The sequence below is a fragment of the Acidobacteriota bacterium genome (assembly GCA_016716435.1).
GTDB lineage: Bacteria > Acidobacteriota > Blastocatellia > Pyrinomonadales > Pyrinomonadaceae > OLB17.
Genome location: JADJWI010000008.1, coordinates 230,687 through 461,372 on the forward strand (window position 1 = coordinate 230,687; position 230,686 = coordinate 461,372).

202 protein-coding genes, 4 tRNA genes, 3 pseudogenes and 2 riboswitches (2 of these 211 cut by a window edge) are annotated in these 230,686 nt (G+C 55.3%); of the genes and pseudogenes, 112 read left to right on the top strand and 97 right to left on the bottom strand.

Annotated elements, in window-relative coordinates:
• From IPM21_13040 to preA, 6 genes and pseudogenes are all read left to right on the top strand, one after another.
• Window positions 1-15: the final stretch of an NAD(P)-dependent oxidoreductase gene (locus tag IPM21_13040; protein ID MBK9164806.1), read on the top strand. 1,326 nt of this gene lie to the left of the window's left edge; 15 of the gene's 1,341 nt are visible here — the last part of the coding sequence; the start codon falls outside the window, past its left edge; its stop codon occupies window positions 13-15.
• A gap of 57 nt (window positions 16-72) precedes the next feature.
• Window positions 73-882: pseudogene (locus IPM21_13045) on the top strand (AbgT family transporter).
• A gap of 69 nt (window positions 883-951) precedes the next feature.
• Window positions 952-1,827 (top strand): AbgT family transporter, encoded by an 876-nt coding sequence (locus IPM21_13050; GenBank protein MBK9164807.1) that lies wholly within the window; start codon window positions 952-954, stop codon window positions 1,825-1,827.
• Between the two features lie 35 nt (window positions 1,828-1,862).
• Window positions 1,863-2,969 carry a hypothetical protein gene (locus IPM21_13055; GenBank protein ID MBK9164808.1) on the top strand — a complete coding sequence of 369 codons (1,107 nt, stop codon included), beginning with the start codon at window positions 1,863-1,865 and terminating at the stop codon, window positions 2,967-2,969.
• A gap of 520 nt (window positions 2,970-3,489) precedes the next feature.
• Complete coding sequence (locus IPM21_13060) at window positions 3,490-3,897, top strand: hypothetical protein (GenBank protein ID MBK9164809.1); 408 nt, start codon at window positions 3,490-3,492, stop codon at window positions 3,895-3,897.
• Window positions 3,898-3,919: 22 nt separating this feature from the next.
• Complete coding sequence (gene preA / locus IPM21_13065) at window positions 3,920-5,164, top strand: NAD-dependent dihydropyrimidine dehydrogenase subunit PreA (GenBank protein MBK9164810.1); 1,245 nt, start codon at window positions 3,920-3,922, stop codon at window positions 5,162-5,164.
• 50 nt (window positions 5,165-5,214) lie between these two features.
• Here the strand turns inward: preA and IPM21_13070 are convergent, their stop codons facing one another.
• Entirely contained in the window at window positions 5,215-6,276 is a 1,062-nt protein-coding gene (locus tag IPM21_13070) for a phosphotransferase family protein (GenBank protein ID MBK9164811.1), read from the bottom strand.
• Between the two features lie 42 nt (window positions 6,277-6,318).
• On the opposite strand from IPM21_13070, the gene IPM21_13075 reads away from it, so the two are divergent.
• The 6 genes from IPM21_13075 to pilQ all read left to right on the top strand — a co-directional run bounded on the left by IPM21_13075 (window position 6,319) and on the right by pilQ (window position 13,019).
• Window positions 6,319-7,518, top strand: a complete 1,200-nt coding sequence (locus IPM21_13075; protein MBK9164812.1) for an acyl-CoA dehydrogenase family protein — start codon at window positions 6,319-6,321, stop codon at window positions 7,516-7,518.
• A gap of 459 nt (window positions 7,519-7,977) precedes the next feature.
• A complete protein-coding gene (gene pilM, locus IPM21_13080) occupies window positions 7,978-9,033 on the top strand; it encodes a type IV pilus assembly protein PilM (protein ID MBK9164813.1) in 1,056 nt (351 codons plus the stop codon).
• Window positions 9,034-9,035: 2 nt separating this feature from the next.
• Window positions 9,036-9,746 carry a PilN domain-containing protein gene (locus IPM21_13085; protein MBK9164814.1) on the top strand — a complete coding sequence of 237 codons (711 nt, stop codon included), beginning with the start codon at window positions 9,036-9,038 and terminating at the stop codon, window positions 9,744-9,746.
• 55 nt (window positions 9,747-9,801) lie between these two features.
• Window positions 9,802-10,452, top strand: coding sequence for a type 4a pilus biogenesis protein PilO (pilO, locus tag IPM21_13090; GenBank protein MBK9164815.1), 651 nt, complete (start codon window positions 9,802-9,804; stop codon window positions 10,450-10,452).
• 45 nt (window positions 10,453-10,497) lie between these two features.
• Window positions 10,498-11,235, top strand: coding sequence for a hypothetical protein (locus tag IPM21_13095; GenBank protein MBK9164816.1), 738 nt, complete (start codon window positions 10,498-10,500; stop codon window positions 11,233-11,235).
• A gap of 110 nt (window positions 11,236-11,345) precedes the next feature.
• Window positions 11,346-13,019, top strand: coding sequence for a type IV pilus secretin PilQ (gene pilQ, locus IPM21_13100; GenBank protein ID MBK9164817.1), 1,674 nt, complete (start codon window positions 11,346-11,348; stop codon window positions 13,017-13,019).
• A 99-nt stretch (window positions 13,020-13,118) separates the two neighbouring features.
• Here pilQ and IPM21_13105 read toward each other — a convergent pair whose 3' ends face one another.
• The 5 genes from IPM21_13105 to IPM21_13125 form a co-directional block, all read right to left on the bottom strand.
• Entirely contained in the window at window positions 13,119-14,549 is a 1,431-nt protein-coding gene (locus tag IPM21_13105; GenBank protein MBK9164818.1) for a hypothetical protein, read from the bottom strand.
• Between the two features lie 182 nt (window positions 14,550-14,731).
• Complete coding sequence (locus IPM21_13110) at window positions 14,732-18,415, bottom strand: M36 family metallopeptidase (GenBank protein MBK9164819.1); 3,684 nt, start codon at window positions 18,413-18,415, stop codon at window positions 14,732-14,734.
• An 856-nt stretch (window positions 18,416-19,271) separates the two neighbouring features.
• Window positions 19,272-19,808, bottom strand: a complete 537-nt coding sequence (locus IPM21_13115; GenBank protein ID MBK9164820.1) for a hypothetical protein — start codon at window positions 19,806-19,808, stop codon at window positions 19,272-19,274.
• A 127-nt stretch (window positions 19,809-19,935) separates the two neighbouring features.
• Window positions 19,936-23,145, bottom strand: coding sequence for a M36 family metallopeptidase (locus IPM21_13120; protein ID MBK9164821.1), 3,210 nt, complete (start codon window positions 23,143-23,145; stop codon window positions 19,936-19,938).
• Between the two features lie 355 nt (window positions 23,146-23,500).
• Complete coding sequence (locus IPM21_13125; GenBank protein MBK9164822.1) at window positions 23,501-27,559, bottom strand: M36 family metallopeptidase; 4,059 nt, start codon at window positions 27,557-27,559, stop codon at window positions 23,501-23,503.
• Window positions 27,560-27,753: 194 nt separating this feature from the next.
• Between IPM21_13125 and IPM21_13130 the strand changes: the two genes are divergently transcribed.
• On the top strand, window positions 27,754-29,724 hold the full coding sequence (locus IPM21_13130) for an ATP-dependent DNA helicase (GenBank protein MBK9164823.1): 1,971 nt from the start codon (window positions 27,754-27,756) through the stop codon (window positions 29,722-29,724).
• A 112-nt stretch (window positions 29,725-29,836) separates the two neighbouring features.
• On the opposite strand, the gene IPM21_13135 is transcribed toward IPM21_13130, so the two are convergent.
• Window positions 29,837-30,997, bottom strand: coding sequence for a helix-turn-helix transcriptional regulator (locus IPM21_13135; protein MBK9164824.1), 1,161 nt, complete (start codon window positions 30,995-30,997; stop codon window positions 29,837-29,839).
• Window positions 30,998-31,389: 392 nt separating this feature from the next.
• Between IPM21_13135 and IPM21_13140 the strand changes: the two genes are divergently transcribed.
• Together IPM21_13140 and queD are read left to right on the top strand one after the other, a co-directional pair.
• Window positions 31,390-33,819, top strand: a complete 2,430-nt coding sequence (locus IPM21_13140) for a mechanosensitive ion channel (GenBank protein MBK9164825.1) — start codon at window positions 31,390-31,392, stop codon at window positions 33,817-33,819.
• Complete coding sequence (queD, locus tag IPM21_13145; GenBank protein MBK9164826.1) at window positions 33,816-34,208, top strand: 6-carboxytetrahydropterin synthase QueD; 393 nt, start codon at window positions 33,816-33,818, stop codon at window positions 34,206-34,208. The genes IPM21_13140 and queD overlap by 4 nt, the downstream gene beginning before the upstream one ends.
• Before the next feature lie 18 nt (window positions 34,209-34,226).
• Here the strand turns inward: queD and IPM21_13150 are convergent, their stop codons facing one another.
• The 8 genes from IPM21_13150 to IPM21_13185 all read right to left on the bottom strand — a co-directional run bounded on the left by IPM21_13150 (window position 34,227) and on the right by IPM21_13185 (window position 39,344).
• On the bottom strand, window positions 34,227-34,757 hold the full coding sequence (locus tag IPM21_13150) for a GNAT family N-acetyltransferase (protein ID MBK9164827.1): 531 nt from the start codon (window positions 34,755-34,757) through the stop codon (window positions 34,227-34,229).
• A 60-nt stretch (window positions 34,758-34,817) separates the two neighbouring features.
• A tRNA-Pro gene (locus tag IPM21_13155) sits at window positions 34,818-34,894 on the bottom strand.
• A 66-nt stretch (window positions 34,895-34,960) separates the two neighbouring features.
• Complete coding sequence (locus IPM21_13160) at window positions 34,961-35,563, bottom strand: DedA family protein (protein MBK9164828.1); 603 nt, start codon at window positions 35,561-35,563, stop codon at window positions 34,961-34,963.
• A 48-nt stretch (window positions 35,564-35,611) separates the two neighbouring features.
• Window positions 35,612-36,274: a protein-L-isoaspartate(D-aspartate) O-methyltransferase gene (locus tag IPM21_13165; protein MBK9164829.1), complete on the bottom strand. Its 663-nt coding sequence runs from the start codon at window positions 36,272-36,274 to the stop codon at window positions 35,612-35,614.
• Between the two features lie 10 nt (window positions 36,275-36,284).
• Window positions 36,285-37,034 (bottom strand): 5'/3'-nucleotidase SurE, encoded by a 750-nt coding sequence (gene surE / locus IPM21_13170; protein MBK9164830.1) that lies wholly within the window; start codon window positions 37,032-37,034, stop codon window positions 36,285-36,287.
• Between the two features lie 81 nt (window positions 37,035-37,115).
• Window positions 37,116-37,355: a 30S ribosomal protein S21 gene (locus IPM21_13175; protein ID MBK9164831.1), complete on the bottom strand. Its 240-nt coding sequence runs from the start codon at window positions 37,353-37,355 to the stop codon at window positions 37,116-37,118.
• A 226-nt stretch (window positions 37,356-37,581) separates the two neighbouring features.
• Window positions 37,582-37,947 (bottom strand): septum formation initiator family protein, encoded by a 366-nt coding sequence (locus IPM21_13180; protein ID MBK9164832.1) that lies wholly within the window; start codon window positions 37,945-37,947, stop codon window positions 37,582-37,584.
• Between the two features lie 5 nt (window positions 37,948-37,952).
• Entirely contained in the window at window positions 37,953-39,344 is a 1,392-nt protein-coding gene (locus IPM21_13185; protein ID MBK9164833.1) for a phosphoglucomutase/phosphomannomutase family protein, read from the bottom strand.
• Window positions 39,345-39,852: 508 nt separating this feature from the next.
• On the opposite strand from IPM21_13185, the gene IPM21_13190 reads away from it, so the two are divergent.
• From IPM21_13190 to IPM21_13200, 3 genes are all read left to right on the top strand, one after another.
• Window positions 39,853-40,017, top strand: a complete 165-nt coding sequence (locus tag IPM21_13190; GenBank protein ID MBK9164834.1) for a hypothetical protein — start codon at window positions 39,853-39,855, stop codon at window positions 40,015-40,017.
• The gene (locus IPM21_13195) at window positions 40,014-42,041 is read left to right on the top strand and encodes a radical SAM protein (protein MBK9164835.1); all 2,028 of its coding nucleotides are present in this window, start codon (window positions 40,014-40,016) and stop codon (window positions 42,039-42,041) included. The genes IPM21_13190 and IPM21_13195 overlap by 4 nt, the downstream gene beginning before the upstream one ends.
• Window positions 42,042-42,142: 101 nt before the next feature.
• The gene (locus IPM21_13200; GenBank protein ID MBK9164836.1) at window positions 42,143-42,805 is read left to right on the top strand and encodes a DUF3553 domain-containing protein; all 663 of its coding nucleotides are present in this window, start codon (window positions 42,143-42,145) and stop codon (window positions 42,803-42,805) included.
• Between the two features lie 676 nt (window positions 42,806-43,481).
• Here IPM21_13200 and IPM21_13205 read toward each other — a convergent pair.
• From IPM21_13205 to IPM21_13215, 3 genes are all read right to left on the bottom strand, one after another.
• Window positions 43,482-44,243 carry an HNH endonuclease gene (locus tag IPM21_13205; protein MBK9164837.1) on the bottom strand — a complete coding sequence of 254 codons (762 nt, stop codon included), beginning with the start codon at window positions 44,241-44,243 and terminating at the stop codon, window positions 43,482-43,484.
• A gap of 299 nt (window positions 44,244-44,542) precedes the next feature.
• Window positions 44,543-45,112, bottom strand: a complete 570-nt coding sequence (locus tag IPM21_13210; GenBank protein MBK9164838.1) for a four helix bundle protein — start codon at window positions 45,110-45,112, stop codon at window positions 44,543-44,545.
• Window positions 45,113-45,272: 160 nt separating this feature from the next.
• Entirely contained in the window at window positions 45,273-45,623 is a 351-nt protein-coding gene (locus tag IPM21_13215; GenBank protein ID MBK9164839.1) for a hypothetical protein, read from the bottom strand.
• 559 nt (window positions 45,624-46,182) lie between these two features.
• On the opposite strand from IPM21_13215, the gene IPM21_13220 reads away from it, so the two are divergent.
• The 5 genes from IPM21_13220 to IPM21_13240 all read left to right on the top strand — a co-directional run bounded on the left by IPM21_13220 (window position 46,183) and on the right by IPM21_13240 (window position 50,251).
• Window positions 46,183-47,646, top strand: coding sequence for a hypothetical protein (locus IPM21_13220; protein ID MBK9164840.1), 1,464 nt, complete (start codon window positions 46,183-46,185; stop codon window positions 47,644-47,646).
• Between the two features lie 84 nt (window positions 47,647-47,730).
• Entirely contained in the window at window positions 47,731-48,663 is a 933-nt protein-coding gene (locus IPM21_13225) for a histone deacetylase (GenBank protein ID MBK9164841.1), read from the top strand.
• A gap of 13 nt (window positions 48,664-48,676) precedes the next feature.
• Window positions 48,677-49,189, top strand: a complete 513-nt coding sequence (locus IPM21_13230) for an AAA family ATPase (protein MBK9164842.1) — start codon at window positions 48,677-48,679, stop codon at window positions 49,187-49,189.
• Between the two features lie 180 nt (window positions 49,190-49,369).
• Window positions 49,370-49,852: a BON domain-containing protein gene (locus tag IPM21_13235; protein MBK9164843.1), complete on the top strand. Its 483-nt coding sequence runs from the start codon at window positions 49,370-49,372 to the stop codon at window positions 49,850-49,852.
• 18 nt (window positions 49,853-49,870) lie between these two features.
• Window positions 49,871-50,251, top strand: a complete 381-nt coding sequence (locus IPM21_13240) for a LysM peptidoglycan-binding domain-containing protein (GenBank protein MBK9164844.1) — start codon at window positions 49,871-49,873, stop codon at window positions 50,249-50,251.
• Window positions 50,252-50,746: 495 nt separating this feature from the next.
• Here IPM21_13240 and IPM21_13245 read toward each other — a convergent pair whose 3' ends face one another.
• A complete protein-coding gene (locus IPM21_13245; protein ID MBK9164845.1) occupies window positions 50,747-51,379 on the bottom strand; it encodes a hypothetical protein in 633 nt (210 codons plus the stop codon).
• A gap of 473 nt (window positions 51,380-51,852) precedes the next feature.
• On the opposite strand from IPM21_13245, the pseudogene nadB reads away from it, so the two are divergent.
• From nadB to IPM21_13270, 5 genes and pseudogenes are all read left to right on the top strand, one after another.
• A pseudogene (gene nadB, locus IPM21_13250) lies at window positions 51,853-53,423 on the top strand (L-aspartate oxidase).
• Between the two features lie 66 nt (window positions 53,424-53,489).
• Window positions 53,490-55,089 (top strand): annotated as a pseudogene (locus IPM21_13255) (long-chain fatty acid--CoA ligase).
• A 9-nt stretch (window positions 55,090-55,098) separates the two neighbouring features.
• A complete protein-coding gene (locus tag IPM21_13260; protein MBK9164846.1) occupies window positions 55,099-55,443 on the top strand; it encodes a cytochrome c in 345 nt (114 codons plus the stop codon).
• A gap of 4 nt (window positions 55,444-55,447) precedes the next feature.
• On the top strand, window positions 55,448-56,347 hold the full coding sequence (locus IPM21_13265) for a TIGR01777 family protein (protein ID MBK9164847.1): 900 nt from the start codon (window positions 55,448-55,450) through the stop codon (window positions 56,345-56,347).
• Window positions 56,344-57,111 (top strand): hypothetical protein, encoded by a 768-nt coding sequence (locus IPM21_13270; protein ID MBK9164848.1) that lies wholly within the window; start codon window positions 56,344-56,346, stop codon window positions 57,109-57,111. The genes IPM21_13265 and IPM21_13270 overlap by 4 nt, the downstream gene beginning before the upstream one ends.
• A gap of 25 nt (window positions 57,112-57,136) precedes the next feature.
• Here IPM21_13270 and IPM21_13275 read toward each other — a convergent pair whose 3' ends face one another.
• From IPM21_13275 to kynU, 5 genes are all read right to left on the bottom strand, one after another.
• Window positions 57,137-57,961 (bottom strand): cyclase family protein, encoded by an 825-nt coding sequence (locus IPM21_13275; GenBank protein MBK9164849.1) that lies wholly within the window; start codon window positions 57,959-57,961, stop codon window positions 57,137-57,139.
• A gap of 134 nt (window positions 57,962-58,095) precedes the next feature.
• Window positions 58,096-59,463: an FAD-dependent monooxygenase gene (locus IPM21_13280; protein MBK9164850.1), complete on the bottom strand. Its 1,368-nt coding sequence runs from the start codon at window positions 59,461-59,463 to the stop codon at window positions 58,096-58,098.
• Window positions 59,456-59,989 (bottom strand): DinB family protein, encoded by a 534-nt coding sequence (locus tag IPM21_13285; protein MBK9164851.1) that lies wholly within the window; start codon window positions 59,987-59,989, stop codon window positions 59,456-59,458. Before IPM21_13285 ends, IPM21_13280 begins: the two co-directional genes overlap by 8 nt.
• Before the next feature lie 21 nt (window positions 59,990-60,010).
• A complete protein-coding gene (fdhF, locus tag IPM21_13290) occupies window positions 60,011-62,683 on the bottom strand; it encodes a formate dehydrogenase subunit alpha (GenBank protein ID MBK9164852.1) in 2,673 nt (890 codons plus the stop codon).
• Between the two features lie 75 nt (window positions 62,684-62,758).
• The gene (kynU, locus tag IPM21_13295) at window positions 62,759-64,075 is read right to left on the bottom strand and encodes a kynureninase (protein ID MBK9164853.1); all 1,317 of its coding nucleotides are present in this window, start codon (window positions 64,073-64,075) and stop codon (window positions 62,759-62,761) included.
• A 177-nt stretch (window positions 64,076-64,252) separates the two neighbouring features.
• Between kynU and IPM21_13300 the strand changes: the two genes are divergently transcribed.
• The gene (locus IPM21_13300; protein MBK9164854.1) at window positions 64,253-64,645 is read left to right on the top strand and encodes a hypothetical protein; all 393 of its coding nucleotides are present in this window, start codon (window positions 64,253-64,255) and stop codon (window positions 64,643-64,645) included.
• A gap of 68 nt (window positions 64,646-64,713) precedes the next feature.
• On the opposite strand, the gene IPM21_13305 is transcribed toward IPM21_13300, so the two are convergent.
• The 3 genes from IPM21_13305 to IPM21_13315 are packed head-to-tail and all read right to left on the bottom strand — an operon-like array spanning window position 64,714 to window position 67,111.
• Window positions 64,714-65,736, bottom strand: a complete 1,023-nt coding sequence (locus IPM21_13305) for an amidohydrolase (protein ID MBK9164855.1) — start codon at window positions 65,734-65,736, stop codon at window positions 64,714-64,716.
• On the bottom strand, window positions 65,732-66,541 hold the full coding sequence (locus IPM21_13310) for a phytanoyl-CoA dioxygenase family protein (GenBank protein MBK9164856.1): 810 nt from the start codon (window positions 66,539-66,541) through the stop codon (window positions 65,732-65,734). Before IPM21_13310 ends, IPM21_13305 begins: the two co-directional genes overlap by 5 nt.
• 45 nt (window positions 66,542-66,586) lie before the next feature.
• Window positions 66,587-67,111 (bottom strand): 3-hydroxyanthranilate 3,4-dioxygenase, encoded by a 525-nt coding sequence (locus IPM21_13315; protein MBK9164857.1) that lies wholly within the window; start codon window positions 67,109-67,111, stop codon window positions 66,587-66,589.
• 34 nt (window positions 67,112-67,145) lie between these two features.
• Between IPM21_13315 and IPM21_13320 the strand changes: the two genes are divergently transcribed.
• On the top strand, window positions 67,146-67,922 hold the full coding sequence (locus tag IPM21_13320; protein ID MBK9164858.1) for a PIG-L family deacetylase: 777 nt from the start codon (window positions 67,146-67,148) through the stop codon (window positions 67,920-67,922).
• Window positions 67,923-67,929: 7 nt separating this feature from the next.
• Here the strand turns inward: IPM21_13320 and IPM21_13325 are convergent, their stop codons facing one another.
• The 3 genes from IPM21_13325 to IPM21_13335 all read right to left on the bottom strand — a co-directional run bounded on the left by IPM21_13325 (window position 67,930) and on the right by IPM21_13335 (window position 70,222).
• On the bottom strand, window positions 67,930-68,481 hold the full coding sequence (locus IPM21_13325) for a DUF1697 domain-containing protein (GenBank protein ID MBK9164859.1): 552 nt from the start codon (window positions 68,479-68,481) through the stop codon (window positions 67,930-67,932).
• A gap of 150 nt (window positions 68,482-68,631) precedes the next feature.
• A complete protein-coding gene (locus IPM21_13330) occupies window positions 68,632-69,705 on the bottom strand; it encodes an NAD(P)-dependent alcohol dehydrogenase (GenBank protein ID MBK9164860.1) in 1,074 nt (357 codons plus the stop codon).
• 94 nt (window positions 69,706-69,799) lie between these two features.
• Window positions 69,800-70,222 (bottom strand): RidA family protein, encoded by a 423-nt coding sequence (locus tag IPM21_13335; protein ID MBK9164861.1) that lies wholly within the window; start codon window positions 70,220-70,222, stop codon window positions 69,800-69,802.
• Between the two features lie 94 nt (window positions 70,223-70,316).
• On the opposite strand from IPM21_13335, the gene IPM21_13340 reads away from it, so the two are divergent.
• Window positions 70,317-71,618, top strand: a complete 1,302-nt coding sequence (locus IPM21_13340; protein MBK9164862.1) for an HlyC/CorC family transporter — start codon at window positions 70,317-70,319, stop codon at window positions 71,616-71,618.
• Between the two features lie 4 nt (window positions 71,619-71,622).
• On the opposite strand, the gene IPM21_13345 is transcribed toward IPM21_13340, so the two are convergent.
• The 7 genes from IPM21_13345 to IPM21_13375 all read right to left on the bottom strand — a co-directional run bounded on the left by IPM21_13345 (window position 71,623) and on the right by IPM21_13375 (window position 76,378).
• On the bottom strand, window positions 71,623-72,288 hold the full coding sequence (locus IPM21_13345) for a cupin domain-containing protein (protein MBK9164863.1): 666 nt from the start codon (window positions 72,286-72,288) through the stop codon (window positions 71,623-71,625).
• Between the two features lie 117 nt (window positions 72,289-72,405).
• Entirely contained in the window at window positions 72,406-72,573 is a 168-nt protein-coding gene (locus IPM21_13350) for a hypothetical protein (protein ID MBK9164864.1), read from the bottom strand.
• 310 nt (window positions 72,574-72,883) lie between these two features.
• Window positions 72,884-73,366, bottom strand: coding sequence for a putative toxin-antitoxin system toxin component, PIN family (locus IPM21_13355; protein MBK9164865.1), 483 nt, complete (start codon window positions 73,364-73,366; stop codon window positions 72,884-72,886).
• A 7-nt stretch (window positions 73,367-73,373) separates the two neighbouring features.
• Window positions 73,374-73,628 carry a hypothetical protein gene (locus tag IPM21_13360; protein ID MBK9164866.1) on the bottom strand — a complete coding sequence of 85 codons (255 nt, stop codon included), beginning with the start codon at window positions 73,626-73,628 and terminating at the stop codon, window positions 73,374-73,376.
• A gap of 102 nt (window positions 73,629-73,730) precedes the next feature.
• The gene (locus tag IPM21_13365; GenBank protein ID MBK9164867.1) at window positions 73,731-74,222 is read right to left on the bottom strand and encodes a hypothetical protein; all 492 of its coding nucleotides are present in this window, start codon (window positions 74,220-74,222) and stop codon (window positions 73,731-73,733) included.
• Between the two features lie 47 nt (window positions 74,223-74,269).
• Window positions 74,270-75,790, bottom strand: coding sequence for an aldehyde dehydrogenase (locus IPM21_13370; GenBank protein ID MBK9164868.1), 1,521 nt, complete (start codon window positions 75,788-75,790; stop codon window positions 74,270-74,272).
• A gap of 30 nt (window positions 75,791-75,820) precedes the next feature.
• On the bottom strand, window positions 75,821-76,378 hold the full coding sequence (locus IPM21_13375; GenBank protein MBK9164869.1) for a hypothetical protein: 558 nt from the start codon (window positions 76,376-76,378) through the stop codon (window positions 75,821-75,823).
• A gap of 322 nt (window positions 76,379-76,700) precedes the next feature.
• Between IPM21_13375 and IPM21_13380 the strand changes: the two genes are divergently transcribed.
• The 3 genes from IPM21_13380 to IPM21_13390 are packed head-to-tail and all read left to right on the top strand — an operon-like array spanning window position 76,701 to window position 79,892.
• Window positions 76,701-77,147 (top strand): zinc ribbon domain-containing protein, encoded by a 447-nt coding sequence (locus tag IPM21_13380; protein ID MBK9164870.1) that lies wholly within the window; start codon window positions 76,701-76,703, stop codon window positions 77,145-77,147.
• Entirely contained in the window at window positions 77,147-78,535 is a 1,389-nt protein-coding gene (locus IPM21_13385; GenBank protein ID MBK9164871.1) for a M48 family metallopeptidase, read from the top strand. The genes IPM21_13380 and IPM21_13385 overlap by 1 nt, the downstream gene beginning before the upstream one ends.
• On the top strand, window positions 78,525-79,892 hold the full coding sequence (locus IPM21_13390) for a hypothetical protein (protein ID MBK9164872.1): 1,368 nt from the start codon (window positions 78,525-78,527) through the stop codon (window positions 79,890-79,892). Before IPM21_13385 ends, IPM21_13390 begins: the two co-directional genes overlap by 11 nt.
• Window positions 79,893-79,939: 47 nt before the next feature.
• On the opposite strand, the gene IPM21_13395 is transcribed toward IPM21_13390, so the two are convergent.
• From IPM21_13395 to IPM21_13430, 8 genes are all read right to left on the bottom strand, one after another.
• Window positions 79,940-81,172: a P1 family peptidase gene (locus IPM21_13395; protein MBK9164873.1), complete on the bottom strand. Its 1,233-nt coding sequence runs from the start codon at window positions 81,170-81,172 to the stop codon at window positions 79,940-79,942.
• Between the two features lie 69 nt (window positions 81,173-81,241).
• On the bottom strand, window positions 81,242-81,754 hold the full coding sequence (locus IPM21_13400) for a hypothetical protein (GenBank protein MBK9164874.1): 513 nt from the start codon (window positions 81,752-81,754) through the stop codon (window positions 81,242-81,244).
• Window positions 81,755-81,795: 41 nt separating this feature from the next.
• Complete coding sequence (locus IPM21_13405; protein MBK9164875.1) at window positions 81,796-82,389, bottom strand: dCTP deaminase; 594 nt, start codon at window positions 82,387-82,389, stop codon at window positions 81,796-81,798.
• Between the two features lie 63 nt (window positions 82,390-82,452).
• Window positions 82,453-83,295: a hypothetical protein gene (locus IPM21_13410; GenBank protein MBK9164876.1), complete on the bottom strand. Its 843-nt coding sequence runs from the start codon at window positions 83,293-83,295 to the stop codon at window positions 82,453-82,455.
• Between the two features lie 80 nt (window positions 83,296-83,375).
• A complete protein-coding gene (locus IPM21_13415; GenBank protein MBK9164877.1) occupies window positions 83,376-84,155 on the bottom strand; it encodes a hypothetical protein in 780 nt (259 codons plus the stop codon).
• 9 nt (window positions 84,156-84,164) lie between these two features.
• Entirely contained in the window at window positions 84,165-84,860 is a 696-nt protein-coding gene (locus IPM21_13420) for a hypothetical protein (GenBank protein ID MBK9164878.1), read from the bottom strand.
• Window positions 84,861-85,037: 177 nt separating this feature from the next.
• Window positions 85,038-85,697: an RNA polymerase sigma factor gene (locus IPM21_13425; GenBank protein MBK9164879.1), complete on the bottom strand. Its 660-nt coding sequence runs from the start codon at window positions 85,695-85,697 to the stop codon at window positions 85,038-85,040.
• Window positions 85,698-85,972: 275 nt separating this feature from the next.
• Window positions 85,973-86,047, bottom strand: a tRNA-Thr gene (locus IPM21_13430).
• Window positions 86,048-86,457: 410 nt separating this feature from the next.
• On the opposite strand from IPM21_13430, the gene IPM21_13435 reads away from it, so the two are divergent.
• Window positions 86,458-87,399, top strand: a complete 942-nt coding sequence (locus IPM21_13435) for a hypothetical protein (protein ID MBK9164880.1) — start codon at window positions 86,458-86,460, stop codon at window positions 87,397-87,399.
• A 36-nt stretch (window positions 87,400-87,435) separates the two neighbouring features.
• Here the strand turns inward: IPM21_13435 and pgsA are convergent, their stop codons facing one another.
• Window positions 87,436-88,041, bottom strand: coding sequence for a CDP-diacylglycerol--glycerol-3-phosphate 3-phosphatidyltransferase (pgsA, locus tag IPM21_13440; GenBank protein ID MBK9164881.1), 606 nt, complete (start codon window positions 88,039-88,041; stop codon window positions 87,436-87,438).
• Window positions 88,037-88,201 carry a hypothetical protein gene (locus IPM21_13445; GenBank protein ID MBK9164882.1) on the bottom strand — a complete coding sequence of 55 codons (165 nt, stop codon included), beginning with the start codon at window positions 88,199-88,201 and terminating at the stop codon, window positions 88,037-88,039. Before IPM21_13445 ends, pgsA begins: the two co-directional genes overlap by 5 nt.
• Window positions 88,202-88,328: 127 nt before the next feature.
• On the opposite strand from IPM21_13445, the gene IPM21_13450 reads away from it, so the two are divergent.
• Entirely contained in the window at window positions 88,329-88,826 is a 498-nt protein-coding gene (locus IPM21_13450; protein MBK9164883.1) for a hypothetical protein, read from the top strand.
• A 114-nt stretch (window positions 88,827-88,940) separates the two neighbouring features.
• Here IPM21_13450 and IPM21_13455 read toward each other — a convergent pair whose 3' ends face one another.
• Window positions 88,941-91,046: an elongation factor G gene (locus tag IPM21_13455; GenBank protein MBK9164884.1), complete on the bottom strand. Its 2,106-nt coding sequence runs from the start codon at window positions 91,044-91,046 to the stop codon at window positions 88,941-88,943.
• A 285-nt stretch (window positions 91,047-91,331) separates the two neighbouring features.
• Between IPM21_13455 and IPM21_13460 the strand changes: the two genes are divergently transcribed.
• The 5 genes from IPM21_13460 to carB all read left to right on the top strand — a co-directional run bounded on the left by IPM21_13460 (window position 91,332) and on the right by carB (window position 100,574).
• The gene (locus tag IPM21_13460) at window positions 91,332-92,090 is read left to right on the top strand and encodes a class I SAM-dependent methyltransferase (protein MBK9164885.1); all 759 of its coding nucleotides are present in this window, start codon (window positions 91,332-91,334) and stop codon (window positions 92,088-92,090) included.
• A 141-nt stretch (window positions 92,091-92,231) separates the two neighbouring features.
• Complete coding sequence (locus tag IPM21_13465; protein MBK9164886.1) at window positions 92,232-94,073, top strand: tetratricopeptide repeat protein; 1,842 nt, start codon at window positions 92,232-92,234, stop codon at window positions 94,071-94,073.
• Between the two features lie 60 nt (window positions 94,074-94,133).
• Window positions 94,134-95,222, top strand: coding sequence for a UDP-N-acetylmuramate dehydrogenase (locus tag IPM21_13470; GenBank protein ID MBK9164887.1), 1,089 nt, complete (start codon window positions 94,134-94,136; stop codon window positions 95,220-95,222).
• A gap of 86 nt (window positions 95,223-95,308) precedes the next feature.
• Window positions 95,309-97,105 carry a tetratricopeptide repeat protein gene (locus IPM21_13475; GenBank protein ID MBK9164888.1) on the top strand — a complete coding sequence of 599 codons (1,797 nt, stop codon included), beginning with the start codon at window positions 95,309-95,311 and terminating at the stop codon, window positions 97,103-97,105.
• A 127-nt stretch (window positions 97,106-97,232) separates the two neighbouring features.
• The gene (gene carB / locus IPM21_13480; GenBank protein MBK9164889.1) at window positions 97,233-100,574 is read left to right on the top strand and encodes a carbamoyl-phosphate synthase large subunit; all 3,342 of its coding nucleotides are present in this window, start codon (window positions 97,233-97,235) and stop codon (window positions 100,572-100,574) included.
• 22 nt (window positions 100,575-100,596) lie between these two features.
• On the opposite strand, the gene IPM21_13485 is transcribed toward carB, so the two are convergent.
• Window positions 100,597-101,841, bottom strand: a complete 1,245-nt coding sequence (locus IPM21_13485; protein MBK9164890.1) for a hypothetical protein — start codon at window positions 101,839-101,841, stop codon at window positions 100,597-100,599.
• A gap of 183 nt (window positions 101,842-102,024) precedes the next feature.
• On the opposite strand from IPM21_13485, the gene IPM21_13490 reads away from it, so the two are divergent.
• The 3 genes from IPM21_13490 (at window position 102,025) to cphA (ending at window position 106,075) form a co-directional block, all read left to right on the top strand.
• Window positions 102,025-102,879: a cyanophycinase gene (locus IPM21_13490; protein ID MBK9164891.1), complete on the top strand. Its 855-nt coding sequence runs from the start codon at window positions 102,025-102,027 to the stop codon at window positions 102,877-102,879.
• 93 nt (window positions 102,880-102,972) lie between these two features.
• A complete protein-coding gene (locus IPM21_13495) occupies window positions 102,973-103,362 on the top strand; it encodes a four helix bundle protein (GenBank protein ID MBK9164892.1) in 390 nt (129 codons plus the stop codon).
• A 58-nt stretch (window positions 103,363-103,420) separates the two neighbouring features.
• Window positions 103,421-106,075, top strand: a complete 2,655-nt coding sequence (gene cphA / locus IPM21_13500) for a cyanophycin synthetase (protein ID MBK9164893.1) — start codon at window positions 103,421-103,423, stop codon at window positions 106,073-106,075.
• Window positions 106,076-106,167: 92 nt separating this feature from the next.
• On the opposite strand, the gene IPM21_13505 is transcribed toward cphA, so the two are convergent.
• The 4 genes from IPM21_13505 to IPM21_13520 all read right to left on the bottom strand — a co-directional run bounded on the left by IPM21_13505 (window position 106,168) and on the right by IPM21_13520 (window position 111,509).
• The gene (locus tag IPM21_13505; GenBank protein MBK9164894.1) at window positions 106,168-107,085 is read right to left on the bottom strand and encodes an isoaspartyl peptidase/L-asparaginase; all 918 of its coding nucleotides are present in this window, start codon (window positions 107,083-107,085) and stop codon (window positions 106,168-106,170) included.
• A gap of 242 nt (window positions 107,086-107,327) precedes the next feature.
• The gene (locus tag IPM21_13510) at window positions 107,328-107,882 is read right to left on the bottom strand and encodes a transposase (GenBank protein MBK9164895.1); all 555 of its coding nucleotides are present in this window, start codon (window positions 107,880-107,882) and stop codon (window positions 107,328-107,330) included.
• A 633-nt stretch (window positions 107,883-108,515) separates the two neighbouring features.
• A complete protein-coding gene (gene cadA, locus IPM21_13515; GenBank protein MBK9164896.1) occupies window positions 108,516-110,852 on the bottom strand; it encodes a cadmium-translocating P-type ATPase in 2,337 nt (778 codons plus the stop codon).
• A gap of 210 nt (window positions 110,853-111,062) precedes the next feature.
• Entirely contained in the window at window positions 111,063-111,509 is a 447-nt protein-coding gene (locus IPM21_13520; protein MBK9164897.1) for a MerR family DNA-binding protein, read from the bottom strand.
• A 143-nt stretch (window positions 111,510-111,652) separates the two neighbouring features.
• Window positions 111,653-111,734: riboswitch (cyclic di-GMP riboswitch) on the top strand.
• A gap of 47 nt (window positions 111,735-111,781) precedes the next feature.
• Between IPM21_13520 and IPM21_13525 the strand changes: the two genes are divergently transcribed.
• The 12 genes from IPM21_13525 (at window position 111,782) to IPM21_13580 (ending at window position 120,733) form a co-directional block, all read left to right on the top strand.
• On the top strand, window positions 111,782-112,330 hold the full coding sequence (locus IPM21_13525) for a CAP domain-containing protein (GenBank protein ID MBK9164898.1): 549 nt from the start codon (window positions 111,782-111,784) through the stop codon (window positions 112,328-112,330).
• A gap of 86 nt (window positions 112,331-112,416) precedes the next feature.
• Window positions 112,417-113,331, top strand: coding sequence for a 4-(cytidine 5'-diphospho)-2-C-methyl-D-erythritol kinase (ispE, locus tag IPM21_13530; GenBank protein ID MBK9164899.1), 915 nt, complete (start codon window positions 112,417-112,419; stop codon window positions 113,329-113,331).
• 15 nt (window positions 113,332-113,346) lie between these two features.
• Window positions 113,347-113,421: transfer RNA gene (locus IPM21_13535), tRNA-Gln, on the top strand.
• Window positions 113,422-113,520: 99 nt separating this feature from the next.
• Window positions 113,521-114,468 (top strand): ribose-phosphate pyrophosphokinase, encoded by a 948-nt coding sequence (locus tag IPM21_13540; protein MBK9164900.1) that lies wholly within the window; start codon window positions 113,521-113,523, stop codon window positions 114,466-114,468.
• A gap of 66 nt (window positions 114,469-114,534) precedes the next feature.
• Window positions 114,535-115,182 carry a 50S ribosomal protein L25 gene (locus tag IPM21_13545; protein MBK9164901.1) on the top strand — a complete coding sequence of 216 codons (648 nt, stop codon included), beginning with the start codon at window positions 114,535-114,537 and terminating at the stop codon, window positions 115,180-115,182.
• Between the two features lie 18 nt (window positions 115,183-115,200).
• Window positions 115,201-115,830 (top strand): aminoacyl-tRNA hydrolase, encoded by a 630-nt coding sequence (locus IPM21_13550; protein ID MBK9164902.1) that lies wholly within the window; start codon window positions 115,201-115,203, stop codon window positions 115,828-115,830.
• A 71-nt stretch (window positions 115,831-115,901) separates the two neighbouring features.
• The gene (rpsF, locus tag IPM21_13555) at window positions 115,902-116,306 is read left to right on the top strand and encodes a 30S ribosomal protein S6 (protein ID MBK9164903.1); all 405 of its coding nucleotides are present in this window, start codon (window positions 115,902-115,904) and stop codon (window positions 116,304-116,306) included.
• A gap of 83 nt (window positions 116,307-116,389) precedes the next feature.
• Window positions 116,390-116,602 (top strand): 30S ribosomal protein S18, encoded by a 213-nt coding sequence (locus IPM21_13560; GenBank protein MBK9164904.1) that lies wholly within the window; start codon window positions 116,390-116,392, stop codon window positions 116,600-116,602.
• A 21-nt stretch (window positions 116,603-116,623) separates the two neighbouring features.
• On the top strand, window positions 116,624-117,199 hold the full coding sequence (locus IPM21_13565; GenBank protein ID MBK9164905.1) for a 50S ribosomal protein L9: 576 nt from the start codon (window positions 116,624-116,626) through the stop codon (window positions 117,197-117,199).
• A gap of 245 nt (window positions 117,200-117,444) precedes the next feature.
• The gene (dnaB, locus tag IPM21_13570) at window positions 117,445-118,821 is read left to right on the top strand and encodes a replicative DNA helicase (protein ID MBK9164906.1); all 1,377 of its coding nucleotides are present in this window, start codon (window positions 117,445-117,447) and stop codon (window positions 118,819-118,821) included.
• A 5-nt stretch (window positions 118,822-118,826) separates the two neighbouring features.
• Window positions 118,827-119,342, top strand: coding sequence for a putative metal-dependent hydrolase (locus tag IPM21_13575; GenBank protein MBK9164907.1), 516 nt, complete (start codon window positions 118,827-118,829; stop codon window positions 119,340-119,342).
• On the top strand, window positions 119,339-120,733 hold the full coding sequence (locus tag IPM21_13580; protein MBK9164908.1) for a DUF5009 domain-containing protein: 1,395 nt from the start codon (window positions 119,339-119,341) through the stop codon (window positions 120,731-120,733). The genes IPM21_13575 and IPM21_13580 overlap by 4 nt, the downstream gene beginning before the upstream one ends.
• 7 nt (window positions 120,734-120,740) lie before the next feature.
• Here IPM21_13580 and IPM21_13585 read toward each other — a convergent pair whose 3' ends face one another.
• The 7 genes from IPM21_13585 to smpB all read right to left on the bottom strand — a co-directional run bounded on the left by IPM21_13585 (window position 120,741) and on the right by smpB (window position 128,498).
• Window positions 120,741-123,143 (bottom strand): carboxypeptidase regulatory-like domain-containing protein, encoded by a 2,403-nt coding sequence (locus tag IPM21_13585; protein MBK9164909.1) that lies wholly within the window; start codon window positions 123,141-123,143, stop codon window positions 120,741-120,743.
• Between the two features lie 121 nt (window positions 123,144-123,264).
• A complete protein-coding gene (locus IPM21_13590) occupies window positions 123,265-123,456 on the bottom strand; it encodes a DUF433 domain-containing protein (protein MBK9164910.1) in 192 nt (63 codons plus the stop codon).
• Between the two features lie 112 nt (window positions 123,457-123,568).
• Window positions 123,569-124,729, bottom strand: coding sequence for an ADP-forming succinate--CoA ligase subunit beta (gene sucC, locus IPM21_13595; GenBank protein MBK9164911.1), 1,161 nt, complete (start codon window positions 124,727-124,729; stop codon window positions 123,569-123,571).
• A 117-nt stretch (window positions 124,730-124,846) separates the two neighbouring features.
• Window positions 124,847-125,422, bottom strand: coding sequence for a hypothetical protein (locus IPM21_13600; protein ID MBK9164912.1), 576 nt, complete (start codon window positions 125,420-125,422; stop codon window positions 124,847-124,849).
• Between the two features lie 27 nt (window positions 125,423-125,449).
• Window positions 125,450-126,328 (bottom strand): hypothetical protein, encoded by an 879-nt coding sequence (locus IPM21_13605; protein MBK9164913.1) that lies wholly within the window; start codon window positions 126,326-126,328, stop codon window positions 125,450-125,452.
• 161 nt (window positions 126,329-126,489) lie between these two features.
• Window positions 126,490-127,986 (bottom strand): leucyl aminopeptidase, encoded by a 1,497-nt coding sequence (locus IPM21_13610; protein MBK9164914.1) that lies wholly within the window; start codon window positions 127,984-127,986, stop codon window positions 126,490-126,492.
• A gap of 59 nt (window positions 127,987-128,045) precedes the next feature.
• Window positions 128,046-128,498 carry an SsrA-binding protein SmpB gene (gene smpB, locus IPM21_13615; protein MBK9164915.1) on the bottom strand — a complete coding sequence of 151 codons (453 nt, stop codon included), beginning with the start codon at window positions 128,496-128,498 and terminating at the stop codon, window positions 128,046-128,048.
• Between the two features lie 105 nt (window positions 128,499-128,603).
• On the opposite strand from smpB, the gene IPM21_13620 reads away from it, so the two are divergent.
• From IPM21_13620 to IPM21_13645, 6 genes are all read left to right on the top strand, one after another.
• Window positions 128,604-128,677, top strand: a tRNA-Gln gene (locus tag IPM21_13620).
• Window positions 128,678-128,685: 8 nt separating this feature from the next.
• Window positions 128,686-129,132 (top strand): acyl-CoA thioesterase, encoded by a 447-nt coding sequence (locus IPM21_13625; protein MBK9164916.1) that lies wholly within the window; start codon window positions 128,686-128,688, stop codon window positions 129,130-129,132.
• Between the two features lie 65 nt (window positions 129,133-129,197).
• Window positions 129,198-129,401, top strand: a complete 204-nt coding sequence (locus tag IPM21_13630) for a hypothetical protein (GenBank protein MBK9164917.1) — start codon at window positions 129,198-129,200, stop codon at window positions 129,399-129,401.
• Complete coding sequence (locus IPM21_13635; GenBank protein ID MBK9164918.1) at window positions 129,391-129,933, top strand: isochorismatase family protein; 543 nt, start codon at window positions 129,391-129,393, stop codon at window positions 129,931-129,933. Before IPM21_13630 ends, IPM21_13635 begins: the two co-directional genes overlap by 11 nt.
• Before the next feature lie 28 nt (window positions 129,934-129,961).
• Entirely contained in the window at window positions 129,962-132,373 is a 2,412-nt protein-coding gene (locus IPM21_13640) for a UvrD-helicase domain-containing protein (GenBank protein MBK9164919.1), read from the top strand.
• Window positions 132,374-132,413: 40 nt separating this feature from the next.
• Window positions 132,414-132,854 carry a hypothetical protein gene (locus IPM21_13645; protein ID MBK9164920.1) on the top strand — a complete coding sequence of 147 codons (441 nt, stop codon included), beginning with the start codon at window positions 132,414-132,416 and terminating at the stop codon, window positions 132,852-132,854.
• A 3-nt stretch (window positions 132,855-132,857) separates the two neighbouring features.
• On the opposite strand, the gene IPM21_13650 is transcribed toward IPM21_13645, so the two are convergent.
• The 11 genes from IPM21_13650 to IPM21_13700 all read right to left on the bottom strand — a co-directional run bounded on the left by IPM21_13650 (window position 132,858) and on the right by IPM21_13700 (window position 143,290).
• Window positions 132,858-135,590, bottom strand: a complete 2,733-nt coding sequence (locus IPM21_13650) for a hypothetical protein (protein MBK9164921.1) — start codon at window positions 135,588-135,590, stop codon at window positions 132,858-132,860.
• Window positions 135,591-135,712: 122 nt separating this feature from the next.
• Window positions 135,713-136,273: a ribosome recycling factor gene (gene frr, locus IPM21_13655; GenBank protein MBK9164922.1), complete on the bottom strand. Its 561-nt coding sequence runs from the start codon at window positions 136,271-136,273 to the stop codon at window positions 135,713-135,715.
• A gap of 14 nt (window positions 136,274-136,287) precedes the next feature.
• Complete coding sequence (locus IPM21_13660) at window positions 136,288-137,025, bottom strand: UMP kinase (GenBank protein MBK9164923.1); 738 nt, start codon at window positions 137,023-137,025, stop codon at window positions 136,288-136,290.
• 85 nt (window positions 137,026-137,110) lie between these two features.
• Entirely contained in the window at window positions 137,111-137,773 is a 663-nt protein-coding gene (gene tsf, locus IPM21_13665) for a translation elongation factor Ts (protein ID MBK9164924.1), read from the bottom strand.
• Window positions 137,774-137,924: 151 nt separating this feature from the next.
• Entirely contained in the window at window positions 137,925-138,896 is a 972-nt protein-coding gene (gene rpsB / locus IPM21_13670; protein MBK9164925.1) for a 30S ribosomal protein S2, read from the bottom strand.
• A gap of 161 nt (window positions 138,897-139,057) precedes the next feature.
• On the bottom strand, window positions 139,058-139,450 hold the full coding sequence (gene rpsI / locus IPM21_13675) for a 30S ribosomal protein S9 (GenBank protein MBK9164926.1): 393 nt from the start codon (window positions 139,448-139,450) through the stop codon (window positions 139,058-139,060).
• Between the two features lie 9 nt (window positions 139,451-139,459).
• On the bottom strand, window positions 139,460-139,903 hold the full coding sequence (gene rplM, locus IPM21_13680; GenBank protein ID MBK9164927.1) for a 50S ribosomal protein L13: 444 nt from the start codon (window positions 139,901-139,903) through the stop codon (window positions 139,460-139,462).
• Window positions 139,904-139,989: 86 nt separating this feature from the next.
• Entirely contained in the window at window positions 139,990-140,562 is a 573-nt protein-coding gene (locus IPM21_13685; GenBank protein MBK9164928.1) for an NUDIX hydrolase, read from the bottom strand.
• Between the two features lie 4 nt (window positions 140,563-140,566).
• A complete protein-coding gene (locus IPM21_13690) occupies window positions 140,567-141,469 on the bottom strand; it encodes a hypothetical protein (protein ID MBK9164929.1) in 903 nt (300 codons plus the stop codon).
• A gap of 19 nt (window positions 141,470-141,488) precedes the next feature.
• Window positions 141,489-142,364, bottom strand: coding sequence for a hypothetical protein (locus IPM21_13695; protein ID MBK9164930.1), 876 nt, complete (start codon window positions 142,362-142,364; stop codon window positions 141,489-141,491).
• A gap of 5 nt (window positions 142,365-142,369) precedes the next feature.
• Window positions 142,370-143,290, bottom strand: coding sequence for a hypothetical protein (locus IPM21_13700; GenBank protein ID MBK9164931.1), 921 nt, complete (start codon window positions 143,288-143,290; stop codon window positions 142,370-142,372).
• Between the two features lie 180 nt (window positions 143,291-143,470).
• Between IPM21_13700 and coaBC the strand changes: the two genes are divergently transcribed.
• The 4 genes from coaBC to crtI all read left to right on the top strand — a co-directional run bounded on the left by coaBC (window position 143,471) and on the right by crtI (window position 148,195).
• Complete coding sequence (gene coaBC / locus IPM21_13705) at window positions 143,471-144,724, top strand: bifunctional phosphopantothenoylcysteine decarboxylase/phosphopantothenate--cysteine ligase CoaBC (GenBank protein MBK9164932.1); 1,254 nt, start codon at window positions 143,471-143,473, stop codon at window positions 144,722-144,724.
• 309 nt (window positions 144,725-145,033) lie between these two features.
• Window positions 145,034-145,684: a uracil-DNA glycosylase gene (locus tag IPM21_13710; protein ID MBK9164933.1), complete on the top strand. Its 651-nt coding sequence runs from the start codon at window positions 145,034-145,036 to the stop codon at window positions 145,682-145,684.
• Window positions 145,685-145,794: 110 nt separating this feature from the next.
• Complete coding sequence (locus IPM21_13715) at window positions 145,795-146,700, top strand: phytoene/squalene synthase family protein (GenBank protein MBK9164934.1); 906 nt, start codon at window positions 145,795-145,797, stop codon at window positions 146,698-146,700.
• Window positions 146,693-148,195 carry a phytoene desaturase gene (crtI, locus tag IPM21_13720; protein MBK9164935.1) on the top strand — a complete coding sequence of 501 codons (1,503 nt, stop codon included), beginning with the start codon at window positions 146,693-146,695 and terminating at the stop codon, window positions 148,193-148,195. Before IPM21_13715 ends, crtI begins: the two co-directional genes overlap by 8 nt.
• Here the strand turns inward: crtI and IPM21_13725 are convergent.
• Window positions 148,192-149,037, bottom strand: a complete 846-nt coding sequence (locus IPM21_13725) for a prenyltransferase (protein ID MBK9164936.1) — start codon at window positions 149,035-149,037, stop codon at window positions 148,192-148,194. The two genes, crtI and IPM21_13725, sit on opposite strands and share 4 nt — an antisense overlap.
• Window positions 149,038-149,057: 20 nt before the next feature.
• On the opposite strand from IPM21_13725, the gene idi reads away from it, so the two are divergent.
• From idi to IPM21_13800, 15 genes are all read left to right on the top strand, one after another.
• A complete protein-coding gene (gene idi / locus IPM21_13730) occupies window positions 149,058-150,344 on the top strand; it encodes an isopentenyl-diphosphate Delta-isomerase (protein MBK9164937.1) in 1,287 nt (428 codons plus the stop codon).
• A 43-nt stretch (window positions 150,345-150,387) separates the two neighbouring features.
• Window positions 150,388-151,464 (top strand): isoaspartyl peptidase/L-asparaginase, encoded by a 1,077-nt coding sequence (locus IPM21_13735; GenBank protein ID MBK9164938.1) that lies wholly within the window; start codon window positions 150,388-150,390, stop codon window positions 151,462-151,464.
• 77 nt (window positions 151,465-151,541) lie between these two features.
• A complete protein-coding gene (locus IPM21_13740) occupies window positions 151,542-151,925 on the top strand; it encodes a four helix bundle protein (protein ID MBK9164939.1) in 384 nt (127 codons plus the stop codon).
• Between the two features lie 72 nt (window positions 151,926-151,997).
• The gene (locus tag IPM21_13745) at window positions 151,998-153,275 is read left to right on the top strand and encodes a competence/damage-inducible protein A (protein MBK9164940.1); all 1,278 of its coding nucleotides are present in this window, start codon (window positions 151,998-152,000) and stop codon (window positions 153,273-153,275) included.
• A 43-nt stretch (window positions 153,276-153,318) separates the two neighbouring features.
• A complete protein-coding gene (locus tag IPM21_13750; GenBank protein MBK9164941.1) occupies window positions 153,319-154,005 on the top strand; it encodes a VTT domain-containing protein in 687 nt (228 codons plus the stop codon).
• A 136-nt stretch (window positions 154,006-154,141) separates the two neighbouring features.
• Window positions 154,142-156,643: a hypothetical protein gene (locus IPM21_13755; protein ID MBK9164942.1), complete on the top strand. Its 2,502-nt coding sequence runs from the start codon at window positions 154,142-154,144 to the stop codon at window positions 156,641-156,643.
• A 3-nt stretch (window positions 156,644-156,646) separates the two neighbouring features.
• Window positions 156,647-157,306 (top strand): type II secretion system protein, encoded by a 660-nt coding sequence (locus IPM21_13760; protein ID MBK9164943.1) that lies wholly within the window; start codon window positions 156,647-156,649, stop codon window positions 157,304-157,306.
• Window positions 157,296-157,709, top strand: coding sequence for a type II secretion system protein (locus IPM21_13765; GenBank protein MBK9164944.1), 414 nt, complete (start codon window positions 157,296-157,298; stop codon window positions 157,707-157,709). The genes IPM21_13760 and IPM21_13765 overlap by 11 nt, the downstream gene beginning before the upstream one ends.
• A 20-nt stretch (window positions 157,710-157,729) precedes the next feature.
• Complete coding sequence (locus IPM21_13770) at window positions 157,730-158,656, top strand: hypothetical protein (GenBank protein ID MBK9164945.1); 927 nt, start codon at window positions 157,730-157,732, stop codon at window positions 158,654-158,656.
• A gap of 87 nt (window positions 158,657-158,743) precedes the next feature.
• Window positions 158,744-159,343 (top strand): sigma-70 family RNA polymerase sigma factor, encoded by a 600-nt coding sequence (locus tag IPM21_13775; protein ID MBK9164946.1) that lies wholly within the window; start codon window positions 158,744-158,746, stop codon window positions 159,341-159,343.
• A gap of 24 nt (window positions 159,344-159,367) precedes the next feature.
• Complete coding sequence (locus IPM21_13780) at window positions 159,368-159,946, top strand: zf-HC2 domain-containing protein (protein MBK9164947.1); 579 nt, start codon at window positions 159,368-159,370, stop codon at window positions 159,944-159,946.
• Between the two features lie 43 nt (window positions 159,947-159,989).
• Window positions 159,990-160,904, top strand: a complete 915-nt coding sequence (locus tag IPM21_13785) for a hypothetical protein (GenBank protein MBK9164948.1) — start codon at window positions 159,990-159,992, stop codon at window positions 160,902-160,904.
• Between the two features lie 146 nt (window positions 160,905-161,050).
• Complete coding sequence (locus IPM21_13790; GenBank protein MBK9164949.1) at window positions 161,051-162,250, top strand: hypothetical protein; 1,200 nt, start codon at window positions 161,051-161,053, stop codon at window positions 162,248-162,250.
• Between the two features lie 82 nt (window positions 162,251-162,332).
• Window positions 162,333-165,269 carry a TonB-dependent receptor gene (locus IPM21_13795; protein MBK9164950.1) on the top strand — a complete coding sequence of 979 codons (2,937 nt, stop codon included), beginning with the start codon at window positions 162,333-162,335 and terminating at the stop codon, window positions 165,267-165,269.
• Window positions 165,270-165,363: 94 nt separating this feature from the next.
• Window positions 165,364-166,077 (top strand): hypothetical protein, encoded by a 714-nt coding sequence (locus IPM21_13800; protein ID MBK9164951.1) that lies wholly within the window; start codon window positions 165,364-165,366, stop codon window positions 166,075-166,077.
• Between the two features lie 66 nt (window positions 166,078-166,143).
• Here the strand turns inward: IPM21_13800 and IPM21_13805 are convergent, their stop codons facing one another.
• From IPM21_13805 to IPM21_13820, 4 genes are all read right to left on the bottom strand, one after another.
• Window positions 166,144-167,097, bottom strand: coding sequence for an SDR family oxidoreductase (locus IPM21_13805; protein ID MBK9164952.1), 954 nt, complete (start codon window positions 167,095-167,097; stop codon window positions 166,144-166,146).
• A 35-nt stretch (window positions 167,098-167,132) separates the two neighbouring features.
• Window positions 167,133-168,431 (bottom strand): UDP-glucose/GDP-mannose dehydrogenase family protein, encoded by a 1,299-nt coding sequence (locus tag IPM21_13810; GenBank protein ID MBK9164953.1) that lies wholly within the window; start codon window positions 168,429-168,431, stop codon window positions 167,133-167,135.
• A 117-nt stretch (window positions 168,432-168,548) separates the two neighbouring features.
• Window positions 168,549-169,256, bottom strand: coding sequence for a hypothetical protein (locus tag IPM21_13815; protein ID MBK9164954.1), 708 nt, complete (start codon window positions 169,254-169,256; stop codon window positions 168,549-168,551).
• Between the two features lie 71 nt (window positions 169,257-169,327).
• On the bottom strand, window positions 169,328-169,900 hold the full coding sequence (locus IPM21_13820; GenBank protein ID MBK9164955.1) for a hypothetical protein: 573 nt from the start codon (window positions 169,898-169,900) through the stop codon (window positions 169,328-169,330).
• Between the two features lie 488 nt (window positions 169,901-170,388).
• Between IPM21_13820 and IPM21_13825 the strand changes: the two genes are divergently transcribed.
• The 11 genes from IPM21_13825 (at window position 170,389) to IPM21_13875 (ending at window position 181,217) form a co-directional block, all read left to right on the top strand.
• Window positions 170,389-171,453 (top strand): substrate-binding domain-containing protein, encoded by a 1,065-nt coding sequence (locus IPM21_13825; GenBank protein MBK9164956.1) that lies wholly within the window; start codon window positions 170,389-170,391, stop codon window positions 171,451-171,453.
• Window positions 171,454-171,477: 24 nt separating this feature from the next.
• Entirely contained in the window at window positions 171,478-172,440 is a 963-nt protein-coding gene (locus IPM21_13830; GenBank protein ID MBK9164957.1) for an ROK family protein, read from the top strand.
• Window positions 172,441-172,454: 14 nt separating this feature from the next.
• Window positions 172,455-172,862, top strand: coding sequence for a hypothetical protein (locus IPM21_13835; GenBank protein ID MBK9164958.1), 408 nt, complete (start codon window positions 172,455-172,457; stop codon window positions 172,860-172,862).
• A 111-nt stretch (window positions 172,863-172,973) separates the two neighbouring features.
• The gene (locus IPM21_13840; protein ID MBK9164959.1) at window positions 172,974-173,459 is read left to right on the top strand and encodes a ribosome maturation factor RimP; all 486 of its coding nucleotides are present in this window, start codon (window positions 172,974-172,976) and stop codon (window positions 173,457-173,459) included.
• A gap of 60 nt (window positions 173,460-173,519) precedes the next feature.
• The gene (gene nusA, locus IPM21_13845; protein ID MBK9164960.1) at window positions 173,520-175,127 is read left to right on the top strand and encodes a transcription termination factor NusA; all 1,608 of its coding nucleotides are present in this window, start codon (window positions 173,520-173,522) and stop codon (window positions 175,125-175,127) included.
• A gap of 106 nt (window positions 175,128-175,233) precedes the next feature.
• Complete coding sequence (gene infB, locus IPM21_13850) at window positions 175,234-177,966, top strand: translation initiation factor IF-2 (GenBank protein MBK9164961.1); 2,733 nt, start codon at window positions 175,234-175,236, stop codon at window positions 177,964-177,966.
• A 9-nt stretch (window positions 177,967-177,975) separates the two neighbouring features.
• Window positions 177,976-178,335 (top strand): 30S ribosome-binding factor RbfA, encoded by a 360-nt coding sequence (rbfA, locus tag IPM21_13855; protein MBK9164962.1) that lies wholly within the window; start codon window positions 177,976-177,978, stop codon window positions 178,333-178,335.
• 37 nt (window positions 178,336-178,372) lie between these two features.
• Complete coding sequence (locus IPM21_13860; protein ID MBK9164963.1) at window positions 178,373-179,335, top strand: bifunctional oligoribonuclease/PAP phosphatase NrnA; 963 nt, start codon at window positions 178,373-178,375, stop codon at window positions 179,333-179,335.
• Between the two features lie 12 nt (window positions 179,336-179,347).
• Entirely contained in the window at window positions 179,348-179,932 is a 585-nt protein-coding gene (gene cobO, locus IPM21_13865; GenBank protein MBK9164964.1) for a cob(I)yrinic acid a,c-diamide adenosyltransferase, read from the top strand.
• A gap of 53 nt (window positions 179,933-179,985) precedes the next feature.
• Entirely contained in the window at window positions 179,986-180,486 is a 501-nt protein-coding gene (locus tag IPM21_13870) for a phosphatidylglycerophosphatase A (GenBank protein MBK9164965.1), read from the top strand.
• Window positions 180,483-181,217 (top strand): hypothetical protein, encoded by a 735-nt coding sequence (locus tag IPM21_13875; GenBank protein ID MBK9164966.1) that lies wholly within the window; start codon window positions 180,483-180,485, stop codon window positions 181,215-181,217. The genes IPM21_13870 and IPM21_13875 overlap by 4 nt, the downstream gene beginning before the upstream one ends.
• A 7-nt stretch (window positions 181,218-181,224) precedes the next feature.
• Here the strand turns inward: IPM21_13875 and corA are convergent, their stop codons facing one another.
• The gene (gene corA / locus IPM21_13880) at window positions 181,225-182,286 is read right to left on the bottom strand and encodes a magnesium/cobalt transporter CorA (GenBank protein MBK9164967.1); all 1,062 of its coding nucleotides are present in this window, start codon (window positions 182,284-182,286) and stop codon (window positions 181,225-181,227) included.
• A gap of 117 nt (window positions 182,287-182,403) precedes the next feature.
• Here corA and infA point away from each other — a divergent pair, with 117 nt between their 5' ends.
• Window positions 182,404-182,622, top strand: coding sequence for a translation initiation factor IF-1 (infA, locus tag IPM21_13885; protein MBK9164968.1), 219 nt, complete (start codon window positions 182,404-182,406; stop codon window positions 182,620-182,622).
• Between the two features lie 63 nt (window positions 182,623-182,685).
• Here infA and IPM21_13890 read toward each other — a convergent pair whose 3' ends face one another.
• Together IPM21_13890 and IPM21_13895 are read right to left on the bottom strand one after the other, a co-directional pair.
• Entirely contained in the window at window positions 182,686-184,227 is a 1,542-nt protein-coding gene (locus IPM21_13890; protein MBK9164969.1) for an aminopeptidase P family protein, read from the bottom strand.
• 598 nt (window positions 184,228-184,825) lie between these two features.
• Window positions 184,826-185,911, bottom strand: coding sequence for an IS3 family transposase (locus IPM21_13895; GenBank protein ID MBK9164970.1), 1,086 nt, complete (start codon window positions 185,909-185,911; stop codon window positions 184,826-184,828).
• Between the two features lie 1,011 nt (window positions 185,912-186,922).
• On the opposite strand from IPM21_13895, the gene IPM21_13900 reads away from it, so the two are divergent.
• Complete coding sequence (locus IPM21_13900; GenBank protein MBK9164971.1) at window positions 186,923-187,387, top strand: hypothetical protein; 465 nt, start codon at window positions 186,923-186,925, stop codon at window positions 187,385-187,387.
• Window positions 187,388-187,514: 127 nt separating this feature from the next.
• A complete protein-coding gene (locus IPM21_13905; GenBank protein MBK9164972.1) occupies window positions 187,515-188,792 on the top strand; it encodes a hypothetical protein in 1,278 nt (425 codons plus the stop codon).
• A 183-nt stretch (window positions 188,793-188,975) separates the two neighbouring features.
• Here the strand turns inward: IPM21_13905 and IPM21_13910 are convergent, their stop codons facing one another.
• Complete coding sequence (locus tag IPM21_13910) at window positions 188,976-189,212, bottom strand: hypothetical protein (protein MBK9164973.1); 237 nt, start codon at window positions 189,210-189,212, stop codon at window positions 188,976-188,978.
• A 224-nt stretch (window positions 189,213-189,436) separates the two neighbouring features.
• Here IPM21_13910 and IPM21_13915 point away from each other — a divergent pair, with 224 nt between their 5' ends.
• Entirely contained in the window at window positions 189,437-191,260 is a 1,824-nt protein-coding gene (locus IPM21_13915) for a long-chain fatty acid--CoA ligase (GenBank protein ID MBK9164974.1), read from the top strand.
• 27 nt (window positions 191,261-191,287) lie between these two features.
• On the opposite strand, the gene IPM21_13920 is transcribed toward IPM21_13915, so the two are convergent.
• Window positions 191,288-191,590 (bottom strand): hypothetical protein, encoded by a 303-nt coding sequence (locus tag IPM21_13920; GenBank protein MBK9164975.1) that lies wholly within the window; start codon window positions 191,588-191,590, stop codon window positions 191,288-191,290.
• Between the two features lie 378 nt (window positions 191,591-191,968).
• Here IPM21_13920 and IPM21_13925 point away from each other — a divergent pair, with 378 nt between their 5' ends.
• Entirely contained in the window at window positions 191,969-193,120 is a 1,152-nt protein-coding gene (locus IPM21_13925) for a hypothetical protein (GenBank protein ID MBK9164976.1), read from the top strand.
• Here the strand turns inward: IPM21_13925 and IPM21_13930 are convergent.
• The gene (locus tag IPM21_13930) at window positions 193,117-195,543 is read right to left on the bottom strand and encodes a protein kinase (GenBank protein MBK9164977.1); all 2,427 of its coding nucleotides are present in this window, start codon (window positions 195,541-195,543) and stop codon (window positions 193,117-193,119) included. The genes IPM21_13925 and IPM21_13930 overlap by 4 nt on opposite strands.
• Window positions 195,544-195,712: 169 nt before the next feature.
• Window positions 195,713-195,934, bottom strand: coding sequence for a glutaredoxin (locus tag IPM21_13935; protein ID MBK9164978.1), 222 nt, complete (start codon window positions 195,932-195,934; stop codon window positions 195,713-195,715).
• A gap of 43 nt (window positions 195,935-195,977) precedes the next feature.
• Between IPM21_13935 and IPM21_13940 the strand changes: the two genes are divergently transcribed.
• A complete protein-coding gene (locus IPM21_13940; protein ID MBK9164979.1) occupies window positions 195,978-196,307 on the top strand; it encodes a (2Fe-2S)-binding protein in 330 nt (109 codons plus the stop codon).
• A 6-nt stretch (window positions 196,308-196,313) separates the two neighbouring features.
• Here the strand turns inward: IPM21_13940 and IPM21_13945 are convergent, their stop codons facing one another.
• The gene (locus IPM21_13945) at window positions 196,314-196,637 is read right to left on the bottom strand and encodes a sulfurtransferase (protein ID MBK9164980.1); all 324 of its coding nucleotides are present in this window, start codon (window positions 196,635-196,637) and stop codon (window positions 196,314-196,316) included.
• A gap of 257 nt (window positions 196,638-196,894) precedes the next feature.
• Between IPM21_13945 and IPM21_13950 the strand changes: the two genes are divergently transcribed.
• From IPM21_13950 to IPM21_13960, 3 genes are all read left to right on the top strand, one after another.
• Complete coding sequence (locus tag IPM21_13950) at window positions 196,895-198,145, top strand: efflux RND transporter periplasmic adaptor subunit (GenBank protein ID MBK9164981.1); 1,251 nt, start codon at window positions 196,895-196,897, stop codon at window positions 198,143-198,145.
• An 18-nt stretch (window positions 198,146-198,163) separates the two neighbouring features.
• Complete coding sequence (locus IPM21_13955; protein MBK9164982.1) at window positions 198,164-201,424, top strand: efflux RND transporter permease subunit; 3,261 nt, start codon at window positions 198,164-198,166, stop codon at window positions 201,422-201,424.
• Between the two features lie 67 nt (window positions 201,425-201,491).
• A complete protein-coding gene (locus IPM21_13960; GenBank protein MBK9164983.1) occupies window positions 201,492-203,261 on the top strand; it encodes a TolC family protein in 1,770 nt (589 codons plus the stop codon).
• A 9-nt stretch (window positions 203,262-203,270) separates the two neighbouring features.
• On the opposite strand, the gene IPM21_13965 is transcribed toward IPM21_13960, so the two are convergent.
• Window positions 203,271-204,338: a type IV pilus twitching motility protein PilT gene (locus IPM21_13965; protein ID MBK9164984.1), complete on the bottom strand. Its 1,068-nt coding sequence runs from the start codon at window positions 204,336-204,338 to the stop codon at window positions 203,271-203,273.
• A gap of 741 nt (window positions 204,339-205,079) precedes the next feature.
• Window positions 205,080-206,678, bottom strand: a complete 1,599-nt coding sequence (locus tag IPM21_13970; GenBank protein MBK9164985.1) for a methylmalonyl-CoA mutase family protein — start codon at window positions 206,676-206,678, stop codon at window positions 205,080-205,082.
• 69 nt (window positions 206,679-206,747) lie between these two features.
• Between IPM21_13970 and IPM21_13975 the strand changes: the two genes are divergently transcribed.
• From IPM21_13975 to IPM21_13990, 4 genes are all read left to right on the top strand, one after another.
• Window positions 206,748-207,422: a hypothetical protein gene (locus tag IPM21_13975; protein MBK9164986.1), complete on the top strand. Its 675-nt coding sequence runs from the start codon at window positions 206,748-206,750 to the stop codon at window positions 207,420-207,422.
• The gene (locus IPM21_13980) at window positions 207,419-208,120 is read left to right on the top strand and encodes a hypothetical protein (GenBank protein MBK9164987.1); all 702 of its coding nucleotides are present in this window, start codon (window positions 207,419-207,421) and stop codon (window positions 208,118-208,120) included. The genes IPM21_13975 and IPM21_13980 overlap by 4 nt, the downstream gene beginning before the upstream one ends.
• Before the next feature lie 71 nt (window positions 208,121-208,191).
• Complete coding sequence (locus IPM21_13985; protein MBK9164988.1) at window positions 208,192-208,527, top strand: hypothetical protein; 336 nt, start codon at window positions 208,192-208,194, stop codon at window positions 208,525-208,527.
• Complete coding sequence (locus IPM21_13990; protein MBK9164989.1) at window positions 208,524-209,717, top strand: class I SAM-dependent RNA methyltransferase; 1,194 nt, start codon at window positions 208,524-208,526, stop codon at window positions 209,715-209,717. The genes IPM21_13985 and IPM21_13990 overlap by 4 nt, the downstream gene beginning before the upstream one ends.
• Here IPM21_13990 and IPM21_13995 read toward each other — a convergent pair.
• Complete coding sequence (locus tag IPM21_13995) at window positions 209,701-210,018, bottom strand: YbjQ family protein (GenBank protein ID MBK9164990.1); 318 nt, start codon at window positions 210,016-210,018, stop codon at window positions 209,701-209,703. The two genes, IPM21_13990 and IPM21_13995, sit on opposite strands and share 17 nt — an antisense overlap.
• A 152-nt stretch (window positions 210,019-210,170) precedes the next feature.
• On the opposite strand from IPM21_13995, the gene IPM21_14000 reads away from it, so the two are divergent.
• Complete coding sequence (locus IPM21_14000; GenBank protein ID MBK9164991.1) at window positions 210,171-211,154, top strand: M48 family metallopeptidase; 984 nt, start codon at window positions 210,171-210,173, stop codon at window positions 211,152-211,154.
• Between the two features lie 190 nt (window positions 211,155-211,344).
• Here IPM21_14000 and IPM21_14005 read toward each other — a convergent pair whose 3' ends face one another.
• From IPM21_14005 to IPM21_14025, 5 genes are all read right to left on the bottom strand, one after another.
• Window positions 211,345-213,000, bottom strand: a complete 1,656-nt coding sequence (locus tag IPM21_14005; GenBank protein ID MBK9164992.1) for a hypothetical protein — start codon at window positions 212,998-213,000, stop codon at window positions 211,345-211,347.
• A gap of 84 nt (window positions 213,001-213,084) precedes the next feature.
• On the bottom strand, window positions 213,085-214,125 hold the full coding sequence (gene ruvB, locus IPM21_14010; GenBank protein ID MBK9164993.1) for a Holliday junction branch migration DNA helicase RuvB: 1,041 nt from the start codon (window positions 214,123-214,125) through the stop codon (window positions 213,085-213,087).
• On the bottom strand, window positions 214,122-214,991 hold the full coding sequence (locus IPM21_14015; GenBank protein MBK9164994.1) for a hypothetical protein: 870 nt from the start codon (window positions 214,989-214,991) through the stop codon (window positions 214,122-214,124). The genes ruvB and IPM21_14015 overlap by 4 nt, the downstream gene beginning before the upstream one ends.
• Before the next feature lie 264 nt (window positions 214,992-215,255).
• A complete protein-coding gene (locus IPM21_14020; protein ID MBK9164995.1) occupies window positions 215,256-215,975 on the bottom strand; it encodes a CPBP family intramembrane metalloprotease in 720 nt (239 codons plus the stop codon).
• Between the two features lie 141 nt (window positions 215,976-216,116).
• The gene (locus IPM21_14025; GenBank protein ID MBK9164996.1) at window positions 216,117-218,132 is read right to left on the bottom strand and encodes a hypothetical protein; all 2,016 of its coding nucleotides are present in this window, start codon (window positions 218,130-218,132) and stop codon (window positions 216,117-216,119) included.
• A gap of 101 nt (window positions 218,133-218,233) precedes the next feature.
• Between IPM21_14025 and IPM21_14030 the strand changes: the two genes are divergently transcribed.
• The 3 genes from IPM21_14030 to metH all read left to right on the top strand — a co-directional run bounded on the left by IPM21_14030 (window position 218,234) and on the right by metH (window position 223,192).
• Complete coding sequence (locus IPM21_14030) at window positions 218,234-218,869, top strand: DUF937 domain-containing protein (protein MBK9164997.1); 636 nt, start codon at window positions 218,234-218,236, stop codon at window positions 218,867-218,869.
• 89 nt (window positions 218,870-218,958) lie between these two features.
• Window positions 218,959-219,034, top strand: a riboswitch (SAM riboswitch).
• Window positions 219,035-219,072: 38 nt separating this feature from the next.
• Complete coding sequence (locus tag IPM21_14035) at window positions 219,073-219,579, top strand: YcxB family protein (GenBank protein MBK9164998.1); 507 nt, start codon at window positions 219,073-219,075, stop codon at window positions 219,577-219,579.
• A 16-nt stretch (window positions 219,580-219,595) separates the two neighbouring features.
• Window positions 219,596-223,192, top strand: coding sequence for a methionine synthase (gene metH, locus IPM21_14040; GenBank protein ID MBK9164999.1), 3,597 nt, complete (start codon window positions 219,596-219,598; stop codon window positions 223,190-223,192).
• A gap of 15 nt (window positions 223,193-223,207) precedes the next feature.
• On the opposite strand, the gene IPM21_14045 is transcribed toward metH, so the two are convergent.
• Window positions 223,208-224,338 carry an AhpC/TSA family protein gene (locus IPM21_14045; GenBank protein ID MBK9165000.1) on the bottom strand — a complete coding sequence of 377 codons (1,131 nt, stop codon included), beginning with the start codon at window positions 224,336-224,338 and terminating at the stop codon, window positions 223,208-223,210.
• A 223-nt stretch (window positions 224,339-224,561) separates the two neighbouring features.
• Between IPM21_14045 and IPM21_14050 the strand changes: the two genes are divergently transcribed.
• The 3 genes from IPM21_14050 (at window position 224,562) to IPM21_14060 (ending at window position 227,444) form a co-directional block, all read left to right on the top strand.
• Complete coding sequence (locus tag IPM21_14050) at window positions 224,562-225,692, top strand: saccharopine dehydrogenase NADP-binding domain-containing protein (GenBank protein MBK9165001.1); 1,131 nt, start codon at window positions 224,562-224,564, stop codon at window positions 225,690-225,692.
• Window positions 225,689-226,333 (top strand): metallophosphatase domain-containing protein, encoded by a 645-nt coding sequence (locus IPM21_14055; protein MBK9165002.1) that lies wholly within the window; start codon window positions 225,689-225,691, stop codon window positions 226,331-226,333. Before IPM21_14050 ends, IPM21_14055 begins: the two co-directional genes overlap by 4 nt.
• A 244-nt stretch (window positions 226,334-226,577) precedes the next feature.
• Window positions 226,578-227,444 (top strand): 1-acyl-sn-glycerol-3-phosphate acyltransferase, encoded by an 867-nt coding sequence (locus tag IPM21_14060; GenBank protein MBK9165003.1) that lies wholly within the window; start codon window positions 226,578-226,580, stop codon window positions 227,442-227,444.
• On the opposite strand, the gene IPM21_14065 is transcribed toward IPM21_14060, so the two are convergent.
• The 4 genes from IPM21_14065 to IPM21_14080 all read right to left on the bottom strand — a co-directional run.
• A complete protein-coding gene (locus IPM21_14065; GenBank protein ID MBK9165004.1) occupies window positions 227,445-227,966 on the bottom strand; it encodes a hypothetical protein in 522 nt (173 codons plus the stop codon). It abuts the gene before it with no gap.
• Window positions 227,967-228,104: 138 nt separating this feature from the next.
• Complete coding sequence (locus tag IPM21_14070; GenBank protein ID MBK9165005.1) at window positions 228,105-228,947, bottom strand: pyrroline-5-carboxylate reductase; 843 nt, start codon at window positions 228,945-228,947, stop codon at window positions 228,105-228,107.
• 1 nt (window position 228,948) lies between these two features.
• On the bottom strand, window positions 228,949-230,052 hold the full coding sequence (locus IPM21_14075; protein ID MBK9165006.1) for an ABC transporter permease: 1,104 nt from the start codon (window positions 230,050-230,052) through the stop codon (window positions 228,949-228,951).
• Window positions 230,052-230,686: the final stretch of a trypsin-like peptidase domain-containing protein gene (locus tag IPM21_14080; GenBank protein MBK9165007.1), read on the bottom strand. Its footprint extends 1,018 nt past the window's final position; only the last 635 of its 1,653 coding nucleotides appear in the window; the start codon falls outside the window, past its right edge — the gene reads right to left on this strand; the stop codon is at window positions 230,052-230,054. Before IPM21_14080 ends, IPM21_14075 begins: the two co-directional genes overlap by 1 nt.

Here is a 230,686-nt window from a genome sequence, read left to right on the forward strand (position 1 = left end):
GGCGTTTCAAAGTAAACTTTCGCAAAAGCTTTTCTTACCAATCAGACAATTTCATTCGAGGACCGGGACAATATGGAAAATGAAACCGTACCCAGCGCAAAGCCGAGCGGCTTTGTCGACCGTGCTTTGGATCTGATCGAGCGTATAGGCAACAAGCTGCCGGACCCGGCTGCGCTGTTCTTGATCTTGCTCTTTGTCGTCTGGATCTGTTCAGCAATATTTTCGGGAATGTCGTTCGCAGAGCTCGACCCGCGTTCACAGAAGCCGATCGTGGTCAACAATCTCCTGACCGGCACGGCGATCGCTACGTTTCTTTCGACGATGGTCTCGACCTTCATGGCATTCCCGCCGCTCGGTGTAGTTTTGCTTGCCCTGCTGGGTGTCGGCGTCGCTGAACATACCGGCTTTATCAATGCTTCGCTCAAGGCTCTGCTCAACATCACGGCACCTTCGCTGCTGACGCCGATGGTGGTCTTCGTCGGCATTATTAGCCACACCGCGGTCGACGCCGGCTATGTTCTGGTGATACCGCTCGGAGGCGTGATCTTTTATACGGCCGGCCGGCATCCTCTGGCAGGTATTGCGGCGGCATTCGCCGGAGTCTCGGGCGGATTTAGTGCGAATTTCATTCCGTCGAGTCTCGACCCGCTGCTCGCGGGTTTGACGCAAACGGGAGCACAGTTCATCAACGCGAGCTACGTCGTAAATCCGCTATCAAACTGGTATTTTACGGCGGCCTCGACGCTGCTGCTCGTCGGGCTTGGTTGGTTTGTGACCGACAAGATAGTCGAACCGCGACTCAAGAAAACGACCGAGGTTGATGGCGACCCGGACGAGATGCCGAAGATGGAAACGCTTGGCCCGCAAGAAAAGAAAGGGCTTGTTGCCGGGCTCGTCACGCTTGTTGTCGGCCTCGCGATCCTTATTGCCGTTTCCTTGCCTGCAGATTCGATGTTCCGTTCGCCTGCCGGCTTTAAGGTGACGGCCGCTTCGGTCGAAAAGCTAAAAGCCGAAGGGATGCCCGAGGATGTCGCGCTCAAGCTTGGCCCGATCCTTGAACAAGAACTATTTGGGAAAACGGCGCTCGAAAATGCGGTGAAGGCCCGGCTTGGCGAAGAGAATGCAAAGACCTACGGTGCTGCGGTTGCAAAGAGTGCCGAGCCGGTCGCACCGCAGCTTACCGCAAATTCGGCCCCGCTGATGCTCTCGATCGTGCCGCTGATCTTTTTGCTGTTTTTGATTCCGGGCATCGTTTACGGAATTGTCGCAGGAACGGTCACGAGCCATCGCGACATAGTTGCGGGAATGAGCAAGTCGATGAGCACAATGGGCTACTATATTGTGCTTGCGTTCTTTGCGGCCCTTTTCATCGCGGCGTTCAATCAGTCAAATCTCGGTGCCTTGATGGCCGTTAAGGGGGCGAACTTTCTGCAGTGGCTGAACCTGCCAGTGCAGATCACGATCATCGGCATCATCTTGCTGACCGGGCTGCTGAACTTGGTCATCGGTTCCGCTTCCGCAAAATGGGCATTGCTCGCACCGATCTTTGTCCCACTCCTGATGCAGCTTGGGCTTTCGCCCGAGCTCGCACAAGCGGCCTATCGTATCGGCGACTCAACGACAAATATCGTCACACCGCTGATGCCGTATTTCCCGCTCGTGGTCGTCTTTGCACAACGTTATGTTAAGGGCACCGGCATCGGCACGTTGATCTCGATAATGCTGCCGTTCACGGTCGTTTTCATGGTCTTCTGGATCATCTTCCTTATCGCATATTGGGTACTCGGCATTCCGCTCGGTGTTCAGGCTCCGTACACGTATCCATAATTGAGGAAACAACAAATAAAAAGAGGGGTATTTCAATGAGCATTGGCATTCGCTTTTCGTCGTTGTATTTTCGGCTCGGTTTTTCAGGGTTGGGATTTGCGATTCTCGCGTTGATCTCCATCGCGGCGGGTTCAGTTTCAGGACAAAAGATCGACGACAGTTTTACCTACTTTAGGGCTGACGCGATAAATGGGCCGAACAATACGTACCGATGGAACTTGATACCGGAAATAAATATTCCGGGTGCCGCGAAAGGGAGCCCGCTTCGCATTGTTCTAAAGCAAAACGGAAAGGAGGTTTATTCTCACACGTGTAACCTTGCGGGCGAAACAGGTACGCAGACTCAGGCGTGTGTTCCACGTAACAATTCGATCGCGGAAACGGGACTGTTCAACGTAGAGGTGTTTCTTAACGACAAACTGTTGCGGACCTACAAGATCGACATTCGGAAGACGACCAAGCAGAATAACCGCCGTCCTGAATTCTATATCCAAAGGCATGCTGATGCGGCCGTCGCTTATTTGAGCAAGAGTATCGCAAACGTACTTGTGCTCAACATGGTTTTTTCCCCCGTCGAGGACTATGGGAAAACATTTGGGTATAACATCGCTCTCAAGTGCACAGCGAATGGCAGTCCGATAGTATTCGGTGACAAGCTGACCAATTTTAAGCAGGCCGCGAATAAGGTTACCAGCGGATTTACTGAGATCCGAGATCCGAAGGCAGGCATCCTACGAGACACCATTAGGTTCGATCAAATGGCGATCCAACTTCCATTGACCCTGGGCCCTGTCAATATCTCGTTTGCACCGGGACGAGGATGGCCCGATGCAGCCAAAACGTCTGGAAAATGGCAGTGCGATGTGTACGGTGAAAAGACCAACGAGGTATTCCGAACATTTCGTTTTGAGGTTGCTGGAGGCACTGTCATTCCGCATCCTGAGCAGCGTTCCGGCAATGTAAATCTCGACAAAGACAAATGGCTGATCGATTTGGAGATACCGAAAGGAGGCAGCGCGATCGATAAACGACTTCTTCCTTCGCCCAACGCCGGACTTTTCTTCGGGATTCCGTGGTCAACGGCCGAAGGGAAAGCGATGGCCGGACGGATGTCGAAGAAAGGTGAGGCATTTCCAAATTAGTGCAGAGGCACGTTAGGCTGCTCACAATGTCGAATTATTACAAGATCGAGGGTGAGAATGAGTTCGCCTATTTTCGCGCGAATGTTAACCAACTGCGGCAGGCTCTCGATGGTGACCGATTGTGGGCAGTGCGGATGATGGAAACCGGTATTCCGTTTGAACTCGGTAGGTATTGGGAGGTCACTCGTCGAGCGTTGCTCTGTCCGTCCAAGATCGAAAAGCACGGCGAATATTTTTTTAGGGGCCGAGGAACCCTTTACTTCTGCTATCAGGTTGAGGCTGTCGGCGACAATGTATCGCGGATCGTTCCGTTGGGAAACATGTCGCTCGGAAGAAAGATCGCTATGCCTTGCGCTCTTCTTCTGATCTTTGTTTTACCCGTTGTTTTTACGCCGCTCTTCTATCTATATTGGAATTGGGAGACGAAGAGGCATTCGAAGGATAAGTTGAGAGCTTTTTGTCATTATTTGGAAACAAAAGTTACGGGATCGATTCGAGAATCAAAAGGAGGGAAATTAAAATGAGATCCGTTGAGTCAAGAATCAATTTACTTTTCATTTTGCTCATCTTGCTGGCCGTTTCACTTGGGTGTCTGGGGCCGAGTTCAAGTAGCACGCAATGTGAGGGTACAGTAAAGGTCAACGGAAAGACTTACACCGGACAGGCGAAGGATGAAGAACAGGCCGGGTTAAATGCTTGCAACAAGTACTGCCTCGAAGAGGATGAGCGTGCGAAAGGAATGGTTCAAGACTGGCTTGCCTCGGGCGCGGCGGCTGAATTCGAACGGAAAATGAAAAGGAAGCCGACGAAGGAAGACGCAGTGATCGAGGACAAAGCGATCCTCGATTACGTCACCAAGAACTGTGCTTCGAAGTGTAAGACCGAGGCCAACAAGAATAGGCACACGTTGGAAACGGAGTGTAAGTAAAATCAAGTGAAAACTGTTGTTAATGGCCGACCTTAGTAGCAATTTTGCAGGAATAAGATCGCCGAATCCTTTTTGGTTGGCGAGCGCTCCGCCGACGAATATGGGTTCGATGGTCGAGCGCGCTTTTGATGCGGGTTGGGGCGGGGCGGTTTGGAAGACGCTGGGTGAGCCGATCGTCAATGTTTCATCGCGGCTGGCTGCGATCGATCATGGAGCGATGCGGATGATTGGGCTCAACAACATCGAGCTGATCACCGACCGGCCGCTTGAAGTAAATCTTAGAGAGATCGCCGCGTGCAAGAAAAAATATCCCGATCATGCTCTGATCGTCTCGCTGATGGTCGAATCGAAACGCGAGGCCTGGCACGAGATCGTTAAGCGTTCACAGGATACGGGATGCGACGGGCTTGAGCTAAACTTCGGCTGCCCGCACGGAATGAGCGAACGCGGCATGGGCGCCGCGATGGGGCAGGTGCCCGAATACACCTCCATGGTCACTGAGTGGGTGAAAGAGGTTGCCGATGTTCCGGTTATCGTCAAGCTTACGCCAAACGTTACGAACATTGTCCCACCGGCGAAGGCCGCGTTGAGGGGCGGTGCCGACGCTGTTTCGCTGATCAACACTATCAACTCGATAATGGGCGTCGATCTGGACACGATGGTCCCGCACCCGAACGTCAACGGCATGGCCGCCCACGGCGGGTATTGCGGTCCGGCGGTCAAACCGATCGCGCTTAATATGGTAAGCGAGCTTGCCCGTGATGCGGAATTCACGATCCCGATCAGCGGCATCGGAGGCATTTCGTCGTGGCGTGATGCGGTTGAATTTATGCTGCTCGGTGCGGGGAATGTGCAGGTCTGCACCGCCGTTATGCACTACGGCTATCGGATCGTCGAAGACATGATCGACGGCTTAAATAATTACCTCGATGAAAAGGGAATTGCGTCCGTCAACGACATCATCGGGAAGTCGGTGCCGCGGGTGACCGATTGGGGACGCCTCGATTTAAACTACGTCGTTAAGGCCCACGTTAACGAGGAACATTGCATTCGCTGCAATCTTTGCTACGTCGCGTGCGAAGATGGAGCCCATCAGTCGTTCGAGTTTGTCGAATCGAATGGCCATCGCTATCCGCGGGTCATCGAGGAAGAATGCGTCGGCTGCAATCTTTGTGCTCTTATCTGCCCGTCGCCCGGGGCGATCACGATGGAACGCCGCGACGACGGCTCAAATCCGCAAACCTGGCGTGAGCGAACTACGTCGTGATGATCTGTCCCAATTGGCGATTGGGCAATTTTCAATTGACAATTGGAAGATCAGATGCTGCCTTTACCAATTGAATTGGCGGCGATTCTCCCGAGTGCTGCTACGAACCGGTTGAAGTTCGAGAAACGCTGATCGCTCGTTAAACCTTTTGCGAATCGAGCGTAGATCTGCTGAGCGATGACGGCGATCTTGAACGTGCCGAAGACGTAGTAGAAAAGCAGGTCGGGAAGTTCGCGGCCGGACGCCTCCGCATACATATCGGCGAGGTCGCGGCGAGTGAAGTTTTCCATCAGCACCCGCGGGTTGAACGGCATATTCATCAACTCCTCGCCGGCATCGGGCGACATCCAATAACCGAGCGTTGTGCCGAGGTCCATCAACGGGTCGCCGAGCGTGACCATTTCCCAGTCGATCACGGCGGCGACTCTGGTCAGGTCGTCGATATCGAGCATGATGTTGTCAAACTTGTAATCATTGTGGATAAGAGCGGCGCCGAATTCCGGCGGCACATTCTCGCCGAGCCATTTCATTGCCGCCTCTAGTTCGGGGTGCTCATCCGTCTTTGCCGCGATGTATCTTTTTGTCCAACCATCGACCTGCCGACGATTATAGCCTTTCGGCTTTCCGAGCTCGGCAAGTCCGGCAAATTCAAAATCGACTTTGTGAAGATCGGCGAGTCCACGGATAAAGCTTCGGCAGAGCTTTGCCTTCTTTTCCTTTGAAGACGCGATGGTTTGGGGCAGCGTGCCGCGGATCACGATCCCCTCGCGTTTCTCCATCAGATAAAACTCGGCACCGATCACTGATTCTTCATCACAGAAAAAGATCGGCTCCGGGGCAGGCGGATAGGCAATGCCGAGTTTTGACAAGACGTCAAACTCGCGCCGCATATCGTGAGCCGTCTTGACCGTATTGCCGAAGGGCGGCCTTCGCAATACGTATTCGGTCGAACCCAGCCGAATGAGGTAGGTCAGGTTCGAACTCCCGGCAGGGTATTGAAGTATCTCAAGTTCCGAAAATGGAGTTGGCAGCCGGCTCCTTAAGTACCCCTCAAGTCGTTCGCTATCAAGTTCCTCTCCCGGGCGGGGTTGCTGTGCTTTATCGTTAATCATTCGTGATCGTTAGGCCGTAGGCTGTGGTAATCTGTGGCGAATATGGACTTCGATTATTCTGCAAAAACGGCTGAACTGCAAAAGCGGCTCGCGGCATTCATGGATGAGTACGTCTATCCGAACGAGCAGCGGTATCACGACGAAGTGAACTCGGGCGACCGTTGGCAGCCGCTTTCGCTGATCGAGGAGCTCAAATACGAAGCAAAAAAGCAGGGCCTGTGGAACCTATTTCTGCCGGGCGTTTCAGGGCTAACGAATCTCGAGTACGCACCTCTCGCAGAGATGATGGGTCGCGTCGTTTGGGCGTCCGAGGTATTCAATTGCTCGGCTCCGGACACGGGGAATATGGAGGTGCTGCATCTTTATGGAACTGAAGAGCAGAAAGAAGAGTGGTTGCGGCCATTGCTTAGTGGAGAGATCCGTTCATGCTTCGCGATGACCGAGCCCGATGTCGCGTCGTCCGATGCGACGAATATTGAGGCGTCGATCGTCGCGGACGGCGAAGATTATATTCTCAACGGCAGAAAATGGTGGTCGACCGGTGCGGGCGATAAGAGATGCAAGCTAGCGATCTTTATGGGCAAGACCGACCCGCAGGCTCCAAGACATTTGCAGCAGTCAATGATCCTCGTCCCGATGGATGCTGAAGGCGTAAAGGTCGAGCGGCTGCTGAATGTCTTTGGCTTCGATGATGCGCCGAATGGCCACGCCGAAGTTTCCTTCACAAATGTCCGCGTCCCGAAGAGCAACATTCTTCTCGGCGAAGGCCGTGGATTCGAGATCGCACAGGGGCGGCTTGGGCCGGGGCGTGTTCATCATTGTATGCGTCTGATCGGCGTCGCCGAACGCTCGCTGGAACTGATGATCGAGCGAGCAGCGTCGCGAGTCGCCTTCGGCAAGCCAATCGTCGAGCAAGGCGTTGTCCGGCAATGGATCGCCGATGCACGATGCGCGATCGATCAGGCACGCCTGCTTGTCCTTAAGGCGGCATGGAAAATGGACACGGCCGGAAACAAGGCCGCCCGGAAAGAGATCGCGATGATAAAGGCGGTTGCTCCGCGAATGGCGCTTGAGGTCATCGACCGTGCGATCCAGGCACATGGCGGCGGTGGCGTTTCGCAGGATCATCCGCTTGCGAGCTTCTGGATCTACGCACGTTCTCTGCGGCTTGCGGACGGCCCGGATGAAGTTCATCTAGCGTCGATCGCGAAAATGGAGATCGCTGAAAACCGGACGAACTGACAACACCGCGGGCCAGGTTTTACCTTTGCGTTTTCCTTCGAATAGTGATCACCAATTCCCAACCGAAATTCACGGGTCGGTCAATTTGATGGCATTTCTTTCACGGTGTGTTCAACATGACAAAAAAGTGTTGACAAATGTTTTTCTTTCCTGTAACTTTATCTCACGGTGGTCAAAAACTGCCGTCACCCATCGCCACCCGATGCGAACCATTACAACAGAATACATATCGACCGCTTGCTCTTCGTAGCTGTCGCAACAGACTCAAGACGAAACGATCTCGATTCACTGCCTTCAGTTGGCCTGTCCTGAAAATCGCCCTTCCGATGCAGTAGATCAATCAAACGGTGGCAAGAAAATCTTAAATCGGTGCCTCGAGATCGTTTCGCTTAGTTCCCCTAATTTTGAATCCCAACGTCCCAAAAACAGGTAACCCCGTCCAATAGGAGCTTAATAACAATGCTGTTCGGTAAAAAGAAAAGCGTCGCCGGCCTCGACATCGGCTCCAGCTCAGTCAAAATGGTCGAGCTTGAGAATAAGGCCAATGTGCTTTCGCTCTCGGCTCTTGGTTTTGAGAATCTGCCCGATGAGACGATCATCGATGGCCAGATCATGGAGCTCAACACGGTTTCGAGCGTGATCCAGAGCGTATGCAGCAATAGCCGCTCTACGGCAGACCGCGTCGTCACCGGCGTTAGCGGCCACTCGGTCATCATTAAAAATATTGTTCTTCCGGCGATGAGTGCCGATGAACTCGAAGAATCGATCGACTGGCACGCCGAAGAGCACATCCCTTACGACCTCGCAGACGTCAGCCTTGACTATCAGGTAACGGCATCGAATTCCGATTCGACGAACGTGCTGATCGCCGCGTGCAAGCGAGAGCGTATAGACAATATCTGCCAGGCGATACAGCTCGCCGGCAAGCAGCCGCAGGTTATCGATGTCGATACCTTCGCGCTTCAGAATTGCTACGAATACAACTACCAGCCGCGTGAAGAACAGGTCGTAACCCTACTCAACATCGGAGCCTCAACGATGAACGTAAACATCGTCAAGGGCACGCGTTCGCTGTTCAGCCGCGACATAACCGTCGGCGGCAGCCAGTTCACCGATGTCATCCAACGCAATCTCGGTGTCAGCTTCCAGCAGGCCGAGGCGCTCAAGCGGGGTGTTCCGCAAGCAGTTGACGGTGTTGAAGAAACCGCCATCGAGCCGCTTGTTGGCAACGTTACGGAATTGGTCGCGATGGAGATCCAGAAGACCTTCGACTTTTACCGTGCGACGACCGAGGACAACGAAACGGTCGTAGAAAAAATTCTTATCTCCGGCGGCGGTTCCAAGCTTAACGGCCTCGCCCAGGAGCTTTCGACCCGCCTTGAGATCCCGGTTGAGGTGCTTGACCCCTTCCGCAATATCAAGGTCGAGTCAGGAAAATTTGACCCCGAATACATAAGCGAGATCATGCCCGAAATGGCGGTTGCCGTCGGTTTGGCCATGAGGGGAGTGATGTAGAAATGATCAAAGTAAACCTATTACATTCAGTCACAGAACGTCAGGGCGGAGCGGTCGTAACCGTTGACCGCAAGGTCAGCAGCCCGGCCAGCCGTTTGTTGCTCCTTACCCTCGCAGTCGGGTTCTTCCTTATGGCCGTGATCGGCTGGGATGTCATCAGCTCGCAAATGGCGAAAGCTGATGCCGAGCGAAGGCTTGAGGAGCAGAAGCAGATCGCCGCCGAGCTTGAGTCCGTAATGAAGGAACAGAAAGAGCTTGAAGAAAGGATCGCCAGTATCGATGCACGCATCGCCGCGATCAAGAAGCTCCGAGATGAGCAGCGTGGTCCGAGTGCAGTACTCGAAGCGATGCGTGAACGAATTTCGATGGTTCCCGGGCTTTATCTGCAGAGTGTCGAGCAGACCGGAGATCAGATCGTGATCAAGGGTAATTCACCGGACGAATCGGCCGTAACGCAATTTGGCAGAAGCCTCGAGTTTTCGAACGGGCTATTCTCCAACCTCAATATCGAAACCCAGCGGCAGGAGATCGTCAACCAACTCGCGACTGCCCGCGAAGGCCAGGAAGCCCCGAAAGTTACTGTGATCAATTTTACGATCAAGACCTCGTATACGCCTTCAAAGGCTGGATCAGTCGACAACCCGGCCACGGTTGCCTCAGGCCCCGGAGCCGCTGGTGGTCAAACCAACCCGGTTCAGGTCGCAAAGAACTAGGCCGTGCTTCGCGCTGCCCCGATAAGTTTAAATTTATTGATCGAAGGACACTACAATGATTGAAAAACTCAAATCTATACAGTGGTACGTTCAGCTAATGATCCTTGTCGGGATCGCAGCTGTCCTCTACATGACGGTCTGGTACTTTGTGACAAGCGAAACCAGAGCCGAGGTTGCAACACTCAACGAACAGATCGCCCAGCTTACCGCAAAGAACGAGGCTGCCCGCGTTGCTACTCAGCGGATAAACGAGTTCCGGGCTCTGTTTGCGAGCAAGTCTGCCGAGTACGAGGAGTTGAAGGTCCTTCTTCCGGAACAGCGTGAGATCACGAACGTTCTTCAGGGTCTGCAGGACAATGCAAAGGATTCCCGGCTCGTCCTGATGAGGTTCTCACCCCGTGACGATTCACAGCAGGATGCGATCATGGCGAAGCCGGTCGAAGTTGAGGTCAACAGCAACTTCAATAACATCCGCGATTTCTTCGACAAAATGGCCAAGCTGCCCCGTATCGTCTCGATCACGGACTTCAAGATCAACCAACTCGACAAGCAGACCGCAGACAAAACGGTGCATGCACAGTTCCTTTTAACGGCGTATTATGCCGATCCTGATGCACTTACCAAGCCGGCCGCTCCTGGCAAACCCGGAGCCCCGGGAGCCCCTGGAGCAAAGCCTCCGGTACCGCCTGCACCGGCAACAAAGTAACTGAATGCGTCCACTTTCACGAAACCCCATCAGAGAGAGAAAGCTATGATTACCAAACCCAGAGTTCTTCAGTACGTCGGCTACGGATTCGCGGTTCTCGCCCTTACGCTGATCGCCGGTGACCTGTCAGTTCAGGGCCAGTCGCGCGATCCCTTCGCAAAGCCAGGCTGGGCCCGCACCCGAGACCAATCCACTGGCACCCGGGCTACCGGCACCGCAAAGGCAGGTGAAAAGCCGGTGGAGAATCTAGGTGCTCCGCCGATCGAACAGCGAATCGCCTTCTACAAGCGCCTCCGAGACATGGCCGTCGCCAATAATTCGGATCTACCGAAGGTAACAAGCGTTCTTACGCTCGGCGAGATGTCAGTGACCGGCATATTCCGAACGCCGCGAGGCCTTGCAGCGATGGTCGAGGCGACGCCGATCAAGCTGTCTTACACCATCTATCCCGGGGAGAAGTTCTTTGATGGCCAGTTGGTTGCCGTTGAGGAGAACCAACTGATCTTCCGCCGAGTCACAAAAATGAGCAACGGAAAGTTTGTTGCTTCGGTGGAGAACAAACTCCTTAGGCAGTATTCAAGTTCAGAGCAGATCCAGGGCACTGCACCCGTCAACTCAGCAACGGCTGGAGCTCCGCCCGCACAGTCCGCAGGCGACGGCAAAGCTGCTGCGATCAATCTGGTATCGCCGCTCGACGAAATGGAAGCCCAGCCGGCAGAGACGACGAAGCCGGCAACTACGAAGGGTACCCGGCGAACGCGTACCGCAAAAAATCAGGAATAGCTTCGATTAGATGCATCCGGCAGTTCTGTCCGGACCCGCCAGAATAGTCTTTAAACAAGTCGACGTCCCCGCTTTTTGAGCCGTTCGACCGAAATAGCAACGGAGGAAACATGAAATCTCTTCTTTCTACAAGCGGAATAGCAACGAGAATTGCAGCCGCGATAATAATGATGATAGTGCTGGGAATTACCGTCTCAGCTCAAAAGATCGAGTCACGTCAACAAGGTAGGATGTACGGCGACGCGGGATTCCGCGGAGAGCCGGTCAGCCTTAAGATCGTGAATATGGACATCCGTGACGTACTCAGCTACATCACGGAGCAGTATGGGATCAACTTCGTGATCGACAAGTCCGTCAAGGCAGTTCCGGTCACGGTCAACGTAAATGAGGTTCCTTGGAATGTGGCGCTCGATTCGATCCTTCGGTCTCAAGAACTCGGGATCCAGGTCAACGGCCCGATCCTTCGAGTTGCAGACGCGAAAACACTTGCGTCCGAAGGCGAGATCCTTCGCCAGGCAATGGATACTCAATTGGACTCCTCACCGCTCGTCACTGAATTCATCCGGTTAAACTATGCCCGTGCGGCTGGTTCGATCGGACGTGGCCAGGCGACCAGTGGAACCACAACGGGTTCCGGCGGTGGTGGCGGATCTTCAGCCGCCGGCGGTTCGGGCGAAGGCCTGTTGCCGATCATTAAGCGTCGGCTTTCGCGGCGTGGAGCGATCGAGGTCGATGCACGAAGCAATTCGTTGATCGTTACCGATGTTCGAGAGAACATTGACGCGGTAAAGCAGTTGGTCGCCATCCTCGACCAGCCGGAGCCGCAGGTCGAGATCGAAGCGAGGATCGTAGTCGCAACACGGAACTTTAGCAGGGACATTGGCGTTCAGCTTGCAGCCCTTGTTACCGGTGCACGCGGAAGCCTTGGTTCGGGTTCGACCCTTCCGGGTACGAACAACACGACCGGAACACAGCCGCAGGGAATACCTTCCGGACTCGGAGTTCAGCCGAACAACGACCTACTTTCGAGTATTCCAAATACGATCATTGGCCTGACGACCGGAATCTTCGGAACCGCGCAGATCAGTGCTCTTATCTCTGCCGGTGAACAGACCGGACAGGCTAAGATCATCGCAACTCCGAGAGTTACGACGCTTAACAATCGCAAGGCGAAGATCGAGAGCGGAACGAAGATCCCGATCACAACCATTCAGCCTGGAGCAGCTGCCGGTGGTGCGGTAGTAGCAACAACAGAATACGTTGATGTGCCGCTGAAGCTAGAGATCACACCTCAGATCACGGATGTTGGTACTGTGGTTCTGGACATTCTTGCTGAGAATAGCTCAACTGCTCCTATCGTCGGCGGTGCCCCGCCCGCGATCAACACGCAGACCATGGAGACTCAGGTGACCGTGCCTGATGGCGGAACGACGGTGATCGGTGGCGTTCTTTTCGACGACGAACGTGAGAGCCAAGACCGCACGCCGGGCCTCTCTCGTATACCGATCCTCGGCAATCTCTTCAAGCGAAAGGGTGTTCAGCGTAATACGAACGAGATCTTGTTCTTCATTACGCCGCGGATCTATCGGCCGGACTACCCGGCAGTTACCGGAACTTCGGGAACGAATCCGAATGCGACGGTTGTCCAGCCCGTTCCGCTCGGCAATCCGGCTTCAAACTCGGAGCCGCAACAGCCAGCCAATAATCCGGTACTCAACGGTATGCCAGTTCTTCCCGTTATGCAGCAACCTGTTTCGCAGCCTGCGGCTCCGGAACGTCCGTAGTACCCTATAGTCAGCCCGGAGACCTTGTGTTTCCTCCGATAGAAAAAGCCCGACAGGCAACGGTAATGCCTGTCGGGCTTTTATTTCTGTCCGGGGCCATTAGCGAGCAATATATCCCGCCGGGATCGGGTCGTCACCTGCGATGCCGAATGAACGAACGTCGAAACCCTGATCCGAACTTCGATAGATGAACCAAATGCCGTCCCGATAGACGGCATTATCCGTCTTTCCGTCGCCGTCATAATCGCCGGGAACGGGAACATCAGTCGCGATGCCGAACTGCACCGCCCCAAACCCCTCCGAACTGCGAAGCATATACCAAACCCCGTTTGAGGGCCGGTAAACGGCTCGATCAGCGCGGCCGTCGCCGTCATAGTCGGATTGGACCGGCATGTCGCCGTCCTGGCCAAACTGAACGAATGAGACCGTCTGGTCGCTGCTTCGCCAAACGTACCAAGTGCCGTTCGATTGACGAAAAACAGCGATGTCTGTCTTCGCGTCGCCGTCAAAATCACCTTGAGCTACCTTGTCGGTCGAGATGCCGAACTGACGAACGTCGTAGGCCTGATCAGAACTGCGAAAAATGTACCAAACGCCGGTTGATGGCCGCCAAACGGCAAGGTCGCTCTTGAGATCGCCGTCGTAATCACCGACAACGGGTATATCGCCGTCGGCTCCAAACTGGACGATATTCAATCCGCCGCCGCTCAACTGGATGTACCAAACGCCGTTCGACGGCCGCCAGACCGCTAGATCGGCCTCGCCATCGCCATCGTAGTCGCCGGGGACGATCAAATCACCAGTGGAGCCGAACTGGACGGCTTCAAACCCATCGTCGGAACTGCGGAGAACATACCAAGTGCCGTCCGACGGGCGAAAGACAGATACGTCCGTTGCGTAGTCCTCATCAAAGTTCGCGACACCGGAGCCCGAGAGGGTTGAAACCGAAGTAGTGTAGATCTGGTCGCCATTCGGCCCTCCGTCGCTATTGGCTGCATTACCAGCGGCAAAGAGATCGATCTTACCGACCCGCGTTGCGGGGGCGGTCCACGTGAAGGTCCAATTCTTTGACCCGAAAACGGGTGAGGCCGTTCCTTCACTTGTGTGAGCCACGTACCGCCGCTGAAGCCCGCCGATCGAACCGTTGTCAATTTGCATCTGCGGCGGAGTTCCGAATGGCAGTGTGTATGCCCCGATGCGTTCACCCGTCCGGTCGATGGTGGTCAACTGAAAGCCCCAGATAACGCCGTCGCTTTGACTAACTGTAACCGTAACCGGTATTTGCTGGCCGGGCAGGTAGTTCTTAGGGATGCCGCTTATTGCGACGCTTCCAGTACCGCTATTGACGGGAAACTCTGTATGGCAAGCGGTGCAGTTAGTTTCGCCGGGTGCGTTCGTATGGCCCGGCGTAGGCCCCTGAGCCGAAGCTCGGACATTGTCGCCCGGGAGTAAGCGGAGTGCGACAGCCGTAATAATTACGAAGCCGACAAGTAGAAACAGGAATAGCGAGCGGAATCGAGATAAGTTCATTTTTTCATTCCCTTTGTTAAACCAAGATCTGGTTTAGACGGATTCGCTTACGGAAAAGTTCGACAATTACCTGATTGTAATAGGTGTGATGGCGAAACGCCACAAAAAAACCGCCGCCCTTGGGAAAGAGCGGCGGTTCGGTCTAGGGGTTAAAGGGCGGAGCGGGTCCGCCCTTGTTGGGTTTACGGGTTAGCGGAGGCCGGAGCCGGTTTGTCGGTCGCGATACCGAAGTTCGCGATCGTCACGCCGCCGCCGGAGTTATTGATCCACCACTGGCCGTTGCGATAAATGGCAATGTCGTCCTTGCCGTCGCCGTCGTAGTCACCGACGACCGGAAGGTCGCCTGTGGTTCCAAAGGGAACGATCGAAGGCTGGCCATTGCTGCTCTGCCGGATGTACCAGACACCGGTCGAGGGACGGAATACCGCCTGATCGACGATGTTGTCACCATCGAAGTCACCAGGAGTGGCGATATCGCCTGCCTGGCCCCATGCGATGTTGATCGGGTTTCCGGTCGAGCTGGTGCCGACCCAGTTGCCGTTGGTGAAGATCACACCGTCAGCCTTCCCGTCGCCGTCGTAGTCAGCCGGGACCGGAGTCGTACCCGGATTGTTGACTATCACATTGGCTCCGTTCGAGCTGAGGATGATGTACCAGGTGCCGTCCGAAGGACGATAGATACCTACATCCGCCTTGCCGTCGCCGTCATAGTCGGCCACGACGGGCTGATCGCCAACGGTTCCCCAGGCATAGCCCGAGAAGGTGAATCCGTTGCTGTTCAGGATGTAGAAATCGGTCAGGCCTTCGCCGACCGTTCCGCGGAAAACCGCAGTGTCGGTCTTGCCGTCACCGTCGTAGTCCGCCGGTGCAAGAGCGTCGGTCGAGATACCCCAGTTGAGCACCTGGAAGCCTGCCGTCGAACGGTTCAGGTACCAGTTGCCTTCGCTGCCGCGGAAGACCGAAAGGTCGGTCTTGCCGTCGCCGTCGAAGTCAGCTCGTGCATCACCGCTCGGAACTGCTCCGCAACCGCCCGGGCCCTGATTACAGGTTCCGGCCGGAAGTGCCCAATCGATCTTCATTCCGGGCATGATCACGCCCTGATTGAATGAGAACTGCGTGAACTGTGTACCGCCGTTCGTCGCCTGAACACCTACGGTTGCTGAGGCACCGTTGGCTTGAGCACCCGCTCCGGTCAACGTGTAGTAGACCGAGAAGGCCGATGAGCCTTCGTTGAGGACCACTGCATGATTGAGGGTCATCATATTTTCATTAACGCCGCCGTTGAAGTGCTGTGCACGCCATTCGATGACCAACTGCCGATTCGGAGCGGTACCGAGCGTCTCTGTATAGACGCCTAGTCCAGCCCCTCGTGCGGCCGTCATGATGTGGTCATCCCAGAACGGGAAAATACGCGGCCCGGTCGGCGTAGTGGTTGCCGGCAACGCTGAATTGCCGAAGGTAGTCGGAGACGTACCGTTGATCTGCAACATTCCGTTGGCACCGATGCTCAGCGATGTTACCGCAGTGTCATAGATCGTCGAGCTCCAGCCACTCGGAAGCGGAAGGGTGGTCGAAGGCGAATCATCGACCTGCGTACCAGCTACCAGAGTCCGGTTATTTGGATCGCCTGGAGCTGTTCCGGTTCCCTGAGTAGCAACATAAGCACCGCCCTGAAGGCCAACAGGCAAGCTGTACTGGAATTGAGCCGGCGAACCGCCGCCTCCGCCCGTATAAGTGACCGTAAGGGTCAGGTTGATGTTGGTGAAACACGCAAGCGTATCCGCGGTCGAAACCTGATATGCGGTCGTGTTCGGGATCGGGCCGCCACCTGCCGGGATGTCCGGATAGGTCGAATTGGCCTGTGAGATGGTAACTCCCGGGGTGTTCGACGAAAGAACTGCCGAAATGCCGGTCGCCGTTTCCGCCGAATTGTTGGTCAGCGGAATGGTGAGCGTGTTGCACTCATTCGGTTCGATCAGGTTGTTGCCCGATGTCACCTCTGCACTGCCGCCCGCTCCAAGCTGCGGAAGATCAAAGCCATCGACAACGTTTGCCGGCGATGCGCTGATCACCTGAGCACTGAAGCCAAGGCCGCGAGCAGCAAAGCCTGCCCAGAAATCACCAAGGTCGGCTGCCGTACCGCTTGCCTGAACGGCTGCGAGGATCGCGTTACGTTCGGTAACGAGCGTCGGGCCGAGCGGTGCGAGCTTCATGCCGTCTGTGACCCACTGGAGGGTCTTGCGGTTACCTTCTTCCCATCCAAGACGGGTGATCATCCTGTGGCGAACTTCCCAAAGGATCGAGCTCCAGATCTCACCCGTATTATGGACCTGGTCGCAGGTTGCCGAGCCGATCGGGCCACGGCCGAAAGCAAAGTTCGCATTCGTGAAGCGAGTTGCACAACCCGAATTTATATCGCTGAATACATAAGCATTATGCGGCTTGTTGTTCACACCGCCCGTGAATTGAAGCGGGGCCTTCGGGTAACGGCGGATACCGTAGTAGTAGTTGCCGGTAAAACCTGCCGTAATCGCGAGCGTGTTATAACCGCCCGTTGTGTAAACTCCATTGGCCGGGTCGCTTGGTTCCGACAGCATCGCATGGGCATAAAAGTCCGACCAGCCCTCACCCATACCGCGGGCCATGTTGGTTGAAAGGCCCGAGGAGTTGCCGTGGAGACGGTTCGAAAGCCCGTGCGTAACTTCGTGGATGATGATATCGCCGTCCGTGGTGCCGTCGCGATCGGGATCCATTCCGGTGAAAATAAACATCTGCATTCTTCCGCGGCCGCCGTCTGCGGGGGTCGAGAAGTTTGCGTTGTTCGTTCCTGAACTGTCCTGTCCTTCCGAGGATACACGGTCAGCGGCAGTTCCGCCACGGCCGAAGTTGTCCTGCTGGAAGTTGAATGCCTGCTCGGTAAAGCCGAGGCGATACATCTCCGACTGGTACCAGTTCATCATGTAGAACATCTGGATAACGGCACCGCGTTGTGCCGCGGGCGTCAGCGGAGTGTCTCCCGGAGCCGGGTTGCCGGGCGGCGGGTTCCATGCTGAGCTAAAGACGCGGCAACCTGCTCCTGGGCAGGCTGTGTCGCCCGGCTGGGGTGCGTCGACACCATTGGTGCCGTCGCGGTCGATACCAGCTTCGTTGAAGTTACCGTCAGTGCTGTTCGCACCGTCCGTGATCCAGCCGTTGTTGACGAACGTATACGGAGCTTCGTTACCGATCCTCGTTACGTTGGCTCGCGTAAGAAGTGAGCCCTGCGTGCCAAGTGCCGGATCGATCGGTCCGGGGGTCAAAGGAGCCGGACTCTCAGCAACGTCGATCATCGCATTCGTGTTGCGATAGACCTGATAGGTCGCTGCCTGCGTCTGGTCCTCTGTGATGTTCTTCCGCCAGAGCATCGTGCCGGTGTTGGCATCGACGATGACGTAGAACGCATTGACCGGCTGCCAGATCAGCACCCGATGGGCCGGAACGACAATGCCCGGCTCGGTCGGGAAGTACATCCTCTCAGCCGTCGTTGCCCAATCGCCGCGGCCAAAGACCGTCCGGTTGCTGTCCGATGCCGATTCGTTGACCGTCAGGTCAAGCGTCGAGACATCAACGTTGATGTGGCGTGCCGCATGCGTTGCCGCTGCCAGCGGGTCGCCAAAGTTCTTCGAGACCGAGTTGTACTCAACTCCCGGTGCCAGGTTGTTGATCACCCGAACGATCTCGTTGTTCTTCGTAAAGCCTGCCTTGATCTCCCCGCGGAAAACAGGCACGCCGTCGATCTGCTGCTCGAGATGCACGAACGAAAGACCTCCGTCCGGGTTCGTGTAGTCGGCCGTCACCTTTAGCTGGTTGACCTGCTCGTCGTTCACGCCGATCAACTCGCTGTTCTGCTTTGGCGAAGTTGCGGAGCATATCGACCCGGCTGCCCGTCGCCGGGCCCGTCAGGAAGTTCACTCCCTGCTTGACGTCCGGCCCGATCACCTCGGGAATACGAATGTCCGTGTTGTATTCGATCGCCAGGGTAGGTACACGCGACTTGAGCGATTCCTCGCCCCGCACAAAGCCTTCCCTTACGTCCGCTACGAACGACGCCGTCTTGCCCGCCGTGTCGCGATACTTCAAGAGGGCCTCTTCAACTTCCGGTGACTTCTGGTTCTCCCGGATGTCGTAGTTCTCAAGCCCTTCTACATGGCTTGCGGTCCGCTCTTGCAGGCCCTTGCCCTGACCGCTTGCCTCCCAATCAAACTGCGTCGGTACCACAGCTACTGCTGCCACCAACGCAAGTACGACAAAACTTAACAGAAGTCCCCATCGGGTCCCTGTTCCATTACTGCTGTTCTGCATCTAAAGCCCTCCTAAAGCTACTGAAAATAACAACACTGATCTCTGAGCGAGACCACTGTTGCAGTTAAGCGGAAAATGAAAAATAGCGGAACTGAATCAAATTCGATCTAGGAGCGCCCGAAGGTACTTTTGACGACCAAAGCCCAGATCTGAGCATAAATATCGATGAAATGGTATGAGAACCCAAATGAGTTATGAGTTAGTTGTTCGGTGCCACCCGAACAAGCAGAACTGACCATATTGTCAGGAATTAAATGTGTCCTATTGTAGGCAGAAGTTCGGGAATTCGTCAATGCCAAAAAACAAAAACCGCCGCCCTTTGGAAAGAGCGGCGGTTCGGTCTAGGGGTTAAAGGGCGGAGCGGGTCCGCCCTTGTAGGGTTTACGGATTAGCGGAGGCCGGAGCCGGTTTGTCGGTCGCGATACCGAAGTTCGCGATCGTCACGCCGCCGCCGGAGTTATTGATCCACCACTGGCCGTTACGATAGATGGCAATGTCGTCCTTGCCGTCGCCATCGTAGTCACCGACGACCGGAAGATCGCCTGTGGTTCCGAAGGGAACGATCGAAGGCTGGCCATTGCTGCTCTGCCGGATGTACCAGACACCGGTCGAGGGACGGAAGACCGCCTGATCGACGATGTTGTCACCATCGAAGTCACCAGGAGTGGCGATATCGCCCGCCTGGCCCCAAGGGATGTTGATCGGGTCACCGGTCGAGCTTGTGCCGACCCAGTTGCCATCGGTGAAGATCACACCGTCAGCCTTTCCGTCGCCGCTGTAGTCGGCCGGGACAGGTGTCGTACCCGGATTGTTGACTATCACATTGGCTCCGTTCGAGCTGAGGATGATGTACCAGGTGCCGTCCGAAGGACGATAGATACCTACATCCGCCTTGCCGTCGCCGTCATAGTCGGCCACGACGGGCTGATCGCCAACGGTTCCCCAGGCATAGCCCGAGAAGGTGAATCCGTTGCTGTTCAGGATGTAGAAATCGGTCAGGCCTTCGCCGACCGTTCCGCGGAAGACGGCGGTGTCGGTCTTGCCGTCACCATCGTAGTCCGCCGGTGCGAGTGCGTCGGTCGAGATACCCCAGTTGAGTACCTGGAAGCCGTCCGTCGAACGGTTCAGGTACGAGTGACCAAGTTCCGTTCATCGCGGAACCGTCAGTTCCAAATACCGAAGCGAATGTTGCCGCACCGCCGGGAGCCGCGTTCTCGTAAGGGGCAGCCGGTGCCGGGGCATCGAATGGATCATTTGCTCCATAATTTGCAGGCCGGTACGTTGTGCCATTTACAAAAGCGGCGGCGTCAGGAAGCTGAGTCGGGCCATTGTCCGCAACCGAGAAAGTGATCGGGGTCAATTGCTCCGTTGAGCCACCAGCATCCGATACGAAGATGAACTTCTGTCCGCCGGGACCGACGAGAAGCATATCAACGTCGTCAAGGAATTCGTGTCGGAAATTGTTGAACGTTACCTTGATCAGTTTGGTCCCTGAAACGCCCGTCACGTCTATGGTCGACGGATACGGACCAGCCGGACCGGACGTCGTTGTTGGCTGTCCGTTCGGCATGTTGATCGCAGTAGAGTTCGCGAAAGTGACCGGAGCTCCACCGACCGGAGCACCGAGACGGAACTCGCGGGTCGTCGGAGAATTTACTCCAACGCTGGTGGTAACGGTCATTTCTACCTGATGCATCGCTCCGCAAACCGCATCACCGGGAACGGTGTACGGAATGTTTTGCGTAACCGTTTGTCCGTTGTTGATCGTGCCGAAGTTGACGGTCGCACCGCCCGTAACCGCTACCGAAACATTGGTTACGGTCTGGCCGGTCGTGTTTGTAACGGCGACGCTCAACTGAACGTTTTCACCCGGTTCGGGGAATCCGTCGTTGTCGCCCGTTGAATCGCTGACCGAGAACGGATCAGTAATGAACGCATTCGGAAGGTTAAAGCCATCCGTAACATTCGCTGGCGAGGCACTGATGATCGTTGCATCGAAACCGAGCCCGCGAGCCGCAAAGCCGGCCCAGAAGTCAGCGACATCGGCTCCTGTTCCACTTGCCTGAACGGCAGCGAGAATAGCATCGCGTTCGGTAAGAAGCGTCGGTCCGATCGGAGCGAGCTTCATGCCGTCTGTGACCCACTGAAGCGTCTTGCGGTTACCTTCCGCCCAGCCGAGACGCGTGATCATCCTGTGGCGAACTTCCCAGAGGATCGAGCTCCAGATCTCACCGATGTTATGGACCTGGTCGCAGGTTGCAGAGCCGATCGGCCCGCGGCCGAATGCGAAGTCAGCATTCGTGAAGCGAGTTGCACAACCCGCATTGATATCGCTGAAACGATAAGCGTTGTGCGGCTTGTTGTTCACACCGCCAGTGAACTGAAGCGGGGCCTTCGGGTAACGGCGGATGCCGTAGTAGTAGTTTCCTGCGAATCCGGCTGCGACAAGATAGGTTGCATACCCGCCGAGCGAATAAATGCCGTTTGCCGGATCGGTTGGCTCGGAGAGCATTGAGTGAGCGTAGAAGTCCGACCAGCCTTCACCCATACCGCGGGCCATGTTGGTCGAAAGTCCCGAGGCATTGCCGTGGAGGCGGTTCGAGAGTCCGTGCGTCACTTCGTGGATGATCACGTCAGCATCGGCCGTTCCATCGTAGTCCGGCGTGGGGCCGGTCCAGACGTACATCTGCATTCTTCCGCGGCCGCCGTCTGCGGGGGTCGAGAAGTTTGCGTTGTTCGTTCCTGAGCTGTCCTGGCCTTCTGATGAGACACGGTCGGCACCAACGCCCCCGCGGCCGAAGTTGTCCTGCTGGAAGTTGAATGCCTGCTCGGTAAAGCCGAGGCGATACATCTCCGACTGGTACCAGTTCATCGCATAGAACATCTGGATGACCGCTCCGCGCTGAGCCTGTGCCGTCAGCGGATCATCGCCCGGTGCCGGGTTGCCCGGTGCCGGGTTCCATGTCGAGGTGAATTCGCGGCAGCCTGCTCCGGGGCATGCACCGTCGCCCGGCTGGGGAGCATCGACGCCGTTCGGAGCTACACGATCAACTCCGGCCTCGTTAAAGTTACCGTCGGTGAGGTTAGTTCCGTCCGTGATCCAACCGTTGTTGACGAACGTGTACGGAGCTTCGTTTCCGATACGTGAGATATTGACGCGGGTTCCGACCGGAGCCTGCGTTCCGAGACCCGGATCGATCGGACCCGGTGAAAGCGGTGCCGGACTGTCAGCTACATCGATCATCGCGTTCGAGTTGCGATAGACCTGATAGGTCGCTGCCTGCGTCTGGTCCTCTGTGATGTTCTTCCGCCAGAGCATCGTGCCGGTGTTGGCATCGACGATGACGTAGAACGCATTGACCGGCTGCCAGATCAGCACCCGATGGGCCGGAACGACAATGCCCGGCTCGGTCGGGAAGTACATCCTCTCAGCCGTCGTTGCCCAATCGCCGCGGCCAAAGACCGTCCGGTTGCTGTCCGATGCCGATTCGTTGACCGTCAGGTCAAGCGTCGAGACATCAACGTTGATGTGGCGTGCCGCATGGTTAACTGCCTGAAGCGGATCGCCAAAGTTCTTCGAGACCGAGTTGTACTCAACTCCCGGTGCCAGGTTGTTGATCACCCGGACGATCTCATTGTTCTTCGTAAAGCCTGCCTTGATCTCCCCGCGGAAAACAGGCACGCCGTCGATCTGCTGCTCGAGATGCACGAACGAAAGACCTCCGTCCGGGTTCGTGTAGTCCGCAAGCACCTTCAACTGGTTGACCTGCTCGTCATTGACGCCGATCAACTCGCTGTTCTGCTTGGCGAAGTTGCGAAGCATATCGACCCGGCTGCCCGTCGCCGGGCCCGTCAGGAAGTTAACTCCCTGCTTGACGTCCGGCCCGATCACTTCGGGGATACGAATGTCCGTGTTGTACTCGATCTCAAGCGAGGGAACACGTGTCTTGAGCGATTCCTCGCCCCGCACAAAGCCTTCCCTTACGTCCGCTACGAACGACGCCGTCTTGCCCGCCGTATCGCGATACTTCAAGAGGGCCTCTTCAACTTCCGGTGACTTCTGGTTCTCCCGGATGTCGTAGTTCTCAAGCCCTTCTACATGGCTTGCGGTCCGCTCTTGCAGGCCCTTGCCCTGACCGCTTGCCTCCCAATCAAACTGCGTCGGCACCACAGCTACGGCTGCCACCAACGCCAGTACGACAAAACTTAACAGAAGTCCCCATCGGGCCCCTGTTCCCTTACTGCTGTTCTGCATCTAAAGCCCTCCTAAAGCTTAGAAAAAAAGAGTTCGCCTTGGATCAAAGAGACCCAAGACTCCTAGCTACTACCTTATGAATAAGGACAAAATAATATTGTAAACAGCACGTACCGTCGGGAAACGCAGGTATAGTGAAGCGAAGCGACGGGAAAGAAACCGAGGAGCGATAAAAGTAACTGTTATGATGAGGATCCTCGGGTGAACGACTTAATCAAATAGACAAGTATTAGATAACAGAAAAATGCGGAAAGGTCAATAAATCACCATGATTTACAAACGCCGGAGAACTGCCCTTTTGCGACATAAGTCGGGCCGGATCCAAAGTCCGTAGTCATCGTTACACAATGCCATTTCATCGAACGTAACCGGCCGGTACCGGCTGATCATCGGGAACGCCGAAGGACGTGATCAGAAGTCCGGCAGTTGACCGGTCGATGTACCAAACGCCTTCGCGGAAGATCGCCGTATCTGCCCGCCCGTCGCCGTCGAAATCACCGGGTGAGGGAACGTCGCCAGCCTGGCCGAACTGTTTGTAGGTCACACCGCGGTCCGAACTGCGGAGAATGTACCAAATGCCATCCGACGGTCGAAACACAGCGGGATCTGCCGTACCGTCGCCATCGAAGTCTGCAGCGACGACGATGTCACCTGTCGTTCCGAAGTTCTCGATGGCAACGCCACCAGTGCTTTTCAATATCCACCATTCGCCACCTCGAAAGACCGAAAGATCTATTCGCCCATCGCCATCAAAATCGCCGCGAACCGGAACGTCGCCGTTCTGGCCGAATTGAATGATCGTTGTTGCACCGCCCCCACTGTTCAGGATGTACCAAACGCCTGTTTGAGGGCGGAACACGGCAACATCGGTCTTGCCGTCGCCGTCGAAATCCGCGGCGACCGGAATATCGCCCTCGGCACCAAACTGAAATGCCGCAAAGCCATCGGTCGAACGGAGCAGATACCAAGTGCCGCTCTCAGGCCTCCAAACCGCGACGTCGGCTCGGCCATCTCCGTCAAAGTCTCCGGGCGTGATGACATCTCCGCTTAAGCCGAACGAATAGGCGGCGAACCCTTCGGCCGACCGCAAGAGATACCAGACTCCATTCCCAGGACGAAAGACCGAAAGATCTGTCCGCCCGTCGCCGTCAAAATCAGCTATGGCACGGGCTTGGGTGCTAACGCATTGAGCGCTTGCAGCGATCTCGATATCGTCGATGAACCAACCAAGTACTGCTGTATTATTATCTGCGCCAAACCGCCATTTCAGACGCACATTCTGGCCGGCTGCTGCGGCGGGAAGCCGGACAACCGAACGCAGGTATCCGCCGGAATTGCCGGTCCATGCAATGCGGCCCGCTAACGGATTGTTCACGCCGTTCGAGCCGAGCACACCGTTGTAGCCGTTCTCGAGAAAAGCTCCGCCGGCGGCGATCACATCTTGAAAAGCCCCTTCGCCGATGCTCACCTCGAGCACTCCGCCATCCCATCCGGCCTCGGTTGCATAGTTGTTTCTAAATGAAACGGTCGCGGATGGAGAGCTGATCGCGATAGAAGGAGATACAAGATCCGTTCCGCCGCCGACCGTTGCCGGATTGGCGGCAAACGCGGCGTTGGGCGAGCTGAAAGGTGTCGACGTCGAAGTGACAAAGTTGATCCCGTTGCTGACCGGCTGTGCGGTCCAGCCAGCCGGAAAATCGGGAGCAGTAGTGCCGTCAAAATTCTCCGTCGTTGTTACGATCGGCTGGCCGAGAGTTATTGTTCGTACAATTGTCTGGTCCCCTAGGCTACTTGATACTTGGAACTCGAGCTCCACGACAGCGCCGCACGGGCTTTGATTCGGGACAATAAACGCTATGCTTCGAACGACCGTCTGCGTATGGCCGATATTTCCGTAAACCGCCGACCCTCCGCCGGCAAGCTGGACGCTGACGTTATTCGCTGTTACGCCGGAATTGTTTGTAAGTGGAAAGTCGATCGTGATCGATTCGCCCGGATCGGGATAGCCGCTACCATTGCCATCCGAGTCGTCGACCATCAAGGCCGGCGTTTGCGTCAGGCCCGGTGTATCGAAGGCTTCTGTCACGACGGTATTGTTGTTCCCGGTCCCGGGGTTTTGAATGCTCGCACTCACGCCCATGCCGCGGGCGGCGAATCCGGCCCAGATGTCGGCAACATCGGCAGCCGATTCCGGAGCCAGGGAACTCGCCTGAGCGGCGGCAAGAATCGCATCGCGAGCCTGCAAAAAATTAGGTGCGAGAGGCGAGATCTTCATACCGTCGGTAACGAACTGCAGCATCCGCCGATTGCCTTCTTGGTGCCCGAGCCGCTGAACAAAACGGGCACGCACTTCCCAGAGGGTTGTTGCCCAGATCTCGCCCAGGTTGTGGATCTGATCACAACTTGTTCCTCCGATCAGTCCTCGCGGAAAGGCAAATTCTGCCTCGGAGAGCCGCGGATTGCAATTCGTATTCGCAAAGCTGAAGGTGAGCGCATTGTGCGGCTTGTTATTGATGCCGCCGGTGTAGCTCAGCACGGCCTGCGGATACCGACGGATGCCGTAATAATAGTTATTGGTGAATCCGGAAAAGATGGTGTTTGTCGTGTATCCTGCAACGGCGTGAACACCGTTCGCCGGGTCGTCAGAGGATGAAAGCAATGCCGTGGCGTAAAAATCTGACCACCCCTCTCCCATTGCTCGTGCCATGTTCGTTGTGAGGCCGGTTGAGTTTCCATGCAGGCGGTTTGAAAGGCCGTGGGTAAACTCGTGAATTACGATCTGGGCGTCAACCGCGGTGTCGATATCCACCGGCGGGCCTGTCCAGATGAACATCTGCATGCGTGGACGAGTTCCATCGGCCGGCGAGGCAAAATTGGCACCGTTAGTTCCGCTGCAGTCCTGCGATTCGGCCGACAGCCGGTCGCCCTCGATACCGCCGCGGCCGAAATTTAGATGTTGAAAATTGCGAGCGGCCTCGGTAAATCCCAGGCTGTAGAAAGCCGCATGCGTCCAATTGGTGATGTAAAAGTATTGAGTAACCGCCGCCTTCTGCGCGTCGATCATCTCGGGTGGAGTGCTGGAGCAGCCGGACGGACCTCCGGGGGGAAGAGGCGGCTCGCCCGTTCCGGTATTTGGGTTATACGGCGAAAACGGAAAATCAAACACACGGTTCGCTCCGACGGCCCGGCCATTGATCGCGTCAACTCCGTTGGTCGTGTCGCGGTCGAGCCCGGCCTCGACGTTGTTCCCGTCCGTCTCGTTCTGCCCGTCCGGTATCCAGCCGTTCGTGTTGAATTGATAAGGCGGCTCATTTCCGACGAGCGATACGAGTTGGCGTGCGAGCGCCGGTCCCTGCTGGCCATTCGGAGCGGCCGGGCCGGGCGTTAATGGAAAAGGACTATCGGCCAAGTTGATGAAGCCGTTCGGGTTGTTCCAGACGCGAAAGCTCGCCGACTGGGTTTGGTCCTCGGCGATATTTTTCCGCCAAAGTAGTTTGCCGCTTTCCGCATCGACGATGACATAGTACGCATCGACCGGAAGCCAAAAAAGCACACGCCATGCCGGCACCGCGACGCCGGGCTCGATTGGGAAGTAGACCTTCTCCGCAGTGGTCGCCCAGTCGCCTTCGCCCGAACGAAAGACGCCATCAGAAACCGCCACAACCGAACTCTCACCGGCAGGAGCTTTGTCCCCGACGTGCTTCGCCGCATTGCGGATCGCACTGCCGGGGTCGCCAAATTCGGCAGACAGCGTTGCCTCATCTATCCCGGGAGCAAGATTATTGACCATGCGAACGACCTCGTTCCGCTTTGTGAACGCCGCTTTCACCTCGCCTCGGAAAACAGCAACGCCGTTGAACTTCTGAGCCAGTTCGACGAACGAGAGAACGCCGTCGGGGTTGGTATAATCCGCAGCAGTTTCAAGCCCGCTGATCTGCGGGGCGTTGACGCCGAAAAGCTCAGAATTGCCGGCAATGAAACGCTTGAGAATCCACGGCCGTTCACCTGCGGCCGAGGCAGTAAGCGGTGCGAACGTGAAGCCGTTCGCTGTGCCAATGACCTCGGGGTTATGTGATTCAGAGCTGTATTCGACCCTTGCCCCCTGAATGGACGTTTGTAGTTTCTTTTCACCGCGGACAAATGCGTCGCGAATGTCGGCGATCTCCGAGGCCGAAACGCCTACGTTCTGGCGAAAGGCGGACTTGACCGTTTGCTGCTCCCTGTCGGTGCGAATGTCGTAGTTCGGCAACGACTCGTCGTGGCTCGTCGTCCGCTCGCGGAGCCCCGACCCGATTCCTTTCGCACTTGCGTCGAATAGTATCGCCGGAGCGGAGAGCACGGCTGCCGCGAACGTGATAGCAAACATTAGCGGGATCGGAAAACGTCGGGAGTTGGCGTTGGCAGTTTTGGTCATCGGAAAAGCTCTCTCGGAACCATCAAGTTCAGATACTGGTCTTCGACAAGTTCAAAGACGTGAAATACAATCGCACTAGAGCGAAATGCGAACGGAACATTTAGACGGAAAAGCACTCATCCCGCCGCATTCGAATGAAGGTCTTGTTATTTTCGACTTCCGCAGTGAAATAGTCAACATGTTTTTCCTTCCCGATGTCAGATGAACTAATAGAACGTGTTTTCGGCCGCGAGGGCTTGATCGCTCGGTTTCATGAGAATTATGAATACCGCGAGGGTCAGGTCGAGATGGCCGCACACGTTGCGGACGCATTCCAGGCCCGGAAGCACCTCATGGTCGAAGCAGGAACCGGTACCGGGAAAACGCTCGCCTACCTCGTGCCGGCGATCGCCGCGGCGGTCGGGCAAAAGACGCGGATCGTTATTTCAACGGGTACAAAGAACCTGCAAGAGCAGTTGATGGAAAAGGACATTCCTTTTCTCAAGAAAGTGCTCCCGACCAAGTTTACCGCCGCCTACATGAAAGGGCGGTCAAACTATGCCTGCCTTTATCGCATCACGAAAGCCGAGGACCAGCCCGTGCTTGACGGCCTAGACCAGATCGACAATTTTCGCAAGATCGCCCGGTGGGTTAAGGAGACAGAAACGGGCGACCGACGCGAACTCGTTGACCTGCCCGAAAATCTTCCTTTTTGGAACCGAATAAATGCTCGCGGGGAGATCTGCATCGGGCAAAAGTGTCCGGACTTTGAGCCTTGCTTTATCACCCGAATGCGAAACCGTGCGGAAGCCGCGGACATCATCGTGGTAAACCACCATCTCTTCTTCGCCGATCTAAGCGTCCGCGGAAATCAGTTTGGCAAAGTGATTCCGGATTATGGCGCGGTCATCTTTGACGAGGCCCATTTGATCGAGGACATCGCGTCGGATTACTTCGGTTCGCAGGTCTCGAATTTTCAGATCGACGAACTTGTGCGGGACATCGATGGATTGCCGATCCATGACCCGGTCGTAACGCGTGAGCTCACGAAGCTCGCTGCAAAGGTCTCGGGGCTTTCGGAGACCTTCTGGATGCGTTTTTCGCAGGCGAAGTTTGACGGGCGGTATCCGCTTTTGCCGGATGCGTTTGCTTACAGAAACAGCGTCGGCGGAACCGAGCCGACCGCGCTCGGCGAGGCCTACGAGGCCCTTGATAACGCTCTCAAGTCGCTTGAGAAAGAGACTGACGGATTTGCCGCGGATATGCCGGAGGCTGAGAGCCTGCTCAAACGAACCCGCCAAGCGAGGTTCGACCTCGAGTTCATCGCAACGCAAACCGAGCGTAATTTCGTTTACTGGATCGAGCGGCGCGGGAAGGGTATCTATCTCAGGGCATCGCCGGTGGACGTTTCAGAGCTTTTGCGAGAAAAGCTCTTCGAAAAAGTGGAGACCTGCATTCTCACTTCTGCGACGCTTTCGAGCGGCGGTTCGTTCAATTTTATTCGCGAACGGCTCGGGCTTGATACCGCAAAGACTAACGCCTTCACTGCCCCGTCTTCGTTTGACCATGAGCGGCAGGCGGTACTGTATCTGCCGAAGGCGATGCCCGACCCGCGTTCGAACGAATTTACGCAGCTCGCGGCGGGTGAGATCGTTAAGATCCTGCAGGTGACGAATGGGCACGCGTTCGTGCTTTGCACCAGCAACTTTTCGATGAACGCTTTGTATGAGCTGGTTTCGTCGCGTGTGAATTTTCCTTGCTTCGTGCAGGGCTCGATGTCGAAGGCCGGAATTCTGGACCGCTTCCGGACGACGAAGAGCGCGGTGCTCTTTGCGACGACCAGTTTCTGGCAGGGGGTTGACGTACAGGGCGATCAGCTTTCGTGTGTGATCATCGACAAGCTGCCGTTTGCCGTCCCGAGCGACCCGATCGTCGCGGCGAGGTCGAGGTTCATCGATGACCAAGGTGGCCGGTCGTTTATCGACTACAGCGTGCCGCAGGCCGTCATCACCCTAAAGCAGGGAATCGGCCGCCTCATCCGCAGCCGAACCGACCGCGGCATCATCGCCATCCTCGACCCCCGGCTCCGCACAAAACCCTACGGCCGCCAGTTCCTAGAAAGCCTCCCGCGAATGCGAATAGTCTCCGACTCGGAACAGATCAGAGAGGTTCTCACGTCGCTTTAAACAAAAAAAGGACCGCCGAAGGGCAGGCCAATTTAGTTCCGATATCTCAGATCATCAGTTTTCGGCGAGAGGCGTGGTGAAAGTCGTGACCCATTTGGGTCATAAATTCCATTTATCTTTTTTCATTCTGCTCGAACCGCACGCCGGCGAGGCCTAGGACGAACTTAACAAGATTTGCCTGACGGTGCGTGCCGGTCTTTTGCAAGGCTCGTTTTAGATGGGTCCGCACCGTGTGCCGGCTAAGCTGAAGAAGGTCGCTGACGTCGTTAACGGCCAGCCCATCTGCAAGCAGCACGGAGATCTCGGCCTCGCGTTTCGTCATACCGTAAACGACCATTAGGTCCTCATTGAGCGAGGGAAGCGGTCGGGTCGGGTCGCTGATGAACATCGTGGCGTATTGTTGTTTTTGCCAGGTGTTCGTAGCTGCTTCAACCTGCGGCGAGACGAGAACCGCTACGGACCGGTCTGAAAGCCGCGTTCGTAAGTTGATGACACCGCCGATCCCACCGACTGCCATTTCCGGAAAGTTGGTCACTCCTTCGATCAAAGTGCGGAGTTCGCTAGTTCTTTCAGTCCGACTGAAGGTAATTAGGCCGCTTCCACCGAGAGTGAAAACTCCGTCCTCGTCAAAGTATGGCTCGGCCGCATCGTTTCGGTGATAAAGCTTTCCCGCTGAGTCTGCGATGACAATTGGCTGTGCGAGTTTGTCGAGCGACGTTGTCAGCATGCGTTCCCGCTCGATCGTGCCAGCGATCTCGATAGAGATGCTCATTGCCCTCTGAAGATGCGGAGTCAGTATCTTTAGAGCTTCGAGGTCTTCGTCTGAAAAAGGCCGCATTGTCTCGGGCCGTGTGAATGTAATACCTGCGGCCGCGTCGCCGGTTTCGATGAGGCAAACATGGGCTACATGGAAAATGCCCATTCGGCGAAAGTGCTCGCGATAGAACTCGTGTTCCCGATATTCGGCGTCTGAGATAACGTTGGAGCGCAGGAAGATCTGGCCCGGCCGGAGCCTTGCGATCTCGTTCTTATAAGGCATCAGCTCGAAGTATTTCGAGTTGAAATCCTCGATGAATCCAGCTTCATTCGTATCGGCCAAGACATCGAAGCGTCCTTGCCGTCGACGAAAGAAATGAAGGCTTCCAGGGCCGGATGAGAGCATTCGGCTAAGCTCGCGATAGCATGTTTCCCAACCGTCGGGGCGGTGCATCGAGACGCTCTCGTAAATTCCGCCGATCATGCGTTCAATATTGTTCTGTTCGATCCTGGACATATGTTACTGCAACACCAGGTGTATATGACTCACCAGTCGAAACTACGAGTAAGCGGCAAGGCATTAGGTTTTGGCGTCGGGACGTGCAGGTCGATCCGAACCGAACGCACTCGTTGATCGAGCGTTCAATTTTTTGCCCGACGGACGGGCAAAACTACTGAAAAATTGAGTTTGGAAATACAGTCCTTAGGGAAGACGGATTCACCGGAAGCCTTTTGCATAGTTTTTTCGAGAAAAATGCAAAAAAAATCTAAAGAAGATGGAATTTCACCATTAAGCCAATATTTTCTATACTTTAGAAAGATCCAATGATTACCAAGCCCTCTCAAATCTGCAGCCTTTTAGCGTTGTCTTTCATTTTGGCAGTAATTCTGTCCGTTGGGCCCGGCGTCATGGCGCAGTCGAATTCTGGTGGGAACGCGAACTCGAACTCGAACTCTTCTCCATCATCAAGCCCTTCGCCCGTTGCAACGCCGATACCGCTGACGGCGGTCGTTGCGGAAGCCGAAACTGCGGCCGCTGCGGTGCGCGAGGCGACGACGTATGTCGCCGCACGAAACGTTTCGAGCGTGGTGAGTGAGGGGATCGAGCAAAAGCCGGCCGAGATCGCAAAGCTCCGGGCAGAGGCTGAAAAGGCGCTTGGCCAAACGCCGACGATCGAAGAACTAAGGGCGGTCGAAAGGCAATGGAATGATCAGGCAGCTAGGCTCCGCGGTTGGAAGACCGGCCTTCAATCGCAGATACGGGAAGTCGATGGAAAGATCGCCGAGCTCAAGCAGATCAAAAGCGTTTGGCAGCGTTCGATAGAGGCATTTGACGCACCCGGCGAGGACACGAACGCCACTGCCGCGGATCCCAACGCAGTCCCTCCCGAGGTTCGCCGACGAGCGGCCGAGGCCCTTGCTTCGATCGAGTCCGCCGAAAAAGTCGCCGAAGAAAAGCGTGCCGAGCTTCTCACAGTCGAGTCCGAGATCTCGAATTTGCAGAGCTCGATAGATGAGCAGCTTGCTGAAGTGAAAAGCCGACGAGAGGCTGCTTTTAGCGGCATTCTTATTGCCAATGAGGCTCCGTTTTGGGCGGCAGATTGGAAAGCGATGTCGTGGAGCTTTCTCGTCACTGGAATCTCGAGTTCACTCTCAGCACAGTGGACGACTCTAGTCACGTATACGAAAAATAATCCGGGACGATTTGCGGTTCACGGGTTTCTTTTTGTCCTGCTAGGGGCAGCATTTTTTTGGGCCCGCAAGCGGTTCGTTCCGATCGTTGAGGAAGAGCCGAAGCTCGAGCGTGTCGCGGCATTCTTTCAGTTCCCGATCGGTTCGGCGGTGGTCCTTTCGGTGATCTTATCTGCGTTCATTTATCAGGATTCGCCGCGGCTGCTCAATGCGTTTCTTGGTATTGCGGCGATAGGATTCGGTGTATTTGTGCTTCGAAAGCTGGTTGCTCCGCCTATTGACCTGCTTCTTTATTCCATTCTCGGCCTTTATTTTCTCGACCGGATGCGTGAGATCGTTCAAGAGCTCCCGCTAACCTCGCGATTGCTTTTTACCTTTGAGGTCTTAGCGGCGTCGATCTTCCTGATATGGTTCTATCGCTCACGCCGGGTTGCCGCGAAGATGGCTGCGGGCGACGTTGCTATTTATCAGAGGGTCCATCGCGTGCTGCCGTTCGTTGTTGGCATTTTAGTTATCTCGCTTGCCGCGAACGTGCTTGGACTTGTCGATCTTTCGCTTTTGCTTGGCGGGACGGTGCTGCGTTCTTCGTATCTCGCACTCGTGCTTTACACAGCCGCTCAGATCATAAATAGTATCATCGCGTTCGCCTTGCGGGTGGAGCCCTTTACCCGACTCAATGCGGTCCGGACAAGCCGCAGCCTGATCCGCGCGAACATCATGCGGGCTGTGAACTGGGCCGCGGCGATCATTTGGTTGCTCGCTGTGCTCCGGATGCTTGCGATACAGGACAGCGTTTTCGGGGCGATATCTGCCGTATGGAATGCCGGGTTTGCCGTTGGGGCGTTGAACATCACGGTCGGTGACGTCGTGGCTTTTGCGATCGCGATCTGGCTTGCGTTCCTGGCCTCTCGGCTGTTGCGGTTTTTGCTGGAGGAGGACGTTTACCCGCGGATGGACCTCGGTGGCGGCGTTTCATACGCCATTTCGAGCGTTTTTCATTACGTGATCCTCGTCGGCGGCTTTGTTTTTGCGATCCTGGCGGTCGGTTTTGAGTTTTCGCAATTCGCATTCATTGCAGGAGCGATCGGTGTCGGCATCGGCTTCGGCATGCAGACGATCGTTAACAACTTCGTCAGCGGACTGATACTTCTTTTCGAGCGGCCGGTGAAGGTTGGCGACTCGGTGCAGATCGGTGCACACGTCGGGACGCTCAAAAGCATCGGGCTGAGGGCGAGTGTCGTACGCAAGGTCGACGGTTCAGACGTGATAGTCCCAAATAGCCAACTTATCTCGGAAGAGGTGATCAATTGGACGCTCTCCGATGACAAGAGGCGGATCGACATCCCGTTCGGTGTGGCCTACGGCACTGATGCGAGGCGTGTTATTGATCTGATAACACCTATTGTAGCCGGGCGTGAAGGTGTTTTGTCGGAACCATCGCCACAGACGCTTTTCATCGGACTTGGTGAGAGCTCCCTGGACTTCGAACTCCGCTTCTGGACCATCGACCCCGACGGCTGGGTCCGACTCCGAAGCGAAATGGTCGGCGAAATATACAAAACGCTCAACGAAGCCGGTATCGAGATACCCTTTCCGCAGCGTGACATCAATATTAAGGGGCAAAGTGCCCGAGAAGAAAGTATATGAGCAGCTACTTTGAAGTAATGATCGAGCGGGATTTTTCGTCGGCTCATCAGTTGCGCGGGTATAAGGGGAAGTGCGAGAACCTGCACGGGCATAACTACAAGGTGGAGATCTATGCCCGAGGCGAGGAGCTGAACAACATCGGGCTGCTGATCGATTTCGGTGACCTGAAAAAGGCGGCGGACGAGATAACGCGTTACCTCGATCACCGAAACCTGAATGAACTCCCGCCTTTTGACGAAGAACTGAACCCCTCAGCCGAGAACATCGCCCGCTATTTTGTGGAATATCTAAACTCCCGCGTTGGCGACGACCGTGTGAAGGTCTACAAGGTCCGCTGCTATGAAACACCGACAAGCGTCGCTACTTATGTAGCGAGCAGTTGGCTGTGAGCCGTTCGGGATTGGGGTTTAGAGGGGGATTTCCAGGACGTCGTTGATGCCGACCGAATCGCCGTAGGGGAAGGTGATCGTGCCGACCTTGCGGAAGCCGTGTTTGCGGTAAAAGCTCTGGCCGCGTTGATTTTCTTGCCAGACGCCGAGCCAGAGCGTGTCGAACCCCTCGCTTTTGGCCAGGCTGCGACAATGGTCGAGCAATGCAAGGCCGACGCCCGTTCCCCAAACGCGTTCGACGGTGTAGATTCGTTTGAGTTCGATCGGCCGCACGCCGGTAACGCCGTCCTCTCTTGCGTCCCGTACTAACTTTGCATAGCCGACCGCCTTCTCGCCGCGATAGGCGATGAGGAAGGTCACCGCCGGGTCGGCAAGCTCACTCGCGACCTTTTCGACGGCAAAGGTCTCCACAACATAATTCGCAAGGTCGCCGGCTGCATCTTGCTCAAAATATGCCTCATAGAAAGTCACGACGCCGAGCATCGCAAGGACCTTTGCGTCAGCGATGCGTGCACGACGTATTTCGCAATTTGCGGAAGTTTCCGACATAACAAGCTTCGCGATCGGCCAATAAAAAAAGGACCGCTTGAGGCGATCCTTCTTTGAAAGTGGTCGGGGCGAGAGGATTCGAACCTCCGACCTCACCGTCCCGAACGGTGCGCTCTACCAGGCTGAGCCACGCCCCGAAGTCGATTCGCTCAAGGTTGAGCGAAGAGACAGTCTATGAAAGAAGATGGCCAGTGTCAATGTTCCTAGCGAAGGAAGACGCGCACGACCGCGAATCCGCCGATCAAAAAGATCAGGAAGACGAATGTGAGTATCTCAAAATACTTGTCGATGAACTTCTTGATCGGGGCTCCAAAGAAATAGAAAAGGCCCGCGACAAGAAAAAAGCGAGCCGAACGGCCGATGATCGAAGCGCCGATGAGTGTCCAGATCGACACCTCGAAGGTGCCGGCGGCAATAGTGAACACCTTGTATGGGATGGGCGTAAATCCGGCGGCAAGGATGGCCCAGAATGCATGCTCGTTATAAAGCTGCTGAACCTGAGCATAATGGCCCATGGCTCCGTAGAATTGGAGGATCGGCTGGCCGAGAGTTTCGAAGAACGCCCAACCGATGAAGTAGCCGAAAACGCCGCCGAGCACAGAGCCGGCCGAGCAGATGAGTGCATAGCGGAGTGCCTTGGCCGGTACCGAGACCGCCATCGCAATAAGCAAAACATCCGGCGGGATCGGGAAGAACGACGACTCGGTAAATGCGATGATGAACAGAGCCCAGGCGGCGTGCGGCTTTTCCGCATAGCTCTCGACCCATGCCTTAAGGCGGCGGAGATATTCGAATATCTTTCTCATGAGTAAAATTAGCCGGGCATTGTTTGCAGTGCCAAGGTCTAATGAAAATCAAACACTGCTGCGGGCTTCCTTCCAGCCGTGTTCGCCGATCAGCGGAACGAACGCACACGGGCCTGCATCTTCTGTTTCGAACCCCTTTGCGGTCCGAGTGACGCGGACGAGCCGCTGTGACTTTTGCGTCTCACCGATCGGTATGACCAGGCGTCCGCCGACCTCAAGCTGATCAAGCAGCGGCTGCGGAAGTTCCGGGCCGCCGGCGGCGACTAGTATCGCATCGAACGGTGCATACACTCGCCAGCCCTCAGTGCCGTCTCCGCACCTGACCGAAACATTCCGGATGCCAAGGCGGCGGACCATCTGCTTCAGGCCGTCGGCGAGTTCCGGAACACGTTCGACCGTAAACACTTTCCGTGCAAGCCTCGCGAGTATCGCGGTCTGGTAGCCGGAGCCACCGCCGATCTCGAGAACTCGCTCGGTCCCGGCGAGATGCAAAAGTTCTGTCATCCTGGCGACGATGAACGGCTGCGAGATCGTTTGCTTTGCGGCGATCGGAAGGGCGTTGTCTTTATAAGCCTGCGATCGTAACGCCTCCGGGACAAAAAGATGCCGTGGCACCGTGTTCATTGCATCGAGCACACGCTCGTCCTCGATCCGGTAGTGATTCCGGAGATGCTCGGCCATTCGCTTACGCGGAATCGCAAACTCGTCCATTGTTTTTGGATCAGCTTTCCCAGTTCCTGATCTCTTCGATTGCCAAATGATTCGTCAGGTCGCTCCGCATCGGCGTGATCGAAACGAACCCCTTGTCTATCGCCTCAAAATCGGTGCCGCCTTCGGCCCGGAAGCCGTCGCGGACCTCGCCGATCCAATAATAAAGCTTGCCACGCGGATCGATGTGTTCGCTGATGACCGGCCTCGCAGTTTTGAAGCCCTGCTTGGTCACCCGATAACCTTTCGCAAAGCCCTTTGGAATATTTACATTGAGCAGTGTGCCGGAAGGCAAGCCTTCCGCTAGTGCCCGGATCGTCACCTCTCGAGCGACTCGTACCGACTCGGTAAAGTCCCAGGTTCTGTTGGCGACCAAGCTGAATGCAACTCCGGGAACACCTAGGATCGTTGCCTCCATTGCACCGGCAACCGTACCGGAATATGTGGCGTCGTCGCCGAGATTGGCACCATGGTTTATGCCCGAAGCACAGATGTCCGGGCGAATGTCGGGTGCAAGGATCTGATTTAGGGCAAGGGTCACGCAATCGGTGGGCGTGCCGTCAACGGTCCAATGCCGTTCGTCGATCTGGCGTATACGCAGCGGCCGGGCAAGCGTAAGGCTATGAGACGCTCCGCTCATCTCCGTTTCCGGAGCAACGACGTACACCTCACCGATGTCGCGAAGTCCCTCCTCAAGGGCCGCAATGCCCTCGGAGTGGATGCCGTCATCGTTGGTGATAAGAATATTAGGCTTTCGGCCCATTTTCGATGATTTAAAAGTAAAAGGTGAAAAAGTGACGATCTACTAAAGCTGTCACTTTTTCACCTCTGAAACCTCAAAAGCTTAACGGTTGTTGAAACCGCCCGAGGGACGCGGGGAGGTGTTCATGCCCCGCTGCTGACGAAAACGGCGGCGATTGCGCTTGCGTGCATTGACCGACTTGAGCTTTGCCTTCTGTCCCGGCGGGATGAAATGAGCGTGCTTTTTAAGATCTTTGATGATCTCCTCGCTGATCACTTTGCGCTTAAAGCGACGGAGTGCATTCTCGATCGATTCGTTGTTGTTTACTATTACTAATGCCATTAGCTATCTCACCCCCTTTTCGGCTGGTGTCGTTATTCCTGTTGAGACTCAATTTACAGAGATCTCAAAAGGCAAACCATAATTACACACCTTTCGGCTAAAGTTTGCAAGTTTATTGGACGGATTGCGTATGAAAAGAAGAGCGGCTCATGTTCTCGGGAAACATGAGCCGCGGGTTTCGGAAGGCTTTCCTGTAGGCCAGCGGAATTGATGGGCAAAAGGCGGTTTATTTATTGGTTGGTGATTGCCGATTGGCGGGCACTTCCGCTGTCCCCGTTTCATCAGCCTTAGAAACTACTTCTTTCTTCCTCTCGAGTCCGAGCTTTTTAGCCTCGGGCTCAAGCTTTTTGGGATCGGTCTTCAGGTAATGTATTTCCTCCTGAAGTGCCAGATTCTCATCTGCCAGATCCTCGATCTTTTCATTCAACTCTTTCTGCTGGTCGCGCTCACGCTCAAAAACGGCGAACGATTTATAGTTAACGGACACGACAAGGAGCAAGCAAAGGGCAACTGCGGCGAGAAAGCCGACCCATCTCGGGCGTCTTTCGGTCCTCACCGAGGCGTTCGCAGTTTTTTTTAACCGTCCTGCCATTTTCGTTATCCAAGCAAATAGCTTTTTCCTGCCTTGAGCAGTTCATCTAGTTCGCTGCGTTCCTCAGCCTCAGCATAGATGCGAACCATTGGTTCAGTCCCTGAAGGCCGCATCAGCATCCACGACCCATTCTCAAACATGAACTTCACGCCATCCATCCGATTGATCGAGCTGACCTTTCGGGCTCCGATCTCTGATGGGTTTTCTGACAGCTTAGTTTTCAATTTTGCCGCAACGTCTGCGTTAAGCTTTACTCCGATGCGTTCAGATTCGAGCTTTCCGGTCTTCTTATAAAGCTCGGTCAGTTGCTCGCTGAGACTCGCCTTCCGCTCGGCCACCGCCTCTGCAGCGAGGAGGCACGCTAAGATTCCATCTTTCTCCGGGTAATGCCCCCGTATCGATAACCCTGCCGATTCCTCACCGCCAAGTGCGATCTTGTCGTCATTTATCAACTCGCCGATGAACTTGAACCCGACCGGTGTTTCGTGGAGTTCAACCCCGTGCATTTCGGCGACCCGGTCGATGAGATGCGACGTTGCCACACTTCTCGCAAGCCCCAGACGCCAACCCCGGCTTTCGATCAGATAATCGGCCAGAAGTGCAATGAGCTTATTTGCCGTAATAAACGTGCCATCCGCATCGATAACACCGAACCGGTCGGCATCGCCGTCGGTGGAAAGCCCAAGCGTCAGGCCTTTAGAGACTACCAGTTCACGCAATTCAAAGAGCTTCTCTTCGCTAGGCTCAGGCGACCGCCCGCCGAAAAGCACATCGCGAGTATCGTTGATGGTCTCGATCTCGAGCCCGAGATCGGCAACGAGCGTGTTCAAATATCCGCGTCCAGTTCCCCAAAGTGCGTCATATGCATACCGCCCGTTCGCGGCCTTTATCGCATCGAACCGGATCTTTGATCGCAGATCGGCAAAGTACGCTTCTTTCGGATCATACGATTCAACACTGCCACCGGCTTCATCGTCGCTTTCCGCTCCCGACCGAATTAGCTCTTCGATCGTGCGAGTGATCTCGGGCAAAGCCGGAGCTCCATCCGAGGTCGAGAACTTGATTCCTTGATACTCGGGCGGATTGTGCGATGCCGTAAAGTTCAGTGCCCCGACCGCTCTCCGGTCGCGAATCGCATGCGAAATGGTCGGCGTCGGCGTTGGCCCCGTGCAAAAAAGCACTTGAAAGCCCTTGCGAGACATTATCTCTGCCGCAAATTCCGAGAACTTCTCACCCATGAATCGCGAATCATGGCCGATCACGATCGTTTGCCGTGTTTCCGGCCTTTTTGCTTTCAAAGAGCTGCAGATCGCGTTTATTACTTTTCGGACATTGTCGAACGTAAAATCATCTGCGATAACGGCTCTCCAGCCCGAAGTTCCGAATCGAATGTCCATAAAAGGCTGTTACCTAAAGCTTAAAAACGCGAACTGCTTCAAAGTGCGAAAACTCTATCATAGGAAAAATGATTTGTAAAGCACTTTTTTCAATATTATAAAACATTTATTTGCAACGGTTAGGGCGGCGGAGCTAATGCGCCGATTGATATGTGCGCTTAAGCAGCATTTTCATGAGCATCAGACCGCCAAATCGTGCAGGGAATTCGTATGGGCATTGTAAACTCGACTGTCCGCCGCCGATCGACGAGTACGGGTCAGGATGGGCAGTCTGTTGTCGTTTAAGCACTAACTTAAGACCGCATTTTCGGGTTTGATTTACTCGAAAGCGTGAGCTCTGTGGCGAACGGAAAAGATGTGTCGAAATGGGAAAAGTCGCGCGATATCGGCCGCTGTGTATCGTTAAGACACAGAGGCCGGAGAGGTCGAGGCTGAAGCGGGTTTGTTAAACTCAACCCTATCAGATAGTTAGATGATCGTGCTTATTTGGAGCCAAGCCTTGAATATCATGGAACGGATATTGCTACTCTCTACGGCAGAACTGCGCCCGCTAACCATTGATAAATTCGGAGCGATAGGCGACGGCGGTCAGGTAAAAACGACCGACGAGGCCGTAAATGTGGGCGAGACGAGATCAATAGAAATCATTTACGTAAAGACGAGAACAATATGAGACCAGTAAAGCACTTTGAAAAAGGCCTGACATACGTCGCCGCCGGCATGTTCAATGCGATCAAGTCGGTTAATCAGTATAAGCCGAATCCTTCGTTCACACCGAAGTGGGCCGATAAGCCGATCCTCAAATCATGGCAGAAAACGAAGCCGACGCTTGGCTTCCCGCGGCAGACGGATTCGCTCTGCCCGAACTGTGTCATTGAGGCGCGCGAAGAGATCCTGGCAAACAAACGCGATGTCAGCACGCTGATCAATGAAAAGGTCGGAGAGATCAAGGCCCAGATCATCGAGCGTGACGGACAGGTCTGGATGATCAAAGACTGCCCGGAGCACGGCCATTTTGAAGACATGATGGCGATCGACTCCGAGTTCCTGCAGCACATCGAATCGCTCTTCCCGGGCCGCGACATGGAAGCTCACAATGATGAGAAGCTCCACAATCACGGCACCTCGTCGGTGAAGTATGGCCGCGGTGCGGTTTTGACGGTTGACCTGACGAATCGCTGCAACATGATGTGCGACCCGTGCTTCATGGACGCGAACCAGGTTGGTTTCGTGCATGAGCTGAGCATGGAAGACGTCCAGGAGATCCTCGACAACGCCATCCAGATCAAGCCGCGTCGGCAGATGTCGGTGCAGTACTCGGGCGGCGAACCTACATTGAGCCCGTATTTCCTCGATGCGATCCGTTACGCACGTAAGGTCGGGTACAACTCGGTCCAGGCCGCGACCAACGGTATCGAGTTCGCAAAATCGAAAGATTTTTGCCGCGAGGCAGCCGAGGCTGGCCTTCGTTTCGTATATCTGCAGTTTGACGGTATCGGCAACGACGCCAACTCGCACCGCCAGATCGGCAACCTGTTTGACGTAAAGCTCCGTGCGATCAATAACCTCCACGAAGCCGGCGTCGACATCATTCTTGTTACAACGCTGGTCAATGGCGTCAATAATGACCAGGTCGGAACGATCATCCGCTTTGCACTTGAGAATCCGAAGAAGATCTCGTTCATCGCGTTCCAGCCGGTTTCCTTCACGGGCCGCGACGAGCTGATCACCGAACAACGTCGGCTGCAGCAGCGTTATACGCTTGCTCACCTCGCCCACGATGTGAAAGGCCAGGTCGGCATCACCGAACCGAACCGCGACTGGTTCCCGCTTTCCTTGATGGGAGCGTTCGCCGATTTCGCGGACGTCGTCCACGGCCCCGAGTCCGATTGGGGACAGGTTTCGTGCGGCTGCCACCCGAATTGCGGCGTCGGCACGGCCGTTATGGTCAATAAGGAAACGAAAGAGATGGCTCCGGTCCCGCAGTTCCTGAACATTCAGGGCCTTGTGACCGATATGCAGCACATCACGGACACCAACCGCGGCAAGTGGTTCTCAAACCTTATGATGGGCCTCGCCCTTTTGAAGAACTACAACCCCTACGGTGCTCCGGCGAGCCTTACGCTCAAGGGCATCCTGATGAAGTTCGATAAGTCGTTCGGGCTCTCGGGCAAAGATTACGGAAAGGTCGGCCCGGACCGTACGGCCGAAGATATCGAGAAACGCCGAAAGGACCCGTGGAACTTCCTCTTTATTGCCGGAATGTGGTTCCAGGACCTCTTTAACTACGACTTCCGCCGCACGGAGATGTGCATCATCCCCTACGGCACACAGGAAGGCGAGATCAGCTTCTGTGCTTACAATACCGGTATCGGCTGGCGCAATATCATCGAGCATATGCACCAGAACGCGACCGTCGCACAGTGGTATAAAGAGCACGGCCGCCACGAAGTTTTCGCTCGCGGTAAGGAAGTCGAGCTGAGCGATAAGTCGCACGGCCTTGTCCTTAACGAGGTCGACCTCGCCCGGCCCAACAAGCCGGAAATGGAAGGCCCGAAGACCGCTGCCGAAGAGGTCCAGATGATGCGCAAGCTCTATAACCAGATGGTCCTCGAAAAGAACCAGATCAAGGGCGAAAACCTCGTCCAGATTGGCGGCATCAAAAAGAAGGACAAATCAATGGCCATCGCTGAATAAGTAGAAGCCAGAAGCCAGAAGTCAGAAGTCAGAAGCCCCGCGAGCGATCGCGGGGCTTTTTTTATTTGGTAAAAGCCGGTCTTGTGGTAATAATTGTGCCAATGAATAACGAACTTTCTGTAGGCAGTCGGGTGAGGCATCCAAAATTAAATGATTGGGGAATCGGGCAAATCACTTCAGTCGAATCATCCACCGTTACAGTATTCTTCGAAACTGCGGGTGAGAAAAAACTAAGAACTGATCTTGTTTCCTTAGTTCTCCTGACGGGAAGCGATGCGGATAGCAATGCCCTCGATTCTAAGTTTCGAAGGAAAGGGGCAACGAAGCGGCGTTTTGTGGGCGACGCTTACTTTAACGATGGCAAGAGTGTTAGCCGGAAAACGTTTATTGAGAGTCTGGGCGGGACGTGTGCGAATTGGAACTGGAGTTGGTCGTTTGTGAACCACGATGAAAAGAAGATATTTTTCGGGGCGTGGCAAGACCTTCGTAACGGTAGCCGCGCTTTGATACTTAGCGGGAGTTGGAAAACCAAAAATGGAAAGAAAAGACCATCGTGGCCAGAATCACGCGAGAATATTCGTCTCATTGAGGACGAGGGTTATTCGCTTCGCGTTTATACGATGATCGTAGACCCGGATTCTGAACTGGATTATGAAAAAGGAGCACGTAAGATTGCCGCAATACTAAACGATCTTGCTGAAGCAAGATTAGTCAGGGAGGGCGATGAATGGTACGCCGAGTTCCCAGAGATTCCTCGTGATTAATTGTGAAAAGTGTTCGATCTCAGTTGACGATGAAATATAATGTTGCAATCCGGCGTCGCTGCACGAGTATCCTCATCGACGATGACTACTACTACCAATGAATCTCATTTCACCCTAAAGAGTCCGCAATTGTTCGCGGGCTCTTTCACGCACTTGGAATACCAAATTCGGCCAGAAAGTCCGCAACGACGAACGTACGACTTGGATCGAACGTTTTCTTTGATCCATCAAATAAGTAAAAGTTGATCTGATGGTGAGGTGCGGAATACGTCGTTCGTTGGACGAGCTCTGTGCCTGAAAGATCGTTGATCCTGTCTTGAAGTAAGATCAGATTATATTGAGGCGATGAATAATGCATACCGCAGACTTCATACGTTAGCCGTCTAACCGGTGTTTGCGATGCAGAATCGGTCGCGGGTTCCTTCAACGAAAGCCCGGTCGTTTCCTCAGTCAATACGCGCTGACCGTCGTACCTACTTCTTACCGACTTATCAATCTCGTTCAATTCACTCAAAGTCCACATGATTGGACAAACTAACCCAAATTCCCGACGAGTTCAAATTGATTCGTTCAAAGACTCATTTCGAACTGGTGGTCACCGGATTTTGGGAAGCGACCAGATAGGTTTTGGTTGTAAACGCTATTTGATAAAAGTCCCCCGTTGGGTGGCACTCTTTTATTTCACGAAGATCTCCTCATTGTGATACTCAAGGAACTTCTCGCCGGGGAAGAACTTGTCCGGTAAATCGATGTTTCGACCATCCAATTTTTCGAAGAATGATCGAAACTCCGGCTTGTGTTCGATTTGCTCAAAAGCACGCGAAACGCGAACCTTATAGTCCGGTGTAACTGTAATGAGGCCGCGGTCAAACGCTCTGTCGTGAAATGTGTTCAAGCAAAGTCCGTTTTTTGGATTAGTTCTATCATTCGCGGAATCCCGCCATGGAATAATGTGGCTTGCGACGAGCATAGATTCATGATCGATACCTGTGATGCAACATTGGCGGTTGTAGATCGAAAGGACCGAGCTTCTAAAGAAGCTCTGATTCACCCGTACACGAACTATGCTTTCGCGTTCCGTTCCCGGTGGCACTCCTTTGATCTCATCTATTACTCGGCTTTCGACGGATGTCCTACTGAACTCGGCGATCAGCTTTTCACTTTCGAATGCAAGTTCGTCCCAATTGTTGTGAAACTCATCCCAAATTTGCCTATCGAGTTTACTCGTGTTGGGCAGTCCTCCGATGCCACGCTTCTTAAGCTCGGGGTCGAAGCTTCCAAAATTGCCCAGCTTAAATGCAACCGCCCCAGGCGACCGGCCGATAATCTCGGCGATTCGCATAACCTCGGGGTTTGTTTGCACTGCCTTTGCAAACGGCATCCGACAGTACAAATTGAAGGTGATAATCAACTGCTCTCTGGTCCAATTGTTTGCCATCGCCCTCAGGTTAGCACTCGATTAATGAAAATCTGAACTGCAGCGAAACGGACGTGAGAACGTTAGTGTAAACGAATCCGGAATGATGCCTTGGGTCTGCGACCAGACACCCTAAGAAAAACGGGCAGTCGCGAATCAGAGCTTGGTCTAGCTAGGCAACAAGGGGGCAAGCCCTCAAGAAGGCTCGGGGATCTCCCTTAATATAGGATGGATGGGGCGGATGGGGCGGATTGGGCGGATGGGGCGGATTGGGCGGATTGGGCGGATGGGTATTGGGGGATTTGGTGGGGGCTGCGGGGTTATTTTTGGTGGCGGCGTTGTTGGTCGCGGCGGGCTAGGCGGGCTTTGAACATATTTTCTTTTAGGCCGCCGTGTTCGAGGAAGTCTTGTTCGAGGCGGCGGATCAGTTGATCGAGGAGATAGTTTGTCTGGTGGATCAGGCAGATGATGATGTTGGCGACGGTTTCGGGCGGGCGTGTTTCGAGGTAGGTCCTATAGGACTCATATGACTCATCTTTGCTGCGGCCGAGCTTGCGGACGAAGAGGGCTTGTTTGGAATCTTTTGCCCAGAGTTCGTGGCCGCGGGTTCGGAGGAAATCGCGGTAGTCTTCGAGGAGTTCTTCGAGGCTCGCTCGGGCGACGTTGGTCAGCTTGATCTCGGTCTCGCGGGAGGTTCCGCTTGCCTGGCTGCCTTCGAGAATATTCTGCTTTCCGGAACGAGCGGCCTGGACCATCTGGTCGTGGGTTCGGGAACGGCGGTCGATGTACCTATCGCAAAAGAAGACGGTCGCATCGTAAACGATGCGGGATTTCTTGAACGCCAGCAGGTCCTGATAACCGCCGTGCGGCGGAATGAAGCCATCGCTCATGCGGGGATTATAGCGGGGAATCGGCGTTGGGTGAAGGGCAGAACGATGGGACCGATGCGTCCTATGGGACCTATATGACCGATTGGCGAACTGGCCGCCCGCTTACGCAGGCGGTTCCGACAGCGCCGGAAACAGACCAAAAGGACCCACAAACCAGTCTTTATGGGCGGGTCTTTTTCCTTGTGCGAGCGTTGGTGTTTGCGGCGGCGTTTGCCTGTACAGCGTTCGTGGCGTTGTACATCGCCCCGTTGCTGCTCATGTTGCTAGCTCTATTCACCGCGTTTGCCGACGGCAGTTCTGAGCTGCAATCGATCTCCCATCGGTCGGCATTCGCGTTCCAGTCGGCACGGAGCCATTTCGAAGCATTGTTGTCCGGACGGTAATTCGCATTCCAGTTGTAGATGACCGCCGGGCAAGTCGGGCGGACCGTATCCGACGTCTGCGCCCATGCGGCAGCGATCATCAACAGCAATAAGCCCGAAAGAAGTATCACGGAGTGTTTTGCTTTCATATCGCGGACAGCTTATTCCCCATTCGTCAGGGTGTCAATCCATCGCGCATCCGCGGGGCTTTAGGACTGACGGTCGGAAAATTTGTATTGACAGTATCGTAGCGACGATGCTACAGTTGTTTTCAGTCGAGATTCGGCTTGGCTGTGGGCAAGTATGCGGAAATATGCAACGGAGACGCCTATTATCAAAGAAAAAAACCTTCGCGGTGGGCGATGGGGCTTCGGCGCGCCCGGCGCCCGTTATCTGCCAAGTGTTTCACATGTTTCAGTTGTTTCACTTGTTTCAGGTGTTTCAGGCGTTTCATTTGTTTCACGGCGTTTCAGAAACGCGCAGTCTCCTTTTAGAAATGAAACAGCGGGCAGACGCACCTTCGGTCCCTCAAACTTCCGGCGATCCCGCAGGGCTATACGAAATATCGGTGGATTGCACGATATCGGGCGGGGGAAGTGTAGGGAGTTGGTACATTTGGCGGGGTTTGCTGGGAAATGCTTGAGCGGAACGGCAGTTGCAACGTTCAATGGTGTCCACGCTCAGACCAGGCATTTTTGGAGGAAACCTATGCGTAAAAGATTAGGAATTATGGCGGCATTGGCCGTCGGCGGTGCTCTATTTATTGGAGCCGCTGACGTCTCCGCTCAAGGACGCGGCAACGGCAAAGGCCGCGGCGGCGAAAAGGGCGGCGGAAAGCAGGCCCGGGCTGAGCAGCAACAGAAACGAGGCGACAGAGAGGCTCGCGGCCAGCAGCGGCGGAGCGATGACGAAGGCCGTCGCAAGCAGGCAGAGAGCGATCGAAGTTCACGCGATCAACAGCGTCGGAGCGATATGGAAGCGCGGCGGCAGCAGGCGCAGAGCGACCAAAACTCACGCCAGCAACAGCGTCAGAGCGATTGGGAATCACGCCGTCAACAGGAGTGGAGCGATCGGCAGTCTCGCCAGCAACAGCGTCGGAGCGATGAGCAATCGCGTCGGCAGCAGGAGTGGAGCGACCGGCAGAACCGCGGACGCGGGGATGAGCGTCGCCGGTCGGCACGCACTTCGAACGGCACGCCCTACTGGGCAAACCGCAATTACGAGCGGCCGCAGGAGAACCGCGTCCGGCAGGAGATCCGCCGCGAGCAAAAGGATTATGAAAAGGCCGAGCGTCGCTATGAGAAGGAGTATCGCAAGGCGGTGAAGGAACGTAATCGCGAATATCGGCAAGTCATTCGCAGAGATCGGCAGCGTGATTATCGACGCGAGCGTCGTATCCCGCAGATCTGGGCGGGACGAACGACATGGGCCGGACCGCAGACGTGGACGAATCAGCCGATCGATCGCAGCCGTGGCTATGACTACGACCGCCAGAATGGTTACTACGAGACGCGGCAGTATCCTCAGGGTGTGATCGATGACCGTTACTACTACGAGGATGATCGCTACAACGACAATTATTACGGCGACGATTATTACGGAGACGACTACAACAACAACGGCGGCAATTGGAAGGACATCCTGCTCCGCACGGTGCTTTCAGCCTTTCTCGGCGGGCAGGGATTTGATTCGGCGATGCCGTACAATTCGCAGCCTGAATATGCGAATTATCAGGGGTATGCGTCGCCCGTTTTTGCGGACAACAATTACCAGCAGGCGTATTACGACGATGCCGGCTACTATGGCGGCAACGAACAGAGCGGCTCGCAATATGGGCCGATGATCGTCGGCCTGGCGGACCAGTTCTCGGGCGGCTATGTCAGCGATCTGTTAGCTCGGACGCTCGCGACCGGATACTATCAGGGTCTTATGGAAGGCCAGAATGCCCGGCAGCAAGGCATTTACGATGAGTATTATACTGAGCCGTACGCCTATGCGGGCGACGATTACAGCATGTGCTCGGTCAGCCTTGGCGAACGCCGTCAGCTGATGGCCGAGGGCTACGAGCTTGGCTATCGCGACGCATTGCTCAGCGAGCAGTCGCAGGGCGGTTATCAGGAAACGCCTGCCTATTTTGACCTTGTCAGCCTCGCGCTTGGCAATGTTCTCTAAGGGCAGTTAATTCAAAAGCTCTTCCGCACCGCAATGGGGGCGCGAACTTGTAGAAATACGGTTCGCGTCCCTAAACTAAGTTTAATGAGCGGTTACAAGCTTTTCTATTCGCCCTATTACTACGCCGACATCGGCGAAGGGCACGTGTTCCCGATTCGAAAATTCGAGCTGGTTCGCGATCGGTTGATCAGTGAGGGGACTTTGCGGAGCGACGAAGTAGTTGAACCGGAACCGGCGGCGGTCGAAGATCTCTTGCTGGTGCATACCGAAGATTACGTCACGCGGCTAAGCGAAGGGCGACTGACGGCGAAAGAGGTTCGGAAGCTCGGGCTGCCGTGGAGCGAGTCGCTTGTGCGGCGATCGTTTCATGCGATCTCGGGGACGATAATGGCGGCTCGCGAGGCGGTTGCGGCGGGGATCGCTTCAAACCTCGCGGGCGGAACGCACCACGCTTATCCAGACCGCGGCGAGGGCTATTGCGTTTTCAACGACGTGGCGGTCGCGATCAGAGTGCTGAAGCGGGAGCGGCTTGCCGAGAGGTTTTTGATCATCGACCTCGACGTACATCAGGGCGACGGCACGGCGTTCATATTTGCGGAAGACGATTCGGTATTCACATTTTCAATGCACGGGGCGAAGAACTATCCGCTTTTCAAGCAAGCATCTTCGCTCGACATCGAACTCCCGGACGGCACGGCAGACGCCGAATATCTCGCGACACTCGAGAGTGCTCTTGAGCGGGTCCGCGTCCATTCGCCGGATGTTATTTTTTACCTTGCCGGGGCGGATCCTTTCGCGGGTGACAAGCTCGGGCGGCTTGGGCTCTCGATCGAAGGGCTTCGGCGGCGGGATGAGATGGTGCTCGAATTTGCCCGAGCCGAGAGCACGCCAATCGTTACGACAATGAGCGGCGGCTATGCGACGGAGATCGAGCAAACCGTTGAGATACATAGCAATACGATACGGGCGGTGAAGGCCGTATTTTTCGGCGAACGGGCGAGCGGTGTATCGGTGTGATACACTTTTTGGCATGCCAGAGCAGACCCGCATTGCCCTGACCGGTTTCATGGGAGTCGGAAAGTCGAGCGTTGCCCGCCATATTTCAAAGCTTTTGGGCTCTGAAAGGGCCGACCTTGACCACTTTATTGAGCAGGAGACGAAGCGGAAGATCGCCGACATTCTCAACGACGACGGCCTTGACCGTTACCGCGAGATAGAGTCGGAAAGCCTCGTAAAACTGCTCGGCGAGACCTCGGCCCAGATCATTTCGCTTGGCGGCGGGACATGGACCGTCGAAAAGAATCGTGAGGTGATAAAGCAGAACGGGCTGACGACCGTCTGGCTCGAATCCACCTTTGAACACTGCTGGCAAAACATCCGCAAATCGCGAAAAGAGCGCCCGCTCGCCAAAGACCGCGACACCGCATTTAAGCTATTTGAAGAAAGGCAGGCGATCTATTGCCTTGCCGACTGGCATTTCATCGTAAAGCCCGGGCTTTCATCCTACGCTGTGGCAAGCCAGATAGTTGAAGAGGTCTTTTAGCGCCCAAGCGAAAGATTTTGGTTGATAAATTTGGTGATTTGCCACAAGATAGAGGCACGCAAATTTTGACCGAGGTCACAGAAAGATCGCCGAGCTTCGGCTATCGTTCGCTTTGGGCAAGATAGCGTTTTTGCAAACATTTCGTTTGAATCTTTTTTGGAAACACTTATGGGAGGGAAGATGAAAGTTAAGTACTTAACAGTTTTGGCCATCGCAGCGATGATGTTTCTTGCGGCCTGCGGCAAGAGCGATGCTGACCTGCAGAAAGCGGTTCAGGATAAGCTGACGGCGGACGGCGTTTCGGGTGTGACGGTTGCGGTCAATGGCGGCGTTGCGACGCTGACCGGCGAGGTTGCCGACATCACGGTAAAGAACAAGGCACAGGCTTCGGCAGGTGCGGTCGAGGGCATCAAGTCGGTTACGAACAACCTGACGACGAAGCCGCTTCCGGTCGCCACCCCGGCAGCCTCTGACCCGGCACTTACGGGAAAGATCACTGAGAACCTGAAAAAAGCGGGCTGTACCGGGGCGAACGTTGCGGTCGTGAATGGCAAGGTAACGGTTACCGGCGAGGTGCCGAAAGCGAAATATGCAGAGTGCGTTCAGGAGATAATGCAGTCGGGCATTACGGGCATTGACAACCAGCTCAAAAAGGGAAGCTAAACAAGGAGGAAAGAGATAATGTCACTACAAGAGAAATATCAGACGCTTCTCGAACTCGCCAACCAGAACGGTACGACGTATGAACTGAGCGAGGGCAACGGCGGCACGCTTATAGTCACCGGAACCGCTCCGAGCGCCGAGGCGAAGCAGCAGCTCTGGGATGAATACGCACGGCTCGATCCGGAATTTAACGACGGCGACTTCGTCCTCAATATCCAAACCGCAGAGGCCGCGGCCGGCGGCGGAATGCACACGCACACGGTCGAATCGGGCGATAATCTTTCAAAGATCGCCAAGGAATACGGCATCCAGTGGAAGGCCATCTGGGACCACAATCGCGACATCCTCAACCACCCGGACAAGATCTACCCGGGCCAGGAATTGAAGATACCGATGTAGTTTCACGACAACGAAAGAAAGTCGAAGGCCGTCGCCGGTTCACGGGTGGCGGCCTTTTTTTCGCCTAGTTTTTGAAACGCGAATTTCGAATCCCTCAGGCTCCGCCTGTCTATTTGCGGTGAAGCTATGCTTTACCGTTGTGGCTGCAAACTATTTTGCGGCTTCGCCGCCGGCGGCACAGCCGCATAAAGCTCTCTCAGTTGCGGAAAAGTGGAACTTTTCCGCACATAGGGCGGCAGAGCCTCGACGAATTGGCGAGCGGATCATTTCGATTCCAGGTCGCGGCTTAGTTTGGTTAGGACATCGACGGAGTGGTTGGCGTATTTGTTGATCCAGCGGTCGTAGATGTCGCGGATGGGGACGGCGTTCAGGTAATTCCACCTGAATCGTCCCTTTTTTTGTGTGATGACGAGCCCGACCTTGTTTGTCGCAAAACGCCGCCCGTTTGGAAAGGCGGCGTTTGGAAAGAAATGAAAGCAGAGGTTTGAGAATAAGTTAGCCGGCGTTCATATGCTTCTGCATATCGCGGACCTGCTTCTGCCATTTCTTCATCGCTTTTTCCATCTCGCGAAGATGGCTCCGCTGACGGATGCGATCAAGCTCCCCACGGTTCATTTCCTGCTCCATCATCTGGATACGATTGCGGAGCATTTCGCGGTTCTGCTCGATCTTGCCGAGCTGATTCTGGAACCTCTGTGCTTGATAGGCATTGAGCCCGAGCCTCATTCGCTCGTGTTCCTGCTCCATGTTCTGCATCTGGTTCCGGATGCTCTCGTGCTGTTGCAAGGCTTGGCCCTTCGTGAATCCGTCATTGCCGCACTCCTGAATCATTTCGCGAACCTGCATACGGTTGCGCTCCATGGTCGTCAGTTCGGCCCGAACCTGATCACGCTGCTTGTCGTTGGCACGGAGATAGTCGCGATCCCTATCACGGTCCCGATCCCTGTCCTGATCCGGGTCGCGAGCTTTATCGCGATCCTGATCACGGGTTTGGTCTCGATCGCGATCCTGTTGTGTGGTGGCCTGCCCTTTCTTGGGCTGACCCTTTCCCTGGCCAAATGTTGTGAGCGAAAAGCCCGTCAACATTGCCAAGACTACGAATACTGCCAGTAAGTTCTTGTGTCTCATTTTCTTGTACCTCCCTCAACCTATTGAGGAAACGATCGGAGACCTTAATGTTGCAGGCCTCCCCGACACGTCTGCCTATTTAGAAAGCAATGCACGTTCCCTCGTTTGGCAGATAAGTACCTTTTCGCGGTCGACATGATGCCATGCGGCCGAGGCCGAAATAATGGGATGAAACCGAGCCGTCGAACGGTAAGTTAAACGCCTGTGCACAATGGGTTTAGAGGGCAAGCAAATTCGGGTTCGCGGGGCGAGGTAGTTTTGTTCGGAACCTGGCCCAGAGGTGCTTTACAAATCGTTACATTCGCGACCGCGGACAGGGTCGGATCTTTGGCAACGACTGCGAGAATTCTCTCGGGCGCGTTAAAGATTTTCACAGCTTGTGAGCGGCTCCGGAAGCGGAACGACGAGTCAAAGCTCGCTCTCCGAGCCTTGAAACTCGCAACTTGGCCGCGTGATTTGATACATTTTCGGTAATGTCCTTGTCCACAGATTTCATCGTCATCGGGAGCGGAGTCGCGGGGCTGCGGGCGGCAATCGCTCTTGCCGAAGCGGGCGCTCAGGTGACGGTGCTGACAAAGGACAAGGCGAGCGAATCGAACACGGAATATGCACAGGGCGGCGTTGCCGTTGTCCTTTCGGATGACGACCGGGCCGAGCTTCACGAGGGCGATACGCTCATCGCCGGTGCGGGGCTTTGCGATGAGCGGGCGGTCGAGACTCTCGTCACCGAAGGCACGCGATACATAAAGCAGCTCATCGAGTGGGGAACTGAGTTCGATAAAGAGGGCGGCAATCTTGTTTTTACGCAAGAGGCCGCCCATTCGCGTCGGCGGATACTCCACGCAAATGGCGACTCGACGGGTGCGGAATTCGTTCGTTCGCTGATCGCGAGAGCGGGCCGCGAACCCTCGATCAGCCTTTTGCCATTTGCGGCGACCGAGAGCCTTTTGACCGCGGACGGGCGATGCACGGGCGTCCGCTATCTAGACCCGATACTGCGTGCTCCGCGGGAGGTTTTTGCAAAGGCGGTAATACTCTGCACGGGCGGTGCGGGCCAACTTTATCAGCACACGACCAACCCGCCGGTGGCGACGGGCGACGGCATGGCGATGGCGTATTTTGCCGGAGCGGACATGGCCGATATGGAGTTCATCCAGTTTCACCCGACGGCATTGAGCCTCGAGGGTGCTCCGCGGTTTTTGCTCTCGGAGGCGATGCGGGGTGAGGGCGGCATCCTGCGAAATGCGCAGGGTGAGCGGTTCATGGGCCGCTACGACGAACGGCTCGAGCTTGCCCCACGCGACATCGTCTCGCGGTCGATCGTGGCGGAGATGCGGCGGACAGGTTCGCGGACGGTGTTTCTGGATATGACGGCGCTCGACGGCGATTTCTCCGTCACCGCTTTCCTAAGATCGATGAGACCTGCCGGGCGCTTGGGCTCGATATCGCGAAAGACATGCTGCCGGTCTCTCCGGCCTCGCATTACTCGATGGGCGGCGTGCGAACGGACCTCTGGGGAAGGACGACGCTGCCCGGGCTTTACGCGGCGGGCGAGGTCACCTGCACAGGCGTTCACGGAGCGAACCGGCTGGCCTCGAACTCGCTACTTGAAGGGCTTGTTTTTGGTGCGAGAGCGGGCGAGGCCGCGGCGAGCGACAGTGGCCAATTGTCGGTGGTCAGTGTCCGGTCAGAAGCCAGAAATGAGGTGGCAGAAAGCAAACGTAAGCCCGCGCTTTCGACGGCGGTGCGGAAACGGGTGAAGCGGGTGATGTGGGAGCGGGTTGGGATCTTGCGCGACCGTGAATCGCTGCGGCGTGCGATCGCGGAATTTGACCAGATCGCGAAGGCGAACCTGAGCACGGCGTCGCGCAATTTCGTGACGCTTGCGGGCCTGGTCGCAGCGGCCGCGCTTTGGCGAGAGGAATCTCGCGGCGGGCATTTCAGGACGGATTTCCCCGATCAGGAAGAGTCGTTCCGGCTCCATTCGATCCAGCGGCTCGGGCACGCGATAACCTCATCCGAACGCATTGATCCGGGCGAATAGAGTAGATATATCAACGGTTTGCGGGTATCATTCAAATACAATCTCGCAAGGAAAACGACACAAAAAATGGAATATTCAGCCACAACACTGAACCTGGCTTCGATGCTCGACCACCACGCGAAGCTTTCTCCGCAGAAAGAGGCGATCGTCTGGAACGACGTTCGTATGTCCTACGGCCAGCTCAACGTGATGGTGAACAAGGTCGCCAATGCATTGACGGCGATGGGCATCGGCCACGGCGATAAGGTCGCCTTGAGCTGCCCTAACATCCCGTATTTTCCGATGGTCTATTACGGCATTTTGAAGGCCGGTGCTGCGGTCGTGCCGCTTAGCGTGCTCTTTAAGCCGCGAGAGGTCGCCTATCATCTGGAGGACTCGGACGCGAAGGCGGTCTTTGTTTTTGAAGGCACGGATGAGCTGCCGCTCGGACAGGCGGTGAAGGGCGGCTTTGATCAGGTCGAGAGCTGCAAGGACCTGATCGTAATGACCAAAGACCCGGCGGGTGCGAGCCCGTTTCCGGAGCACAAAACGCTCGGGCAGCTTATCTTTACACAGCCGGATACCTTCGAGACCTATCCGACCGCACCGCAAGATACGGCGGCGATACTCTACACCTCCGGCACGACCGGCCAGCCGAAAGGGAGCCGAGCTGACGCATTTTAATCTTTACACGAATGTGGTGACGACGTTTCTCGTTCACTTGCCGATGCTTGATTTCACGGACGGCGAGCAGAAGACGTGCCTGATAACGCTGCCGCTTTTCCACACGACCGGGCAGACCGTTCAGATGAATACGCAGATATATGCCGGCCACCGCGTGGTCCTGCTGCCGCGATTCGAGCCGCAATCGACGCTCGAGGCGATGGCGAAGGAGCGTATCAATTTTTGGGTTGGTGTGCCGACGATGTATTGGGCGCTACTGAAATTTGCCGATGAGACGGGCTTTGACATCAGCGGCATCAAAGAGACGATGAAGGTCTGTTCCTCGGGCGGCGCGCCGATGCCGGTCGAGGTGATGAAGGCATTCGAGGCAAAATTCGGCGTGCGGGTGATGGAAGGCTACGGGCTTTCGGAGACCTCGCCGCTTGCGTGCTTTAACCATTTTGAGATGGCCTCAAAGCCGGGAACGGTCGGGCAGGCGATCTTTGGCGTGGACGTTCGGTGCTTTGATACCGAGGACAAAGAGGTGCCGCGGGGCGAGCGGGGCGAGGTCGTTATCCGCGGTGCGAACGTGATGAAGGGCTACTACAAACGGCCGGAGGCGACGGCCGAGGCGTTTCGCAACGGCTGGTTCCACACGGGCGACATCGGCATTATGGACGAAGAGGGCTATCTCTCGATCGTTGATCGCACGAAGGACATGATCCTCCGCGGCGGTTACAACATCTATCCGCGAGAGCTTGAGGAAGTGATAATGACGCATCCGGCCGTTTCGCTTTGTGCGGTGATCGGCGTGCCGGACGAACGGCTCGGCGAGGAAGTGAAGGCCTATCTTGTGCTGAAAGATCAAGCTCAGCTTTCGGATGCGGCGTTCATCGATTGGTGCCGCGAGCAGTTTGCAGCGAACAAATATCCGCGGTACGTCGAGTTTCGAGAGAGCCTGCCGATCGGGGCGACGGGCAAAATCTTTAAGCGTGCGCTGAAGGAAGAGGTTGCGGGACACTAGATGCTGCGAATGAAGTTGATTGCGGCTGCGGTATTTGCGGCGATCGGAATGGCAGGGTGTTTCGGCGGAGGCGGCGGGCGTTATGTGATCGGCGAAAGCAAGGCGTTTGAGGCGTCGCTTTATCGGCAAAATTGCGCGATCTGCCATGGACCGGAAGGCGACGGCAAAACGCTCGACGACGGAACGGTCGTGCCGAGCCTTCGCGAAGGGAACTTCAAAGCCGTGAACGACGGACAGATCTATAACCAGATCGCCAATGGCGGCAACGGCATGGTCGGCTTTCGACGGCAATTGAGCGAGCGAGAGCTGAGGCTTCTCGTCGATCTGGTCAGGCGAGATCTAAGGGGGCAGTAGCGTTATGAAAGCATTGATCACAGGAGCCAGCGGGCTGATCGGGACGGAGTTGCAGAAGGCCTTGCGGGAAAAAGGCTGGGAGCTTTTACTTGCCTCGCGGAGCGAGCCGAAGGACGACCGGCACATCAAGTGGACCGTTGAAGAAGGCTTTCGGGACGAAGACCTTGAGCAGCTCGAGGGGCTCGATGCCGTGATCCACCTGGCGGGCGAAAACGTCGCCGGGCTTCGTTGGACAGACGAGAAGAAAAAGGCGATACGCGAGAGCCGCGTGCTCGGGACGCGGACGCTGATCGATGCATTTACCAAGCTAAAGGATCGGCCGAAGGCGTTCATTGCCGGCTCGGCGATCGGCTTTTACGGGAACCGCGGCGATGACGAAATGACCGAGGCGAGCCCGGCAGGCGACGGCTTTTTCCCCGAGGTTTGCCGTGACTGGGAAGCGGAATCGCGACGTGCGGAGGACCTCGGCATCCGGACGGTTCTGATGCGGACGGGCATCGTGCTATCAAAGGACGGCGGTGCTCTTGGCACAATGCTTCTGCCCTTCAAGATGGGCGTCGGCGGCGTGGTCGGCTCCGGGAAGCAATGGATGAGCTGGATCTCGCTCGAGGACCAGATCAGGGCGATACTTTTTGTGCTTGAGAACGAGAAGATGCGCGGAGCCGTGAACCTGACCTCGCCAAATCCGGCGACGAACGAGCAATTCACGAAAACGCTGGGCGAGGTGCTCTACCGGCCGACGTTCCTGCCGTTGCCCGAGTTTGCGGTCGGGATGATCTTCGGCGAAATGGGCGACGCGTTGCTGCTTGATTCAACAAAGGTTCTGCCGAAGCGGCTTGAAGATGCGGGGTTTGAGTTTAAGTACCCTGAGTTGAAGTTAGCATTGGAGAAAGCAGTTGAGTGAAACTCCTGAATAAATTCAAGCAAAAAGAAAACTCGTCATCCCTACCGGATACTAGGGCCATAAAACGAGGAGAAATTCGAGGGATACTGTTGGATTTTGCCGAGACAACGATACCCGATTTTGAGTTTTTGGATTATCGACAAGGCTTTTACACATTTCGTCGGCAAAGGACGTTTCGGAAGTACACGGTCAACGAACTGTTCCACGTGGGCTTTTCTTTGAAGGGCGAAACGTTCTCTTGCTCAGTTGCCTCACGCCTAAACCCAGAACTCGTTTTCAACAATGGGTACAATGTGGGCCTCATCAATCCCCACGCAGATCTAGTCTCAGTAAAAATGGGAACTGGCATTATTCCCTATGAAGAAGCGTACTATTTCCATGACGGTACGCTGGAAGTGTGCATACGGTGTGCGTCGGAGGTCTTCTCGGACATTAAGGATTATGGAATCCGATTCCTGGACAAACAGTTTCGGTTACTTAACGAGAACAAAACCATTCGTGTAGGTTTTGATTTCATCGAAGAATTGAACTCGATGGCACTCAACGAACTTGCGTCAATCGTTGTATCTGAGAAGGTAAACCGCCTCGAAATGGAGAATTCGACGTACATACGACTGAAGAAGACCCTTCAAGCGGTTCCCGGGGAGTCAAGAGAATTTCGAAAACGACTTCCGAACACAGCTGTGGAGTTAATAGAACTTGCGTTAGCGATGAACAACATTCACATCGCTAAAGGGATATCGAATACCTCCCGCCCACGATAAACATTGAATTCAACGTTGTAGATTTTTACCGTGCGGAAACAAGTAAGGGCCGGCTTGGGGAGCAGTCGCTGTCGAACGGGGCGATCTGTAGATTTAGCATGTACTCGCCATCGGAAACCTCGTTTGGGACATAGATCAGTTCTGTGATGGTCGAGTTCATCCGCGTCTCCGGGTTCGTTTCAAAACTTCCTTCCTCAACATTCCAAAAAATTCGATGGTTGATGAGCTTGCCGTCGTCGAAGATCCGGTCGATCGAGGGCATATCGACGAGCAGGTGTGTGAATCCGTGTTCGACGATCAGCCGCATTGCGTCAGCGGTGAAATAGGGCGGAATGTTGTCCTCGCCATATTCGGCTGAGAGTTTTGCGTCGGTGTTTGGCAGGGTGCGGATGATCAGGGCCTTTGAATGCGGAATTCGGAGTGCGGAATGCGGAATATCATCTTCAACAGACGCGAGACGTTCGATTAGTGAATCTTTGGCTATTACTTTGTCGCCGCCGAACTGGCCGCCCGCTGCTCCCTCCACCCCGGCCTTTGGCCACCCCTCCTCAGGCAGGAGGGGAACTGGCGGTTCTGACGGCTCGACTGAGATCAAGACCGCGGGGATCAGGATTTCGGTCAGGCAATCGCGAATCGATTTGCGTTCGTTGGTGATGTGGCCGACGCATTCGGTGTGAGTGCCGTTGCAATGCGGGATAAATGTGTATTGTTCGAAGTTCACGCTCCCGCCCTGCCGCGTATCGCCGACTAGGCTGCCTGCACGAACGGGCTCCGACCGCGCCCGCTCGACACCATAGGCATTCGGCTGTGGGCCGTTGAACTTTAGCGGAATTGAGATATCGAACGTCATTTTTGTTTTAAGCTCTAAGCTGTTAGCTATTAGCTTTTAGCCGGAATTGAGATATCGAACGCCATGTTTATCTCAAGCTGTAAGCCATTAGCTATTAGCCGGAGAGCTAACGGCTAAGAGCTTACAGCTAAAGGCTATAATTCCAACTGCCGCAGACGCTCGGCAACGTCATTAAGATCGAGTTCGCTAACGTCATCTACAGAAGAACATATCTGCATTAACAGCTCGTCTTGGGCGTTACCGCGGCGGTGGGCTTCGGAATAGGGCATATCTTCGCGGAACGTGACCATTGAATACTTTGAAAAGTAATCGGGATCGGTTTGTTCAAGCCGGGTTTCGAGTTCGCGTTTGCGTTGAAAGACGGGGTCGGCAACACGGTCGCGCATCTCGTAGAAATTCTCTTCGGCAAGGCCCGCGATGGCGTCGGTGTTTACTTTTCGGAGTTCACTATATTCTTCATAGACTGAGGCCCAGTCGGGCTGGCCGGCCGATGACAAGAGGCCGTCGAGCACTCGGACGTCTTCGAATGAGCAGTTCATGCCCTGGCCGTAGAAGGGCACGATCGCGTGGGCCGAATCGCCGAGCAGAAGCGCTTTTCCGCCGGCGTTCCAGGGCCAGCACTTGATGGTCCCGAGTTGGCCGGTCGGGTTGGCGAAGAAATCTTCGACAAGCGTTGGCATCAGCGGAACGGCGTCGGGGAATTCGGTGTTGAAGAAATTGATGACACTCTCCGAATCGGTGAGCGACTCGAAGGACCACTCAGACTGGCCGCCCGCTAACTCAGGCGGTTCTGACTTGTGAGCCAAGAAAAGAGTGCAGGTGAAGCTGCCGTTGTGGTTCGGCAGGGCGATCATCATGAACCGGTGCCGCGGCCAGATGTGGAGAGCGTTCTTTTCAAGCAGGAACGAGCCTCCGGGGCCGGGCGGTATGTGAAGTTCCTTGTAGCCGTGGTCGAGAAATCGCGAAGAGAATTCGAAGCCGGGCATTTGCCGCTGCATTGCTTGCCGGACGGGCGAGCCGGCGCCATCGGTTGCGATGACGGTATCGGACCGCACCGTACGGCCGCTTGCAAAGCTGACCTCGCCGGTTGCGGTTTCGATTCCGGTGCACCGCTCGTTGAAGATAAAAGTTGAGTTCGGATACTTGTCGGCCTCGTTCATCAGCGCGATGTTGAGGCCCGACCGCGAGACCGAGTTGATGTATTCGCCCTCGCGGCCGCTATAGGGCAGTAGCTTTTGTCCGCTGTCGACGCCGTGGATCATCCGCCCGCGCATTGGCACCGCCTCGGCGAGCATAAAGGCGTCCATTCCAACCTCGCGGAGTGCGGCGATGCCGCGGTCGGAGAGGGCGAGGTTGATCGAGCGGCCGGCCTCGACCTCCGCATTACGCATATCGCCGCGTGCTTCGAAGACGGTAACGCTAAAGCCGCGGCGGGCGAGGTAGATGGAAAGGAGCGAACCCGCAAGGCCCGCACCGATGATCGTGACGCTGTTGCTATTCATGTTCAGCCGGAAGCTGCCGGGTGTGGTTCTCCAAGTGGATTGTAACAAACTCGAGTCCCTTGGCCGGGGTGAAATCGCCAAACAAGTGATGGGTCATTTTCGCTTGCGGATCCACCATTTTTGCAGTTAACTTTGCCTCGAATCTTTCACCGAAGTCGCGAAGCTGCCGGAGAGCCTCGGCCCGGTCCTCGATACATTCGTCCGGGCGGATCTCGCTTGGTGACTTTGCACCTGCCGGAAGCCGGCGGTTTCGCATGATGTAGGGAAGAGCGAATAGGCGAAGAAATGTCCGCAAAAATATGCCGCCACGCGGCCGCAAACCGACGCCGGTATCCTGCTCGCGTATGAGCACTTCGTAAGCTGCCCGAAGATGCTCGGTTATCTCCATCGGCGACCATTTTCCCTCGCCAACCGGATGATTCCAGGCCGATTCGTCGAGGTTCGCAGCGATGTCAATGTATCGACTAAGCGACTCCGAGTGCGTCGCAACCAGGGCGTTCCATTGGCTATCGTTTGCGTTCGTCATTGAGGCGACAATTCAGCTAACTTAATTGATCTTTTCAACCCGCACGGCCGTTACCTTGAACTCGGGTGCGAGCGTAAAGCGGTCGCGGACCGGGCTTGTGGCGTAGTTCAAAAAGACCTTCGGGTCGTGGAACGTGGCGAAGAGCTTTCCGGGCTGCACCTTTTCGGTGATTTTGACGGGCAATTCGGCCTCGCCGTGTCCGCTTATCATCCGAACCCGTTCGCCGTGTTTAAGCCCGATCTGCTCCGCATCGGCCCGACAAATCATTAATTCGTCGGTTGGGAGCAATTCGATGTTCGGCGTTCGCATCGTCATCGTTCCCGCATTGAAATGATAAAGCGTGCGGCCGGTCGTAAGCAAAAACGGGAAGTCGGCGGAGACGCGTTCGGGCGTCGGCCGATACTTTATGCGGCGGAGTGCGGCCCGCTTGCCGAGCGAAAAGCTCTCGCCGTGGAGAACCGTCTCGCCGGGGTGCGATTCATCCGGGCAGGGCCACTGCAGGCCGTGATGGTCGATTCGCGGGTAGCTGATGCCGCGGCCGGCGGGCCAAACGGCACGGACCTCGTTCCAGATCTCTTCGGCGGACGTGAATGCAAAATGCTCGCCTTTGCCCATCGCCTTTGCCACCTCGCAGACGATCTCCCAGTCATTTCGGGCATTGCCGCGGGGCGTGACGGCCGCACGGATGCGCTGGATACGGCGTTCGGCGTTCATAAAGGTGCCGTCCTTTTCGAATGAAGATTGAGCAGGCAGGAAGACATCAGCGAACCTCTTCGCCGTCTCGTTCATGAAAAAATCCTGGACGACGCAGAACTCGAGCCCGGAGAGCGAGCGTTCGGTCTCGTGTGAATTCGCGTTCGAGAAAAAGACGTCGTAACCGATGGTCCAGAGGGCTTTGAGCTTGCCGGACTTGGCGGCATCGATCATCTGCAATTGATTGAGCCCTTTCGACTCAGGCACCGGAGCGTTCCAGATGGATTCAAAAAGCGGGCGGCCTTCTTCGACGGCGATGGAGCCGGTCAAGATGCCGGGATCGCAGCCCATGTGAGCCGAGCCTTGAACGTTGTTCTGCCCGCGGAGCGGATTGACGCCCGAGCCGGGCTTGCCGATGTTTCCAGTCAGAAGGGCGAGATTGACGACCGTCATCACGCCCTCGGTGCCCTGAAGATGCTCGGTCATGCCGAGGCCATGGAAGCACATCGCCGGTTTTGCGGACGCATAGATCCGGGCCGCGGCACGAATATCTTCGGCAGCGACGCCGCATTCCTCCGCCACCGCCTCGGGCGAATAGTCGGCGAGAAACGTCTTGAACTGCTCGAACTCATCGACCCGTTCGCTGATGAAATCTTCGTCGGCGAGGCCTTCATCGATGATGGCGTGGGCCAGTGCATTGAAGAGGGGGATGTTGGTCCCGGCATTAAGCTGCAGGTGTACGTCGGCGTATTTTGTAAGCTCGGTGCGACGCGGGTCGATGATGATAAGTTTCGTGCCCCGGCGGACGGCTTGCTTCATCCTTGCGCCCGGTATCGGGTGATTCTCGGTCGGGTTCGCGCCGCAGATGAGGATGCTCCGGGCAAGTTCGATGTCGTCAAAGGAATTGGTTGCCGCACCGGTGCCGAGCATCATCTTCATCGCCGCGGCGGTCGGCGTGTGGCAAACGCGGGCACAGCAATCGACGTTGTTTGTGCCGAGTGCGACGCGGGCGAACTTTTGCGCTACGTAATTTTCTTCATTGGTCGCACGCGCCGAGCCGAGGACGGCGATGCTGTCCGGGCCATCGGTGGCGATGTAGCCGTTCAACTTTTCGGCGGTGTAGGCGATCGCTTCATCCCATGTGACGTTTCGCCATTCGCCGTTCTCGCGGATCATCGGTTCGGTGACGCGGTCCGGCGCATCGACGAAGCCGTAAGCATAGCGGCCCTTTACGCAGAGATGGCCGCTGCTGACGGGTGCATCATTGACCGGACGCACCTGGACGATCTTATCGTTGCGGGTTCCCACGCTCATCTCGCAGCCGGTGCCGCAATAGGGGCAGGTCGTGCGTGTCCATTTTTCCGCTGTGCCGAGGTTGATGACGGAGCGGTCCTCGAGAGCTCCGGTCGGGCAAACGTCTGAACACGCACCGCATGATACGCAGTTGCTCTCGCCAAACGGGCCGAAGTTGTCCGGCACGATAAATGACTCCTCGCCGCGGCCGGCCACCTGCCAGATGAACTGGCCCTGCACCTCATCGCAGATCCGGACGCACGAATAGCAGTCGATGCAGCGGGACATATCGACCTTGATGTAGGTGTGCGAATCATCGACGAGATGGCCGTTGATATTTTGAGCAAAGTCGGTGGCGGTCAGGCCGTAGTCGCGGGCGATGCGGTGAAAGGGCTTTTCGGGAAATTGCTCAAACGCTTCGGCGGGATAGCTGCGGGCAAGCATTTTCAGGTTCATCCGGCGGCCGGCCTCGACCTCGGCGGAGTGCGTCTCGACCGTCATCCCTTCTGAGATCTCAACGGCACAAGATGGAGTTTCACGTAGCGAGCCTTCGACATCAACAAGACAAAGGCGGCACGCGCCGGCGGGCTTGAGCCGCGGATCATCGCAAAGCGTCGGGATAGAAACGCCGCATGCACTTGCGGCCTTGAGTATCGTTGTGCCCTCAGCGAATTCGTGGGTGGTGCCGTTGATAGTTGCGCGTAGCATAGTGCCTCCTCAAGCCGGATCGGACGGGAAAATCAAAGGCTAGATGCAGGCTAAGCCAAAGGTGATACGACCATTTTAGCGCAATGCTTCGCCGATGACCTCAGAAAAGCGGAAGACGTCAGCAAAACTGTTGTAGAGCGGCACCGGAGCGACGCGAATCACGTCCGGCTCGCGCCAATCGGCAAAGACGCCTCGGGCGGTTATCGCGTCGAAAAGCTGCTTGTCGGCATCGCGAACGCGGATCGAAAGCTGGCAGCCGCGTTGCTGCGGGTCGGCTGGTGTTATCAGCTCGATGCGTTCGGTCGCGATCTGTCCAAGGAGGTACTCGAGATAGCCCGTTAATCTTTCAGACTTAGTTCTGAGAGCTGGAATCGTAGCCTCGTCGAAGATCTCAAGCGAGGCTCTGAGGGCGGCGAGCTGAAAGATCGGCGGATTCGAGAGCTGCCAGCCTTCGGCGCCGGCGAGCGGGACGAACTCCGGGCCCATTAGGAAACGCGTCGCTTTATCGTGTCCCCACCAACCGGCAAAACGCGGCAGTTCGAAGCTGCGGGCGTGGCGTTCATGGACAAATATGCCAGCGATGCCGCCGGGGCCGGAGTTAAGATATTTATAAGAACACCAGGCGGCGAAATCGACATTCCAGTCGTGCAGATGCAGCTCCAGATTTCCGGCGGCGTGGGCCAGGTCAAAGCCGACAACACAGCCCTTTCGGTGGCCGGCCTCGGTGATCGCGGCCATATCGAAAGCCTGGCCGGTGTAATAATTGACGCCGCCAAGCATTATGAGGGCAATGCTCTCGCCTTCACGGTCGATGAGTTCGAGGATGTCTTCGGTGCGGAGCGTCGCTTCGCCCTCGCGAGGCGTGAGTTCGATCAGGCTAGGAGTTCCAACTTTAGCTGGCCCGACTTCATCGGATAGGCGCCTAAAGGCGGAACTCCAAACCTTGATCTGCGATTCGACGGCATATTGATCTGACGGGAACGCCCCGCGTTCGATGACTATTTTGTGCCGCTCGGCGGTCGGTCGGTAGAACGAGACCATCAGCAGATGAAGATTGACGGTCAGCGAGTTCATCGCGACGACCTCGATCGGTTTCGCCCCAGCGACGCGGGCGAGCGATTCCGTCACGAATTCGTGATAGGGGAGCCATGGGTGGCGTGCATGTATATGGCCCTCGACTCCGAGGCGGGCCCAATCGTCGAGCTCGGCATTGATGTATTCGCGGGCGGTTTTTGGCTGTAGGCCCAGCGAATTGCCGGTGAAATAAATGGCCTCGCCGCCTTCGGGAAGCTGCGGAATATAAAACCGTTCGCGGAAGCGGGCAAGCGGATCTTCGCGGTCGGCGGCCGCCGCAAACTCCGGCCCGGGATTGAATTCATGATCTTGAGCCATAGATCTCTGATACAAATCTAAACTATCGGGAACATTTCGAAAACCGCTGACGTTAAGCAATCTACCTAAGCGGGCGATCATTTCTTCTTCTTGATATTTTTTTGATCCGAAGCTCGCGTTAGGAGATGCGGGGCCAAGCAGACCCGGAAATTTAAACCGAACAACTCGGAGGCACTAATGAAAAAGATCTTCAAACTTACTTCTCTTCTCGCTGTCGCACTTTTCGCAGGAGCTGTCGCAACGAGCGCACAGACCGTTACCAAAATGGAAGCCGAGATCGCTTTTGACTTTGCCGTCGGCGACAAAACGCTTGATGCCGGAAAGTATGAGGTCCGCGTTGCCCGCAACTCGGCCGGAGGTGCTTCGGTCATTATTCTCGACGATAAGCGCAAAGTCGTGCATTCGGTATTTGCCACATACAGCGGCGACATCGCAAAGAACTCGGCTGAACTAGTCTTCACACGCCAGCAGGGGCAGTGGGCACTTGCGAAGGTCAATATGATCGATTCGGGTATCGCAGTACCGACTTCGGCAAAGGTCAGGTACTCGGCAGACGTAAAGACCGATTAAGCCTGCGGCTAGCAGGTTGAAAGAACAGAATGCCTCGTGCCGGAAGTGAAAGCCGGTGCGGGGCATTTTTACGTTTGGCTGAATTGTGAAAGCGGCAGGCCGAGCCAATTGAGGGCGGCTCCGTGGAAGAGCATCGACTTGATCATGTCATCGTAGGGCATCGAGTCGATCAGCTTGCCGGGTTCGAGCTCGCCTAGCGGAAAAGGATAATCCGTGCCGAGAGCGACCTGATCGGCACCGACGAGCTTGATCAGATAATCGAGCTTTGCGGGGCCGTGGACCAGAGCATCGAAATACATCTGGCTGAGATATCGCCGCGGGCTGTGCGGATTATCCACCGCGCAAAGGTCGGGGCGGACATTGAAGCCATGGTCGATGCGGCCGATGGTCGCCGGGAACGAACCGCCGCCGTGGGCAAAGCAAATGCGGAGGTCGCGGCACTTTTCGAGCGTTCCGGAAAAGATAAGTGAACAGATCGCCCGCGAGACCTCGGCCGGCATTCCGACCAGCCACGGCAGCCAATATTTCTGCATATCGGCCTCGCCCATCATCTCCCACGGATGAACGAAAACGGCCATCGAAAGCTCCTCACATGCCTGAAAGAACTCGAGAAACTGCGGCTCGCTGAGATTCAATTGATTGACGTTAGTACCGATCTGGACCCCGGCGAGGCCGATCTGTTTGCACCGTTCGAGTTCGGCGATGGCAAGCTTTGTATCCTGAAGCGGTAGCGTGCCGAGCCCGACGAAGCGAAGCGGAAACTCCGAGACTATCTCGGCGATATGGTCGTTTAGAAACTTTGAGACCTCAAGGCAATCGGCCGGCTTTGCCCAGTAGCTGAACATCACGGGCACGGTTGAGAGGACCTGTACGCCGATGCCGTGCCGGTCCATTTCCTCTATCCGCTTTGCGGGGTCCCAGCAGTTGTCCTCAACATCACGAAACTGTTTCCCATCATCGCGGACCATATGCGCCGAACACGACTGGTAATGATCCAGCGCGATAAACCCGCCATAACCAAACCGCTCCTTCCACGCCGGGATGTCTTTGGGAAGAATATGTGTGTGAACGTCGATCTTTAGCACGTCAATTCATTATCGGATTCATTTCCGAATCCGCAAGTTCACCCGGCTGCCGGCCGCCGAGAAAAGCTTCGAGATCAGCATGCTGATGCGGGTTTGCCGGCTTTGCGATCGGCGTGCCATCTGGAATGTAGATGATCGTCATAACTTCGCGAATTCGGTCAGCGTTATGGTTCGGTCCTGCTGAATGGATGGTCCAGCCGAGGTGAAAAGTAGCATCGCCGGCTCTTAGGTTATCCGGGCCGCTGATTGGGTAACCCTTATCATTCACGAATCGGGAATAATAAGAGTCGCTTTCGTCAGAGATCTCAAGATCGGTGCGGTGTTGGTCTTTGTGCGAGCCTTCAACGAATCGCATGAGGCCCATATCTGCAGTTACGTCTACGAGCGGCATCCACATTGTCACAGCCATTTCGGTAGCAAGCGGCCAGTAATACATATCCTGATGCCATGGAGTCGGCCCGCCCCCGGGTTCCTTGAACAGAGCCTGGTCATGGTAAATACGAACCCGTGCTACCCCGAGAATATCCGCAGCCGCCTGAGCGAAACCGCTGTTGAAAACAAACTCCTTCACACCCGGATCCTTCCGCCAGAGGTTAGTAACCTGAAGGAATGCTTTGCCGTAGGTGTCGCGTTCGCCGAGCGGGCGATGCTCGTTCGCGAGCCGTTTGACAGCTGCTGAGATATCCTTTCGGCCCTGCTCTACCTCCTTCGAACTGGCAATACCGCGCACGAGTGTCCATCCTTTTTCGGCAAGACAGTGGTCGCGGGGAGCGGGTGCCAATGTCTTCGCCTTTAGGGTTTCGATGGACACAAGCGAATCTCTCCTTTCGTAAGGGCCGCTACTTCATGCCGCTGGTTATGCGACGACCGGAGGCGGTTCCATTACTGTGCCGCAGGCTTTGCAGGTGCGGAGGTCTTGGCTACCGTAGAACTTTTCGAAGACGCCCTGGAATTGGGTCGTGATGTCGCCTAGCTGGAAATATTCTTCGTAGAGCTTTTCGTTGCAGTTTTCGCAATACCAGAGCAGGCCGTCGAGTTCGCCGGGGCGGCGTTTGCGTTCGATGACGAGGCCGATAGTGTTCTCGCCGCGGATCGGGTTGTGCGGGATTCGCGGCGGGAGCAGAAACATCTCGCCTTCGCGGATCGTGACATCGGCCGGCTTGCCGTCCTCTTGTATCTTTACAAGCAGATCGCCCTCAAGCTGGTAGAAAAGCTCTTCGCCCTCGTCCCAGTGATAATCTTTCCGCGAGTTCGGCCCGCCGACGACCATCACGATGAAATCCTCGTTTTGATAAACACACTGATTCCCGACCGGCGGCTTGAGCAGGTGCCGGTGCTCATCGATCCATTGTTTGAAGTTGAAGGGGCGTCGTATAGTCATTACACTCCGAGAAGAAAAGTATAGAGGAAAAATTATGCGCAGACTAGCTTTGATCGCCGCAGTACTTATCATTGCCGGAGTAACGGCAAGCGCTCAGGGAAAGGTGATATTGGGTGTATTCGCACATCCGGATGACGAAAACCTGGTTGGGCCGGTGCTTGCAAAATATGCCCGCTTGGGAAACAAGGTCTACGTCATCATTGCGACCGACGGCAATAATGGCACCCGCGTAACGAAGATTCGGGCGGGTGAGGAACTCGGACGCGTTCGCAGACTCGAAACCGCCTGTGCCTGCGAGAAACTTGGTATTGAAAAGCCGATCTATTTTTCACAAGAAAGGCTCGACACGATGATCGGCGTGCGAGCCTACTTGAATGCCCACGCTAACACTAAGAAATTGCTAAAAGCGAAGATCGAGGAGCTTAAACCCGACGCCATCATCACCTTCGGGCCGGACGGTGAGTACGGGCATTCGGAGCATCTTGTGATCGGTTCTATTGTGCAGGAGGTTTTGCTTCGCGAAGGCTGGATTGAGAGGTATCCGCTGTATTTCCCCGCTTTCACGAAAGAGCAACTCGGCGGGGACGACAGTGTCGGCCATATCGATCCGAAATACATTAACCTGACAGTTAAGTTCAACGATGCCGACAGTGCACGTTACATGGAGGCTGCAAAGTGCTACGTATCTCAATACACCGAAGTTGAGATCGCCGAGTTGATCGCCGATGCTAAAAATGACAAAGAAAAGATCTTACATTTCAGAAGATTTTCGATCGACCGAAAACGAGGAAAAACAGATCTGCTGAAATAGAAACCCATTATAGATGCGATAGTTTTTCGACCGTTCGCCAGTTGCGGGCGGTATAGGCGACCTTTAGCTTTTTTTCGATGAAGCCTTTGCCGAGCAAGCTGTTGGCGACACCTAATTTCAGGTGGCAATAGATCTCGCGGCCGAGAATGGTGAAGCGTTCATCGTTTGTTTGATTGGCTAGGAGTTGCTGCAATTTATCAGCAGGCATTTCTTCTTTTAGAAAGAGAACGTGTATTTCTTTGTGGCTCTCGAACTGGCCAGCAAACGGGTTGTTTTCAAGGACCGTTTGAATCTGCCGCTGTTCGCGGACCATTACGGGAATAGATTTGCCGAATGTGTTCTGGATGGCGGATTCGATCTGATTCGAGAAGGCTATTTCGGGCGTTTCGCCCTTACTTAGGTGCGGGCTACTGACACAGTCGAACGCGATGTTTCCGCTGTTGATGTAGCTTTTTACATTGCCAAAATGGAGAGCTTCGAACATCGCCCGAAGCTCTTCCATTTTGATCATCGTATTGCCGCCGACATTGATGCCGCGGAGAAGTGCGATGTGTCCCATAAAAGTGAAAAAGTGAAAAAGTGAAAAGGTGAAAAGGTGAAAAGGCGAAAAGGTGAAAAGGCGAAAAGGCGAAAGGGTGAAAAGGTGGGAGAGTTGTCGGCGATGAGCCTTTAACTTTTCCACCTTTTCACATTTACCCCTTTCGACCTTTTAGGCGTTCGCCATGTCTATGACAAAGCGATAACGGACGTCGGCTTTGACGGTGCGGTCGTAGGCGGTGTCGATGTAGTCCGGTTTTATGACCTCGACATCGGAGACGATCCCGTGCTTGACGCAGAAATCGAGCATCTCCTGTGTCTCGGGAATGCCGCCGATGAGCGAACCGGCGAAGGTCTTATTTCCCATGATCAGCGAGGCCTGGTGAAGGGTCGCAGGGGCATGCGGCATGCCGACCACGACGAATGTTCCGAAGGGCCCGAGAGCATTTATGTACGGATTTATATCGTGATCGGCAGAAACTGTGTCGAGCACAAAATTCAGCGTGCCTGCAGCAGCGGCCATCGCTTCAGGGTCCTTGCTGAGGATGAAGCTATCGGCGCCGAGAGTTCGTGCATCGGATTCCTTGCCCGGCGACGTGCTGAAAACGGTTACCTCGGCCCCCATCGCCTTAGCAAGCTTAACGGCCATATGGCCGAGCCCGCCTAGGCCGACGATGCCGACCTTTTGGCCCGGCCCGACGCCCCAACGCTTGAGTGGTGAATATGTGGTGATTCCGGCACAAAGAAGCGGAGCGACGCCTGAGAGGTCGCCTTCGGCATTGACATTGAGCGCGTATTTTTCGTCAATGACGTAATGCTTTGAGTACCCTCCATAGGTGGGCGTCGTGCGGTCCATTTCGGTGCCGTTGTAGGTGAAAGCACAGCCCTGGTAGCAATAATGTTCATTGCCGTGAGCACAACTCGGGCACTCGCGGCAGGAATCGACAAAGCAGCCTATGCCGGCAATGTCGCCTTCCTTGAATTTGGCCACCTCGTCGCCTACCTTTGTCACGCGGCCGACGATCTCATGGCCGGGAACCATCGGATAAATAGCGGGCATCATCTCTGCCCACTCATCGCGTGCCTGATGTATGTCCGAGTGGCAAATGCCGGCGTAAAGTATGTCGATAAGAATATCTTTCGGGCCGACCTCGCGGCGCTGAAACTCAAACGGTTCAAAACTGGCCTCGGGCCCGGAAACTGCGAAACCGCGAGTCGCGGTCCCTTCTGCTGCTGGTGCTGTCATTTTTATCTCCCTTATAGTGTTGTTTACCCACGAAACTAGCGAAAAATTGCTATCTAAATTACGTCGTGTATTTTGTGCTTTTCGCGGGCGACTCTCAATCAATTGTCGCGATGACCTTCAGTTCGATGGCGATCGGCGTTGGTAGCGAGCTTATCTCAACGGTCGTTCGGCATGGACGATTCTCGGCAAAATATTCGGAGTAGATTTTATTATACACGGGAAAGTCGGCCTTCATGTTTGTCAGGAAAACCGTCACATCGACTATTTGGTCCCACGACGAACCGGCGTCCTCGAGGATATAGCGGACGTTCTGGAAAACGGACCGGCACTGCGTTTCGATGTCGTAGGAAACGATCTCACCGTCCTCATTCAGCTCAACTCCGGGTATCTTTTTCTCGCCTCTAGTCCGCGGCCCGACGCCCGAAAGAAAAAGTAGATCGCCGACGCGGCGTGCGTGCGGATAAAGCCCGACCGGTTCCGGTGCCCGGGAAGACTCAACGGCAGTTCGTTCGCTCATAGGCGGATTGTATCGCAGTTTGCGGGCAGCGGGAACTCATCGTGCCATCTCCACTCAATTGGAATTCACAGCTAAAACGCGTCAAAATCCCCATATGGAAAGAATCATCCTTGAGATCGTTCTCATCGGTGCGCTGATATTTATTAACGGGCTCTTTTCGATGACCGAGCTTGCGGTGGTCTCGGCGAGGCGGATGCGTCTTCAGGGAGCGGCGGAGGGCGGCAGCAAAGGAGCGGCCGCGGCAATCGAACTGCAGGAGCGGCCGGAGCGGTTTCTTTCGGCGGTGCAGATCGGCATTACGCTCGTCGGTATTCTTTCCGGAGCATTTGGCGGAGCGTTGCTTTCGCAGGAGGTCGCCGCAGCGGTCGCGACCATTCCGATGCTTGAGCCTTATGCGCCGACCATCGGTTTCGGGCTTGTAATACTCGTTATCACATATTTTACTTTGGTTGTTGGCGAATTGGTTCCAAAGAACATCGCGCTCAATATGCCGGAGCGCGTCGCGGCTTTTTTTTCGCGGCCGATGCGGTTCGTCTCAAAGCTGACGGCTCCGGTCGTTTGGCTGCTGAGCCGCTCGACCCGGATGGTCCTCGGGCTTTTTCGCATTTCGGAAGCATCGGAAAGTGTGATGACCGAGGAGGAGATCAAGGCCCACATTGCCCAAGGCACGGAGATCGGCGTTTTTCACTCAAGCGAGAAGGAATTGATCGATAGTGTGCTTCGGTTCGATGACCTGCGGGCGACCGCACTAATGACCTCGCGGGTAAAGATCGAATGGATAGATCTGGATGACGACCCCGAAGCGAATATGCGGCGGCTGGCAGAAAGCAGCTATTCAAGGCTGCCGGCCGGACGCGGAACCTTGGACGAACTCGTCGGCGTCATTGAGAAGCGAGATGTGCTTGTGCAATTGCTCGAGAATCGCGAGGTCGATCTCTCGGTTGTGCTCCGCGAGCCGACGTTCATCCCGGAGACCGTTACGGCGCTTGAGCTACTCGGCGTATTTAAGAACACGGCGTCGGACATGGCGTTCATCGTGGATGAATTTGGTTCGATCGAAGGCTTGGTCACACTGAAAGATGTACTCGAAGAGATCGTCGGCGACTTTCCGGTCGGCGGAGTCGAACACGGTAACGTGGTCGTCCGCGAAGACGGTTCGCTTCTGATCGATGGAAGCATGCCGGTCGATGAATTTTTGGAAGCCATCGGCATCAAAGGCCATCCCGCGGGCGAACGCGGAATGTATCAAACGCTGGCCGGCTTTGTGCTGACGCGGCTAGAAAAGCTACCTCACGAAGGCGACCACTTCACCTGGAACGGCCGCCGCTTCGAGGTCGTAGACATGGACGGCCGCCGAGTGGATAAGGTGCTCGTGTCGGACGTTCCTGCTGATTGAAAATCTAATTCCGTTGCGGAACATATTTCGGATAGTGGTATGAAAATCCGAGCAGTCTTGCAGTAGGTGCCATCAGCAGGCGCATCGCCTTTTGTATCGGTAGCGGCGGGCCATCGGCGAGCCAGGAATCGGCACTATCGCCGTAAACCGAAAGCTGCATCAGCATCGCCGGGACGCTTGGGCCGTTCGGATACTCGTCCATAAAACCGTACATCTGCGTCAAAATGTACGCAAACTCGATCGGGATCGCGCTTGCGTCGCCGCCTTCGACAACAACGATCTCGTTGGTTTCGTTGAACGGTTTGTGCGGGGTCATCGGCGGGATATGGATCGTTTCGCCGGCGTGCAAAGTTTTCTTTTCGCCGTCGATCAAAACGCTAAGCGTGCCTGACTTTACTGTAAACGTTTCCCCGAAATGTTCATGAAAATGTTCGGGCGGACCGGCCGCGTTTGGAGCGATCTCAAGCCGCGTATGCAGCCAGCCATCGCCAACCTCAAGCACGGTTTGATCGAACCCTTCGAATCGGCTGACGAGCCTGTCGCCCGGTTTGAAAAACCCTGCCAGATCGGGCATCTCCGTCGGAAATGCCGTATTAATCCCGATGCCGAGAAGCAGATAGAGGCCGACGACGGCGAAGGCGGAAAGAATCACTTTTAAGAATCGCATCATATAGGTTCCTCAACCTACACGCGTAAGATAGCTAGATTTTGATACACACGTTCTTTTCTTCCGTAAAGAATTTCAACGCTTCGAAGCCGCCTTCGCGGCTGATGCCGCGGTTTTTTACTATTTATCACCGCCGATTCCGTGGTGATTGCCGGTCTGTTCATTGGTCTTGCTGTCCAAGCCCAAGCTCAATTGATCGTCGTCGGTAGCCATATTCCGTGCCCGACGACGAACGCCAAAGACGATGGCTGGCACAAGGAGAAAGATTATACCGAAAAGAACAAACATTCTAGCAACAGTTGCTATAGTCTCGTTCGAGCAGATCGGGCAAGGTTCGAGAGGCTTTCCAAATTCGAATGCATCACAGATGAAGTGTACTTGACGGTATTCGTAAAGAAGACAATTCTCCGGGAGAATCCAGATTCCTGCTACGATAAATATGACAGCGATCGATCCCGAAACATAGATCAGCAAGTTCTTTTCCTTCCCGGTCCACAATTGGTTCTGTCCATTCACATTCGAACGCATATATTCTTCTCTTCCGTGAAGAATTTCACCGATTCGAAGCCGGCTTCGAGGTTTAGTATATGCGTAAAGCTTATGGCTCAATGGCCAAATCCTTTTCCGACATCAGACGCAGAAACTCTTGCGGACGAACTATTTTCAGTTTCCTGAATTTCTGTCTGAATTCCTTGCTCACGTCATCGATGCCTGTCATCAGGTCGAGCAGGTCTCGATCCCATGTGATGATGAAGTCGGCATCACAATACACGGCCGCCTCGATCAACATATCGTCGTTTGGATCACGAACGATCTCAATAGAACCCTTTGGCACTTTCAGAACTTCGGCAACCTCTTCAAGTCCGGCTACAAATGCTTCGACATCGCGGTTTGTAAGGTCTGGCAGCAGCGATTCAATAGCAGGCCTTTTTATAACGCTTTTAAATTCGTAGATTATATTCTTCGACACATACAGCCGTATATCTTCGTTGAGTGCCAAATCAAAACAACGTCCCGCCGGCCCATATTTGTTTACTACAATTTGAATATAAATATTTGTGTCAAAGACAACTCGGAACATAAGAAACTCATTTCAACGCTTTTCGTTCCGCTCGCACTGCTTTTATTTCGCGGTCAACAAGTTCGGCGAGTTCATCTTCTGTCATTCCGCTGTCGGCAAAGTTTTTTCTTGCAGGAGCAAGAACATCGTCGAGAGTCCGGCTGATATTGGCGTGCTTTTTCAGTACACTAACCAGATACTCATTAAGCCCAGTTCCTCGCGCAGAGGCACGTTTTTTGAGTTTCTCTTCCACTTCAGGTTCCAGTTCCAAAACTACAGACATAATGTTTACCTCTAAAAATAATTATACCTTAGGTTTTGATGCAGACATTCATTTCTTTGGTGATGAACAACGCTTCGAAGCTGCCTTGGTCAGCGAGCGTGATTATTTGATCTTTCGAAATCTGCCAATCTCTACGTCATAGTTCGGGACGTATTGACCGAAAGGAAGATCGTATTGAGCTGAGCCTTCGAGAAAAGTCCACGCTTTGATCTTGACTCCTTTATCTACATTCCCGCTTACGTTCGCGATCTTTAGATATTCTTCTAAAACAACTGTGCGGTTCTCACCAATCGACCCGGTGAACTGCCAACGATTCGACTTCTTGATCAACTCCGAATGAAGACCTTGCTTTTCGAGGTTGCGGTCATCCATATGCCGAACATTCACGATCACATATGGCGCGTCCCTAAGGTTGACGGTCTTGACGAGAATTGTAAGGTTGCAAACATGGTAGCAAGGGATTAACGCATAAGAGGTGCTATAGGCGATAACGGTTCCTTTCGCGGTAGTGGTCTTACGTTCCTTTTCCTGCGCCTTAACTGCTAACGAGCTAACGACAAGAACCGCGAATAGTAAGAAAATTGATCTATGCATCATCACGATTGCGTTTTGAACTCACCCGAAACTGACCGTCAGGATTGTTACAGCTTAACGCATACATTCTTCTCTTCCGTAAAGAACTTCAGCGCTTCGAAGCCGCCTTCGCGGCCGATGCCGCTGTCCTTTACGCCGCCGAAGGGCGTGCGGAGATCGCGGAGCATCCAGCAGTTTACCCAGACGATGCCGGACTCGAGTTTAGCTGAGATGCGGTGGGCGCGTGAAAGGTTTTCGGTCCAGAGCGTTGCGGCGAGGCCGTAGCGGACGCTGTTTGCGTGAGCGAGAACTTCCTCTTCGGTATCGAACGGCATGATGGTCACGACCGGGCCAAAGATCTCTTCCTGATTCGTGCGGCAATCGTGCGATAGGCCCCCGATGACGGTCGGCTCGATGAAAAAGCCATTCAGCTTCCGGTCAGTGATTTCCGTGTCCGCATCTGTGTTTTCTGTGGTTGCGGTCGGTACCACAGAGGGCACAGACGAGGACACAGAAGCAATGGAACCGCCGGTCAGGACACGACCGCCTTCGGTCTTGGCGAGGTCGATGTAGGAGAGGATCTTCTCGAAATGCTGTTTTGAGACGATGGCTCCGACGTCGGTTGCGGGGTCGTTCGGGTCGCCGACCTTGAGAGCGGAAACGCGTTCGACGAAGTCACGCTTGAAGCGCTCATAGAGCGGGCTTTCGACGAATATCCGCGATCCGCATAGACAGATCTCGCCTTGATTTGAGAATGAGGAACGGACGGTCGTCGCCAGCATTTCGTCGTAGTTGCAATCGGCAAAGATGATGTTCGGGTTCTTGCCGCCGAGCTCGAGCGAGAGCTTTTTGAACATCGGTGCGGCGACGCGGGCGATCTCTTCGCCGGTCGCGGTGCCACCGGTGAAGGAGATCGCCTTGATCTCTTTGTGAGCGACGATGGCCGAGCCGACCTTTGGCCCGGTGCCGTGGACGATGTTCAGAACGCCCGGCGGCAGGCCCGCTTCGATACAAAGCTTTGAGAGCAGGTATGCTGTCAGCGGCGTAACCTCGCTCGGCTTGGCGACGACGGTGCAGCCCGCGGCGATCGCTGGTGCGATCTTCCACGTAAAAAGATAGAGCGGGAGGTTCCATGGCGAAATGCATCCCGCAACGCCTATTGGCTGCCGCAGTGTGTAATTTATTGCATGAACGCCGCCGGCCCCGAAGGTCTCGTGCGATTCGTTGGCAAGGTGCATCGCGGCGGTCGCGTAAAAGCGGAAGTTTGCCGCGGCCCGCGGAATATCAACGCTGCGGGCGAGCGAGACGGGTTTGCCGTTGTCCTTGGATTCGGCGAGGGCGAGCGGTTCAAGGTCGCGTTCGATAAGAGAAAAAAGCCGCATCAGAATGGCGAAACGCTCCTCGGGCGGAGTCGCCGCCCACACTGGAAAAGCCAACTTTGCGGCGTCCGTCGCGAGATTCACATCCCGTCCGTCCGAATCCGGGATCAGCGAATAGGCCTCGCCCGTTGCAGGCTCGACGTTGTCAAAGTATTCGCCCGAGGCCGGTGTGACCATCTCGCCGCCGATGTAGTTCAAGATTTCCAACATTCTTCTGTTTATGACCGAGTTGCGTTCGCACTACCTATTTTCGAGAATTCTTTTGGCTTCATTCTGAAGTGCGTCTCGCTCTTTTGACTTCAGTTCGGCGTCTTGACCAGCCTCTGCAAACGAGTCTTTGAGCAACTGAGCATCAGAAACTGTTTCGTCGAGCACCATCTTCATCGGTTTCCTAAAAGACTTGACGATTTCGACGTCTTTCCCGAGCGATTCGGCCATTAGATCAGCAAATCTTTTCTCTTTTTGATTGGCGGCGGCAATTGCCGAAGCCTGTTTGAGTTTTGCGACCGCAGCTAATAAAAGATCTTCCTTCTCTTGCAGCAACCGAAGTTGATTCTCCGCATGTGGTCGCAGCATTTTCCGGGTCGAAGGAAACTTCTCACGGTTCTCCATTGTAAAAACCGTAACAAATTCATCTCGCCAACTTCTTGATATAATAGCTTCCTGCTCCAGAAGCTGATTTGCCTGACCCACCAGGGCATTGACATCTTTATCGTAGGTTTTTGAGCCGCAAGAAGTGAGCAACGACATCAAGCCGACCACGAAGATCACAATTTCGATTCGAACGAATGATTGCATACCTTATTCTACGACAGTATTGCTATCTTTAACGTTCGTTCCTTCCCAAGGAGTTCGATGACATTACGGGATTGCGGTGTCTCGACTGAACGACCATCTCGCCGCCGATGTAGTTTTCGATCTTGTGCATCTTGTTTTTGTATAGCTATTAGCTCTAAGCTTTTAGCCAGGCATTTCGTTCTCGTTTGCTTGCGTTTCGGTCGCCCTGGAAACGGATTTTGTTGTATAGTATCAAAAACTTTAGCCGAAATCTGACCTTTTCCCACGCGATTTCTCGCATTATCACCGGAAGACGAAACCCGCTTCCGCGATTTTCGCTTATATGACAAAGCCGTGCCCAAAATGTAATCAGCCAAACCCGGCCGAAGCAGCCTTTTGCCTCAACTGCGCCACGCCGCTTGGTGCCCCGCCTCCGCAGCAAGAGCCGCCGCCTTTCATCGGTCAACAACCGGGAGCCCAGAATTGGCAGCCGGCGGGCAATGCGCAACAGAATACGAGCGGAGAATATGGTCAGAAGGCGGTCGCTGCTTTGATCCTCGCGATTCTCGCGCTTTTTTGCTGCGGTCCGATCTCCGGTGTTCCGGCGGCGATAGTTGGCTGGCTCGAGCTTGATTCGATCAAGAACGGCCGTTCGCCGGCCGGCGGGCGTTGGATGGCCCTCGTAGGGCTTTGGGGCGGCATCATCTCGAGCATCATTCACGTAGGCATCTATTTCCTTTGGATCTTGATGAGCATGATGTCGGCGGGTTCGGACCCGTATTACTACTAATGAGCAGCGAAGGAAACGGAAATCCAATTTGCCCAAACGGCCACCGGCAGACGGTGGCGGCAACTCGATTCTGCATTTTTTGCGGGGTTGCGATAGACCGGCCGGTGCAGCCGCCGCAGCACTCGGTTCCTCAACCGCCCGTTCAACAGCAGCCCGTTGCGCCGCCGCAGTTTCACCAACAGCCGCAGACGCCTCCGATCTATCAGCAGGTGCCGGCACCACCGCCGAGATGCCAAACCTGCGGAGGGTTTGGGGTGGGGCTCGCGGATGCAAGGGTGATGTGTCCCGAGTGCCGCTGGCTACGGCCGCTGGTTCCGGGGTATCGGGTCGATTCGTCTGCGTTTGCATGGGCTGCGGACGCAAGAGCAATGGCCGCTCTGCGGGCGATCACACCGCTCAATGCGGCCGCCAAGGGTGTTTCGGAAAAGGTCGGCCGGCGTTGGATCGAGGTGACGTTCAATGGGGTTCGGCTCGGTGAAAAGCAGATGCCGCAGGTGTTTGGGCAGGCGGTGCGGGCGGCAAGAATTCTTGGAATGACGCATATGCCGGACGTCTATCTATCAGGTGAACGCCCGTGGGACATGCTCACTTTCGGCAGCGATACCGATTCCTTTATCGTCATTGGTTCCGCGATGGCGGGCAATTTTCAGGGTATCGATATGCTCTACCTGCTTGCCCGCGAGATCGGGCACTGCAAGGCCGGGCATGCGCTTTGGAAGACCGTTATCCGCTTTTTTCTTGGCGAGCAAGGCCCGGCGAGAGGTGTTATGGCCGGAGGCATTTTCAATGCGATCCTCAGCCCGAGCGCTTTGATCGGCGGAGCGATCGAGATGCCGCTGCTCGCCTGGGCGCGTCAGGCCGAGATCACCGCCGACCGAGCCGGCCTGCTTGCGGTCGGCAGCGAAGAGATCGCTCGGCGGGTGCTGATGGCCTGGTCGCTAAAGTCCTCGCTGATGTACCGGCAGTTGAATATGGATGCGTGGATCGAGCAGCAATCCGTCGATGACGGAGACATGCTGCGGCTATCCGAACTAACGACCACATCAACGCCCTATCTCGGCCCGCGGCTTAAGCTGCTGACGCAGTATGCCAAAAGCCCGGAGCTGCAAAGCTACCTGAAAATAATCGGCGAGACGATAAAGAAGGCATCGCCGCCGAAGCCGAAAAAAGACGGAAAACCGCAACCGAAGGAACTGAAGTTGAAATGTTCGACCTGCTCGGCGCCGATGCGGGTGCCGATGTCCGTGCTTGAGGGGAAGCAGCAGCTTTCAGTCAAGTGCCCGGATGATAAATGCGGGAAGCTTACCGTGATCCGCAAAAACCCCAAGCCGGCCGCTTCGAGGGCCAAAGAAATGAATAGGATGGAGAATCAAAATTATGCCGAATGAACCCGTAGTAATAACTGAAACTGCCCCGGACGGGTCTGTAGAAGAATTCGAACTTTCGGCCTCAAAGGCCGAGGACTCATCGGGCTCGGTCCTTGAAGATGTCGTGAATGCCGTGTTCGATGATGGCGAACAAACTGCCGACGCGGTCACCATTACGGCCGCCGATACAGACGGCGACGGGCTTTTCGACACGGCCGTTGCCGATACCGACAATGACGGGACTATCGACACGGCGGTTATAGACTCCGATGGTGACGGCCAGTTTGACACCGGCGTGTCAGACGTTGATGGCGACGGAAAGATCGATATGGTCGCGGTTGATAGCGATGGCGACGGGCTTCTTGATACTGCGATCGCGGACACCGATGGCGACGGCGAGGCCGACACTCTCATGACGGACAGCGACGGCGACGGCGAATTTGATACGACCGAGGACATTGAAGAACTTGCGGCGGATGAAGGCCTTCCGAGCGAAGAGGAACTTTCGATGAACTCGGTCGAATTCAATCTCGGAAGCGAAGGATTCGAGGATACGGCTGCCGTGATCCCCGAGGATGAGGGAGCGCTTGAGGCGGGTGTTGACGACGGGTATTTCTCCGCGAGCTCTGAGCCGACTGCCGCGGAGCCTTACGTGGCTGAAGCCGAGCCTGCAGCGGAACCCGCCATTGACGCCGAGGCCGCGGAACGTGAGGCACAGGCTGAGACCGCACGCGAAGCACAGGCCGCGGCTGATGAATTTGTTGATAAGGGCGATTACGCAGCGGCGGCAGATGCCCGCGAGCAGGCCGAAGATGCGGCTTGGGCTGCGGGGGATTCGAGCATGCTCGGGGCTTCTGATTCGGCGGATATGGAACAGGCAGCGTATCAGCAAGAGGTCGCTGAAGAATATCGGGCACAGCAGGCCGAGGCCATAGAGGAAGGCGATTACGCCGGGGCAAAGGAAGCCGCCGAGAATGCGGCCTACGCGACGAGCGACGCAGATTATCATGCGAGCGGCGATGACCACTCCGGCCAGTCAGATCAGGCTGCTTACAACCTCGGCAACGCGGTTAGCGAGGAAAAGAACGCCGAATACTTTGCCGACAACGCTGAGTGGTATGCCGAACAGGGAAACATGGACGCGGCGGAGAGCAGCGCGGCAAACGCCGAAACGTATCAGGCCTCGGCCGATAGCTACGCAGACCAGGCCGACCCGGCATCGACCGGTTACGACGTCGAACCATCGTCCGCGGTCGAGACCGGCGGCACGTACGATGCCGGCGGCTATGATATGGCGGCGGTCGATACGGGCTTTGACGCCGGAGCAGTGGACACTACCTCGAGCTACGATACCGGGCTTGACGATACGACGGTCTAGGGATTTGTCAGAGCACAAATGGGCCGTTCGGGAAACCGGGCGGCCTTTTATTTTTCTGTGCGACCGTATTTGCGAAGGATCTCTTTCAGCTTATCGATCGGCAGTGCCTCGACGGTGCGGCCATTGCCGGTTACGGTCGCTGCCTTCAAAAGGGAATTGATGATCGACTCTTCGGTCGCTTCGATGACGGCCTGAAAGAGCGGCGACATCGCGTCATTACCGAGAACCTTCAGATCGCGGACGGCTTGCGAGGCGTCGATGCGGTTCGCGGTCGAGAACGCGATGGCGTAATCGCCGCTGCCGTTGGTCATCGAGGCTCCCGTTCGGCCAAGGCCGACCATCGATCGTGACGCTATGCGTTTTAGCTGGCGATGGTCGAGCGGGGCGTCGGTGGCGATGATGATGATGATCGAACCATCGGCGGTGCTTGGATCCGATGCAGAGGCCCGCACGTCAGTAAGGGCATCGTTGGTTAGCGGATCACGCCCTTGCTGACGCGCAGGCTTCTGCATTGAAACGGCATTCTTAAGGTAATACTGCCCGAGTTCTTTGCCGACGGGGACGCCGTCGATCGTTAGCACGCCGCCGAAATTTGATTGAACTAAAACGCCGAGCGTGTAACCGCCTAAGTTTGCGGGAAGTTTGCGCGAAGCCGTTCCGATCCCGCCTTTCCAGCCGAAGGCGACCGTTCCGGTTCCGGCGCCGACGGAGCCTTCTTCGACCGCTCCGCCTTTCGCATTCTTGATCGCATTAAAGACATCGTCGCGTGTAATGTGGCGACCGCGGCCGTCATTTAGGCCGCCGTCGTTCGTTTCAGCGACCAGCGGATTTATCGAACGGACGCTCTCATTGCCCGGCAAGGCGAGAATATAGTCCAACAGCAAATCGGCGGTCTTCGGGACGGAAAGCGTCGAAGTGAGAAGGATCGGCGTCTCGATCTCGCCTAGTTCATTGACCTGCGTCGAGCCGGCGAGTTTGCCGAAGCCATTGCCGACGAAAACGGCACCGGGAACCTTCTCGCGAAAGAGATTTCCGCCGTGGGGCAAAATGGCCGTCACGCCGGTGCGGATGTTCTCGCCTTTTACTATCGTCGTCTGCCCGACCGTCACTCCGGCGACATCGGTGATGGAGTTATTCGCCCCGGCGGGCAAAATTCCGATCTTAATGCCAAGATCGCGAGCCCGCGGCCTTGTTTCGGAAGCGGTTTGAGCCAAACCGGTCGAGATCAAGCTTAAAAAAAGGCCAAAGACAAGATAATTGCGGTAAACATTGGGCTTCATATTGTTAGGGCCTTGCTGTCAGAACCGCCTGCGTTAGCGGGCGGCCAGTTCGTCAAATATCAGACTATATTAATCAAAGTCAGGGAGCTCCCCGCCCTGACCATTCACAACATATTCTATTGCAGCCTCGACGTGTTCATCGGTCCACAAAAATCGCCGACTGCCTTTGTCGACCCATGGGCTGTGCTCGAAAGTCCAGAGCTCCGCTTCCCGCAATCGACGTGTCGCGTATCGCTTAAAATCGCCAAGCATTTTCGCTGAAGGAGCAACGGCTCCGGGAACAACATGGACATGGTTCGTGCGAACGTTCAGAGCGTTAAGTGGCCATTTGCGGAATTCAGAGACCTCGCGAATCGCCATTTCTACTATAGACCTCGCCCTAGCACTTAGCAGAAAAGGCTCCGATTTCAGACGGCTATGCTGAATGCTTTCACGCCGTGAACTAGCAACCGACCGGGGCCCTTCGAACCTGTTGTGATACTTGTCGATCGAACCGCGTTCGTCACCAGGGAGCCATGTGCCGTAAGTGCGGAAGGTGATCAGATACGCGATGGGCTCGTCTGTGTCATTCCATTTTGCCATAAGCAAACAAACTGGCCGCCCGCTTACGCAGGCGGTTCCGACTAGACCTTTGCGTATGTCAGGCCGGTTTGGCCTTGATATTTTCCGCCGCGGTCGCTGTATGAGACGGCGCAGTCTTCGTCGGATTCGAAAAAGAGGATCTGGCCAATGCCTTCGTTTACGTAAACGCGGAGCGGCAGGTTGGCGAGGTTGGCGATCTCGACGACCAGCCGGCCGGTCCAGCCGGCCTCGAGCGGCGTTGTGTTCACGAGCAGGCCGGCACGCGCGTAGGTCGATTTGCCAAGCGCGACGCCGGTCACGTTTCGCGGCATCTTGAAGGTCTCCACCGTGACGCCTAGCCCGTAGTGATGCGGCGGGAGCAGATAATACTTCGCCCCGTCCTCGGCCGTTTGCAGCTCGGGCTCGACGAGCGAATATTGATCGTTGAACCGCTTCGGGTCGATCTCTTTGGCGTGCACCGACGAGAAGATCTTAAAGCCGTCGTCGGCGAGTCGCATGTCGTAACCGTAGCTCGATGTGCCGGCCGAGATGATCCGGCTGCCGCCCGACTCGCGAACAAGCTCGGGCAGAAACGGCGAGATCATATCGTGCTCAGCGGCCATCTTCCGGAGCCAGATGTCAGATTTAATAGACATAGAAAAAGTGATAACGACGATTACGTTATCACTATTTCTTTCGTTAATTAAGTTGTGGTGCAGCTAAAGAGACGGGTCAAATTCATTGACCTTCAAAACGCCGTCGCCGACGGTGAATTTCAGCGGGATCGTTCCCGAGCCAGAGGTCGCGGCGACGGAACGTTCGGTAAATTGTGCGTTACGGTTGCGGGGCTTAAAGCCTTCGTAACCGTTCTCGATGCGGCCGGTGCGGAGTATCGACCCGTCGAATTGTGTGTTAAGCCCGACCGGCAGCTTGAGGTCAATGGTGCCGCTCGCGATCGAAACATCTGCAAAACGGCCGCGCCAGCTTCGCGAGGGAACAGTAATATCGAGCGTTCCGGTTCCGATGGTCGCCTGAATGCCGCCGCCAACGAGGTCGATCTTGCCTTCGGTCTCAACAAAATTCACGCGCAGCATTCCGTCGATGCCGGAGATGTGTAAGGCACCCTTTCCGCCGTTGATCACGATGTCAGAATACTTCGGCACGCGGACTACGTAGTTGATGCGAACCGGCATTTCGTAGAGAGCTTTGGGGAACTTCTTGTCCACTTTTCGGATCGCTTTTTTGTCGTGCGGCCCGACGGATGTAATGCCCGTCCGGCCTAGAGTTTCTTGCAAAACGAAGCCAGTCACCTTTCCGATGCGGTCGAGGTCGGCCTCGGTCGGTGCCTGTATTTCGATCTCGGATTCGATCTCGACCTCGCGATTTGCCCAGCCCTCGACACGGATCGAACCCATCGGAGCACCGGTGATCTCGATCGTCCCGCCGACGCCGAAAGCGAAGCGGTCGTTCTTGTAAACGGTCCGTTTTAAGAGCTGAGCATCGGCTGCGGAGGCAAGGAAGGCGAGAAGAAGTGCGGCTATCGCTATGTGTTTGATAATCATTTTGGTTCACGGTGGGCTAGAGGAGCGGCCTTTGGTATCTTACGCCTTTCGGTGAGCGAAAAGCAATGTTTTTCGTTTGGCTATCGGCTGATAAACGCGATGTTGCCGCGTTGGTTGGTGACCGAGATCGTCGCGCTTCCATCGCCAACGCGGCCGATCACACGGCGGCCATCGCCGGCATAGTTCATATTTGTATTCGCCAGAGAGCCGAGCGAAATGTTGCGTGTCGAGGGAGCGGTCGCGACCAACCTGAACGACGAAGTGAATGGAATGCGCAGATTGATATTGCCGCGAATTGATTGGAATCGGTAACTCCCGCCCGATGCGATCGCACCATCGTAAAAGATGTCGCCGATACCGTTCTGTGCGGAAACTGCTCTCGCACCTATATTCGTGAGCGTAATGTCGCCTTCGCTGGTGATGTGGGCCCTGAGCAGGCCACCACGGATGTTCGAGACGATCAAATTGCCGACAAGCGTTTCGATATCGACGCTAGATGTGAACGGAACGCGGACCGTGAAATTCACACTTCCGACCTCACCGCGGCCCTGATTATCTTTGACGAGGTTGATGTAGATGGTCCCATTCGCGACCCGCGGTTCGATCGCCGCGACCGGAGCCTCGAGGAATGCCGTAACGTTGACCTCCTGGCGGTTCCAGCCTTCTACGGTCACCGTGCCCGAGCGGTTCAAAAGCTCGATGCGAACGTCGTTGTTTGCCGGAAAGCTGCGCGAGAAACGGCGCTGCCCTTGGGGAAACGCTGCGGCGGTCAATAAAAGAAAGACCACGCCGGTGACGATCACCTTTGCAGTCCCGGTCTGCCCGCCAAGGCTAAAGATGTTTTTAAAGCTACGGGTCACGTACTGAGGCTAAAGCTCGGAAAATTGCCTTAGCAAATTCATTTTATCGTTTAGCGCGGCGTCCAGCATCTCAACAGAGAGCGAATCGTCCGGGTTATTTTCGATCGTCCGCGTGTATTCCGTTACGGCCTGGTCGATCTCACGAAGATTTCGGTCAAAGGCCTGCTGCATTCTCTGGTCCCATTGGGCCCGACGGACACGCACACGCTTATCCCAATACTCGATCGCGGCCTGCTGTTCGCGGATCCGGCGTTCGCGTGCCTCTCGCGGCGAATCAGAAAGCCCAACGCGGCTGAGAAACTTTTCAAATGTCGTTTCGGTCTCAGCCGAACGCGTCACCATGTCCTCGGCCGGCGGCTCAAGATAATTGCGAACAGCGACCACGGTCAAAAGCGAGCTTACAAGAGCGACCATTGCGACGGCGGCAACTGCCTGCCCGAACGAAAAATTCCAGCGGCTGGGCGGAGGAGGAGCCGGTGCTGAACGTTTCTCGGCGGCAGTTTCACTTTCGATCACGTTGCTGATGCGGCACCAAAGAGCTTCGGCGTTCGGCGGCATTTCCTCATCGACCTCGATGCCGCGGCACGAATCGAGCATGAACGAAAATTCCTCGAACGACTTTGCACAAGGGTCACACTCTGCGAGGTGAAGCCCCGCCTCGACAGCTCGGGGCTGTTCAAGGTCGCCCTCGAGATATCGGCTCATTTGGTTTTGGAAATCAATGCACTTCATTGCCAGTGTGAAAGGTCATCGTCGCTTCAACACTTATAGATTGTCCGCGGCCTTGATTGGTTGCCCCGCGTAAGTCCGCGACCGAGGAATTCGGGCACAAAAATAAGCGTTCAAGTGGGCCGTTGTTAAAAGAAGGGGCCGATCGAACGCTTATGCCGTGGAGTTCTCTTTCTGAAGAAGGCCGCGGAGCTTTAGCCGAGCCTTGTGGAGCTGAGATTTCGAGGTGCCGACCGATATCCCGAGCCGGCGGGCGACCTCTTCATGCTCGAATCCTTGCACGTCATGAAGGAGAAAAACACTCTTGTAGCCTTTGGGTAGTTCGGCCACGGCGTTCTTGAGAGCAATGCGGTCAATGACCTGCATCCTTCCCGGATTTTGTGAACCTATGACGGGCTGCTCCGGGACGTCGCCGTCCTCGCTCGTCTTTTCGCTTTTGACACTTCGCTTACGGAAGTGCATCAAGCATTGATTGACCGTCATCCGATGCAGCCACGTCGAAAATGCCGAATCGCCGCGGAAACTTCCGATCTTGCGGAAAAGCTGAATAAAGACCTCTTGCGTGAGATCTTCGGCTTCTGTCTGGCTCGCCGTCATCCGCAGGCAAAGCGAATAAACCCGGCGGTTATGCCGGTTATAGATCAGCTCAAACGCAGAAATGTCACCGTCGGCGGCAAAGCGGGCGAGGTCATGGTCGGAAGTGTCCGCGTCGAAGAACTCAACCCGTCCCGGGGCTCTGCCCAACCGAGCGGACTCATCTAAACCTAAAACTAGATCGCCTTCCAGGGCCGCAGCGGCAGAATTTGATTCCATAGAAGCTCCTGCTAAGAGGTCGCGTGCTAACAGATCGGTACTGGAATTTGGAAAATCTTCGCGGCTTATGATGGCACTCCTCCCCTTCAGGGTTGCTTTGACTGCCGAGAAGTTTACCCCGAAACCAGAAAAAGGTAAAGCATTTTGCCGCTTCGGGGTAAGGTTTCAACGAGCCGCTCGCCGCGGCAAGCAGGTTGCCAGGCTTATCTTCGGCATTTGTACACCATCAGAAAACTGTATTTGGAGTTAGACGCTGTTCTTAAGCGGGATAAATGTGGAGCCTCCTGTCAGAGTCAAACTGACGACCTACGCATTACAAGTGCGTTGCTCTATCACTGAGCTAAGGAGGCTTTAGAATCTTGATTATATCAAGGAACCCATACGGAGAAGCAAGCTGAATTCATACAGAAGTGATCATAAACCAACTCCCAACTGAGCTTCGCCGGCCCGTACAAATGATTTCCGGGCGAACCGAGATATTAGCAAAAGGGGGAATGTGTGGGCAAGGGGAGTCGGGGAGCGAATGGTGAATGGTGAATAGTGAATAGTGAATGGTGGATGTTAGATGGTGAAAATTTGGGCGTGAAAGTGTTTAACTATGAAAAAAGATGTTGACTCGAATGTGGGCGGCGAACTACAATGGTTTATGTCCTTCGGTTTGGCGGGCGGGTTGCCTGTTGCCGGATCGATTGCTTCCGCGTCGGGCTTCCCACAGTTTGTTTCCGAGCCAATCTTTATCTCTTCAAAAAAGGAGTCTATCGTGATCACAAAAAAGTTTGCCCTTTCGAGTTTTGCCCTTTCGTTCATGTTCATTTTGTCGGCTGCAACGGCGTTCGCTCAGAATGACGGCCGTACATGGACCTATGCGGAACGCAATAATGTTTACTGTGCCGGTTATGTGCAGAAAGCTCCGATCGATACCGAGCGGCGGCTGATCGGTGCGGTTGGCGAGGCCGATCAGTACATCTATTCGGAAAATAACGAAGTTTATGTCAACGTCGGTGCGAACCGCGGAGTTAAAGTTGGCGATATGATGGCCGTCGTTCGGCCGAAGGGCCAGGTCCGAACGAAATGGAGCGACAAGGGCGACCTTGGTTTTCTAGTTCAAGAGGTCGGAGCGGTCGAGGTCATCCGCGTCAAGAGCGATCATTCGATCGCCCGCATCAAGACGTCCTGCGACAACTTCTTGCTCGGCGACCTGGTTCAGCCTTGGCAGGAACGGACGAGCCCGTCGTTCACCTCGCGTCCCGAGTTTGACCGGTTTGCCGATCCGAGCGGAAAGGCGATGGGCCGGCTCTTTATGGCCCGTGACGGGCAAGAAATGGTTACCCGCGACCAGATCGTTTATGTCGATCTCGGGGCCGAAGATAACGTCCGCGTCGGCGATATGCTGACGGTGTTTCGCCCGCTTGGGAAAGGAAATATCGAGCCCGGTCCGCCGTCGGCCGTCATCGCCCGCGACTATGGCTACCAGAGCGAGGTTTACCGCGGCGGAAAGTTCTCGAACCAGTCATCGCGAAAGAAAGGCAATGAGGCAACGGGCCGACAGGTAACCAACAAGGGTGCGAAAGAAGGCCGTCCGGCGATCCGAAAGGTGGTCGGCGAGGCTGTTGTTCTAAACGTTAAAGAAAGAACTGCGACCGTCGTTATCACGCGAACCGCGGCGGAGATCCACACCGGCGATTGGGTCGAGGTTCAGTAGCCTCGGCAGCGATCGCGATAAATTTCGGCCGGTGCCTTAGCGGGCATCGGCCTTTTCCGCGCCGTCGGCTTCGCCTTTTCGCTTGAAGAAATAGGACAGGTAGTCGTAGAGCGACCAAACGGCCATCGCAACCGAGACCCAAAGAGCTCCGCGGCCAACGAGGTAGCCGAAGACCTTCCAGTCATTGGCGGTGAGCGAGAGCTGGGCAAGATTGGCGAAGGCGGTACGCACCTCGGCGACCTCCCAAAAGGTGATGAAGGGATAATCGAGCCCAAAGTTCGAGACGGGCGGTTTGCCGGTCGCGGCGGCGACGAGAAGGGCGACGACGGCAATGCTCTGTGCCCACATCTTTATCTTTCCGGATGTTTGGGCCTGGATGATGATGCCCTCGGCGGCGGCGACGGAGCGAAGGCCGGTGACGATGAATTCGCGGCCGAGAATGACGACGACAGCCCACGAAGGTGCGAGCTGCTTCTCGACCAAAACGATCAGAGCGGCCGAGATGAGCAGCTTATCGGCGATCGGGTCGAGGAATTTGCCGAGCGTTGAGACCTGATTCCGGCTGCGGGCGAGGTGCCCATCGAGGATATCGGTCAGGACCGCGATCAGGAAAATAACGATCGCGAGTGCGTAGCCGCTAATGCCGAGCCACGCGCTCCGCCATCGGCGTCAAAAGGGCCACGACCAGCAGCGGCACAAAAAGAATTCGCCCGAGCGTAAGATAATTCGGCAGATTCACGGCTAAGGAGAGTGTAAGCCGACCCCGGACAAAGTTCAAGAAGGTGCCATGCTCCTTACGCAAATGGTGTTCCCTAGCATACTCATTGGGTGCAAATCATGGGGGCGTCTGGGGTTAAATCGGGAAGAATGTCAATTAAATGCAAGTTGGCACGGCCATTGCAATCGACGAGGCGGAGGATCTATTCCAAATGACTTTGATCAACATTAAAAAACTTATCGGTAGCTTGGCTCTCGGCTTTGCGTTGACCCTCGGGTTTTCGTTCCTGACCGCGACCGAGACGGCCGCACAATATCGCGATGACCGCGACAACCGGCGCAATGACCGCCGCGACGACCGTCGGGACGATCGCCGTGACAACGGGCGTTACGACAACGACCGCAATGACGATGACCGTTACAATGGCCGCGACCGCAACGGTAACCAGAGCATCCGCTTTGCATATCAGCGTGGCTTTCGCGAAGGAATGCAGGCCGGCCGCAAGGCAGCAAATGGCCGCGATCGCAACCGCAACCAGAACCGCAATCGGGGTTGGGGAAACACGCGGCAGCTTCGCCGGGCATATCAGGACGGCTACAACGCCGGCTACCGCCAGGCCCGATACGGTGATCGTAATGACCGGAATGGCCGTTACGACCGGAATGATCGGAATGACCGAAACAACACAGGTTGGAGATGGCCGTTCTAAGCCATTCGCAGAAATAAAGAAAGGCCGGTACGTTGATCGAGATCAAGTGCCGGCCTTTTGTTTTGTGAAGAGGGCCGCCTGAAGGCGGGCGGGACTCCAAACGGGGACTCAACACTAATCGTCGTCCTCGTGGGCACGTACGCGGCCGGCGGCGACGGCTTCGTCGATGACCTTTTGGGCGAAGTTGTGCGGCAGCGGATCGTAGTGCGAAAACTGCATGTGGTACGAGCCGCGGGCCTGCGTCACCGAGTTGAGTTTCGATTGGTAATCGAGCATCTCGGCGAGCGGTACTTTTGCTTTGATCACCTGCTGTTTGCCACGCATATCCATGCCCGCGACGCGACCGCGGCGGCTGTTGAGGTCGCCCATGATGTCGCCCGAGAACTCGAGCGGCGTGAAGACCTCGACGTCCATTATCGGTTCGAGCAGCGTCGGTTTGGCCTTTTCCATCGCCGCACGAAACGCCTTGCGGCCGGCGGCTCGGAAGGAATGCTCGTCGGAATCGACGGTGTGATAGCTGCCGTCGATGAGCGTCACCTTGAAATCGACCAGCGGATAGCCCGCAACGGCGCCGCTAGCGGCCGCTTCGATAATGCCTTTCTCGATCGCCGGGCGGAAGTTCTGGGGAACGGCACCGCCAAAGATCTTATCGACCCATTCAAAGCCGCCGCCGCGTTCGAGCGGTTCGAAGATGACCTTGCAATCGCCGAACTGGCCGCGTCCGCCGGACTGCTTCTTATGGCGGCCTTGAACCTCGGCCGAGGCGGTGATCGTTTCCTTGTAAGGCACCTTTGGGGGATGAAGAGCGACCTCGACGTGGTAGCGGTCGGCGAGCTTTTTGACGACCGTTTCGATGTGAAGCTGGCCCGAGCCGGAGAGGATGAACTCCTTCGTCTGGGCGTCGCGGTCGAAGTGGAGCGACGGGTCTTCCTCGAGGATCTTGTGCAAAGCGACGGAGATCTTGTCTTCGTCGGCACGCGATTTGGGCTCGATGGCGAAGGCGATGGCGGCCTCGGGGTATTCGACCGGCGGATAAACGATCGGGTGAGCTTTATCGCAGAGCGTGTCGCCGGTCTGCGTGTCTTTTAGCTTTACCACCGCGATGATATCGCCGGTCTGTGCCGAGTTGACCTTCTCGAGCGTTTTGCCGGCAATGACGTGGAGAGCGCCGAGCCTTTCGGGCGTATCGCGGGAAGCGTTAAAGACGGTGGCGTCCGAGTCGACCTTGCCGGAGACGACCTTCATCACATTGATGCGGCCGGCGAATGGGTCGGCGATGGTGCGGAAAACGTATGCCGAAAAGGGTTCGTCGTTGGAATATTTGCGCTTGACGCGGTCGCCGGTCATCTCGTTATCCGCAAAGCCGTATTCGGCCTCGTGCGTTGCCGGGTTCGGGGCAAATTCGACGATGTGATCGAGCAGGACCGAGAGTCCGGCAAGCGTCGTTGATGAAACGGCATAGACCGGGCAGAGCTTGCTCTTCGCGATGGCCTTGGCGAGATTTGGGTAAATGTCCTCTTCAGGCAAGGTGCCGTCCTCGAAGTATTTTTCCATCAACGCGTCGTCGGACTCGGCTACGAGTTCGATCAGGCGTTCGCGGGTGCGGTCAAAGACATCCTTGCCGCTTTCGGGCATCGGGATCTCTTTGGCTTTGCCGTCCGCGTCAAATTCGTAGGCCTTCTGATGGACAACATCGACAACGCCCTTAAAATTTTCTTCAGTGCCGATGGGTAGCGTAAAAGGCACGATCGAACGGGCAAAGCTCGAGGTCGCGGTTTCGAGTGCATGGCCGAAATCGGCGTTCTCCTTATCGAGTTTGTTGATGACCATGAACCGCGGGAGCATGAATTCGTTGGCATAGTTCCAGGTCTTTTCGGTCTGGACCTCGATGCCGTTCACGCCATCGACCACGACAAGAGCGCAGTCCACGACGCGAAGAGCCGGGCGGGCATGCGAGACAAAGGCCGCATAGCCGGGTGTATCGATAAAATTAAGTTTCGATTCGGCGTATTCGATGTGGGCAAAGTTGTTGTTGAGCGAGACCTTGCGGGCGATGGAGTCGTCTTCGAAGTCAGTGACGGTGGTTCCTTCGTCAACTTTTCCCCAGCGTGGCGTTGCACCGGCCACATACATCAGCGACGCGGTCAGCTGGGTTTTCCCCGCGTCGCCGTGTCCAATGACAGCCAGATTTCGTAGGTTTTCAGTTGTAAATGCTTTCATCTCGGCAAGATCTCCTTTAGGTGTAGATTTCGGATGCCAAAATCCGCGGTCCGGGCCGAAGTGAAAGAAGGGCTCGCGAGTCCGGAAAACCGGCCCTGAGACGCATGGGTTGTTGGTAAATATTAAATCTATATTACGTTGCAGGAATCAGCAAGAGCGGAAAGTGAAGGTGGGCTAAGGCTTTAAACACAAGGCAAAATGGTATATCGTCACGGAAGCATTTATCAGGTGTACACATTTGTTTCTGCCGCGACCTCTGGTCATGCCCAACTAAATATTGAAGTGATGGATCTATCAGTTTTTGACACAATTGAAAGCCAATCGTCCGAAGAGGACAAGAAGTCGTTCCTGGCCTGTCAAGCGGCTGTTCGGGAGCTTACAGGCGATTACAACTACCTTGAGATCGGCTCGTATCTCGGCGGGAGTATTCAGCCGCATTTGCTTGATACGAAATGCCGCACGATCATTTCTATCGATAAACGGCCGAAAACACAGCCCGACGAACGCGGCTTCGATTGGACTTATTTGGAAAACTCGACGGATAGAATGATCGAGAATTTGAAGCGGGTGGCCCCGGAGTACGTTGAGAAGATAAAAACCATCGATGGCAGCACCGACGAGATCGATCCGTCAACGATCGAGGAGAAGATCGACCTGTGTCTGATCGATGGTGAACATACGGATGCGGCAATGCGAAGAGATTTCGAGTTTTGTTTGTCAGTGTTAAACAGGCGGGGGGGGGTAATTCTGTTTCACGACGCACAGATCACGTACAACGGAATCTATGAGGCGCTTGAAGACCTTCAGTCAATGGGAGTTCACTTCCACGCTTACAATCTGCCTCACGTCGTGTTTGCTGTCGAGATAGGGGATGCGTCGATTCACAAGAATCCTTTGATATTGGAACGGCTTGTGAACAATCACGTCGGCTATTTGTATTCATTACGTGATAATGATCGATACAGGAGATTCGCAAATCGTCCGCCGTTCCGATTCGCTCGGACAATCATTAGCAAGCTTCGAGGCTCAAATACCAGCAAGTGAAGAGCTAACGCTTGTATTTGAGCATCTTCCGGGATGGCCGATGGCAAAATCAGGGTGCGGCGAACGTCTTTAGTGGCGGAGCGCATCGTAGTTATTCATTGGTTTTCGGCGTTCCCTTAATAAATTGAAGCTATCATGAATATGAAAAAGATCTCGATATTTAAGCGGCGTTGGTTGGTGATGGCCATTTCGCTTGGCGTTTGTGCGTCGATCGTCGCGGCACAGGAATTGGTGCCGGTCAAGGACCTGACGGGCGGAACCAGCCTTTTTGTTTTCAGAGGCGGGTCGAAGTCGGTCTCGAAGCGGTTCGTTTCGCAATCGACCGCACGCCGAAGCCGATCGCAGCGTGCCCAGACCGCGAGGCGGGTAAGCAGCCAGTACACGCGGCTTGCGTCGAACGCACCGAGAAGGCAGCGGACGACCGCGATCGCCGAGGACAAACTACCGCCGATCCAGACAAAGACGCCGCAGGAGGTCTCGATCTTGTTTGCGGGCGTCGGTGAATACTACATAAACGAGAAGAACTATGAGCGGTCGATAGATTTCTTCCGCGAAGCAAGGACGCTTGACGCGACGAACACGATCGCTCGGGACGGTTTGAGTGAAGCATTGGCTCTTCGCGGGAACGAGATGTTGACGCGCTATGCATTGGCCGTCGCGAAAAAGGATTTTGAAGAAGCGATCAGCCTAAACCCGAAGAACGGGCCGGCATATTACGGCCTGGCAGAGGTTCTCTCCGCAGAGAGCGACGACGATCTGGCGACTGAAAATTATGAGAAGGCCCTTTCGGCCGATAGCGAGCTTACGGAGATCTACGTTCCGCTCGGTATTCTTTATTATCAGCGGGATAACATCGCCAAGGCGGATGAACTACTGACGAAGGCCGTCGCCATTGAGCCGAACGACGCCCAGGCGCAGTACTTCCTCGGGCTTGTCCGGTTGAAGCAGGAGAACGGCGAAGCGGCCCTTGCGGCATTTAATAAAGCAACCGCAAACGACGCGACCCTCGCAGAGGCGTTCTATTACACGGGCGAGACCTTGACCCGGCTCGGACGGACGCGCGAATCGATCCCCGAATTTCAGAAGGCGATCGCCCTCCGGCAAAACTACTTCGAGGCCCATTACGGGCTTGGCACGGCGCATTTTGAGTTGGATGAGTTTAAGGAAGCCGTCGATGAGTTTGAGAAAGCGAAGCTGCTCAAAAACGACAACCCCGAGGTGGTCGCGAACCTGGGCGACGCCTACCGGCTGATGAATGATTTCAACCGAGCGGAGACGAACTACAACCTGGCCGCATTGTTCTTTGAGGGCCAGCCCGATTTTGCGACGAATCAGGAGAAACGTGAGCTGACGGCAGACATTCTCGGGCGGGCAGCGTTCTCGGTTGCACGGCAGTGCGAGATAAACACCGCGAGGGGCGTTCCATGCAAATGGAGCGCGGCGGTCCGGTACCTTGAAAAGGCAAAGACGCTGACCACGAATAACGTTGACACGTCAAATCTCGGCTGGGCCTATTTCAACGCCGCGAGGACCGATCTTGCCGAAAAGCGGGAGGCCGAAGGCCGGGCAAAAATGCAAAAGGCCGTAGATACCCTTAAGGCAGCATCAGCAGCCAATTCGCCGTTCCAGCAAGGTGCGTTGCTGAACCTCGGCAAGGTCTATACCGAAACCGGCGACCGCAAGGGTGCGATCGATGCACTAAAGAAAGTGGTCGATAAAGAGCCGAAATGGGCGTTTGCTCAAAATGAACTAGGAATTGCCTACGTCAACGACAATAATTTTAAGGAGGCGATCAAGCACTTTAAGTTGGCGATCAGGCAGGACGATAAGCTCGCCGAAGCGCACTTGAACCTTGGGCTTGCTGAATTCAAGAACGGCAATACGAACGAGGCGAAAAAGGCCCACAGCAAGCTTAGATCGCTCGGGCGTGATGACCTTGCGACACGGCTTACGAACATGACGGGCGGCGTTGTAAAAAGCTGACGCTCGCCCAAAATGGGAAATCGAACGGGAGAGGGGTAAAATGACCTTCTCCCGTTTTTTATGGCCATCGAAGAGAAGATCGAAGAGGGCGTCCCGCTTGCCGGTTTTACGACGCTGGGCGTTGGCGGGCCGGCCCGGAATTTTCTATCTGCCCGGAGCGAAGACGATTTGCCGGCGGCGTTTCGTTTCGCTGAGGAAAGAGGACTTGAGGTTTTCGTTCTCGGGGGCGGGAGCAATCTGGTCGTCAGCGACGCAGGGTTCGACGGGCTGGTGATAAAGATCGACCTTCATGGGGTTGTGTTTGGGCAGCCGGATGAGGTTGGTTTTGTGCTCGCAGAAGTCGCGGCGGGAGAGGATTGGGACGCGTTTGTGGCGGAATGCGTGAGCCGGGAACTTGCCGGGATTGAGTGCATGAGCGGCATTCCCGGCTCCATTGGCGGAACACCGGTGCAGAATGTAGGAGCGTACGGGCAGGAAGTCGCGGAGACGATCGTCAGCGTGCGGTGCTTTGACCGGAAATTGGCCGAGTTCGTTTTGCTGGGCAACGAAGATTGCGGCTTTAGTTATCGTAGGAGCATCTTTAACACGAGCGAATCGGGGCGGTACGTGGTCGTGAGCGTCACCTTTAGGCTTAAGGCCGGCGGCGGGCCGAAGGTGGTTTACCGCGACCTGAAAGAGCATTTCGGCGAACGCTCGCCGAGCCTGGCGGAGGTTCGGGTGGCTGTTCTCGACATTCGGCGGCGGAAGTCGATGGTGATCGATCCGGCGGACCCGAATTCGCGGAGTGCGGGTTCGTTCTTCAAGAATCCGATCGTCTCCGTAGCGGTTCATCGTGCGATCGCGCAAGCGGAGGGAATGGATGTGCCGAGCTTTTCGGCGGGCGAGGGGCTGGTGAAGGTCCCAGCGGCTTGGCTGATTGAGCGGGCAGGCTTTGCGAAGGGCTATCGGCTCGGCGAGGCCGGAATCTCGGCAAATCACTCATTGGCGATCGTGAATCTAGGACGAGCCAAAGCGGCCGATATTTTCGCGTTAATGGATGAACTGCGTAGCGGAGTGCGGTCTAGGTTCGGAATAGAACTTGTGCCCGAGCCGGTTTTTCTTGGGACAGAAAGAGTTTTGCCGCAAAGTGTCTCGGAAAGCGTCGTCTAAATAAATGGACTCGAAATATTTAATTGAAAGAAGCCGTTTGAGGTTAGGTTATGACACGTCAAAAGAGTTTTCGAAAGAGCATTTTAGTGGGTTTGATAGCCTTTTCGCTCTTGTTGCCGGGAAGTTTGCCGGTGCGGGCGAATGACCTCGTGCCCTCGGCGGACCTGACCGGCGGTGCGAGCGTTTTCGTTTTCCGGGGATCGAGCAAGCGGCCGCAAGAACGAGCGGCGTTTTCCGGCGGTGCTCGTTCGGCTGCGGGTATGGCCGGCAACCGGGCTCGTCTAAACTCACAGGCCGCGGCTCGGCGTAAAACTCGGGCCGAGCGTGCAAAAGCAAGATCGGCGGAACTTGCCCGGGCAAGGGCTCGCGAACGGAATCGGCTTAGACGCCAATCGAATGTCCTAACGGCCCGCGGCGAAAAGCAGCTTGAGGAAGGCAGCATCGATCCGGCGATATCAAGCTTCCGCGAGGCATTGAAGCTGAATGCAAAAAACAAGGAAGCGAATACGGGCCTCAGCGAAGGCTTGACGGCAAAGGCGACCGAGCAGATGGCAGCGGGCGATGATCTGGCGGCTCTGCCTCTGCTGGAAGAGGCCGCTTTGCTCGACCCGCAAAATCAGGTCGCGTATCTCAAACTCGGCGAGCTCCACGACACACGGAACAATAACAACGAAGCGATCGCCAACTATGCGAAGGCTCTTGAGATCGACCCCGAACTGACAGCGGTTTATCTCCCGCTCGGGTTGCTTTATGCCGAGACCGGCGATGATACCCGGGCAGACGAGATGATCGCGAAGGCCGAAACTGCCGGAACGGCGACGACCGAGGCGAAGTTCGCTCGTGCGGCGATCCTCAAGCGAAAGGGAAATGAAGACGAGGCGATGGCCCTTTACCGTTCGGTCACGGTCGCGGAGCCGAACAATGGAACGGCATTCTATGCGATCGCTCGCCTGCACGATGAAGCCGGACGCGGCGATCAGGCAGTGGCCGCCTATCAGGACGCCCTGAAGGCAGAGCCGACGCTTTCGGCAGCTTGGTTTGACCTCGGTGTTCTGCAGTACAACCGCGGCGAATATAACGACGCGGCGAACTCTTACTTAAAGGTGCTTGACCTCGACCCGGCCAACGCGAGTGCACATGCCCATCTTGCGAGTGCCTATCGCCAACTTGAGCGATTTGCCGATGCGAACGTGCAGTATCGTGCGGCGTACGAAAAAGGCATCACGAAGGACTCAGAGCTTCTTAGCGAATGGGGTTTCTGTCTCGGCAAGACGAACGAATGGGACAAAGCGGCTGTCAGGCTGAAGTCAGCCGAAGAGCTTAACCCGACGGCGGTCGATCACAATAATGTCGGCTGGGCCTATTACAACGCGGCCCGGTATGACAAGCAGAACAACAAAGAGGACGATGCGAGGCAAAAGCTCGAGCTTGCCCGGCAGTCGCTGCAGCGGGCGGTCGAGATGGACGCGAATCTTCACCCGGCATTTATGAATCTTGGGGCGACGAACAATGAGCTCGGAGATTTTCAGGCTGCGGCCGACGCTCTGAACCGTGCCTTGAGCTTGCAGGGTGATTGGGTGATCGCGATGAACCAGCTTGGGCGTGCCTATCGCGGTGCGGGCGACCTGCAAAACGCGATCGCTCAGTTCTCGCGGGTCTCCACGCTCGACGCCAACAACGTCTTCGGGCTTTATAACCTCGGCGAGGTCTATCACCTTAGCGGCAACAAGCGGGAAGCGAGACGCGTCCGCGACCGGCTGAAGCGGATCGATCCAGTGTTTTCGCAGAAACTCGAAGACGTTCTAAGCGGCAAGGTCGTGCTTGACGAGGCAAATCGAAATATCAGAAAGCGCATACCTCGAATTCCGGGGATCCCGTATTAGCCTGTGTGAGACGGCGAACCGCTATCGGCCCTAGGGGAAACCGGGGCCGATTTTTTTTGTTTTGCTCTCACGAGGCTCTCAGGTTAGGGTGGCCGAAAAAATTCTGTATAATCGTGAGTTTAGTAAAATGCCGCGACGTACAGATATTCATAAGATCCTGATCATCGGTTCAGGTCCGATCATTATTGGGCAGGCTTGCGAGTTCGACTATTCGGGAACGCAGGCCTGTCGGGCTTTAAAGCAGGAAGGTTATGAGGTCGTGCTGGTCAATTCGAACCCGGCGACGATAATGACCGACCCGGAGATCGCGGACCGGACCTACGTCGAGCCGCTGACGCTCGAAACGGTAACGGCGATCATCGAAAAGGAGCGGCCGGATGCACTGCTGCCGACGGTCGGCGGACAGACGGGATTGAACCTTTCGGTCGAGCTTTACGAACAGGGCGTGCTCGATAAATACGGCGTAAAGCTGATCGGAGCCAATACCGACGCGATCAAGGTCGGCGAGGACCGCGAGCTTTTCAAAAAGGCGATGGACGAGGTCGGCATTCCCTCGGCCAAGGGCGGCTTTGCCCACACATGGGAAGAAGCTCAGAAGATCGTTGAAGAGACAGGTTATCCGGCGATCGTCCGGCCGGCTTTTACGCTCGGCGGCACCGGTGGCGGAACGGCCTACAACCCCGAAGAATTTGAAGAGATCGCAAAGAACGGACTTGCCGCCTCGCCGGTCTCGCAGATCTTGGTTGAAGAATCGATCCTCGGCTGGAAAGAATATGAACTTGAGGTGATGCGCGACCTCAACGACAACGTCGTCATCATCTGCTCGATAGAAAATTTTGACCCGATGGGTGTGCACACGGGCGACTCGATAACGGTCGCTCCGGCACAGACGCTGACCGACGTTGAGTATCAGAATCTCCGTGACATGTCGATCAAGTGCATACGCAAGGTCGGCGTGGAAACGGGCGGTTCGAATATCCAGTTTGCGGTAAACCCGACGGATGGTGCGGTGCGGATAATCGAGATGAACCCGCGTGTTTCGCGGTCCTCGGCACTTGCCTCAAAGGCGACTGGCTTTCCGATCGCTAAGATCGCCGCAAAGCTCGCGGTCGGCTACACACTCGACGAAATTCCGAACGACATCACCAAAAAGACACCGGCATCTTTTGAGCCGACGATCGATTATGTCGTGACGAAAATACCGAAGTGGGCATTCGAGAAATTTCCGGGTGCGGAAGATGTTTTGGGGACGCAGATGAAATCGGTCGGCGAGGTGATGGCGATCGGGCGGACGTTTAAGGAATCGCTTTTCAAGGGGCTGCGTTCGCTTGAGGCCGTAAAGCCGCTACGGTTGGTTGATGTGCCGGACGAGGAGCTGCAGCGGAAGCTCGCTAGGCCGAATTCCCAGCGATTTTCTTACATAACGTACGCGTTGCAGAACGGCTACTCGATCGAAGAGGTTCATCGCCTGACCAAGATTGACCCCTGGTTCCTCGATCAGGTAAAGCAGGTGATGGAGTTTCAGGAGACGGAGTTGTCAATTGATAGCGGACAGCGGACAACGGACAAATCTAAGAAACTCGCTGATCTCGTCGACTTGCCTGACGACGTTCTGCGTAGTGCTAAAGAATTCGGACTGTCCGATCGGCGTCTTGCCTTTTTGACAGAAACGACCGAGTTGGAAGTCCGCGGGCATCGAAAGGCGGCGGGGATCGCACCGGTTTATAAGCGGGTAGACACCTGCGGAGCTGAGTTTGAGTCGTTCACGCCGTATCTTTACTCGACCTATGAAGAAGAGTGCGAGGCCGAGCCGACCGACCGCCGCAAGATAATGATCCTCGGCTCCGGGCCCAACAGAATCGGGCAGGGAATCGAGTTTGATTACTGCTGCTGTCATGCCTCGTTCGCACTCCGCGACGCCGATTTCGAGACGATAATGGTCAACTGCAACCCGGAGACCGTTTCGACCGACTACGACACTTCGGACCGTTTGTATTTTGAGCCGCTGACGTTCGAGGATGTGATGAACATCGTGGATGTCGAGCAGCCCGAGGGCGTTATCGTGCAATTCGGCGGGCAGACGCCGCTCAATCTTGCCGATAAGCTCCACGCGGCGGGTGTGCCAATCATCGGAACCTCGCCGGATTCGATCGACCTTGCCGAAGACCGTAAGCGGTTTTCCGCACTGCTCAATGAGCTGAACATTCCGCAGCCGCCAAACGGGACGGCGGCATCGCCCGAAGAAGCGAAGGAGATCGCGGCCAAGATCGGTTATCCGGTGATCGTGCGGCCGAGCTTTGTCCTTGGCGGGCGGGCGATGGCCATCGTTTACGACGAATCTTCTCTCGATGAATATATGCGGACGGCGGTCGATGCCTCGCCGGAGAAGCCGATCTTGATCGACAAATTCCTCGAGCGTGCGGGCGAGATCGACGTTGATGCGTTGGCCGACGAAACGACGGTCGTCATCGCCGGAATTCAAGAGCACATCGAAGAGGCGGGCATTCACTCGGGCGATTCGTCGAGCGTCTTGCCGCCGCAGAAGATCGCGGTCGAGCATCTGGAGACGATCCAGCATTATACTCGGTTGCTCGCTAAAGGCTTGAATGTTAAGGGGTTAATGAACATTCAATATGCCGTTCAGAGCGACCGCGTTTATGTGCTGGAGGTTAACCCGCGAGCCTCGCGGACGGTGCCGTTCGTTGCCAAGGCGACGGGTGTGCCGATCGCAAAGATCGCATCGCTTGTGATGGCCGGGTCAAAAACGCTTGCCGAGTTCGGCCTGCCGGACGTGCTCGCGGTGCCGCAGGTCTTTGTGAAATCGCCCGTTTTTCCGTTCAAGAAATTTGCTGGGGTCGATCCGATCCTTGGACCGGAAATGCATTCGACCGGCGAGGTGATGGGCGTCGGGGCGACGTTTGGCGAGGCATACGGCAAAGCGATGGAAGGCGCGGGTGTCAGTTTGCCGATTCCAGATTCCAGATTCCAGATTGGAGAAGCCGATTCGCTGAGGCCTGAATCGTCGAATCAGCGATCGATGAAGGCTTTTATTTCCGTGACGAACGCCGACAAGGGGCAGGCGGTCCTGCTTGCCCGCCGGTTGAACAAACTCGGGTTCAAGTTGGTGGCGACGCACGGAACGGCGACACGGCTCCGCGAGGTTGGCCTCGATTGCGACGACGTGTTTAAGGTGAACGAAGGCCGCCCGAACATCGCCGACCTTATCCGCCAGGGCGAGATCTCGCTGATCATCAACACGCCGCTTGGCAAAACTTCACGCTACGACGAACAGGCCATCCGCAAGGCTGCACTTCAATTCAACGTCCCCTGCGTCACGACCATCACCGGAGCCGAAGCACTAGTCGAAGCCATCGCAACGAAGGCGACGAACGGCGGCATCACGGTCCGGAGCTTGCAGGAGATACATTCAGTTGATCGGCAATCCTCCGTTGAGAGTGCCGGAAATTGATCCAGCTATCGCTCACGAACTTTCAATGCTCTCTAAAGACGGACTCGGTTTTCGCCGTGAGATCGAGCTTTGCCTCAACGGCGGTGCCGTCACGACAAGTGCACCAGAGTCGGGTACCGTCGCAACTCCACCGCATGCCCACGATTCCCGCAGGGGCAACGAATTCGCTGATCGCCTCGAGATCCGGTAATCGAAGTATCTTTATACGACCGCCGATGAATTCGACGTTGTCTTCATAATTGCCGGGAAGGTCTGATCGATCGAAGTAGTATCCTTGTCCGACCGCAATCATGTCATATTGCGGATTGCAGACACATTCGTCTCCGGAAATAAAGCGAAGCCGTACATCGCTGCCGCTCTCGGCTTCACTAAGCGATAAGGAGTAAAGAGCTCCTTCTTGGCAGAAAAAAAGCGAACTGCCGTCTCTTGTCCAGTCGATCCCTGTTATCTGGGACTCAGCATCTACTACGTGCGAGGGGATAGTTCGGTTGTCGTCGTCGTACCTCAGCGTTCGGCGGTAGATCTCCCGGAGTTCGGGCAGTCGATAGACGACCAGATAGTCTGAGGAATTTCGCATACTCGCACTAACGGCGAGCAGTTTTTCATCGGGAGAGATCGCTCCTCTTTTGTAGCCGTAAAATCCTCTCCATCTGGCACTCAGTTTGTCGTAGTGGAACTTGGGATGCGGAAGAAAATCCGTAACTTCGTGGATCAACGAAATATCCTTGAGCACCTGATCGTTCCCACTTTCTTCCCATTCACATTTCCAGATGAGCATTCGCGGGTCGGGCACGTGGGAACTTGAAACTAGGTAGGTGCCCTTTGCAGACCAATAAAGGTAGTAGATCCAAGTTGCATGGCGTACGAAGGTAATGACCGAGTCGGGTTCTGTCGAGTCGAATATACGCAAAGCGTAGTCGGGGTTGCCGCTTCCGGTAGCGAGATACCTTCCGTTTGGCGACCACTCAAAGGACGAGGCCGCATCGGCTACGCATAGTATTGCCGCATTGGCGGGAAGGATACCGGTGCGGAGATAGTTTTGAACATATTCTTGCGTTACTTTGGTCTTACCTGAGTCGTCGTATCGGTGGCAAGCCGCACCGAGACCCGACATCCTGAACTCAAATTCCGGATCATCCATTCGCCGCAGGACAACGTGTTGATGCCCGATCTGGGTGTCGCCTCGGCGGATACTGGCATTCGCGTGGGAGCTTGCAAAAACGCCCGCCGACGATATTGTGCCGCGGAAGCTAACAAAGTCGAACAATTTTGATGCGGACCAAACGACTTGTGGATCTGCTGAAAACCCGTCCATATTCTTGTTTGAGAGGGCGTCGGTGGCTGGTCTACTGTTGCGAACGGATTATCCTTTCTGCGATTCTTGACCGAACCCGATGTTTACAATAACTTTACGTAAAGCGATTCACAGTTTAATCTCAGTAAATCAATAATGAAAGAAAATCAGGACCGTGAGATCATTGGCGGGCATCTGCTTGTGATCGGAGGGGCAGAGGATAAGTATAACGAACGGCGGATACTCAAGAAGTTTCTTGAGCTCGCGGGCGGCGAAAAGGCTGAGGTGTTGATCATTCCGGTCGCTTCGGATTATCCGGAGTTTGCTGCGGATGTTTACACGCAAGCGTTTCGGAACCTGGGCATCGCGAGCCCGCGGGTGCTCAGGGCGAACTCGCGGCAAGAGGTCTTTCAGGCCGACGCTGATGAACTTCTGGATGGCGTGACCGGTGTCTTCATGACCGGCGGCGACCAGATGCGGCTCGTGTCTATCCTCGGCGGGACGAAGGTCGCAGAGAGGCTGCGGAAGATGGTTCGCGAAACGCCGCTTGTGCTTGCCGGGACAAGTGCCGGTGCTGCCGGAATGAGCACATCGATGATCGTCCGCGGCGATTCGGCTTCGCATCCGCACAAGGGAGCGGTGCAGCTCTCGCCGGGGCTTGGCTTTCTCAAGAACATAATCATCGACCAGCACTTTACCGAACGCGGACGCATCAGCCGGCTGATCACGGCTGTTTCGTATAACCCTTACAATCTCGGCGTAGGCATTGATGAGAACACGGCAATCATCCTCGATGGCAAGGGCGTGCTCGAGGTGGTCGGGAAGGGGTCGGTGACAATCGTTGATGGGTCAGTTATCTCGTATAACGAGATCGCCGAGGTCGCAGAGCACGAATCGTTCAGCGTCTGCGGCGTGCAGATGCACATACTCCGCGATGGACTGGTTTACGACTATCTCGAACGCCACCCGCTCCAGCCGAAGCAGGAATTTCTTCTACCCGACCTTGGATGAGCCGGGATTCCAGATTCCAAATTCCAGATTCCAGATTTGAATTTTGACGTTGACGCAATAAAACAATTCGTTCGGTAATATTACTGAAAGGCGATGGCAAGAATAGAGCGATTCGAGGATCTGGAGGTTTGGAAGCTGGCGTTCGAAATTGCGAATGATGTTTACGATCTCAGTTCACGCGAACCGTTTTCTCGAGACTTTGCTCTTCGTGATCAGATGCGTCGATGTGCTATCTCAGTTTTCTCAAACATTGCAGAGGGATTCGAGCGTGACGGCAACAAAGAATTCATAAATTTCCTCGCGATCGCTAAGGGCTCGTGCGGTGAGTTGCGAGCTCAAATATTGTTTGCCAATCGACGCGGGTATATTACCGAACAGGAGATCGTCGGACTCTTAGACCGTTTACGACAAGCAAGTAATCAGATATCGGGGTTTCAAAAATACCTCAGAAATAACGAGTTTAAGGGGCGTAAATTTGTTTGACCCCGAAGACGCGTCCTACAATCTGGAATTTGGAATCTGGAATTTGGAATCATGAACAATGGAAATTCTTGAGATAAGAACACTTCGGGGGCCGAATTATTGGAGCGGCTATTGGAAGAAGCTGATCATAATGCGGCTGGACATCGGCGATTATGAAGACCGTCCTTCGGACAAGATCGACGGCTTCTATGGCCGGATGAACGAAGTGTTGCCATCGCTCCTGACCCACGGTTGCAGCTATGGCGAAGAGGGCGGCTTTCTGCGTCGTGTGCAGGAAGGCACGTGGGCAGGGCACATAATCGAGCATATTGCCCTCGAGCTCCAGACGCTTGCCGGAATGGACACCGGCTACGGGCGTACCCGCGAGACGGACGAACGGGGCATTTACAACGTCGTTTTCAGCTACCACGAAGAAGAGGTCGGGCGATTTGCCGCGAAGGCAGCGGTTCGGCTGTTTCTTGGGCTTGCCGAGGGAAGTCCGATCGATGAGATCAAGGCCGAGGTTGCAGAGGCCATACAGCGGATGCGTGAGATCCGCGAAGATGTCCGCTTCGGGCCTTCGACGGGGTCGTTGGTCGAGGAGGCCGAAAGCCGCGGCATTCCTTACATCAGGCTCAACGACCAATCGCTCGTCCAGCTCGGCTACGGTGTTCACCAGAAGCGAATTCAGGCGACAACCACCGCCAACACAAACATGATCGCGGTCGATATCGCCGGTAACAAGCACGCGACCAAAACGCTGCTCGGCGATATGGGCATTCCCGTGCCGAAGGGCTACCGCATCCGCGAGGAAGAGGAGCTTGAGGCGACATTGGGGCGAGTCGGCTTTCCGGTGGTCATCAAGCCGCTCGACGGTAACCACGGCAAAGGTGCAACGGTCGGTGTAACGTCGGTCGAAGAGGCACGAGTTGCCTGGGAGAAGGCGAAAGAGTACTCGCGTTGGGTGATTGTTGAGAAGCAACTCGTCGGAGCGGACTTTCGAGCACTCGTGGTCAATAACCGCCTGATAGCGGTGGCGAAGCGAGTGCCTGCCCACGTCGTCGGAGACGGCAAGCAGACCATCCAGGAGCTGATCGACGAAACGAATGCCGACCCTCGACGCGGTTACGGGCACGAGAATGTGCTGACCGAGATCGATGTCGATAGCCAGACGATGCGGTGTATCCGGAACGCCGGTTACGAGCTTGAAAGCGTCCTGCCGAAGGGCGAGTTGCTCTATCTCAAAACGACGGCAAATATCTCGACCGGCGGAACGGCGATCGACGTAACGGACGAGGTGCATCCGGAGAACGTCTTTCTCTTTGAGCGGATCGCGAGGATCATCGGGCTGGACGTTGCCGGCGTTGACATCATTGCGGAGAACGTCAGCGAACCGCTTCATGAAAGCGGTGGAGGCATCATCGAGGTCAACGCCGCACCCGGCTTTCGGATGCACCTTGCTCCAAGCGAGGGCATTGGCCGCAATGTGGCAGAGCACGTGCTCGATATGCTCTTTCCCGCCGGGGCTCAGAGCCGCATTCCCATCTTTGCCATCACCGGCACGAACGGAAAGACGACCACCACCCGCCTGATCGCTCACATCCTGAAAGGCACCGGAAGAACGGTCGGCTTTACGACGACGGACGGTACGTACATCCAGAATCAGCAGATCGTCCGCGGAGACAACACCGGGCCCGTTTCAGCTCAGCTTGTGCTCAAAGACCCGACCGTTGATGTCGCCGTGCTTGAGACTGCACGCGGCGGTATTATCCGCTCGGGGCTTGGCTTTGACCATTGCGACATCGGCGTTGTTCTTAATGTTGCCGCCGACCATCTGGGGATGAAGGACGTAAATACGCTTGAGGATCTTGCCCGGGTGAAATCGGTCATTCCGCGATCGGTCAGCAAGTCGGGGTTTGCCGTGCTCAATGCCGAGGACCCGCTTGTTTACAAGATGAAGGAACTGGTCGATGGAAAGGTCGTTTGCTTTTCAATGGACGAGAACAACCCGACCATTAAGCGGCGTGCGGAACGCGGACGCGTCTCCTGCGTCTATGAGAATGGCTACGTGACCATCCTCAAGGGCAAGTGGAAGGTCCGGGTCGAAAAGGTAACTAACATTCCGTTGACATATGGTGGTAGGGCAGAGTTCATGGTCCAGAACGTGCTGGCGGCGACTTTGGCGTGCTTTGTCCACGGCGTTTCGATCGAAGACATCCGCGTTGGCCTGACCACATTCAATGCCGGTGCAGCACAGACTCCGGGACGATTGAACTTCACCGAGGTTGGCCACGTTACCGTCCTGATGGACTACGCACACAACCCGGCAGGCTTCCAGGGGCTTACGCAGTTCGTCGCAAAGCTGCCGCATAAATATCGCACGGTCGTTATGACCACGCCGGGCGACCGTCGGGACGAGGACATCCGCGAGATGGGCGAGATCGCCGGAAATAACTTCGACCGTATCGTCATCCGTGCCGGAAATTACCTTCGCGGACGTGAGGCCGAGGAGATCGCGACACTCATTCAAGAGGGAATCGCCCGCAGCGAAGGCCAGCCGCAGGTCCGCGTCATTCCGGCAGGCCGAGATGCCATCCACCACGCCATTAAGAACGGCCGAAAGGGCGAACTGGTCGTCACGCTCGCCGACGTAGTGCCGGACGACATCGGATATGTTCAGGAGATAAGGGACAAGATGCTGGAGGAGCAGGCGGAAAGCGAAGCGGCGAGTTGAGAGTTGCGGAGTTGCAGAGTTACGGAGTTGCAGAGTTTCAGAGTTATAGAGTTGCGGGGTAGCGTAGGGCTCTCCACTGCTTGTCTTTGATCTCACCCGTAAATATCTACCACCATCAGATCGTTGCTGCCTGTTATATGGCCGCGGTACATGCCTTCGGAGTTGAAGGGAAGGGTGACGTTGCCGTGGGTATCGACGGCAATGAGGCCGCCTTCGCCGCTTATTTCGGTTAGGCGTTCGATGGTTTCGCGGGCGGCGTCCTCGAGCGAAATCTCTTTGTAACGCATTCTCGCTGATACGTCGTAGGCGGAAACGCCGAGCATAAAATACTCGCCATGGCCGGTGCAGGAGACGGCACAGAGGTCGTCGGCATACGTCCCGGCTCCGATCAGCGGCGTGTCTCCAATGCGGCCAAACTTCTTGTTCGTCATGCCGCCGGTCGAGGTCGCAGCTGCCAGAAAGCCGTTCGAATCACACGCGACGGCCCCGACGGTGCCCTTTGGTGTCCCGGCGTGGTCGAGCTGGACGCGTCCATCGGCGATGGCGTCCTGCAACTGCAGCCAGCGATGCTCGGTAAAGAAATACTCGTCCGGAGCGGTCTCAACGCCCATTTCCGCCGCGAACTGGTTAGCACCCTCGCCGGCAAGCAAGATGTGCTCGGTGTTTTCCATCACCTTTCTGGCAAGCCTGATCGGGTTCTTGATGTTCCTCACAAAAGCGACCGCACCTGCACTTAGACCCTTGCCGTCCATGATCGCCGCGTCCATTTCGTTCTTGCCTTCGCTTGTGAAAACAGCACCGCGACCGGAATTGAACAGCGGGAAATCCTCCAGCGAGACGACCGCCGCCTCGACCGCATCCAGCGACGGCCCGCCCTTCTCAAGCACCGCCCAGCCCGCCTTCAACGCCGCTTCCAGCCCGCTGCGGTATTCCCGCTCAAGCTCCCCGGTCATCTGCGAACGCAATATCGTCCCCGCCCCGCCGTGTATTGCCAATGCGATCTTTGCCATAGCCCAAATCTACCACATGGCCTTCAATCAAACATCAATACCTGTTTAGAAGTGTTTAGATGTTTGAGGTGTTTATGTTTCAAACACCCTCAAACACCTTTTAATGTTTGATTGAACTTTCAAATCTCAAACACCTTCAAACACCTTTTAATGTTTGATTGAACTTTAGGGGTTCTTTGGGCTCCGCCCTCCGGTGTGCGGAAAGGCTCGGCCTTTCCGGACGGTGGCTTAAAACTCTTGGGCTACGCCCGGTCCCTGTGCCAATGGAGGTGCTTGATATCAACTTCGAGAGGCTCATCTTCTAATAGGCTCTGATTCGCCCTATAGCGAAAGCTAGAGAACGCATATTCAGGCGGAGTTTCGGCCATACCTTCTTCGACCGGATTGAAATGAATGTAGTTTGCTTTCTCGATAGCCTTTGATTCGCTGGTGATAATGAACGTATTCGAATGATGCTGCCAAAGTGAGTATTTATACTCCCGCGACCCTTCGTCTTTTCGAAGCTTGTCCAGCGAACTTTGGTGGCCATTCTCTTTTAGGTGATTGATGATACGCCTTGCCGAAATGCCGTTGAGATAACGCAGCACATCGGACGGCTTTCGTGAGCTATCAGTGATCATGTGATAGTGGTCGGCCATTATCACGTAAGCGAATATCATGATGCCTGCCGAACTCCGTGCCTCATCAAATGCATTGGCCAAGATGCGTCGCATCGCTTCCGTACGGAAAACAGGAAGCCGGTCCTTTGTTACTGAAGTGAGGAAATATAGCGGTGAGTCACTCGATATCAGAGGCATAGCCTCAAAGAATAAGTGGAAGCTAAACGGAAAGGCAAGCCTTTCCGCACACCGGAGGGCGTAGCCCAAGAAGCCGGAACCTGAAGTGCCAGCGTTTCCGCAAGCCGGAGGGCATAGCCCATCGAGAGTAGATCCATTTCGTAGAAATAGATACACCTCTCCCTTTCCTTACTTCCTAAGTAAAGAATGTTGTTTGTTAAGTTGACGTAAGAATACCGCGGTGTTGCATCTGTTGTCAAGTGTATTATCTACGCAATGCGAAACTCTAAACTTCAATCAAACATTTTAGGGTGTTTGAAGGTGTTTGAAACTTACGAATTTCAAACACCCCCAAACACCTTTTAAGGTTTGATAGAAGGGAAATGCGGAAGCCCTGTTTTCGCGGCTTGCCGCTCTATTTGCGGAAAGGCTGTGCCGTTCCGACGGCTCCCCCACAACTTGCGGCTATGCCGCCGCGTTGGCAACTCAATGATGGGCGGCACAGCCGCATACAATTGTTACATCGCACGGAAAAGTAAACTTTTCCGCAAATAGAGCGGCAAGCCGCACGACTCTAATCAAACATTTTAGGGTGTTTGAAGGTGTTTGAAACTTACGAATTTCAAACACCCTCAAACACCTTTTAAGGTTTGATTAGAGCTTTTGGCTGCGGAGGCGGAGGGCGTTGGCGATGACGGAGACGGAGCTGAACGTCATTGCGGCACTGGCGATCATCGGCGAGAGCAGGACGCCGAAGACCGGGAAGAGCACGCCGGCGGCGATGGGCACTCCGAGCACGTTGTAGGCGAATGCGAAGAAGAGATTTTGGCGGATGTTCTTCATCGTGTTCAGGCTGAGGTTTCGTGCTTTCAGTATGCCATCGAGGTCCGGGCGGAGCAGCGTAATGTCAGAAGATTCGATGGCGACGTCTGTCCCGCTGGCGAACGCGATCCCGACGTCAGCCTGTGCCAGGGCCGGAGCGTCGTTGACGCCATCGCCGGCCATCGCCACACGCTTGCCCATCGCCTGCAGTTCCTTTACCTTCGCAGCTTTGTCCTGCGGCATGACCTCCGAGTAAGCATGAAGTATCCCGAGTTCGGACGCTACCCTGTTGGAGGTCAGCTGGCTGTCTCCGGTCATCATCCATACGTCTAATCCACTCGCCTTTAGATTCCGAACCGCTTCAACGGCACCTGGCTTTAAGGCGTCTGCGATTCCGATCAAGCCGACGATACGCCGGTCCACGACGACCGAAACCACAGTCTGCCCTTTTCGTTGCAACTCTTCTGTTTCCGGAGCCATTTTCGGAAACATTGCATAGTTCCCGATGATAACTTCATGTCCTTCGACGATGCCCTTGACACCCGCTCCTGTGACCGACTCAAACCCTTCCACTTTCGAGACCACGATGTTTCGCGATTCGGCTTCCCGCAAAACTGCGGATGCTAATGGATGTTCGCTATGGATTTCCAAAGAGGCCGCCAGCCGGAGAATGTCATCGTCTGAAAGAACCCCGTCGCTATCGCTCGCGGTACTAAGGTTCACCACGTTCTGGACAGTCGGTTTGCCTTCGGTCAGCGTTCCTGTTTTGTCGACAACAATGGTGTCAACTGATTCGAGGAGTTCGAGGGCTTCGGCTTTTTTGATGAGGACGCCGTTCTTTGCACCGACTCCGGTCCCGACCATTATGGACATCGGGGTTGCGAGGCCGAGGGCACACGGACAGGCGATTATCAGCACCGAAACTGCCGCGACGATCGCATAAGCCAGGCTGCCGAAGATGAACCAGACGCCGAACGCTACGACAGCGACGAGAATCACAGCCGGAACGAAATACGCCGAGACGACATCGGCCAGACGCTGGATCGGAGCACGCGAACGCTGTGCTTCGCCGACCATTTTAACGATCTGTGCGAGCAGGGTCTCTTTGCCGACCCTTTCGGCACGCATTGTGAATGAGCGGCTGCCGTTGATCGTTCCGCCGATCACCTTGGCACCTGCTTGTTTGGTTACGGGCATCGATTCGCCGGTGACCATTGATTCATCTATAGAGGTCTCGCCTTCGATGATCTCGCCATCGGTCGGCACCTTTTCGTTGGCCTTTACGCGGAGCGTCTGGCCTGCCTCAACGTGACGGAGATCGACCGTTTCCTCGGAGCCATCGGGAAAGATCACAGTGGCCGTTTCAGGTGCGAGCCGGAGCAGTTCCTTGATTGCTGAGGACGTTTGCGAACGAGCTTTGAGTTCTAACACCTGACCCAGCAAAACAAGCGTTGTTATGACGGCTGCGGCTTCGAAATAAGCCGGAATGATGCCGGAATGTGCGTCCCGCATTGAGTCGGGAAAGAGCTGCGGGGCGAATAGAGCGGCGAGGCTGTAGATCATCGCCGAGCCGGTTCCGATGGCGATCAGCGTGAACATATTCGGGCTCGCATTCTTGACCGAAGCCCAGCCGCGTTGGAAGAAAGGCCAGCCGCCCCAAAACACGACCGGCACCGCCAGTGCGAACTGTATCCAGATTGAAACCGACGGTGAGACCAGCGAATGGAACGCCGGGAACATCTCACCCATCGCAAGTACGAACACCGGAAGCGTCAAAACGGCGGAGATCAGGAACCGCCGCTTCATATCAATGAACTCAGGGTCGGGCTGGTCGTCAAGGCTGATCTCCATCGGCTCAAGTGCCATTCCGCAGATCGGACACGAACCAGGGCCGATCTGAACGATCTCCGGGTGCATCGGGCAGGTGTATTCAACCGCATCCGAAGCGGATTGCGGATTCCAGATTCCAGATTCCAGATTGCCCGCTTCGCTACTTTGCGATGTCTCGTCCGCGTGATGTGCCTCAATTTGGAATTTGGAATCTGGAATCGCCTTCAAATACTTCTCGGGATCGGCGGCGAACTTGACCTTGCAGCCGGGATTGCAGAAGTAGTAGGTCGTGCCCTCGTGCTCGTAGCTCGCGGCAGCGGTCTCGGGCATTACCATCATCTTGCAGACCGGGTCGATGTGCGGTTCTGCAATGGCTTCAGCAGGCTTCCTGCCTAGCTGTACAAGATTCGCCGGTTTCTGTTCATTGTTTTCCATTTTTGCGTCCTCTTTCAATTAACCACTTCCAACTAACCAATTAAGCTTAAACATCCGAAACATCTAAACAGCTTCAAACACCCTTTGCCCTTTGATTGAGTTTCTAAGTTCATTCTACAACCTGTCAGTTGGTGTCAGGTCAAGCGGCTGATCCGAAGCCCCGGCAAAGCTCTCGATCAGCCGGCAGACAGAGTGGCCGTCAGGCTCGGCATCTTCCATTCCCGACCACATCTCGGCGGCCTGTTCAAGCCGTTTCTGCAGCCTTTTCAATTCGCGGATCGCCTCGCGATTCTCTCGTATCCGGCGTTCAACTAACTCACGGACCATCGGGCAGGGCGTGTCGCCATCCTCGGCATGCGAGAGTATCTGCTCGATCTCGCCGAGTGTGAACCCGAGATTTTTTGCACTATTGATGAATTTTAGACGCTCTTTATCGCTCTGTTTATAGAGCTTGTAACCGTTGCGAAGGTCTCGGGACGGCTTGAGCAATCCGATCCGCGTGTAATAGCGGACGGTGAAAATGGGAAGGCCGGTTCGTTTTGCCAGGACCGAAGCGGTCAGCATATTTGTCTCCTTTCTGATGGCACTGTAGGGCAAGTGTAACACCGAAGGGAAGCGTTTTATGGAATTTGTCGGCATATGATGGTGTATTATATTAGGCGGTTGGTGTGCCAAGTTTGTAGCCCCCCGAACCAGCCTAAACCAAACCGAAAAGGCAACTGCCGCGTGAAAATGCGGCGGACGCAAAGCTAGGGAACTTCATCGTAAGTCAGCCCGGCTGCCGAAGTGAGGTAGATCTGAAAACTCTCGTACCTTTTTTCATTCTTATACTTTTGGTCTCGGCCATTGATGCCAGCGGCCAGCGTGCCGGCGAGCGTCCGGTCCCGATCCTCGTAGATGAGATCGGGTCAATGCGTTTGCCCAAGCGAAAGGCGGTCAGTTCGGTTGAGCGGCCGGCGATCCCGCGTCCTGCCGGCAAGGTTCGCTCTTATGAACGGAATGCGTTCGACCAAATGAACTCGGAGCGGCAGGCGAAAGGGCTTGCCCCGCTTGAATGGAGCGAGCAGCTTGCTGATCTGGCACGGTGGCATTCGCACGATATGGCCGAGCGGAAGTATTTCAGCCACCGAAGCAAGGACGGCACGACGGTCGATGGGCGTGCGGACGTGCTTGGGATCGGCGGCTGGCGGGCGATCGGCGAGAACATTGCGTTCCTGCGAGGCTACGATGACCCGGTCGCGATGGCTATTCAGAACTGGCTGCTTTCGCCCTCGCATCGCAAGAATATGCTGAGCGGCGTCTGGCGGGAATCGGCCATCGGCGTTGCCGTCTCGGACGATGGGGCGGTCTATTTCACGCAGGTTTTCCTCACCCGCAAGTAGCTTTACTTGCAACGGACAGAACGGCCCGAAGCTCAAGCAGCCTCGGGCCTTTTGTTTTTCGGCGGTTTGGGCTCTAATCTTTGGCAATGAGCCCGGAGCCGTTCACGCTGCCATCTTTTGCAAAGATAAACCTGCACCTGCGGGTGTTGGGGAAGCGTGCGGACGGCTTTCATGAGCTCTGCACGGTCTTTCAGACAGTCTCATTGCACGACAAGATAACGTTCGAAGCTGCGGACGGGCTTTCGATGATGTGTGACGATCCGGCCATCCCGACCAGCGAGGCAAACCTGATGATCAGGGCGGCATTGAGGCTGAGAGAGGTTTCGGGCACGAAGGCCGGAGCAAGGCTGCATCTGGAAAAGCGGATACCATCGCCCGGAGGGCTCGGCGGCGGCTCGTCGAATGCGGCCGTTACGCTGATCGGGCTCATGAGGCTTTGGGGGCTGGAAGTACCTCAAAGCGACCTGCTAGCTTTGGCTGCCGAACTGGGTTCGGATGTGCCTCTTTTCCTGGAAGGCGGAACGATGCTCGGAACCGGACGCGGAGAGAAGATCGAGCCGCTTCCGGATGTGATCGATGATAATCTACTAATAGTTACTCCGAATGTTGCCGTCGGCACCGCTCAGGCATACGCAGGGCTCGGGACTGAAAGCTTGACAAACGAGGCACTCCAAACTAAGCTATCAGTTTGTCGTCCGGAGGCTGAACAGGTTCACAAAGACCTGGGTTTCGGGACGAACGATTTTGAAAGCACCGTATTTTCCGAGTTTCCTGAAGTTAAAGACGTCAGGGACACACTCGTCGGTCTTGGAGCCCGCAAGGTGCTCTTAAGTGGCAGCGGAGCAAGTGTTTTCGCAAGTTTTGACAATTTACTTACGCGGCAAACAGCAATAGAAGCCCTCAGCCAAAAAGCTGACTGGCGAAGTTTTGCCGCAGCGACCGTTTCGCGAACGGAATATCGCGAGGCTCTCTATCCAGAGTCATTGGTCGTTTCCGAGTAATATACAGATTTCGATTGGGGCGTCGCCAAGTGGTAAGGCACCGGTTTTTGGATCCGGCATTCGTAGGTTCGAGTCCTTCCGCCCCAGCCATTTCTCGAGTATTCGGAACGGCGGCCTTAATGGTTGCCGTTTTTTGTTTTTCGGGACGGGTGCCGCAGAGGCACATGTAAGATCGGTTGGGTCAGCGTAATGGGCAATATCAAGATCTTTTCGGGATCGGCACATGATGCACTAGCTAAGGAGATCTGTCGGCATTTGAATGTCGACCTCGGCCGCTGTACGACGGCGAGATTTTCAGACGGCGAGTTCAATTTCCAGATCGATGAGAATGTCCGCGGGACGGACGTATTCATTGTCCAGCCGACGAGTCCCCCGGTGGACAAGCATGTGATGGAACTGCTCGTTATGCAGGATGCGTTTCTGCGAGCTTCGGCCGAGCGGATAACTGCGGTGATCCCGTATTTTGGGTACGCCCGCTCGGACAAGAAGGACAGGCCGAGAGTGCCGATCGCGGCGAAGATGGTCTCGAATCTGATCACGACCGCCGGAGCGGACCGCGTGCTGACGATAGACCTTCACGCTTCGCAGATACAGGGTTTCTTTGATATTCCGGTCGATCACCTTTATGCGGCTCCGGTGATCGTCGATTATTTTCGAGAGAATCCGATCGAGAATCTGGTAGTGGTCGCTCCTGACACGGGCGGTGCCGAGCGGGCTCGGGCATACGCCAAGCGGCTTGATGCCGGCCTTGCTCTTTGCGACAAACGCCGCGAGCGGGCGAATGAGGCAGACGTGATGAACGTCGTCGGTGATGTCGCCGGTAAGAATTGCCTCATCGTTGATGATATGTGCGATACGGGCGGGACGATCTGCAAGGTCGCCAAAGCCCTTCACGATGCGGGGGCGAATGAGGTGCTGGCTTGTTTTACACATGCAGTTCTCTCCGGCAAGGCCGTTGAGAATATCAGCACGTCATACCTGAAAAAGGTGATCGTTACGAATACTATACCGCTCGGCGAGAGTGCATCTCCGCTCGTTGAAAGCGGCCGGATCGAGGTCTTGAGCGTCGGAAAACTGCTCGCCTCGGCGATAAATTCGATCCATGACGAGACAAGCGTTTCGTCGCTGTTCATTTAGTTGCGGCCGAAGCCCGCAAGGCAACGGTAGGCCGCCCCTCGGAACAACGCGGGGCAAAAGGAAAATATGGCAGAGAAAATTACTGTAAAGGCAGAGAAACGGGAAGAGTTTGGCAAGAACATCAACCGTCGGCTTCGTGTAGCCGGAAAGGTCCCGGTCATCATCTATGGAGGCGGCAACGAGCCCGTTTCTGCGACCGCTCAGCTTAGCGAACTCGCGGCGATCATTCGCTCGGATTCGGGCATTAACTCGGTCTTTTCGATCGACGTTGCGGGCGACATCAATGACGTGATCTTTCAGGATCGCCAGGTTGATGTGCTGACGGGCCGATTGCTTCACGCGGATCTTCGCCGATTTGCGAAGGGCGAGAAGATCGAAATGACCGTGCAGGTGCACATTGTCGGTGAGCCGACCGTGGAACTTGACGACGACGCGGTCGTAACCCAGGCGATGCGTGAGATCAAGGTACTTTGCGAGCCCGCAAAAACGCCTGAGTTCGTTGAAGCCGATATCTCGGAACTTCGCATTGACCGGCCGATCCAGGTTTCGGACATCAAGGTGCCGGAAGGTGTCGAGATCGTTGACGATCCGGAAACGGTCGTCGTTACGGCCGCGATGCAGAAAGAGGTCGAGCTCGAGCCTCAGGTGGCTGAAGGTGCTGAGCCTGAAGTTGCCGGAGAAGCTCCCGCCGAGGAAGGTGAAGGCGGCGAATAGCCCGGCCTTTGACCTATGATGGCGGTCGCCGATCAACCGAAGAGCTGGCTTGTTTTGGGGCTCGGAAATCCGGGCCCCGAATATGAGCGGACGCGGCACAACGCGGGGTTCATGGTGGTCGATCGGTTGGCGGCTCGGCTCGGCGGTTCGATCAAGCGGCAGGAGTGCAGGTCGCTGGTCGGGCGGGTTACGATCGGGAACTTCCCGGTCGAGCTCGTAAAGCCGCAGACCTACATGAACCTGAGCGGAGAAGCGGCAGCGTGTCTCGTGTCGAAAGAAGAGCGAGAGGCCTGTGGCCTGGTGGTGTTAACCGACGATCTGGCATTGCCGCTCGGCCGGATCCGCTTGAGGCCGAAAGGGTCGCATGGCGGACATAATGGGCTAAGGTCGATCGCTGATTGCTTGAGAACTCAGGAGTTCATTCGGTTGCGGATCGGTATCAAGCCGGAGCATCCGGTTGTTGATACGAAGAACTTTGTTCTTCAGAGATTCGCGAAAGCCGAAGAAGAGCTGCTCGAAAATGCTCTTGCCGATGCCGAGAGTGCGATCGAAGATCTGATATTAGACGGGATAGAAAAGGCGATGTCCCGGTGGAACGCCGATCCCGCAGTGAAAATAAAACCGGAAGAACCGGAGACGGAAATTTGAATCTGAATGTTTAGCCTTCTTGCTTCGCGATATGAGATGCGAGGCTGAAGATCCGAAAGGAGGAGAGTAAATTGTCAAAAAGAACATACGAAGTAATGTACATAATCGATCCGGACGTCACGTCCGATAAGGTCGCCTCGCTCAATGAAGCCGTTGGTGCCCTTATCGAGAAGGAAGGCGGCACGGTCGTGAGAATGGATGATGGCGGCCGCCGTGAGCTGGCCTACCCGATCAATAAAAAGAACGAGGGCCACTACATTCTTTTCGAGATCGAGGGAACCGGGCAGGAAATCGCCGAGCTCGAACGCAGGATGCGGGTCAACGATATGATCGTGCGCTACCTGACCGTACGCGTCGATGAGGACCGCAAATCGGCCGACTTGATGCGTGAGCGTCGTGAACGCCGCCAAGCACGCAGGGCACAGTTCCGCACGACCGAAGAGGCCCCGGAAACCGGTGAAGAGGCCGCTGCATAAGGAGATAAAAGATCATGGCAGAATTAGATAACGAAGATAATGTTGAACGAGAGCTGATGGATGAAGATGCGTTTGGGGATAAAATGCCCCGAAGGTATCAGCGACGAAGGCCGCGGCAGATCGTACCGGATTACGTAGATTGGAAAGATGTTGATCTTCTCCGCCAGTTCGTTCCCGAACGCGGCAAGATCATGCCGCGACGCATTTCCGGCATTACGGCCAAGGATCAGCGACGCATTGCTACGGCGATCAAGAGAGCACGGGCGATGGCTCTTTTGCCGTACGCTTCGGAATAGGACGTCGAGGAGGAAATTTACATGGCAAATACCACTATTTTGTTACGCGAAGATATTGAAAGCCTCGGCGGCCGCGGTGAGATCGTAAAGGTCAGGGCAGGCTATGCCCGCAACTTTTTGCTTCCGCAAGGGCTTGCGACGCTCGCCACGAAAGGCAATCTTAAACAGATCGAGCAGGAACGAGAGGCACTTCTGAAAAAGGCTGCGGTCGAAAGGGCCACCGCCGAAGCTCAGAAGGAGCAGATGGGTACGATCGAACTTGCCTTCGAGCGAAAGGCCGGCGAGGGCGGAACGCTCTTTGGTTCGGTCACCACGATGGACATCGCCGAGGCGCTTAATGCCAAGGGATATGAGATCGACCGTAGGAAGATCGTCCTTAAGGATGCGATCAAAGAGACGGGCGAATACACCGTTTCGGTCAAGCTGCACCGCGAGGTCGCTCTCATCGTTCCGGTTACCGTAACCGCAGAGGGCGGCGATGCCGAGGAGCCGAAGAAGGACCGGAAGGCAAAGGCCAAGGCCGAGCCTGAAGCGGCTGAAGCGACGACCGAAGAACCGGTTGCAGAAACGGCGGAAGCTGCCGAAGCAGGCGAATAGGCTCGAACCCAAGCTTCGACATTATGACCGCTTCCGCTTGCCGGGAGCGGTCATTTCTTTGCGAAAAAAGGGCTTAGAAGAACGCCAAAAAATTCTGCTTTTCGCGGTTTGAGAAGAGGCCACTGCGGGTGTAATATCTCTCACTACGCACCTTCGTCTGCGTCTCCAAAAAGACAATTTCAGATAGCTTTCCGGCAAAGCCCGGCGGGGCACGTGTTTCTCTAAGTGAGGTAAACAATATAGTTATGGCTGCATATCCTGAAGCAAGACGCGAGCAATTTCTCGAACGGCCGCTGCCGAGCAGCGACGACAGCGAGCGGACCATCCTCGGGGCGATCCTCCTTGATAACTCGGTCGTCACACAGGCGGTCGAGCACCTTAAGCCGGAAGATTTTTACTCGCCTTTCAATCGCCGGATATATGCGGCGATGGTCTCGCTTTTTGACGCAAGCCGGCCGATCGATCCGATCCTGATAGCTGAAGAATTGAAGCGTGACAGTTCGGTCGAGATGATCGGCGGCGTCGCGGCGATCGCAAATCTGACCTACGGCCTACCGCATTTCACGGACGTCTCGGACTATATCAACGTTGTGAAACAGAAGTCGCTGATGCGGAATCTGATCAGAACGTGCAACCAGATAACAAGCGATGCTCTTGAGGAAGAAGAGGAAGCCGCGATCGTGCTCGACCGGGCCGAGCATATGATCTTTGCCCTTGCGGAGCAGCGTGACCGAACCGGTTTTGAAGCGATCCGGCCGATCGCCGAGACGGTCTTTCAGAAGATCCAGGACTTCGCCCGCCGAGATTCCCACGCACTGACCGGGCTCTCGACCGGCTATCGCGACCTGGACAATATTACCTCGGGCCTGCAGGCCGGCGACCTGATCATAGTCGCCGCCCGACCTTCGATGGGAAAGACAGCACTCTGTCTCAACATCGCTCAGCGGGCTGCCATTCGGGAAAAGGCGGTGGTTGCCGTTTTTTCGATGGAAATGTCGAAGGAGCAGCTCGTAATGCGTATGATGAGCGCCGAGTCGTCGGTCGATGCGCGGAACCTGCGGCTCGGGATACTCTCGAAAAACGATTGGGGAAGGCTTGCCGAGGGCATTGCTGATCTTTCAGAAGCGAGGCTCTTTATCGACGATACGGCTGGGATTTCGGTGATCGAGATGAGGGCAAAGCTCCGGCGGCTTGCGGTCGAGCAGAAGGGAATTGACCTCGTCATCGTTGATTACCTTCAGCTTATGGGCTCCTCCGGCAAACGCAACGAGAACCGTCAGCAGGAGGTCTCACAGATCTCACGCGACCTGAAAGCACTTGCAAAGGAATTCAATTGCCCGGTCATGGCACTCTCGCAGCTTTCGCGTGCACCCGAGGCACGAAATCCGCCGAAACCGATGATGTCCGACCTCCGCGAATCGGGGTCGATCGAGCAGGACGCCGACGTGGTTGCTTTTATTTATCGCTCGGACTACTATTCGAAGAATCCGGACGAAGTGCCAGAAGAAGAGCGCAATATCGCCGAAATCATCATCGCAAAACAGCGAAACGGCCCGACGGATACGATCAAGATGGCGTTCCTGAAACAGTTCACACGGTTTGAGGACGCATACATGCCCTAAAATTTATGGATGAAGATCTCAGATTTCCGATCGGCCCGTTCGAGCTCCACGACGAGACGAGCCGCGAAGAGCGGATCGCCGTTATACGCGAGTTGCCGGAGAAACTCCGAGCGGCGTGTACGGGCCTCGCTCCCGAGCAGCTCGATACGCCCTATCGGCCCGGCGGTTGGACGCTCCGGCAGACGGTTCACCACGTCGCTGACAGCCACTTGAACGCCTATTGCCGGTTCAAGCTCGCCCTTACCGAGACCGACCCGACCATTCGCCCCTACCACGAAGACCGATGGGCCGAGCTGCCGGACAAAGAGCTCGAGATCGAGCCCTCGCTAAAGATACTTGAAGGCACGCACGCCCATTGGACGGCCCTTTTGGATGCAATGAGCGACGACGACTTCCGGCGCGAACTCGAACACCCGGAGAGCGGCCGTTGGCGGCTTGAGGACATGCTCGGGCTCTACGCCTGGCACTCGCTGCACCACACAGCTCACATCACGACCACAAGGGAACGAAACGGCTGGTGAGCGACGCTGCCCAACAACGTCTTGTTTCGCTCGACGTTTTCCGCGGAATGACCATCGCCGGAATGGTGTTGGTCAATAATCCGGGGACGTGGTCGGCGATCTACGGCCCGCTGAAGCATGCCGAATGGCATGGCATTACCCCGACCGATTACATCTTTCCGTTCTTTCTGTTCATTGTCGGCGTCGCGGTGCCGATGTCGCTCGGGAAGAAGGTCGAGGCGGGCATCGACCGGTCGGTATATACGAAAATATTCTCGCGGTCGGCGGCGATCTTTGCGAGCGGGCTGGCGATGTCGGCGATCCCGTTTTTCGTCATTAATGAGACTGCCATACCGTGGCCGCTGAAATGGACGGCGGTCGCTTCCATCATCGCCGCACTTTATTTTCTCTATCTTCGCAAATTCAAGCTAGCCTTAGCCCTGATCGGCGTTTGGGCCGCGGTGGTGATAGCCGCATTGATCATCGGTTGGCAGGTGACGCCCTACAATGTCGGGACAATGCGGATTCCCGGCGTTCTGCAGCGGATCGCGGTCTGCTATTTGGTCGTCGCCCTGATCTTTCTTCACACAAGCTGGAAACAGCAGGCCACGATCGGCGTCGGGCTGCTGCTCTTCTACTGGCTCGTTATGACGCGGATCGCTGTGCCGGGCTGCGAAGTGACGACCATCGACGACAAGGCCTGCAACCTCGCGGCCTATCTCGACCGGCTGATCCTCACCGAAAACCACATCTGGCGGGCGGGCAAGGTCTTCGACCCGGAGGGCATTCTCTCAACGCTTCCGGCGATCGCGACGACCATCTCAGGCGTGCTTGCGGGAACGTGGCTCAAGTCAGAACCGCCTGCGTCAGCGGGCGGCCCGTTCGCCGAACCTTCGCCATCACGTGATGAAAAGAACATCGAGCAAACCTCGACAAACTGGCCCGCCACTTACGCAGCGGGTTCTGACAAGGCACTCGGGCTTTTCTTTTTCGGGACGCTGTTGCTGGCGGTCGGGTGGGCTTGGAGCCTTGTTTTTCCGCTAAACAAATCGCTTTGGACGAGCTCTTATGTGGTTTACACCTCAGGCCTTGCGTTACTGACGCTCGGGTTCTGCTATTTTCTGATCGACATCAAGGGCTACAAACGCTGGGCAAAGCCGTTCGTTATTTTCGGCGTCAATGCCCTCGCCTTGTTCGTTTTCTCCGGCATAATGGCCCGGATTCTCGGCATCATCCGCGTTGCCGGGCCCGAGGGCAAAGAGATCACGCTCCAACAGTGGATCTATCAAAATCTCTTCCTCTCATGGGCCGAGCCGGTCAACGCGTCGCTCGCCTATGCCCTCACATTCATCCTCTTCTGGCTATTCCTAATGTGGCTGCTCTACCGCCGCCGCATCTTCATCAAGTTATAAGGCAGCATTATTTCACCTCGAAGTTCTTGATCTCAACAGCCAGTTCGCGTTCGAGCCGTTCCTTTTCGGCCTGTGCGGCTTTCCGTTCGGCTTCGATCTGTTCAAGCCGCGTCTCCTGCTCATTCGCTTTTGCGATATAGCGAGTGATCAGTTGCTTTGCCTCCGCGGTTTTCGCCAAGGATTCAATGTTTTCGCGGAGCCGCTTTTGGTCGGCGGAGATATTATTCATTTCGGACTGAAGTGAGCGAAGCCGTTGATCTTGTTCTGCGACCCGGCCGCGAATCTCGATGAGCCGTTCGAGCCTGCTGCGGGTCGCCTCGTCGATATATCGGCGGGAGACGAAAAGGGCCAGCTGGTCCCGATTTACCGAGCCGATCTGAAACGTATCAACACGCGGATTACGCAAGATAATATTTAGCTCCTTCTCTTCCATGGCGCCAACCTCTACGCGGAAGCGGTAGAAACTCTGGGTCGTAGAATCGGGTTTCGCTGAGTCGTCGGACAACGCCCATCCGGAGCGGATCGGGAATTCGACATACACAACCTTTGGCCGATCAGCGAGATTTGAGATCGAATATAGCTTTTCTTCGGTCTGAAAATAATGGATCTGCAAAACGCCGTTGACTGCCTTCACAATACTCGCAGGTTCTCGCTCCTGCTTTGGGCGCACGCGAATGTTTGTGCCGAGGTCGAGGGCAAAGGAGATCAGCCGTTGCTCTTTCGCTTTTAGTCTTTCCATCAGGGCTTCGCCAGCATAAGCGTTGCCATCGATGACCGTCATGCTTCCGGCTTCGAGCGTCAGATTCGTAGTGTTTTTGAGCAGAACACCGCTGAATGGACGGTCTCTTCGAACCGCTTCGTTGTAGATCGCTACGCGTTCGCCGTCTATCTGGGTTTGCACGATCGGGATAAGCGCAGAACGGTTGCGAAGAACCGTCACGGGGCGATCGATCTTGTATTCAAACATGTCGCCAATATCATCACCGGTGGCGGCGGCAGTGATCCCGGCCTGGCCCGAAGTCAGGGCCGCGGCCATCGGAACTGATGCATTACCGTCGATCTGCATGAAGTTCTCATCGCCCCTTCCGGCTCCCATTTGAAGGCCGAGAAGTGAGTTTGGCGAACGTCCTTGTAGAGGCAGATCCGCGATTTGACTGGCCGTAACCTGCACGGTCTCGGAGATCGACCCGACCTCAAGAGTCAGACTCAGGTTTCGTCCGAGGGTCGTGTTTCGAACGTTGAGCGTGTTAAATCCGGATGCATCGGCAATGATCGTGTACGTTCCAGGCGGAAGCCCGGACTGAGAAAATCGCCCATACGAGTCGGAGGTTGTTGAAAGCGTCTGTCCCGTGGACTCATTTCGGAACGAAACGGATGCATTGGGAATGACCGCACCACTCGGGTCGGAGATCACACCGGATATTACCGAAGATCGGGACATTGCTCCGCCATCCGGTTCGTAGACCTGTGGACGAAGCTGCAAGTCTTCGGGTATAGGGATGACCGGGCGATACCGATAAAATGGCTTCTGAAGATTTTGGATGAAAGAAATAGGAGAGCCGGAGACAAGCGACATTTGAACGTCGGACCAATCTTCTTCGCTGATGTTATCGACTATTGCCCAGCCTTGAAAATATGGCTTCCCGGCTTCGTCAAGAACGACTCTATAGGTCGTTTTCCAGATCGGTGCGGCAATCGTGTAGCTCACAACCATTTCCCGCTGCCCGGTGCCGACGCTCGTTACCGTGATCGTTTTTGCGTCCAGCCGCCGAGCCGATGCCGAGGCTGTGGCAAACTCCATCACGTCAGATCGGGTTCCTTCTTCCAGAAGTTTCAGCCCGCGGATCTCGCTTAGGTCAAAGCTAGAAAGTTCACCGGTTTCGGAGGCGATCACGAGCATATTTGTCGTCGATGTGTCTTTATCACTGCGTATCGTTTTTCGTTCGATCGTCAGAATCGAGCCGGCGAAGGTTCCACGCGCCGAGGTCACGGAAACTCGTGCTCCCTGGAGCTGAGATAGGACTCCTGCCATACCGTTGCCATCGGTCGAGGTTGGTGTCACGGAGAACGGTATTTCCGCCATACGTGCCGAGACTGGGGCGGACGAGTTGTAGGAGACGGCGCCGATGCGGCCTTGGCCGAGATCGAGGACGACCATTGATTTCAGGACGTCGTCGATCTGGGACTGTTTGAACGACAGGTTGACCTCGGCGTTACCCGTGACGACGCCGCGGCGTTCGATGTAGGCGACGCCGTTGGAGTAAAGAATTACGCGGCGGATCGGCAATGTGGTCGTTCGCGGCGACGCGGCCGTCGCTGAAACGGCCATCCGGGCGTGCCCTGTGCTTTGTGCCTCGGCCAAGTTAGCGCACACCAATACCGCGAGGAGAAATGTCCCTAAATGTTTCATTTGATTGTCCTTAATTCTTGGGTCTTTTCGAGAACTACCGCTAAAGATGAGGCGAGAAAGGGAAATGGTTGCTTTTGAGGAAAGTTAGAGTGCGTGGCTCATCGCGCACTTTTCGTGTAGTCTACGTAGCGGCGTAAGCAAGAGCCTGTCGAATATCTTCGTCATCAAGTTCAGGATACTCACGCCGGAGTTCGTCGCGATCAGGATATGTGCCGACGGCCTCCACCACGCGGCGAACCGTCAGCCGAAGGTTCCGAATACACGGCTGACCATTCATTTTGTGGGGATAGATCGTGATGCGTTCCAAGGTCATATCGTAACTCTGCCCGAATACGTCCAAGAATGCAATAAGAACCTCACGACGACCGTGGGCTTACTCCCACGATCACTGTGAGGCTTTGCGATGCGACAGGAAACAATCTGCCTTAAGCGGCGGCGGCGACTACTTTATCGGCGGCGTCGTTCATTCCGGTGGCGGGGATGATGCCGATTCCGGAGTTGGCGAGGATCTCGCGGCCGGCTTCGACGTTCGTGCCTTCGAGCCGGGCGACGATCGGGATCGATACGCCGAGGTTCTTTGCCGCGGCGACGACACCGGCGGCAACCATATCACAGCGGACGATGCCGCCGAAGATATTGATGAGTACGGCCTTCACGTTCTCATCGGCGAGAAGGATCTTGAACGCCTGTTCGACGCGTTCCTGCGAGGCACCGCCGCCTACGTCAAGAAAGTTCGCGGGTTCGCCGCCGGCGAGTTTGATGATATCCATCGTCGCCATTGCGAGTCCGGCACCGTTGACCATACAGCCGATGTTGCCGTCGAGCTTGATGTAGTTGAGGTCAAATTTCGAGGCCTCGATCTCAAGCGGTTCTTCTTCGTTCAAGTCGCGGAGGTCCGCGTAATCTTTGTGACGAAACATCGCGTTATCGTCAAAGTTCACCTTGGCGTCGAGAGCGATCAGGCGATTGTCCTTGGTGAGCAGGAACGGATTGATCTCAACGATCGAGGCGTCCATTTTTTCGAACGCATCGTAAAGCGAGAGCATGAACTTGGCGGCCTGATTGACGAGCTCGGCCGGAATGCCGAGGCCAAAGGCGAGCTTGCGTGCCTGAAACGGACGCATGCCGACCGATGGGTCAATGGTCTCTTTCAGGATCAGCTCGGGCGTTTCTTCGGCGACCTTTTCGATGTCCATCCCGCCCTCGGACGAGGCCATGAATGTGTTGCGGCCCGAGACGCGGTCGAGCGTGATGCCGAGGTAGAACTCCTTATCGATCGGCAAGCCTTCTTCGATCAGGAGCGTTTTGACCTCGCGGCCCTCGGGGCCGGTCTGGTGCGTGACGAGCTGCATCCCGATCATCTCTGAGGCGATCTGCTTTGCTTCCTCAGGCGATTTCGCGAGCTTTACTCCGCCGCCTTTGCCGCGGCCGCCGGCGTGGATCTGTGCCTTGACGACGACAATATCGGTGCCGAGTTCGCGGGCTGCGGCTTCGGCCTCATCTGCCGTGCGGGCAACAATGCCACGCGGGACGGGGACGCCGTATTCCTTCAAGAGGGCTTTGCCCTGATATTCATGGATCTTCATAACGATTTGATAAGAAAGATTTTACCGAAGTCACCGTGCGTAGTCGAGAGCCGCCGAAAAAGAAATGGCCCGGCCTGCTTTTCGGCAAGCCGGGCCGGGCTTCATCTTTAGACGAGTTTACTGAAGCTTTACTACCAGCTTGAGCATTTTCCAGTCACCGCTGCGTTTCACGTACTCAAACTCAAAATTCGTCGGCACACGCTTGGTCGGGAACTTGCCGTCGACGACCAAAATGTCGAGGCCCTTCTCGTTCCTGATATAAGGAGCTTGCGTGTATTCGGGGTCGAGCCTAAGTGCCTCGGAAATTATTGGGGTCACCGCACGGCGGTTCTTTACGAAATCTTTAAAGGTATTCTTCATCTGAGCTTCCGTGAACGTCGATTGGAAGTCTGTCGATGCCTTTTCGTAAATGCCGGTCCAGTTGTCGGTGGTGACGGCGAGGTTAAAATCCGCAAGGGTCTCCTTGACCATCGCTTCGATGAGGGCATCGCTCGGGACATTGCTATCCGATGTCGATGTCGTCCTCGAGGTATTGGTCTCAGTGTCGCCGGAGCTCGTGTTCGCGGCATTTCCAAGGTCAAAGCTCCGATTGCAGTTGCAACCGAGAACGATGAGGGAAATAAACGCGAGAGCGATCAAGCCGTTTGACCGCGTGTTTCGTCCCGAAAGGGCATTCAAGATGAGGTTTTTCATATTTTCTCCTGCAATAATTTCGTTACGCTAGCGTTTTCGCCAAGGCTCAAGTAAGCTTCGCCAGCTTTCGACCGTTCGTTGGTATTCATTGCGGCATCGAACCGCTCGTTCTTTCGGGAGATAACCGGCATCAACTATCCTTGCATGTTTAGACGCATCGGAGCCGTAGATCATGCAAAGGGAAGTGTAAAATCTTTGCTCGTTCAGTAAATGTTCGTCGGCAAACTTCCGTTTCGCGGACGCGGTTTGCTTTGCCTCAAGGTTGAAGGCATCGGAGGCGGCATAAACTGCCTTAACACCATCCTCACCGAGTTCCGTAAGGTTGACATAGGCAGCCAACCGATCCGCGGCGTCTTCTTCGTTGCCGGCAACAGGGAGCTTGTATGCGTCAATGAGAGCATGTCCGACCTCGTGGAGAAAAATGAACCGCATCGCGTCAAACATTTTTTCGTAGGCACGCTCTTCGCTCTCGCCGCCGGCCCGGAATACGCCAAGGAACCGCTCCATCATTTCAAAGCAAACCGTGACCGAACGATCCTTCGCATCGTAGAAGGCGTTCTGTTCCCCGCACGATCGGGTTCGGATAAAAATATTGTGCGGCAGAATCAGTGCCTGGTTCAGCCGGTCTGCGGCCTTCTCAAGCATTTTTTCTGTTTTCACCTGATTGTCAAGCCGCTGGAAGCGTGCAACGGAAAGATCTTGTTGTTCGACGACAAAATCACCGGCGTCCGGCTTCTTCGCCGGCGACTCCGGCGTCGGTGGAGTGGCGACAGGCGAGGCGGACGCGACCGGAAGTTCCGAGCTCTCCGGCCGGCTCATTGTCTCGCGGTCTGAGCGAAAAACGCAACCCATGACCGTGGCCAGAAGGATAGCTGCCAAGAGGAGATTTGAGCGATTTTCGGGCATCAGGGGAAACCAGGCGCTTTTCATTCTAGCTGAAATTGTTCGGAACGACCATTCTGCCGTGCTTTGAATTTAAAGACGCGCAATAACGTAGAGTTTGCGGCAAAAGCAAAAAAGGCCGGAGAGATATTCTCGCCGGCCTTTTTCTTTGATCTGATGAGCGTCTATTGAGCTTTCTCTACAAACTTGAGGAGCGTTCTGACCGCAACGCCGGTCGGGCCTTTCGCCTGATGCGGCCGTACGCCGTCGTGCCAGGCAGTTCCGGCAATATCGAGGTGTGCCCATTTCGCCTTATCGACGAACTCCTGAATGAAGACCGCTCCCATGATGGTGCCGGCCTTGCCGCGGGGCCCGATGTTCTTGATGTCGGCGATGTCCGATTTGATATCCTTGCTGTATTCCGGGCCGAGCGGGAGTTGCCAGTAGCCTTCGCCGATTTCTTTGCCGCAGTCGACGAGTTGATCGACGAGTTCCTGGTCGTTACCCATGATGCCGGTATTGTGGCCACCGAGTGCGATGATGACCGCTCCGGTAAGGGTGGCCATATCGATGATGCGGGTCGCTCCTTGCTTTTCGGCATAGGCGACGGCATCTGCGAGGACCAAACGGCCTTCGGCGTCGGTGTTGAGTATCTCGATGGTCTTGCCGTTCATTGCGGTGACCACATCGCTCGGCCGCGAGGCTTTTCCATCCGGCATGTTCTCGACGGCTCCAACGACACCGATGACTGGAACAGTCGGCTTAAGGAGCGCGATCGCCCTCATTGTTGCGATCGTGGTCGCGGCACCGGACATGTCGTACTTCATCGCGTCCATACCCTCGCCGGGCTTGAGCGAGATGCCGCCCGTGTCAAAGGTCACGCCCTTGCCGACGAATGCGATCAAGTCGCCTTTCTTGCCGGTATTTTTGGCGGGCGTGTAGCGAAGCACGATCATCTTGGCAGGCTGATCGGAGCCCTTTGTGACGCTCAAAAATGAGCCCATGCCGAGCTTTTCCATTTTCGCTTCGTCGAGGACCTCGCACTTGAGCCCAACCTCTTTCGCCATCGCCTGGGCACGTTTGGCCATTTCGGTCGGATGGAGAACATTTGGCGGCTCGTTTGCGAGCTCGCGGGCAAAGTTCATCGAATCGCCGATCGCCTGGCCGCGTTCGACGCCTTTCTTTAGGTCTGCCGGCTTGCCGCCTTCAACGTGAACGACGAACTTCGTGAGTTCCTTCGTGTTCTTGTCTACGGTCTTATATTTATCAAGCTCGAACTGGCTTGTAATAACGCCCTGAACGGCGTTTTGAGCAGTTTCAACTGCGTCGCCGTCAATGCGAGCATCGAATGCAAATGACTTGAGATTGAGTTTGCGGAGGCATCGTGCCGCGGTTCCCGAGGCGACCGAAACTGACGAGGACTTGTATTTATCCTTTTCCCCGCACCCGACGAGCAGCAGCCGCGTAGCCTTAACACCCTTTGAAGAAAACCGTATCAGAGCCGTCTCGCCCTTCCCACCGTTGATCTCCTTTCCCTTGAGAGTGTCGGCGACCTGTCCGCCTGTTATGTCGTCGAGTTCTTTAAGAACTCCGTCAGTGGCCTTGTCGTCCTTAAAGACAGCAACGGCGAGAGCATCGACCGAAGCCGACGCAAATTTAGTCCCGATACCTTGAAATTCCATTCGTTTCCTCAATTATAAACTTGTTTTATGTAGCCAGAAATACTTGTAATATCTATAACTTATCTCAAACTTTCTTTCAACTGTTGACGCGTTTCGCGGTCTATCGTCTTCTTCATCTCAGTTTCGCGTTTGTCATAGAGTTTTTTGCCCTTGGCGACCCCGATCTCGAACTTGATACGCCCATTTTTCCAATAAATGGCTGTAACGACCAAAGTCATTCCCTTCTGAGTTGTTTCCTTTTCGAGCTTTTCGATCTCTTTGCGATGGAGCAGCAGCTTGCGATGCCTCAGCGGTTCGTGATTTTGCTTGTTGCCGTGTGAGTACGGCGAGATATGCGCATTCAGGAGCCAGACCTCGTCGTCCTTGATGGTAACGTATGAATCCTTGAGCTGAATGCGGCCGGCCATGATCGATTTTACCTCGGTCCCGACGAGCGCAGCTCCGGCCTCATACCGGTCGAGGATATGAAATTCGTGGAAGGCCTGCCTGTTTGTAAGTATCTCTTTATCCACGGCGTAAACCTTTATACTGCATCAACTAGCGAAGGCAATCAAACTGAAATGAGATAAGGCCGGTTTGACAACGGGCGGTTAGGCTATTTAAATTAGGTGTAACGCTGGGAGATCGTCTAATGGTAGGACTGCAGTCTCTGGATCTGCCTATCGGGGTTCGAATCCCTGTCTCCCAGCCAATTTTTTTATGGACGTCTGGCACGAAACCGAGTTACGGGTGCGGTATGCCGAGACGGATCAGATGGGCATTGTCCATCACTCCAATTACCTTATCTGGTTTGAGCAGGGGCGAAGCGACCTTTGCCGCTCAAAGGGTTTCTCTTACAAGGCAATGGAAGAAGAGGGCAACGCTCTGATGGTCGTTGCCGAGAGCTACGTCCGTTATAAATCTCCCGCATTCTACGAAGATCTATTGACCATACGGACGCGCGTCGCCGAAGTGCGAAGCCGATCGGTGCGTTTTATTTACGAGGTCTTTCGTGCCGCTGATTCAACCCTGGTCGCCGAGGGCGAGACCCATCATCTCGTTACGGACGAGAATAAGAGAGTTAGAGTTTTGCCCGAGATCTACCGAATGCTGCTTATTGGCGACAGGCTCGGCGAGCCCGTTCCTCCCGAACTGCCGCCGAGTTGATGTACGCTTTCTGCAAACGAAAAGCCAAACTTGAATCGCATCTGGCGGCAACCTAAACTTTAGGTATGCCCGGTGCCGCAACTGCTGAAATTTACTTCATCGTCGCGATGATGGCCCTGATCCTGATCATCTGCGTCGTGGCCGTTTGGGCTTTCTTCAAAACGTACAAGAAAGAGATGCGGGACCGGGCAAAACGCGACGCCGCAAAGGCCGCGGAAAAGCAAAAAGCCGCTGACGAAACGGCAAAAATGGAGGCAGATGCTGGATAGAACAAAAACGGCCCTCGTCATAGTGGACGTGCAAGAAGCGTTTCGCTCTGTGATTCCTGACCTTTCGCTGATCGCGTCGCGGATATCGATTGCGGCCCGTGCGTTCGATGCTCTCGGCTCGCAAATCATCGTTACCGAACAGTATCCGGCGGGCCTCGGAAGAACGGTCGAAGAAGTACTTTTCTTGATCGGCGAAGAGGTGCCGTTCGTTGAGAAATCTGCTTTTTCAGCTTGGGCGGAAGCGGGATTTCGGACCCATCTCGAGCAAAACGGGATAAAAACGGTCGCTCTTTGCGGGATAGAAACACACATCTGCGTGCTGCAGACCGCTCTCGATCTCATTAAGAACGGTTACGACGTACATCTTCTTTGCGATTCCGTCGCGTCGCGTTTTGAGCATGACCGGCAGGCTGCCCTTGCGAGGATACTTGAGGCGGGAGCCACTTCGTCGTCGGTCGAAATGGTGCTTTTCGAGATGCTTGGCGATTCGCGTGACGCAGCATTTAAGGCCGTGCAATCGATCATCAAATAGACACTTTTTCCCGGCACGGCGATCATCAATGGAATTATTATCAAGTCTTAACCCACAGCAGGCCGAGGCCGTTCGCGCGACCGAAGGTCCTTTGCTTGTGCTTGCCGGAGCCGGATCGGGCAAGACCCGCGTCATCACCGTAAGGATCGCGTATCTGATTGCTGAAAAAGGGGTTTTGCCGCACAGTATCCTCGCGGTCACGTTTACGAACAAGGCCGCGGGCGAGATGCGCGAACGCGTTCTCGAACTTCTAAAAGAAAAAAAGCTCGATTCTCGTCCTCTTATTTCGACCTTTCACAGCCTTTGCGTGCGGATACTCCGCCGCGACATCGAGGCGCTCGGCGAAGGCTACACAAAGTCGTTTACCATCTATGACACCGATGACTCGCAGAAGGTGATAAAGGCCTGCATCAAGGACCTCGGCCTAGATGAGAAGCAGTTTGCCCCCCGGATGATCCGAGGAGCAATTAGCACCGCCAAGAATCGCGGCGAGGACCACGAGATGTTTGCCTCGCGGGTCGAGCACACGGACGAAAAGCGGGCGGCGACGGCGAAGGTCTTTCGGATGTACGAAGAGCGGCTGCGGACGGCAAACGCCCTTGACTTCGACGACCTGCTCATCAAGACCGTGCGGCTGCTGCGGAAATCGCCCGAGGTGCGCGAGAGATACAACCAACGGTACAAATACATCCTGGTCGATGAATATCAGGACACGAATCCGCTGCAGCTCTCGCTGATCAGATACCTGACCGAAGCTCAACAGAACATCTGCGTTGTCGGCGATGATGCCCAGAGCATTTATGGTTTTCGGCAGGCGGACATCCGCAATATTCTTGAATTTGAGCAGCACTATCCCGATGCGAAGGTGATCTTGCTTGAGCAGAATTATCGCTCGACGCAGAACATCCTGAACGCCGCCGACGCCATAATCGCGAACAACATCAACCAGAAAAAGAAGAAGCTCTGGACCGAGAATCGTTCGGGCGGCAAGATCATGTATTTTCAGGCGATGGATGCCGACGGCGAGGCACGCTTCGTCACACGGAAAACGGAAGAACATCTTCTCGAAGATCCGGATACAAAGGTCGCCGTACTATACCGGACGAACGCTCAGTCGCGCGTCTTTGAGGAATCGCTGCGGCGGATGCGCATCACCTACAACATCGTCGGCGGTTTCTCGTTCTATGAGCGGCAGGAGGTCAAGGACATTGTTGCTTACCTCAAGTTGGCGTTAAATCCTTCGGACGACATCGCCCTGCTTCGCGTTATAAATACGCCGACCCGCGGCATCGGGAAAACAACGATTGATGAACTGACCGCGGTCGCGAGATCTTCGGGGCGGTCGCTTTGGGAAGCTATCGAGCTTGTCACAGATAAGGCAGGGGCAGAGCCGGTCAACCTCACAAACCGGGCGAAAGACGCACTTCGGTCATTCAAAAAGATAATCGACGGGCTTCGCGAAAGCGTGGCAAATCCGGCGGATGAGGCTCGTGCGGTCACTGGTTCCGTTATCGCCGCGATCGATGACACAGGCTATTCCTTCATGCTGCGAAGCGAGAACTCGGACGAGGCGGAATCGCGACTCGAGAACCTTGAGGAACTCGTAAACGCCGCGGCGGAATACGATTCGGGCTCTGAAACGGGACTGAGAGACTTCATCGACCATGCTGCGTTGACCTCCGACACCGACAAATTTGATCGCAATGTGCCGGTCACACTGATGACCGTTCACTCGGCAAAGGGGCTCGAGTTTCCGGTGGTTTTTCTCGTCGGGCTTGAGGATGGCATTTTTCCGCACTCTCGTAGCCTGAACGACCCGCAGGAGCTTGAGGAAGAGCGGCGGCTAGCCTATGTGGCGATAACGAGGGCTGAGAGAACGCTTTACATTACCCACGCGATGCGGCGGCGTGTTTATGGCGAAGAGATGGCCGCCGAGCCCTCGCAATTCCTGAACGAGATACCGATCGAATTGGTCGAAGATCTTTCCCACGGGCCTTCGTGGCTATCGTATTCGCAGGGCGGCAGCCGAAGGGCCGAGCCGAAAGTTTATGCCGCGGCGAGTGCACCGGCGAAAAGAACGGGGAACCTCTATACCGGAAAAACGTACAACAGCACGGAAGCGATCGCTGAGTTTTTCAGTAAACGCGGCCTCAAACCCGAAGGCGACGCCGCTCCCGAAAAGCCGGCTCCGGGCGAGGCGAGCCCGACGAATAGCGGACTCGATAAGCTCAAGGCCTATAACGCCGGTCAGAGCAAGAAAACGGCAGGGCTGAGCAAGGGACTTGTTCCCGGCAGCCACGTCCGGCACGAAAAATACGGCCGCGGCTTGGTCTTAAGAAGAGAAGGCACGGGCGATAATGTTAAACTTACGGTCAGCTTTCCCGGTTTTGGCCAGAAGAAGCTGATCGAAAAATACGCTAATCTACAGATCGAGAATTAGGCTTTTTCACGAAATAATCTCTCCCAACCCATAAAGAGAAATGAAAAACAAATTTGCAATGATAACAGTCGGCGGATTTCTTCTCCTGATGGTGCTCGGGTGTATGTGCGGCTCGAATCCCTTCTCGAGCTCGGAGGCTCCGGAAAGCGGCCCCTCAACGAACCGGGGTTCGCAAGCCCCCAATAACGACAAGACAGTTGCGGACCGTGCCGTGGATGTCGCGGTTGGCAATCAGACGAGCGGCATTCCGGAATGCGACGCTGTGCTGGCGTTCATTGAAGCCGAGGCCAATAACCCGGATGACGATGTATTCACCAAGGCTATCAAGGCAACGGTTCTGAACCGGATAAAGGAAGAGTTCCGCAAAAACATCGAGCAGAACAATACCGATAAGGAACAAATGACCCGGAACTGCCAGGAAATGATGAGGAACCTGGAGAAATTTAAGGCCGAGCAACAACAAAAGGAACCGCAGCAATAACCGCTATTGGTTTTCGGCGGCTTCGTCGGCGATCAGCTTCATTGTCCACTCGTCTCGCGGATAGCGGCGCTTCATAAGCGTCGCTATTTCATTTCTTACGTCCATATCATTGCCGCAGCCGTATTTCGACCATCCGTTTGCCGTGTACATTCGGTAAAGTGCCTCGGGAAGGCGACGGTCGTTCGGTGTCCTTGCGGCCCAGGCGAGGACCTGCCGGCCGAGGTACTTAGGAGCGTCGCCGATCGCTTTTAGTTTTTCGCGTTCGGCCAGTGCTTGTTTCGCATCTGCCTCGGAAATGAACGCCGGCCTCGGCAACGAACTGAGTGGAACCATCTGAGAGGTATCTTCGTCGTAGGTCTCGTCGTATTGCTCACACCACCAATCGTTAATGTCCCAAACATCGGGATCATTATCGGTCTTCCCGAAGCCGTCCTCAATGAACGGGGTCATGATCGGGTTCCGGACAAGGAAGTAAAGAGCGGCATTTCTCTTGGCGGCCGGCGTTGCGGCCAGGTCGATGAACCTCAATCCTTCAGCAAGTTCCGGGTGGTATTGAGCGACCATTCCTGAAACCTCGGCCATCGTCCTTTGGTCATCCAGGAGGGCAGCCCGCGTCCAAACGGCGACAGCGAACCGAGCCCTGAGATAGTCCGGCAAGGCGGGCGACCGCGACGCCGAAAGCAACCCGGCGGTCGGGAAATAGTAGTTCATCGCCATCGTCGTTCGCGAATCGAACATCACCCGGTTTTGCCACTGCCGTTCCTCGCGGTACCGTTCTTCGATCTCACGCTCATACGCCTCTCGGCCATCTTTGTTATATTCCGGGTCGTACCATTTCTTTTGCTCTTCGATGATCTCTTCGACAGTGCCGAGCGAGCCGCTAAAGTCGAAACCGTAGGCCCGGCGGGCGGCGAACCGGAAATAGCTGTCAGCGTCCGTCGCGAACCGCTGACGCATCTCCATGAACTGGTTCACAGTCGAGACCGGGAAGGTCGCCGAGGCGGCGAGAGCAGCATCAAGGGTCTTGACCGCTTCGCTGTTTCTGCCAAGCTCCGTTTCAAGCCGTGCCCGGTTGTAAGCTACCGTCGGATACGCCAACGAGCTCTGCGGCACGCGAGCGGCGGCATCGAGCAGTATCCCTACGTCACGCGAGGACTTTCCGGCCTTGGTGATAGCGGCCATCAGCCAGTGCTCGGCAGAGGTCGCCTTGAAGCGTTCGAGCGAGTAGAGATAGGCCTCGTCGCCGGAAATCTGGTAGTTAAAAATCCAATCGGTCAGCTCGTCCGCACGGAGAAACTCGGGCAGGATATCGAGCGAACGTTCGCGGTCGCCCCAGTATCCGCCTTCGTAATCGCTCCCACCGGTTGACGGGAAGCGGTCGGAATACGCGATCTGCTTTGCATCAAGGACACGGGCGGCGAGCTTTTCATTAAAGGCTTCGCCGATCGCGACTCGGGCCGATTCGAGCACCTCTTCGTCGGTAGCTTCTAATGGCACGCTAAACTTCCAGTTCGTGCTGAAGTCTTCGGCATATACCCGGATCGCGAGCATTCCGGGATCGGATGGTTCTTCTTCGACCCGACGTTCGCTGCCGGGGTCTCGGAGCTCGCGGTAACGGCGGACGAGCGCTTGGTCGTCATAAGGCAGCTTTTCGAGCTGTTCGTCGGAAACGGCAAGGAGGCCTTTTTCACCAAGTGTCCGCTCAAGGTCGCGAATATCTGCGGAATCGCGTGCCTGCCGCTCGAATTTGTCCATCAGCCAGCGGAAATCGATCAGGTCTTGCCGGAGATTCGGATTTCCGCCAATCGACGAAAGCTTCTGTGCGAGTTCGCGGACGCGTTCTTCGGGGTGAAGGCGGTATTTTACGAGGCCGAGCATTTTCTCAGAAGAATCCGAGAACTTTCCGCTGACGGAGGCGAAGCGGAGGAGATGCTCTTCGGCCTCTTGCAGATAACTTTGAGAGCGAGCGGCGGCCTTTCCAAGGCTCGATTGCCGGATCAGGGTGCGGGCGACGAGGTAATCGGCGGTCTCTTGCCACGGGCTTTGGAAGTCAAGGGCGATCTTGGCGAATCGTTGCTTAGCATCGTCGTACTTCATCGAATAGAACGCGGCTGCGGCGAGTTGATATTCGCGGTCTTTCTGAAGCCACTCCGGCATTGAGGCATCGACCGGGGAGGGCGAGACGGCACCGCTCGAGCAATTCGAAAAAACGGCATCTTGGCCGGCGAGCCATTCCTTTACATTCCGGTCTTCCGAACCGTGGCTTGCAACGCGATCCTTAAGTGTTTCGGTGGCGGTTTCAAAGGCATTTACGGCACAATTCGGGAAGAAGTCGTAGCCGCCCGAATCCCGTTCGGCATAGATACGCGGGGGCTTTTCATCTTTGTCCACAACGGCCTTTCGGGCCTCGATCCACGTCTTGATCGCCTCAAAGCTGTCGGCATCCTCCGGTCCCATATTGCGGAACTCGGCCCTCCACTGCGACATCAGGGCCTCCTGCTCCGATGGGGTGAAGCCAAAGTTGTTAAGGTGGCGATATGCGACGAAGAGCACCGAACGGGTAAAGGTTGGTTTTACGATGCCGAGATTGCCGGCGGCGAAATCGCGGTAAGGGAACTCGGGTGTTTTCCGCACATCAAAGAGCGGGGTAACATATCCCGGACCGCAGGGAATGACACTGATGAAAAAGCTGAGGATCAACCCCAGGCAGGCCGCAAGCCGGATAATTCGATTCATAGCAATTGTCAGTTAGCGAAGTGCAGTGACGGCTTACACTATAACCGAAATCGGTCTCTAGCGAAAAATAAAGGCCCCGCGAGTTTCCTCACGGGGCCATTCGAGCAATCACAGAGAACAAGCTAAACGCTCATGATCTCAACTTCTTTGTTCTTGGCGAGCTCATCGATCGTGGCGATGGTCTTGTTTGTCAGCTTTTGGACCTCGTCGAGGCCGGAACGCTCATCGTCCTCAGAGATCTCTTTGTCCTTCAGCATCTTCTTGAGCACGTCATTTGAATGGTGGCGAACATTACGGACGGCGACGCGATGCTCCTCGGCGATCTCGCCGACCTGCTTTGCGAGCTGTTTGCGGCGTTCCTCATTAAGTGCCGGGATCGGAAGGCGGATCACCTTACCGTCATTCGACGGGTTGAACCCGAGGTTCGCGGCGATGATCGCTTTCTCGACCGCTCCAAGCTGCGAGATGTCCCACGGCTGCACCGTAAGGAGTTGAGCCTCAGGCACGGCGACCGATGCCATCTGGTTCAAGGGCGTCGGAGAGCCGTAATAATCGACAATTACCGCATCAAGCAGGCCGACGGTCGCACGTCCGGTCCGAACGTTGGCAAGTTTGCGCTTGAAGTCTTCGATGACGGCTTCCATCTTCGGTCCGGTCTCTTTCAAAACATTGTCAACACTCATAATTCTCTTTTAATTCAGGCTGCGGCGGTTTCATGCTCGTTGGTAACGAGCGTCCCGACCGTAAGGTCGCCGCCGACCGCTTTGATGATATTGCCCGGTTGGGTCATGTTAAAGACCATTATTGGGAGGTTGTTGTCCATGCAAAGCGAGATCGCCGAGGCGTCCATTACCTTGAGTCTTTTTTCGAGGACCTCCTGATAGGTTATCCGGTCGTACTTTTCAGCCTCGAGGAAAATCTTTGGGTCGGCGGAGTAGATCCCATCGACCTTGGTCGCCTTAAAAATGACATCAACGCCGAGTTCGCAGGCACGAAGAGCCGCCGCAGAATCGGTCGTAAAATAAGGATTCCCGGTGCCGGCGGCGAGGATGACGACCCTTTTTTTCTCAAGATGCCGCACTGCTCGCCGGCGAATGAACGGCTCGGCCAACTGCGGAATATCGATCGCCGACATCGCCCGCGTGTAAACATTTAGCTTTTCGAGAGCGTCTTGAAGAACGACCGCGTTCATCACCGTGGCGAGCATCCCGATGTAGTCGGCCGCCGCCCGGTCCATGTTCCCAGCCGATTTCGAAACGCCGCGGAAGATATTTCCCCCACCGACGACGATCGCAACCTCGACGCCGAGTTCGTGCACCGCTTTGATCTCGCGGGCGACCTGCTCGGCGATCTTGGTATCAATACCGTAGGTCTCGGAGCCCATCAGGGCCTCGCCGGAGAGCTTGAGGAGAATGCGGTTGAAAACGGGCTTCATATAGTTGCAGAGTTATAGAGTTTCCGAGTTTCAGAGTAAGCAGATAAGTTCTCCGCAACTCTGAAACTCGGCAACTCGGGTACTCTTAGCCGACCATTGACGCTACTTCAGCGGCAAAGTCGTCCTGTTTCTTCTCGATACCTTCGCCCATCTTGTAACGGGTGAACCGTCGGATGGTGATGTTCTCTTTGATCGAGGCGATCTTCTCGGTAACGAGTTCGCCGATCGTCTTCGAAGGGTCCTTTACGAACGGCTGATCGACAAGCACCGATTCCTCAAAGAACTTGTTGAGCCGGCCTTCGATGATCTTGTCGAGTACTTCGTCGGGCTTGCTGGCGTTCTTCGGGTCGTTCTTGAGCTGCTCGCGGAGGATCTCTCGTTCCTTATCGAGATCTTCCGTCGGGACCTCGCTGCGATTGACGTAGCGCGGGTCCGAAGCCGCAATGTGCATTGCAACGTCCTTGACGAGCTGCTGAAATTCGTCGCCGCGGGCCACGAAGTCGCTTTCGCAATTGACCTCGACCATAACGCCGACCTTACCGCCCATGTGGATGTACGAACCGACAACGCCTTCAGCCGTTACGCGGCCGGCCTTTTTCCCAGCGGTCGCGACGCCTTTTTTACGCAAGATCTCGATCGCCGCCACTCCGTCGCCATTTGCTTCGACGAGTGCGTTCTTGCAATCGATCATGCCTGCTCCGGTCTTTTCACGCAGTTCCTTGACTGCACTTGCTGTGATCTCTGCCATTATTAAACTCCAATGCTTTTGGCGGATATTTTCTCCGCCGGTCTAGTTAAAATTGCACGGTGCGAAGTATCGCGCCGAACTTCAGGAAAAAAGCGTAGCCAACTTTCTCAAAAGAGGAGACGGCCACGCTTGATAAAAAGTGTAAGTCTTCTTAGCTTGCTACGGCGTCTTTCGTTTCCTCGCTAGCGGGCTCGGCCGTCTCAGCCTGTTCCGCCGGTGCCTCAGCAACAGCTTCCGTTTCAGCCTCTTCCCCCGGTGTCTCAGCGACCGCATCTTCAGCTTCCTCTTCTTCTATTACTGCCGTGTCGTCGTCATCCGGATCGGCAAGCCCGGCCTTAGCGAGCGTCGCCGCGATGTCAATACCAGTGGTATCGCCGGTCGCCTCATCGGCTTCTTCAGCCTCGGGCTGCGAAGCGACAACGCCGCCTTCGGTACCGATCTGCCGACCTTCCATGATCGCGTCGGCGACCCGTGAAGCGAAAAGGCGAATCGCACGAAGAGCGTCGTCGTTGCCTGGGATGACATGGTCGATACCCTCGGGCGAGCAATTCGTGTCAACGACGGCGACGATCGGAATTCCGAGCCGGTTCGCCTCTTTGACCGCAATATCTTCCTTGCGGACGTCGATGATAAAGAGCATGTCCGGAAGGCCGTTCATGTCCTTGATGCCGGCGAGGTTCTTCATCAGGCCTTCGTGCTCGCGGTCAAGCTTGAGACGCTCTTTCTTTGTGAGCATCTCAAAGCGGCCGTCCTCACGCATGGCCTCGATTTCTTTGAGCTTCTGGATCGACTTTTGGACCGTCTGAAAGTTGGTCAGGAGGCCGCCAAGCCAACGATTATTGACATAAAACTGTTCGCAACGTTCGGCTTCTTCGCGGATGGCGTCCTGTGCCTGTCGCTTAGTTCCGACAAAAAGCACCTTCTGCTTCGGGCGTTCCGCGACCGACTCCTGCACAAAGGTCAGGGCATCGCGGAAGAGCTTCTGCGTTTTCTGAAGGTCAATAATATAAATGCCGTTGCGTTCGCCAAAGATGTATTCTTTCATCTTCGGGTTCCAACGGCGGACCTGGTGACCAAAGTGAACCCCTGCTTCGAGGAGTTCTTTCATCGTTACTGTAGCCAAAACTTATATCTCCTAAACTTCTGGTTTTTGTACTCGCCGGAAACTTTTTGATAAACCAAGGAGTTCCGGCGATGGATTAGTTGATCGTGAATCGTAAATCGTGAATAGGTTAAGCAGGCTTTCTGCAACTATTGACGATTTACGATTCACGATTAACGAAATTAACGCTTCGAGAACTGGAACCGCTTGCGGGCTCCCTTCTGTCCGTACTTTTTGCGTTCCTTCTGCCGCGGGTCGCGGGTTACGAGGCCCGCTTTCTTAAGCGACGGGCGAAGGTCGGCATTAAATTCCATGAGTGCACGCGTGATGCCGTGGCGAACCGCTCCGGCCTGGCCGGACTGTCCGCCGCCATCGACGTTTACGAGAATGTCGAATTTACCGAGCGTATCGGTAAGGCTGAGCGGCTGGCGGATGATCATCCGCAACGCCTCATTCGGAAAATAGCTCTCAAAATCGCGATGGTTGACCTTGATCGCGCCCGAACCGGGGCGAAGGTAAACACGTGCGGTCGAGGTTTTGCGGCGGCCGGTGCCGTAATACTGAATGTCTGCCATATCCTTTTACTATTTCGTCTCGATGGTGATCGCTTCAGGCTTCTGGGCGGTATGGCGATGATCGGCATCCGCGTAAACCTTTAATTTCTTTGCCATTGCCTTGCCTAGCTTGGTCTTCGGCAGCATGCCTCTGACGGCAAGCTCGATGATCCGCTCGGGCTTCTGCTCAAACATATCCTTAACGGCAACCTCGCGGAGACCGCCCGGATAAAGCGTGTGGTGGCGATACAATTTCTGATCGTTCTTGGAGCCCTTGAAAACGGCTTTGCGGGCATTGACCACAATAACGTGGTCGCCCATATCCATGAACGGCGTGTATGCCGGATTGTTCTTGCCGGAGAGGATGCGAGCCACTTCGGTCGCGAGACGGCCGACGGTCTTACCGCTGGCATCTACAACGAACCACTTCTTGGACTCAGCCAAACCCTTTCCGCTAGGAAAATATGTACTCATAACAGCCTGCACTGATAGCGTTCTTCGCAAAAAAGCGAACCCTTAGAGTATCGAACCCCCTTATTAAGGTCAAGTGCGGAGAGGGCCTAATCGGGTGCGTGGATCGACGAGGGGAGCGTGGCGGCGGAGTGGTCGGCGTCCACGATCTTGGCGGCGAGGGTTATGCCGATGATGGACTTTGCATCTTTGATCTGGCCGAGGCTGATCATTTCGAGCAGAACGGAGAAGGAATGTCGCTCAATTGTGAGGATCTCATCTTCCTCAAGCTTTTGGCCGACCTCGGTAAGGCCGGTGGCTAGGAAGACGTGCATCTTTTCAGTCAGAAAGCCGGGCGAAACGTAAAACTCAGCGAGCTTTTCGATCGTTTCCGCCCGTACGCCGATCTCTTCTTCGAGTTCGCGAAGTGCCCCCGCGACCGGGTCCTCGCCGGATTCGAGCGTCCCGGCGGCGAGTTCCAGAAGCATTTCTCCCGCCGCATGACGATACTGCCGAACAAGCGCCGCCGTGCCATCATCAAACACCGGCAATATCACCGCACTCCCGCCATGCACAACAATATCCCGCTCATACTCAACATCACCCTCCCGCACCCGATCAACACGGATATCAAAGACCTTGCCGGTGTAGATGGTTTTGGAAGAAAGGGTATCGGGTTTCATCACCCTACTTTATCTTATCAGGTGCAATTTCAGTGCAGCGGGCCGAGTATGAAGCGGCAATGCCGAGCAATTTGCCTTCATGAGCGAAGCTCGAAAGGAATAAAATCGATTCCAACTGTCCGCCGTTCTGACGGTGATAAGATAATCTTACATCCAGCAGACCGTCGCTGTCTAAATCTCCAACCCAATCAAGTTCGCCAATTTCCCCCTCAGCGTCTCGATAAGTTTTATACCAGATTATCTGGTTTTTGGTGCCTTGCTCGACGACCACCGCTGAAGCAGGAAAACTTTTTTTCAGAAGAACCGGTGCGACTCTCACAGCATAGGTCTTATTGCCAAGTACGAATTTACGGCGAAAGCCGATCTCTAAGCCGTCTGTATACAGGGCGTTCCCGTCGAACTCAGAAGGTTTAATATAGAGCGTTTGGACGCCACTTTGCTTTATTGATCCGTGATCGGAAAGCAGGAAAACAGCCGAACCGGAGTCTTTGAAATTCATCGGTGCATAACTTCCAAAGTCGGTAGATGTGAGTGCCCCGTAGCTAACAGTGCGTCGCTCTAAAACAAAATCGTCTCCACGTTTGAACAAGCCCAGCCATTTACGTTCTTCCTTAGAAGCGTCAGCGGTGCAGATCTCAACCTTGCCCTCAAAAATAGGCTCCATCTGCATTGCTGCCTTAGACGCAGATTCGTCCATCTCGAAGTTTGTGAATTCAGGTGTGAATGGAAAGGATTCGTTTGGATATTCATGGTCCGGACCAAAATTCTGCTCTGAGATATTACTCTGGCTAATCTGGTCTTCCTTTGCCGGAAGCGGAGAGTTGGCGAAAAAGAACAACCACGCCATCCAAAGGCCAATTCCGAGGCTAAGCGTGAAAGCCGTCGATCCAATTGCCAAGCGTTTCACTTAAATACTCCTTATCGCTTTAGCAACCTGCCATACCGAAATCCGCGGCAAACCCGACAAGTTTTCCAGGCTCGGCCAGGGTCGATAAATGCAACTCGGTTGCCGTGAAGCCCTTTTCATTGAACTCATCGAAGTAGAGGTCGAGTTTGCTGTCGTTATCTATATCGCCGACCCAAAGTAAGCTTCCGAAAATATCTCGGTCCCCGCCGAAATGATGAATTTGCTTTAGGATCTGAGTGGTGCCGTTCGACTCAAGAACAAGAACCGCGACTTTCGTGTGGTCTTTAGTCATACCGCGAGATGTTCTGAGTATGTAAGTATGGTCGCCGATGGAGAATTCACGTCGGAAACCATCCGAAATTTCCACGAAATCCGGCTCGCCGTTTTCCTTTTCGGCCCATCTTTTCCGGTTATGCAATGTCAGAACTGGCCCTTGTCCAATTGTCGATAATCCGCTGACTGCGAAAATCTGACGACCAAGAATATCAAACGACAATTTCGCGTCGCGTTCATCACCAGGCCAACTGATCGAATTAAGCCTTTTTACCTTCGCTCGAACGGAAAATAACGAGAAGGAATCTTTATTTTCGGATAGGACCGTCCAAAGTTCGCCGTTCTTAGCAACAACATCCGAACGACGATAGATGCCATCATCGAGGATCTCGATCAATCGGCCGGGAGGCTTTTTATATTCAATATCTTGGAAGTTGGGGAGGCCGGTGAATTCTGGGACAAATTCATCTTTTTCGGTCCTGGTTAGACCAAGTTCAGTCGAATTTGGAGTGACGAGGTCATCCCGATTGGGAATTTCGACTTTCAGCAGAGGCCACACAACAAGGACCCCGATCAAAAATGCGGCGAAAAATGTGATAGATCCGATTGCCCAGCGTTTCATAATTCTTAGCACCCCGCGGAGTTGAAGCCGGCGACCCATTCTACCAAGTTTCCATCTTTAGCTGGCGAGGAAAGGTAAAGATTTGACCCAAAGCCGCCTTTTTCGAACCCAAAGTCTGAGAAGTACAGATCCAGTTTCCCATCTCCGTCCATGTCACCGACCCACAACAACTCTCCGATGCTGTTATAGAGCGTATTGTCATCTTTGTAAAAACGATTGAAAGTAACAATTTGAGACCTGTTCTCGGATTCAAGGACGAGCACATTCACCGTGCCTCCGTCACGCTGAAGTCCGGCAGCAACACGAAGCACGTATTCGCTGCCTGAAAGGCTGAAGTTCCGTCTAAATCCCTGTTCCAAAAACATGCCCTCTGCCGGATCATCTTTCCGGAAAAGCGTCGGAACTTCGCGCGGCTTAAGGCCGGAAATGCCATTCAACAAGAACACTAAGTCCCCCTTTTTATCGTATTTCAACCAGTCGTAGGGTTCATCGCCCGGACCGAGATACCCATGCCGGGGCATTCGTTTAACCGTTGTTTCGGCCAAACGCATCTTCGAGCGATCAGAGTAGAAGCCCAGCCACGTTTCCCCCTGCTTAACTAACAATTCACTTCTGCTGTAGCTCGGCCATGAAGCCTCTGGATCTCGATTTTCCTTCACATCGATCAATCTTCCCTTCGTTCCTACACCATCGATTTCCAGCTTCTCATCAAACGCGGGCAAATTCGTAAACTCGGGGACGAAGTCGTCGGGGGGTAGCGCTTTTTCGGTGACGATCTCGAGTCGTTCTGTCTGGGATTCGGGGGCGGAGGTGGTCTTTGCTTCTTGCTCCCACATGAAGAGACTCAATTGACCGAAGTTGTAGGCGGTTGCTCCGATAACGAAGGCTGAAAAAAAGACCACAAACAGCTTAAGTTTTCTTTCCATTTGGCAACCTCGGTCTGCTTTGTGAGTCATTTTAGCACGGAGGCGGTTTCGAATTGTAGTAAAATCTTTTGTAGTTGACAGATGATAGGTGATAGGTGAGAGATAAGAAGTTCGGGTGTGAAAGCGCCCTTACTTACGTGCGGGCTACGGACACAGGCTACTGCAAAGGCCACAGACGCTATGGGTAAATATCGAATAAGTTTAGGTGTGAGCGGGGGAATCGCGGCTTATAAGGCTGTGGAGGTGATGCGGCTGCTGCAGAAGGCGGGGTGCGAGGTCTCGGTGGCGATGACGCGGCACGCGACGGAGTTTGTGCAGCCGTTGACGTTTCGGGCGCTGACGGGCGGGCATGTGATCGTGGACGACTACGACCCGGCGAATCCGGACCCGATCGCACACATCAATTTTTCGCAGGAGATCGACCTTCTGCTGATAGTGCCAGCGACGGCGAATATTATCGGCAAATTTGCCAATGGCATCGCCGATGACTTCCTGAGTTCGACCTATCTTGCCTGCACGGCCCCGGTGATGATCGCACCGGCGATGAACACGACGATGTGGGAGCAGCCCGCGACGCAGCGAAACATCGAACGGCTCAAGGCCGATGGCGTCCATTTTGTCGAGCCGGTGGCCGGCGAACTCGCCTGCAAAACGGTCGGGACCGGGAAGCTTGAAGATGTTGAGAATATCGTCCGACAGGCATTAGCTAAGCTCGATTCCAAATTCCAAATTCCAAATTCTGGATCGCCTTCGGATCTGGAATCTGGAATCTGGAATAGGAAATCGGATTTGTCAGGCGAACGGTTTTTGATTACCGTTGGCGGGACTCGGGAGGCGATCGATCCGGTGCGGTTCATTTCGAACCATTCATCTGGGAAGATGGGCTTTGCTTTGGCGGAGGCCGCTCGCGACCGCGGTGCGGAGGTGACGGTGGTCGCCGGCGTTACGACGGCCGAACCGCCGACGGGCGTCCGGGTTCTGCGGGGAGTCTCTGCCGAGGAAATGCACTCGGCCGTTAAAGGCGAGATCGAGAATGCCACTGTTTTTGTCGGTGCTGCGGCCGTCGCGGATTATGCTCCGGTGAATGCGGCGGATGCGAAGATAAAAAAAGAAGGTAAGGAGCAGCTCACGCTCGAGCTCAAGAAAACGCCAGACATTTTGGCCGAGGTCTCGCGAAACCGGACGAACGGGTTGCTTGTGGTCGGCTTTGCCGCCGAGACCAATGATGTTGTCGGCTATGCCCGCTCCAAAATGGAAAAAAAGGGGCTCGATATGGTCGTGGCGAATGACATCACCCGCGAAGGTGCGGGCTTCAACACCGACACGAACATCGCTACCATTTTGACCCGCAGCGGCGAGGCTATCGATCTGCCGATGATGCCCAAACGGGAAATGGCTGATAGAATTCTCGATGAACTGGTTAAATTAAGGTAGCTGACGCCGATGCTAGAGGAAACGAAATCGCTGATCCGCGATGTCCGCGAGCAGGTTCTTTATCTGCAGGAACTTGGCGTCGATGCGCTCGGCGTTGAATGGAAGGCGTCTGAAACAAGTCAGCCAGTGCGGAACGCGTCGGCAAGTTCCACGGCAACCGAGCAAAATGTAATAAAGGAATCGCCGCCGCCGGACATTGTCATTCCGTCGCGGAAAGCCGAAGCCGCAAGGGCCGATCAGAGGCCGGCGGGCTCGCGGATGGCCGCTCTGCCTTCGCTTTCAAAACGCAAACCGATCGAACGCGGGCCGATGGTCGAAGACGCGAGTGTGGTCATATCGGCAAGTGAAGAGACGATTGCGGAGACGCCTGCGAACGATGCGGCGATCGATATGAAAACAGCACCTAGCAACGAAAGCATCGAATCGATCCGGGCCGAGATAGGTGAATGCACGCGTTGCGCGCTGTGCGCCGGCCGGACGCAGGTAGTCCACAGCACGGGCAATTTCAACGCAGAGCTGATGTTCATCGGCGAGGCTCCGGGGGCAGATGAAGACATTAAGGGCGAGCCCTTTGTCGGCCGTGCCGGGCAGCTTTTAACGAAGATAATCGAGGCCATCGGTATCAAACGCGAAGATGTCTTTATCGGCAACATCAATCGCTGCCGCCCGCCGGGAAACCGACAGCCATTGCCCGAGGAAGCGAGCGTTTGCCGGCCGTTTCTATTGCGAGAGGTCGCGGTGATCAAGCCGAAGGTGATAGTTGTGCTCGGCGCGCATGCGGCGCACAATCTTCTCGAGGTAAAAACGCCGATCTCAAAGCTTCGAGGTCAGTTTCACGACTATTTCGGCACTAAAGTAATGCCGACGTTTCATCCTGCATACCTGCTCCGAGACCCGCACAAGAAAAAAGAGGTCTGGGACGACATGAAGATGGTCCGCGACCTGCTGCGGACGATGTGATTTGCGGCCGGGGGCCGTGAATCCGAACAAGGGGGTTTCTCGAAACCGCTGTTATGAGACACGTTAGAGCCACAGTGGCCGCCGTTGGTGCCGCAATAGGCTCGATTCCAATGCTAAGATTTACTGGAGCAGCAGCGGCTGGAAAGGGGACGTCCGCAGTTGAGCGGCCGGGTATAGAAGAGTGCCGTGCGATCACAAAGCGGTACGGGACCAGCTTTTATTTTGCTACGCAGTTCTTTCCACGTGAGGTTCGCGAGGGCATTTATGCGGTATATGCCTTCGCCCGGATCCCAGACGAAATAGTCGACGACCCGAACTGCTCTGATCACGAGAACGCGACTCGTCGGCTCGAGGAATGGTATGCGGAATTCAAGCAAGCATTCCTTGCCGGGAGTTCTGCCGACGCGGTGCTCGACGCGATCGTAAAGCAGTTTCATAAGTACGGTATCCCTGAATCTGAGTGCGATGCGTTCATTCGCTCGATGTTCATGGATGAGCGGAAGTTCTCATACGCGAACTACGAAGAGCTCGAAGAGTACATGTACGGCTCGGCGTCGGTGATCGGGTTAATGGTGACTCGGATCGTTGGGTATTCGGGCGAAGAGGCGTTCGAATATGCAAAGAAGCTTGGCAACGCCTTTCAGCTAACGAACTTTCTCCGAGATATCCGCGAAGATTACGATGACCTCGGTCGCGTTTACATGCCCGAGGACGAGATGGCGAAGTTCGGGCTGACGAGGGACGACATCGCGAGCCGCGTTCGCGATGAGCGGTTCGAGCGGTTCATGCGGTATCAGATCGAACGGAACCGCGAGGTCTACCGCCAGGCCTTCCCGGGCATCCGGATGCTCCATTGGCGCGGGCGGCTCGCGGTCAAGATCTCTTACGTACTTTACAAAGCGATCCTCGGTGAGATCGAGCGGGCCAATTACAACGTTTACGCGGGCCGCGTCCGCACCAACCGACAGCAAAAGATCGTGCTATCCCTCAAAGCCCTTGCGGGTGTCTATGAATAAAAAAGTAGTGATCATCGGGGCTGGCATCGGCGGCCTCGGCACCGCCGGCCTTTTCGCAAAAAAAGGCTACGACGTTACCGTGCTCGAAAAGAACGAGCACGCCGGCGGCAGGGCAAATATCTTTGAGGCCGAGGGTTTTCGGTTCGATATGGGGCCGTCATGGTATCTCGCCCCGGACCTCTTCGAGCACTACTTTGAACTCTTAGGCGAACGGGTCGAGGACCATCTTGACCTAGTTCGGCTCTCACCTTCATATCGCATCTTCTTTCAGGGCGACCCGGATACGTTAGAAATACATTCGGATATCGAAAAGGACGGCAGGACTTTTGACGCGATCGAGCCCGGCTCTTCGGAAATGCTCAAGAAGTATCTCGCCCAGTCGGAGTATCAGTATGAGGTGGCGACGCAGCACTTCATGTATAAGAACTACGACACGGTCTTCGATTTCTTCAACAAGCGTGTGATGACGGAAGGTCAAAAGCTTTCGGTCTTTTCGAAGATGCACAACTTCGTCACGCGGTTCTTCAAATCGCGCAAGCTGCAGCAGGTGATGGAATATACGATGGTCTTTCTAGGCACGTCTCCATACGAAGCACCGGCCATCTATAACCTGATGTCGCACATGGATTTCAATCAGGGCGTGTTCTATCCGCAGGGCGGTTTTTACGAGCTGATAAATGCACTTGTCCGCGTTGCGGAAAAGAACGGAGCGAAGGTCCGTACGAACGCGGCGGTGGCGGAAATACTTGTCGGCAACGGTAAGGCGAGCGGCGTGAAGCTGGAAAGCGGCGAAGTGGTTGAGGCGGACATTGTCATCTCGAATGCCGACTACCAATTTACCGAGACGCGGCTATTGCCTGAAAAAGCTCAGACCTACAAGAAGAAATATTGGGATAAGAAGGTGCTCGCTCCGTCTGCCTTCATTCTTTACCTAGGCGTGAAGGAAAAGATGCCGCAGCTCATTCATCACAACCTGCTCTTCAGCGATGATTGGCGGAAGAACTTTGACGAGATCTACAAGGACCCGAAGCTCCCGAACGAACCTTCGCTCTACGTTTGTGCGCCGTCGGTGACCGATCCCGGCGTTGCCCCAGAAGGCAAAGAGAATCTTTTCGTATTGGTGCCGATCGCTTCCGGACTCGAGATAACGGTGGAGCGGAAGCAGGAATATGCGGATCACGTTCTTGAGCGGATGGAACGTGAAATGGGACTCGATGGACTGCGGGAAAAGATCGAGTACATGCGGATCTACACCGTCGATGATTTTCTGAACGACTACAACAGCTTCAAGGGCACGGCCCTCGGTCTTGCCCATACCATCTGGCAGACGGCGATCTTCCGGCCGAATAATCGGTCAAAGAAGGTAAGTAATCTCTTTTACGTTGGTGCGGGGACGAATCCGGGTATCGGGACGCAGATCTGCCTGATCAGCGCCGAACTTGTCTACAAACGCGTCCACGGGATCAAGACCGCTGAGCCGCTGACGACCATCTAAAATGCTTTCGGCCCGAAAATGTACCAGAAAAGCAGGAAACCGGCGGCCGCATTAACTAACGGAAATCGTCGATAAATGTTGAAGATTCCGCCTTCTTCGCTTGATGCGAATGAGATAGCGATCATCGCGGTGAAAACGGCTGCAAGCACGACCGCCGCCCATCCGATGAACGCAAATGCGAGTGCGGCCGAGGCTAGGTAGAGAGCAAGGCAATAGATCAAGGTTCCGGTGTGGCCGAGAAGCGTTGCGACGGTCGAGATGCCTGCCTCGCGATCGGCTTCGATGTCCGGGATGGCGGAGTAGGCGTGCATCGCCATTGTCCAAAGGCCGCCGGCGATAATGGTCGCGACCGGTGGGAATTCGCCGGAGATCAATTGATAGGCGAAGGCACCTGGAAAAACATAGAGCACATTGAACGCTGAATCGAGAATCGGTTTGGTCTTTGCCCTAATCGGCGGGGCCGAGTAAAAGACCGAAAAGAAGATAAACAGGCTCATCGCGAGCATACCGGCCGGCCAAAGAGCAGGAATCAAGATGAGGAACGGCAAATTTGCGGCGAGGATCGCAAGAGCCAGCGGCCGGCGCTTCTCTGGTGTTACAAGCCCTTCATAATCGGCTTTTTTAGGGTTGCGACGATCGGTCTCGTAGTCGAAAATATCGTTTATGCCATAGATCAGAATATTGGCAGGAAGAAAGAAATACAACCCGTAAACGAGCGCCGGCAGTGTCAGCAACTGGTCAGTTGACGAAATAGCCGCGGCAAGGCCGACAAGATACGGCCCAAAAACGTAGATCCAAAATCGAGGCCTGCTGATTTGCAGAAAATAGGCGGCTTTCGGCACAAAGCGAGTATATCTCAGCGGTGATAAAGTTTCACAAACAGACCATCTGGGCGATTGCGGTCGCAGTTTTTCTGGCGGTCGGCGCGTTCTTTATGGCGAACGTGCCGATGCCGCCGTGGTCGAAATACATTTCGCCGGTGAACATCGTCTTGTTCGCCTTGCCGAGCCTTTGGGCAGTCCGAAGATGGTTGGGATGGCAGGATGGTTCGATCTTTGTTGGCGTGCTTAGCCTCTACGCACTCGCGATCGAAACCTCGGCGATCATCACGGGCTTTCCATACGGCCACTTCGCCTATTCTGAGCACCTCGGCTATCGGCTTTTCGGGTACGCACCTTGGACGGTTGCATTTGCTTGGACGCCGCTTGCTCTTGGGGCGTATGCGATCGCGAGAAATGTTTCGGGTTCGAGGCTTGCTCGCCTGATACTTGTCCCGGTACTGCTCACGCTTTTCGATGTGGTGCTCGATCCAGGGGCGGTCTATCTTGGGTTTTGGAAATACCCGGAGGGCGGTTGGTTTTACGGCGTCCCGTGGACGAACTTCGCCGGATGGCTGCTTTCGGGCTTCATCGGTGCGGTGCTGATCGAGGTGATGGTCGCTCGCTTTCGGCCTTTGCTGCCGACGCCGGTTCAGTTGTCGATAAGCGTGATCTTTATTGTCTTCTTTTGGACGGCGTTTGCGTTCTTTGCCTCGATGGAAGAGCCGGCACTGCTTGGAACGCTGCTTGTCTTTGGAATGGTCGTGATCTATCGGCGATTTCACTATCGGTTTGACGACATGATCGTGCAGGTCGATGAGGAAAACAAGCCTATCCGGACCGAGCAGAAGTTAATTGCCCACAACGGCTACACGAAACTGCATCGTGCGTTCTCAGTTTTTATCTTTAACTCAAAGGGCGAGCTACTGCTTCAACAGCGGGCATTTGGGAAAAAGACGTGGCCCGGAGTTTGGTCAAATTCGTGCTGCGGGCACGTGATGCTCCACGAAACGGTCGAGGACGCGGCGAAGCGACGAGTTAAATACGAGCTTGGGCTTTCGGGCGTAGAGCTTGACATGGCACTGCCAGATTTTCGCTACATCGCAGAGAAGGACGGCATTGTGGAGAACGAGATATGTCCGGTGTTCATCGGATTTACGGACAAGCGGCCGCGGCCGAATCCTGATGAGGTCGCTTCGGTCAAGTGGCAAGCCTGGGAAGAGTTTCTCGCGGACGCCGGCAGGCCGGACACCGAGCTTTCACCATGGTGCATTATTGAGGCCGAACAGCTCGCCGAAGTTCCTGCCTTGAGATCAAAATTAGACCGCTGATGTGATAACCTGAGCGTATTCTGACCTTTCGAGGAAAACCTAAATGAAAAGACTTATCGGATACCTATTCGTCGCGCTTCTCCTGCTCAATCCCGTCGCTCTCGTAGCCCAAAAATCCTCGGGAACTGAAATAAAGCAGCTTCAGGGCCCGCAAAACCCGAGGCTCGGTTTTGTGATCCACGGGGGAGCGGGCGTGATCTCGCGGGGGTCGCTCTCGCCGGAACGCGAGAAGGAATACAGGGCAAAGCTTGAGGAGGCGTTGATGGCCGGTTATAAGGCATTGCAGGCGGGGAAATCGAGCCTTGATGCGGTTGAGATCGCCATCCGGATACTCGAAGATTCGCCACTCTTCAACGCCGGAAAAGGCGCGGTATTCACCAACGAAGGCAAGAACGAGCTCGACGCATCGATAATGGACGGAAAGACGCTCGGTGCCGGTGCTGTTGCGGGGCTGACAAGGGTCAAGAACCCAATCACGCTTGCCCGTTCGGTTATGGAAAAAAGCGAGCATGTAATGATGGTCGGAGCAGGCGCGGAAAAATTTGCCGAGCAACAAAAGATCGACCTCGTTGACCCGAAATATTTCTGGACGGAATCGCGGTGGAACTCGCTCCAACGGATATTAAAAGAAGAAAAGGATAAGCAGGAAAAGAGCAAGGATCACGGAAGCCTGACCGAGGCAGAGAAGCCGACGAACAAGTTTGGGACGGTCGGAGCGGTCGCTCTTGATAAGGACGGCAACCTCGCCGCAGGCACCTCGACCGGTGGAATGACCAACAAGCGCTTCGGCCGGGTCGGCGATGCTCCGATCATTGGTGCAGGCACCTACGCCAACAACGCGACTTGTGCTGTTTCGGCGACGGGATGGGGCGAGTTCTTCATTCGGCTTTCGGTCGCACGTGATATTTCTTCGCTGATGGAGTACCGAGCGATGACCGTCCAGCAGGCTGCTGACCTTGTGATAAAGACCAAGTTACAGAAACTCGGCGGCGACGGCGGTGTTATCGCAGTGGATAAATTCGGCAACATCGGCGTCTCGTTCAATTCTGAAGGGATGTACCGAGCTTATATCAATGCAGCGGGTAAGCCCGTCGTCGAGATCTATGGAGCCGAGAAGTGAAAAGGTGAAAAAGTGAAAATGTGAAAACGTGAAAAGGTGAAAAAGTAGACGGGTCTAGGCGAAATAGCAGTTTGATTATGAATTCCAGAAAGCGGATCGAAACTTTCGAGGACCTTGTGATATGGCAGAAAGCGGTAGAGCTTGCGAAGGACGTTTACCTCATCACCGAGCGGGAGAAGATTCGAACAGATGTTGGGCTCAGATCGCAGATGCGAAATTCGGCCGTTTCGATATCGAGCAACATCGCAGAAGGATTTGAGCGGCGGACGAGGAAGGAATACTTAAACTTTCTAAACATTACCAAGGCGTCCGCAGGAGAACTTCGGAGTCAGTTGTATATAGCTCACGAAATCGGATATTTGACCGCCGATGAGCACGCTGTGCTTAGGGAAAAGGCGAAATTCTTGAGTGGCTCGATATGGAATCACATGAAGGCGATATCTCATTTCTCTGACGCATGAATGACGAACTAGAACTCTATGACTTTCGGTCCCAACTTTTTCACCTTTTCACCTTCACACGTTTAGACGTTTATGCGTAGCGCGGAGATCATTGCCGTTGGGTCGGAACTTTTGACCCCGGAAAAGACAGATACCAACAGCCTTTGGCTGACAGAGAAACTTGGCGAGATCGGAATCAGCGTGATGCTAAAAACGATCGTCGGCGATGATGAGCCGCGCCTGAAAGAGGCGATCCAAGACGCACTCAAGCGATCGGATGTCGTAATTACGACCGGAGGGCTCGGGCCGACCGAGGACGATATTACTCGGCAGGTCGCGGCAAAGGCACTCGGGCGCGAGCTTGTTCATCGGCCGGAGCTTGAAGCGGAACTTCGCAAGCGATTTCGCCGGTTCGGCCGCGAGATGCCGGAAATAAACGTCCGGCAGGCTTACGTGATCGAAGGTGCTGATGCGTTGGCGAACCCAAATGGCTCGGCTCCTGGGCTTTTTGTCGAGGATGCGGGGCGGACGCTGGTCGTGCTTCCCGGGCCGCCGCGGGAGCTGAAGCCGATGTTCGAGGGGCAGGTGCTTCCTCGGCTCGAAAGGCTTGGCGATGGAATGATCGTCAGGCGTCGGGTGCTGATGGTCTCCGGAATGGGCGAATCGGCAGTGGACGAAAAGATCGCCCCGATCTATCAGAAGTGCGAGAACGTGCGGACCGCGCTTCTTTTTACAAAGACCGAGGTGCAGGTCCATTTCTACGCGAGAGCCGAGGATGCCGCATCTGCAGATTCGGTTCTCGACGAACTCGTTGATAGAAGCCTAGCGGAGCTCGGCGACGCGGTTTTCTCTACCGATGGCGAGGCGATGGAAGAGGTGATCGGCCGGATGTTGCGGGAACGCGGCGAGACGCTGTCGCTTGCCGAGAGCTGCACAGGCGGACTGATCGGCCGGCGAGTGACTGAAATTTCGGGGTCTTCCGATTACTTTCTCGAGGGAGCGATCACCTACTCGAACGCTGCAAAAACGAGAGCGCTCGGGGTTCCGGCTGAAATGATCGAGAGCTTTGGCGCTGTCAGTGCAGAAACGGCCGAAGCCATGGCCGCCGGGATGCTCGATCGGTCAGGCGCCGATCATGCCGTCTCCGTTACTGGTATTGCCGGGCCCGGTGGTGGCAGCGAGGAAAAGCCGGTTGGCACGGTTTTCATTGGGATTGCGAACCGCCTCGGTGTTCGCTCTGTGCGAATAGTGCTTCCGGGCGATCGCTACATCATTCGTTGGCGGGCGAGCCAGGCGGCTCTTGATGTGCTCCGACGGTCGCTCTTGCGGGCTGACAGATCTTCAGGAGGACGCGATTACAGCCTTACTTGAACGGATAAAAAGGACGCTTAAGGAACTTGGTCACTTGACCCCGATGGCTTTGGTCGCAACGTTCCTACCTGTTCTCGGCAGCACATTCCTGATCGCCTTTCTTGTGCCGGTCGGCAATTGGTTGAAGGCCGAGTCCTTTGCCGGAATGGGCGTTTACGCCGCGGGCGTTATCGCATTCTGTGGCCTTTCGCTGCTGCCCACAAACGTGATTGGCGTCGTTGGCGGGTTTGCATTCGGCTTTGGCCCGGGCCTTGCCGTGCTTATCCTCAGCATCGTTGCGGCCGCGTTCTTTTCTTTTCTTGTTTATCGAAGGATCGGCTCCCGGCGGTTTGCCGACATTATCGAGAAGCATCCGCGTTCGGCGGCTGTTTACCATGCACTTCTTCGCGAAAGCCCGGCCCGCACTCTCTCGATCATACTTCTTGTGCGGCTTTCGATCGTTATGCCGTTTTCGCTGACGAATTTTCTATTGGCTTCCGCTCGTGTTCCCGTCCTCGCATTTTGCGTCGGAACGTTCTTTGGGATGCTTCCTCGCTCGGCTGCCGTGGCATTTGTCGGCTCAGGGCTTTCCGAACTCGATCTTCAGGACCGTGGCGACGTGCTTTTTCTGGCTTTCGGCATCGCCGCAACTATTGCAACGATGGTTGTAATAACCGTGATCAGCCGCAGAGCCCTCGACCGGTTGACGGCGGAAAGCATATCCGCCGAAACAGAGGTTCAGGCAACCTAACTCTTGCTTTTTCCGGCATTAAAGATGAAAATCACGGAATGGCTTCTTGGCCGCCCGATCAAACGGAACTTTTTCTGTTCGGCATCGTGTAATCAAGATGACCGCGGCATACTGCGGCCGCTCTGAGGAACAAAAGATGATAAGAATCAGTGCTTTAGCTCGCCTCCGCGCACCTTTTACTTTATTGCTTCTGCTTGCTTTGCTTACCCCGGTTCCGGCATTGGCGTCGGGTAACGGGAAGAAGAAGTTCAAGGAAGGCATGCGTCACGAGGTAGCCGAAGAATGGGACAAGGCGGCGGAGGCCTTCGCGATGGCAGTTGCGGAGAGCCCAAAGAATCCTGAATATCGCCTTCACCTTGTGCGATCGCTCTTTAATGCCTCGCAGATGTATATGAAACGCGGCCGGCTGGCGGCGGAGCAAAAGGACTATGAAGGGGCCTATGTTGCGTTCCGAAAGGCCTATGGCTTCGACCCCGTGAACGAGTTGGCACGCTCTGAGATGGCACGGATGATCCGCCTCCAGGAAGAGGCGATGGGCGGGCCGAAAAAGCCGATCGAGGGCGACGTAAGGCTTGTTCCGACATCCGGTGATCCAACAATGCCGCAGGGATTTCAGCTTCCTCAGCAGATGGAGAAGCTACGGGACCTGCCGTTTCCGAGCGGCGTAAATCTTCAGTTCATTATTCGCGAACTCGCGAAGGACCTCGACCTTAACGTGCTCTTCGACACGGGTTCGCAGCAGCTTGCGACGCGGACGGTGCGGATCGAGCTTAAGAACGTAACTGCCGCTCGTGCCCTCGACTACATCTTTTTGCAGGAGAACCTCTTTTTCCAAAAGGTCGGGCCGCGGACGATCCTTGTTGCTGATAATGCCCGCAGGGCACTTCTTCAGCAGCTTGTGCTGCGGACGTTCTTTCTTGCGAACGCCAGCCCAAAGGACATCAAGGCCGTTATTCAAACGGCGATCCCGGCACAGCAGGGTCGAACGCAGACCATTGTCCTTGAGGATGCAGCCACGAACAGCGTCACCGTTAGAGACACGGCGGAGAACGTCGCTTTGATAGGCAGCCTGATCCAGTCGCTCGATAAAGACCGTGCCGAGGTCGTGATGGACGTTGCGATCTATGAGGTGAACAAAAACGACCTGCTTCAATTCGGTAACCAGATCGGAACCGCGGGCGACAACGCGACCTTGTTGAATCTCGGCGGCATCGGTTTGCCCTTTGTTAGAGCCGGAACGACCGGAAACATTACGAACGGCATGCGTTTTCCGAATATTGGTTCGTCGAGTCTCGCGATCGGTTTGCCGGTGAGTACGATAGTTGCTCTTCAGACAAAGACCAATACGAAACTTCTCGCTTCGACCCAGATCCACGCGTTTAACAACGAGGATTCCTCGGCTCGGATCGGGCAGCGGGTGCCGGTACGGACAGCCTCTTTTGCTCCGGTCGGAAATACGGGCGGACAGAACCCTAACAATAACTTTGTCGGCGACGTGATCAATTATGAGCAAGTCGGTTTGACCCTGAAATTCAAGCCGATCGTTTTTCCGAATCAGGACGTTCAGGTTGCGATGGAGATCGAGTCCAAGGACGTAGCCGGCGGAACTTTTGATAACCCGATCTTTACCGAGCGGACGATCAAAGGCACAGCACGGGTGCAGAATAACAAGACCCTGCTACTGGCGAGCGTTGCTCAGGGCGTTGAGTCGCGTGGGCGTTCGGGTCTGCCGCTGGTTGGGTTGATCCCGATCCTCGGTCGGCTGTTTACTGCTCCGACCAAAGAAAATCGGCAGGTCGATATTGTCATTGCCGTCACGCCGCGTGTGATCCGGGCTCCGGCCATCGTCCCCGAGGATGAGATCGAACGACCGACGGGTAGCGTCGCTACACCGACAGGCGGTTCGCTCGAGGCGATGCTCATACAGGAAGAGCGCGATGAGTATCTCGCGTCAGTACGTCGGTTGCCAAAGAACTCTGACGTTCAGCTTGCGGATCAGGCTGTGACCGATGCTCCGACATACGTTCGTACCGCTCTGCCCGAGCCGACTGATGACAAAGCTTCGACGGCCGTCGCTGTCGAAACCCCGCGAACCGAGACAACGCCATCTAGCGACGTTCCGGCATTGCGGCGGATCGATACAAGTCCGGCGGAATTGAACCTTCGTCAAACGGCGAATACGGTTGCTCCGGTAACGGAAGAAAAGGCCGTCGCGTCGCCTGAACCAGGCAAGTCCGTAATCGGTGAGCGTGAGGCAAGGATCACCTTCGGAGCGGAGGTGCCGAGCCTTGAAATGGGTAAGATCTACCGGATACCAGTGATGATCGAAGCCGCCGGTTCGTTCAACTCGGCCGTGCTTGGGCTTTCATTCGATGAACAGCGTATCGCGGTTCGTTCAGTGATCTATGGCGAGGTCTTTGGCCCGCGTTCGGCGACTCCTGCGGCTCCGTTCCTTAATCAGAACGGAAAGCTCTACGTTTCGCTCAGGGGTGACTCGGGAGAGCTCTTCCGGTCGAACGGCACGCTGGCGATGATAGAGATAGAGGCATTGCAGGACGGCCCGGCATTGATGAGCTTTGAGCGTGATGTGATGAGCATCATCGCCGCAGACGGCCGGAGCCTTTCGATAATCAGGTAGTAAATGAAAGGGACGCAGATCATCGATACCAAAAGAACGGACGGCGGTTACACGCTCTTCGAGTTGATCATCACGCTGACGGTTCTCGCTGTGCTTGTGATGGGAACCGTCCCGATCGCGCAAAATGCCTATAAGCGGCAGAAGGAGGTGCGCCTGCGGGAAACGCTGCGGATGATCCGTTCGGCGATAGATGAGTTTAAGCGGGACTCGGTTGGGGCATGCCCGCAAGGTTCGATAACTACAGGAAACCCAACCCGCGGGCCGCAAGTCGGTGCTCAGGTGCCGACAGACCCGCGAAGCCGAGTTGTTATCGATGACTGCACAATATTCGATTCGGAAAACATCGACCGTTATCCGCCAAGCCTTGAAGTGCTGGTAGATGGTGTCCGGGTCAAACAGCGGGGGATCAGCCTGACAGGCGGAAGCGGCCTCGGAGCGGGCACGCGGCAGGCGACAGAGATAAATGATAATGAGACCGAGGAAGTGACCAAGGTCTATTTGCGGGAACTGCCGATAGACCCGATGACAGGCGAGACAAATTGGAACCTTCGTTCCTCGTATCAGCCGCCGGGCGATGATTCATGGGATTCGGTTAACGTCTTCGATGTCCGATCTTCTTCGAGCGAAACGTCCCTGGGCGGTGACAAGTATAGTGACTGGTAAACTCATTCAAAAACGGCTTAGCCGTGGCCAAGGCGGATTCTCGCTTCTTGAGCTAATGATCGCGATGTTCATCCTGATCATTCTGCTCTCGGTCGCCATCCCGACCTATCAGCGAAGCGTTCAGCAGGCCCGCGAGACCGTACTGAAGGAAAACCTCTGGCAGATGCGGCGGGCTGTCGATCAATTTGGCGCGGACAAGGGACGGTTGCCATCGTCGATCGACGAACTCGTTGAGCTGAATTATCTCCGCGAGGTCCCATACGACCCCATCACTGAGACGCAGGAATGGGAAGAAGTCTCGGGCGACGACCCGCTTAAAGGCGAAGGTGCACAGGGGCTTCGCGACGTAAAAAGCCGGGCGGATGGCCGCGATGCTGATGGCAAAGCTTATAGCGAGTATTAAGGACGAGGCACGCCTAAATAATGTTCTCATTTCTTACAGAACCAAGTTATCCCAAGGCCGCTCTCGGGCTTGAGCGGTCGAGCGTCTCCGCTGTCGAGGTCAACCGGGGCGGCAAGCGCTCGTTCTCGGTTCGCGGTGCCGCTGTCATTCCGCTCGCCAATGGTGTTCTTATCCCGTCGTTTACGGAACGAAATATTCTAGATGTAGGCGCGTTTCGGTCGGCCCTTTTGGAGGCGATGACCGGTGCGGGCCTGATGAATAGAAAGCGGTGGTCGGTATCGCTTCCCGCAGAGGCGGCTCGTTCGGCGATCCTAACGGTCGAGGACGGCGGCAAAGGCAGCGGTGAAGAGATCCTTGAATGGAAGGCCGAGCAGATGTTTGGCTTGCCAGCCCGCGAACTTAGGGTCAATCGGCGAAAGATCGCCTCCGAGGGCAACGGTCGCAGCCGGTATTTTGCCACGGCGGTCCGCCTGACCGTGATCGACGAGTACGAGTCAATGTTTGAAGAAATGGGCTTGCACGCCGGTCTTCTTTTGCCAAAGCCGGTGGCGGAAGCCCGTTGGCTGAGCGGGCCGCAGATGTTTGGCGATTCGCTCTTGATCAGCTCACATGAAGATGGCTTCACAGCGATCCTGCTCCGCGGCGGCGAAGTTTCCGTACTTCGCTCGGTAACGTGCGCACCGGCTGAGATCGACGACGAGGTCTATCGCCTTTTGCTTTTCTACAATGACCGCTTCGGCTCCGAGGGTGAATCCGCCCTTTCGCGTGTTCTCGCACTCGGTTCGGGGCTCGAACATTCGCATCTTCAGGCAGCTGCGAAAGAGGCCCTTGGCCGCTCACTTGAGGTTCTCAGTCCCGGAGATGTTGGGTTTATGAGCAACGAACGGTCGCTGCCATTCGACGTGCTTGCCGCCCCTGCCGGACTTGCTTCGCTCGGGTACAACTAAGCACAAAGCTCTAGCTCCAAGAAAAAAAGTTTGCAGGCAGACTTGATTCTGCGGAACTCTTGCTGTCAAGATGGCGTTTTAACCTCTATGGCGGTCTTTTCTCTGGCAAACCCTGTAACTTCGCTCGTTGACGCGGAACTTGTCCGCGAGGCGATCCGCGGAGGCGAGGGGAGCTTTGAAGAATTGGTCCGGAGATATCAGCGTCCGATCGTTGGTTATGTTTACCGAATGCTTGGTGATTACGAGTCCGCCCTGGACGTCAGCCAAGAGGTCTTCATCAAGGTCCACAACTCCCTCGGCCGGTTCGACTCGGAATACAAATTCTCAACTTGGATATATCGCATCGCCCACAATGCCGCTATCGACCATATGCGGCGTAATTCCCAAATCACTTTTAGTCTTGAAACCGAGAACGCCGATGGTGCGTATGAACTCCAGGTCGAATGCCAAAAGCCCTCGCCGGAAAAGCTAAGAGAGTTGAGCGAGTGGCGGACCGAGATCGAAGCCGTCATTGCCGAACTTCCCGTGGCCTACAGGGAACTGATAATTCTTCGGCATGGCCGCGACCTAAGCTACGATGAGATAGCTGAGGTTACGGAGCTTCCTCTCGGAACTGTGAAAAACCGGCTTTTCCGTGCACGGGAAATGATGCGCGGCCTGCTCGAAGCAAGGGGTTTCTCAGCTTAACTATCCATTCGACAATTTGAATACGTGGAAGCGGAGATCAAAGATATTATCCACGAAGATGCGAGCCTCTGCGGCCAGGAGGCCGTGCTCGCCTTTCTAGATGGATTGCCGGGCCCGGAGGCGATGCTTGCCTTTGAGTCGCATCTCGAGGTGTGCTCGGGCTGCAGGGAAAGTGTTAACCGGGAAAAGCTGTTTTCAGGCCTGCTCGATACTTCGATGGTGAGCGAGTCTGAAGTGCCGCTACCCAAAGATTTTGCAAAGCGAGTCGCAGTTACCGCCGAGAGCTCTGTAGTAGGCACGGCCGATCGGTCCAACACGCTGAGAGCCGCTGTGATAGTTGCCGTTCTACTATTTCTTGCGGCGATCGCAGCCGGCGAAAAAGGAATATCTGTCGCGAGCTTGGCAGTTGAACAGCTCGGGGTGATCGCTCTCGCGGTAATGCATCTGGTTTACAGTATCGGTGTTTCGGTGGCCGTTCTGATGCGGGCGGCGACTGCGCCGGTTGTTGACGGGCCGCTAACTTTACCGGTTCTTGCTGTTTTCGTCGCTGTTGCGATGTTTGTACTATTCCGTAGCCGCCAACCCGGTAAAACGGCCAACTAACGTTAGGGAAGTGTTGACTGCCCAAAAGAGAACGAGAACATTATTGCTCGCGATATTCTTCGCGGGCCTATTCGTGCTGTTGTCCTCCGAGGGCCGGGCCATAACGATGATCACGTTCTCCGAGCAGGACGAGGGCCAAACTCTCATCATCGACAATGCCCCGGACATGAATGTCATCTCGTTCGGCAAAAAGGTCGTGATCCGCGGAAAGGCGAAAGAGGTCTTTGCCTGGGGCGGCGACGTCGTTGTCGAAGGTACGGTCGAATCGGACGTCGCTACGCTTGGCGGTTCTGTGATCCAAAAGCAAGACGGCAAGATCGGCGGGTCAATCATCGTGATCGGAGGGGCATATCGCCCCGAAGGTGCGGAACCGATGCGAGGGGCGGACAAAGAGACCGTTGTCTTTGGAATGTTTGAAGAAGAGTTCCGGGACCTTGCAAGAAATCCATCTCAGATACTTTCGCCATCCTTCACACCGGCATTTTTTGCTCAGCGAATCCTTTCGGCCTTGTTTTGGTTCATAGTCACCTTTACTTTTGTCTCGCTCGCACCGGGTTCGGTCAGTCGGGCCATCGCCCGAACGAACTTGACGCCCCTTAAGGTTTTCGGCATCGGCGGCGGAATGTTCGCTCTTTTCGGGCTTTTCGTCATCGTTTCACTGCGATATATGCCGGACTACCTCGGGGCGGTCGTAAGCTTGATGGCATTCGTTCTACTGCTTCTCGCCTATGTATTCGGACGGATCGTGCTGCAAGTAAGTCTCGGCAAAGCGATCCAGAAGTATCTCGGCATCAGCATCGCCCGATCTGAACCCGCCGCAATACTCCTTGGCGTACTCGCTTGGACCGTCATTCTTTCCATCCCTTACCTCTGGACAATGGCGGCATTTGCCCTCTTTATCGCCGGCGTCGGGCTCGTCGCAACCGGCAGAGTTCAACGCGTCTTTGGCCAGCCGTAAATCCCATAAGTGCTACGTTTTACAATTCTTTACATAATTTGGTGAACCTAGGCCAAATTAATTACGTCATAATTAACTTCGGAGGCATCCATTGCCTCAGAGCGGACGAAAAACGATTGCGGTCACGGTTTTCGCAAGTGAAAATTATGCGTTTTTATATTGTTGGATCATTTCTAGTTTTGTTCGGTTCGGCGGTCTTCTTTTCGGCTCTCGCACAGGACGCGCCGAAGCCTTCATATGTAACCGGGGAGGTGGCCTCGATCACTGAGTCAGGACTTGAGCTCAAGAGCGACAAGGGAACGACCAAGGTCACATTTGGAGCCGCGACAGAATTCAAGCGAGTTCCGCCCGAAAAGCCAAGCATCACGGCTGCGACGCCTACCGATCGCTCAGAGATCGGTGCGGGCGACCGCGTTGCGATCTCAGGCTTCTTTAACGCAGACCGAACGGAGTTTGCGGCGAGGGCGGTTTACCAGATGAGTAAATCGGACATCGCCCGCAGGCAGCAGCAGGACGCGGAGCGGTGGGCGACCCGTGGAATTTCGGGCCGGGTGGCAAGCGTGAATCGGGCAACAAAGCAGATCTCGATCGAGGTTCGCGGCCTGACGGGCGCGACCACCGTGGTCGTCAACCCGAAGGACAATGCGGTCTTCAAGCGATATGCTCCGAATTCAGTAAAGTATAGCGAGGCAGTTGGAAGTAATCTTCAGGGCGTTCAAGCGGGCGACATGCTGCGTGCTGTCGGCGACCGTGGGCCGGACGGATTGAGCTTTGCCGCTGAAGAGATCCTAACAGGAGCATTTCAGACCGTTGCCGGAACCGTGAAAGCCGTCGATACGGCCGCCAACCAGATCACGATAACCGATCTACAGACTCAGAAAGAAATAATCGTTGACCTCGGTCCGGGATCAGCATTGAAGCGTTTCCCTGAGCAGATGGCCCAGCGGCTTGCTGGTGGGGCCGGCGGCGGTGCTCCGGGCGCAGGCCCGGGCGGCGGACGTCCGGCTGGGGGTGAAGGTCAGCGTCCCGGCGGAGCGGCTCCCAGCGGACAGCGTGGACCTGGAATGGGCGGCCCAGGCATGGGCGGCGGAGCCCGCGGCGGTATTGATGACATGTTCGATCGTATGCCGTCGATCACGATCAGCGAAATTACGGTCGGTTCAATGATCGCCGTTTCGAGTACCAAGAATGGACAGATGGATCGCGTCACTGCGATCAAATTAATTGCGGGCGTCGAACCTTTTGTTCGGGCTGCCCAGATGGCCGCGGCTCAGGGGCAACGCGGCGGTAGAAGCGCCGTCAGCGGCGGATTTTCGATTCCAGGATTAGAAGGATTTGATAACTAAGTTTTCGTTTATAGCACTACTACACTCTCTCCAAGTGAAGATTTAGGTGGGGACGAGGACATATTTCTGAGGACTACCACTTATGCATTTATTAAAAAGATCATTAACAAGTTTTCTGGCGATCGCCCTGTTGGCGGTTGCCGGCTTTAGTCAGCAGCAGGGTTCCGTTACAGGTCAGGTTCAGGATACTCTTGGGGCTGCTCTGGTCGGTGCCTCGGTCACGGTGGTATCACCGGACGGCCGAGTCCGAAACGCGACGACCAATCAGCGTGGCGAGTTTACGGTGACAGGGCTTGCTCCGGGCATTTACACGGTTCGCGTAGCGATCGCTAATTTTGCGATCTATGAGAACAATGAGGTCGAGATCACTGCCGGACAGCGGACAGAGTTGCTCGTTCCGCTAACGGTCGAAGGAGTAGACGAGCAGGTCGATATTGACACGGCGAACCAGGTATCGACCGACCCGAACTCGAATCTGAGCGCCACGGTGCTAAAGGGGGCGGACCTCGAGGCCCTTCCAGATGACCCGGATGAACTCGAAGCGGCGTTACAGGCACTTGCCGGACCGTCCGCTGGCCCGAATGGCGGCCAGATATACATTGATGGTTTTACCGGCGGCAGGCTTCCGCCTCGCGAGGCGATCCGCGAGATCCGGATCAACCAGAATCCTTTTTCTGCAGAGTATGATCGTCTCGGTTTTGGTCGTATTGAGATTTTGACACGCCCGGGTGCTGATAAGTTCCGAGGTAGTGCATTCACAAATTTCAACGACTCGCGCTTCAACTCCAGGAACCCCTTTGCCCTAAATCGTGCTCCGGGCCAAACGCGGTTTTTCGGTGGAAATGTCTCCGGCCCTGTACAGAAGGGGAAGTCCTCATTTTTTGTTGATATAAACAATCGGGACATCGACGCCAACACCATTATTAACGCTCAGGTACTCGATGCGAACCTGAACGTCGTACCGTTTCAGCAGGATGTACAGGTTCCGACCCGGCGATTCTCGTTCAGCCCGCGTTTCGATTATCAGATAAACGATAAGAACACGCTACAGCTTCGCTACAGCTATACGAATGCTAAGTCGGAAAATCAGGGACTGGGAAATATCACACTTCCGACTCGCGCATTTGAAACGACCTATACCGAGAACGAGATCCGCCTGACCGAAACGATGATCATCAATCCGACGACCATCAACGAGACGCGATTCGAGATCGACTTTGAGAACCGTGAACAGACGGGTGATAACACTATCCCCACGATCAACGTCGGCTCCGCCTTTGTTGGCGGCGGCTCGCAGATCGGTTTGAGTTTTGATAAGGAAACCTCGTGGGAGCTTCAGAATTACACGACGACCTCGCTTGGTAAGAATTCCGAGCACGCGATAAAGTTTGGTGTTCGGGTCCGCAGCCTTACGATTCGGGACCGTTCGGAGAATAATTTCGGTGGAAGCTTCTCTTTCATCAATCTTGACAGCTATCGCAATACGGTACTAGGGAACGATTATCCGACCTCATTTTCCTTAACGACGGGGAATCCGGAGCAAAAGGTATCACGGACGGATGTGGGTTTGTTTATCACAGATGACTGGCGTATCAGCCCGGGCTTTACGATGAGCTTCGGCCTTCGTTACGAAAACCAGACCAACATCAAGGATAACCTCAATTTCGCCCCTCGGGTCTCGTTCGCTTGGTCGCCGGGAGCCGGCGGAGCTCGGGCGCCGAAGACAGTTATTAGAGGCGGCTTTGGTTTGTTCTATGACCGCTTTAGCGAGAACCTAACCCTTCAGGCCCAGAGATTCAACGGCTCTAATCAGCTCAGCCTTTTAGTTAATAGCTTTGATCCGGACCCGGTCAGGCGAGCGGCCGCGATAGCTTTGCTGCAGCAGGCGGTTTTCACGGTTGATGGCGTAACGAATGTCCCGACCGCGGCTCAGATTCAAGCTGCGCTGCCGCAGTCGAACACTATTCGAACCATTTCGCCGGAGATTCAGTCGCCGTATTTGGCTCAAGTTGCCCTCGGTGTTGAGAGGCAGTTGCCCCGCAACACTACGTTGTCGGTTTTCTACATCGGCTCGCGGACCTGGCATGTTCTCCGGGCGAGGAATATCAATGCTCCGATCTGCCCGGAGCAGGTGAACTGCCTAGATGCACCGCGTCCGAATCCATCGGCGGGTGACATTTACCAATATGAATCGAGCGGTATCTTGAATCAGAACCGGATCAATATCAATCTTCGCTCGAACCTCAACCCGCGCATTTCGATCTGGGGTAATTATTCGCTTGGCTTTAGCAAGAGCAACAGCGACGGGGCCCAGAGTTTCCCGGCGTACACCTACGACCTGAGCGACGAATATGGCCGATCGTCGTTTGATACAAGACACAGTGTTGTCTTTGGCGGAAATGTTTCGCTGCCGTGGTCTTTTTCGTTGAACCCGTTCGTTACGGCAAATACGGGCTCGCCGTTCAACATAACTCGAGGAGTTGACCTGAACGGTGACGGGTTGACGAACGAGAGGCCGACGTTTGGCGAATTAGCGACACGTTGCGGTGAGCTTGGGCTGACCAACTCGTTTTGCGATGTTTCGGGCTTTGACCCGAACGAGATCATTCCGCGTAATTTTGCCGACGGGCAGAAGTTCTTCAATGTTAACCTGAGGGTTAGCAAGAACTTTGGCTTCGGCAAAACTGCAGCACCTGCAGGTGATGCCCCGCAGGCCGGTGGCGGACCTCGCGGAGGCGGAATCCCTGGGATCGGTCGTGGCGGACCTCGCGGAGGCGGACCTGGTGGCTTCGGTGGAATGGGCGGCGGAGACGGCAGGTCACCCTACAATTTGAACGTCAGCGTTCAATTCACGAATTTGCTCAATACCGTTAACTTTGCCTCGCCGATCAGCAACCTCGCGTCGTCCCGAATTGGCCAGTTCACCCGAACACAGGGTGGCTTTGGCGGCTTCGGCGGGTTCGGCGGAAGCGGATCTAACAACCGCAGCATTACGCTGCAGGCCCGCTTTAGCTGGTAGTTAGCAACCCGGAATTGATTTTCCATTGGGAAGGCGGGTGCTTGTTTACGGCCCGTCTTCTTTTTCTTTAGTGTGGTTCAAGGTATCTTTAGTTATGGAATTTAGGGCTCTATTGTTTGGTCTTTTTGTTTTGGCCTTTGTGGTTTCAGCTCCGGCTCAGCCGGCGGCGGATTTTGCCGCGGAACGCGAACTTGCCCGGCTGGCGGTCGAGGCCCACGGCGGCGAGACGTTTCGAAAATTGAAAACCCTGTCGGTCATCGGATCGGTGGATGTGACTACTTCGCAATTTCCGCAGGCAATTCCGGCAACGTTTGTCACGATCTTTTCCGGCGACAGGTATCGGTTCGAACTCAATAATCCCTTTCAGCCGATCAGGCAAGCGAATGATGGGACACAAACCACATCGACGATCGGAAACGGGATGTCGCTTCCGCCGATAAATCGCATCGGGTTTCCAGTGCTGCAAAGGATCGGTGAGACAGGATTCGTAGTTACGGCAATTCCGGAGAATAAGAAAAAGCGTAAGGGTTTTCGTGTGACCTCGCCCGAAGGCTATAGCACCGATTTCTTTCTGGACGGAAAGACGAATGAAGTTAAGAGCTTCGACTCAACATATCTGGTGAGCGGACGAACTGTGACGACTTCGGCGGAGATCGACAAGCTTAAACTGGTTGATGGAGTGCTCGTCCCTGAGCGGTATGTTCAGCGGTTTGACCTCGATCAGTTCACAGTCTACGCAAATTTCAAGGCGCGAGAGATCAAGGTGAATGGAGAGGTTGCTGACGACGTCTTTACCGTCGGCAAGTAGCGTGTTCTCAAAAATGAAAGCCCCGAGGCACGATTGCCTCGGGGCTCTTTATTGTTTCGAATTAAGCTAGCTCGAAAAGCGGCTTCTTTTCCACCACTCGATCGTCGCCCTAAGCCCTTCCTCAAGCCCAACTAGCTTTTGGTAGCCGAGGCATTCGATCGCCTTGCGATTATCGGCCTGCGAGTGTTTTACGTCACCCTTTCGTCCGGGCCGATAGTCGGGGGCGACACCTTCGCGGCCCGAGATCTTTTTCATTACCTCGACCAGTTCATTCAGGGAAATACGTTCGCCATTTGCGACGTTCATCACCTCTCCGATGCCTTTGTCGGTGGTTGAAGCTTTAATGTTCGCGTCGACGACATTGGCGACAAACGTGAAGTCCCGGGTCTGCTCGCCGTCTCCGAAGATGACCGGCGTTCCGCCGCCCATGAACGCGTCAATGAACCGCGAGATTACCCCGGAATACTCAGACGACGGATTCTGCCGCGGGCCGAAGACATTGAAGTAGCGTAGGGAGACCGTCTCAAGCCCGTAAACCTGCGTGAACACCCGGCAATAGTGCTCGCCGGTGAGCTTTGCGGCGGCATAAGGGGACAGCGGGTCGGGCCGCATTGTCTCGACCTTCGGCAAGGTCGGCTGATCGCCGTAGGCCGAGCTTGAGGCAGCATAAACGACCCGCCGGACGCCTGCGTCGCGAGCGGCGAGCAAGAGGTCGAATGTAGCATCGACGCACGCCTTGTGCGTCTCAGCCGGGTCGGCGACAGAACGCGGAACGCTGGGAAGAGCCGCCTGATGAAAGACGGTGTCGACGCCGGGAAGGAGTGTGGCGAGCAGTTCACGATCAGAAATGTCGCCCTCGACGAACTCAAAGTCACCGGAAATCTCGTCGAGATTTTCACGAAAGCCGGTCGCAAAATTGTCGATCAGCAGCGGCTTCGCTCCGCGCCGGATCAATTCATCCGCGAGGTTTGATCCGATGAAGCCTGCTCCGCCGGTGACTAGATATCGAGGTTGTCTCATAATTGTGATATATCCGAATGGACGCGAGGCCGAGCCTATCGGCCGACCCCGATATATTCGAAACCGAGTTCGCGCATGTCCTCGGGTTCATAGACGTTTCTAAGATCGGCGATCTTAGGCGAGCGGAGGAGCGACTTCACACGGTCCATATCGAGGGCACGGAACTGGTTCCATTCAGTAACGATCACCATCGCGTCTGCATCTTTGATCGCATCGTATTCATCGGCGGCATACTCGATACCATTGATGAAATGCTTTGACTCTTCCATTGCGACGGGGTCGAAAGCACGGACACGAGCTCCGCGTTCGATCAATCCGTGAAGGATATCGATCGCCGGCGATTCGCGCATGTCATCCGTTTCGGGCTTGAATGAAAGCCCCAAAACTCCGATCTGCTTACCTTTGAGGTCGCCGACCAGTTTCTCGATCTTTGGGATCATCGCTTGCCGCTGCAGGTCGTTAGCTAAGATCACGGCATCAACGATGCGGGTCTCAACGCCAAACTGGTCCGCAACGGTCGTTAGTGCCCGCGTGTCCTTGGGGAAGCATGATCCGCCGTAGCCAGGGCCAGGATGCAAGAACTTGCGGCCGATTCGATTGTCCATGCCCATCCCTCGTGCGACATCGTGAACATCGCAGCCGATCGCGTCGCAGAGATTTGCGATCTCATTGATGAATGTGATCTTCGTCGCAAGAAATGCATTGGCGGCGTATTTGATGAGCTCGGCGGCCTCGAGAGACGTTATCACGATCGGCGTTTCAATGAGGAAAAGCGGCCTGTAGAGGTCCTTCATCACCTCGATCGCACGCGGCTGATTGCTGCCGATGACGACGCGGTCCGGCCGCATAAAGTCCTCGATCGCGGCCCCCTCACGCAAAAATTCCGGGTTGGAAGCAACACCAAATTCGATCCCGCTTTCAACATTCTCCGAGACAAACTGCCGAAGCCATTCGCCGGTACCGACCGGAACGGTCGATTTGGTCACAAGGACCTTGTAACCGTTCATCGCCTTTGCGACGTCAAGAGCTGCCTGCTGGTAGTAGCTCATATCCGGCGAACCATCTTCTTTCGGAGGAGTTCCAACGGCAAGAAAAACAACCTCGGCTCCCGCGACACCCGACACGAGGTCGGTAGTAAAATGAAGTCGGCCTGCTTTGACGTTCTTTTCAACCAAACTATCAAGCCCCGGTTCGTAGATCGGTATAACGCCTTTCTTCAGCTTCTCGATCTTGGTGACGTCGACATCGACACACGTGACATCAACTCCAAACTCAGCAAAGCACGCCCCCGAAACCAAACCAACATAACCTGTTCCAATAACTGCGATATGCATAAATTTATATGTAAACGAAACTTTGATTTTACGAAAAATGCGGCAGACAAACAAAGAAGTGCGGGTCATATTTTCACATGACCCGCACTTCAAAAAAGAATACTGAATATTTAGCGACTATCTGGTCGGGCTGACCACGATCGTTCCGCCACCAATTGTCGTATCCGTCTTACGTGTTCCGATGAGGATCGCAGCACCTGCAGCTCCAGCACCGAGAAGGATAAGCCACGGCAATCCGGCAAAGCGTAGCGGCGGAGCCGAACCCGGACGCAGACAAGGCTCGCAGCCAGTCTGCGCCATGTTGCCAGCGGTCGCCGATGAGCCAGCGGCGATCTGACGATCAGAGCTTCCTTCACGAACCGTTACGAGACCCGAAGTTGCGTCCACGTGGGTATGGGAACACTCGATCTCAACAAGGAAGTTGTTCGCCTGGCCGGCGTCTGCGATCAATGTCGCATCCTTTGTCGTTACGGTTGTAGCAACACCTGCCGCGTTAGCGACTCGGAGTTTACCCGCCGTTGCGATCACAACAATGCCATTGGGCGTAAAGTTGAGTGTGGCGTTCGTGTTCTCAAGCAACTCGACACGACCAGTTTTCCCAAGGTTAACGGTCGCAGAGGAACCGGCACCTGTAATTACCGAGCTGCCGGAAACGATGGTCGTATTGGAAACGGCCGACTGACCGTTAACGGTCACCTGACCAGTTACGGTGATTTCTCCGGTTACGTCCCCCGGAACGGCCAAAGCGACCATTGAATAAACCGTCAAAACGGCTACCGCGTTCATAGCGGTTACAAATTTACGAAGAATGTTCTTGCCGAGCATTTGAATGTCTTCCTCCTGTACAATCCCCTGAAAACAAAATAACAATACCTTATCGGTAAAAATTTAACGACCTATTGGGTCGGGCTGACAACGGTGGTGTTGCCACCGAGACGAACTTTGTTCGTGTCGTAAGTTGCGCCGATAATCATACCAGCCGCAGCACCGCCAAACACGAGAGCCCAAAGCCACCAAGCGGAACCGCCACCTTTATCATCATCGTCATCCTGACGACCCGCTGCTGCGGTTTCACCTGCAGGTACCGTCTTTGCAGAACCATCAGGCATTGCAAAAGCGACACCAGTTTCAGACGCAAGTACCTTCACAGATCCGCCAGCTAGGTTTGCGGCCACATTGCGGCCATCGAAACTGATCGTAACCGATGTGCCCGGCTCGACGCGAATTGCTCCCGTCTTTCCAAACGAGATGGTTGCGGACGTATTTTCCGGCGTCGTTACAATGGCCGGAAAGAAAACCGAGCGGCTCGACTTGACCGCTTCACCATTGATGGAAACAAAAGAATCCGTTCCGGCTGTGCCAGTAACGGTGAGTTCTCCGGATGCTGCCGGCGTATTCGCCAACGCAACCATTGAGTAGGTAAGAAATACCGCAGTCGTCAAGAAAACGGATAGCGACTTCTTAAGCAAAGGTTTCACGGTCATATATGTTCCTCAGATTTGATCCCGAAATTGCAAAGTTTAATTAGAACTTCAATAGAAATTCAAGCCTTTCAATGTTTTACACGAAACCCCTGTCGGTGTCAACATTTGCACTGCCAAAGATTTAGGGGTCCCTCGCCCTTTTCGGCTACACCCAAAAACAAAACGCAAAGACTAAATTTCTGAACTTACGAGCTTTTATACCACAGGAAAGCTGAATCGCAAAGCAATATTGCTCGACCTCTCGCTTATTTTGCGTTTTGATGCCCACTCGAATTTGGCATATAAGGCCGCAAATCGGTCATCTTTTTTGTTCGAGGTGGACTCGTTTCCGCGATCGCTTACCCTAGCGCCCCATATCCCGGCTTGAAGCGTGCTTTTACCCCCAACCTGCAAAGACCCGCCAGGAACCAATTCCGCGGAGGTCGCAACAAATTGATTTCCGAATATAAGTTTGCTTTAATCGGTGAAGTTTTATGAGAACTGAAAAGTCAATAACCGTGTGGTGGGCCGTCGCTATCATCGTCGCGTCGGTCTTTTTGATCTCGTGCGGCGAGCCGCAAACCGGGGAACCGGGAAAGATCAAGATAGGATTCGCCATGGACACGCTCCGCGAAGAGCGATGGCAGCGAGATAATGAGGCTTTCAAGGCTCATTGCCAGAAGATGAACGTCGAGTGCATCATCACCGTGGCCGATAACAGAGCTGAAAAGCAGGCTAATGACGTCGAGAACCTCTTGACCCAGGGTGTTGACGTTCTAGTCATCGCTCCGAGCAATGCAAAGCAGGCTGCATCGATGGTCGAGAAGGCAAAGGCTCAGAATGTTCCGGTGATCAGCTACGATCGCCTGATCGATTCTGACAAAATTGACCTATATATATCGCACCAGGTTCCGGTGATTGGTAAGAAGATCGCGGAGTATGCTGTCGCCGCCGTGCCGAAAGGCAACTATTTGATGGTATACGGTTCCTCGACCGACAACAACGCGTCAATAATGAAGAAAGAGCAGATGGCGGTCATTCAGCCATTTGTTGACCGCGGCGATGTTAAGATCGTGGCCGAGCAATTCATCGAAGGTTGGGATCCGGAACTAGCCCTTAATTTCGTTGAGAATGCTCTGACGCAAAATAACGACAATATTCAAGCGATCGTTGTCTCAAACGACGGCATGGCTGGCGGGGCAGTCAACGCACTGGCGAAGAAAGGGCTTGCTGGCAAGATCCTGGTAACCGGACAGGATGCCCAACTTGATGCACTCCAGCGGATCGCCGAAGGGCGGCAGTCGATGACCGTTTACAAGCCGATCATTCCGCTCGCGAGCGGGGCGGTGGAAGCGGCGATAAAACTGGCGAAGGGAGAGAAGATCGAAACCTCGCCCTTTAGAAATGATGCGATCGGCAAGGAAATACCGGCAATTTTGCTGGATGTCTTTTCGGTTGATAAGAACAATTTAATGGATACCGTTATTAAGGACGGTTATTCGAATTTTGAGGACGTTTACCGGAACGTCCCTGAGGCTGACCGCCAGAAAAGGCCTTAGAGGTTTAACCTCCTATATTACCCAATGGATAAGATGGTTCTCGCCGCCGATCTCGGCGGTACAAATCTCCGAATGGCCGTTATAGGCGAGAATGGCGAGACAAAATATCGTTCGCGGAGCAGCACTCCGACCACGCGCCGAAGGGATGACGTCGTCGAGCTCCTGATAGATTCAGCTCGAGAGTGTATAAAAGCGAGTAAGCCGCTCGGGGACATATCGGCTTTTGGCATTGCTGCTCCGGCGGTTTTGGATCACGATGCGGGAAAAATACTTATTGCGCCGAATTTGCCCGAATTGAATGACTTTCCGCTTGCGGCAACGATCGCTGATGCGTTGAACATCGAGGTCTTTCTTGAAAACGACGCCAACGCTGCGGCGATCGGCGAAAACTGGCTAGGTGCTTCGAACGGCTTCAGCAGTTCGATCTGCGTGACGCTCGGTACCGGCGTCGGAGGTGGTGTGATCATCGACGGGAAGCCGCTGCGGGGAATTGACGGAACAGCGGGGGAGATCGGGCATATATGTGTCGAACCGTTCGGACACCCGTGCGGATGCGGGAGTGTTGGGTGTCTCGAGCAGTATTCCTCAGCGACTGCCGTAGTTCGAATGGCCGGGGAGCTTGCGAGTCAGTTTCCAGAGTCAAAAATAGCATCGCCAATAGACCGAAGTTCACTCGATGTTTATAATGCGGCTGTTTTAGGTGACCCATTGGCGATCGAAGTTTTCCGCAGGTTTGGCTTCTATCTTGGCGTAGCCTTGGGCGGGTTGATAAATGTTCTTAATCCGGAGGTCATCGTAGTCGGTGGCGGAGTTTCGGACAGTTGGGAAGTTTTTATCGAGCCATTGAGAAGCGAGATTCAAAAAAGGGCATTCAAACGACCGGCAGACCGTGTTAGTATTGTGAAGGCTAAACTTGGCGACGATGCGGGGATACTCGGCGTGGCGAAACTGGCCTTCAGCTCATCAAATATCGGCCTTGTAGTTTAGTCCGCACAAACTCTATGGATGCGTATCATAAGGTTCTGGTGAAGATCTACGAACTCACCGATGGAAAGGATAACGTTGATGTCGATTTTGCCGACCTTCTTAAGAAGGAAGGTTTTTTTCCGAGCATTGAGGACATCAAAAGCTATCTTTCATCGGAAAGTTGGATCACAGAGACGAAACGCGTGAACGTTGTAAGGATCACGCACTGGGGAGTTGCTGAGGCAAAACGGTCGCTCTCATCGGGTCCTGATCCGAAAACCGCGATAGAAAAGGATTCGCGTGCACTCATTAATAGCGCAAAAGACCTCGCCCTGATGGCCGAGGAGCTCAGCGGGGCTCCATCAAAAGACAAAGTGAAGGCCATCGAATCCAAACTCGAAGCTGTCCGTGATCTGGTCAACAAAGTCAAGGCTAATTTGTAGGGAATTTATTTGCCTTTTGGCGCCGAGTTGAAGTAAACTACTCGCTTGCTTGCGAGAGTGAACCGTTGAAAGTGGGTTTCGCACCCACTTTTTCTTTTTCGGTCGAGCGATATGGATCGTGAATTTGTTGGTAAGAAGATCTCTGAAATTGCATCGAGCGTTTCGACGCGTCTTGGGCTGGAGTTTGTTCACAGCGAACTTGCCGGAACGAAGCGAAATGCGACCGTTCGCGTATTCGTAGATAAGGAAGGCGGACTGAGCATTGACGATTGTGCGGATGCCTCCAGAGCGATCGAGGCAGAAATGGACGCACTCGATCTTATACCTGATGCCTATGTCCTTGAGGTCTCTTCGCCGGGGCTCGAAAGAGAGCTTTATTCGATCGCTGATTTTCGGAAGTTTGCCGGCAAGGCGGCAAGGATCAAGCTTAGCCGCGAAATGAACGGATCAAAGTCGCTGAAAGGAAAGATCGGGACGATCAACGGCAGTGAGATCACTTTTGTTGACGATCGACTCGGGGAGATTACGATCGATTACGAACTGGTCCGGAAAGCGAATCTGGTTTTTGATATTAATGAGGATCTGAGGAAGAAGTAGGCGTGGCGAATGCGAACGCAATTCTAGTTGGGCCGAGATAAAAGGGGCCGAAATTCGAGTATGACAACTTCGATAGGACAGAGTATTGATGCACTTTGCAAGGAACATGGGATCGACCGTGATCTTGTGATCGAGGCGATGAAAGACGCGGTAAAGGCCGCGGCAAGAAAGCAGTTTCGTTCGCAGGATAAGACCGGCGACCATATTGAGGTCGAGTGGAACAACGACGAAGGGATGATCGAGATCTCTCTGCAAAAGGTCGTGGTTGCCGAGGTCGAAGATGAAAATGCCGAACTCTCGCTTGTAGATGCACAGGAGTTGGCCGGGGACGAGATCGAGATCGGCGACATGCTCCAGATACCGCTTCCGCAGGAAGAAATGGGCCGCATTGCCGCCCAGACCGCGAAGCAGATATTGGTTCAGAAAGTTCGTGAGGCTCTCCGCGAAAAGGTTTACGAGGAGTACATTGACAAAAAGGGCACAATGCAGCAGGGAACCGTCAAACGGTTCGAGCGCGGCGACCTGATCATCGAATTCCAGAATGGACAAGAGGCTGTTCTTCCAAGGAAGCAGCAATCGCGTGGCGAGATGTGGAATCAGGGTGAGCGCATCCGTGCGGTCATCATGGACGTTTCAAAGGAACAGAAAGGGCAACAGATAATCCTTTCACGTGCCTCAGAGGAGCTCGTCAAACAACTCTTCGAACTCGAAGTCCCAGAGATCTATGACGGAACTGTAGTTATCAAGTCCTGCGTGCGAGAACCCGGCGATCGGGCAAAGATCGCGGTGACGTCAAATGAGAAGGACGTCGATCCGGTGGGGGCGTGTGTGGGCATGAAAGGCTCGCGTGTCCAATCGATCATCAAGGAACTCCGCGGCGAAAAGATCGACATTATACAGTGGTCCGATGAGCCATCGGTCTTCGCTGCAAATGCGCTTTCCCCGGCAAAGGTCTCGCAGGTTCGCATCACGGACATCGAGAACCGCCGGATGGACGTGATCGTTGGCGAAGATCAATTGAGCCTCGCCATCGGTAAACGCGGCCAAAATGTAAGGTTGGCGACCAGGCTCGTTGGTTGGGATATCAATATAGTAAGTGAGGAGGTCCTCAAGAAAGAGATCGCCAAGCAGATGGGCCAGATGATGGCTTCGGGTGCTGCAGTACCGATCGCCGCTCTCGAGGGAGTTTCGGCAAATCACGCGGAACTGCTTGAGGAGAAGGGGATCAAGGACGTTGAGGCACTTGCATCGACATCCGTCGATGACATTGTCGATATCCTGGACGTCAGTCTTGACGAAGCTGAGCGGATCGTAAACTCGGCGGCGGCCATCGTAGAAGCCCGGAATGCGCAGATCGCCCCTGAAGAGACCGATGGCAGTGTTGAAGAAACGGTCCCTGAAGGTGCGGAACCCGCTGAGGGGTCTCCGGTAGCAGCAGACGCGGAAGCCTCCGAGATTTCCGACGAAGAGGCCGACGAAGAAAACACCTTGGAAAGTGATGAGTCTGCTGAGGTTGCCGATCCGGCGGAGACCGTGGAGGAACCGGTTGTGACCTCCGAGGAAGAGTCCTCCGAGGAAACGACCTCCGAACAAGCGGCCGAGCCCAAAGCAGAGACAACCGAAGAAACGGATGAAGGAAATACGGACGATGAAGACGTTAAAGAATAGTCTCTGTCGTTTCAAATTGCGTTAGCCGGACCTGGGCAAAGTACGAAAGCAGGGCCGGTTGACCAAATTGCTGAAAGCCGCAGTCCTTGTTTGAGTACGAATATTTATGGCAGTTGGTAAGAAAATACGAATTTACGACCTCGCTCGCGACCTAAAGCAGGATACGAAGCGCATCATGGAAGACCTGCGTCGCGAGGGTGCGGACGTGAGTGTCCCGTCGAACTCGGTAGCCGTCGAGATCGCAGAGAAGGTGCGGCTAAAATATTTTCCCAAGGCCGATCCGGCCCCGAAGCGCTCGATCAAGATCATCAAGGCGAAGCAGGTCGCTCGAACTGCAAAACCAGTTGAAAAACCAGCCGAAGAGCCGCCGGCCGACGTCGAGAAAGAGGTTTCAGCGGAGCCCGCGCCGCAGAAGCGAACCGTTAAGGTGGCAAAAAAGGCCGCCGAGCCTGCTAAGGCTGCCGAGCCCGCCGAGCCGGCCGAGGAAACTTCGGCAACGACGGGAACCCGCAAGGTTCTGAAGCGAAAGCCGGTCGAGGAAACGGTAAAAGCGGCTGTTGAGGAAGAACCGATCAAGGCTGAAGAGCCGCAGGCCGAAGAGCCTTTTGAAGAACCTCAGTCTGCAGAGCCGGCGACAGACGAATCGGCTCCGGAGCCGGCTCCAAAAACAACTAACCGCATTCTGAAGCCGACCGGCACGCAGATCAAGCAACTCAAGTTGACGCCCGATGCTCTTCAAAAGGGCATCAAGCCGGGAGATCGGTTCGTCACGTCGACGCAGCCGACCAAAACTGGCAAGCTTTCAACCGAAGCTCGCGGACGTCGTGGTGAGTTCCGTGGAACGCCGGGCGAGACGAGCACGCCGCAAATGAACTATGTTCCGCCGGCCGACAATCGGCGGCGGCCGGGACGCTCGGGCGGACGAAAGAAAGGAGCCGATGCGAAGGGCGGACGGTTTGCCGAACGCGATGTTGATGCTCCGCGTCAGCGAACGATCGAAGAACGCGTGATGGCCCAAGTTGCCCGGCCCGAGGGCGAAGAGTTCAAGCAGGTCAGGCTTGTTGAAGGTGCAACGGTCCGTGAGTATGCCGAGGCTCTTGGCATCACGCCGAGAGATATCGTTCAGCTTCTGATCAAGCGTGGTGTATTCGCGACGCTCAATCAGCCCATTGGCGAAAAGATGGGCGAAGAGCTCGGGCTGAATTTTGGTGTCGAGGTCAAATTCGTGCCGTTCGAAGAGATGGTCGTCGAAGAGGAATTCGAAGCGATCATCGAAACAGGTGGCGACGATATCGAGGTGACGAGGGCACCGGTAGTTACGGTAATGGGGCACGTCGATCACGGCAAAACGTCGTTGCTTGACGCGATCCGCTCCGCCAACGTAGCCGAAGGCGAGGCAGGAGGAATTACGCAGCACATCGGTGCATACAGCGTTCACGTTCCGAATCCGGATGATGCCGACAACCCGCGGCGTGTTGTGTTCCTTGATACGCCCGGCCACGAAGCATTTACCATGATGCGAGCTCGCGGTGCGAAAGCAACGGATATCGTCATTCTAGTTGTTGCGGCTGACGACGGCGTCATGCCCCAGACAATTGAGGCGGTAGAGCACTCCAAAGCTGCCGGCGTCCCGATGATCGTCGCCATCAATAAAATGGACAAACCGGACGCAAATCCGGATAAGGTCAAGCAGGGTCTTGCTGGGCTCGGGCTTCAGCCGGTCGATTGGGGCGGCGATGTTGAAATGGTACCGGTCTCGGCCAAGAAGCATGAGAATTTGGATACGTTGCTCGAAACTGTGCTGCTTCAGGCCGATATTCTCGACCTTAAGGCAAGCCCGACCCGTCGAGCTGCCGGTGTTGTGCTCGAGGCCAAGCTCGATAAGGGCCGCGGTTCGGTCGCTACCGCACTTGTCCAACAAGGGACGCTCAGGGTGGGCGATCCGTTCATCGTCGGCCAGTTTCACGGTAAGGTTCGCGCAATGTTCTCTGATCGCGGCGAAATTGTTACTGAAGCCCCGCCGGCGACTCCTGTCGAGATATTGGGACTGCAGGGCGTCCCGCTAGCAGGCGACACTTTCCAGGTCGTTTCGGATCTAGACCGAGCTCAAACGATCGCAAGCCAGCGTCAACAGCAGGCCCGCCAGGCGGCGATGATCAAAACGACCAAACGCGGTATCGAATCGCTCGGAATGGCTGAGGTCAAAGAACTTCTCGTCATCCTTAAGGCTGACGTACAAGGTTCGGTCGAGGTGGTTCGCGGAACGCTCGAGAAATTATCGACCGAGAAGGTCAAGGTTCGTGTGATCCGCGCCGGCGTCGGTGCGATCGCAGAATCGGATGTGTTGCTGGCATCGGCAACTCAGGCAGACAATGCCTCGACCGCCGTTGTGATCATCGGATTCAATGTGCGGCCCGAGTCGCGTGCATCGGATCTCGCCAAGCTTGAAGACGTCGACATCCGGCTCCACTCGATCATTTATAAGGTCGAAGAAGAAATCAAGGCCGCGATGATCGGAATGCTCGACGCGATCGAGAAAGAGGTCATACTTGGCAAGGCCCTGGTGCAGGAGACGTTCAAGGTTTCGCGTATTGGTACGATTGCGGGCTGCCGCGTCACCGATGGACTCATCCGCCGCCAAGCGAAGGCACGCCTGATCCGCGATGCGGTCGTTATCTGGGAAGGCGACATCGCGACGCTCAAGCGGTTCAAGGACGATGTGAACGAGGTCAAGCAGGGGTACGAGTGCGGTATCAGCCTTGTGAACTTTAACGACATCAAGAACGGGGACGAGATCGAGGCCTTTGTGATCGAAAGCATCGCGGCCACGGAGCTCTAAGCGGTAATTATGCGAAGGCCTGAGCGGTTGGCAGAGGCATTGAAAGAAGAGATTGCTGAGGTCGTTGGGTTCGAGCTCGATGACCCTCGGCTCGGCTCCATAACGGTTACGGACGTCGAGGTGACCAGTGATCTTCGCGACGCAAAGGTCTTTGTGCTCGTCCACGGAACCGAAAAGGAGATCAAGGGAGCTTTCGATGCTTTGGAAAAAGCTTCCGGATACATCCGGCGTCAGGTTGCTCTCGATCTGGATCTTCGTCACACTCCGCACCTTCACTTTGCCCGGGATACGGCCGAAGAAAATGCGGCCCGCATAGGCGAGTTGCTCGAAGCGGTCAAGCCTGCGGCCGATGTTGAAGCTGAAACCTAGACAGAAATCTTAAGTAGTTTGATCATTTGTTGTATTAGTGTTAAGTCAAGTTGTTGAATTAATCGAAAGCCGGCAGAGCTTTGGCATTACGACCCACGTAAAGCCGGACGGCGACGGCGTCGGCTCGTCGCTCGGCCTTTGCTGGCTTCTTCGTTCGCTCGGCAAGGAAGCTGAGGTCATCGTTCACGGTCCGATCCCACCGTCTTACCAATCGCTGCCGGGAGCCGATCAGATACGCGATATTGAGAACATTGACCGGAAATACGATGCTGTCTTCGTGCTCGAGTGTTCTGACATCAAGCGTCCCGGCATTCAAGGCCTCGAGAATGAACTCACCGTAAATATCGACCACCACGCGACCAGCGAACATTTCGGCAAGATCAATTGGATCGACCCGACAGCTTCGGCAGTTGGCGAGATGATCTACAACCTATGCAAGGCCATTGGCGGCCGCGTGACGAAGGAGATCGCCGAATGTGTGTATATGGCGCTCATTACGGACACCGGTTCGTTTCACTTCCCGAATACAACGGAGCGTACGCTCAAGGTCGCGTCCGAACTTGTTAAAGCGGGTGTACGTCCGGCGGAGATCTCAGAAGCGGTTTACTACCACTATCCGTGGTCGCGAATCGAACTGATGCGGCAGGTACTTAATTCCGTTAGGCGAGATGAGACCGGCCGGATCGCTTTCATGCGGCAGACCCTTGCGATGCGCGAGTCTTCCGACGCGATCGACGGCGACAATAGCGGGTTCGTCAATATCCCGCTCGCCGCGAAAGAGATCGTTGCTGTTGTCCTGATGCGTGAGGTCGGCGACGGGCGATACCGCGTCAGCCTTCGCTCCAAGGGCGACATCAATGTAGCCCGCGTTGCCGAAATGTTCGGCGGCGGCGGGCACAAAAATGCGGCCGGGCTTCGGGTCGAAGGCGATTGGGACGAAAAGGAAAAAGAGATCGTCGAGGCCTTGCAACAAGCGGTTGCGCGAAGCCTTGGCGATTGATCCGGAGACCAGATGAGCGAGGAGACAAAAGAAAAACGCTATAAGTGGCGACGCGATGATTACCGCGAAAAGACCCACGGGCTACTGATGGTCAATACCGGTGACGGAAAGGGAAAGACCACGGCGGCAATTGGTGTTCTGGTCAGGGCTGCCGGGCGAGGGATGAAGTGCTGCATGATCCAGTTCATGAAGTCGAAGACCGACCGCTACGGTGAACATGAATCGCTCGAGAAGCTTGGGGTCGAGGTCCACACGATGGGAGCCGGCTTCACCTGGGACACCCAAGATAGTTCCATCGATATCAAGACATCCGAAGAGACCTGGGCGCTTTGCGTCGAGAAAATGAGGTCCGAGGAGTACGATCTTCTGGTCTTTGATGAGATCGTTTACGTACTCGATTACAAATTCCTCGACGTTGCTTCGGTGCTCGATGAGGTCAAAGCGATCCGAGAGAAACAGCCGCACCTTCACATCATAATGACCGGCCGAAATGCTCCGGCGGAGCTTGTTGAAGCCGCGGATCTTGTAACCGAAATGAAGGAGATCAAGCATCCCTTTCACGCCGGCATATATGCTCAGCAGGGGATCGAGTTCTAGTGAAGGAAGATATCGAACGCCGGAGTGTTCATGGGTACCGCGATCATTTCTCGCTGGCGGTGACGACCTTCGGCGTCGGGTACCTTCCGCTCGCTCCGGGAACATGGGGTTCAATAGTCGGGATCGGTATCTATCTTGGTGCCGAGTACCTGCTCTTAAACCTCGGTATGATCGATGACAAGATCCTTCCGCCCGTAGTTCATGCCTGGACCTTGCCGGTCGTAACGATTGCACTTCTTCTCTTTACACTACTTGGAATTTGGGCGGCCGGACGTTCGACGGAACTTCTTGGCAACACCGACCCGCCGGAAGCGGTTGTTGACGAGGTGATCGGGCAGCTCATCGTGTTTCTTTTCGTTCCGTTCAGCATCGGGTGGCCGATGATCATCGCGGGCTTTCTCCTTTTTCGGCTGTTCGATATCTGGAAGCCATATCCGATAGATTCGCTTCAGGTTCTCCCGGGCGGAATCGGCGTGTGTGCTGATGATATCCTTGCAGGCGTTTATGCCGGTGTTTGCCTTTCGGTGATATACGCGATATCTCTTTCGATATGATCATTCACGTTTTGCCGGGCGATTCGCTCGTCGAAGAATTTGCGAAAACCGGTATCGAAGGCGAGACGATCGTCTTTCGCGAAGCCCTTATCGTAGGTGATATTTGTGCCGAGACACTTGATGAATTCTGGGATATTCGCGCCAATTTCCTTAATTTGGAATACGGCGAAGACCCGATCGACTATCGCGAAAAAGTTGCGTATAAGGTCGAGCGGCTCACCTATTTGCCGGAAGATGCCGAGGTCAACCTCTGGTTCGAATACGAGCTTTTCTGTCAGGCAAATATGTGGTTTTGCCTAGACCTGTTGAATGATCATGGTAACGTTTACCGAGTCGCTCCACTAAATGCCTCGCCGGATGACGCCTGGAAAGGTTTCGGAAATCACTCATTCGAGGACCTGAAGGAGTGTTCCCAGGCCCGACAAAGATTCTCTGATGAAGACCTTAAAGTCGGAAGAAAGCTCTGGGCGGCGTTTCGCTCTCGCGATGGAGAAGAATTGCGGTCGCTAGGTGAATACCGTTCGCCGGTTTTTCCCTTTCTAAAGGAAGTCGCCGATGCAGCGGCAGAAATAGAAACACGACCTATCGAATTGATCCGCGAACTCAAGTCCGAAGGATTAAAGGAAATGAAGGAAATTTTTCCGGAGTTTCAGAAGCGTGCCGGTGTTTATGGCTTCGGGGATCTGCAGGTTGAGCGTCTTCTTCATAGTGCTTTGAGTAATCCGGCGTAGTCAATGATTATTCGCCTTCCTCGCCTTTTTTCCCGACCGAACCTTCCCGTCGTTCACGCTGAAAGATCCATCCCCGCCGTTTGAAGTAAACCAGCAAAACGATAGTGATCACGGCCATTAGGCCGAGAACGGCAAAATAACCGTATGGAGTATGCAACTCCGGCATATTCTGAAAGTTCATTCCATAAATGCCGGCAATAAGTGAAAGCGGCAAGATTATCGCGGAGACGACCGCGAGGGTTTTCATTACATCATTCGTGCGGTTGGCGACGACCGTGAAGTGGATCTCAACGAGCCCGCTTACGAGTTCACGATAGCTTTCTGAAAGATCGGCGACCCTAAGCAGGTGGTCATGCACATCACGGAAGAACGGCAGGACGATCTCAGGTATCTGCCTGAATTCGCCGTGCGACATACGATAGAGCACCTCACGCTGCCGCGTCGATATACGTTTCAAGCGGCCGACGCTCCGTCTGAGGTCCATGATGCGTTCGAGCACAACGCTGTCGCTTTCCTTCATCAAAAGGATCTCGTCCTCGATGACCTCGATCTGCGCATTGAACTCGTCGACCACAGGGATGTAATTATCAACGAGCCGGTCGAGTATCTGGTGAAGCAAAAAGGCTGATCCGCGTTGGCAGGCGAAAGGACTGCTTCGGATCAAGGTCTTCGTTTCATTGATGCTGCGGAAGCTTTCGAGGTGAAAGGTAACGACGAAGTTTTCGCCGAGGTAGCCGTCCAATTCCTTTGTTACAAAGTCGGTCGGTGTTGTCTTGTCCGGCGTTACGCCGTGAACAATAAAGAAAAGATAACCGGGAAATGCCTCGACCTTCGGCTGGTTTCTGGTTTCAAGACAATCTTCGACCGTAAGGTGATGAAATTTGAACACATTGAGCAGGAAAGCCTCGATCGCCTTGTGATCCGTTCCCTCGCCCCGAAGGTCGACCCAAACCAAGTTTGTACGATCAGCCAACAAGTCCGGGAGTTCCTCGAGCTGGAAGCCTTCCTCAACGTTCTCGGCCGCGTCGCGATATACAAATATTTCTGCAAATGAGGCCGAATCTGGCATATAGTTTAAGGCTGTCTGGTTTTGTAGCATTGGGAGCACGAATGTTCAAGCACCGGTATGGTTTTGCCCAAATATCGCTTAGCGAATTTCGGCAAGTGCGGTATAATCAATGAGCAGATGAAAGAAGAATTAATCGCCCTTGCGGGGGTAGTGATAGACAAACAGCCGAATGCGTATTTCAAGGTGAAGGTCAATGATAGTGACCACATTGTGTTGGCTACCATTTCGGGCCGAATGCGCCGCAACCGGATCCGCATCTTGATGGGCGACCGCGTTGATGTTGAGCTTTCACCCTACGACCTGACCAAAGGCCGGATCACCTACCGCCACAAGTAAACCGACCGTGAGCTAGTTTCAGGGGCTTCGATCTTCGAGGCCCCTTTAGTTGCGCCCCCGAGCCTAATGGCGGCTCGGGAAGATCGACGCCGTATAGTTCATTTCCTTTGACGCTCGTGCCATAAAGCTTTCGATATCCGGTATCGAACGCGGCAGGGCCTTGTTCATCCATTCAACGCCGGTCGCGGTGACGAGCATATCGTCCTCGATGCGGACGCCGATGCTCTTGTACTTCTCAAATGCCGGCTTGACCTTGGCGATGAAGTCGCGGTTCTCAGGCGTATCGGGAAGCCACTCGAGGGCGTCCGGGCGGATGTAGATGCCCGGCTCGTTGGTGAAGACCATTCCCGGAGCGAGCGGCGTTCCATAGTCGCCAACATCGTGGACGTTCATTCCCAGCCAGTGGCCGAGTCCGTGCATGTACCAGCGGCGGAATTGCTGGCCGTCCTTGGCCGTAACGAGCCCGAGCCGGAAGAGCCCGTCCTCGATGACCCGAGCGGCCTCGGCCTGAAGTGCAGCGAAGCGGACGCCCGGCTTGGTCATTTTCGCGACGGCTTCCTGAGCGTCGTAAACGATCTGGTATATCTCGGCCTGTTCCTTTGAGAACTTGCCGTTAACCGGAAACGTCCGCGTGATGTCCGCCGTGTAGTGCTCATATTCGGCCCCAACGTCCATCAGCAGCAGGTCGCCGGTTTTAACTTCGCCTTTCGGGATCTGGTAATGGAGCGTGGTCGCGTTTTGGCCGCAGCCGACGATCGACGGGTAGCCCCAATAATCTGCATTGCGACGGCGGAAGGTGTATTCGACCTCGGCCTGCACCTCGTATTCCCATTTGGCGTGGTGGACCATCGCCATCGACCGCATATGTGCCTCGATCGAGATGTCGATCGCGTGCTGCATCAGCTTGATCTCATATGGCGATTTGACGAGCCGTAGCTGGGCAAAGATCGGCCGGGCATTGAGGACGTTTCGCTCGCCAAGCTCTTTGCGAAACTCATTCTCCTGCCTGAATTCACGCATCGCGTTGCCATCGTTCGGGCTTGAGGGAAGCAGCATATAGACCGTCTCAAAGGCCCCGATCGTGATTCCGCCGGTCTTTGCCGTAAAGGCCTCTTTTGCCTTGAGTGCGTCAAAGAATGCGGCTCGTTCGGTTGTAGGTATGATCGTCTTGAGGCCCGAGATGTTCCGTGCCTCATCGTCCGAATACATCTTGCCGTCCCATGTTTCGGTCACCGGGTTACGCCGCGGCAGAAAGAGATATTCGCTGACGGCGTCGCCATCTTTGGTCATTACGAAGACCGCACCGCCCTGCTTGAGCCCCGTTAGGTAAACGAAATTATTCTCCTGGCGGAAGACGTAATTGACCGAATTGGAATAGATCTTCGGCTCGGCGGAGAGGAGGACGAGCATGCTCTTATCTTCCATTTTTGCCGCGACGGCGGCCCGCCGCTTGGCAAGCTCGGCTTGCCTCTCGGCGTCGGTGAATCGCGGTGCCTGCGGCGTTACTCGGATGGCCGGTCCCGCCGATGGCTGTGAAAAGACCACGGCCGTAAGGCCCGACAGGAGAAACGCCGCGATGATGATCCAGATGATTGCTTTCTTCATTATTTCCTCAATGTTGTTTTGGCCGAGCACATCGGCAACCCGGAAGAGCTTTGTGTTGACTTCATTATATACGCAAAATAGCGATTCCGGTTTCCATCGGCCCCCGGGTGTTTCATTTTTAAAGGAGACGGCACGTTTCTGAAACGGTTGAAACGAATGAAAGAAATGAATCGCCTGAAACACTTGAAACGCCTGAAACGCCCGGGAGTTTTGAGTCCCGGCTTTCGGGAATTCCAGATTCCAAATTCCAGATTCCAAATTCCAGGTTCCAAATTCCAGATTCCAGATTTCGGAGCTCGCATCGGATGATAAGCCCGTGCTGACGCGCGGGCCTCCGACACGGCATTCCGCATTCCGACTTCCGAATTCCGCATTTCTTGGTGTTCTGTTCTTTTTCGGGCATCGCGCGTTCGCGAAAACACCGTGAACACCGCGAACATCGTGAACAGCGGAAACGCCGCGAACATCGCGAACATCTTGTGTCGTCCTGAAAAAAGTTGACACATTTTGGTGGTAAACCTGGTATAGGTTTCCTGTTTTGTGTTGGTCCTGAAGAAGGTTTACGGGCATCTCCTTATATTGGTTTTGAGTTTCACTCTCAGGCCGCGGCCTGAGAGTGAAAAGTTTTGGCCGGATAGTATTTCTTCCAGCGCTTCTTGAGCTCGCCGGTCTTGGCATGGGCCTCGGCCGGGGTGAGCATATCGATCGACAGATGCGGCCTCAGGTGGTTGTAGGTATTGACCGCCTGATCGATCTGCCGGGCCGCCTCGGAGAAGCTTTTGAAGCTTGTCCGGAGCAGTTCCTGTTTGAGAATGCCGTTGACGCGTTCGGCGATGGCGTTCTCCAGCGGGTCGCTCTTTTCGCTCATCGAGACCCGGATCTGTTTCCCGATCAGCTTCATGTACCGCGAGCTGTAGTATTGCAGCCCACGGTCCGAATGATGTATCAGCCCTTCGCGTTCCGGGTTGTCCCTGAGTGCCATCCGCAGTGCCGCCGCCGGCCCTCTGGCCGTCAGGTCCTCGCTGAGGCAGTAGCCGACTATCTTTCGCGAATACGCGTCCGTGATCAGGCTCAGATAAGCAAACCCTTCCCGGACCCTGATATAAGTGATATCGCTGACCCACAATTGATTGCAGCGGGTCGGCTCGAAGCCCTTCGCAAGATTCGGGAAGCTCTTCATCCAGAGGCCCGAAAACGTTGTCCTCGGACTTCGCCTCCTTCTCTTTCGGACCAGCATCGAATGCTCCCGCAAGAGGTCGTACAAAGCGTCGCGGCCGATCTCTACCGAGTGCTCGCGGGCAAACCCGCTCATCATGTGATGCAGCTTTCTTACACCGATCCGCTTTTGCTCCTTTCTCAGCCTTCCTACCTCCTGTTTTTTTCTGATCGGTACCTCAAATCGATCTTCCGCGATGTCGATCATCGCATTCAGCAACTCGTTGTAGAGCCGGGCCTCCTCAAGCTCCTTCCGCAGCCGCCTCACCTCCGCCGACCCGGACCCATGCCCCGCTCCCGGCCCGGCAGACGACCCCGTCGCCGAACCGGCCCCGGCCTCACGACCCCTTATCCATCTATGTACAGTCGACGCCGAAACCCGGTATATCCGCGCCAGCTCCCGCATCGACACACCCCCTCTCCCGTACCTCTCAACTGCCTCTCTCCTCATCTCTTCTTCTTGTTTCATCTGTTCCCTTTTACCTGTAAACCTATTTCAGGACAAGACATCTGGAACGCTTGGAACGAATGGGACATTTGGGACAAATCGGACGTCTGGAACAACTGGAACAAGCGGCCGGGGTTCGGTCTTGGATCTCTGGCATTCGTCCGCATTGTCAATTGTTAACTGGACCATTGTTAATTGGTTAAAGATGGACATTTGATCTTTCCCGGCCCATGCTGACGGTTAACCGCTCACCGCTCACCGCTTACACTCTCTGCGATCTTCGCGGGCTCCGCGTTGATTGTGCCTATTCGCTTAGTTCGCTTGGCCTCTATTGACGATTTACGATTCACGATTTACTGCCCTCCGCTGTTCATTTTCTTCGGACTTCAAGCCAATGTGAACGGCGATCCGTGAGAAACGGAAGATTTGGAAGATATGGAAGTTCTGGATAGTTGCGAAGTTGCGAAGTTTCGAAAGTTGCGAAGTTTCGGAGTTTTGAGTTCCGGCTTTAGCCAGTCCACCGGAGTCGTCGGAGACGACGGAATTGATGTAGCCCACGTCGCAAGACGTGGGTCGCGTACCCAAAATGAACCCGGAACCGTCGAAGACGGTGGCATTCGGCCGTCTAGACTTTTCAAACCACGAAAGAAGAAACGAAGAAAACAAGAACTCTGTCTGTGGCTTTCGTCTGTGTCTTCTGGGGCCGTTCCGTATCGCAGCCCCAAAGCCACAGAAATCACAGAACCAAAACTGAACAGCACAGACCGGCCCGCGGCTCCGCCGCGAAGAATTTAAGAACCACGAACAAAGAAAAAGAAGAAACCAAAGCTCCAAACTTTTCCCTTCTTCTTAATCCTTTATCCTTTCTCCTTTTGGCAAGACACCCTCCCTACAGGTCGGGTTTCCGCCTGTGTGAGGCTGACCGTGCCCGAGGCCTGGCCGTGAGGAAGGGCTATTCATCGAATGCGGAATCTGGAATCTGGAATTCTTATTGACATCGCTGGTACAATCGAGCCGAAAGGAATTTGCAGTATGAAGCTTGCCGAATTTGTTACAGAGTTCTCATACAACCAATTTGTCGTTTTTGACAGCGGGATTGAAGTGCCGGGAAACGAATGGACTGAAGATCATTCCAACCAGGGCTTTTCGAAGAATGCTTCTTCGGTGAGTTTTGGTACATTGCTCGATTTCGGCTACGCGCATGTTCAAGTGTTTGACCGCCAATATGAGTTAAACAGCGAGGACTCGCGAGTAATAGAAGTTCCGTTTTACACGGAGTCAGGAACGGTTCACGTCGAAGGTCCAGAGGAAAACGAACCTAACGCGGTCAGTGTTGAGCCCGGACAATATCTTCTTACAGCAGCTCAAAAAGCAAACTTTGATGACGAAACGTTGTTTGTATGTCTTCATTTCAAGAAGGCTGAGCCTGGAATCGCAAAAAGCCGAATCATAGTGCAGGACGATGACTTAAATCCGCCTGTCCGTCTCTTAGAATGACGCCAGAGCGAATTGCAATATCGCAGGCCTGATCCCGATTGTTCTATTGGAGTCGGGCAACCGAATCTGCGCGGCGAGGACTCTAACAGTTAAACCGCTCGAAAGTTACTCCTGTATGAAAGTAGAAATGTTAAGAACGGTCTTTGTCGCCTTGGTCTTTGCGATATCTGCAATTTTGTCGACCGCACAAATGCCGCCGATCGAGCCCGGCGTTCCGCTCGAGCTGGCGAAGTGGCGAGCCGCGCACTACAGCGACGTCCGCTACAAGCTAAACCTGACGCTAGAAAAGATGTCGCCGGTGTTAAAGGGAACGATGGAGATAAGATTGAAAGCTTATGGTGACCCGGTCGATCCCACAAAAGGACGCGGAATGCAGTACTTCCACATCGCTCCGATCATCCTCGATTGGCGGAGGATAAGGGGACATGAAGAACTCTCAACAATTTCTAATGTGTCCGTTAACGGCAGGAAAGTTGAACAGGGCTCCCGAGGCGCAGAGGCGGCAAAAGAGTTTCATGGAGGCGAAACTCGCTTTGCTGAGTACTACGAATACAACGAGCATCTTTTTTTCAGTTACGGCGTGGTGTCGGGCGAGAACGTTATCAAGCTCGATTTCACCTCGCCAATACTGACGAGCGGGTCGGCGATAACGCGGTATGTGGATAAAGAGGACGGGTCGGAGTATATCTACTCGCTCTTTGTCCCAAGCGATGCGAGCACGGCGTTTCCGGTGTTTGACCAGCCGGATCTGAAGGCGAGGTTTGACGACCTAACGATTGATGCTCCGCAAGACTGGAAAGTAGTCGCCAACAGTGAGGCTCTTGTCGCAACAGATACACTCGAGCTTTACGCCAATCCACCGGATGCCTTCAAGAAAGTAAATCCTCAGCCGATTTTAAAAGGACATGTCAGGACGCTTTTCCGTTCCACCAAACCAATTAGTACATATGTCTTCGCGTTTGCAGCAGGCAACTTTGACGTATTTGACGAATGCAAATATTTAAGACAAACCGGAACCGAGTCGTTGAATTGCGTTCCTTCAACAGACAAACGCGAACGGAGGGTTTCGAATCTATTTGTTCGTCGTTCCCAAGCAGAAAAATTCAGGCCGCACGCGGCTGAGGTGTTTCGGCTGAACCGTGAGGCGATCAAATATTTTGAGGAATATTTCGATTACAAGTTTCCGTTTCCTAAGTACGATCTGGTTTTGATACCGGAATTTCCGTTTGGCGGGATGGAGCATGCTGGGGCGACGTTCCTGCGGGAGTCGTCGATCATTTTCCCGCAGGAGCCGATTATGAACGACCACATTTCGCGGGCATTGCTGATCTCCCAAATGGCATTGCACCAATGGTTGCCCGCCACCCGATGCGGCGAACGCTCCGAAAGGTTCTGCCGAAAATAGGGGTATCGATCCACGAGCGCGGCCGCCGCATCTGGCGATGTGGGCTACACAGATGTCAACGTCTTCCACGGTTGGGTGATTGTTGCCAGTTTCGACTTTAGCGGAATAACTCCGAATTCCGAGTAGCGCCCTTCCTAACGGTCGGGCTACTGACAGCTCGGGCTTTTGCATTGGGACACTTACTTACGGGCGGGTGAGGGTTATGGGGAGGTCTTTTTGGGTGGTGTTGCCGGAGAAGTCGGCGGCGAAGACGCGGAGGATGTAGTTGCCGGGCGGGAGCGTGGCGGTGTCGATGAAGCCTTCGCTGAAGGTGTCGCCATCGACGCGGTTGGTGACGGCAAAGTTGAAGATGGTCTCGCCGGTCGCGCCGGAGCGGCTGCCGGGTGCGTAGGCGAATTTGACGGCCCGATGCGAGGGCATTTTCTCGAACGAGATGGTCCAGGAGTTTGGTTTTGAACTTGTAGCCGCGGCAGCGTCGGCAGCGGGATGGTGAGTGGCGAATGGTGAATGGTTAATTCCGGAATTCCAGATTCCGGATTCAGATTGCTGCCACGGCGAGGGGCTATTGGACTTGATGGGGTGATTTTGTGAGAATGTAATGTTTTCGTAATTTCTGGGTAATTTGCCCGGCCTGATCTAAACCGATGGTTGCTGAGAATCTTATCGGGTTTGATGCTTTGCCGCAGACCGTGCCGCACTATTGCATCGAATCTTTCCGCCGCAATAACAAGCCTGACGCGTTGTCTTTCAAGATAGACGATGTCTGGCACAGAGTTTCGGGCGCCGACGCCATTGAGCGAATTCGGCGGATCGCGCTCGGGCTTTCGCGGCTGGGCGTAAAGGCCGGCGACCGCATCGCCATCATCTCGGAAAACCGGCCGGAGTGGTCGTTTACGGATATCGCGATCCTCTCGCTCCGCGGCGTCAACGTTCCGATCTACACAACGCAGGCCGTCGATCAGATCCGCTATATCATCGAAAATTCGGGTGCGAAGATGCTCTTCGTCTCGGGCAAGAAGCTCTGGAAACACGCCGAATCGGTCATCCAGAGCATTGAATCGCTCGAGAAGCTGATCTTTTTCGATGCCGACTTTCTGCCGGAAGACGGCCGGGCGATGTCGCTCAAGGACCTCGAGGCCGAGGGCACCCGGAAGGACGAGATCGACAATTTTGACGAACTGCTGGCACAGGTCAAGGCCGACGACCTGGCGACGGTGATCTATACCTCCGGGACGACCGGCGAGCCAAAGGGCGTGATGCTGACCCACGAAAATTTTACGTCGAATGTGGCGGCCATCTCTAAGGGCCTGCCGATCAGGAACACCGATCGGTCGCTCGCCGTTCTGCCGCTCTCGCACATTTTTGAAAGGTCAGTTTTTTACGTGCTCTGCGCCAATGGCGTGGCGATACATTACTGTGCGGCGTTTGACCAGATCGCCGGCCATCTGCAGGAAGTAAAGCCAACGATAATGACGGCGGTGCCGCGGCTCTTCGAGCAGGTCTATCACAAGATAGTCAAGAAGGGGAAGGCTGCCGGCGGGTTCAAGACGAAGCTCTTCGATTGGGCACTCGGCGTCGGGCAGGATTACTGGCGGGCGAAGGATATGCACGAATCGGTGCCGGCGACGCTGGCGGCAAAACACGCACTAGCCTCGCGGCTCGTCTTCTCAAAATGGCGTGCGGGCGTCGGCGGGCACCTGCGTTTCTTCGTCTCGGGCGGAGCTCCGCTCTCGAAAAAGCTCTCGTATGCGTTTTGGGCGGCGGGCATCCCGATCCTGCAAGGCTACGGCATGACCGAGGCCTGCATCACCTGCGCAAACCGGCCGGAGGATAATAAGGTCGGCTCGATCGGCACGCCTTTCGAAGGCATCGAGATGAAGATCGATCCGGGCAACGGCGAGATCCTCATCCGCGGAAAAAGCGTGATGCAGGGCTACTATCAAAAGCCCGAAGAGACCGCGAAAGTCATCGACAGCGAGGGCTTCTATCACACCGGCGACGTCGGTTATGTGGACGAGGACGGGCATTTTTACGTCACCGACCGCATCAAGGACCTCTTTAAGCTGTCGAACGGAAAATACGTCGCCCCGCTGCAGGTCGAAAGCCTCCTCAAGCAAAGCCCGCTCGTTGCACAGCCGGTCGTCGTCGGCTCGGGCAGAAAGCAGGTCGGAGCATTGATCGTTCCGGACTGGGATGCCTTGAAGGAAACGCTCGCCGATGAAGGCATTGCTGTCGAGGGCACCCGCGAGGAGCTTTGCGTTAACCCCTTTGTTATCAAACGTGTGCAGAAAGACGCCGTTGACCTGACCAGGGAGCTTTCCGACTACGAAAGGGTCAAGCGTGTGTTTTTGCTGCCCAGAGAATTTTCGATCGATCGGGGAGAGATGACCCCCACGCTCAAGATCAAGCGCTCAGTTATCGATGAAAAATATGAGGATGCTATCGATGAGATCTGCGGAGGAAACTAGCTAAGCCAAATTCGAGATCCGGTCCCGTCACAGCGAAACCGAGTCGATCTCCTTGATCAAACGATCAAGAGTTCGGCTCGGTTCTTTCTTGCTCAGGATCGCCTCGGCGAGCTCAAAGAGCGGTTCCGGCATCTCCGGGCTGCTGATCTGATCGTGAAAATCGTCAGAGATCGGGTAATGCTCGTAAAACTCGGCCTCGGCAGCACAGAAATCGCAGGACCTTAGGTGCACGCGAATAAAGCCGCCATCTGAAACGGACATTTCGCCCGTCTGAAACGCGAGCAGGTCGTGAGAGGAAGGGCAATCGCCCTGTTTTTGAAAATCAGACATTATCTTCGATCAATGACGCTCGCGCTTCGAACACCATTTGGGAGCGTTCAATTTGCACAGTTCTATCGTTCATTTTGAGTAAACCGTTAATTATCAGTGGCTTCCAGAATTGGATTGGCGGCCAATCATCAGTCGTCTTCATGTTTCGTGGCTCACAACTTTAAACAATAAAAAAAGATGTTGCTCATGACTTGAAATACTGCTACTATTATTAACGTCAGCGGATCGCTCTATCGCTGACAGACCCGCCTTTCGATCAAACCAGGTAGTTGGGACCGCAAAGCAGTGAAAATCGCCACTGAGTAACAAAGATCGATTTTTCACGATCGGCCCGACGCACAAAAGACATCGCGGTTTCATCGCATCCTCAAACTTGCTATGACAACACCCTCATCACAAGACTCCCAAGTCCGTTCGCTGTCCGGCCGCCCGATCAAGATCGGGAAATGGAATGAGAATCTGGATGCATCGGACGTCAATCAGATCTGGATCGAGCTCCACCGCATCGTCGCGTCTCACCCGCTTGTTCGTGCATCGCGCCGGGCCGGATTTTTGGTCGAAGAAGGACGATACAACGCCTATACGGACCTGACGCAGGAATTGTTCGTCACTCTGCTAAGCAAAGATCGGTTTCAGCATTATATCGAGACCGGTATGACCGATCAGCAGATCGAAGCGGAGATCAGCCAGATCGAACTGAGCAACATGCTCACGTCGGAACTCCGAAAGCGTTACCCGGAATCTTATCGGCTCGCAAGAAGAATCTCGACGGTCGTTCAGCAAAGCGGGCGGTTCAAGCGTTTCGATAATCTTGGAAACCCGGACGCTCATCGGCGTTTGGCAGATCGGCTTTACGGCTTGGCAAAATGGCCTGAACAAAAGGCACGGCGCGATGTTCAGGAAATGGATATGCGCGTCAAGACGGTCTCGTTCTTTGCCCGCGATACGCGAATGGTCGGCTGCACCGGCGATGCACAGATCGTGATCAGCAACGTCGAGCTCGAGAAGCTTGTAATACGTATTTTCAAGGCGATCGATTCGCCGGTCGATATGCGCTCGCTGCGGTCGTTTGTAATGTCGCGGCTTCCGATCATGGACATACACCTTGTCCCGGTCGGTGGATCAGGCGACAGCGACGACCCGGAACGGATGCCGATGGAGATCGCAGATACGCGCGAGACGCCGGAAGACGGCTACCTCAGAAACGAGGCGGAAACGAACGCGGCTGGCCGGGTCGATGAATTTATGGAGGAACTTAGCGGTTCCGTTCGCGGCAAAGAGAAGCAGTTTGACCGGATGCTTCGGATACTCTGGCACTGCTATCTGATCTCTGACGGCGGCACGCAACTCGAGGTAGCCGAGATGCTCGGCGTCTCGGATTCGCTCGTCTCAGATTATCGCAAGAGGATCGAGTCAAATCTTCAGGGGCTCGCTTTTGAAGGAGTAAATGAAGCTCGGCAATTCGAAAAGGCCCTGCGGCAGAAGGTGAGGTCGGAGATAGAGTTGCGGGATCAGCGAGTGGCTGTCTAGGTGCCGATCTTGGCCATTGCCTCTTCAAAACGCGGATCGTCGCGAAGCGAATCAAGATTTCTATCAAGCTCGAAGTGAGGTTTATTCTCATTTCCGAGCTTGATCGCTTTATTGAGCCATTTAAATGCGAGGTCTTTGTCACCAAGGACGGCAAAGGCAGAGGCTGCCCAGTAGGCAGTGTCGTGATCTGCTTTTGCGAGCTTCAGCGCGTCCTCGGTCAATTGTCCGCGGGCATCCTCGGCCCGCCCTGCACCGGCCAGAAAAAGAGCGTAGAGCGGCCGGACACCATCCATCCGCGGATGGGCGGAAAGTACCTCTTCCATCAGCTTGATAGCTTCTTCTGCATCGCCGCGGTAGTAATACGTAGATGCCCGAAAGAGCTTGAGCATCGGATGGTTAGGCTCGGCCCGTTCGCCGATCTCGAGCTCAGCGATGGCGTTATTGTATTCGCGTTTGTAAACGAAAATTCGCGCACGGTTATAGGCTGAGACGGCGCGGGCAGCGGGGTCGAGCCGGGAAAGCCTTTCGAAGGCCTTTAGCGATTCCTCGTACTCGCCGTCGAGCCGATGGACGACGCCCTTCACAAAGAAAAGCGGAGCCTCGTTGGGGAACTGTTTTTTGAGTAGTTCGATCTCGGCACGCGCCTTTTTCTTCTCGCCGCGAGCCATATAGACCATCACCATCAGTACCCGAGCCTCAACGACGTTCGGATCGTAAGAGAACGCCTTGCTAAACGCAGATTCGGCGAGAGTGTAGTCTTCCGTTTCGCCGAGCCCTTTAAAAACACGATTGGCGTAACAGGCCCCAAGCCCGCTGTAGGCAAGGGCAAAGTGCGGGTCGAGCTCGACAGCACGCTTGAAGTTCTGGATCGCAGCATCGCAATCTTCGGCCGAAAGCGTCCGGAAGATGAATCGGCCGAAATGGTCGCGGCCGCGAAGGTATTCTTCCCATGCCTCATGGTTATCGGTCATCCGGCGGCCGAGTTTTTCCTGTTCGTTCTCGGAAAGCTCCATCCGAAGCCCTTCGAGGATCTTCTGGGCGATCTCGTCCTGAAGATTCAGGACGTCGCTCGCGTCGGCATCAATCCGGTCGCTCCAGAGGATATCGCCGCTGAAAACGTCGACCAACTGCGCCGTTACACGAAGCCGGTCACCGGACCGCAGAAATCCGGCCGAAAGCACGGCATTGGCACGAAGTTCTTTGCCGGCCTCGCGTGGGTCGACCTCTTTGCCCTGATATTTCGCAACGACGGAGCTCGGCCTGACGATAAGCGAACGAAGCTGTGCGAGTTCGGTGATCACAGCGTCAGCCAAAGCAAATTCGAAGAAGTCAGAGTCAGGGTCCTGGTTCAGGTTGCGAAAGGGAAGAATCGCGACGCACTTCTTTTCGGTCCCAGTCGATGTAGCGGTTAGAGGCGACTCGGGCATATTCGATGGCGGATTGGAAAACGAACCGAACGAGCCTGTGTTGCCCTCGCCCGTCTTTCCGGTGATCCAGCTCAGAGCCCGGCGGAAGACGCCGCTATCGAGGTGCTTAGGAGCAAATGTCTCGCCGGGCATCATGCCTGCTCCGGCCACTTGCTGATAAACCTGCCGCAGATCGTCGCGCATTTGCGATATCTTCTGGTACCGATTCTTAGGTTCCTTTTGGAGAGCCTTGTCGACGATCTCCTGCACTCCCGGAGGTATCGGATCGCGACGCAATTCAGCGATAGGCTTCGGTGTTCCATAAAGAACCTGATGGCGGACGTCGATGACCGTTTTGCCCTGGAATGCCCAGATGCCGGTCAGCATCTCATAGATCAAAACGCCGGTCGAGAAAATGTCCGATCGTTCATCGGCCCTTTCGCCGCGGGCCTGTTCGGGGGCAGCGTAGGTGGCGGTGCCGTAAGGAATGCCGAGTTCGGTAATGTCTGTGCGGTCTTGCCCGCGGGTCGCGTCAGTTAGCTCGTCTTCAAGCAGCTTGGCAAGCCCGAAGTCGAGAATCTTGACCTGGCCGCCGCTCGTGACCATCACGTTGCCTGCTTTAACGTCGCGGTGGATGATGTTCTTCGAATGGGCGTAGGAGAGAGCATCCGTAACCTGGATCGCGATCGAAAGAGCACTTGAGAGATCAAGCGGCCGGCCATTCACGAGTTGGCGAACATTCTTGCCTTCCACATACTGCATCGCGATGTAGAAGATGCCATTGGCGTCCTGAAAATCGTAGATGGTGCAGATATTCGGGTGATCGAGCTGAGAGCAAAGCTGAGCCTCGCGTTCGAAACGTTTGAAATTTGCCGTCTTGTTGGTGAGTTCCGGCGGTAGGACCTTGATGACCGCCTGGCGATTGAGCTTGGTGTCAAGAGCTTTATACACCGTGCCCTGGCCGCCCGAACCGATCTTCTCGAGGATCTTATATTGATTGATCTCAGAACCGATCATAATGACTTTGGATCGCTGAGCGGCCAACAAGGATGCCGGAGAAAAAGCCGCAGCGAACCTCAGATCAGGTAAGGGAATACTCTATGCCCAAAGGTGCAATTTCCAAAATCGGAAATGCGAAATTTCGGTTACTCGATCTGCAAACTGCAGATCATCGAGGTACGATCGTTCAGCCGCGGGGCGGATCGCCCCAACCTGAACCTACATATTCGCCGTTCTTTACAATGCACGGAACGGTAAGATCGCCTGCAGAAAAGGCGAGCATCTCACGCTGGCGTTCGATGTCGTTTTGAGCGTCGTATTCAACGAACTCGATCCCCTCGGCATTGAAATGGGTGCGGGCCTGATCGCAATAAGGACAGCCCGGCTTCGTGTACATCACCAATGACATTTTGATTTACTTCCCCCTGATGTGGAATAGTTTACCGAAGTAAATGAGTTCCTCAAAACAAGACGGTATCGTAGCAGCCAAAGGCCTCGATAGTGCAGAAGACCCGGATATCTTTCGGCCTTACGAGAGGCTGATCGAGATAACGATCCGCGGCGCCGCTTTCAAAGTGCCGGAGAACAATACAATTCTGCGATGCCTTCAGTTCCTCGAACTGCAACGCATCTCAGACGCAGAGCTTTGCTGGAACGGCAACTGCCAAAACTGTACAGTTCGGATAATCGAGAATGGCCGCGCTCGAACGGCAATGTCTTGCCGGACCGAGGCGGTACAAGGGATGGCCATCGAAGATATCAATCCGGCGATCGATATTTGACGTGTTTTAATACTTCGGGACCTTGTGATCCACCTCGTTTGACCATGCGGTGATGCCGCCTTTCAGATTCTTTAGGGCGCCGGTATAGCCGCTTTGCTGAAGTGCCTCGATCGCTCTCGCGCTTCTTCCGCCCATTTTGCAATGGATGACGACCTCTTTTTCGGTGTCAAGTTCGGACATGCGGCTGAGTATTTCACCGAGCGGGATCAGTTTTGCTCCGTCGATCTTCGCAAACGCGTGCTCTTCCGGTTGGCGGACGTCGATCAATTGAATATTTTCTCCGGCATCAAGCCGAGCTTTTAGGTTTGTTGCCGAGATCTCCTCGATCATCATTTTCTTACCTTCTTGAATCTTAAAATTGGTCTTAAGCGATGTTCCAATTGTGCGCTTTTTTCGACGGATACGCAACTCTTTACCTTATGCCCTTTCGCCGGCAAGGATTAGCGTAAGTCATACTTTTACAAAAATTTACATATAGAATCTCATTTCGGGCGAATCCGTATACTACAATCGAATTTTGCCAAATCAGTATGCGAAAAAGCCATTGGCCGTTCATTAAATCACTGTCCTTTCCTGCGCTCGTCGTAGTGTCACTTTTTGCCGCATCGTGTTCCTCGTCGCAATCGGCGGCAACGCAGGAAACGGGGCCCGCTCAGGAGACTACGGCTATTCCGATCACGACCGGGAAGTCAGAGTCGCGGCCGGTTCCGGCGTTCATTCAGGCGACCGGCTCGCTAGTCGCGGATGAGAAATCGAATATTGCCCCGAAGGTTGCCGGCAAGGTTGCGGATATCGCGGTCAACGTCGGCCAGTTTGTCTCGCAGGGAGCAGTTATCGCACGAATTGACGACCGCGATGCCCGGCTCGATCTCGCATCTGCACAGGCAAGCGTGAAGCAGGCTGAAGCGGCGGTAAGGCAGGCGGAGGCTCGGCTTGGGCTTGGACCGAATGGCAGGTTCAATGCATCGGCGATCCCGGAGGTCCGGGCGGCGAATGCGAACTATGAGCAACTCGTCGCGGAACTCAGGCAGGCGGAGGCGAACGAGAAGCGTTATCGAGAGCTGGTCGAGACCGGTGACGTCGCGATGGTCAGTTATGAGCAGTTTCGGCTCGCTCGCGACACGGCTCGAGCACGGGTCAACAGTGCCCAAGAGCAACTCAATGCTCAGATCAACAACGCCCGTCAGAACAATGAACTTATTCGAAGTGCCGAAGCTGCGGTTGAATCTGCAAGGGCGCAGGTTCGCATCGCCGAGCAGGCGATCGCCGATACAGTGATCCGTGCACCTTTCTCCGGGTTCGTCAGCGAACGTCCCGTTGCGGTCGGCGAGTTCGTTTCGACAGCTACCGTCGTTGCAACGCTTCTCAGAACAAACCCGATAAATATAGAGATACAGGTCGCTGAGGCTGATGTTCCGTTCGTCAGCATGGGCAGAGGCGTTTCGCTCGAGGTCGAGGCATACAGCGACCGCAGATTCTCCGGGGTCGTTACGGCGATCAATCCGGCGGTTGATGCGGCCTCACGTTCGGCGATCGTGGAAGCTTCGATCGAGAACGGCGACAATGCACTCAGGCAGGGAATGTTTGCGACGGCTAGAATCAATAAGGAAGGTGGTTCGGTCGGTGTTTTTGTTCCCAAGTCGGCGGTTTATAACCACCTTCCGACCGCTTCGCGTCGCGTTTTCGTGATCCAGGACGGCTTGGCCCGGCTGCGAACAGTACAAACCGGGCCCGAAGAAGGCGATAGTGTTCAGATCCTGATCGGCATCGAAGCAGATGAGATCATCGCGACTAGCAATCTTGACCAACTTTATGAAGGAGCGAGGGTCGCGATATAGACACAAGGGGTTTGATTTATGCAATGGTTAGCTGAGATCTGTGTACATCGTCCGGTGTTCGCTACCGTGATCGTGCTCTTCATCACGGTTGTCGGCGGCTTTAGCTTTTTTACGCTTGGCGTTGACCGGTTTCCGAAGATCGACCTGCCGACGATCTCCGTCTCAACAGGCAATCCCGGTGCTGCCCCGGAGGAGATCGAAGCTGAGGTCACGGACATTGTCGAGGCAGCTCTTAACACGGTCCCGGGTGTTGAGGAAATGCGGTCAAGTTCGTCGCGTGGCCGCTCGAACGTAACACTCACCTTTAACCTCGAAAAAGATCCGGACGTTGCGTTCCAGGAAGTGCAACAGAAGCTTAGTGGCATTGCAAATCGCCTGCCGGACACCGCCGATCCGCCAGAGGTTCAGAAGTCGGACCCGGACTCGCAGCCGGTCATTCAGTACGTGATCTCAGCTCCACGCGACGTTATCGAGCTTTCAACCCAGGTCGAGGAGTTGATCCAGAAGCGGATCGAGTCGGCGGATGGAGTCGGCGAGGTCTTCATGTACGGCCAGCGTCGGCGGCAGGTCCGTATCAGCATCAACCCCGAACGCCTCCGGGCCTACAACATTTCGGTCACTGAAGTTGTAAATGCCGTTCGTGCGCAGAACCAGGAACTTCCTGGCGGTGATCTTGTCGAAGGGCCGCGAACGCTCGGTGTCCGCACCTTAAGTAAGCTGACCGAGGTCGCTCAGTTCAACAATATCGTCATCACGACCCGCAACGGCTTTCCGATCAAGGTCTCAGACATCGGCCGCGCCGAGGAGAGCGGGGTCGAGCCGACAACATCAGCCTCATTGGATGGCGTTCAGTCGGTTTCGGTCGGTGTGCGAAAGCAGGCCGGTGCGAATACCATCGCGGTCATCAGGAACGTGAAGGACCGAATGGCACAGATCATTCCGAACCTTCCCGATGATATGAATGTCGTGATCATTCGTGACCAATCGGAGTTCATTGAAAATTCGCTCCACGCCATTGAGGAGCATCTGATCCTAGGCGGGCTCTTTGCCGCGATCATCGTTTTCTTTTTCCTTTGGAATTTCCGCTCAACATTTATCGCAGCACTCGCGATCCCGATCTCTATCATTGGTGCCTTTGCGGCGATCTCGGCATTTGGTTACTCGCTGAATCAGATGACGATGCTGGCCCTGACGCTGATGGTCGGCATTGTGATCGACGACGCGATCATCGTTCTTGAAAACATTTACAGGTTCGTTGAAGAAAAGGGAATGACGCCGGTCCAAGCGGCGATCGAGGGCACAAAAGACATCGGCCTTGCAGTTCTCGCGACGACGCTTTCGCTACTGGCGGTCTTTATTCCGGTCGGTTTCATGACAGGGATCGTCGGCCGGTTTATGTCGTCCTTCGGCTTGACGTCCGCGGCGGCGATCGCGATCTCGTTGGTCGTTTCGTTTACGCTGACGCCGATGCTTGCCTCTCGCTGGATCAAGCGGCCGGAGCGAAAGGAAGCCGAAAATGACGGCAGCGGCGAAAAGAGCGGCGGCCACGGGCACGACTCAAAGTCAGGCAAGTTCTGGCAAAAGATCGACGGCGGCTATACCTTCATGCTCAAGCTCGCGATGGCGCATCGCTGGGCGATCGTGTTGATCTGCATTTTGACGGTGGCATCTATCTTCCCGCTGTACAAATACGTCGGCATGGCGTTTTTGCCCGATGAGGACGAATCGCTTTATCAGGTCAATCTTCGCGGCCCGCAGGGCACATCGCTCTCGGCAACGCAAAGCATCCTGGACCGCATCGCCCGCGACATCCGGGCCGAGGTTCCGGGTGTGAAATCTACACTAGTATTAGCCGGATTCGGCCGGGGCCGTGGACCCAATAATGGTTTTATAAATGTTTCGCTTGTGCCGGTAAGCGAACGCGATCTTTCGCAGTCTGAACTGATCAACAAGACCCGTCAGATCGCCCGAAAATATTCCAATAAGGACTACCAGATAAGTGTCTCCGCGTCGTCCTCGATCGCGGGCAGTATTGGGCTCGGCCGCGGCGGCAGCGGCGTTGGGTATTTTATTGCAGGGCCTGATATGGCTCGGCTTAACGACTACGCCAACATACTGGTCGAGAAAATGAAGGCCGACCCGGCCTTCCGCGACCCAGATTCCTCGGTCGAGGTCGGAACGCCGGAGATCCGGGTTGCGATCGATCGGACAAAGGCAGCCGACCTTGGCGTAAGAGCCGGTGACGTGGCTCAGGCACTTAACACTCTTGCGGCCGGACAGATCGTTTCGTCGTACAGCGAGGGATCGAATCAATATGATGTAGTGGTTCGGGCCGATGAGCCATTTCGGCGAGACCGCAGCAATTTCAATCTCTTTACAGTGGCATCGACCAACGGCGGAACGGTTGGCCTCGACCGCGTCGTACGGCTCGAAGAAGGCCTCGGGCCTTCAACCATCAACCGGCTGAACCGTTTGCGGCAGGTTTCGGTAAGCGCCGGGCTTCCGCCAAACACCTCTGAATCAGATGCACTCGCCAAGCTCGAAACGTATGTTAAGGAACTAAATCTTCCGGCGGAATATGTTTCCGGAGTGACGGGACAATCGAAGGAACTGCAAAAGGCATATGAGAGCTTTATGCTGGCGTTCCTTCTTTCCTTCGTCTTTATGTATCTGGTGCTTGCTGCTCAGTTCGAATCGTTCATTCACCCGATCACTATTTTGCTGACTCTTCCGCTGGCGGTGCCTTTCGCTCTGCTCTCGACAGCACTTGCCGGGCAAACGCTGAACATCTTTTCTGCACTCGGCATCTTGCTCTTGTTCGGAATCGTGAAAAAGAACGCCATTCTGCAGATCGACCACACCAACTCGCTTCGGGCTAAGGGTATGAATCGCTACGATGCGATCATTCAGGCGAACCGCGACCGATTGCGGCCGATCCTGATGACAACGCTCGCTCTAGTAGCGGGAATGATCCCGCTTACGCTCGGAACTGGAGCCGGTGCGGCGACCAACCGTTCGATCGGCATTCTGGTTGTCGGCGGCCAATCGCTCTGTTTGCTGCTTACTCTTCTTGCGGTTCCCGTGTTCTATTCGCTATTTGACGATGCCGGCGAAAACAAATTTTTCCGAACTATCGGCGACGGGCTTGGCCGAATGAAGGACGCGGTCACCAAGCCATTCTCGGCAGCATTCTCGAGCAAGTTCAGCAAGACCAAAGAAGAATCAGGTGCGGTTGATCTCGACAGCGACGACCTAGTGGAGGGCGGTAGACGAGCTTAGTCCAATGAGTATTACAGCGCCCCTTACATGTCCTATCGCGCGCTTTGGAGCGTGGCCGGCGGCAATCATGCTGGCGGCCCTTTCTGCCGTGCAGGTTGTGGCCGGGCAGGACGCTCCACCTCCGCTTCCATCGCCGACACCTATCCCGATCGAGCGCACAACGCCCGCGGATCTTCCGGATGAACCGCCTCCGGTCGCACCCGATTTCAAGGCTCCGTCGCGTCCGCTTCCCACGACGGACCGAATTGGCGTGGACGTTGGCAACCAGGTGCCGCTGACGCTTGATAACGCTATCCGCTTGGCGCTCGAGAACAACAATGCGATAGCTATTTCACGGAATGACGTTGAGATCGCTGAGTTTAACCTGCGAAGGGTTGAAGGCGTTTATGACCCCCTGATATTCTCGGATGCCTTTTATGAAAGATCGACCACGCCGACTGCCTCGGCCATCGGCGGTGCGGTCAATGGAGCCGTGACACAGACGCGACTATTCGGCTCGGGCGGAGTGCAGGGGTTTACGAGGAAGTTCGGCGGCTCCTACGTTGCCCGGTTCGATTCGACACGTTCGACTACGAGCAATACCAACGCATTTCTCAACCCAAACTATCCTTCGCTGCTTACGGTTCAATACACGCAACCGCTGCTTCGAAATCGGGCAACCGACAGCAACCGCCGGCAGATCGAGATCGCGAAAAAGAACCTGAGCCTGACCGATTCGCAGTTTCGTGCACAGGCGATCGAGGTCATCTCGCAGGTCGAGCAGGCGTATTGGAATTTGGCATTTGGGTTAAGGAACCTGCAGGTCCAGATCGATGCTGTAAAGCAGGCTCGGGCACAGCTTGAAAGCAATGAGCGGCTGGTTTCACGCGGGGTGCTCGCCCCGATCGAGGTTGTCGCGGCAACGGCCCAGGTAACATCGCTTGAGCAGAACGTATTCGCGGCGCAAGAGGATGTCACCAGAAATGAGAACATTCTGAAGACCCTGATCGCCCCCGAACGCGATGCTTCGGTCTGGGCTCAGGCTCTGACACCGGTTTCGCCAGTGAGCTTTGAGGCTCCGAGGATCGGGCTCGAGGTGGCGATAGCTGAAGCCTTGAAGAACCGTCCCGAGATCGCTCAGCTCGAAACCAGCGTCGAGATCAACAAGATCGACAAGGCCTTTTTCGAAAACCAAACGAAGCCGCAGATCGACCTCGTAGGTTCGTACTCGTCACAAGGCCTTTCGGGAGCCGAGACAGAGCGGGCTATCGATCCGACGACAGGTATCAGCCGCGTTCCGCCAAACCTGGTCGGCGGCTATCTTACATCGCTCGGTAGTTTAATATCTCAGGACTACCCGACCTTTCGCGTCGGTGTCACGATAACGCTTCCGTGGGGAAATACTGCGGCGAAGGCCGATCTCGGCCGCACACTGGTTGAGGAACGCCGCATCGGGAACCTGCGGGCACAGGCCGAGCAGGCAATAGAGGCCGAGGTTCGTAACGCCCTGCAAGCTCTTCGTTCCGCCGAGGCACGGGTTGCTTCGGCATTGGCGAATCGTTCCGCCGCCGAGCAGCTCTATGAAAGCGAACGGCGGCAGTTCCAGTCCGGGACGACCACATTTTATCGTGTCCTTGAACGGCAGAATGACTTGATCGCTTCGCAAGGCCGCGAGCTGCAGGCGCAGACGGACCTCAACCGGGCGATCTCCGAGTTTCAACGGGCGACCGGTACAACGCTCTCAGCAAATAATGTCTCGGTTACTGACGGCCGCAACCTCTTATTCCGAAGTCGCGACCGCGAATTCACATTCAACGCACGGCCGCTTCTCCCTGTGAGTTCGGCGCCGAAAGATTAAGCCCTTTTATCAGATCTTATAACCACCGCGAGTCAATGCAGTCTCGAAGCCGACCTTATCGACGGCCTTTATATAAGCGTCTCGCGGCTCGACGATCCCTTTCTGGACGAGTGCGAACAAGGCATCATTTAGAACAACCATCCCGTGGTTCTTGCCGGTCTGCATGGCCGATGGTATCTGGAATGTCTTCCCCTCGCGTATTAGGTTGCTGATCGCGGGCGTGACTATTAGTACCTCGAGTGCTGCGACGCGTCCGCCGCCTTTCTTCGGCAAGAGCGTCTGGGCGATAACGCCCTTGAGCGATTCGGAAAGCATTACGCGGATCTGCTGCTGACGGTCGGCGGGAAACTGGTCAATGATGCGGTCAATGGTCGAGGACGCGGTCGTCGTGTGGAGCGTTCCGAAGACGAGGTGGCCCGTTTCGGCGGTCTCGATGGCGATAGAGATCGTCTCAAGATCTCGCATTTCGCCGACGAGCACGATGTCCGGGTCTTCGCGGAGAGCGGCACGGAGAGCGTCCTTAAATGAACTCGTGTGGTTGTGGACCTCACGCTGGTTGATCAGGCACTTTTGGTTTTCGTGAACAAATTCGATCGGGTCCTCGATGGTGATTATATGGTCATCACGGTTCTTGTTTATCGAGTCGATCATCGCGCAGAGCGTGGTCGATTTACCCGAACCGGTCGGGCCGGTAACGACGACAAGGCCTTTCGAGAGATTGCAAAGATCCATTATTGCCTTTGAGAGGCCAAGGTCCTCGGCCGTCAGGATCTTTGAAGGTATAACGCGGAACACGCCGCCCGAGCCCTTTCGGTCGCGGAATACGTTGCAGCGAAAGCGGGCGAGCCCGGCGATCTCATAGGCAAAGTCGGTATCGTTTCGCCGGCCAAATTCCTCGCGGTTCTTCTCCGGCATTATCGACGTAAGAAGCTCGGAGATCGTTTCAGGCGTTAGCGTGCCTTCATCAGATTCAAGCGGCTGTATCCGTCCGTCCTTGCGGATCATCGGCACCGCCTCTGCCGAAAGGTGAAGGTCGGAAGCACCAGATTCCGCCATCTTGCGGAACATCGCTTCCATTCGGTCAACCATCACAAGATTCACCTTGCGGCGGTCGGTCTGGCGACGGTCAACGAGCGGAGCGGCCTCCACCATAACAGGGGCGGCTTCGATCTCCGGCTCCGGGACATATTCGCGGGGCGGTGGGATGAATCCCGAAGGATCCTCATAGAGCGGCGGGATGAATCCCGAAGGATCCTCATAGAGCGGCGGAAGTGATTCGGACGCCGCGTGGCTGTCAAAAACTTCGATCGCGGGAAGTTCGGCTGCGACGGTTTCTACAGGTGAGCTTGGAAGATCCTCGAAATGCAGAGGCTCCATCACCGGAGAATTCGAGACCCCACGCGATTGGCGCGAAAAGATCGGCTTTACCGATACGACGAAACCCGCGGGCGATTTGCGAATGTGAAACTGGAAATTGCCAAGATTGTGCGGATGGGTGAATTCGACCTCATTGGAGGACGGGAGCTGCATCCGGACGTCCGGCGGGATCAACGGAAAAATGAGCCCCGTGATCTCGGACCCGGAAAGCGATTCGGGAGCGACCTCGGCCATGCCGGTAGTAGAGAGTACGACCGGGCTTTTGTTGGGTTCGAGCCTGAGTTCTTCGCTCGAACTAGACATAAGTACACTTAGATACTGGTTCAGTTTATCCATTGTTTCGAAGGCACGGGAGCGATCAGTGAGGTAAAAGAACGAAGGGTGCCCTTTGCAGAACACCCTATAAGATTAGCACAGCCGAACAGCTTTTGTCAGCGTTTTTTATATCGTGATGGCTTCCTGATATTCGCCCCAAACGCCGCGTAGAGCGTGGCCGATCTCGCCGACTGTGACCGATGCCTCAACGCAATCAAGAATCCGCGGGAGAAGGTTCTCCGTTCCCGCTGCAGCTTCTTTTAGTTTCCGCATTGCCGTATCCGCTATTGCCGCATCTCTCCGACTACGCAAAGCTTGAAGCCGTTCGACCTGGTCGCGTTCGATGGCCGGATCTACGGAAAGCGTCGGGATATGTCCGTCTTCTTCTATCCGGAACCGATTGACGCCGACGACGATCGCATCCTCGGCCTCGACCGCCTTTTGGTATTGATACGCGGATTCCTGAATTTCCCGCTGAACGTAGCCGGTCTCGATCGCACGGAGCATGCCGCCCATGTCGTCGATCTTGCGGATGTAGTCTTCGGCAAGCCGCTCGAGTTGGGTGGTCAGTTCCTCGATCGCGTAACTGCCGGCAAGCGGATCGACCGTGTTGGCGACGCCGGATTCGTGGGCGATCACTTGTTGGGTTCGCAAGGCGACCCTCGCGGCGTTCTCGGTCGGGAGCGAAAGGGCTTCGTCCATTGAGTTCGTGTGCAGGCTTTGCGTCCCGCCGAGCACGGCGGCGAGGGCCTGGATTGTCGTTCGGGCGATGTTCACCTCGGGCTGTTGGGCGGTCAGGGTCGAGCCCGCGGTTTGAGTGTGGAACCTGAGCATCTGCGACTTTGCAGCCTTTGCCCAAAAGCGGTCGCGCATTATTTTCGCCCAAAGCCGGCGGGCCGCACGGAACTTCGCGACCTCTTCCAAAAGGTCGTTGTGGGCGTTGAAAAAGAACGAAAGCCGCGGGGCGAAGTCGTCCACATCGAGGCCGACGTCAATCGCCGCCTGGACGTAGCAGATCGCGTCGGCGAGCGTAAAGGCAAGCTCCTGAGCGGCGGTCGAACCCGCCTCGCGGATGTGGTATCCGGAGATGGAAATGGTGTTCCAGTTCGGAACCTCGGCGGCGCAAAAAGCGAACGTATCGGTGATCAGACGCAGCGAGGGCTTTGGCGGATAGATGTAGGTTCCGCGGGCGATATATTCCTTAAGAATGTCGTTCTGGATCGTCCCGTTGACCTTGTCAAATGGCACGCCCTGCCTGCGGGCAACGGCGAGATAGAGGCACAGAAGTGTTGACGCTGTTGCATTTATCGTCATCGAGGTCGAGACGCGGTCGAGCGGAATGCCGTCGAAAAGCGTGAGCATATCGTCGATGCTGTCGATGGCGACGCCAACTTTTCCGACCTCGCCGAGAGCGAGTGGGTCGTCCGAATCGAGCCCGATCTGCGTGGGTAGGTCGAAGGCGACGCTGAGTCCGGTCGTGCCCTGTGAAAGCAGGTATTTGTACCGCTCGTTCGATTCTTTGGCGGTCGCAAAGCCGGCATATTGCCGCATTGTCCAAAAGCGTCCGCGATACATATTCCGGCGAACGCCGCGGGTGTAAGGAAATTCACCCGGAGCGCCGAGATCTGCTGCGGGATCTACTTCCGAGATGTTGTCAGGGTTGAAATCGTTGGGGAGTTCGATGCCTGAGCTTGTCAGGAATTGCTCCCGCCGTTCGTCTGCCATATCGGGAATAGATTACCATAGTTCTTTCGTGATAAGGGTTTGGCCGAAGTCCGCCGCAGAAGACGTAACGTGAATTATTTCAACTACTTCACAGAGATAGAAGATGCATTTATCCGCCGCCGCGGCAAGCACCTGCTGCTTTCACCGATCGATTGGGCGCTGATCGAGGGTTGGCAGAATATGGGCGTTCCGCTTCATGTAGTGATCCGCGGCATCGAGACGGTGTTCGATAATTTCGAGGCGAATCCTCGGCCGCGGGCGATCAAGTCGCTGATGTTTTGCCGCGAGGAGGTCGAGGCCCGATATCAGGAATGGCTCGCTTCGCAGTCGGGCCGCTCGGCCGAGACGGGCACGGATGAAGCACGGCCGGGGTTTACGATCGAGGCGATCCGCGAACACATCGAAAGGGCGGTTGCGGCGCTCGGGCAGATCAATGTTCCGAGCCTTCGTGAGGCCTGCGATCGGGCCGCGGAAAGGCTTCGTGTCCTCTCGGGCGAGGTGACGAGCGACTTCGAAACGGTCGATAAGGCCCTCAACGACATTGAGGAATTTCTCGATGAAGCGATGCTATCGGAACGCGAAAGCCCGCATCTAAAGAAGATCGAGGCCGAGGTGAAGTCGCAGCTCAAGACCTATAAGAAGGAAATGTCGAAGGATGCCTATGAGAACACTCATCGGCTGATGCTGCTCAAGCGGCTCCGCGAAGAATATGGAGTTCCCCGCCTCGGTTTGTTTTACTTATGACCGTACGAATTCTTTCGATAGCATTCTTGTTCGCTTTTTCAGCGGCTACCGCGTTCGGGCAGGGAAGCCCGAAACCGCCCGGCGTCCCGATCAAGGAGATCCAATCACCGGAGAAGCCGAGCGATACGATCGTCGGCGTCAGCGGGCGTATTTATTCTAATCCTGATCTCGGCTTCCGGATAACGTTTCCGGACGAATGGTTGATTCCCGGCGATGATTTTGAGGACTACCTGAAGTCGCAGGGTATCGACATCGGACTCAAGGCACCGGAGAGCATCGGCCGGATCGATCAAATACAACTAGAGCGAGCTCTTGAGCGCGTCCGCGTACTGGTAACGGCGTATCGGGCGATGCCGGGCTCGGAGGAGAACGCGATCGTCCGCGTCGCGGCGGAGGACCTAAGTACGGTTCCGCAGGTAAAGGATGCGGTCGATTATGTTGATCTGATGCGGAGCCAGTTTGCCGCCGCTCGGACTCCGCCGGACTTTAAGTACTCGGAAACACAGGCCGAGCGGCTCGGCAGGCACCAGTTCGCCTTCATCGATACCGAGAACAACGCCGGGAAGAAACGAATGTACGTCACGGTTCGGCGCGGCGTCGCATTGCTATTTACCCTGAGCTATTCAAAGCCCGCTGACCTGGCAACATTCAGGCGAATAATGTCCGAATGTGACTTCAGCATCAAGCCACAAATGTGACCTGAGTTTTCATTGGCCCGGAAAGTGTGTTAAACAAGCAGGCGACCCAAATAAGATCTCCGGAGCAAACAATGAACAAATTAAGGATAAAAAAACTCGGGATTCTGTCCGTTGCAAAAATGTATGCGGTGATGGCATTCGTCATCAGCCTTCTGATCGCGATACCGTACGGGCTTTTCATCATCGCCTTCTCATTGATCGGGGCGGCCGGTGCATCCGGTTCCAGCAGCGAAGGTGCCTTGGCACTCGGCGGCGGCGGAATCGTAATGGGCATAATCGTTATGATCGCGATCCCGATCATGTACACCATCATTGCCTTTATCGGCGGAGCCCTCGGGGCGGTCATTTATAACATTCTCGCCGGCATTGTCGGCGGCATCGAAATCGAAGTAGAGAACATAGCTTGAGCACTGAAATAAGCGTCGGCGACCGATTGACCGTTCGCATTGAAAAGATCGTTCCCCGCGGCCTCGGCCTCGGGTTTGAGAACAGAACACCGATATTCGTCTCGTTGGCGGCGGCCGGCGACCTCGTCCGCGTGGTCGTTTCGCGGGTGAAGGGAAGCGCCGTTTTTGCCGAGATCGAGGAGGTGCTTGAGCCCTCGCCCGATCGCATCGAGCCGCCTTGTGAATACTTCGGCTCGTGCGGCGGCTGCGATTTTCAACAACTGAATTACGGGGCCCAGCTCGAGGCAAAACACGCGATGATCGCCGACTGCCTTCGCCGGATCGCAAAGCTCGACCCGGTGCCGGAGATCGAGATGGTCGGTTGCCCGGAGCCTTTCCGCTATCGGCTGCGGGCACAATGGCATGCCGATGCGAGCCGGGACATGATCGGCTACTACCGACGGAATTCGCGCGACCTGATCGACGTGCAGTCCTGCATGGTGCTTGTACCGGAACTTGAGGAGGAATTGACGCGGTTGCGAGGCGGGCTGCACAGCATCGACCCCAAACAGACGAAGATCCAGATCGACTCGGTGTGTGGCCTAAATGGCGAGGTTTCGACATTCTCACGCGAACTGCTTGAGCCGACAAAGCAGATCAGGCTTGAGGCTGCCGGCGAGCGTTTTACATTCTCCGCACGGACGTTCTTTCAGGGAAATCGCTTTCAGATCGATAGGCTGGTCGCGACGGCGATCGGTGAAGATTCAGGCTCGCTCGCTCTTGATCTTTATTCCGGCGTAGGGCTTTTCACCTTGCCGCTGGCCCGAAGGTTCGAGCGGGTGATCGGTGTTGAGGAAAGCCGTTTTGCGGTCGAATATGCCAACCGGAATGCGGAGACCGCGGGGCTTGGAAACGTCGAATTTGTAGCCGAACCGGTGCGAAAGTTTCTTGCGGAAAGTGACTTGGCCGGCGTTGATCTGGTCCTGCTTGATCCGCCGCGGGCTGGAACGGAAGCGGACACCATAATGAACTTGATCGCTCTGAACCCGCGGGTTGTCTCATATGTTTCATGCGAGCCATCGGTCCTCGCCCGTGACCTGAAACGTTTTGTCGAGAACGGCTATCGCATCGAAAAGCTTACCGCGATCGACCTTTTCCCGCAGACGCATCACGTCGAGACGATAGCTCGTCTCGTCAGCCCTTCAGCTTGACGGCCGTTCCATAGGCAAGAACCTCGGAAGCGTTGGTCATTATCGAGCTGGTCGTGAATCGCAGACAGATGACGGCATCGGCATCGAGTTCCAATGCGGCCTTTACCATTCGGCTGATCGCCGTTTGTCTTGCCTCCGTAAGCATTTCTGAGTAACCGCCGATCTCTCCCCCGACAATGGATTTGAGGCTGGCAAATATATCTTTGCCAATGTGTTTTGTTTGCACTACGTTTCCGGTGACGACCCCGAGTACCTCAGCGACCTCGCGTCCGGGTATCATGTCAGTCGTGGTATAGATCATTCTCCGCTGCATTCATTGCCTCCGTTTTCGCTAAATTGTTGATCATTATAGGGTCTTATGTTCTGTAAGTTTAAACTTAATCATACGTAATTCGTAAATGAGTCCAGCGAGCGGTTTGAATAGAGCTATTCAACTACTCTAAACTTCAAATTATGGCAAAAAAGAAAGCGGATTCGGACGAACCGGCGGCGATCATCAAGAGCTTTTCCGTGCGTTGCCGCTACTGCGGGCAGAAGAACACGGTAAAGGAAGGGTACCGGAACAACGAGGCAAACTGCGGCAAGTGCAAACTCCCGCTCTCGAACGAGGCTCATAAAAAGTGGGCGAACCTCAACAAACACGATTACATTCACCCGGCGGACAGCAAGGCTCTCGCGGCACTTCGGGCGATTCCGGGTCTTGATACGGGCGTCAAGAAGCTGCTTGAGGTGACGGGTGAATCGGCGATCCGAGTGACCTTTATGGCGAGTGCCGTCAAGGTGACGCCGAAGCAATGCCCCGACCTTTACGCGAAGCTTCAGGTCGCCTGTGCGACGCTTGGCGTTGAGGCTCCGGATCTTTTCATTCAACAGAATCCGATCGTTAACGCATTCACCGGCGGCGTTGAAAAGCCGATCATCGTGCTCCATTCAGCGCTTATTGAGCGGCTTAGCGAGGAAGAAACGCTGGCGGTCATCGCCCACGAGGTCGGGCATATCCACGCCGAGCACGTGCTTTATCTGACTGCGGCGCAATTGATCCTGGCCATCGCGACCATTCCGCTTGCATCGCTGCCGATCGCGGGAATTCTCAAGGAAGTGCTTACGGCCTCGATGCGAGGTGCTCTGCTCGCCTGGATGCGAAGGGCCGAGCTTTCGTGCGACCGGGCGGCTCAGCTTGTTGTTCAGGACCCGCATGTCATCGGGCGGACGATGATGAAGCTAGCGGGCGGCACGTTCGCGTCGAAGATAAACTACGAACTCTTTCTCGAACAGGCTCGCGAGTTCCAGAAGAATTACGACCAAAGCAAGCTCGATAAATTTTGGGCGGACATCATCAATGCCGGGCTCTCGCACCCGTTCCCGGTTTGGCGTGTCTCGGAGATCCTCAAATGGACCGAGAGCGGCGAGTACGAAAAAGTGCTCCAGCACGCTTAAGAACAGCGGCAGTTTTCAGAGCTTTTCTTTTCTGTGACTTTGTTCTGTGTCTTTGTTCAGTGGATTCTGTGGTCTTTCCCTCGTCTGATCGGGGTAAACCACAGAATGCACAGAAGGAAAACCGAAACACACAGATCAGATCCGACTCGGCTTTCCGGACGGTCGCGGTCTAAACCTCTAACAAACTACTTTACAAACAGCTCCATTGCCCGGCGACGCGCATTGCGGGTGCGCCTGAGCCGCCTGCCTGGCAGGGCGTCGTGTCGCGGCGGCAGTTTTGGCAATAGACCATCGTGCCGTTCTCGGCCGTGGCCGGGAGCGCGTTTAGTAGCAGGCTCGGCATCTGGACGGGCGCACCGAAGCGGACATCGGTGCCGAAATAGGTCGGGTGGCCGCGGAGTTGGCCCTCGCCGGGCTGGCCGGTCATAAAGATAACCGTCGCCTTGTCAAAGTTGTTCGGCGTCCCGCCGGTGCAGCCGAGTATGTAGCCGTCGAAGCAGAAGCGGTCGCCGGTCGAATAGACCCGCACGCGGTCATCGGCCTGAAATGTCCTTGCGCCATAAAGGTTGCCGGTCGAGACGAGCGTCCGCCGAGCTTTAAAGATCATCGGATGCTCGAAGATGGAATTGACGATCGTGATCGGATACGAATAATCGCCGGCGAGCGGGTTTTGGACTTCGTTATAGACGAGCGAATTCGTCATCGCCTCGGTCTGAGAACCGATTATTGTTAGGTTGCCGCTGTCGAGAATATTAAGAAATGTTCCGCCGAGGGCGTTGGTAAATCCGCCGCCGAAGGTGTCCTGAACAATGACCATTCCGACGCGTTCGAAGTGCATCGAGTTGGCTGCCTGCCCGGCCTGCCTTCGCGGATTAAGGAACAAACAGCCCTCGATCTTCCAGTCGGTATTCCGCGAATTGACGAAGATACCGGTGTCGCGATTGTAAATGAACCGGCTGTTAATGATCTTGACGTAATCGAACTGCCAGTTCAGGTTCGTTTGCGGCAGCCCGTAGGCATTTATCCCGCGATTGAAGCCATGAAAAACGACGTGATCGGCGACGAAGCCCTGCGAAGAATTATAGGCGCCGATCGCTTCAAGCCCGTTGGTGTTGTTATTTGAGCGAGCGAAGAGTTCGATGTTGCGGAGCGTAACGTTCTCAACGCATTCACCGATACGGAAGAGCGAGCGGTTCGCTCCGTCAAGCGTTATGCGGACCGGATTTTGCCGCGGAATGTCGCTGGTCGATGCCATCGAGTGAAGCCCGGTCGAGCCTTCGAGTGTGATCCCCGAAGGCAAGGCGATCGGGCCGGTGACGACGTATTCGCCATCGGGAACTCGGACCGTGCCGCCGTTGCGCGAAGCGATGAAGGCCATCGCACTCCGGAAGGCGTTCGTATCATCGGTCCGGCCGTCGCCGACCGCTCCGAAGTCGCGGATATTGAAGAACCCGGCCTCTCGCGGATCGGGCTCGGCGATCCAATCGTAGCTTACCGTGCCAGCGAACTGGTCGCCTGTCAGCGTGATGCGGTATCGCTTATCGGCACCGGTAAAGCACCATTTATTGGTCGCGGCATTGGCCCGGAAGGTGACGCTACCCGCCGAGCTCTGGACGATCGATGTCCCCGAACCCGCACATGGCTTAATGTCCATCGGGGTCGCCCGGTCGAGATCGGTGATGGTAATGATAGTGTTCGCCGGGACGTAACGGACCGCACATGCCGGTGCCCGCTGAGCCGTCGGGACATCGACAACCACGTTGTAGCCCTCGAACCGATTCTGCCCAAATGCCGCTGACATACCGGTCACAGCAAGAAGAACCGCCGCAAAGATCGCTTTTCTCATAATGAAAGTATGGGGGAAAGGGCCGCCATTCGCAAAGAAACGGCGTCTGGGTATGATGCAGGTATTGGTTCGAAGTTGCCCGATTTAACGGAATAGCGGGGGCGGCTTGGTCGGTTTTCCGGCAGGATCGATACCGAAGTGTTCGTAGGCAAGGCGGGTCGCCATCCTGCCGCGGGGCGTACGGTTGAGGAAGCCGATCTGGAGAAGGTACGGCTCGATTATTTCTTCGACCGAATCTTTTTCTTCGTGAAGGGAAGCGCAGATCGTGCCGAGGCCGACGGGGCCGCCATCGAACTTTTCGATGATGGTCAGCAGCAGTTTGCGATCAAGTTCGTCGAGGCCGTAGGTGTCGACCTCCATTCGGTTAAGCGCGTCGTTGGCGACAAAATCGGTGATCTTGCCATCGTGATCGACCTCGGCGTAATCGCGAACGCGGCGTAGCAATCGATTGGCGATTCGCGGCGTTCCACGCGAGCGGCGGGCGATCTCGTTCGAGCCTGTCGGATCGATCTCGACCTCGAGGATCTTCGCCGAGCGTTCGACGATCTGCTGAAGTTCGTCGATACCGTAAAAATCGAGATGAAAGATAATGCCGAAGCGGCCGCGGAGCGGAGCGGTGATCATACCGGGCCGCGTGGTCGCGCCGACGAGCGTAAATTTCGGCAGTTCGAGCTTTATCGAGCGGGCGGCGGTGCCCTGACCGATCATGATATCGAGGCTGTAATCCTCCATCGCCGGATAGAGAATTTCTTCGATCGCCGGATTGAGCCGATGGATCTCGTCGATGAACAGAACGTCGCCTTCTTCGAGGTTCGTCAGGATCGCAGCTAAGTCGCCGGCCTTTTCGATGATCGGGCCGGCGGTCGATTTTAGCGACGCACCCATTTCGTTGGCGACTATGTTAGAAAGCGTGGTCTTGCCGACGCCCGGCGGGCCGGTCAGAAGTATATGATCGAGCGCCTCGCGCCGCTTCAGGGCGGCCTTCATAAAGACGCGAAGGTTATCCTTCACCTTCGCCTGGCCGATATACTCAGCAAGCTGCGCAGGCCGAAGGCTCGCCTCGAATTTAGTTTCCTCGGGCGAGAGGTTTTCGTCTCGGATGTTTACAGCGGCACTTGTAGTCATCTAAGTTCGGACCAAACATTTAGCTCGCCTAACGATTCAAGACGGTATCTTTCTTCAAGTAATTCTGTTTCTCTAACGGAAAACTTTTTCGGTTTTGTCTTTGTAATTCCCTGAATCGTTGGCATAAGCAAGAAGTCTCGTTCTTCATTTCGAAGTGGATTACCAACCTCGGAAAAAAATAACCTTCTGTAGTTTATGTCGGGGCAATAAAGCAATCGTTCAAGAATCCTCAGCCTTTCTGTTTCTGTTCGCACTTTTTGAAGACGAATAAGGTCTTTTGATGCTTCAATGTAGAGAAAGTCTGATAACCACCTGCGCTCAGCCGCCATTTCGGGAGCTTTGAATTTTTCGATAAGTGCGGGCAGATCATTCTTGTAATCGAACTCTGATCGCTCATTTGTCGAATAACCGAACATTGGTTTGTCCACGGAGATCCTGGAAAACACCTGGCCCTGAAGCCGGACTATGCTTCCGCTCCTATTCGCAATATTAGTAGCCTTGCCAAGAGCAAGCCGATATCTCGTTCCTAGGGCAGGACGATGTGATACCCCTTCGGGAAAACAATCGGATCCATGGCCGAACATGAATAGTTCAACATATTCATTCGAATAATGTGGAAAATGGATTGATTCGATTAATCTCAGTTTAAGTCCGACCGCTTCACCTCTAAAATTGCCAGGATCGCTAACTGGTTCGGTGTAGCCGATGACCTCACCGACAAGAATGAACATTCCCGGATGTACTATTGATCTCGGTGGCTCTGGAAGTTGCACCTTCGAACAAGCATTGACTCCCGGACCGGTAAGGACAAAGATCGCGAGTACGAACGAAATGCTAACAAGATTTGCAACATTTTTCGTTTTCATGACTTCGAGTCTCCGTTCGATCCTTCATTATTTCGAGACTCGGAGCCCAGCCGCATCGCTTCTTTGTGTTGGTGGTCGGCAGCGAACAGACCAACGCGCTGTCTCCACCACGGTTCGGCATTTTCGATACGTTGGAACTTGTCCTTCAACGTGGAAACTTTCTTTTCGAGGGCTCCAAACCTTTTTTCGATCTCAGTTTGACTCATCCGATGAACCACTGTCTTTTACAATATTACCACGTGAAATCGATCTTCTACTCAAAAATCAAAACAGCAACCCTTTTGCATGCAGGGCGAAGATGTCCATTGATAACGCGACCGTGCAGTGCAGAATTAAACCCAGCCAGATGCTTCCATTTTTGTAGCTTAACCAGCCGAGAAAGATGCCTGCGGCGATGGCGGCGAGCGTTTCGGGCATCGGTTTGCTGAAATGGATCATGCAATAAGGCACGGTCATCACAAAGATCGAATAGAGCCCGAGCGACGGTTTCAGGCTGTGCACCAGAAATCCGCGAAAGAAAAATTCGAGCCCGAAAAACTGGAGAAAGTATATCAGTTCCCAGATGAGCAGCGTTTGCCCGATGTACGGCTCGCCGTTGTAAACCTGCAAAAATGGATACTTCGCCGCAAAGCCGTCGGTCAGCGACATCAGATAGACAATCGGCAGCATGATTGCGGTGCACACGGCGAGGAGCTTCCAAAACCCGGGCTCCAAACGCGGCTTGAGGCCAAAGTCACGCAGATCCGCACGCCATAGAAACTTGATGATCAAGGCAGGAAGTACGAAATAGAACACCGTCACGACCAACGACCACCAACCGAGTCCAGGCAGATTATTCTCGGGCGAATAGGCGATCCACTGGCCAAAACTCTCAAGGCTCGTGCCCTCAAGAAACGCCGCGACCGCCTGCTGATTCTTGAAGTAGAAAATGCACGACAGCCCAAACGCCGTGTAGAGAAGGGCGACCAAAACTTTGCTGTCCAAACCTACAAGGTCCGAACGGAATTTTACAAGGGTTTCTCGGATCACGATGTTAAGGGCCGCGAATGGGAAATTATAGGATGAACTAGAAGGAACTCGAAATCGTTTTCGCAATCGGGGCGATGGAGCGCCGTTTGATGGTTTTCAACGGCCGAGGGTTATGGGGAGGTCTTTTTGGGTGGTGTTGCCGGAGAAGTCGGCGGCGAAGACGCGGAGGATGTAGTTGCCGGGCGGGAGCGTGGCGGGGTCGATGAAGGCTTCGCTGAAGGTGTCGCCATCGACGCGGTTCGTTACCGCGAAGTTGAAGATGGTCTCGCCGGTGGCGCCGGAACGGCTGCCGGGTGCGTAGGCAAATTTGACGGCGCGATGCGATGGCATTTTCTCGAACGAGATGGTCCAGGCGTTTGGTTTTGAACTTGTAGCCGCGGCGGCGTCGGCGGCCGGGATCAGCTCGTAGCCGAGGCGATACGGAGCGAGGCGTCGGCGCTCGGCGTTGCCGTCCTTGCGATCGTAAACCTTGGCGACGACGCGGGTTTTTGCGGCGAGCTCGTTTTCCGCCGGGATCTCCATCCAGCTTTCATTAAACAGCCGTATTTCCTCGATCACGGGAGCGATCGAGTCCGAAACGCCGGGCAAAATAAGTGCATCGAGCGCGTTCATCTCGGCACCGGGCCGGCCGGCGATGAGGTGGACGTGGTTCATCGCGTTGAGCGTGCCGATGGGCTCGCCCGCTTTGAACTTCGCACCGCGCGGAACGCGGACGGAGATGGGCTTGCGGGTCGCGGCGTCGAGTTCGAAAAGGAAACGCGGGTCGTTAAAACGGCTTTCGTCCGAGCCGCGGCCGAGACGGATGTGAACGTAGCCGATGGTCGGCATTCGGAGCAACTCACGCAGGGTGCCGAAGTTCTCTGCGGCGTGCGGGTCGAGGACCTTTTCGTCGCGGATGAACGTGGCTGTTTCGCCGTAGGCACCGGGAATGTCGAGCCCGTTGTGGAACCACGCCTCGGACGTCTGGTCGATGATCTCGCCGCGGATCTCGCCAAGCGTGCCGGCAATTTCACGGGTCCGCTCGGGCGGGTCGTAAGGCCAGCGACCGGGCTGGAGCGAGCGAAACTCGGCGGCGGTCAGCGGAACTCCGCCGTTCGATATCGTTAGTCCCGTTTCAGCCTTCTCGGCATGGACGATCCGGATCGCGGCGTTGTCGCTATCGGCAATGAAGAGAGTGCGGCCGAGCAAAGCGAGTCCCGAGGGACGATTAAAGCGGGCGAGCTGGGGCCGATTGTCGGCAAGGCCGCGTTCGCCGCCGGCGATGGTTTCGAGATATGGGAACGGCCGCAGGCCGATGGCCCGAATGGCGTTGCCATCGGCGATAAAGATGCGGCCTTCCTCATCGGCCGTGACGGCGGTCGGGCCAACGAGCGAAGCCGACGCGGGCGAGCCATCGCGAAGCTCGTAGTCGCCATCGCCGGCCAGGGTCCAGACGCTGCCGTCGGGTTCGACGACGCGGATCCGACGGTTACCGGAATCGGCTACGAGGATCTTGTCGCCCCGCCAGATCGCGATTCCGAGCGGAGTGTCAAATCGCGCCTCGGTTCCATCGGCAAAGCCCTTCAAACTGCCGGCGAGCGTACGGACCGAGCCGTTCTCGATGATGCGAATGCGGTCGTTGTAAGTATCGGCAACGGCGACGCGGCCATCGGGGAAAACGGCGACGCCGGTCGGGCCATTGAAGAGAGCCTCCGCCGCGGGGCCATCGGCAAAGCCGCGACTGCCCGCACGGCCCGCGATATCGGACGGCTCTTTACCAAATGTGAATTGCTTGATCGTATTCGTTCCTGGATCGGTGACAAAAACCTCGCCGACTGGGCCGATGGCGATGCCGGACGGTGTGTCAAAGCCTTTCGTTATCTTGACCTTGGCATCGCCGGGAATGAATGAACGGACCTCGCCCGTTTGCCCGTCCGAGACAAATACGCGGCCATCGCGGATGGCGATGCCGAAGGGTTCGGCGAGCTTATCTTCAAATGAATAGGCGGTCGAGACACGCGAAAATTGGTACGGCGTAATCGTTTCGGAGCAGGCGGCGGCAAGCAAGACCGCGGCCGCGATAAAAAACGCAGCGAGGATGCGAAGGCGATTTGATGAGATATTACTAGGCACCCGAGAAGAAAAAAAATTTGCCCGAAAACGAAGGACTCTGCTACTATCTTCCTACAAGTTACAAACACATTTCAAACGAACTTTTCGGGAGGGACAGGATAATGCTTTCATTACAAGACCTGCTCGGGCAGGACCAGGGCAACGCGGCACTCGGCGAGATCAGCAACACGGTCGGGGCCGAGCCTTCGCTGGTGAACTCGGCAATTCAGATGGCTTTGCCGGCGATAATCGGCGGCCTGGCGAACAATGCGGCCGACCCGCAGGGGGCCCAGAGCCTTGATCAGGCGCTCGAACGCGACCACGACGGCAGCATTTTCGGCAATCTCGGCGGGCTTGGGAGCATGATTCTCGGCCAGCTCCAGACGCCGGAGCCGACGCCGAAACAGCTCGACGCCGGCGGCATGCTTAACCATATTTTGGGCACGAATCAAGCTCCGGTGGTCGAACAGGTGAGCCAAAACACCGGGCTCAATATGGGCCAGGTAGCGCAGATATTGATGATGCTCGCTCCGCTCGTGATGGGATATCTCGGCAAGCAAAAGCAGCAGCAGGGCGTCGGTGCCGATGGGCTCGGCGGGTTGCTCGGCGGCTTACTCGGCGGGCAGTCGGCGGCTGCTCCGCAATCGAGCGGCAACTCGATGATAGACCTCGCCACGTCAATGCTCGACCGCGATGGTGACGGCAGCTCGATGGACGACATCGCCTCAATGGCCCTGAACTACATGACCAAGCGTTAACGGATATTAGCCAACGAAGGCCCCGTATTTGCCAATGCCGCGGCCCCGTTTGTTGATTGACTTATAGAAAGCAGGAGACTAACCTTATATTTTCAACGCGTGGTGAGTTATTGCGACTTGCGGCCACGTAAAACAAGCGGCTAAACAGCAGAGAGGTCAATATTTCATGAAGCTCTGTGCTGTACTGGTACAGAGTTTTTTATATGGATTTGGAGCAGCGAATCTCGATTCAAGTACTTAATGAAGAGGCGGATTTTTCTCGTCTTCTTTGGCGGACGCGCCGCAGGACCTTAATTGTCACGATCTTCCTTGTTTGTTTGGTACTAGGTTCGTTTTCATTCTACGCAAGCTTATCAACACCGGCAGATCCCGAAAATGATCTTCGCTTGGCTATTTACATTACCTCGATGTTTGTCCCTCTTTTTGTCGTTTTCGTCGTGTACGTCGCACTTAGGGCCCACGCGAAGAAGGCCGCGGCCGAGGCCGAATTCGTGACGATGACCTTCGACGACGAAGGCGTTGAAATCGACGGTCCGAGAGCAAGCTCAAAGACTAGATGGACCGCATACAAGAAAATAGTAGAGACCCGGGACGACTTCATTTTCTATATCCAGTCAAATATTTGCTACGGCGTACCGAAACGATTTTTCGACGATTCGGGGCAGATTGAAATAGTGAGGTCTCTAATTTCTAAGAATTTTCGAAAATGAGCTTCGAGTTTTTCCTATGAACTTTCTTGATCTATTAAAACAAAGGGTCGTCGTTTTTGACGGGGCGATGGGGAGCAATCTGCAGTCGTTGGATCTGTCGATCGATGACTGGGGCGGGCCGGAGTTTGAAAATTGCTCGGAGAATCTGCTCTACACGCGGCCGGACGCGATCGAGACGGTGCACCGCAGCTTCTTGGAAGTCGGCTGTGACGTGATCGAAACGAACAGCTTTGGCGGCAGCGAGGTCGTGCTGGCGGAGTTCGGCATCGTCGAAAAGACGTATGACGTCAACAAAAAAGCGGCCGAGCTTGCGAAGCGGTTGGCGAATGATTACTCGACGCCGGACAAACCGCGATTCGTTGCGGGGTCGATCGGGCCGGGAACGAAGCTTCCGACGCTCGGGCACATTACCTATCGCGACCTGAAGAAAGCCTATGTCGAGCAGGTCCGCGGGCTGATCGACGGCGGTTCGGACATTCTGATCGTAGAAACGTGCCAGGACCTTTTGCAGACGAAAGCCGCACTCGCGGCGATCTTTGACCATTTTGCCGCGAATAAGATGCGGCTGCCGGTCATCGCTCAGGTGACCATCGAAACTTTCGGGACGATGCTCAACGGGACCGAGATCGGTGCGGCACTGACAGCGCTTGAGCCTTTCCCGATCGACGTCATCGGGATGAACTGCGGCACCGGGCCGAAGCAGATGGCCGATAGCTTCATGTATCTTTGCGAGAACTCGCCGATGCCGGTTTCGGTGCTGCCAAACGCCGGCCTGCCCGAGGTGAAGGACGGCAAGCAGCACTACGACGAAACGCCGGAGAGCTTTGCTGCACAGGTCGAACACTTTGCGAAAGACCTCGGGGCAAGCATCGTCGGCGGCTGTTGCGGCACGACGCCGGAGCACCTGAAGATGGTGATCGATCGCGTCGGCGGCCTAGCTCCAAAGGTGCGCGATGCGAAACTCGCCCCGGCGGCGGCCTCGATATATTTCCAGCAGCCCTATACGCAGGACGCCTCGTTCCTGATAGTCGGCGAGCGGGTAAATGCATCTGGTTCGAAGAAGATGCGCGATCTGCTCGACGCCGAAGATTGGGACGGCCTGGTCAACCTGGCGAAGTCGCAGGAGAAAGAGGGTGCTCACATCCTTGACGTCAACGTCGATTTCGTCGGCCGCGACGGCGTTGCGGACATGCACGAGTTGGTCGCTCGGCTCGTCACCAGCGTCAAGATCCCGATAATGCTCGATTCGACCGAGTGGGAAAAGATGGAAGCGGGGCTCGAGCACGCGGGCGGCAAGTGCATTCTAAATTCGACGAACTACGAAGATGGCGAAGAGCGCTTCCTGAAGGTGCTCGGCCTTGCGAAAGAATATGGTGCGGCGGTCGTCATCGGGCTGATCGATGAGGACGGCATGGCACGGACGGCGGTCGATAAACTCAAGATCGCTCGCCGGGCTTACAAGCAAGCGACCGAATTTGGCATTCCGGGGCACGACATATTTTTCGACCCGCTGGCATTGCCGATCTCGACCGGCATTGAGGAAGATCGGAAGAACGCCGACGAGACGATCAAGGCGATACGGCAAATAAAGGAAGAGCTGCCCGAGGCGAATCAGATACTTGGAGTTTCGAACATCTCGTTCGGGCTTTCGCCGGCGGCGCGTGTCGTTTTGAACTCGGTGTTTTTGCATGACTGCGTTGAGGCCGGGATGAACTCGGCGATCGTCAATGCCTCGAAGATCCTGCCGCTGATGCGGTTCAGTGAGCTAGAGATCGACACGGCCCGCGACTTGATACTTGACCGCAGAAAGTTTGACGGCGAGGTGTGTACGTACGACCCGCTGACGGAATTTACGAAGCTTTTTGAGGGCAAGACGGCACAATCGATCAAGCCGGACATCACAAATCTTCCGATCGAAGAGCGGCTGAAGCATCACATCATCGACGGCGAAAAGATCGGGCTCGAGGATTCGTTGAAGCAGGCGCTCGAAACATATCCGCCGCTCGATATCATCAACAATCTGCTTCTTGACGGGATGAAGGTCGTCGGCGACCTCTTCGGAGCGGGGCAGATGCAGTTGCCGTTCGTGCTGCAATCGGCCGAGGCGATGAAGGCCGCGGTGAAGTTTCTTGAGCCTTTTATGGAAAAGGCCGATTCGACCAACAAGGGCACGATGGTGCTCGCGACCGTTAAGGGCGATGTGCATGACATCGGCAAAAATCTGGTTGATATCATTCTGACAAACAACGGTTACAAGGTCGTGAATCTCGGCATCAAGCAGCCGATCGACGAGATCCTGCGGGCCTGGGAAGAAACGAAAGCGGACGCGATCGGGATGAGCGGGCTGCTGGTGAAATCGACGCTGATAATGCGCGACAACATCCAGATAATGAAGGAACGCGGCATCAATGTGCCGGTCATTCTCGGCGGAGCGGCGCTCAACCGAAAGTATGTGGACAACGACCTCAAGCCGCTTTACGATGGCCGCGTCTTTTATGCTCGCGATGCCTTCGACGGGCTGCATGCGATGGACGAGCTGACGCAGAAAGATCTCGCCACAGAGAACACAGAGCAAAATGAGATAGGAATGGCGGTCGGTGCGGAAGCGGAAATACGATCAGCCGGGAGTGAATCTGGCGAGATCCAGACAATAGCGGATTCTGAAGACCTCGTGGGCGAGGATGCGAAGTTGGGCGTTGAGGCGGCGAGGGTTTCGTCGCGTTCGAGCGGAGATACGACGCACACGAACCGGTCGGATGTTGCGGTGCTTGAGACGGTGCCGACGGCTCCGTTCTATGGCTCAAAGGTCGTGGAGATCACCGACCTGACGAAGGTGTTTGCGTTCATCAACGAGACGGCGCTCTTTAAGGGCCAGTGGCAATTCAAGCAGGGCCGGACGACGCCGGAGGAATACGCCGCGTTGCTGGAAGAGACGGTCTATCCGAAATTTGCCGAGATCAAGGCACAGGCGATCCGTGAAAAGCTGCTCGAGGCGAAGCTGGTCTATGGGTATTTTCCGTGTAATTCGGAAGGTAATGACCTGATCATTTGGGAAGATGACCTGAAGACCGAACGGATGCGTTTCACCTTCCCACGGCAGCCGATGGAACAGCGGGGCGGGAAGAGCTCATGCCTTGCCGATTACTTTAGGCCAGCGAACTGGCCGCCCGCTGACGCAGGCGGTTCTGACAGTGGCGGGCCCGATGTTGTGGCGTTTCATCTGGTCACGATGGGGCGTCGGGCGAGCGAGCACTCTGCGAAGCTTTTTAAGGCGGATAACTATCAGGATTATCTGCTCTTCCACGGGCTGTCGGTCGAATCGGCCGAGGCCCTTGCCGAGATGTGGCACAAGCGTATCCGCGAAGAACTCGGCATCGCCGGGGCGGACGCGCCGGAACTTGCAAAGCTTTTTCATCAGGGCTACCAAGGCTCGCGATACAGCTTTGGCTATCCGGCCTGCCCAAACCTAGAGGACCAATCGAAGCTTTTCGAGCTGCTCGACCCGGCCCGGATCGATGTAGAACTGAGCGAAGAATTTCAGCTCGAGCCAGAGCAATCGACCTCGGCGATAATCATCCACCACCCGGAGGCGAAGTACTTTAATATTGAGTAGGGCTGTGTTCGTCGATCACAGGCCGAAAAGGCTCTTGAGTTTTGCATCAAGGTCGGGCCCGTGCAGATTTCGAGCAACGACCTTGCGGTCAGAATCAATAAGAAAACTCGCCGGTATTGCAGTGACCGAATAATCGAACGCTACGGGCGTGTCGTATTCTTTCAGGTCCGAGACGTTCGGCCATATGCGTTTATCGGCTTCGATCGCGGCGACCCACCGATCGCGTTCGGAATCGAGCGAAACACCGTAGATCTCAAATCCCAAGGGACGATACTTGTCGTATATCGCCCGAAGTTCCGGACTCTCACGGCGGCAGGGAGCACACCAGCTCGCCCAGAAATCGATCAAAATATACTTTGCTTTGACCGATGACAACGGGACGGTCCGCCCGTCGGCATCCGGTAGAGAGATCTCGGAAACGGTTCCGCCGATGTTGTTCCGCTTGATCAGATCCACCTTTTCGCGGACCCTTTCGGCGACTGCGAGGCCGGTGTGCTTATTGGAGAGGGCCGCCGCGATCGACTCGAGAATCGGAAGATTGTGGCCGCCATCCCAGCGGACCGTAGTCGCGTAGGCGGCGATCGAATCGGCCATCTTTTCCTGTACAAAGGCGATCAATTCATCGCGGTGCTTGTCGTAATTCGTTATCTCAAGGCTCGCGAGACGGGCATACTCCGGATCACCGGCAGTTCGACCCGCCTTTTCCAGATCCGCGATCTGCTTTCTCACCGAGAGTACCAAACGGCCGAGCGATTCTTTGCGAAAACTTTCGTAGGCCTCGAGCTTTGCGGTGTCGTCCGAACCTGAGACCTTTACGCTCGATAGGTCCTCGGCATTGCCGGAAACGACCAGCCGTTGGCCGCGGCCGATGGCAAGGTCAATGCTCTTTCGCCCATAGATATCCAGGCGGTAAAGATGCGGTTCATTATTGAACGCCATTGAGAAAGCACCGTCTGGACCGATTGGGATGGTGGCTACTTGTGTTTCCTGCCGCCGGTTCAGGTCATCCTGCCGAAAGAGGACGACGGAGCCCTCGCGGTGGCCAGTCAATTTACCCGAGATGGTAAATACAGGCTCGGGAGTTTGCGAACAGGCGGAAAGCAGCGAAAGGGCAAAAATGCCGAAGGCGGCGGTTCTTCTTGTCATAAAAGCTATATTTAGGCTTGGCTGGGTCGCTTAAAAATGACCTGATGGTTCCGAAATGGCGGCACAGAGACCCGCACTCAGTATAGCGGCAGGCTATTGTCAGTCCAATCGGAGAAGCAAGGACGCGAAGTTTTGTCCAAATGAATCCCGCGGAGTTCGTGGCAAAGGACCAATTGTTGTAAAATATAGCATTTCCCGCACTTAATAACGAACAAAATTATTTATGACAAAAACAATTTTTATCGCCGGTTCGGGCGGGATCGGCGAGGCTGCTGCGTTATTGTTGCGCGAGTGGTGCGAGTTTGAGACCACTATTATTCTTGGTGACATAAGCGAAGAAAATTTGGCGAAGGCGAAGGCTTTTGTGTGCGATGGTTCGGAGAAATGGACCGCGGTCGAGACCGTGTTAATGCTTCGCGAAGGCGTGAGCGACGAGATGCGGTCGGCGTTTGAGCGTTCGGACGTCTTGCTTGACTGCTCGCCCGGCGGACAGGCTCCGCGGATGGCGAGTTATGCCAAAGAGTTCCGGATGCATTACGCCAACCTGACGGAATACGTTGCCGAGACGGACGCGATAATGGCGCTCGCAAATGACGCCGAGACCGGCTTCATCCTGCAAACGGGTCTCGCTCCGGGTTTCATCAATGTTCAGGCGATGGCGCTTTACCGCGAATTTGTCAGCAAATACGAGAATGAGAATGTCGAGCGGGTCGCGATGAAGGTCGGAGCACTGACGGCCCATGCCCACGCGCCGCATTATTACGGCTTTACATGGTCGCCGATCGGCGTTGCGACCGAATATGTGAAGAACTCGCGTGTGATCCGCGATGGCAAGATCACCGAGCGTCCCGCACTTTCGGCGCGTGAGGCCATCGTCATCGGAGCACGCACATACGAGGCCGACCTTACATCGGGCGGTGCCGCCGACCTGCCGGATTTCTTTGAGGGAAAGGCTCGCGAGCTTGACTACAAGACGCTCCGCTATCCGGGCCATTATGCGTGGGTCGAATCGGTTGAAAAGAAGCTCGCGAAAGATGAGCATCTCGCCGAGAACCTTGAGAAAGTGATGCTCGAACGAGTGCCTTCGGTCGAGGACGATCTGGTCGTCGTCCACGCTTCGGTCGATGGGTTCGATTCGACCGGCCGGCGGCGGATGCTCGAGAAGGCATATTTCGTCGAGCCGCTTGAGATAAACGGAAAGCGGCTGCGTGCGATCCAGACGACGACCGCGGGGCCGCTCTGCCAATCGGCGATGATGCTGCTCGGCGGTGGGCTGAAAGGCGTCGTGCTTCAGAGTGAGATCGAGCCGGCGGAGTTTCTGAGCGGCAGATTCGTCGTGGACATATACAAATGAGGATCGTCTGCATTTCAGACACGCATAATTGCAATGAGCAGGTCGCCGTCCCGGATGGCGACCTGCTTATCCATTCGGGTGACGCGACGATCACCGGAACGCTGCACGAGATCAAGCTATTCAATCGGTGGTTTGCTGAGCTGCCGCATCCGCTGAAGATCTTTGTTGCCGGAAACCACGACACGCTCTTTGAGCAGCGGCCTGATGATGCTCAGGCGTTGCTTGATCTCGGCGTCATCTATCTTCAGGATTCCGCGATCGAGCTTGAGGGTTTGAAGATCTATGGAAGCCCGTGGCAGCCGCGGTTTTACGATTGGGCGTTCAACCTGATGCGCGGGGCCGAACTGGCCGAGAAGTGGAAGCTTATACCAGACGATGTTGATGTGCTGATCACGCACGGGCCGCCGAACGGAATACTCGATCTCGTCCCGCGGCAGGGCTGGGATGAGAAGACCGGCTGCGAAGAGTTGCGGAAACGCGTCGAGGCGATTGCCGAATTTGGCCGGTTGCAGCTCCACGTCTTTGGCCACATTCACTGCGGTTACGGCGTCCACGAAGATCTCGGCGTGAAGTTCGTAAATGCTTCGATCTGCGATGAGGACTATCGCCCGTCGAACAAGCCGATCGTCATCGATATCTAGCTCTTCCGGTTTCGGCCCGCAAAACTCAAAATGCTAAACTTCATTTTTCGCTGCGTCCGGCTAAAGAAAAAGTTGGCCAGATTCGATCGTTGCTTTGTGACCATTGTGTGACGCTTTGTGGGCTTTGTGTTCACATCTTTCTTAAACACAGAGAGCTCAAAGTAGTGGCACAAAGAGCACAAAGGTGCGGCCGAGCAGCCGCAAATTCAGGACCAAGTGTTTCGTAGAATTACCGCTTTTATTGATGTCGAGTGCGATAGAAAAAACCGAGAGAAAGCCGCCGCTTAAGCCCAAGCCGGAGGAGATAAAGGTCCTCGGGCCGGTCGAGCGCGCCGGGTTTCGGCTAACGCGGCGGATGAATCAAGGTGCGTGGAAGCGGCTCTGGACGTTCAGCCAGCGGCACATCGGCTCGCTCTGGATCTATCTTGCGACCTATAACCTGATGAACGTTTTCGGCATTGAGAACGTCGAGGATGCCGACCATTCGCGTCCGCTTTTGCTCGTTGCCAATCACCGCTCGTTCTTTGATATGTACACGGTCTCGAGCGTGCTTTTCCGGCGGACGACGCGGCCAATAGAATTATATTTTCCCGTTCGTGCGAAGTTCTTTTACACCAACCCGGCGGGCTGGTTCGTCAATCTGGTGATGGGCTGGTGGTCGATGTATCCGCCATTTTTTCGCGAGGCACGCGAGGCGGAGAAACGCGAGTTTGATAAATTTTCGCTGCGTGAACTGACGCGAATCTGCACCGAAGGCCGCGGCCACATCATCGGCTTTCACCCCGAAGGGAAGCGGAACCTGAATGACGACCCGTATTCATTTCACCCGGCCCAGCCCGGCATTGGTAAGATCATTTTCGCCGCACGGCCGCAGGTGATTCCGGTCTTTATCGCCGGCCTTGGGAACGACCTGCCAAAACAGATAATGGGAAACTGGACGGGCGGCGAGAAGATACGGATCTGGTTCGGCGAAGAGATCGACCTTTCGGAGTTTCTTGAAAAGCCGGACCGGCTTAGGACACACAAAGAGATCGCCGATCATCTGATGGAGAAGATCGGCGAACTTGGGGAAAGCGATCGAGCCGAGTTCGGCAAGGCGAAAACCGGCTAGCTACTTGTAAGCCCCGCGCTGATTGGAGATATCTTCGAGCCTACTGAAATAGGGGTTATAAATGTTCTTTTGAACATTTCCGAACAGATTAAAGCTCTCGAAGAACTTGCCCCATTCATTTGCCGGAGGCGGCAAAAACCGGCAGAGCCTGCCGAATCCCTGAAACAAAAGATCGAACGAATCCGCGGCTTTCTGAGGGTCGTCATAAATCAACCGGTCGTCGCTGAGAGCTACGATGGCGTCATGTATCTTTCCCGCCGCCGAAACGTCGATGCAAATATCCTGGACCTTGCCGAGCGATTCCGAGATCTTGCCCAGCCCTTCGTTTGCCTTTGTAAGCTTATCGAAGACACCGGAATTTCCCTGAGCCATCGTGCCGACCATCAAAGCCTGATCGATCCGCTTCTTTCCAAGTTCGGTGGCGGCCTTGAGCTCCTCAAGGTCGGTATTTGCGGCGCATGCGCCCGCCTTTTTTTTGATCGTCAACCACGCAGCACTAAACTTTTCACTCCAATCTGCCATTTTGATCCTCCAAATCTTCGGAATGTCTGAACGCGCCGGCGAAGGAGCAAACGGCAGCGTTCACCTTACTACGCGTAGGAATGGCGGAATTGTATCACCGAAAGGATGGAAATAAATAAAACGTTAACCAGCTTAAGGTCATTTTTTTCCGAGCTCGACGGCACGGCGGTAGGCGGCGTAGGCGGCTTTTGAGAGCACGGTGCGGAGGCCGCCTTTTTCCATTTGGTAAATTGCCTCGGCGGAGGTGCCGCCGGGCGAGGTGACCATGTTGCGGAGTTCGGCGGGGTGTTTGTGGGATTCCATCGCAAACTTGACCGAGCCTAGCATCGTTTCCTGGACGAGTTCCTTGGCGACCTCGCGTGAGAAACCGAGGTGGACGCCGGCGTCGGTCAGGGCCTCCATCACCATAAAAGTAAAGGTCGGGCCGGTCGCGCTTAGCGACGTCGCCATGTCGATCATGTTTTCGGTCTCGACGTAAAGCTCTTTGCCGAGAGCACGTAGCATCGTCTTTACGGCATCGCGGCGCTCGGCGGTAACCTCCGGCGAAGCGGTCCAGACACACATTCCGGCACCGATCTGCGAGGGCGTGTTCGGCATTACGCGGACGACCGTTTTGGCCCCGAGCGAATCGGAGATCTTGTGAATCGTGGCTCCGGCGACGATCGAAACGACCGTGGCCGAGGGCTTGATAGCGTCCTTCAGGTCTTCAAGAACACGGCCGAGACGCTGCGGCTTGACGCAGACAAAGATGAACGAATCGTCAGCAAAAGCGGCCGCCTCGCGGTTATCGGCAGAGACGCCGATGCCGTATCGCTCGGCAAGCTCGCGGCGGCGCTCTTCACGCGGATGCGAGGCGAAAATGCGGTCGGGCGAGAGCATCTGCTCGCGGAGCAGGCCGGCGACGATCGCCTCTGCCATCACGCCGCAGCCGATAAAGGCGGCCTTAACATCGGGAGCGAGGCTTGTTTCGGTGACAGACATTCTATTCGTAGCTTAGGGCCTCGACCGCATCGAGCCGAGCCGCTCGCAATGCCGGATAAAGCCCGCCGACTGCTCCGCCGACCAGGCCGACGACAAGCACGATGCCGATGACGAGCGGGCTGATCTCGACCTCAAGCGTCGTGACGAGATTGAGGCCGTAGCGTGCGGCAAAAGTAAGCACGACGCCGACGATTATTCCCGCAAGGCTGATGAGAAGTGCTTCCTGCGTAATGGTCCAGCCGATCTTGCCGTTGCTCATCCCGAGCGATTTCATAATGCCGATCTGCCGCGTTCGCTCGGTGACGGTCGTGTACATCGTCAGCAGGATGACGAGTGCACTGATGACGGCGGCGATGCCAATGAAGACGTTGAGAAAGACATTCATCGCCGGAACGCCGGCCATGTAAAGTTCTTCGAGGTCAGACATCCGGATGACCTGAGCATCGGGGAAGCGTTCCTGCAGACGCTGGCCGACCGACTCTTCCGTTTGGTTCGGCCCGATCGCAACAAGGGCCGAGGATATTTTGCCCTCGGAGCCGAGCTGTGTTTGCATCACATCGAGCGGGATCTTTATTCGAGCACCGCCGGCGGGTTCGTAGGTGCCGACGATGGTGAACGGGCGTTCGTAGATCGGGGTCGTATCGCCGATCTTGAACTTTTTCTGGCGTTGAAAGGCGGTATCGATGATCGCCTCATCACGGCCGGGCGTGAAGGCACGGCCCTCAACAAGCCTGAGGCCGGAAATGGCGGAATACTCATCGAGAATGACGCCATCGATGGTGCGCTTTCCGGTATTGTTGTCGGCTGCATCGACCGAGTTTTGGCCGATGCCGACAGCCAATCGGACGCCCTCGACCGATTTGATCTCATCGACGACCGTTGCCGGAAGGCGAAACGCGTCGGTACTGCCGATGCCGATCGAGCCCGACGAAGAGAAGCGGAGTTCGGCCCCGACATTGGCATCGCGGGAGGCCTGTTCGCGGATGGTGCCATTGGCGAGCCCGACGGTGAAGACGATCAAGAGAACACCGACGGCGATGCCGAGAACGCTGACGGCGGTCCGGGCCGGCCGATGAAACATATTTGAGAGAACGAGGCTATCCATCAGTTTTTCGGTTGGGCGAGCGTGGCCGCGGTGTTCGTATTTCCGGTGGCGACCTGTCCGCCCTGTTCATTTTCGAGCTGGATCTCTTCGGGCGAACGCCAACCGGCCATTCGCAAAAGCTCGATGGCGTATTTGATCGGGACTGCCATATTGACCGCGGTATTTTGCGTGAAGACGCCGAAATTGACGGCGATGACCTTGCCGGACTGGCCAAAGAGCGGTGCGCCGGAGCCGCCCTCGGCCGTTCGGGCGTCGTGAACGATGCGGCGGGCGTCGAGGTCGGTGATCGCTCCTTGAGTAGTCAGCGGTTGTATCTTGAGCGTTTGTGCGAGGAAATTGACCAAATTCTCGCGTGAATTGCCAAAGCGGCGGTTGATCGAATTCGCTTCAACGTCATCGACCATCGCGAGCAGGCGGTCTGGCCCGTTGGGGTAACCCATCGTGACGACGGTCTTTCCGACGGTGGCGGCGATCGATGCTTCGTCATCGAGCGGAACTGCGGCAAGCGGCGTGGCGAGTTTGCTTATGTCGACCGAGCCGACAGCAAGATCCTCGCGGGTGCTTGTTTGCCGAACGGTGAGTGTAAATGGCTCAGGGTTGTTCGGGAAATAGACGAGCAACTTGCGAATGCGTG

Coding starts and splice junctions, on each gene's coding strand:
- IPM21_13695 (MBK9164930.1), bottom strand. CDS start 142,364: ATGAAACGCTGGGCAATCGGATCTATCACATTTTTCGCCGCATTTTTG.
- nusA (MBK9164960.1), top strand. CDS start 173,520: ATGACAACTTCGATAGGACAGAGTATTGATGCACTTTGCAAGGAACAT.
- corA (MBK9164967.1), bottom strand. CDS start 182,286: ATGCCAGATTCGGCCTCATTTGCAGAAATATTTGTATATCGCGACGCG.
- IPM21_13455 (MBK9164884.1), bottom strand. CDS start 91,046: ATGAAAGCATTTACAACTGAAAACCTACGAAATCTGGCTGTCATTGGA.
- dnaB (MBK9164906.1), top strand. CDS start 117,445: ATGGCTGCATATCCTGAAGCAAGACGCGAGCAATTTCTCGAACGGCCG.
- IPM21_13960 (MBK9164983.1), top strand. CDS start 201,492: ATGCTGGCGGCCCTTTCTGCCGTGCAGGTTGTGGCCGGGCAGGACGCT.
- rbfA (MBK9164962.1), top strand. CDS start 177,976: ATGCGAAGGCCTGAGCGGTTGGCAGAGGCATTGAAAGAAGAGATTGCT.
- IPM21_13600 (MBK9164912.1), bottom strand. CDS start 125,422: ATGAAAAACCTCATCTTGAATGCCCTTTCGGGACGAAACACGCGGTCA.
- IPM21_13120 (MBK9164821.1), bottom strand. CDS start 23,145: ATGCAGAACAGCAGTAAGGGAACAGGGGCCCGATGGGGACTTCTGTTA.
- IPM21_13805 (MBK9164952.1), bottom strand. CDS start 167,097: ATGAGACAACCTCGATATCTAGTCACCGGCGGAGCAGGCTTCATCGGA.
- IPM21_13740 (MBK9164939.1), top strand. CDS start 151,542: ATGAATTCCAGAAAGCGGATCGAAACTTTCGAGGACCTTGTGATATGG.
- IPM21_14035 (MBK9164998.1), top strand. CDS start 219,073: ATGGATTTGGAGCAGCGAATCTCGATTCAAGTACTTAATGAAGAGGCG.
- IPM21_13285 (MBK9164851.1), bottom strand. CDS start 59,989: ATGACGAACGCAAACGATAGCCAATGGAACGCCCTGGTTGCGACGCAC.
- IPM21_13745 (MBK9164940.1), top strand. CDS start 151,998: ATGCGTAGCGCGGAGATCATTGCCGTTGGGTCGGAACTTTTGACCCCG.
- IPM21_13540 (MBK9164900.1), top strand. CDS start 113,521: ATGGGCAATATCAAGATCTTTTCGGGATCGGCACATGATGCACTAGCT.
- IPM21_13405 (MBK9164875.1), bottom strand. CDS start 82,389: ATGTCTATTAAATCTGACATCTGGCTCCGGAAGATGGCCGCTGAGCAC.
- IPM21_13650 (MBK9164921.1), bottom strand. CDS start 135,590: ATGAATCGAATTATCCGGCTTGCGGCCTGCCTGGGGTTGATCCTCAGC.
- rpsI (MBK9164926.1), bottom strand. CDS start 139,450: ATGGCAGACATTCAGTATTACGGCACCGGCCGCCGCAAAACCTCGACC.
- IPM21_13265 (MBK9164847.1), top strand. CDS start 55,448: ATGAAAGCATTGATCACAGGAGCCAGCGGGCTGATCGGGACGGAGTTG.
- IPM21_13380 (MBK9164870.1), top strand. CDS start 76,701: ATGACAAAGCCGTGCCCAAAATGTAATCAGCCAAACCCGGCCGAAGCA.
- IPM21_13920 (MBK9164975.1), bottom strand. CDS start 191,590: ATGTCTGATTTTCAAAAACAGGGCGATTGCCCTTCCTCTCACGACCTG.
- IPM21_13330 (MBK9164860.1), bottom strand. CDS start 69,705: ATGACAGCACCAGCAGCAGAAGGGACCGCGACTCGCGGTTTCGCAGTT.
- pilQ (MBK9164817.1), top strand. CDS start 11,346: ATGAAATCTCTTCTTTCTACAAGCGGAATAGCAACGAGAATTGCAGCC.
- IPM21_13185 (MBK9164833.1), bottom strand. CDS start 39,344: ATGGACATTCGATTCGGAACTTCGGGCTGGAGAGCCGTTATCGCAGAT.
- IPM21_13935 (MBK9164978.1), bottom strand. CDS start 195,934: ATGTCATTGGTGATGTACACGAAGCCGGGCTGTCCTTATTGCGATCAG.
- IPM21_13660 (MBK9164923.1), bottom strand. CDS start 137,025: ATGAAGCCCGTTTTCAACCGCATTCTCCTCAAGCTCTCCGGCGAGGCC.
- IPM21_13575 (MBK9164907.1), top strand. CDS start 118,827: ATGGATGAAGATCTCAGATTTCCGATCGGCCCGTTCGAGCTCCACGAC.
- IPM21_13955 (MBK9164982.1), top strand. CDS start 198,164: ATGCAATGGTTAGCTGAGATCTGTGTACATCGTCCGGTGTTCGCTACC.
- IPM21_13835 (MBK9164958.1), top strand. CDS start 172,455: ATGGATGCGTATCATAAGGTTCTGGTGAAGATCTACGAACTCACCGAT.
- IPM21_13220 (MBK9164840.1), top strand. CDS start 46,183: ATGCGTAAAAGATTAGGAATTATGGCGGCATTGGCCGTCGGCGGTGCT.
- IPM21_13315 (MBK9164857.1), bottom strand. CDS start 67,111: ATGACTATACGACGCCCCTTCAACTTCAAACAATGGATCGATGAGCAC.
- IPM21_13140 (MBK9164825.1), top strand. CDS start 31,390: ATGGCGCAGTCGAATTCTGGTGGGAACGCGAACTCGAACTCGAACTCT.
- IPM21_14015 (MBK9164994.1), bottom strand. CDS start 214,991: ATGAAAACGAAAAATGTTGCAAATCTTGTTAGCATTTCGTTCGTACTC.
- queD (MBK9164826.1), top strand. CDS start 33,816: ATGAGCAGCTACTTTGAAGTAATGATCGAGCGGGATTTTTCGTCGGCT.
- IPM21_13210 (MBK9164838.1), bottom strand. CDS start 45,112: ATGAGCGATGGCTTCATTCCGCCGCACGGCGGTTATCAGGACCTGCTG.
- IPM21_13060 (MBK9164809.1), top strand. CDS start 3,490: ATGAGATCCGTTGAGTCAAGAATCAATTTACTTTTCATTTTGCTCATC.
- IPM21_13335 (MBK9164861.1), bottom strand. CDS start 70,222: ATGAGCGAACGAACTGCCGTTGAGTCTTCCCGGGCACCGGAACCGGTC.
- coaBC (MBK9164932.1), top strand. CDS start 143,471: ATGGGTAAATATCGAATAAGTTTAGGTGTGAGCGGGGGAATCGCGGCT.
- IPM21_14045 (MBK9165000.1), bottom strand. CDS start 224,338: ATGACAAGAAGAACCGCCGCCTTCGGCATTTTTGCCCTTTCGCTGCTT.
- IPM21_13205 (MBK9164837.1), bottom strand. CDS start 44,243: ATGGCAAACAATTGGACCAGAGAGCAGTTGATTATCACCTTCAATTTG.
- frr (MBK9164922.1), bottom strand. CDS start 136,273: ATGAGTGTTGACAATGTTTTGAAAGAGACCGGACCGAAGATGGAAGCC.
- IPM21_13225 (MBK9164841.1), top strand. CDS start 47,731: ATGAGCGGTTACAAGCTTTTCTATTCGCCCTATTACTACGCCGACATC.
- IPM21_13410 (MBK9164876.1), bottom strand. CDS start 83,295: ATGATTATCAAACACATAGCGATAGCCGCACTTCTTCTCGCCTTCCTT.
- IPM21_13815 (MBK9164954.1), bottom strand. CDS start 169,256: ATGCTCGGCAAGAACATTCTTCGTAAATTTGTAACCGCTATGAACGCG.
- pilM (MBK9164813.1), top strand. CDS start 7,978: ATGCTGTTCGGTAAAAAGAAAAGCGTCGCCGGCCTCGACATCGGCTCC.
- IPM21_13585 (MBK9164909.1), bottom strand. CDS start 123,143: ATGAAACATTTAGGGACATTTCTCCTCGCGGTATTGGTGTGCGCTAAC.
- IPM21_13895 (MBK9164970.1), bottom strand. CDS start 185,911: ATGAAACAAGAAGAAGAGATGAGGAGAGAGGCAGTTGAGAGGTACGGG.
- IPM21_13985 (MBK9164988.1), top strand. CDS start 208,192: ATGAACAAATTAAGGATAAAAAAACTCGGGATTCTGTCCGTTGCAAAA.
- IPM21_13925 (MBK9164976.1), top strand. CDS start 191,969: ATGACAACACCCTCATCACAAGACTCCCAAGTCCGTTCGCTGTCCGGC.
- IPM21_13460 (MBK9164885.1), top strand. CDS start 91,332: ATGGATCTATCAGTTTTTGACACAATTGAAAGCCAATCGTCCGAAGAG.
- IPM21_14075 (MBK9165006.1), bottom strand. CDS start 230,052: ATGGATAGCCTCGTTCTCTCAAATATGTTTCATCGGCCGGCCCGGACC.
- IPM21_13605 (MBK9164913.1), bottom strand. CDS start 126,328: ATGCCCGAAAATCGCTCAAATCTCCTCTTGGCAGCTATCCTTCTGGCC.
- IPM21_13565 (MBK9164905.1), top strand. CDS start 116,624: ATGGCAAATACCACTATTTTGTTACGCGAAGATATTGAAAGCCTCGGC.
- IPM21_13325 (MBK9164859.1), bottom strand. CDS start 68,481: ATGGGACACATCGCACTTCTCCGCGGCATCAATGTCGGCGGCAATACG.
- IPM21_13790 (MBK9164949.1), top strand. CDS start 161,051: ATGCGTTTTTATATTGTTGGATCATTTCTAGTTTTGTTCGGTTCGGCG.
- IPM21_14030 (MBK9164997.1), top strand. CDS start 218,234: ATGCTTTCATTACAAGACCTGCTCGGGCAGGACCAGGGCAACGCGGCA.
- IPM21_13450 (MBK9164883.1), top strand. CDS start 88,329: ATGACTTTGATCAACATTAAAAAACTTATCGGTAGCTTGGCTCTCGGC.
- IPM21_13390 (MBK9164872.1), top strand. CDS start 78,525: ATGCCGAATGAACCCGTAGTAATAACTGAAACTGCCCCGGACGGGTCT.
- IPM21_13980 (MBK9164987.1), top strand. CDS start 207,419: ATGACCGTACGAATTCTTTCGATAGCATTCTTGTTCGCTTTTTCAGCG.
- IPM21_14065 (MBK9165004.1), bottom strand. CDS start 227,966: ATGGCAGATTGGAGTGAAAAGTTTAGTGCTGCGTGGTTGACGATCAAA.
- IPM21_13755 (MBK9164942.1), top strand. CDS start 154,142: ATGATAAGAATCAGTGCTTTAGCTCGCCTCCGCGCACCTTTTACTTTA.
- IPM21_13195 (MBK9164835.1), top strand. CDS start 40,014: ATGAGACCAGTAAAGCACTTTGAAAAAGGCCTGACATACGTCGCCGCC.
- IPM21_14005 (MBK9164992.1), bottom strand. CDS start 213,000: ATGAGAAAAGCGATCTTTGCGGCGGTTCTTCTTGCTGTGACCGGTATG.
- IPM21_14050 (MBK9165001.1), top strand. CDS start 224,562: ATGACAAAAACAATTTTTATCGCCGGTTCGGGCGGGATCGGCGAGGCT.
- IPM21_13630 (MBK9164917.1), top strand. CDS start 129,198: ATGCCCGGTGCCGCAACTGCTGAAATTTACTTCATCGTCGCGATGATG.
- IPM21_13050 (MBK9164807.1), top strand. CDS start 952: ATGTTCCGTTCGCCTGCCGGCTTTAAGGTGACGGCCGCTTCGGTCGAA.
- IPM21_13970 (MBK9164985.1), bottom strand. CDS start 206,678: ATGGCAGACGAACGGCGGGAGCAATTCCTGACAAGCTCAGGCATCGAA.
- IPM21_13590 (MBK9164910.1), bottom strand. CDS start 123,456: ATGACCTTGGAACGCATCACGATCTATCCCCACAAAATGAATGGTCAG.
- IPM21_13710 (MBK9164933.1), top strand. CDS start 145,034: ATGGTCGAAGACGCGAGTGTGGTCATATCGGCAAGTGAAGAGACGATT.
- tsf (MBK9164924.1), bottom strand. CDS start 137,773: ATGGCAGAGATCACAGCAAGTGCAGTCAAGGAACTGCGTGAAAAGACC.
- ispE (MBK9164899.1), top strand. CDS start 112,417: ATGAGCCCGGAGCCGTTCACGCTGCCATCTTTTGCAAAGATAAACCTG.
- IPM21_14055 (MBK9165002.1), top strand. CDS start 225,689: ATGAGGATCGTCTGCATTTCAGACACGCATAATTGCAATGAGCAGGTC.
- IPM21_13240 (MBK9164844.1), top strand. CDS start 49,871: ATGTCACTACAAGAGAAATATCAGACGCTTCTCGAACTCGCCAACCAG.
- IPM21_13095 (MBK9164816.1), top strand. CDS start 10,498: ATGATTACCAAACCCAGAGTTCTTCAGTACGTCGGCTACGGATTCGCG.
- IPM21_13175 (MBK9164831.1), bottom strand. CDS start 37,355: ATGGCATTAGTAATAGTAAACAACAACGAATCGATCGAGAATGCACTC.
- IPM21_13375 (MBK9164869.1), bottom strand. CDS start 76,378: ATGCAATCATTCGTTCGAATCGAAATTGTGATCTTCGTGGTCGGCTTG.
- carB (MBK9164889.1), top strand. CDS start 97,233: ATGCCGCGACGTACAGATATTCATAAGATCCTGATCATCGGTTCAGGT.
- IPM21_13055 (MBK9164808.1), top strand. CDS start 1,863: ATGAGCATTGGCATTCGCTTTTCGTCGTTGTATTTTCGGCTCGGTTTT.
- IPM21_13280 (MBK9164850.1), bottom strand. CDS start 59,463: ATGAATAGCAACAGCGTCACGATCATCGGTGCGGGCCTTGCGGGTTCG.
- IPM21_13965 (MBK9164984.1), bottom strand. CDS start 204,338: ATGGAAGCGATGTTCCGCAAGATGGCGGAATCTGGTGCTTCCGACCTT.
- IPM21_13400 (MBK9164874.1), bottom strand. CDS start 81,754: ATGGCAAAATGGAATGACACAGACGAGCCCATCGCGTATCTGATCACC.
- IPM21_13825 (MBK9164956.1), top strand. CDS start 170,389: ATGAGAACTGAAAAGTCAATAACCGTGTGGTGGGCCGTCGCTATCATC.
- kynU (MBK9164853.1), bottom strand. CDS start 64,075: ATGGCTCAAGATCATGAATTCAATCCCGGGCCGGAGTTTGCGGCGGCC.
- IPM21_13345 (MBK9164863.1), bottom strand. CDS start 72,288: ATGATGCGATTCTTAAAAGTGATTCTTTCCGCCTTCGCCGTCGTCGGC.
- IPM21_13735 (MBK9164938.1), top strand. CDS start 150,388: ATGAAAAGACTTATCGGATACCTATTCGTCGCGCTTCTCCTGCTCAAT.
- IPM21_13320 (MBK9164858.1), top strand. CDS start 67,146: ATGCGCAGACTAGCTTTGATCGCCGCAGTACTTATCATTGCCGGAGTA.
- IPM21_13355 (MBK9164865.1), bottom strand. CDS start 73,366: ATGTTCCGAGTTGTCTTTGACACAAATATTTATATTCAAATTGTAGTA.
- IPM21_13105 (MBK9164818.1), bottom strand. CDS start 14,549: ATGAACTTATCTCGATTCCGCTCGCTATTCCTGTTTCTACTTGTCGGC.
- IPM21_13945 (MBK9164980.1), bottom strand. CDS start 196,637: ATGATCGAGGAGATCTCGGCAACAAACCTAAAAGCTCGGCTTGATGCC.
- IPM21_13160 (MBK9164828.1), bottom strand. CDS start 35,563: ATGAGAAAGATATTCGAATATCTCCGCCGCCTTAAGGCATGGGTCGAG.
- IPM21_13360 (MBK9164866.1), bottom strand. CDS start 73,628: ATGTCTGTAGTTTTGGAACTGGAACCTGAAGTGGAAGAGAAACTCAAA.
- sucC (MBK9164911.1), bottom strand. CDS start 124,729: ATGAAGATCCATGAATATCAGGGCAAAGCCCTCTTGAAGGAATACGGC.
- IPM21_13685 (MBK9164928.1), bottom strand. CDS start 140,562: ATGAAACCCGATACCCTTTCTTCCAAAACCATCTACACCGGCAAGGTC.
- IPM21_14070 (MBK9165005.1), bottom strand. CDS start 228,947: ATGTCTGTCACCGAAACAAGCCTCGCTCCCGATGTTAAGGCCGCCTTT.
- IPM21_13300 (MBK9164854.1), top strand. CDS start 64,253: ATGAAAAAGATCTTCAAACTTACTTCTCTTCTCGCTGTCGCACTTTTC.
- fdhF (MBK9164852.1), bottom strand. CDS start 62,683: ATGCTACGCGCAACTATCAACGGCACCACCCACGAATTCGCTGAGGGC.
- IPM21_13760 (MBK9164943.1), top strand. CDS start 156,647: ATGAAAGGGACGCAGATCATCGATACCAAAAGAACGGACGGCGGTTAC.
- infB (MBK9164961.1), top strand. CDS start 175,234: ATGGCAGTTGGTAAGAAAATACGAATTTACGACCTCGCTCGCGACCTA.
- IPM21_13995 (MBK9164990.1), bottom strand. CDS start 210,018: ATGATCTATACCACGACTGACATGATACCCGGACGCGAGGTCGCTGAG.
- IPM21_13810 (MBK9164953.1), bottom strand. CDS start 168,431: ATGCATATCGCAGTTATTGGAACAGGTTATGTTGGTTTGGTTTCGGGG.
- IPM21_13470 (MBK9164887.1), top strand. CDS start 94,134: ATGGCCATCGAAGAGAAGATCGAAGAGGGCGTCCCGCTTGCCGGTTTT.
- cadA (MBK9164896.1), bottom strand. CDS start 110,852: ATGATGGTAATGCCCGAGACCGCTGCCGCGAGCTACGAGCACGAGGGC.
- IPM21_13905 (MBK9164972.1), top strand. CDS start 187,515: ATGTTAAGAACGGTCTTTGTCGCCTTGGTCTTTGCGATATCTGCAATT.
- IPM21_13245 (MBK9164845.1), bottom strand. CDS start 51,379: ATGAGACACAAGAACTTACTGGCAGTATTCGTAGTCTTGGCAATGTTG.
- IPM21_13830 (MBK9164957.1), top strand. CDS start 171,478: ATGGATAAGATGGTTCTCGCCGCCGATCTCGGCGGTACAAATCTCCGA.
- cphA (MBK9164893.1), top strand. CDS start 103,421: ATGGAAATTCTTGAGATAAGAACACTTCGGGGGCCGAATTATTGGAGC.
- IPM21_13505 (MBK9164894.1), bottom strand. CDS start 107,085: ATGGCAAAGATCGCATTGGCAATACACGGCGGGGCGGGGACGATATTG.
- IPM21_13915 (MBK9164974.1), top strand. CDS start 189,437: ATGGTTGCTGAGAATCTTATCGGGTTTGATGCTTTGCCGCAGACCGTG.
- IPM21_13425 (MBK9164879.1), bottom strand. CDS start 85,697: ATGGAATCAAATTCTGCCGCTGCGGCCCTGGAAGGCGATCTAGTTTTA.
- IPM21_13125 (MBK9164822.1), bottom strand. CDS start 27,559: ATGACCAAAACTGCCAACGCCAACTCCCGACGTTTTCCGATCCCGCTA.
- IPM21_13075 (MBK9164812.1), top strand. CDS start 6,319: ATGGACTTCGATTATTCTGCAAAAACGGCTGAACTGCAAAAGCGGCTC.
- IPM21_13150 (MBK9164827.1), bottom strand. CDS start 34,757: ATGTCGGAAACTTCCGCAAATTGCGAAATACGTCGTGCACGCATCGCT.
- IPM21_13910 (MBK9164973.1), bottom strand. CDS start 189,212: ATGCCCTCGCATCGGGCCGTCAAATTCGCCTACGCACCCGGCAGCCGC.
- IPM21_13180 (MBK9164832.1), bottom strand. CDS start 37,947: ATGGCAGGACGGTTAAAAAAAACTGCGAACGCCTCGGTGAGGACCGAA.
- IPM21_13875 (MBK9164966.1), top strand. CDS start 180,483: ATGATCATTCACGTTTTGCCGGGCGATTCGCTCGTCGAAGAATTTGCG.
- IPM21_13930 (MBK9164977.1), bottom strand. CDS start 195,543: ATGATCGGTTCTGAGATCAATCAATATAAGATCCTCGAGAAGATCGGT.
- preA (MBK9164810.1), top strand. CDS start 3,920: ATGGCCGACCTTAGTAGCAATTTTGCAGGAATAAGATCGCCGAATCCT.
- IPM21_13215 (MBK9164839.1), bottom strand. CDS start 45,623: ATGAAAGCAAAACACTCCGTGATACTTCTTTCGGGCTTATTGCTGTTG.
- IPM21_13275 (MBK9164849.1), bottom strand. CDS start 57,961: ATGACGTTCGATATCTCAATTCCGCTAAAGTTCAACGGCCCACAGCCG.
- IPM21_13370 (MBK9164868.1), bottom strand. CDS start 75,790: ATGTTGGAAATCTTGAACTACATCGGCGGCGAGATGGTCACACCGGCC.
- cobO (MBK9164964.1), top strand. CDS start 179,348: ATGAGCGAGGAGACAAAAGAAAAACGCTATAAGTGGCGACGCGATGAT.
- IPM21_13190 (MBK9164834.1), top strand. CDS start 39,853: ATGGAACGGATATTGCTACTCTCTACGGCAGAACTGCGCCCGCTAACC.
- IPM21_13770 (MBK9164945.1), top strand. CDS start 157,730: ATGTTCTCATTTCTTACAGAACCAAGTTATCCCAAGGCCGCTCTCGGG.
- IPM21_13465 (MBK9164886.1), top strand. CDS start 92,232: ATGAAAAAGATCTCGATATTTAAGCGGCGTTGGTTGGTGATGGCCATT.
- IPM21_13750 (MBK9164941.1), top strand. CDS start 153,319: ATGGCTTTGGTCGCAACGTTCCTACCTGTTCTCGGCAGCACATTCCTG.
- IPM21_13235 (MBK9164843.1), top strand. CDS start 49,370: ATGAAAGTTAAGTACTTAACAGTTTTGGCCATCGCAGCGATGATGTTT.
- IPM21_13385 (MBK9164871.1), top strand. CDS start 77,147: ATGAGCAGCGAAGGAAACGGAAATCCAATTTGCCCAAACGGCCACCGG.
- IPM21_13700 (MBK9164931.1), bottom strand. CDS start 143,290: ATGGAAAGAAAACTTAAGCTGTTTGTGGTCTTTTTTTCAGCCTTCGTT.
- IPM21_13260 (MBK9164846.1), top strand. CDS start 55,099: ATGAAGTTGATTGCGGCTGCGGTATTTGCGGCGATCGGAATGGCAGGG.
- IPM21_13545 (MBK9164901.1), top strand. CDS start 114,535: ATGGCAGAGAAAATTACTGTAAAGGCAGAGAAACGGGAAGAGTTTGGC.
- IPM21_13085 (MBK9164814.1), top strand. CDS start 9,036: ATGATCAAAGTAAACCTATTACATTCAGTCACAGAACGTCAGGGCGGA.
- metH (MBK9164999.1), top strand. CDS start 219,596: ATGAACTTTCTTGATCTATTAAAACAAAGGGTCGTCGTTTTTGACGGG.
- IPM21_14000 (MBK9164991.1), top strand. CDS start 210,171: ATGGCAAAAAAGAAAGCGGATTCGGACGAACCGGCGGCGATCATCAAG.
- IPM21_13940 (MBK9164979.1), top strand. CDS start 195,978: ATGAGTTCCTCAAAACAAGACGGTATCGTAGCAGCCAAAGGCCTCGAT.
- IPM21_13640 (MBK9164919.1), top strand. CDS start 129,962: ATGGAATTATTATCAAGTCTTAACCCACAGCAGGCCGAGGCCGTTCGC.
- IPM21_14060 (MBK9165003.1), top strand. CDS start 226,578: ATGTCGAGTGCGATAGAAAAAACCGAGAGAAAGCCGCCGCTTAAGCCC.
- IPM21_13890 (MBK9164969.1), bottom strand. CDS start 184,227: ATGAAGAAAGCAATCATCTGGATCATCATCGCGGCGTTTCTCCTGTCG.
- IPM21_13230 (MBK9164842.1), top strand. CDS start 48,677: ATGCCAGAGCAGACCCGCATTGCCCTGACCGGTTTCATGGGAGTCGGA.
- ruvB (MBK9164993.1), bottom strand. CDS start 214,125: ATGACTACAAGTGCCGCTGTAAACATCCGAGACGAAAACCTCTCGCCC.
- IPM21_13070 (MBK9164811.1), bottom strand. CDS start 6,276: ATGATTAACGATAAAGCACAGCAACCCCGCCCGGGAGAGGAACTTGAT.
- surE (MBK9164830.1), bottom strand. CDS start 37,034: ATGGGCCGAAAGCCTAATATTCTTATCACCAACGATGACGGCATCCAC.
- rplM (MBK9164927.1), bottom strand. CDS start 139,903: ATGAGTACATATTTTCCTAGCGGAAAGGGTTTGGCTGAGTCCAAGAAG.
- IPM21_13775 (MBK9164946.1), top strand. CDS start 158,744: ATGGCGGTCTTTTCTCTGGCAAACCCTGTAACTTCGCTCGTTGACGCG.
- IPM21_13200 (MBK9164836.1), top strand. CDS start 42,143: ATGAATAACGAACTTTCTGTAGGCAGTCGGGTGAGGCATCCAAAATTA.
- IPM21_13490 (MBK9164891.1), top strand. CDS start 102,025: ATGAAAGAAAATCAGGACCGTGAGATCATTGGCGGGCATCTGCTTGTG.
- IPM21_13135 (MBK9164824.1), bottom strand. CDS start 30,997: ATGTCCAGGATCGAACAGAACAATATTGAACGCATGATCGGCGGAATT.
- IPM21_13625 (MBK9164916.1), top strand. CDS start 128,686: ATGGACGTCTGGCACGAAACCGAGTTACGGGTGCGGTATGCCGAGACG.
- IPM21_13635 (MBK9164918.1), top strand. CDS start 129,391: ATGCTGGATAGAACAAAAACGGCCCTCGTCATAGTGGACGTGCAAGAA.
- pilO (MBK9164815.1), top strand. CDS start 9,802: ATGATTGAAAAACTCAAATCTATACAGTGGTACGTTCAGCTAATGATC.
- IPM21_13550 (MBK9164902.1), top strand. CDS start 115,201: ATGGCGGTCGCCGATCAACCGAAGAGCTGGCTTGTTTTGGGGCTCGGA.
- IPM21_13645 (MBK9164920.1), top strand. CDS start 132,414: ATGAAAAACAAATTTGCAATGATAACAGTCGGCGGATTTCTTCTCCTG.
- IPM21_13610 (MBK9164914.1), bottom strand. CDS start 127,986: ATGGAATTTCAAGGTATCGGGACTAAATTTGCGTCGGCTTCGGTCGAT.
- IPM21_13165 (MBK9164829.1), bottom strand. CDS start 36,274: ATGGACGAGTTTGCGATTCCGCGTAAGCGAATGGCCGAGCATCTCCGG.
- IPM21_13800 (MBK9164951.1), top strand. CDS start 165,364: ATGGAATTTAGGGCTCTATTGTTTGGTCTTTTTGTTTTGGCCTTTGTG.
- infA (MBK9164968.1), top strand. CDS start 182,404: ATGAAAGAAGAATTAATCGCCCTTGCGGGGGTAGTGATAGACAAACAG.
- IPM21_13795 (MBK9164950.1), top strand. CDS start 162,333: ATGCATTTATTAAAAAGATCATTAACAAGTTTTCTGGCGATCGCCCTG.
- IPM21_13340 (MBK9164862.1), top strand. CDS start 70,317: ATGGAAAGAATCATCCTTGAGATCGTTCTCATCGGTGCGCTGATATTT.
- IPM21_13420 (MBK9164878.1), bottom strand. CDS start 84,860: ATGAGCCGATATCTCGAGGGCGACCTTGAACAGCCCCGAGCTGTCGAG.
- IPM21_13130 (MBK9164823.1), top strand. CDS start 27,754: ATGTCAGATGAACTAATAGAACGTGTTTTCGGCCGCGAGGGCTTGATC.
- IPM21_13900 (MBK9164971.1), top strand. CDS start 186,923: ATGAAGCTTGCCGAATTTGTTACAGAGTTCTCATACAACCAATTTGTC.
- IPM21_13840 (MBK9164959.1), top strand. CDS start 172,974: ATGGATCGTGAATTTGTTGGTAAGAAGATCTCTGAAATTGCATCGAGC.
- IPM21_13365 (MBK9164867.1), bottom strand. CDS start 74,222: ATGCATAGATCAATTTTCTTACTATTCGCGGTTCTTGTCGTTAGCTCG.
- IPM21_13350 (MBK9164864.1), bottom strand. CDS start 72,573: ATGTTTGTTCTTTTCGGTATAATCTTTCTCCTTGTGCCAGCCATCGTC.
- IPM21_13510 (MBK9164895.1), bottom strand. CDS start 107,882: ATGCCTCTGATATCGAGTGACTCACCGCTATATTTCCTCACTTCAGTA.
- IPM21_13395 (MBK9164873.1), bottom strand. CDS start 81,172: ATGAAGCCCAATGTTTACCGCAATTATCTTGTCTTTGGCCTTTTTTTA.
- crtI (MBK9164935.1), top strand. CDS start 146,693: ATGAATAAAAAAGTAGTGATCATCGGGGCTGGCATCGGCGGCCTCGGC.
- IPM21_13495 (MBK9164892.1), top strand. CDS start 102,973: ATGGCAAGAATAGAGCGATTCGAGGATCTGGAGGTTTGGAAGCTGGCG.
- IPM21_13560 (MBK9164904.1), top strand. CDS start 116,390: ATGCCCCGAAGGTATCAGCGACGAAGGCCGCGGCAGATCGTACCGGAT.
- IPM21_13715 (MBK9164934.1), top strand. CDS start 145,795: ATGCTAAGATTTACTGGAGCAGCAGCGGCTGGAAAGGGGACGTCCGCA.